This window comes from Desulfovibrio sp. JC010, assembly GCF_010470675.1.
Taxonomy (GTDB): Bacteria; Desulfobacterota; Desulfovibrionia; order Desulfovibrionales; family Desulfovibrionaceae; genus Maridesulfovibrio.
In genome coordinates, this window is record NZ_VOIQ01000004.1 from 1 (window position 1) to 230686 (window position 230686).

A 230686-nucleotide genomic window follows, 5' to 3' on the forward strand; every position below is an offset into this window, starting at 1 on the left:
CGATCCCAAGCAACGGTTCGGGTTAGAAGAACAAAGCATGACGACCCAAGCTCCGGCACGGTCTTAAAAAACCAAGGCAAAATCGGTCTGCCATGCAAAATTACAACTGTTTAATTGGTTAAACAACGTCAATCAAGACGTACTAGGCTTCTTAATTGGAGGCATTATGAGTAACGAACAAGCTTACAAAGAGATTGCACCGAGGCTGGCCGGCCTGCGTGATGCAATGGACATGAGCGTTGAGGAGCTTGCTGAAAAAGTAGGTGTTACCCCTGAACGCGCTGCACAGTATGAATCCGGTACTGTTGAAATCCCGGTCAGTTACCTGATGGATGTGGCCCACCTTTGCGGTGTAAGCCTGACCGTGCTGATTTCCGGCAGCGAGGCCCACCTGACCAACTACGCGCTGGTAAGAAGCGGCAAGGGATTGAACGTGGACCGCCGCAAGGACTACGATTACAAGAACCTCGCATCCACTTTCGTAGGTCGTCGCATGGAACCTTTCATGGTCGAAGTTCCGGCCAAGGAAGAGTCCGACATGAATTTCACCACCCACCGCGGACAGGAATTTATCTTCGTGCTCGAAGGTCGTCTTGAACTCAGACTCGATGATTCCGTACTGGAGCTTGAAGAAGGCGATTCCCTGTACTTTGACTCCAACACTCCCCACGCCCTGCGCGGTCTTGACGGCAAATCCGCACGCATGCTGGATGTAATTCTGTAGCAGGTCGCAAAATGGATGCACGCCTGTGCACCAGCGGCCTGCGGTAAAAAACACGTTTTTTACACAAGGATTTTACATCAAACAACAGCAACGGGATGCAAGACATCCTACCGTGGAGATATAAAAAAATGGAAAAGCAGAAATACGGCTCTTACGAAGAATTCTGTGCCGAATACAAGACCGAGGTCCCTGAAAATTACAACTTTGCTTTTGATTGCGTGGACGTGATCGCCGCTGATGATCCCAACCGTCTGGCAATGATCCACATCGGCCCGGACGGCACCCGCACTGAAAAAGATTTCGACTTTTTTTCCAAAAAGTCCTCCCGTCTTGCCAATGCACTGAGCAAAGCCGGAATCGTCAAAGGCGACCGGGTCATGATCATCCTGTACCGCCGCATTGACTGGTGGGTGGCCATGCTGGCCTGCCACAAAATCGGTGCCGTGCCTGTTCCTTCACCCAACCTGCTCACCGTTAAGGATATTGAGTTCCGCGTAAACTTCGCCAAGATCAAGTCTGTTATCTGCGAAGATTCCATCACTGAACGGGTTGTGGAAGCTGATAAAAATTGCCCCTCCCTTGAGGTGCTCGTTCAGGCCGGAGAAAGCGCGGCCCCTGAAGGCTGGCTCGACCTTGAAACCGCCTGCGCCGAAGCCTCCGATTCTTTCCCCCGCCCGTCAGACTATGCCTGCGGTGACGACTCTTTGCTCATCTTCTTCTCTTCCGGTACCACCGGACCGCCGAAGATGGTTGAGCACACCCACAACTACCCGCTGGGACACTACGTAACCGGGGCTTACTGGCACGACCTTGAGCCGAGTGACGTACACCTGACCCTCGCCGACACAGGTTGGGGCAAGGCTGTCTGGGGTAAATATTACGGCCAGTGGATGGCCGGGGCTGTCGTGTTTGTCTGGGATTTCCGTGGCAAATTCGAGCCCTCTGAACTGCTTAAGGTTCTGGCCGACAACAAGGTCACCACCTTCTGCGCGCCGCCCACGGTCTACCGTTTCATGATCCGCGAAGATCTTTCCAAGTACGACCTTTCCGCGCTCAAGCACTGCACCACCGCAGGAGAACTGCTCAATGCTTCCGTATTCGAAGCATGGAAAGACGCCACCGGGCTGCCCCTCTACGAAGGTTACGGGCAGACCGAATCCGTGCTCCAGATCGCAACCTTCCCCAACATGAAACCCAAACCGGGTTCCATCGGTAAACCCTGTCCGGGCTGGGATGTGACGCTTATCGACACTGAAGGTAATCTCTGCTCCCCCGGTGAAGAAGGCCAGATCTGCGTCAAGCTCGATCCCCGTCCTGTGGGACTTTTCACCGGATATCTCGATGAACCGCAGAAGACAGCAAACGTCATGGTCGACGGCTACTACCAGACCGGTGACAAGGCATGGATGGATGAGGACGGCTACTATTGGTTCCTCGGCCGCACCGATGACCTGATCAAGAGCTCCGGTTACCGCATCGGGCCCTTTGAAGTAGAGTCCGCCCTGATCACCCATGACGCCATTGTGGAAGCCGCCGTAACCGGCGTGCCCTGCGATGTTCGCGGTCAGGCCGTAAAGGCCACAGTCGTCCTCGCTCCCGGATATGAAGGCAGCGATGAACTGACCAAAGACCTGCAGAACCACGTCAAGAAGGTCACCGCGCCTTACAAGTACCCGCGCATCATCGATTACGTAAAAGAATTGCCCAAGACCATCAGCGGCAAGATCAAACGAGCCGAGATTCGTGCTAAGGATGAGGAAGACGCTAAGGCATAAGGAGAATGCCTCCGGCGGCTTAAACCCTTTGAAAAGGGTTTAAGAATCCCAAACTTTTTTAATTGGGCTTCGCCGTGTAGCTTTTAAATCTGTCTAGTTTTAGGACCGCAATATCTTTTGAAGATATTGCGGTCTTTTTGTTTGACCTGTCTATAACTTCATAGTTCATGTTAGGTTCATGACATAGCTATGCACGGAGTTGATTATGGTTAAAACATCATCAGGTATGACCGTGGGACGGTTGGCTAAAAAATACGGCCTCTCGCGCAGTACTTTGCTTTATTATGATTCGATTGGGTTATTGTCCCCGCAAACGCATATGAAGGGTGAGTATCGTTTATATGGTGCGGAAGAGGAAAAACGGCTGGCCCAGATCTGCCATTACCGCAAGGCCGGGATTCCGCTTAAGGAGATCAAGATTATTCTGGATTCTCCGGTTAGCTCCATTAGCGGAGTGTTGGAAGCCCGGCTCAAGGAACTGAATGAGGAAATTGCCTCGCTCCATGAGCAGCGGGAGTTTATTTCCGGGATATTGAAGAGTGGGTCGGCGGTGCCGTCCGCCAAAATGGACAAGGCCGCATGGACCGAGGTGCTACGTTCTTCCGGGTTCAGCGAAGAAGACATGCGCGACTGGCATAAGGCCTTTGAACGCACTCATCCTGAAAGGCACCAGCAGTTTCTGGAATACCTGCAGATACCGGACGATGATATACGGCTGATCCGCAAATGGTCCGCAGGACCGCAACGGATACAGAAAATTAAACAAGCGAGTGAAAGATATATGGAACTTTTTTACGATTTCTTTTCCACCCTGACCAGACTGGGACCGGGCAGCAGCAAAACAACCAAACGGGCACTGGCCTGCGTAAGCGGATTGCCGGAAAATGCGCAGGTGCTGGATGTGGGGTGCGGGACTGGTTTGCAGACAATTGCCCTTGCTGAAGACACTGACTTCCAGATTACAGCTGTGGATAACTGGCAGGTCGCGCTGGATAGAATGACTGTTCTGATTGAGAAAGCAGGCCTTGCCGAGCGCATTACAGTGCAGCAGAGTGATATGAACGAGCTGGGTTTTGCGCCTGAATCATTGGACCTCATCTGGAGTGAGGGCGCAATTTATCTCATGGGCTTTGAGAACGGCGTTTCCAAATGGAAGGAGTTCCTCAAACCCGGCGGCTGGATAGCACTCAGCGAGATGACCTGGACTGCGGACGAACGCCCCGCAGAAGCTGCCGCATTCTGGAATGAAGGTTACCCGGAAATGAAATCCATTACCGAAAATATCGCCACTCTGGAGCGGCAGGGTTTTGAGGTTGTGGATCATTTCATCCTTCCGCAATCGGATTGGTGGGATATGTTTTACAGGGAGATTGAAGACGCAATTCCCGCTTTTGTGGAAAAACACGGCGATTCAGCCGAAGTACGCATGGTTGTGGAAAGCAATGAAAAAGAGATGGAAATTATGCGCAAGTACCATGAGTATCTTGGATATGTTTTTTACATTGCCCGTAAGAAATAGTTAATCAGCAACAATCTGCAGATTCAAATACAGGCGCGCCTGCGCAGGCCACGCAGGTGCACAACAAAAGCAGGAGAGTACAATGGACAAGGAAAAATGGACTGAAATCTTCCGTGAAGCCGGATTCAACAACGTGGACATGCACAACTGGCACAAGGCATTTGAAAAGTTATACCCGGAAAAACATCAGGCCTTTTTGGAGCATATTCAGGTGGGGCCGGAAGAAATCAGAAAGATCAGGGAGTGGTCGAAATAGATTAGACTGTCAACAAGCCCCGGTACACGTGTACCGGGCATTTTCATTCTTGATAAGATCGAGTCAGGAATTCACTTTACGCGCAGATGGGGCTTTATAAGCAGTCTGGCTATTTGACCGCGCAATCAATCCGGCCTATAAAACCCAAGCGAGCAAACATATAGCGGCAGACTTTATCCGGTCCATTCCGAGATAAAGCCTGACCGTGAACCTTTAACGTGCCAGCGAGGGGCCATGAAAGGTAAAAATAAAAAAGACGCAATCCTGTATGCGGCTCAGGAGATTTTCGGGCGTTACGGCTATGCCGGAACCACCGTAAAAATGATCTCCGAACGGGCGGGCGTGGCATTCGGACTTGTCTCCCACTATTTCGGATCAAAAGAGGAACTCTTCATCACTGCCGGGGTAGCTATTGTTGAAGACCTTACTGAATACCTGAGCACGGAAACCCGCAAAGCCAAAAACGGGCTGGAAGGGATTCAGACCTTCATGCGCAGCTATCTGGGATACACCCTGCAGCACCGCAACACCTTTCCGGTTCTGCTGCGCTGCTCACCGTTTTCCGATGTGCAGATAGAACTGGACCGGACCCGCATTGCCGTGAAATTTCAGCAACTTTTGAATGTCATCCGCGAATCCGTGGAACGGGGCATTGAAGACGGCTCCATCCGCGATCTTTCCATTGATGACACCACCACCATTGTTTATTCCAACATCGTAGGTACGGTCAGGACTAGGTTCCTCTCCCCCTACGACCTGCCCAACCTCTACGAGGAAACCACCGACTTCGTGGTCCGCAGCATCCGGGCCCGGGATTAAATTACCCGATTTTTCAAAACAAAAAAGCCGTGCAAGCTATAGCTTGCACGGCTTTTTTGTTCCCAACTTGACAGATTGATATTCATCCTCCATCTTGCCTGCATGCAATATTTTTCCGAAAATAACACCGGGAATCGCAAAACCGTTCTCCCGGTACTCCTGCTCCTTGGAGCAATGCTTTTCTGCCTGCTCGGTCCGGCAAAAGCCTCGGCCCATCCGCATGTTTTTGTGGACTGTTCGCTGACCTTTGAATTCAATGACAACGGCCTTGCCGGGGTACGCCAGAAGTGGTGGTTCGATGAAATGTTCGCGGCCATGATCCTCGGTGATTTCGACAAAAACCACGATAATAAGCTGACCCCGGACGAGGCAAAAGCCCTTGAACAAGGTGCCTTTGTAAACCTGAAGAACTTTAATTACTTTACACGTATCCTTGTGGACGGAAAAGAACACACTCCGATTGAGGCGATCCGGTTCAAACCTTCCATTGAGGACGGGACCCTTGTGTATGAATTTTTCGTACCTCTGCAGATTGCGGACAAGGCCAAACATGTGGTCATGGTCGCTATTTATGATGAAAGCTTTTACACTGCGGTCCAGATGGATCCCCAGAACAAGGTACTGGGAATCAGCGGAAAATATAAAACCAGTCTCGATCTGGAACCGGTTGCGGAAATGGCCTATTTTTATGACCAGATAGTCCCTGAAGCCGCAGTACTGACCCTGCTACCCCAATAGAATAAATATGAAAAATACGAACATCCTCATCATTCTGATATTGACTATTACTTTCGCTTTCTCTGCCGTAACTGCCAAGGCACAACAGAACAACCCTTTTCTGGCCCCTCAAAAACAGGAGACCCAACCGCAGTCCCCTGAACGGCAGGTGCCAAAATCGCCGTTCGGAACAGCTGCTCCGGCCCCGTCTCCGGCAACGCAAACAATCCAGAAAGACTGGACTGGGGGGATCTACAGCAAAGCAATGTTCAAGATCACCCTGCTGCAAAAGGAAATCCGGGCCAAACTGACCGGATTTGCAAGGGAGATCAAAATAAATCCCTACGGTAAGTCGCTATGGATGTTCCTTGGTTTTGCCTTTATTTACGGGATAGTCCATGCTGTGGGTCCGGGACACGGCAAATCCGTGGTCTGCGCCTACTTCATCTCACGGGGCGGGTCCATGTTTGCGGCAAGCTTCATGTCATGGGTCATAACTCTTGTGCATGTGGGGTCGGCAACCATTGCTGTCTGCCTTGCCTATCTGTTCCTGAAAAGCGGCATGTCCGGTTTTGAAATATTCAATCGCCATCTCCAGACCGCAAGTTATGCACTGGTGGCCCTGATCGGCCTCTGGTTGTTGATTGAAGCCCTGCGCTCATTCAACAAGAATGATCGCGCGGAATGCGAAAACAGGGGACGCGGATCGCTGAAAGAAATAGCCACGGTAGCCTTTGTAACCGGAATTGTTCCCTGTCCGGGTGCGGCCATCATTCTGGTCTACACCCTTTCCACAGGCATCCTCCCGGCAGGGCTGGCTGCCATGGTTTTTCTGGCCACCGGTATGGCCGTGACCACCACCTGTTTTGCCCTTGTGGCCGCAAAGGCACGTAACGTCATGGACCGCAGCAGCTTCACCCGCAGTGTGCGCATCGCCTACTCGATCATCTCCCTGATCGGGGCTGCGGTGATTATCTGTTTCGGCCTGCTTATGCTCTCGGCCCACCTTTCGTTGGTTTAACCTAAGCAACCTGCTTATATTTTTTTAATACAACAATGACAGCACCCTTCAACAATGCTATAAGAATATTCAGCCTTTTTTCACCGGGCTGGAAACAGGAGACGACACAGCAATACTGAGCAAAGCAGATACTGCGCCACGGGAGAAGTTGGAACGATGATCAATCTTGCCGGATATGAAAATGTTGCCCCTTTTTATGAAGGGAATGACATGACACTCTGCAGGGCTGTGAGGGGATATGATGATCTTCCGGTCCTTATAAAATATCCCAATGACGAACTGCCGTCCCCCCGGTTGCTGGCAGGCTTGAAAAACGAATACGCCACTGCGCAGGAAATCGGCAATACCGGTATAATACAGGTTGTAACCCTGCATCGCACCGACAACTCACTGGCCCTGATTCTGGAGGATAAGGGATACAACCTGCTCAGTGCCATGATCCCCCGCAACAATACCAACCTGAGCCAGAAGCTCATGATTGCACTGCGGATTGTCAGTTCCATCAACCATGTCCACACCAAAGGCTACCTGCACCGCAACATCCGCCCGGACAGCATTGCCGTTGCCCCTGATTACAAAGAAGCACTGCTGACCAATCTGCAGAACAGTTCCCGGGTCACCGATTCATATACCCGCTCTTCTGCGGAGCTTATTTCCGCTGACAATATCGCCTATATTTCCCCGGAACAAAGCGGCAGGGTCAGTACTGAACTGGACAGACGCTCAGATTTCTATTCACTGGGGGTCACCCTGTTTGAGCTTTTCACCGGCAGCAAGCCCTTCTCCGCACAGGATGACCTTGAGCTGATCCACTGCCATCTGGCCAAGGAACCTCCGGATCCGCAGAGTGTCAATGCGGAAATTCCGCCAGCACTGTCCGCAGTAATAACAAAGTTGCTCTCCAAAAATCCCGGTGACCGCTACCAGTCGGCCCACGGCATCAAACAGGACCTGAAATCATGCCTGCGGATCATCGGCAAAGAAATCTCAATTAAAGACTTCACACCGGGGCATCAGGATATTTCGGAAATTTTCACGCTCTCGCAGAAGCAGTTCGGAAGAAAGGAAAATACGCAGGAACTCAAGGATGCTTTCAGTAAAGTAATGCTGGGCAGCTGCGAAATAGTCTTTATCGGCGGAGAGGCAGGGAGCGGCAAGACCACACTGGTGCAATCCTTCAGCAAACATGTCTACAGGGAAAACGGGGAGTTCATCTCCGGAAAGTTCGATCAGTTCAGGCGCAACCGCCCATACAGTGCTTTGATTCAGGCTTTCAAGGAACTGTTGAAAAAAAGACTTTCCAGCCCGACCCCGGTAATCAATGCCTGGAAAAAACGGATCACCAGCGTGCTGGAACAGAACGCCAGCCTGATAACCGATGTCCTGCCCGAGCTTGAACTTCTTATCGGACAGCAGCAGCCTCCGGCAGAACTTGGTTCAACAGAATCCCGGAACAGGTTTAATCTGGCATTCAAAAATTTCATAAAAGTATTCCCGAGCATAGACAAACCGCTGGTTCTCTTTCTGGATGATCTGCAATGGGCGGACCTCTCAACCCTGCAACTTCTGAAACGGCTGCTTGAAGATCAGGAAACCTCTCACCTGATGCTCATCTGTGCCTACAGAACCAGCCAGCCCATGGAAGAGACCATCCATGAGCGCATCAACGAGGTTGTGGAACTCAGCCCCAAAGTCCGCACTATCAACCTGCAAAGATTAAAGCTGCACCACGTGCACGGCTTTATCTGCAGAACCCTGAGAACAGACCGCAAAAGAACTGAAGAACTCGCCCGCATGGTCTTCAACCGAACCGGCGGCAACCCTCTCTTTGTCCGCGAATACCTGCTCAACATGTACCGGGCGGAACTCATCAGCTTTAACAGCGACAAGACCCGCTGGGAATGGGATCTCAAGGCCATCCGCAATATCTCCATGGACGGCAACCTCGTGGAGCTCATGGCTGAAAAAATCCTGACCCAACCCCGCGAAGGACAGGAAGTCCTTAAAGCCGCTTCAGGGATAGGATGCAAGTTCGACCTGCGCATTCTTATGGAAATAATGGAACTTCCGGAACAGATCATTCTGGACTACCTGAGCCTTGCGCTGCAGGAAGGATTGATCGTTGCCGACGAAGGAGCAGCCTCTTTGAATACTGATTTTGAGCCCCGGACGGGACCTCAATATCTTTCATTCATGCATGACCGGGTACAGCAGGCCGCGTACTCCATGCTGAATGCCGAAGAAAAGACCAACCTTCATATGTCCATAGGCCGGGCCATGCGCAGCATCTGTTCTGAAAAGGAAATCGACGACGCGACCTTTGAAATTGCCTCCCAGTACAACTTGTGTATCAGTGCAATAAATGACCCGCAGGAGAAAAAGGAAATTTCTTCGATTTTCATCAAGGCCGGCCGAAAGGCCAAGAGAAGTTCCGCCTTTGAACTGGCTGCCGGATACCTCTCCACAGCAGCACGTTTGATGGCTGCCAACGGCTGGGAAACAGCCTACAAGAAAAGTTTCAACCTTTATCTTGATTTATACGAATGCGAATTCCTGAACGGCGCACTCAGGCAGGCTGAAAACACCTTCGAAACCATGATTAAAAACGTGCAGGAACGCACAGACGCCACCAATGCCCAGCTGTCCAGAATGCAGCTTTATTCTGACCAGAGCAGGTACCACGAAGCAGTTAAAATCGGATTGGAAACCCTGCAGCAATACAACGTGGCAATCCCCGAACTTCCGGGACAAATTTCCCTAGGGGCAGAACTGCTTAAAACCAGAGCGGCACTGGGAACCAGAAGCGCAACCCAATTATTGAATCTGCCGGAAATGGACTCTGCAGAACATCTGGAAGTCATGAAACTTCTAATGCAGACCATCGGACCGGCATACATGTACAACAAGAAACTCGCCCTGCTCATCGTCCTCAGGATGATCCGCTTTTCAATTAAGCACGGCAACGGGCCGTATTCACCATTCAGTTACATGTTTTATGCCCTGTTTCTGGCTTCCCGGAAATTTGACTTTAAGAAATCAGGGGAATTCACAAAGCTGGCGGTGGATCTGAACAAAAAATTCGGGACTTCGGAACTGGAAGCCAAAATCAACCTGCTTCGCGGGGGGATGCATGACCATTGGCATGTACCGCTGCGGGAAAACATTCGCATTCTGGATAAATCCTTCCACAGCGGACTCATGCATGGAGACAACACCTATGCCCGCTATGCCGGATACATGGCGGTACATATAAAATTCATGCAAGGAGAGCACCTTGCAGATGTATACACTCTTGCAGACCGCTATCTGAATTTCATCCAGAAAAACCAGAACACCCTCAGTTCAGGTGCCATCAACCTGACTCTGCAGATGTGCAAAAGCCTGCAGGGCAAAACATACACCCCCGGCCATCTTGACGATGACAATTTCCGGGAAAGCAACCTCATCAGTGCCGCCAAAAGCAGCGGTTCGGAAGTGCTGATCAACTGGACCGCCCTCTCCAAATTAATCTCACTTTCTATTTTCGGCTCCCACACCAAGGCCATGGAACAGGTTGACCAGCTTTACGACAAAGTGGATGAAGCCCTCTTCGGCATGTATTCGGTTGCAATTTTCCATTTATTCAGCATTGTAAGCATGGCCGCCCTTTACGAAAAGGCTCCCTCTAAAACCCGCAAGCTGTACTTCAAACGCATCAACAACTCTCTTTCCCTGCTGAAAACATGGGAGGCAAGCTGCCCGGAAAACTTCCGCCATCTTTACCTGATCGGAAGAGCCGAATTTGCAAGACTGACCCAAAACAACAGTCGCGCCATAGCTCTCTATGAGCAGGCCATTAAATTCAGTGTCAATGCCGGATATAATAATTTCAGCGGACTGGCCTGTGAGCTTGCAGGTGAATTCCATACCGGAATCGGCGGATCACGTTCGGCAACAGCCCTGTTTTCCGAAGCCTGCCATTATTATCAGGAATGGGGAGCATCCGCCAAAGTACAACGGATGCTCAACAAACATCCGCAATTGCGCTCAGACCCAAACGGCAGCTTCATCCCCGCAGCCTACACAGAGGATAAAAGCAGCAGTTCCCTTGATATTTCCGCAGTGGTCAAGGCATCACAAGCCATTTCCGGGGAGATTGTCCTCAACCGACTGTTGGACAAACTCATGCGCATCGTCATTGAAAACGCCGGGGCGCAAAAAGCCACCCTGCTCCTGAACAACAAGAACAAACTTGAACTCACAGCACATGCCTTTGTTTCCGAACACGGCATAACAACCCAGCCCAACCCGGACCAGACTCAGGAGCTGTACTGCCGCAGCATCGTCAACTACGTGCTCCGCTCCAAAGACAATATCGTCATACGTGATGCCGGAACACAGGGGCCCTTTTCCATCGACAGCTACATCATCAGGACCAAACCTAAATCCATACTGGCCATGCCGGTCATCAACCAACAGCTCATGCGCGGGGTGCTCTATCTTGAGAACAACCTCAGCCCGGGAGTTTTTACCGATGATCGGCTGGAAGTTCTCAACCTGCTCTGCTCACAGGCGGCTATCTCCATCCAGAATGCCCGGCTCTATTCCGACCTGCGCGATTCGGAAACACAGCACCGCACACTGCTTGAAAGTGTCAACGTAGGGGTTTTCAGGGCCGAGGTAGACCCTGACGGACTGTTGCTCAAGGCCAACCGGGCCCTTGCTGAAATGTTCGGCTACCGGGGCTGGAATGAAATAAGGAAAACCCAGATAAGAAGTCTGTACGTAACCCCGGAAACACACCGGGACATCGTCAAAGAACTGGTCGAAGGCGGAATCGTCCGTGACCGGGAAGTGAACATGCGCCGTCAGGACGGCACACCCATCTGGGTGAACATGACTGTTTCCCTTGAAAAAGACGGCAAGAAAAACAACTGTCTTGAAGGGGTGCTCGAAGACATCACCGAAAAGAGAAAGGCTCAGGAATTTGAAAAAGCCAAGGTCGCTGCGGATGCGGCCAACAAGGCCAAAAGTGATTTTCTGGCCAGCATGTCCCATGAAATCAGGACTCCCATGAACGCGATTCTGGGCATGGCCGACCTGCTCTGGGAATCAAGGCTGAGCAAGATACAGCGTAATTACGTTAAAATTTTTAAAAACGCGGGCGAAAACCTGCTCCTGCTCATCAACGACATCCTTGACCTCTCAAAAATTGAGGCCGGACAGATTGATCTTGAAGAAATCGACTTCAACCTTGAAGAATTATTTGAGGAAATAGGTTCAATCTTTGCCCTCAGGGCTCAGATCAAAGCGATTGATTTCTGCTGGTATATCAGTCCGGATGTCCCCCGGCTCGTCACCGGAGACCCGACCAGGCTGCGCCAGATCATCGTCAATCTGGTGGGCAACTCCCTGAAATTCACGGAAAAAGGAACCATTACTTTTGAAGCCGACATCACTGAAGGAGGATATCTGCGTTTCATGGTCAAGGATACCGGCGTAGGCATCCCCGTAAAAAAAATGAACTCGATTTTCGATACCTTCTCACAGGCGGATTCATCCACCACCCGTAATTACGGAGGGACCGGTCTCGGGCTTTCCATCTGCAGCCGCATGGTGGAAAGCATGCATGGCGGTATTTTTGTATCCAGCACCGAAGGTGAAGGCTCTGCGTTCGCTTTTACAATCGCTGCGGAATTTCCCATGCAGCCGGAAATAGCCCCTCCGCTTGAAAACTGCGCCATACTGCTGGTGGATAATGAATGCATATGCCGGGATTATCTCAGCCACAGTCTGATTGACCTCGGCGCGAAAGTTTATACTGCGGACGGGCTCGGCGATTCTTCGGGTTATGCTGCGGAGGTATCACTTTCTTCATACGAGCACTGCATCCTTCTGGTAGGACAGCCGACCGGGAAAGACGACCGTTTCGAAGTCCTGAAAAAGCTGAAGCACGGTCCCTGCCTGAACTGGAAACTGATGATGATAATGGAGGCCAAACCGCAACCCAGAGCCACTGCCCGGGCCAAGCAGCTGGGCGCCTCGTACGTGCACCGCCCTGTTCACCCGCAGGCCATAGTGGAAGACATCCGCTATGCCTACACCTGTGAAGCCGCTCCGGAAGAGTGCGATGAAAACAGCCATGAACTGGATACAGAACAAGTTGAAATGATGGAAGCGACCTGTGAACCGCAGCAGACACCAGCAGAACACAACATCCTGCTGGTGGAAGATTCCGAGGACAACCGCATGGTCATCGATATGTTTCTGAAGGATGCGCCATACAAAATCACCTATGCTGAAAACGGGCAGGAAGGTCTGGAAAAGTACAAAGAAGGGGAATACGGCATTGTACTCATGGACATACAAATGCCGATCATGGACGGATATGAGGCCACAAAAGCCATCAGACTCTATGAAGAGGAACACGACCTGAACCAGACCCCGATCATGGCCCTGACCGCCAATGCTTTTCAGGAAGATGAGCAGAAAGCCCTTGAATGCGGCTGCACAGCCCACATGGCCAAGCCGGTCAAAAAGAAAAAGCTGCTCCGCACCCTTGAAGAATTTCTGGGGTAGGGGGTCAGCCGCGCCCTACCACCTCCGGGTCAGCACCCCCCTCCAACTGGAGGGGATAAATTCTTCATAATCTTTGCCCACATCCGCAAGGACGGTCATCTCACCGGAAAGGCTTATGCCGTAAGGTTTCATAAGTCGCAGGGGATACTCGTCATTTTTAAGCTGGAAGCCTGTGGAGCTGTCCAGCACGGTCAGCATTTCTTCCGGGGAACGGCCAACCAGCACTGATGACGGAAAAAATCCGGCTTCTGCGGTATGTTCCGTCAACCCCTCACAAAGGGTCCTGCTGATGAAAATAAAATCTTCCTTCCACAGACTGCGTCCGGCACTGGGCAGGGTTTCATTGCAGATGTAGTGCAGCTTGCGCCCTTCCAGAAAACCGTAGCTGTCCACCTTTTTGGCATCGGCCACCAGAACATTGCCCAGCCCCATGGTTCCGAGAACCTCATTGGTCCGCTCCGCAACAATCTGGTTTCTTTCGATGCCCACCAACGATGCCCCCGCAAAGCCGTTACGGCGGGCCTGCACATCCATGGCCAGCATCAGGATTCCGGTTCCGGTACCGATGTCCAGCCCGGTGAAATGGTCCCCGCCCAGCTGCGGTCTGGCCTCGGCAATATCTTTGAAAATATGTACGCTTTTGGGCAGGTCGGCCAGCATGCACAGGGCAAACCCGTATGACAAAAGCTGTTTGCGCAGCTCAAGGCAGTTTTCCAGCACATCACTGCCCAGCCTGCGGTGCACGAAACGGTCGAAGAGCAGGGAGACATCTTTTAACTCCAGCACCTTTTCGTGGGAGCCGGGATAAACATAGGCATGAAAAAATTTAACCATGAGATTCATCAGCAATGGTCCATCCAGCTCCACGGCGGGATTTCCGGCTTCGGCAAGGTCCTCGACCAGCGAAGTCCGGCGGTAGATTTTCTCTGCTAAAACGGTTTCTTCCATTGGGGGACGCTGTAATAAACGCAAACTGGCTTTCTTAATCATTATCCGGACCTGCCTTGTTTTCTGCTGCTGATGAGATTCAAATATAACGCTTTTTACAGTCCATTGCCACTCAATACAGGAGACAGGACTGAATGTATTTACTTGACCTTTGCGCTAATCCTGATACGGACAACCCAGCACTTGCGGTGAACACATCTATAACTAATGGCAAAAATGCCCTACCAGAGTTCTCCGCCACGATCAAAAAAGAAATACACAGGAACTACCATGTCCCAGAATATAGACCCAGTTATCAAAAAAGAAGTCGAACGCCGCAGGACCTTCGGCATTATCAGTCACCCGGATGCAGGTAAAACCACACTGACCGAAAAACTGCTCCTCTACGGTGGAGCGATCCAGATGGCCGGAACCGTTAAATCCCGCAAAGCCGCCCGCCACGCCACTTCAGACTGGATGGCCATGGAACAGGAACGCGGAATTTCCGTTACCACCTCGGTCATGAAATTCAACTACCACGACTACGAAGTCAACCTGCTGGATACCCCGGGTCACCAGGATTTTTCCGAGGACACCTACCGCGTGCTCACCGCAGTGGACTCCGCACTCATGGTTATTGACTGTGCCAAGGGTGTTGAGGTCCAGACCAAAAAGCTGATGGAAGTCTGCCGCATGCGCGACACCCCCATCATCACCTTCATCAACAAGATGGACCGCGAAGGGATTGATCCCTTTGATCTGCTGCAGGACATTGAAGAGACCCTGCAGATCGAATGCGCGCCCTTAAGCTGGCCCGTCGGCATGGGTGCCGACTTCAAGGGCACCTACAACATCCACAAAGGCGAACTGCATCTTTTCTCCGCCGTTCACGGCGGCGGCATCCAGAAGGGCGAAGTCATTCAGGATCTTTCCGATCCCCGTCTCGATGAACTGCTCGGTGATCAGGCCGACCAGCTGCGCGAGGAACTGGAACTGCTCGAAGGCGCAGGCTACCCCTTTGACAAGGAACGTTATCTCGCGGGCAAGCAGACCCCGGTTTTTTTTGGCAGCGCAATCAACAACTTCGGTGTTCAGGAAATGCTGGACTCTTTCGTGGAACTGGCTCCGCACCCCAAGCCGCGTGCCACCACCTCCCGCGAAGTGTCCCCCTTTGAACCGGACTTTTCCGCAGTGGCCTTTAAGATTCAGGCCAACATGGACCCGGCGCACCGTGACCGCATCGCTTTCATGCGTATCTGTTCCGGTAAATTCAAGCGCGGTATGAAGGTCCGTCACCACCGCATCGGCAAAGAAGTGCAGATCGCCAACGCCACCATCTTCATGGCGCAGGATAGAACCGGTGTGGAAGAAGCATACCCCGGCGATATCATCGGCGTGCACAACCACGGGACCATCAAGATCGGGGACACCTTCACCGGGACCAAGGAAGAACTCAAGTTCACCGGAATCCCCAACTTCGCGCCCGAACATTTCCGCCGCGTAATCCTCAAGGACCCGCTCAAGAGCAAGCAGCTCGACAAAGGTCTGCACCAGCTGGCCGAAGAAGGTGCGGTGCAGCTCTTCAAGCCGCTGGGCAACAATGACAAGATTCTCGGCGCGGTCGGTCTGCTCCAGTTCGACGTGATCATGTCCCGCCTTAAAGACGAGTACGGTGTGGCCGCGCTCTACGAACCCGTAGAATACCACACCGCCCGCTGGATCGGCAGCGACGAACAGAAGGAAATCGACGGCATCAAAAAACGCTACCCCCGTTTCGTGGCCCTCGACGGTGACGACAACCTGACCTTCCTCGCACCCAGCCAGTGGCGGCTGCAGCAGGCTGAAGAAGAGTGGCCCAAGATTAATTTCAACAAGACCCGCGAGCATCAGTAAGAAAGTATTGATGCGCTGCGCGCTTTTGATAGGTGATTTCGCCTCCGGCGGCCAAAGGGTCCACGACCCTTTGGAATCCCTATCGGGCTTTCGCTCTCTTTTGTGGAAAGCCCTGCTTAACTTAAAAGACCTTGCTTCGATACAATGAATCCGCTGCCTGGGGTTGACGAAGGGCTGTTTGGCTAATATCGAAGGGAGATACTTTTCATCCTGCCCACCCGTGGTTTTTCAGGAATTAACTATCCTGAAGCATCACGGGTCGGTAGGAATTCTTTGTTTCCACATGACGGAAATGTAATTACTACCGGGCTATTTTTATATGCAAGTACCTGAACAATATAAGAAAAAATTCACCAAAGACGAAATAAACGAACTGCCCCTTCGCCAATATGAAGGGCCTATAAAGCTCATTGACCGCGAAGAGGACGTTCCGGCGGCTATTGAAGAACTTTGCCGCTGTGAACTGCTCGGCTTTGATACCGAGACCCGTCCGGTCTTCCGCAAAGGGGTTTCCTACCCCCCTTCCCTGATCCAGCTGGCCACAGAAGACTGCGTATACCTGCTGCATCTCAACCACATTTCCCTTTCCGATCATATTAAGGAAGTTCTTTCTTCTGCCGATATAATCAAAACCGGAGTGGCGGTTATCAATGATGTCAAGGAATTGCGTGACGTGTCCCCCTTTGAAGGCAAAGGGTTTGTAGATCTCGGCGATCTGGCAAGGTCATTGGAAATGCAGACCAACGGACTGCGCAACCTTGCCGCCAACCTGCTCGGATTCCGCATTTCCAAGGGCGTGCAGTGCTCCAACTGGGGCCGCAAGGAACTGACTCCGCAGCAGATCACCTACGCTGCCACTGACGCTTGGGTCAGCCGGGAAATCTACCTGAAATTTCAGGCACTCGGAGTCCTTTAATCGTTTTAAGAATCAGGATCACCATGAAAGCCAGACATACTCTCATCGCACTGTTCATTCTGACAATCTCAGCTCTTCCGGCTTTTGCACAGGAAGACTGCCCTGATGTTTTCAAAGCCGAGCTTGAAAATATTTCCGGCATTGACGCCGTGGTCCAAAACGATGGCGGATTCCTTGCCATCCTCAAAAAAGGAAGCAAAAAACGGGCAGTCAGCATTATTTCGCAGATTAACAAGCTGCGTAAAAACAGTGCCGGGGAATGTGATTTCTCCGGAACTGCCGTGGCAATTATGGACAGCGACCTTGAACAGCTGAAAAGCAAATCTTCAGCATCCATGTCCAAAGGCGACGTGACCAAACTGCTCTACGACCATGTCTACAAACTCAGCCCGGTTCAGGTTGCAGAAAACCTGAGGGGCTACGAAAAACTTTCCGAACTGGCTCCCCATAACAGCTACTACAAAGCCCGCAAAGAGCACTACGCCAAAAGGGCCGAGCTGGTTAAGACAAGGGCAGAGTTCATTGCCCGCTGCATCAAGGCATTTCCCAAAGACCAGAAAATTGTGAACCTGAAGGTCAAAAGGGATTTCTACCTCTTTGTGGTTGCCGGGGATACCCCGCTCAAAACAGCGGAAGCATTCATGGACAGAATCGCGCAGGAAACTCCGAGACCGGAAAAGAAAATGTGCGTCATCGCATATTCTGCCGATCTGGGTAAAAGGAAAACCAGCTGCCCTGTTGAATATCAGGAAATGCTGAACTCCAATGAAGAAGAGCTGCTCATGCGCCATGTGCAGTCCCTGCCCGGCTACAAAGTGCAGCAGAACATCAATGGCTACAAAGCACTGAAAAAGATCAATCCCAACTCCACCCTCTACACCAAAAAGCTGGCCGCATACGAATCCAAACAAGAAGGTTTGCAACGCTTCCTCAACCTAAGGATTGCTTCCGGAGACAAGTTGATCAGCAAGGACAGCAACCGCGGTTCCACCCTCTACGCAACTATCAACAGCAAAGCCCTTGACGGGAAATCAGCTTCCGCAAACAAAAGACTCTACCGTTTGCTCACCGATTATTACGCCGCAAGCGGATACGCCTACAAAAAATGCGTACTTAAAGGTGCTGCAGGCAAAACACTAGGCACCATCTCCTGCGGGAATTCAAGGTGCAGTTTTAAATAATTAATTTCCTGATAGACAAATAGAAATAAAAATGGGTGAATCAGCAAAAACGGATTCACCCATTTTTATTTTGACGATCTTTCATACGAAGCGGCGAAGCCCCGATAAAAAGTTTTTTGGGAGAGTCCAGAGAACCTTTTTTTCCCAAAAAAAGGTTCTTTGGCCGCCGGAGGCATTTCTCCTACATAGTCAAAACAAAATAGACAGAACCGACCAGCACGAGACTGGCGGCGCGCAAGCCCTGGTTGTAGACGATAAGCTTGAGGGCCATTTTGCCGCGAAAGATTCCGGCATAATAGGGCAGCTGATGGCGCAGGGCGCGCACCGGGGTGGAAAGCAGATTACCGATAACCAGTGCCAGCACGATTCCTCGGGGATCAATAGCCCCGGTCCCGAGCAACGAACCCGCGGCAGCAAGCCCGGCGGTGAATTCAGCGGCAAGGCTGAAAGCGATAATCCCGAAAACCTGCGGATCAAGCCACGACAGAAAGCTCAGGTGCTCGCTGAGATAGGTCTCAAAAGAAGCAAATATGCCGTAATGACGGAGAAAGAAGAAGGCCGTGTAAATGGGGATGGTCAGGTAAACGACCTTGGGCAGCCTGCGTTTTAGCCGCTTCACGGCCTTGTCCAGCACTTCGCGGAAGGATTTTGCATCCTGCCCCTTGAGCCGTTCGGAAACATCTCCGCAGCTGCCGTCGGCAGGCAGGGAAAAACGGCCCCAGAGCACAATGGTCCCGGTACGTACAAAAGCCGCAATGAGGGTTAATCCCACGTAAGTAAAGGCCACATTGCCGATAAACGGAGCGGCGATAAAAAAGACCGTGGGCATGTGCAGGAAATAGGTGGGCAGGCTGTTGAAGAGGTTGGAGATAACCAGTTCGCGGTCGCTTAACTCCCCTTTTTCATAAGCCTCGGAAAGCATGGAGTTGGCGGCTACGCCGGAAAAAAAGGCCAGCGCGAAACTGGCCCCGCTTATATCCTTGAGCCGTCCGGCCCGGATAAGGGGATTGGCAAGCCGCCCCATGGCCCGGGTCCAGCGCAGACCTTCTACAATATTACCGACCAGCAATCCAAGACTGATAAAAAGCAGCAAGCGGATCAAGGGCCAGCCCAATCCGTTCCAAAGAATATCTAAAGTCAACAGAACCTACTTTTTCTTCCAATTATCAGCAGCCAGGATTTTGAACACGGAATCGTCTTCAGCAAGGACTCCGGCATCAATAAGTTCCTTCATGGCCACCAGAAAATCATTTTCCTCGCCGCTCCATTTCTCAAGGCAGGCAGCATAGGTGATGTCGGTGGCAGTGGCTTTACAGTTCTTTTCAGGATCAATCTTACTGCCCAGCATACCTTCGATCAGCAGGAAAAGAGAATTCGCTTCCACGGAAAGTCCGAGATCAAAAATAGAAACAGCCATCGCTTCCTCCGTAATTGGTTGGTGATACAATAAAAGTATACTTGAACGGCTCCAAGGGCCAGAGAAAAAACAATTCTGAAGGCTATGCTTTTTCCTGCAGCAATGCTTTGAACTGCTTGAGCTCTTCCTTGTCCATGCGGCTGAAATTCCCTTCCGCAGGAAATGAACCGTCTCCCACTTCCGCAATATAACGTTTTACGGCATCAATGCTTTCCCCGCGCAGCTGGGCGAATTTCTTGACGAACATGGGAACAAAACGGTCAAAGAGGCCGAGGATGTCGTGGTAGACCAGCACCTGCCCGTCCGTATCCGGGCCGGCACCGATGCCGATGGTGGGAATTGATACCCGGCGGGTAATCTCCTGCGCCACTTCATGGGGGACTGCTTCAAGGACAATGGAAAAACACCCGGCAGCCTCAAGGGCCAGTGCTTCATCTACAAGGGCGGCAGCTGAACGCCCGTTCTTGCCCTGCGCCTTGAATCCACCGAAACGGGCTACGTGCTGCGGGGTCAGCCCGATATGGCCCTGCACCGGAACACCGGAATCAACAATGGCCCGCACATGCTCCAGAAAAGGGAAGCCGCCTTCAAGCTTAACTGCCCGCGCCCCGGTACGGCTCAGGAATTTCCCGGCATTTTCCACTGCCAGTGCCACTGATGGCTGATAGGACATAAACGGCAGGTCGCCCACGATGAGTGCCCTCTTGGCTCCGCGCGAAACTGCTGCCGCATGGTGCAGCATATCGTCCATGGTCACGGAAAGGGTGTCTTCGTAGCCGAGCACAACCATGCCCAGAGAATCCCCCACAAGGATCATATCCACTTCTGCTGCGTCCACAATCTGTCCTGAAGGATAATCGTAGGCGGTTACCATGGAAATCTTGCGCTGTCCCTTAAGGGCGGTAATGTCCGGAGCTGTAATTTTCTTCATTTTTTCCTCACAGATTAAATGTCGACTGATTAAGGAAGGATTTTCGGTGCAGCTTCTTGATATGGGCAGTAGAAAAGTAAATCAAGTCTAGTGAAAAATGTCTCATTGTATAAAAAAAGAGGTCCGGCAGATGCCGGACCTCACTAACAATCAAAAATGGGTGGAACTAAAGTTCTTGCATGACCCAGACGACCCGTCCGACCACATGCTTCTCGTGGCTTTCAACCGGGATGTACTGTTCGGGATGCTGGGAATCGTCGGGACGCAGAATGAAGCGGGAATTTTCCGGATCAAAAAAGACCCTGCGGATAACCACGCCCTGATGGGGAACATGGATGGCGTAAATATCACCGGCCATGAGCCTTTTCTGGGAATCATCAATACCGACAAATGCATCACGACGGATAGAGGGTTCCATGGAGGAACCTTCAGCCTTGAGAACCACCAGAGAAGAGCGGTAGAATGTTTCCGGGATGTTCAGTTCTGAAACCTGCTGTGATTTCCAGATTTCCGCTCCGACATCCTCGCCGGCCATGGAGGAAACAGGAACAATCCTGCCCCGGGACTGCACCTGACCGTACTGGGCGGTTGTTTCGCTCAGAATCTGGTCAGCGGCAATCTTACCCTTGCCCGGCTTAAGATAGACAGGTTCAATCCCGTCGGAAAGCCATTCCGGGTTCAGGCCGTGAGTCCTGTACAACTTGATAAACCATTCAGCAGGAATGGAACTTCTTCTCTTTGCATCTGAAATGCTGGACTGGCGAATATTCAGAATTTCGGCAAGCTGAACCTGAGTTCTTGTTCCGGTAGCCTTCTTGATTCTCTCCAAGCTTTCATCAAACCACTTTGACACGCCTACCTCCTGTGAAGACAGAATAAAAACAGCGATTAACTATCTCAAAAATATAATAACCCTATAAAGCAGATCGTTTTTTCTGCATACAATCGATTCTTCTAATACCTATTTAACTGACTGCTATCATGAAATTTATAAACAAGCAAAACATTAAAACAACACACACAGATACAGACTGCGAAGGATGTAAAAACATCAAGATAAATAAATCAACCCTGCATATGGAATAGTACAATTGTACTTTTTGTTTGCCCGCACTGTACAGGCGACAACAAATATAGACAACTATGAAACGTGCCCTCTATTTTATTTCAATGAAAAACTACAAAAAAAGCAACAACCTATTAAGAACAAGCGAAGCGAATGTCAATTTTCTCCCAGAGGAAGGATGAAATAAAAATTATTGCCCCCGTCCTGCGGCTCGTAGCCCACATGCCCGCCATGCAATTCCACTACCTGCCGCACAAAAAACAAACCATGCCCGGAACCATACTCATCACCAACGTTTTCGCTGCGGAAACCGGGCTGGAAGAGCTCTTCCCGGTCTTCTTCCAAAAGATGCGGGCCGGTGGTGAAAACATTCAACTTGAGTCCATTCCAACCGTTCTTGAAATAATCTTCCACCACATCCCAACCGTAAGCAGCAAACTTGTCCCTGCGCCCGTCGCACATAGTCTCTTCGCGGGTATACTTAACAGCATTGGAGAATAGATTGGCATAAACCTGAGAGATAAGCCCCACATCGGCCACAATACGCACCTCGCGGTCAGGCACGCCGCCCATGCTGGTATCCAACCGGATTCCCCGCTCCTCGAACCTTGAACGGTACCGTTCAAGCTGCGGCTCAATAATCTTCTTGAGCAGGTTGCAGGGCCGCTTTTCCACAATATAACGTCCCTCTTCAAAGTGCTGGCGACGCAACAAAGTTTCCAGAAAAAGACTGGTCTGCTCATAATGACTGTGGATTTCATTAAACTGGTGAACCAGACCGTTGTACAGCAGATCCAGATCATGACTGACTTCATCTACTGATTTTCGGTAAACCTCTCCGCGAAGTTTGCGGATATTTTCAATACGGTCACGCAGTCTGTTGTAAAAAAGCTTGAAATACATGTTAGGGACAATGACATTATGCCCCACGTCCTTGACCAGATTGCGTACGAACTCCAGATGTTCCTGCCCTTTGCGGCGCAGGAGCTTGCTGTGCAGCTGAAAACCGACCCGGTTGACGAATTTTTCAAAAAACAATGACTGGTGGTCGGAAAGATTATCCAGCTTATAAAATTCAAAACAGCCGATCACATCCCCTGCCGGCTTGAAGGGCAACTGGTCCACCAGTTCGATATTCCCCCGGATAGGGATAAAAAGGTGGCCGCCGTGAAAAACCTTTTCAAGAGGAATTGAACTGCAGACCGGACCGCGGCTTTCCGTTCTGCCCACGGGAATAAACTCGTCCGGTCCAATGGCAAGATAAAGCCTGCAGTCCAGATCAAAAAGGGATCGCGGGACGGCTGTACAGACGGCAAAAAAATCTTCTAGGGAATCAAACTCCTGAGCAAGATCAAAAAAAATCATCAACGCCCGCTTTTCCGTTGCGGAAAAGCTGTAGTCTTTATAATCATCCATTTTTTCATGGATGCGCCGCTGGATATACAACATTTTGTCCGGGGCCGGGCCAAGGGACAGCTGAAATCCTTCACCCAGCGGACCTTCCGGCTCGTATGAAGAAACATCGGCACTTTTATTTTCGCTGCTCATGATATCTATCCGGGGTTCAATATAGAAAGGGGCTTCTATGCATCATACGGCCCCTGTTAAAAAGGAGCAAGCAGGAAGATAATTTTTTACGACTCCCGCAATATTTACTGTGATTCAATTTTGTGCGACAGTCCGCCATCTAACCTACTTCAGGGAAATTACCATGCCCGAAATAATTCTCATTCAAATATCCGGCGAAGACAAACCTGGCCTGACCTCAGCACTTACAGGGGTTCTGGCGGGCTACGGCATAGACATTCTGGACATCGGCCAATCCGTTATCCACAGCCAGCTTGTGCTGGGGGTGCTGATCAGGATACCCCGCGAGGCGGAATCCGCCCCGGTACTCAAGGACATCATGTTCAAAGGGTACGAACTGGGGGTCAACGTCAAATTCCGGCCCATTGAAGCGGACAAGTACATGGACTGGGTCAATGCCCAGGGTAAGCCGCGACACATTGTCACCCTTGTGGGCGATAAAGTAACCGGAACGCATATTTCACGCATTTCGCAGATCATTGCAGACAACGGCTTGAACATTGACATGATCCACCGCTTGTCAGGCCGCATTCCCATGAACGGGGAACCAGCACCGCGCCATGCCTGCGTGGAATTCTCCATTCGCGGAGTACCCGAAGACCTCGACCGCATGCGTTCAAATTTTCTGGATATGGCTGCGCAGGATCAAGTGGACATCGCCCTGCAGGAAGACAACGTCTTCCGCAGAAACAGAAGGCTGGTGGCCTTTGACATGGACTCCACCCTCATTCAGGCGGAGGTCATCGACGAACTGGCCAAAGCAGCCGGATCAGGCGAAATTGTCAGCCGGATCACCGAATCGGCCATGCGCGGCGAGATAGACTTCAAGGAGAGCCTGCGACAGCGGCTGGCGACCCTGAAAGGATTGGATGAATCCGTGATGGAAGGCATCGCCCACGAACTGCCCATCACCGACGGTGCTGAACGGCTGATCTCCAACCTCAAAAAATTCGGCTACAAAACAGCCATCATTTCCGGTGGATTCACATATTTCGGTGAAAAACTACAGGAAAAGCTGGGTGTGGACTACGTTTATGCCAACCGGCTTGAAATCGAAGACGGCAAGCTCACCGGCGGGGTTATCGGAGACATTGTGGACGGAGCCAAGAAAGCGGAACTGCTGCAGAAGATCGCTGGAAAAGAACAGATCAGTCTGCAACAGTCCATTGCGGTTGGAGACGGAGCCAACGACCTGCCCATGCTCTCCATTGCCGGACTGGGCATTGCCTTTCATGCCAAGCCCAAGGTCAAGCAGGATGCCCGCCAGTCCATATCCCATTTCGGGCTGGATTCTATTTTGTATCTGATCGGACTGCGTGACCGGGATACGGATTAAAACAAATAATAAGGCCCGGAAAGCAACAGCTTTCCGGGCCTTTTCCATACTCAATTCAATAATCCAGACTACATATCTACGGCTTTGATCCAGATTACGGCATCCTGAGAGAGCTCTTTGCCTTTGAACTCTTTGTCAGGACCGGAACCCAGTGCGCAGAATCCCCACCATCCGGCTTTGGGAACGGTGAAAGTTACGTAGCCCTGAGCGTCGGTTTTAACACCCATGGTTACGAAAGCGTCCTGAGGAGCTTCGGACTTTGCTTCTTTTTTGAAAGCATTCTTTTTCATGTCCGGCTCGTGGTTCATGTATTCCACTTCAACGTCAGCATTGGCAACGGGCTTGCCGCCGGAAAGAAGCTGGGCCTTGAAGGTCATACCGGTCCACATTGCATAAGGCTTAACAAGGGGAAGCCATTCAGTCTTCAGACCTGCGGGAGCAGACCAGTTGCCGGGCAGACCGCCAACGTTCATATAAGTCTTGGTGATCTGCTGAATGTAGATGTCTTCTTCACCTTCATAGTAAGGAGCGGGAACCAGTACGAGGGTGTAATCGCCCATGGAACGGCAGATCTTTTTGGGCAGGGTTGCTTCGTAAGCTTCACCCGAGTTGGTCAGGCTGGTCCAGGTGATAGGCTTGAGCAGTTTTTTGAGGTCATACTTTTTGGTTTTACCCTCTTCACCTTTCTGGTGCAGCATGAAGAACTCTTCAGGCATACCCATACCCATGGTGTGACCTGCTTCATAAGGGTGGGTAAAAACGAGTTTTACTTCAGTTTCGCCGCCCTTGTTCTTGGCAATTTCAGGGGTGTAAACCATCTGGAAATGCGCGGAAGCGGGAACAGCCATGGCTACTGCCAGCAACAAATTAAGAAAAACTACCTTCATCTTCATCTTATTCTCCTGATTATGATTTTGATCCTTCTTATCAATTAAAGAGAGGATTTATCAGCTGCAATTAATTGGAAACCAGTGCGGACACTGTTCCGGACTTATTCAACAATATCGGAACCGTCGATTTCAATGGAATGGCCTTCACCGGCATCAAAAGTAACGGTGTAATGACCGGCGGGCTTATTGAATTCGAACTCGCTGTTTTCGTTCATTGCGCCCTTGAGGACTACTGCCCCGGAATCGTCACGCACGTACATTTTTACGCCGGAAGCGGAAGAACCGTCAGAGAATCCGCCTTCGCAGAGTACGGTGCCGTCACCGTTGTCAAAGCAGCTGCACAGAGGGGAATGGGCCAGAGCGGCAGTAGCTGAAAGAGCAATCAGACCACCGGTCACTACGAGTTTTGTGAATATTTTTTTCATATCTGTCTCCTTAGATATTAATTGGTTATTCGGGTTGATATACATACGACGCCGCGACCCTGTCCGAAGAAAATTTATGGACAAGGGCTATGAGCAACGCCACTGCAAAAGCCACAAAGTAAAATCCTTTCATCATGGTTATGCCGCTGGCACCTATGGCATTACCGAGGGTAAAGACAGTGGACGCCACACCGAAGCCCACCGCTGTGGGAAAGACGATGGCAAAAAGCATCCATTTCCATGATCCGGTCTGCACCTTGACCATGATGGTGGCCGCGAGGCAGGGAGGATACAGGGCAAAGAACAGGAGAACCGCAAGGGCATGCAGGGAATTCATACCGTTATGCTCGCTTTCATTATCCATTCTCTGTTCAAGGGTCTGGTTGTCGTCAGCACCCTGCTGATACAGAACACCCATGGTCGCCACGGAAGATTCGCGGGCGGCAAAGGAACTGATCAGGGCGATATTAACTTTCCAGTCAAACCCTGCGTACTGGGTGACAGGCTCAAGGGAGCGACCGATCATGCCGAAAAAGGATGTCTTGATTTTTTCTTCCTTGATCTTGCGGCGCAGGGACTTTCTTTCAGAGGAAAGCTTGCGCAGGGCACGGTTCACAACCTTGGCTTCCTTGTCACCACGGGGCTTAAGCAGCACGAAGAGGTCCGGGTTGGCTTCCTTGAATGAGCTGTCCACCCGTGCGGCCCCTTCCCTTCCGGAAGAATTCATGCGGGCACGCTTGTAGTTGTCATAAAGATTGAGCAGGGGCAGCATTTTATCACCGGTGACAAGCCCGCCGTAAGGGCTGGCAGCAACCTTGGAATCAAAAACCGCAACGGCTTTACTCATCTCACCCTCATAATAATCCATGCGTTCATCGCTAAGTCCGGGGAACTGCAAGAGGGAGAATACGCACAGGGAAACCGCAACAACAATAGAACCGACTTTCTTGATGTATTCCCAGGTTCTTTCAAGGGAACGCTGAGCCACACCGAACATGGTAGGTGCATGGTAGTTGGGCATTTCCATGATGAACGGTGCGGTCTCGCGGCCCTTGAGGACTGTTGAGGTAAGCACTTTGGCGATGATCAGGGCCATTATGATGGTAATGGTCGAGATAAAGAACATGGCCCATGACTTATGCTCCGCAAAATAAATGTTCACCAGCAGAGTGTAGAGGGGAATCTTGGCCAGGCAGTTCATGAACGGCACGGTCAGAATCGTTGCCAGCCTTGATCTTTCGTCCGGGATACCCTTGGTGGACATGATTCCCGGCACAGCGCAGCCCCCGGCAAAAACACCCCCCAGAATAAATGGCAGGGTTGATTGCCCGTGCAACCCGAAACTGTGGAAGATACGGTCCAGAATAAAGGCTATTCGGGCCATGTAGCCGGAGTCTTCGAGAATTGCGATGAGCGCGAAGAGGATGAAAAAGATGGGGACATAGTTCAAAAGAGTGTTGGCACTGTCCACCATCCACAGGGCCATGGAACGTAACAGGGAATCCTCGATCAATCCGGCTGCGGGCAGTATGTTGGCTACAATATCCCTGAACTTTGCAAGGATGGGCCACGTATACTTGGTCAGTTCATAACCCTGAACAATGGAAAGTTCATAGATGATATAAACAGTTGCCAGCAGGAAAAACGGAGCCAGAGCACGGTTCAGAACCCAGCGGTCGATCCTTTCGGATATTGGCTGTTTTGAATCGTCCTCTTTGCTGACGCAGGCGTCCACGATTTCCCCGGCCAGACGGTCACGGCAGGCCACAATGTAATCCCCGGTATCCACGTCGGACTCGTTTTCAAAATCGAGTCTGCGGCTCAGGGCTTCTTCAACGATCATTTTGCCGTCAGCATGCTTGGTTTCAACAATGTGTCTGGCTTCGGTGTCATTCTCAAGCAATTTGATTGCCAGCCAGCGCAGAGGATAAAGGACTCCGAGACTTGCGTCCCCGGCCAGCATATCCTCAAGGGCCTGAATGTGCACTTCGAGATCATTGTAATCAATAGCCACCGGACGGGAATAGGATTCCTGCTGCACGGACTTGCGGATTGCCGCTTTCAGGGCCTGCTTACCTTTGCCCTTCCGTCCAACCGTGGCAACAACATCAACGCCGAGACGGGCGGTCAGCTCTTTCAGGTCAACTGAAATCCCCTGACTCTCCGCCACATCCATCATGTTCAGGGCCACGGTAACCGGAAAGTTCATTTCCAGAACCTGAAAGGTGAAATACAGGCTGCGACGCAGGCAGGTCGCATCCATGACATTGACTACCACATCAGGTTTTTCTTCCAGCAGGAATTCGCGGGAAACCCTTTCTTCCAGCGAAAAAGAAGTCAGGCTGTAAGTCCCGGGCAGGTCGACCACTTCATAGCGGACCTTGCCTTCGCGGTAACTGCCGACTTTCTTGTCAACTGTGACACCGGGATAGTTGGCTACATGCTGATTTGCTCCGGTGAGCATATTGTACGTAGTCGATTTACCGGCATTTTGCTGCCCGGCAAGGGCGATGAGGAAATTATCCTTCATCATGCGTTTACCATCAGCGCTCATCTTCCACCTCAATCTGATAAGCTTCAGTACGGCGCAGGGTCACGCAGTACCCCGCCACCCGCAGCTCAAGAGGGCAGCCCAGTGTGGCGACCCGAACCACTTCAATCTTCCTGCCGGGCACAAAACCCAGGTCGAGCAGTCTCTGCCTGACCGCCCCGCCGGAAAAATGCCTGCGAATCACAGCACTTCCGCCGACGGGAATATCAAGCAGGCTCTTTCCACGCATGGAGCAGGATTTTCCTTGCTTTCTTCCGCCAAAACCGCGCTTTCTTCTCCTTCCGGAAAATACTTCACGATCAAAGAAATCAAATTTGTTAAACATTTTAACTGCCTTTTCTAATTTACGTGATTGTGAAAATGAAATTCGAAATCAATTACTATATAGCCAACTTTTCATTGTCAACCAGAAAAATCGCAGTTCTCGTCAGCAACAATCAAATGTTGTGGGTACTCAAGAACTGCCCAATTATTTTTTCTGATGTAATAATTTAAATTATCCTTCTCAATCACCCCCTTAGCTTAGTTCAAAACAAAGCAAGGATAATTTTCATCCTTTTAAGGTCATCTTTTTGCTTGATATTGAAATTCGTTTTCATTAAGCGAAAAAGAGCTGCAAGGGATACGGAGCACTCTACTCCTCCCCCTACATATATAAAGGCACATTTTTCAATTAAAATATTAGCAATCAATTCATACCGGGGAGGTAAAATTGATTCACCTTTTCACAACAAAACTCAATAAAATGATCGAACCCGTCAAAAAGAGATTTACCCGCAACAGACTAAAAACACGTGCGGTATTCGCAATTGTTATGCTGGTCGTTTTTCCCGCAGGGGGAATGCTGGCTGCCGCGGAATTCACTGATCAATCCGCTCTGGCCATGTTACTCTGCCTTCATTTCAGCCTGTGCATTGCCATGTGCATGCCTCTGGCCGGATGGCTGGAAGAAATCATGGCCAACCGCGAGTTACGCAGGATGAACAGCTTTTGCGTCAAGCTCAAACAAGGCAAGCTGGACCAGCGATTGGAGCTTTATCCCCATAAGATCGGTACCGTGACCGATGAAATCATCCGCCTGCAACACAACCTGAACTGGCTGGCCCACTCCGTTGCCAAGCGGGAACATAAGTTGACCCAGTCTCTGGTCAAAACCCGCCGGGACAAGGAAAGGCTCAACCTGCTTTCCTACACCGACCATCTTACCGGATTATTCAACAAGCGCTTTTTTGAGCTTAAGCTTGTGGAAGCCTGCTCCCGTTGCATTTCCTGCAAGACTCCGCTGCACCTGATGCTCATCGACTGCGACCACTTCAAGGAAGTGAACGACCAGTTCGGACATCAGGAAGGTGACCGTTTACTGGCAAACCTCGGCCAGATTATTGATTCTTCCGTACGCAACGGCACTGACTTTCCTTTCCGTTTCGGGGGCGATGAATTCGGTGCAATCCTTGTCGGCGTGGACTCAACCCGCTGCGAGCAGATTGCAGAGCGAATCCGGACCCGGTTCTCGGACATGAAAGTAGGCAGGGCCAGCCTGAGTATCGGAATTTCCAAGCTCTGCCGCCATGCCGATGATCCTGAGACTGAAGCAGATTCACTCATCGCCACTGCGGACAAAGCTTTGTATTTTGCAAAAAATACCGGGAGGGACAAGGTGATCAGCCCCGCCCGGTTCAGAGAAATTTCCCAGCAGAACTGATTTGTTAACCGGCCATATCCGACTTGGCTTCATCAACAAGACGGCCCACTTCGTCCTTTGCCGAAGTGTACTGTTTTGTTGCCCAATTTCCGGCCTTTACCCCGCCTTTGACCGCTTTGGTCACTGCGGGCTTAACTCCGCCCGCTTTGTAGACAGCGTACACTGCTGCGCCGGCTACTGTTGCGGCAGCAGAAACCAGCAGCAATCTTCCAAGATTAAAACTCATATCCTCATTCTCCTTACTGCCCAAACGGCCAGTCTGTTTAGAAGCGAAAAATACACGTTCTCCAATTCAACACCAAACTCTGATATTGAGAACGACTTGCTAATTCAATCAGCTTTACTGTTTACGGCAATCCGGGCAGATACCGTAAAGCACCATTTTATGCCTGTTGACTGTAAATCCGTGCTTGCGGGCCAGTTTTTCCTGCAGGTCTTCAATACGATCCTCCATAACCTCAATCCTGCGGTTGCAGCGGATGCAGACAAGATGGTCATGGTGATGCCTGTTGTGACGGCACTCAAAGCGGGTCACGCCATCGCCGAAATCAAGGGCTTCAGCAATACCGCTTTCAGCAAGAAGCTTTATGGTCCGGTAGACCGTGGCCGGGCTGATGGAAGGATCACGTTTGCTGACATGAGCGTAAAGCTCTTCGCATGAATGGTGTCCCTCAGTACCGAGGAAAACTTCAAGAACAACACGGCGTTGTTCTGTGGCAGCCATGTTGTTCTTATTCAAATACTCCAGAAATGTGGTTTGTGGACTTGACATCCTTTCCTCCGTTGTGGATTTTGTGAAAATGATTTTGACGACTATTCTCAAGTGATAACGTTTGTCAAGGCATGAGTACTTACTTTTGCAGGGAAAAGTCTGCAATTGAGACTCAATCATCCTGCTTTCTAAAAATACAAAGCAGGGTAATTATCAGCTAGGCACAAAAACCAATGACGGACCTGCCGTCTAAATTCAGGAGGATCATATGACCACAACAACTACAGCCCGCATTCTCCCGGTAGTAACCGCTTCCGCAGCAGCCACCGGAGCTCTGGTGGGCGGAACCGTTGCAGCTGTCCGCTCTACTATCGCCGTTAACGAAGGGCGTATCAGCAGCACCGAAGCTGTAAAAACAGTTGCCAAGGAATCAGCAGGTACAGGACTGGCCACTGCCGCAGGAGTGACAGCCACCGCGGTACTGGGACTGGGCGGACTGACTGGACTGCTCGGCTTTACCGTGGTCGCTACCGGAGCAAAAATGCTCTGGGACAAAGCGGTACCCACTCCCCTTGATGAGACCAAAAACAAAAAACTCACAGAAGTGGCCTCTTAAACCAAACGGAAAATTCAGCCCTGCATCTTAATGTGATGCAGGGCCGCAAAGCCCGTAACAACGGCTGATAAATGCCAACTTTTCGTTGACAAACAGATTGCACATTTGTATTCCCCTCTTCTGTGGCGTTGAAATTCAATTTCAATTTCACCGGATGTCCACTTGATAATCCAGTAACCAGACAGGACTTTCACGTGAAAAAAGAAAAAACATATGCAAGCATCAAGCACTCCATACCGGGCAGAATCCGGTTCAACGTGCCTGACCTGAGAAAAAATAAAATTCTTTGCAGCACTGTTGAGCGGAACCTGCAGAAAATCTCCGGGATAACCAGAACCCGGTCCAACAACAAGTGTGCGACGCTGGTTATTCGCTATAACCAGAAATATATAACTCCTGAGCGGGTATTTGAATCACTCAGGGAGATCGTCGCGGTGCATACCACTGATATCTGCCCTATCAAAGACACAAACGAGTGCGGCTGTCCGCAGGTAAAAACAGCACTGGGCTATTTTTCCTTTGTTTCTGCAGTGGGCGGGGCTGTGCTGGTCAGTGAATCCCTGCTGGGAATCACCGTGGCCCAGACCATGTTCAGCCCCTTGGGTTTTCTCACTGTGCTGGCGGCTGTTCCGCTGGTCAAGGAAGCTGTCAGCAAGCTGCGCGAAAAAAAATTCGGCCTTGAAGGAATTCTGGCCGGAGGCATTGTGGCCGCGGTAATTGCGGGGGAAGCCATGACCGCCTTTGAAATCCTGTGGATCAACGCGGGCGCGGAGCTGCTCACTGCATGGATCACCGAGCGTTCCCGCAGGGCCATCTCCGGCATTCTGGACAACACCACCCACCACACCTTCGTGCTTAAGGACGGAGTTGAAGTTGAGATGGAAATCAACGACCTGCAAAAGGGTGACGTTGTTGTCCTGCATACCGGAGAAAAAATCTGCGTTGACGGCACCATTGTGGACGGTCAGGGACTGATCAACGAAGCCCCCATCACCGGACGGGCCGACTTCATCCACAAGCAGCCGGAGGATCAGGTCTTTGCCGGAACATTCGTTCGCGAGGGCGTCATCTACGTCAAAGCGGAAGAAGTGGGTGATAAAACCTATCTGGCCCGCATCCTCCACAAGGTTGAAGATTCACTTGAAAACAAGACCGACATCGAGACCACTGCGGACAAGCTTTCCGTAAGGCTGGTCAAGATCGGCTTTGCCTGCACCGTGGGAACACTGGTCTTAACCCTTGACCCGTGGCGGGCATTCACCGTGCTGCTGGTCATGGCCTGCCCCTGCGCAACCGTGCTTTCGGCCTCCACCCCCATCAGCGCGGCCATCAGCACCGCAGCCAAGAACAACATCCTCATCAAGGGCGGACGCTACCTTGAAGAAGTTGGCCGTTGCGATGTGGCCTGCTTTGACAAGACCGGAACCCTGACCGGAAGCGAACCGAGTCTCGAACATATCCACGTCACTGAAGGCGTGACTGAGACCGAGCTGCTGACCTATGCCTTTTCCGTGGAAACCCACAACCACCACCCTCTGGCACAGGCCATCAAACATGAAGCTGAACTCAGAACTCTTGCGCCCCTGCCCCACACTGTCTGCGAATATTTCTTAGGCAAAGGTATGCGCGCCGAACTCCCTGAGAATGATAACCATTCCACCGAAATTCTGGTGGGCAACAAGAAACTCACCGAGCAGTTTGATGTGCGCATCGGCAGTGTCAGCAGGCAGGTTTCAAACCTGAAACGCAAAGGGCTGACCGTGCTTTACGTGGTCAAAGACAAAGAGCCCATCGGACTGCTGGCCTTTGCCAACACCATTCGCGAAGAGTCCGCCATAACCCTTTCTTCCCTTGAAGCAGGCGGTGTGGATCGCACCGTCCTCGTCACCGGAGATGAACCGGCAACAGCGGGCACCCTTGCCAAGACCCTGAACATCCCTGAAATCCACGCCTCGGCCATGCCTGAAGAAAAGGCCACCCTTGTGCGCAACCTGCAAAACGAAGGCGGCAAGGTCATGATGGTCGGTGACGGTATCAATGATGCCCTTGCCCTTGCGCAGGCCGATGTGGGCGTGGCCATGGGAACAGGAGGCGCGGAAGTTGCCGTTGAAGCCGCTGACATCGCGCTGGTGGACGACGATCTCAAAGGTCTCATGTACGTTCAGCAGCTCAGTCAGGATACAACCAGAATCGCCTACCAGAACTTCTGGCTGGCCACTGGATCAAATATAGCGGGAGTCATCATGGGCGCGACCGGATATCTCTCCCCGGTAATGGCCGGATTCCTGCACATTCTGCACACCATGGGAGTAATAGCCAACTCTTCGAGATTACTCCTGCATTCCCCTGAATCAATCCAAACAAACCAAGGCAAAATTTATGAACTTCCACAAAATAGTTGAACTGGAAAAGTACCTTGATGTGGCCCACCACATACCGGGCCGGATCAGGGTAAAATTCAGTCCGCTCATTCTCACCCGCCCGGCTGCCCTCGCGGCCATGAAAGAGCATACGGAACTGCCTGAGGCCATAAAAGAAGCCCGGGTCAACATGTCCGCCCGCTCCGTGGTGATTGAGTACGATCCCGAAGAAATAAGTCCCGAATTGATTGAAGAACTCATTCAAGGAAAGGACAAAGAAAATAAAGCACAGATCATCAGCGACCTCTACGGAAAACTGATGAAAAACGCTTCATAAACAACCCCTGAAATTAAATTCACAGGAGCCAGATATGAGCACCGAAACAAGCCAGACCGAAACTGTACAGACTGCACCGCAGCAGCCCAATACATCCCAGCCGGTAATGGGTCCGGATCAGGGACAGCCCCATTTTTCCTACACCACTCCCGGTGACCCTTATCAGGGCGCACCCGTTTCCGGGAATGTTCAGGCGACCGATATGACTGCCCAGCAGCCTATGCAGCAGGTTCCCCAACAGCCTGTATACCAGCAGCCCGTTTATCAGCAACCTGTTCAACAGGTTCCGCAGCAGCCTGTATATGGCCAGCCCGTGTACTATGGACAGCCTGTTTACGGCCAGCCCGTCTACGGACAACAGGTTTACCAGCAGCCCATGCAGCAGCCAGTACAACAACCGCTTCAGCAACCACTGCAACAACCTGTTCAGCAGCCCGTGCAGCAGGCTCCCACCGCCGCGCCCAACACTTCCGAAGAACAGGTCAAACAGTTTGTAGACCTCGTTAAAGACACTGCGGAAGGCAAGGCCGACCCGGCAAGTTTCTTAAGCTTTTTCAATGGAATTGATGACGGTTTCTGGAAAGGTCTGCTTGTGGGCGCAGGTATCACATTTGCCTGCACCAGCAAGACCGTAAGGTCCATCTTCACTTCCGGCGGCAAGGAAGAAATGTCCGCCGAGGAAATAGAAAAAATGGAAGACCTCAAGGCCGAACAGGAATACATGGCCGCACAGGCTGCCAAAGAAGCAGCGGAAAAGGAGTAAACAATGAGTCAGGATTACAACAACGACTACGTGTATAATTATCAGGACCCCCAGCTCACCGATCAGCAGCGCGTCGATACCCTGCAGCAGGTTGAGCCCGTACAGCAGGATACTTCCGTAAAAAGCTGGGTAAATTTCACTGATTCCCGCTACCTGAAAGGCTTCCTCGTAGGTGCGGGCGTCGCCCTTGTGGCCTCCAACCCCAAAGTGCAGAAAGCTGTGGTTTCCGGAGTCGTGAAATCATGGTCCGCTGTTCAGGGCGGCATTGAGGAAGCAAAGGAAAAAATCCACGACATCAAAGCCGAAGCGCAGTCTGAATAGGGTTTGCCTCCGGCGGCTGGGGAAGGGGAACTTTTGGGAAAAGTTCCCCTTCCCCAGACCCCATCCCCTCAAAACTATTTAGTCTGCTTCGCATATAGCGCATTCAATTGCACTTAAGCCCAGAGGTTTCCTGCTATGAACGCTTTACCTGAAATCAAAAGCAAAGAAAAAAAAACTTTTCGCCAATGCAAAGACTGTCCGCTTACGCCCAGTAAGACAAGGACAGCGGCCAAGGTGGGAATGGTTGCCACGCTTGGCGCCTCGGCGGCATCGGGTATGCTCAAGTTCAGGGCGGCCAAGCCGATCCACCTCTGGGCTTCTGTTGCTTTTGTCGGATTTACAGCTTTGCACTGGGCGGTTTCCAGAAGACCGCAGAGGACCACCAGATGATCGGAACTCCCAATAGAAAAAAACGTTTTGAAATAGTCCATGAACTGCCGAAAAGGATCAGGCTTAAATCGCTGATCCTGCTTGCGCCGGATCTGGACCTCAACTATCTGCAAGCCAGTGTGGAATCCCTTCAGGGAGTCAAATCGGTACGCATCAACGGCCCGGCCTTTTCCATTGCCGTGGAATACGACGGCAGCCGTGAAGTGCGCGCATCCATACTGGCAACACTGGACTTCATTCCCAAGGAAGCATTCCTTAAGGGAGCTGAAAGAGAACATGGCGTGGACCTGATTGAAGTAGGCGCAAGAACTGCCGCTGCTGCGGCAACCCCGCTCCTGCCCCTGCCTGTTCAGGCCGCCACCAGCTGGATGCTGGGTATCCCCGGCATTGTGGAAGGACTTGAAACCCTGTTCACCCGCGGTGTTAAAATCGAGGTACTGGACGGTACGGTTAAGGCCCTCTCCCTGCTGCGCGGCGATTACTTCACCTCCAACTCCGTAGGTGCACTGCTCAGTCTCGGCGAATACCTTGAAGACCAGTCCGAACAGAAATCAACCGACCTGCTCAAGACCCTGCTTAAACCGCAGGTTGAAAAAATATGGATCGAAAAAGACGGCCGTGAAATCGAAATAGACTTCAATGATCTGCAAGTAGGCGACATTGTGGTTTGCGGGTCCGGGGAACTCATCCCCATTGAGGGGACGGTTGTGGAAGGCGAAGGTTCCGTGAACCAGAGCTCCATCACCGGGGAATCCGTACCCGTACATTTCCAGCCCGGAGACGCAACACTTTCCGGCGCGGTTGTGGAAGAAGGGACCCTGAAAATCAGGGCGGACAAAGTCGGCTCTGAAACAGGCATGGCCCGTATCAACCGCTATCTTGAAAGCTCCCTGCGTTCGCAGTCCAAAAACCAGATCCAGTCCGCAGAACTTGCCGACAAGCTGGTTCCCCTGACCTTTGGAGCCGGACTGGGCGTTTACGCTCTTACCGGAGACCTTGCCCGTGCGGCATCGGTTCTCACTGTGGACTACTCCTGCGCCATCAAGCTCTCCACCCCGGTTGCCACCCGTACCTCCATGTACACTGCCAGCCAGTCCGGAGTGCTGCTCAAAGGCGGACAGGCCCTCGACAACCTTGCTGCGGTGGACACCATTGTCTTTGACAAAACCGGAACCCTGACCAAAGGGGAGCTCATTGTCACCGACATTGTGCCCATGCCCCTTTATGAAGAGGAAGAACTGCTTTCCATTGCCGCCGGGGCCGAGGAACATTACGGACATCCGGTAGCCAAGGCAGTGGTCAACGAAGCCAGGAACCGCAAAATCGAACTCCCGGAAGTGAGCGGGGTCGATTTTATCGTGGCCCACGGTGTTTCTGCCTATGTTGACGGCAAACGGGTTCTGGTCGGCAGCGAACATTTTGTTGCCGAAGACGAACACGTGGACTGCTCCTACATGGAAAAGAAAGCCCGCCAGCTGCGCAACGCAGGCAAAAACCTGCTTTTCGTGGCCATGGACGGAGAACTCATCGGCGTAATCGCCATGCGCGATGAACTGCGCCCTGAAGCTTTGGAAGCCCTCGAAGCCTTTAAAGCCGCCGGGATCAAGCGCATTGAAATCCTCACCGGGGATCACCGTTCCACAGCACTGGCCCTTGCGGCCCAGCTGCCCCCGGTTGATGCAGTTCACTGGGAACTTAAGCCTGAGGATAAAGCAAACATTGTCAAGGAACTCAAGGACGGCGGGGCCAAAGTTGCTTTTGCCGGAGACGGAGTCAACGACACCCCGGCCCTTGTCTGCGCCGATGTAGGCATCTGCATGCCTTCAGGAGCGGACCTTGCCCGCGAATCAGCGCAGGTGGTCATGCTCAATGAAGATATGCTCACCCTTGTGGAAGCGCACCGCATAGCCCTGACCAACCGCGAGACCCTCAGCAACTGCCTGTGGTCCGCAGTGGTCATCAACTCCGCCACCCTGCTACTGGCCGGGATGGGCAAAATATCCACCCTTGCCGCAGCCATGAGCCACAACCTCAGCACAGTAGGCATACTCGGCTACGCAGCCATGAAAACATCGTCCGCAGGGCAGAAAGCTTCGCAGAGCGCAAAGGAGATAAATTAATGTCCCTGACACTGGATAAAGCACCTGTTGAAAAAAACCTTATGCTCAAAGCAATAGGCAGTGATTCGCTCAAGGCCAGATTTGAACGCATGGGACTCCATATAGGTTCAGAACTTGAAATCATGTCCGAGGATTCGGTCCAGCACCCGGTGCGCGTCAAAGGACCGCAGGGCGAGGTTCTGCTGGCCGCCGGAATGGCCTCCAAAATCATCGTCCACCATGATGACGGTCACAAGACCCCGGTCTTTGAAATGAATCCCGGCGAAAAAGGCCACATCGAAGGACTCACCGCCGGATCGCATCTGGAAAAGAGCCTCAAGATTCTCGGCATCTCCGAGGGAGACAACATTGAGCTGATCCGCTGCCTGCCGCCCATGTCCTACAAGACAGTTGTTGACGGCAAACAGACCAGCCTCACCGAAGGCATGGCCGCCAAAATATGGGGAGAGTGCGATAATGTCCCCTGCCAGCTGGCCACCTGCGGCAGGGGTCGTCCCTTTGAAGTGAAAAATATCCTTGGCGGTCCAAGAGCTGCCAAGTCCATTTCGTCCATCGGCATCAAGCCCGGTGCCACAGTGGTTCTTGAAACCGTAGAACCAGCACGGGCTGTGGGCATGACCCCGGCTGCGCGCATAATCATCATGACCAAAGAAGGCTTGCGGTTGCACCTGCGGCCTGATCAAGCCGAGACTATGCTGGTTAGCGAGATATAATTCCCCAGACCCCATCCCTTTCAAAACCTTTCAGTTTGCTTCGCATATAGCTTATAAAGTCTACCAAAAACAAAGACCGTAATATCTTACAGGATATTACGGTCTTTGTTTTTGGATTAATTTATAAAACTAATTGGCGAAGCCCTAATAAAAGTTTTTGGGATTCTTAAACCCTTTTGCAAAAGGGTTTAAGGCTCCCGGCAGGGCCGCCGGAGGCATCACTTAATCTGATCAGCCTTTAACTGCCCGCAGGCGGCTTTAATGTCCTGCCCCATGGACCTGCGGATAGTTGCGGTTATCTTTTTATCCCAGAGATATTTTTCAAATGCGAGAACCCTGTTTCTTGAGGGAGCCTCGTAAAGCGGATCATCACCGGGATTGTAGGCGATGAGGTTGACCTTGCAGCGGCGGTGGCCGAGCAGCTTGACCAGTTGCTTGGCATGCTCGATGGAATCATTGACCCCGCCGAGAAGGAGATACTCGTAGGTGACCTTCTCACGCGGCTTGAGCGGAAAGCGGTCCATGGCCGCCAGCAGGTCTTCGATGTGGGTTTTGGCGGCCTTGGGCATGATCTTCTCGCGCAATTCCTGAGTGGGGGCATGCAGGGAGATGGCCGGAAGGGTCAGTCCGGTTTTGCCCAGCTCTTCCAGCTGGCTGACGAAACCGACCGAAGAAACAGTTATGCGCCGGGGAACAAATGAAAGTCCGTCGGGGTTGTTGAGGTTACGCAGAGTGCGGATGAGGTTGTCGAGATTGAGCAACGGTTCGCCCATACCCATAAAAACAAGGTTCTTGAGCGGATCAAGGTTGTTCTCACGCAGATATTTACGCCCAGCCAGCACCTGCCCGAGCATCTCGGACATGGACATGTTGCGTTCAAAACCCATCAGCCCGGTATTACAGAAAGTGCAACCCATGGCACAGCCCACCTGAGTGGACAGACACTGGGTGTAACGCCCTTCCATGGGGATGAGCACAGTTTCAACCAGCGCACCGTCATTCAGGCGCAGGAGCAGCTTGATGGTCCCGTCCTTACTGGTCTGGACCACATCCACCTGCGGATGGTTGATGACCGCTTTGGATTTCAGGTCTTCACGCAGATTTTTGGCGAGGTTGGTCATGGAATCGAAATCCGCGACACCCTTCTGCCAGAGCCACTGCCAGATCTGGTCGGTGCGGAAACGGGGAGCTTTCAGTTCCTGAGAGACAAAAGATTCCAGCTCGCTGTATTCCAAATCAAGTATATCTATCATTTCATTTTACCCGGATTAAAACGGACAATATAAATCTTGCCTTCAACCCATTTAATGGTCAGCAAATCCATTTCCTCAACTTCCATTAAATTTCTGCCCATGGGTGGCAGAGAGTCAATAAACGGCTTCAAACTATAGTAGTCAATTGAAGAAAGCAGCAATACAGCATTATTGAATTTCGTATTCTTCAGATACTGATAAAGCGGATACTTTTCCGCGTCCGGATGCTCTTTCTTGAAAATTTCGGCGGCGATATCAGGGGTCGCAAGAGTCTGCAACAAATCGCCGGGACGTGCTTCGGAACCGAGCGAGTACATGCAGTCGCCGTCCTTAGCAAGCTTTTTCAGGTAATAGACCACATCCGGAAAGGTTTTGATAAAAAAAGGACGGTGCAGAACAAGCGTCTTTTCATCTGAGAATTCAGCCAGCTTATCCGTAAGTGCCTGCGCAAGGACAGGCTGGGGCCTGTTTTCGGTCAGGGATGCGTAAGAAGGCAGGGCCTTATAGTAAAAAGGCATGACCGCGGAAATAGCCAGAGAGCCGACCACTATATGCAGGGCCGGACGCTGGGACTGCTTGATACTGATCACCAGAAAGACCAGAAAGAACGCCCCTAGAGCAATGAAGAAAGGAAACATCAATTCCATATACTGGCCTACAGCCACACGGTCGGCGAGGTTTACCGATACACTGCCGGACTTGAAAGAACGGTAGCCGAGCATGGCCGCCATGGATAATATCCAGACAAAACCCATTTCAAAAAGAGTGCGATACATCTTGTCCCGTTTGGCATTGAGCAGCCAGTCGCAGACCAGAACAGCCAGCAGCGGAAGAACCGGAAGCATATAACGGTTGGACTTGAGCTTGAAAAGCAGGGTGAAGACCAGCAGGTAGACCAGAAAAACACAAGCCATGAACACATACTTTTCATTGAACTTTTCCCTGACTGAACGGTAAATGCCGTAAACAGTGCCGAAAACAAACCCTCCCCACGGGAAAAATATGACCGTCAGGGTATCGAAGTAAGGATCAAGGCGGCTAAGCTTATTAGCCACTTTCGAGCTTGTGGAAGCTGTGTTGTGGAAAAACTGGCCCAGCAGCCCCTGCGTGTAATCAAACCCGCTGCTCAGCCACGCAAAATAGAGCCAGAGAAAAAAAGGAACGCATCCGGCAACGAACCAGAGCAGCAGAATGTTGCGGTCATTCCACTTGGCGGCCACAAGTCCTTTGATGTTGAATGCGGATAGAAAAGAAGCGGACTCTCCTGCTTCATGCTTGCGCTGCACATTATAACGGAGCCCGACGGCCAGAGCATAGCCGGCCATGGGCAGGAAAGCGAAAGGCCCTTTGGCCAGCACTCCCAGCGCGGTAAGCACTGCCCCGCCGATGGCCGTACGCGGACCTCTGTCTCCAAGATAACGCAATAGATAAACATATGTAGCCCAGGTCACGCAGCAGGCGAAAACCACATCCACTTTCATCATCACGGCCATGAACTTGAAAAGCACGGAACTCTGAAGAATCATCCCGGCCAGCAACCCGGTAGCCGGACCGAACAGCTTGCGCCCGGTCAAAGCGGTTCCCAGCACCATGAGTACGGAACAGATGATGGTTGGCAGCCGCAACAGGCCAAGGGCGTTACCGCCGAAATCACCCAGCGAAGCCAGCCATGCAAAAGGATACATTACCCAATAGGTCAGGGGCGGCTTTTCCATACGCGGCATACCGTCAAACATGGGTGCAAGCAGGTTGCCGCTGTGTACCATCTCGTAGACCGCGCGGGCATACTTGGGCTCATCAATATCATAAAAATAGTTCAGCCATGTTCCGTAACAGGAAACCACAGCAGAAAAAAGAAGCAGCAGCCCGAGCAGCAGGGGCCAGTTTTTACGGCAGAACTCATTAAGTCCTGATTCGGGTCTAGTATCCATATTTTGATTCCGGTTTATAATCTTATTTATTCAAAAACTCATTTTCACTTTGTGGTGTAGCTGTATCAGAGTTCCCGCTCCAAGTCGAAGCATGCGGGACTGGATTAAATGGCCGCGATAGGTTACTGATTAAGCCATATCCTATCCAATTCAGTAAGAGGCTTAGATGCATTTTTCATTTTCCGTAAGACTTCTTTTTTGCGCGATTATAATTTCACTGCTCCCAGTTGCGGCCAATGCCTCGCCCGCAATGATCTCCATCGGCGATTTTCTCACCCCTTCCGGAATGCCTTCTACGGAATTCAAAAGCTATGTTGAACAAAAAATTGTTGCATCCGGCTTGAGTTACGCCAATTGCACCGAGAGTTCCCTGCAATCCAGATACACCCTTTCCGGGCTGATGGTAAAAGACGATAAAGGGACCTCTTTCTCCGCCCTGCTTACCGATAACTTTCATCTGGAGCCTGATGTTTTCATCAAAGGTAAACAGGTAGGCGGCAGCACTTCCGAGCCTGCGGCATCCAGACTGGCCGATTCCGCAATTAAACTGATTTCAAACCAGTCCGTAGCCTCCATTGAAGTAAACGGAGACTCCCGGCTGACTCCCAACGCGGTAATGGCTCTGGCCCAGATCCTTCCCGGAGAAATAGTTACCCCGCAGAAAATTATCGCCGCCCGGATCATTCTTGAGAACTGCGGACTCTTTGAAAAAGCCCGCATCTATCTGACCCCCGGCCCTGAAGGCCGCAAAGTTAAAATCTCTGTCACTGAACGCGAAGCCATGGTGCCGGGAACCATGCCCGGACCGGGTAAAGAAGTTCTGGACAATATTTTGGGACCTCCTGAGGTTTCCCTGCCCGAGTTTCCTGCCATTTCCGGCACTGAGTATTCCGCTCTCAGCAACAGCACCTGTGCCGGATATCTCGCATACCGGGCTGAAAGCATCCTGACCCGGCTGCGCAGCAGTAAACAGGATTTCGGCATAGATGATGTCGAGGAACTGGTTGCAGTTGCCGCAAAAATCAGAAACAGCGTCTCCTCCTATGACACTTCATGCCGGGACATGTGCATTATCCTGCTGAAAATGTGCTCCATGCTGGATTCAAAAACTATCCGCAGCATCACGGAAGAACTGCAGCAGTCCATGGCCCTCAATGCAACTGATCCGCACACGCTGGAAAAAGACCTGCAACGCATTGAGTTTTTAACTCAGGCCTACAGCACTGCACAGGAAGCACAGCTTGTGCTCTCCTCCAGAATATTTCACGACCGCATTCATTCCCCGGTAGTGCCGTGGATTCTGTTTTCGCTGGGAGAACAAGCCCTTAAAGCCGAGGACATCACCCGGGCCGCGCCGCTGCTGAATGGCGCAATCGCAATTTCATCTCTGCCTGTTTCCCCGGAAATGCTGCTGACCACAGCCAGAGCCCAGTACAGCAACCTTGACCGCGAAGCAGGCGGAGCTGCCACTTCCCAGCTCAAACCGCTGCTGGCCGACTCTGATCTGGATGGAGAGTTGCGCAGCCGGATTCAAGCCCTGCCCCGGCTGGCCGAACTGTGCGAAACAGCCACATCCATTACTGAACAAGACAGCTTTGAACGGCAACTGGAGAAAGGCAACGCCCTCATTCTTCTGGACCGCCCCGATCTGGCCGAACCGCTTTTCCACAAACTGCACGGCATTAAACCCGAAGACGCAAGACCGTTCATCGGCTTCGCACGGCTGGCATTCCAGCGCACTGGCAATCTGCTCTCAGTAAGGCCCTATCTGGAACGGGCCGAACACCTGCGCAATAAAGACCGTTTTTTCTATGAGCTGGCTCTCGCCTATAAACTTGAGCGCATTACTGCGGAGGCCCTGCCGACCATAATCATCGACGGACGCAATTCCGAAGAAGCTTCAGCCACAAGATTCATTTTGCCCAAAGCACTGGAATATGCAGCCGGATATGAAAAATACAATCGGACACAGGCAAAGCTCATCAAGGCAGGAATCGAAGTTCTCGGTGAATGGCTGGCCTACCCTTCCATGACCAGAAAAGAAGCCTTTGACAATATGTTCGGGCGGACGCAAAAGCTGGAAACTGAAATTGGTAAAGATCCGGAAATACTGGCCGCCGAACTATATTTTTCCCGCAATTCCGCCAACAAAGATGAAGCTGAACGGATGATTTCGCGCCCGCTGTCAGTGAAAGCGGGACTCGAGCCGAGATTGCTGCAGCTGAATCTGCTACTCCGCGAAATGGCCCTTAATCCGTCCCCTGAACTGGCAGAAAAACTGGAGCAGGCCGGGAGAGCAAGTTTTTCCGATGCCATAAACAGAGAGAAAGCCGTTATTCTGAAAGCGGATGCTCTTGCTGTAGCGGGGTTATACAGTAACTCCACAGAAACTTTGGAGCGAGCGGAATCCCTGTATTCCCTTGCCATGGATTTGATTGACGGAAACAAAGGCAGACTGCTCAACAACCTCGCCTGCGTACACCTCGCCCTCGGTATGACAGCCGAAGCCGATGACCTTTATGACGAAGCACTGGACAGCTCTCCGGCAATACCGCAGGCAGTTGAACTGGGTAAAGCGATCTCTTCCCTTTCCGGCGAGGAAAGGCTGTCGGCTTTGGGTAAAATTGCGGTAAAAAATAAGCTTTGGGCAGCTGACAACGGCACAGCCGAAGCTGAAGGGGGCAGTCCTGAAAAGATGGAAACGATTTTCCTGAATGAAGAAAAGGGAATTTCAAGCGGCTACAATAACTACAGCGGCTTGTGGATCAGATTTAATTACAGCAGCAACATCTGGCTGTTACCCGCTCTGCCGGGCATGCCCATCCAGACTCCTTAATCAAGGGATTCAAGAGTAAGATCCAGCTCTTCAGCCATGAGCCGCAAAGGCTCAACCCCGCCCGTAATACGCATGATTTCAACAAGAGTTTCCGCGCCGAGCTTGGCTTTCTTATCTTCCGGATCCACTTCACGGGCCAGAGTTTTAGGCGATTTACCCAACTTTTCGGCCAGTTTTTCCAATGAAACCGGACCATTGATGACTAATTCCTGAATCGCTCTTTCTACTTTTTCTGACATTACCACTCTGCCTTATTCATAAACAGTTCGATTTTCCTGTCAGGACTAATAAACTAAAACGAAACACCATTCAATATCCCTAAACGTGGTTTTTTAATTAGTACAATAATTTTCTCCATCATACATCTTCTTTATCAGCAAGCGGCAATTGTCACAGTATCGTAACAATAATATTTCCCGCTCAAAAGCCCCACCTGCGAATACCTCTATTAATTTCAGCCAATTATGCATACAATACACTTTTGTAACAAAACTTGACCTAACCATGCTAACATGCTTGTTACTTCGCTGTGACATTTTGAAAGGTTCTGTTTCCGTTCAGGGTAATCCTCAGGGAGGAATATTTTTGCCAAAAACAACGTTACATATGAAGATTCTGCTCTGGGGCTGGGCTATTCTGCTTTGCACCCTGCTGCTGACCTTCTGGTTTTACTATGGAACGGTGTCGGAAGAATTGACAGCTTCCAGCAGGCAGAACACCTCCCGCCTTTTAAACTATGTGCGTTGGAAGATCAGCCACAGCCCGGTCACACCCGGCTCTGCCGGATTTCAAAAAGAAATCACTGAACTGGGCACCCATCTCGATATCCGCATTACATATATTAAGAACGGCAGGGTTCTCGCTGACTCAGACGTAAAAGCCGAAAGACTTCCGGAACTGGATGACCATTCCAACCGCCCGGAAGTTATCGCCGCCGAAGCAGCCGGAACAGGTAAAAACATCCGCTACAGCAAGACCCTGCAGACCCGTATGCTCTATGTGGCGCAAACCATGGACAAGCATGGGGAATTCCTGCGTCTGGCAATGCCCTACTCGGTAATCGGCGAGAGACTGGACAGGGTCATGCTCCATTTCACCGTGCTGCTGACACTTCTGGCTATCGGCTCTGCTGTAGTTCTGATCTTTGTCGGCAGACGAACAACCTCTGCAGTCAAGGAAGTTTCCGCCACAGCCCAGGCTATAGGTGAAGGGGATTACAGCAAGCGCATCCGGGTTATTCCTGGCGGCGAATATAAAATGATGGCCGAATCCATCAACACCATGGCCAAAAAGATCAAGGGCCATATCCGGATCATCGAAGACCAGCGCAACCAGTTGGACGCCATGTTTGAAAACATGACTGAAGGCATCATGGTTCTCGACCCGCAAGGAAAAATTGAATCCGTCAATAAATCCATGACCGAGCTGGTCCCGGCCACCCATGAATTCATCGGCCGCGCGCCACTTGAAGTCCTGACCAGACATGAAATTCAGGACTCGGTGGATAAAATAATCAGGCAGGACAGCAACAAAGATTCAGATTCACTTATTGTGGATCTTGCGGACGGACGCTCCATGTCCGTGACCATCTGCTCTTACAAGGATTACAAAAACCGCAGCAAGCTGATTCTCGTTTTCCACGACATCAGCGAAATGAGGCGCATGGAAAAAGTGCTGCGCGACTTTGTCTCCAATGCCTCACATCAGCTGCGCACCCCGCTGACCAGTATCAAGGGCTATTCCGAAACACTCATCGACAACCCGCCGCAGGATCAAAAAATCCTGAGCAGCTTCCTCGGGACCATACTTGATAATGCCAACCACATGTCCAAGGTCATCACCAGCATGTTCGCACTGGCCCGCAGTGAATATTCCGGCAAAAAACTGCGTACCAGACCAACCGATCTGCAGAAATGCATCGAACTGAGCATGACTAACCTCAATTCTCCAGCTCATAAGAAAAACATCCGTATCAGCAAAGGCGAAATTCCGCAGGTCAATGTCACCGGAACCAACGAAGGACTGGTTCAGATTTTCGACAACCTCATTGAAAACGCCATCAAATATGCACCGGAAAACACCGGAGTGAATATTCAAGCTGAAGTTGATGCCCAGTTCGCGGTGATCAAGGTTGTAGACGAAGGTCCGGGCATCGCTGCTGCGGACAGGGAACGAATTTTCGAACGATTTTTCAAACTGGATGAGAACGCTGTGGGACACGGCAGTTCCGGACTGGGACTGGCCCTGTGCCGCAGCCTTGCACAAAACTTTAACGGCGACATCTGGGTGGAAAGCCCGGTTGACGCAGCAACAGGTACCGGATCTTCTTTTTGTGTGAAGCTTCCGGTAACAGCTGAACAAGCTTCTGAATCCGCAACGGATTCACAATAAGGGGATTATATCTAATGGATATTTATGATCTGTTTTTCTACATGTCCCTGTTTGCAGGGTTCATGATGGCCTTCAACCTCGGTGCTAATGACGTGGCCAACTCCATGGCCTCGGCTGTGGGTGCTAAAGCCATCACCATCCGGCAGGCAGTATTCATTGCGGGTACACTGAACTTTGCAGGGGCGGTCTTCCTCGGCTCACAGGTAACCGCAACAGTCAGCAAAGGAATCATCAACCCGGCAGCCATCGCCGACCCCAAAATCATCATGGTCGGCATGTTCTCGGCCCTGCTGGCAGCGGGATTATGGGTGCTCATATCAACGTTCACGGCCCTGCCGGTGTCATCAACCCACTCCATTGTCGGTGCCATCCTCGGCTTCGGCCTCGTTGCAGGCGGCCCGGACGTGGTTAACTGGCTGAAAATGGTCGGTATTGTAATGTCGTGGATTATTTCACCCTTCTTTGCCGCAACCATCGCCTTTGCCATTTTTACCCACATCAGGAAAACAATCCTGTTTAAAAAGGATTTTATACATCAGGCCAAAAAATGGGCTCCCATCTGGATGGGCCTCACTGTCCTGCTGATTTCTCTTTCCTTTTTATATAAAACTCCGGTAGGTAAAGGTTTAAAGCTTCCCTTTATGGGGTCACTCGCCCTTGGCTTCGGTATTGCCGCGCTGGTCTGGTTTGCCGGACGCCTTGCAGTAAACAAGCTTGTAGGCGACCCCGAAGAAGGTGCTGAAGCAGTTGAAGCCACTTTCCGCAAACTGCAGGTGGGGACATCCTGTTACGTGGCCCTTTCACAGGGAGCCAACGACGTTGCCAACGCCATCGGCCCGGTAGCAGCCATCTACCTCATCTCCAAGGAACACGTGCTGCTGGCCAAAGCTGATGTACCAATGGGCTTATTGGTCATGGGCGGCCTGGGTATCGCCATCGGTATCTCCCTCATGGGGCACAAGGTAATGGGCACCGTGGGTGAGAAAATCACCGTACTGACCAACACCCGCGGATTTGCTGTTGACTTCGGTGCCGCTTCAACCGTACTCACAGCATCCAACATGGGACTGCCCGTATCATCCACCCACGCCGCAGTAGGCGCGGTTGTCGGTGTAGGTCTCGCAAGGGGCTTCTCAGCGGTCAACTTTAAAATTCTCGGAAGAATCGTGCTATACTGGGTGCTCACTGTACCCATTGCCGCGATCACAAGTATAACAATCTTCAGCCTGCTCAAATGGGCTTTACTCTAGATAAAACAAGGAGAACATTATGCACTTTCGTCTTCCTTTCTTAGGTCTTATAGTCAACAAGAACCCCATGGACGGACTGGTCAAGCACTACGACAAAATCGCCGAGTGCATCCATATCATCAACGATTCCGTTGAATGCTACGTTGCCGGCAATGAAACCTGCCGCGAATTCAGCGAGCTCATCGAACAGATCGATACCGTCGAAGCTCAGGCTGACAAGATCAAACGTTCCATCCGCAACCACCTGCCCCACTCCATGTTCATGTCCGTGGATAAGGTCCTGTTCTTCAACTACACCCGCAGCCAGGACAACATTCTGGACAACGCACAGGAAGCCCTGCACTGGCTGGCCATGCGCAAGGTATCCATCCCTGCCGAGTACCAGAAGGACCTGATCCTGCTGCTCTCCGAGGTAAACGACACCACCACCAGCCTCGGCCCCGCGCTCAAGGCGACTATTGCTCTTAACGAAGGCAAGTCCATTGACCGCGAAGGCACCAAAAACAAGTTCCGCAAAGTCCGCAAGCACTACGCACAGGTTCAAAAACTTCGCAAAGACCTTGCAAGCGATATCTATAATTCCGATATGGATTTCAAAGATATCTACCAGCTCGTGCACTTCGTTGACTGCCTGAGCGAAATGGCGCATCAGGCTGAAACCTGCGCTGATATGCTGCGGGCTATGATTGCGCGCTAGTATTCGATTTATACGATTTTAAAAAGGAGCAGTGAGTATTCGCTGCTCTTTTTTTTATGCATTGCATCGTCCTGACCACATGGGTAATAAATAGGGATGGAGGGTGTTATGAAGTTTGGTTTTTTGTTGAGTAAGAAAGAAGTCTCTTTTGGGTAATTCACGATTCGTCCGCTTGAAAACTATGATGAGACAGTAGAACGGTTTTATAAAACATGCCCTGTAAGTAATGGATGGGTTTATGAAATCCCGGAAGAACTTCCTTTAAACTCGCAGGAGCAGAAATTGTTTTCTTCTCCGAAGAAAGCCATTGATCTTGAGCCTTTTAGACTTCTGTCTACACACTGTATTGAATCAACTAGTTTCGGCACAACTGAAGAACACTTTAAATTCTTAATTCTAGCATATGGTTTTCTGCATGGACTACACCTTCTTCCTGAAGGTCATATGCATCTTTCACGGACACCATATCGCGTAGGAGAACTTACAGGACTCGTACCGCAAGGATCAGACTTGCAACAGGGCATGTCACACTTAAATCACTACTACGAAGCATCAAAACCTGAATGTAAAAAACAAATTTTTGCGACACTACACTGGTTCCTCATGGGACAGTCATACAGAAATGTCTGGGACCAATTCGATGCACAGTATAAAGTTCTTGATAGCATCCATTCGCTAGCCAAAAAGCAAAGAAAAGTCCAAACCCGCCCAAGAATTCCCCATGCCACAGTCCCTCAACGCCTAGCAAAGATTTTTGGTGCCTACACCCCAGAGTGGGCTATAATGAACAAAGCTGAAAACAGTTGTGAGTTAAGCAAAATTAGAAATGATTTCATTCATGATGCAATATATTCAGAGCAAGCCATAGGATATAAACATTCCAAAATCAATTTTGGTATAGAATTCCCTGAGTTCAACCTTAAACTAATATGCGGAATACTTGGCTTAAAAACAGATTTCATTCAACGTAAATTTACGAGGGGCAAGGGAACATGGAATTTTTACATATCATAGAGAAAGATAAGGTGGGACAATGCACTACAAAGGATATTACGCAAAAATAAAACAAGACGTTGAAGACCAAATTTTCATCGGTCATGTCATCGGCATAAAAGATATCGTAGGGTTTCATGGAAAATCTGAATCTGAACTGGAACAAGCGTTCCATGAAGCTGTCGATAACTACTTAGCAGCCTGCGATGAATTAAACCAATCCCCAAAAAAAACTTCTGAAGATAGCTTTTCTCTCAATGCAGCCATGCGTGGAATGGAAGACGAAGTCGAGTCTGAATATACACAAGCAAATCTAAAAGACAATTAATCCTACCCCAACTCAGTCCGCTTAATCTTCCCGCTGGAAGTCTTGGGCAACTCGTCCCGGAATTCGATAGAACGTACAATCACGATGGGACCGAGCTCGCTACGAATGTGTTCCTTCAGTTCCCGGTGCAAATCATCGGACCCGGCAACACCGTGGTTCAAGGTCACATACCCTTTGGCGACCTGCCCCTTGATCTTATCCGCAACCCCGACCACAACCGCTTCCGCAACCTGCGGATGACGGGTCAGTGCGCATTCAACCTCGGCGGTTCCGATGCGGTGGCCTGAAATATTGAGCACATCATCGGCGCGGCCCTGAATCCAGAAATAGCCGTCCTCATCCTTGCGGGCCACATCCCCGCAATAAAACATTCCCGGTATGCGCTTCCAGTAATGGGCCATGACCTCTTCGCGGTCTCCGAGCACATCACTGAACATGGCAGGCCACGGCTTTTTAATAACCAGATAGCCGCCCTTTCCGTCCGGTACGGGATTGCCGTCAGCATCCACGACCTCGGCATCAATACCGGGCAGGGGACGGGTAACAGAACCGGGCTTGAGCACGGACACGGGCATGGGGCTGATCATGATCATTCCGGTCTCGGTCTGCCACCATGTATCAAGCACCGGGCACTGGCCTTTGCCGATATTCTCATACATCCAGAGCCATGCTTCGGGGTTGAAAGGCTCACCCACCGCGCCCAGAATGCGCAGAGAGGAAAGGTCATGCTGTTCCGGATAACGGTGCCCGAAACGCATGAGCGTCCGAATCTGGGTAGGCGAAGTATAAAAAATTGTAACCCCGTACTTGGAAATTATATTCCAGAGACGGTCAGCCTGCGGGTACAGGGAATGCCCCTCGTACATAACTGTAGTGGTCCCGGCCAGCAGCGGGCCGTAGACAAGGTAACTGTGCCCGGTGATCCAGCCCGGATCAGCTGAACACCAGAAAATATCGGTGGGTTTGAGGTCGAATACCCATTTAAAGGTCCGCTGCACCCCGACCATATAGCCGCCGTGGGAATGGACCAGCCCTTTGGGCTTTCCTGTGGTACCGGAGGTATGCAGGATGAACAGGGGATCGTCGGCTTCCATGATCTCGGCAGGCGCATGGGGACGTTCATGGCGGACAAGGTCCTCGTACCAGTAGTCGCGGGCGGAATCCATGCTCACGTCCACATTGGCCCGGTGCACAACCACAACGGACTCTAATGCGTCCGCTGGATCATCCAGCAGCGCACGGTCCACCTCCTCCTTGAGACGGATGACCTGACCGTTGCGGTAAAAACCGTCCACGGTAACCACCGTCCGGGGGTTGACCTCGCGGACCCTCTCGCGCAGCAGACGGGCGGAAAAACCGGAAAAGACCATGGAATGAACCGCCCCGATACGGGCGCAGGCCAACATGGCAATAACAGTCTCAGGCAGCTGGGGCATGTAGAGGACCACCCGGTCACCCTTGCCCACTCCAAGGCCTTTAAGACCATTGGCAAAACGGTTCACGGCCCGGTAAAGCTCGTAGTAAGTGTACTGGCGTGAATCGCCCGGTTCACCTTCCCAGATCAGGGCCAGGCGGTTCTTGTTGACCGTCTCGATGTGGCGGTCAAGGGCATTGTAGGTGATGTTGCAGCGCGCGCCGTTGAACCAGCGATAGTTGGGCGCATCGGAAATATCGCAGACCTGTTCCCATTTCTTAAACCAGTCCAGTTCTTCGGCTGCTTCTTCCCAATAGGAACAAAGATCAACTTCCGCCAGCTCCCGCGCAGCGCGCAGGTCCTGCGGATTGACCCCGGCTTCAATAAGCATCTGAGGCAGCGGGCGGAAGACCCGTTCTTCATGCAACAGGTTGTCTAGTGTGTCTTTTTTATTATCCATAGATGCCTCCGGCGGCCCTGCCGGGGGCCTTAAACCCTTTTTGAAAAAAGGGTTTAAGAATCCCAAAAACTTTTAATAGTTTTAAATAATCCTTTGACCCACTACACAACCTAAACATAATAAATCTAGTATTCATCCCATATTCGGCAAACGGTGCGGGGATATCGGTAAACGGCGCATTCATGATCACATCCCCAGAATCTGCTTGAGTTTGCTGATCCGCCTGCGGCTGATGGGCAGCTCGATCCTTGTTCGCCCTGCAGTACGCAGCATGAAGTTACTGCCCGGCAGGGAAGCAATCTCGGTGACCATTTCCAGATTAACCAGATACTTGCGGTGCACTCGAAAAAAACGGTGCGGGCCGAGGCGTTCTTCAAGATTTTTAAGACGGTGGGAAGTGAGAAATTTCTGATTTGCGGTGTGTACGTAGGAATAATCTTCGTAAGCTTCCACAAAAATAATCTGGGTGTAGGGGATGAGCATCATGCGCCCGTCCTGATTGACCGGAAGTTTTTCAATCTCCGGCTGACGGGTCTGGGAAAAATCCCATGCATTCTTGAGAGCGGAAAGAAATTTATCCTGCTCATCTTCGCCAAGGGAAAGCTGCAGGGTCTCTTCCCCGGTTTCCACCCCGGTTCCGGACTCTTTCCAGTCCGAGGGCTCGGGAACTTCGCGGAAATGGCTCTTGAAGCGGGCGATACGCTCCAAAGTCTTCTGCATACGCTCTTCATCCGGAGGCCAGATCAGGTAATCCACAGCCCCCAGTTCAAAGGCTTCGTAAGCCTTTGTCTCATCTCCGGCAATAAAAATCAGGCCGGGTTTGTGCTTGCTGGCCCCGAGGGCCTGCGCCAGTTCCGCGCCGCTGATGCCCTCTTCAAAATCGAAGCCCAGAAATATAATTCCGTAGCCCACAGCCTTATGCAGCTCCAAAGCTTCGTCCGCGCTGACCGTTTCCCCCAGAACACGCACCAGCTTATCGCCACGCAATGTTTCGCGGATACCGCTGCGGACCTCAGCGTCCGGGTGCAGAATTAAAGTCTTCAGGCTGGGCAAGTGAACTCCGGCAATTACAATTAATCCAATTATTCAAGGGATAGCTTGAATTCAGCCCGACTGCAAGCCTCTATTCTCCATGCCCACCCTCTTTATCATACTCCACAAGTATGATACGGTTTACGCCAACATTAATATTTTTCATTCTCTGCGCTAAAAAAAGTTGACACAAACGAGAACTATTACTACTTTATAGCCAGAGGTGCACATGAAAATAGGACAAAGAAGATCAAAACAGAGGGAACTCATTCTTGAAGAACTAAAAGGGCTGACCTGCCATCCCACAGCGGATGAGCTGTATGAACGGGTGCGCAAAAGACTCCCCAACATCAGCCTTGGCACTGTATACCGCAACCTTGAATTAATGGCGGACCACGGTGTTATCCTTAAGATTGAGACTGGCGGCAAAAACAGATTTGACGGTAACGCAGAACCGCATCCGCACATCAGGTGCTTACAATGCGGCAAAGTGGATGACGTCATGAACGAAGTGACCGCTCCTGAGATCAGCGAAATTGAAGCCCAGGGCTATGATGTAAAAGGATGCTCCATCGAGTATTTTGGCTTATGCCCGGAATGCCGAACAAAAGTACATTAAATATATTTTAAAATAACATCTTCATACAATACCCGTAGTTAAATATGGAGATGTTATTTTTTTACCCAAAAAACCTGACAGCGGCGCTATTAACTGTTAAATATCACTAGTGCCAGTTCCGTTTAAAATCTGCTGTGCAAAGCAGCGTGATAAGGAGATGTTCATGTCCCAACTCAAAGGTTCCAAAACAGAAAAGAATATTCTGACCGCATTCGCAGGTGAGTCCCAGGCCCGTAACCGTTATAACTACTTTGCCTCCAAGGCTAAAAAAGAAGGTTATGTGCAGATTTCAAAAGTCTTCGAAGAAACCGCAAATCAGGAAAAAGAGCATGCCAAAAGACTGTTCAAGCTTCTTGAAGGCGGCGAAGTGGAAGTAACTGCAGCCTTCCCCGCAGGGGTGATCGGTTCCACCATTGAAAACCTTAAAGAGTCTGCCGGCGGTGAAAGACACGAATGGGAAGAAATGTATCCCGAATTCGCCAAGGTTGCTGAAGAAGAAGGCTTCAAAGATATTGCAGCTATTTTCCGCTCAATCGCCGTGGCCGAAGAATTTCACGAAAAAAGATACCTTGCCCTTGCCAAGAACATCGAAGACGACAAGGTATTCAAAAAAGACGCTGTCACTATCTGGCAGTGTCAGAACTGTGGATACACCCATGAAGGCACCGGTGCACCGCACAAGTGTCCCGCATGCGACCATCCGCAGGCACATTTTCAAGTCGTTTGTGAAAACTGGTAGTCCATAACCTTAACCTGGTGGAGATTTAAAATGGCTGAACTGTACGAAGTTTATAAATGTGAAGGTTGCGGTAATATCACTATGGTTCTTCATGCCGGTCCCGGCAACCTTGCCTGTTGCGGATCTGACATGATCCTCATGGCTGAAAACACTGTTGACGCTGCCAAGGAAAAACACGTTCCTGTTATTGAAAAAACTGCTGACGGCTATCTGGTCAAAGTCGGTGATGTTGCCCACCCCATGGAAGAAAAGCACTGGATCGAGTGGATTGAACTTTCCTGCGGTAACGCACGTATGATCAAGCAGCTCAAGCCGGGCGAAGCTCCCGAAGCCAAGTTCTGCTGCTGCAAGGAAAGCACCGAACCTGTTGTTGCCCGCGCATACTGTAACCTGCACGGCCTCTGGAAGGCTTAAAACAAGGCGGCAATATGGCTGAACCAAAAGATATGTACCAATGTCAGGTAAGTAACTGCGGTTACATATACAATCCGGACAAAGGTGACCGCAAGAGCAAAACCCCCAAGGGAACTGCTTTTGCCGACCTGCCCGAAGACTGGAAATGCCCAGTCTGCGGTGCGAGTAAAAAAGCGTTCAAGCCTCTTGGCTAACTGACCTACCACGGAGAATGAAAATGAAATACGTATGTACTATTTGCGGTTGGGTTTACGATCCCGCTGAAGGCGACCCGGACGGCGGCATCGCTCCCGGCACCAAGTTTGAAGATATTCCCGAAGATTGGGAATGCCCGGTCTGCGGTGCAGGCAAGGACGATTTCGAGCCTGAAGATTAAAAGATAACGTCCGGCACTGCCTCCGGATGTGGATAATGTGAAAATGAACACGGAAAGCCGGGCTATGTCCCGGCTTTCTGACCCTGAAAACACAATTCAAAATATATTAGGAAGACTCAAGTGAGACCTGTTGAAATTAAAGAAGGCGTACATTGGATCGGAGTTGTAGACTGGAACTGCCGTAATTTTCACGGCTATGCCCGCTCCGCAAACGGCACCACCTACAATGCTTTTTACATTGAAGATGAAAAAAAAGTACTGGTGGATACTGTTTCCAAAGGCAGCGAGAGTCAGTTCATCTGCTCCCTTTCGCACCTGACCAAACCTGAAGAGATCGATTACATCGTGGTCAACCACCTTGAACCCGACCACGCCGGCTGCCTCGAAAAAATGATCGAGCTCTGCAAGCCTGAAAAAGTATTTGTTTCCGTCATGGGCGGCAAGGCTCTTAAAACCTTCTTTGACTGCGAAGACTGGCCTATCCACGTAGTCAAACCCGGTGAAGAAATTTCCATCGGTAAACGTACCCTGCGATTTTACGAAACCCGCATGCTGCACTGGCCCGACAACATGTTCACCTTTTGTCCCGAAGACAAAATTCTCTTTACCAGTGATGCCTTCGGACAGAACATCGCCGCCAGTGAACGCTGGGTGGATGAAATGAGCAAGGAAATGGTTGCAGATCACATGCAGCAGTACTTTGCAAACATCATCACTCCCTACTCTTCCAAGGTTATCAAGACCCTCGAAACTTTTGCGGGACTGAATCTCGATGTAGACATGATCTGCCCGGACCACGGCCTCATGTTCCGTGGCGATGACTGCGCATTCGCCCTTGAAAAATACATGGAATTCGCCAAGCAGGTTCCCAAGCAGAAAGCGACCCTGTTCTACGATACCATGTGGAGTTCCACCGAACGCATGATCAACGCTGTTGCTTCCGGTCTGGTTTCCGAAGGCATTTCCGTTAAGGTCATGTCCGTTAAGGCCAACCACCACAGTGACATCATGAGCGAAGTTTTCGACTCCGCAGCCATTGTCATCGGTTCCCCGACCCACAATAACGGCATCCTGCCCGGTATGGCTGACGCCCTGACCTACGTTAAGGGTCTGCGTCCGCAGAACAAAATCGGTGCCGCCGTGGGATCCTTCGGCTGGTCCGGTGAGTGCGTTAAAATTCTTAACGAATGGCTTGAAAAGATGAGCTGCGATATCATCGCCCCCCAGATCAAAGCCAAAAACCGCCCCGACCACGACACTCTTAAAGAATGCTTTCAGCTCGGCGTTGCCATTGCTGCTGCAATCAAAGAGAAGACCGGTAAATAATTTATCCGGCCCCGGAGGACTCAGTTTCATCCGGGGCCGAATTTCCAGATACTAATTCACAAAACCTTCTCTTTTATGCTACTAGGGAGTTGAAAAGCTAAAAATAGGACTTATTTACATAGTTATCGATAATAGTTTTTCTTAGCGTCACTATCCAAACGGAGGCTCGCATATGGCACTCGGACGCAAGCTTAAAAAAGAAGTAATGGCCGTACTGGCAGACGAGAACTGGGAAAGCAGGTTTGAAGAACTCATGGATGAGTATTCCATGCAGAACCTTGTAGCCCCGCTTTTCGCATCGCTATGTGCAACAACGGTAATTGTCCGCTGGCATGGTGTCACCTGCTTCGGCAAGGTCATCTCGCGAATGGTTAAAGAAGACGCACCCAAGGCCCGCGTGGTCATGCGCAGAATCATGTGGATGCTCAATGAGGAGTCCGGGGGTTGTGCCTGGGGAGTCCCCGAAGCCATGGGTGAGATTGCCGCTGTGAACGATGCCATGGCTGCCGAATATGGAAAAATACTGCTCAGCTACAGCCATGAGGACGAAGAAGGGCCGGAGAACTACCTTGAATTTCCCACCCTGCTCCGGGGTGCGGTCTGGGGAGTAGCCCGCATGGCCCAGACTCGTCAGGAAATCGCAGCTCAAGCAACGGATGATCTGATCCGCTTTCTTTCCTACCCCGACCCGGTCATTCAAGGCACGGCCTGTTGGGCTCTTGGAGGACTTAAGGCGGCGGGATCCGTTAAAAAGCTTGAAGCTTTGGTGAATAATGATACTGTTATAGATATTTATAAGGACTCTTTATTGCAGTCTGTAGCAGTGGGAAGGCTGGCTCAGGAAGCTCTGGATAGAATTTCAGGGAATTAAATCAACAACTTGAACAAGGAGAGGGATGATGGATGTTCTGATGCTGTCAAGGCTGCAATTTGCCATGGCAACTATGTTCCACTTCATTTTCGTACCGCTCACACTGGGACTTTCCATCATGGTTGCCGTAATGGAAACCATGTACGTGCGCACTAAAAAAGATATTTACCTGCGCATGACCAAATTCTGGGGAAAGCTGTTCGTCATTAACTTTGTTCTCGGAATCGTGACCGGAATCACACTTGAATTCCAGTTCGGTACCAACTGGTCCCGCTATTCCGAATACGTGGGTGATATCTTCGGTTCACTGCTGGCTATTGAAGCCACCGTGGCCTTTTTCATGGAATCAACTTTTCTTGCTGCATGGATTTTCGGCTGGAAAAAACTTTCCCCCAAAATGCACGCTGCCTGTATCTGGATTGTGGCCATCGCTTCCAATATTTCCGCAGTCTGGATCATCCTTGCCAACGGCTGGATGCAGAACCCCGTGGGTTACGTGATCCGCAACGGCCGCGCAGAACTGGACAACTTCTACGAAGTCATCACCAACCCCTTTGCATGGGGCCAGTTCTTCCATAACGGCTTTGCCGCATTTATGGTTGCCAGCTTCTTTGTCATGGGCGTCAGCGCCTACCATCTGCTGCGCAAGAATGAAGTCGAATTCTTCAGCAAGTCTTTCAAGATGGGACTGATCGTAGCCTTCATCTTCTCCATTCTGGTTGCCGCACAAGGCCACCACCATGCCCAGACCGTTGCTAAAATGCAGCCTGAAAAACTGGCCGCCATGGAAGCTCTCTGGGATGACCACCCGGACGGAGCTCCCATGTACCTGCTGGCAATGCCCGATGAAAAGAACGAGAAGAACTCCATTGAGCTCTTCGGACTTCCCGGCGCACTCAGCTTCCTGGCCTTCAACGACTTTGACGCTCCTGTAAAGGGCCTCAAATCATGGCCCAAGGAAGACCGTCCTCCGGTAACCATCACATTCCTTGCTTTCCGCATCATGGTCGGACTGGGAACACTCTTCCCGCTGCTCGCTGTCTGGGGCTGGATGAAGCGCAAAGAGCTTATGGAAAACAAGCTTTACCTGCGCATCATGCTCTTCTCCATTCCGCTGCCCTATATCGCCATCTGGGCCGGTTGGGCTGTTGCTGAAGTAGGACGCCAGCCGTGGATCGTTTACGGCATGATGAAGACCAGCGATGCGGTCTCACCCATTGCCACAAGCCAGGTCGCGTTCTCATTTATCGCCCTGACCACTCTCTACACCCTGCTCGGTGCGTGTGAAATCTACCTTCTGGCAAGATTTGCCCGCAGAGGCCCTGAACCTGAAAAGGCTTAAGAAAGCTGTAAAACAAGGAGATAATTATGTTGGAATCCATATGGTTCTTGTTATGGGGCTTACTCTGGGCCATCTATTTCATGCTCGACGGGTATGATCTGGGTCTGGGGACCATGATGCCCTTTCTGGCCAAGAACGAAAAAGAAAGAAAAGCTATTTATAAATCAATCGGCCCCTTCTGGGACGGCAACGAAGTATGGCTGATCACCGCCGGCGGTGTAACCTTTGCCGCATTTCCCAAGGCGTATGCAGTAATGTTCAGCGGACTTTACACCGCGCTCATGCTGCTGCTCATCGCCCTGATTATCCGCGGCGTGGCCTTTGAATTCCGCGGACTGGTTGAAAGCGAATGGGCCCGCAAACTCTGGGATAAGGCAATGGTAGTCGGCAGCTTCCTGCCCGGACTGCTGCTCGGCGTTGCCTTTGCCAACATCTTCATGGGTATCCCCATTGATGAAAACGGCGTATTTCAGGGCAACCTCTTTACCCTGCTCAACCCCTACGGTCTCGGCGGCGGTATTCTTTTCGTACTGCTCTTCGCCCAGCACGGCTGCCTCTGGTGTGCAGTGCGCACTGACGGTGAACTCAATGAGCGGGCCGGAAATCTGGCTGCGACTCTCTGGCCGGTAGTGGCCGCAGTTTATATTGCCTTTCTGGCCCTTACCGGGGTATACACCAAGCTGCTCAGCAACTACCTGACCTACCCGGCCCTGTTGCTGATCGTTCTGATTCCGGTCTTTGCAATCGTCAAGGTCCGCACCCTTATCGCAGCACGCAAGTGGTGGAAAGCATGGGCTGCTTCCTCAGTGCTTATCGTATCCACCACCATGTTCGGTGTGATCGGACTGTTCCCGGCATTACTGCCTTCCAGCATCAATCCGGCATACTCCATCACCATCCACAATGCTGCTTCAAGCCAGCTGACCCTGAAAATCATGCTGACCGTTGCACTGATCATGGTCCCCATCGTCATCGGTTACCAGTTCTGGATGCATAAAGTATTTGCAACCAAGATCACTGATGAAGATCTGGGCTACTAACAAACTGATTCCAATTACGGAGAACATCAACAATGTCTAACAAGGTTCTTGAAAAAGCTCTGAACGAACAGCTCAACGCTGAAATGTACTCTGCATACCTCTACCTCTCCATGTCCGCATATTTCAGCGACATCGGACTGGACGGCTTTGCCAACTGGATGCGGGTACAGGCCAAGGAAGAGCAGTTCCACGCCATGAAGTTCTACGATTACATCAACGAACGCGGCGGGCGCGTACTCCTCTCCGCCATCGAAGCACCCAAGACCGAGTGGGAATCCCCGCTGGCCTGCATTGAGGCAGTACTTGAGCACGAGAAGCACGTTACTTCCCTGATCAATAACCTCGTGAACCTCGCCATCGATGAAAGAGATCACGCCACCAACATCTTCCTGCAGTGGTTTGTAACCGAGCAGGTTGAAGAAGAAGACAGCGTGAACGCAGTACTGAACAAGCTGCGCCTGCTCAACGGAGAAGGCAACGGCATGTTCATCCTCGACAAGGAACTGTCCGCCCGCGTATTCAACGCACCGGCTGAGTAATCCCTGTTTCTGCACAGAATCCAAACGGCCTTACCCCCGATTCAATTTGAGGGTAAGGCCGTTTTTTTATGCCTTTAATCATTCTCATTTATTTTGTTGGAAAAATCAGCCAATATACACGCGCTTGTAAACACATAATCCATCTTCGTAATGCTACACAATAAAGCCGCATACCTGAAAATCCTGCTCCTCGCCTTATTGCTGGTAATAAGTGCGTGTGTCCCGAGGTCAGACGACACCCGGAACCGGGCGGTGCGCGGTCATCTTAACCTGAGCGGATGGGACTTCAATGAACAGGGTCCGGCCCCGCTTGACGGTGAGTGGGAATTTTATGCGGACACTTCTTATACGGCTGTAACGAAAAACAAGCCTGTGCAAAAAGATTATTTCCCGTTGCCTTCCATCTGGAAAGGGACGACAAGCAAGGGGATTGCCCTGCGCCATCAAGGCCGGGGAGTGTATAGACTGAAAGTAAAGCTCGGCCCGGACAGCCCTGCTGATTCTTTATTTCTTTCCGGAGCTCTTTCAGTGTGCAATGTGCGGGTCAACGGTCAGCTGGTGGGATCAACAGGAAAAGTCGGCTCTGACCAACAATCCGAACAGCCTGTAAAACACCTGATAACCCCGGTCTTCAACTCCAAAGAAGAGTATGCCGATATTGTTATGGAAGTTTCAAACTTCCATAACAAGGAAGGGGGGATCAATTCCAGCATACTCATGGGCAGCCATGACCAGATTGAAAGCCTGATTAATTACCGCCGTATTTCCGGGGCAATTATCGGCGGGGCCTTGCTGATCATGGGCATTTTCCACCTCGTAATCTTCAGCATGCGCCGCGCCAACCGTGAAAACCTTTACTTCGGCGGATTCTGTATTGTCTGGTGTATTGCCACTGTTTTTAATCCGCCCTCAGCCTTTCTGGCCGAAGAGCTTCTATCCATAGACTGGAGCTGGTATATAAAAATCTGTCTGCTGCCCACCGGGCTGGCCATTCCCCTGCTGCTAGTATTCTACAACTCTATTTTCCCCCAGAAGTACGGAAAACAAATCTGCTGGTTGTACTCATCAATCGGCGGAATCTATTGTGTTTATACTCTCATCACCCCGCCGGGGGCATATTCCGCAGCTGCTTTCACCTACTTCCTGATTACCCGGACAGCGTACATTTACCTGATTGCATCTTTCCTGAACGACCTGCGCAAAAAAAAGAAAGGGGCAATCTATCTAGCTCCGGGATATCTGGCTCTTTTTTTAGCAGAATTCGATGAAATCCTCTTTGACCTGAATATTTTCGGATCAGCAGATTTCACCCCTTACGGAACTTTTATCTTCATCCTTTCGTATTCCCTGCTCATGTCGGCGCGCTTTGCCGAAACCCTGTCCAGCTATGAAAAGGTCAGCGAAGAATTGGAGGTTCACAAGAAAAAAGAACAGAATCATAAAATGGTCCGACAGCACCTTTCCAGAAAGCTCGACTCGCTGGAGAAAGAAACCATCGCCGTCAACCGCGAACTGATCCATGTGCTTACCCGAAAAACGGAAGAAAAAAAGCCGGACAAGCGGGAACTGGCTGTCTGGCTGATGAATGAATCCCTTGAATGCTGGGAGAAATGTACAGGCAAAAGCAAAGCCGATCTGGCTTCGGAATCCGGAATCTGGAATATCTACATTGAAAAAGACGGCTATGCCCGCACCCAGACCCTTGACCGCTATATGAGCATAGACACCCTGCCGGAACGACCGCGCTGGAAAAACATATACGCCACTGCGGAATTCGTAATCAGCAACTGTTCCGGCAAAACCGAAGCTTCCGCCAAACTGGAACAAAATCTCAATCAGTTGAAAAAAATGTCGTGACCGAAATAATTTCGATCACGACACCTGCATAGCGATACTGATTCAATCTTAATCAGCGTCTTGCCCTGCGCGCACAAATCCCCAGCAAGCCGACCACAAACAATCCGCAAAGCTCCACAGACATACCCGCCTGCGGATTCAGCACACACCCGGTACCGCCCGATCCACCGGAAGTGCCCGGAACAACAGGGTCGTTAATCACGCCGGGGGTGTCATCCAAATCATAATCACCGTTATCTTTTACAGAGTAGTTGACCGTATAGGTCCGCGCACCTTCAAGAATCATCTTCGGGTCAATATACTGCCCGCTGTTGCCTTCATCGGTAATCCAGAAATAGCCTTCTTCAGAAGGATTTTTACCGGAGCTGTAGGTAAAGCTCTTGGATTCCTTATCCGGGAAGAGCTTGAAAAGGGCCACATCCTCAGCAGCACGTTCACCGAGACTTGAGCTGTTGAAACAGAAATAGGCAACTTTTCCAGCTGTAACCGAGGCGGTAAATTCGTAGACATTTGCACCGAGCATGGAATCCATGCCCGGGCTCTGGTGCTCTTTTTTTACTTCCGCTGTAGTCTTCACCTTCTTGGTGACCGAAGTCACAATCGCGCTGGTGCCTGTGGGCTGTGTTGCTGTAGGACTGACGGTTTTATCAGCGCAACCTTCGGGGCTGACTATGTTGGGGATTTTAAAATAGTATGCGGCACCGGAGTTGGGTAGAGGGGGATTGCCAAAAAAATTATTTTTCTTTTCCTCTCTTTTTGATGAACCGATCAGGCTGTAATCACCACAAATAAAAACACTGCTACCTATCTTGGAGTCTGGCTCTGCTTCAAAATCGCCAATTGTCTTGGCTATACCCCAAGAGCCTATATCAGACTGGCTTTTTGAAAATAGGTAAGCTCCATAATGTGAAGCTATAAGTGCTAAATCACCTGAAATGGAAACATCACATCCAAAATAGGCTAAATCCAAATTACGCGGTGTTCCACTCTCAAGCACGGCAGTTAATTTTTTAACGCCCCCCCACTGATCAGCCCCACCTTTATCCTTAGAATATATGTAAGCAGCTCCGAACCTTTTCTTCCTATTTCTTTCGGGAGCTCCAACAATAAGCAAGTCACCGGAAAGATCTACTGCGGACCCGAACCTCATCTCCAGATCAAGATCAGAAGTTCCATCATCATTTTGAGCACGTACCTTTTTCGTAAACCTCCACTCTCCGGACGAGTCCTTGTCATAAAGATAAACAGCCCCATACGCATTAGCACCTATCTTCTCTCCCCTGGCACCAACAGCAAGAACAGCTTCAGTGAGAGAGACTGAACATCCGAAATGTGTATAGGCGGGGTCTCCTTCATTTTGAGGAAAGAGTTTCTGCACCAGCTTCCATTGACCGGGATTGTCCGGATCAGGATCAAAAACACAAACACTCCCTACTGCATCGTTGAAACCAGCGCTCTGCTCCGATTGACCCACTACAATAGTTCCACCACTTATAGCCACACTCATCCCGAAACGATAAGACGAGGCAAGCGGCTCATCATGAAGAACTTGTATCAGACCCCAGTCGTTTTTTCTGTCAAGGACATATACTGTACCGGCATTGTTCTCTCCCTCATAACGTTCACGAGAATTGGAAATAACCAGATAATCCTCACTAAGGTCAATTACGCTTCCAAAAAATCCATAAGCAATGGCAGCACCGGCACTTAAATCATTCGCAGTTATTCTCTTTACAAGCCCCCAATTGTCAGGCCCACCTTCATCCTTGGAATAAATATATACAGCCCCGGCACTTACAAGCCCGTCGAAAGATTCCCCGTCAGCCCCAATAACTATCGTATCGCCATTAAAAACGACCTCTCCCCCAAATCGAGCTCCTTCCTGAATGCTATCGACAGCGTTTAGTTTTTTAATCAATTCAACAGGGAGAGCAGCAGAACAAACGACAGGGCTTAAAATCACCCCCAAAACAATCAGGGAAAGGATCAGCTTTTTCACAACGGGACTCCTGAAAGAGAAATTTTAACTTTGGTAAACAGACCTGTTCGGAAACAGCCTCCGAGCTTAAAACTACAATTTTACCAATTCCTTCAGGTTTATAATTTGTCAAAGAATTTGCACGTGAATTCCCGTGAAAAACACATAAACGATTTATTTATCAGCACCTTACCTAAAAACGCACAAAGTCCCTGAAGCAGAGCTTCAGGGACTTTGTGAATCAGACCATTAAAAAGTATTAATCAGCTTAATATTGGAATTTCACCGAAGATTGAGAGGCGGCAGCGAAAAATTCAGAAGCCTGATTCTGGTAGGCACGAATTCCCGCCATGTGTCTTGCGGAAGGACCTTGCTGCTGTTCTTTCTGTTCTGATTCATCAGTTTTTTCAGCGTTGATCCCGGCCACCTTTTCGGCCTGCAGTTCTTCTTCCTCAGAAACAACACCGTCTTTATTCAGATCTTTTTCTTCTTCGTCTTCTTCCTTGCGGAAGAAATTCTTTTCAAACTCAGACAAAGCCTCGGAGAATAAACTTCCGTCCCCCTGCTCCTCTGGCTGTTGCTCTTCACCTACTACAGAGTCTATGTCAGCCTGCGAGACTTTCCCGTCCCCGTCTGAATCAAGCATGTTGAATGTATCTTCATCCAGACCGCTATCTTCAAAGCCGACCATCTGCTGCGCGGCAGGATTAGGAGCCTTGGCGGCAACTTCTTCCGCCTGCTGCATCTGGACATCAAGCTTGCCCAGCTCGCCCTTTTCCTTCTGCAGCTTTTCAAGAACGGCCTGCACTTCAGTGGGAGTGACACTGCCATTCCCATCAGTATCGAGCTTGGAGAATTCTTCCTTGCTTAAACCTGACTCATCAAGAGTAAGGATGCCGTTACTATCCTTATCCTTCGATATCATTAATGAATCAAGAAAATCACCCTGCTGCCTTTGCTCTGAAATCCTTGATTCATCGGGAGCATAATTCGCACTCAGCTGCGAATTTTCAGGTCCGTCAATTCCTGAAATACTCATTATAACTACTCCTGATTTATCCCCATTTGACCGGGGGAAATAATTACCTGACAGAAAACATTAAGAAACATAAAACAATTATCATTCCAATACTCAGATGCAGAAACACAAATTAATCCATTGTTTATAGCTGTCTGGCATCTAAAAAAGACACCTCGCTCAATTAGAAATCTGTAGTACTGAGCTGTTACCACTGCCACTCCGTCCTTTGCTAATCTGCTTGGATCAACACAACAAAACAGGAGACAGACAATGGCTAAGAAAATTCTGATGATCGTCGGTGACTTTGTGGAAGATTATGAAGTAATGGTTCCCTTTCAGGCCCTGCAGGCCATGGGCTTTGAAGTGGATGCAATCTGCCCGGACAAAAAAGCCGGGGAACAGGTAGCTACTGCTGTTCATGATTTTGAAAGCCAGCAGACCTATCTTGAACGGCCCGGCCACAATTTCACCCTCAATGCCGACTTTGACAGCGTTAAAACCGGGGATTATGCTGCTTTGGTGGTTCCCGGCGGCAGGGCCCCCGAATACCTGCGCCTGAATGAAAAGGTTCTCGACATGGTCCGTGATTTTTCCGACCGCCCCGTTGCCGCCATCTGCCACGGACCGCAGCTTCTTGCAGCAGCAGGAACACTTGAAGGTAAAAAAGTTTCCGCCTACCCGGCCTGCGCACCTGAAGTTAAACTGGCCGGAGGGGAATATGTTGAAATCGACCTTGATGATGCCGTTTGCGACGGTAATCTCATAACCGCTCCCGCATGGCCCGCCCATCCCAAATGGCTGCGATTGCTGGTGGACCAAATCGGATAACCGGGTTTACCGGATAACCAGACAGGCGGGAGATAAGTTCACGAGGATATCCCAATGTGTGAAATATACGCCTCCACCCCGCCGCCAGAATATGAACAGCTGACCCGCTCCATCAGGATAAACGGAGCTGTAACCAGTATCCGTCTGGAACAACGATTCTGGAAAATTCTTGATGAGCTGGCTGAGGAAGAACAAACCAGCACAGGCAAGTTTATCTCAACCCTGCATAATGAGGCATACAGCCTCAATGGGGAAATCTCGAATTTTGCTTCCCTGCTGCGTGTTGTATGCACCACCTATCTGGTGAATAAGGCCGCCTGAAGCTGCTGTAATTCATAAGACTTAACAAAGCCCGCCATACTGATGGCGGGCTTTTTATTTAATGCTCGTTGACACGATTTTATGATACGTATACATCAAATACATATTGATTTTAAATAACATCCTTACAACCGCTGACCAAATCATATCTGAGGTGCTCATGAATAAATTTTTTACCGCTCTCCTGTCTCTGCTCATTACCCTGTGCATCTCCATTCCGGCCCTTGCCGGTACACGCACCATCACCGATATGGCCGGGCGTACGGTTGGAATTCCGGAAAAAGTGGAGCGGGTCATCTGTTCCGGTCCGGGCTGTTTGCGTTACCTGACTTACATTCAGGGGCAGGATATGATTGTGGGTGTGGATTCCATTGAGCACCGCAAGACCAGATTCGATGCCCGGCCATACGCAATCGCCAATCCGCAATTCAAGAAGATGCCGCTCATCGGTGAATTCCGGGGGCATGACAACCCGGAACTGATCCTCGGCCTTGAACCGCAGCCGCAGGTTATCTTCAAGACATACAAGGACATGGGCTACGACCCGGACGAACTGCAGGCCAAGACCGGAATTCCGGTAATCTGTGTTTCATACGCCAGTCTTGCTGCCAAACGAGACGTTATCTACAAGTCCCTGCAACTCATGGGCGAAGTCATCGGCAAACAGGAACGGGCCAAGGCTGTCTGTGACTTCATGGAAAGTGAAATCAGCGACCTGAAAAAAAGAACCGCAGGCATCCCCAAAGAAAAACGCATTGCCTGTTACGTGGGCGGCATTGCCAAAAAAGGTCCGCACGGATTTCAATCCACTGAACCGGCCTATCCGCCGTTCCGTTTTGTAAATGCCATCAATGTGGCCTGTCCGCCCAAGGGCAAAGGCAAGCCCCTGCAGCATGCCAATGTTTCCAAAGAGCAGATCGTTGCCTGGAACCCGGAAATCCTTTTTGTGGATATTTCCACTTCCCAACTGGGCGAAAACGCCGGGGCCATCCATGAAATCAAGACCGACCCGGCCTACCAGTCCCTTGACGCCGTAGCATCCGGCAAGGTCTACACCGTACTGCCTTACAACTGGTATTCACGTAACTACGGCTCCATCATTGCCGATGCCTATTACGTGGGCAAAGTGCTCTACCCTGAGAAATTCAAGGACATTGATCCTGCCGCCAAAGCTGATTCCATTTATTCATTCATGGTAGGCAGCCCGGTTCTGGATACAATGACAAAAGCCTTCAGCGTAAAAGGCTTTGAAAAGCTGGAGCTGAACTAGATTATGCACTTTGATGACGGACAAATACCTGCAGAGTATTCACATCATATCAGGCAGAAATCTTTATTTATCGCTGTGGGAATACCGCTGGCCGGAATCATGCTGATCACCTCCATCGGCATGGGTCCTGTCTCCATCTCCGGTCTTGAAACCCTGCTGACCCTGCTTGGGGATACGGTCTCCAAAAGATTTGACCTGATCATATGGAACATCAGGCTTCCGCAGGCCCTGACCGCTCTGGCCGCAGGGGCTGGTCTCTCTGTGGCCGGGGCGGTCATGCAGGCCATCCTGCGCAACCCTCTGGGCTCGCCGTTCACTCTGGGAATTTCCCACGCCGCCGCCTTCGGGGCCGCTGTGTCGGTCATGCTGCTGGACCTCGGCACCATGACCAGCTCCAACGTGGGAGCAGTGACCATCAACTCCCCCTACCTGACCACCATGGTCGCTTTCGGGTTCAGTCTAGTCGCCACCTTTGCCATCATCGCCATTTCCCGCACCCGCAGGGCCACACCGGAAGTCATGGTCCTCACCGGAGTGGCCCTTGGCGCACTTTTCACCGCCGGAACCATGTTTCTGCAATATTTCGCCGATGATGTGCAGCTGGCGGCCATGGTCTTCTGGACCTTCGGGGATGTGGCCCGGGCCACATGGACTGAGCTGGGCATAATCAGCGCGGTAACCGTCATCGCCTACATCTGGTTCACGGCCAACCGCTGGAATTTCAATGCCATCGAAGCCGGAGACGAAACAGCCAAAGGGTTGGGCGTAAAAGTGGAACAGGTACGCATGACCGGGATGCTGCTGGCCTCGCTGGTCACTGCGGTCATTGTTTCGTTTCTAGGCATAATCGGATTTGTGGGGCTGGTCTGTCCGCATATGGTCCGGCGGTTGATCGGTGATGACTACCGGTTTCTGCTTCCGGCATCCTGTATTGTGGGAGCGGTATTGCTGCTGGCTGCGGACACTGCGGCCCGGCTCATGCTGGCCCCCAATGTGCTCCCGGTATCGGTACTGACCGCCTTCCTCGGTGCTCCGGTTTTCATCTGGCTGATCATCAGGGGGAGCAAATGAACATCAGGGTAAACGGTATAAATTTCAGCTACAACGGCACCCCGGTACTTGAAGGGGTCGACTTCAAAGTGGACCGCGGCGAGCTGCTGGCCATCCTCGGCCCCAACGGAGCGGGCAAGACAACCCTGCTCAAATGCATGAACGCAATCCACAGGCCGGAAAACGGATCGGTACTGGTCAAGGACAAGGATGTGTTCAAACTTGCTTCCGACGACATTGCCCGTTTGATCGGCTATGTTCCGCAACGGGTGGAGCCAGCCCGCTTAACCGTCTTTGATGCCGTGCTCATGGGCCGCAAGCCGCATATCAAATGGCGGGTCCGCGACCACGATATCTGTATTGTGGATGCAGCCCTGAAGCGACTTTCCCTGAACCATCTTTCCCTGCGCTATATCGACCTGCTCAGCGGCGGGGAGTTGCAGAAAGTCAGCATTGCCCGCGCCCTCGTGCAGGAACCGGAAGTGCTTTTGCTGGACGAACCGACAAGTTCCCTCGACCTTAAGAACCAGCTGGAAATCCTGCGTACGGTGCGCGCTGTAGTCAAAGGGCACAAGGTCTCGGCCATCATGACCATGCATGACCTGAACACAGCCCTGCGCTATGCGGACAAATTCATTTTCCTCAAGGACGGCAAGGTCTGCGGGTGCGGCGGCAAGGATTCAATCTGTCCGGGGATAATAGAAGACGTTTATGGAGTGGAAGTGGAAATCGAAATGCGCAAAGGTTATCCGGTCATCCATCCCGTGGAAGATTTAGAGGCACTGGATTACGAGCACGAATTAGCCCACGGACATATTCATGAGGTAAGACAGTAATTTGCCTCCGGCGGCCCTTCGGGGACCCTGCCGGGGGCCTTAAACCCTTTTGCAAAAGGGTTTAAGAATCCCAAAACCTTTTATTAGTTTTAATTGTAATAATTAAAACGGCGAAGCCCTACTAAAAGTTTAGGAGAGTCCAGAGAACCCTTTCCAAAGGGTTCTTTGGCCCTCGGAGAGCCGCCGGAGGCATTCTTATGACTAGCTATTTTTCTGATGATACAATCAAACGCACCATTGAATTTCACGGACATCAGTGTCCCGGACTTGCTATCGGCATCCGGGCGGCAGAACTTTGCCTGCGTGAACTTGGGCATCATGACGACTCACCCATTGTTGCTATCTGTGAAACCGACATGTGCGGAGTGGACGCAATTCAGTTCCTGACCGGATGTTCCGTGGGCAAGGGAAACCTGATTCTCAAGGACCATGGCAAGATGGCTTTTACTTTTTACCGCCGCAAAGACGGCAAGGGATTCCGGGCCATGCTCAACCCTGATTTCATCGGCGGATTACGCGCGGAAATGGGCCGTCTCATGGGAGTTGTTTTTGAAGGCAACCCGACCCCGGAAGAGGAAGAAAAATGCAAAGAAGTCCGCGCTGAATGCGAAAAAGAGTACTACGCAGCTGACCTTGCGGACATGTTCCTCAAACAGGAACCGCAAATACGCATGCCCCGGCCTGCATCCATCCTGCAATCCCTTGTATGCGAGGATTGCGGGGAAGCGCACATGGAGTCACGTTCCAGAAGATTTGCAGGACAAACCCTGTGTTTGACCTGCTTCGAAAAAGTAGAACAGAAAATTTAAAAAATTTTCCGCAAAATAAAATTAAGCCCGCCTGTTGGAAAAACAGGCGGGCTTTAATTTTATGCAAGTTACTTAAACAAAGCAGCGAAGCTTAATAAAAGGTTTTGGGATTTTTAAACCCTTTTGCAAAAGGGTTTAAAGCCCCCGGCAGGGTCCCCGAAGAGCCGCCGGAGGCATCTCTTTAAACCGGATTCTTCACTTTGTAGAACATGCAGTAGAGTACCGGAACCACAAGCAGGGTAAGCACGGTGGCAAAGGCCAGCCCGGCCATGATGGTTACTGCCATGGCTGAGAAGAAGGCATCGGTAACCAGAGGAAGCATACCGAGAATGGTTGTTCCGGCGGCCATGGCCACCGGGCGGATACGACTAAGGGCCGAATCCACAACCGCGCGGTACGGCTCCTTGCCTTCCGCAAGCTCCAGATTAATCTGATCCAGCAGAACAATGGCATTTTTGATCAGCATACCTGAGAGAGAAAGGAAGCCGAGCAGGGCCATGAATCCGAAAGGTTCCCCGGTTGCCAGCAATCCGCAGGATACCCCGATGATGGACAGGGGCACGGTCAGCCAGATGATAGCCGGGACTCGCAGATTGTTGAAGAGCATTACAGTAGCAATGATCATAATCAGGAACGGACCGCCGAGGCTGGCCGCCAGACTGGTCTGGGCATCCCTTGAATCCTCGAATTCGCCGCCCCATTCCATGGTGTAGCCTGCGGGCAGTTTCATTCCCTCGATCAATGGACGGAGCTCCTTGAAGAGTACGGACGGCAAGCCCACAATGGGCTCACAGGATGTGGTGATGGTCAGCATGCGGTTACGGGTTTGCAGCTTGCCGGGTTCAATGTTGCTTTCAAAGCCTGAAACAACCTCTTCCACCGGAATCATACGGTTTGCTACCGGGCTGAATATCTGCACGTCCCCGATCTGGTTCACGTCCAGACGCTCCCTTGCCGGAGGGCGGGCCACGATGGGCAGAAGTTTATCACCCTCGCGGTAAACACCGATATTGGTTCCGGTAAAGAAAAGATTCATGGCCTTGGCCAGATCGGGACGGGTGATGCCCGCAATTTTAGCCTGCGCTTCCATAATTACCGGACTGAGCACTTTTACATCCTGCCGCCAGTTATCGCGGATGGATTCGGCATGTCCGGTTGCAAGCATTATGTCCTGTGCTTCAAGAGAAAGCTGACGCAGGACTTTTGTATCCGGCCCGCTGAAACGGACTTCAATGGAAGCCGAGCGTCCGGGACCGAGCTTGAATTTTTTAACCTTGGCTTCAGCCTGCGGGTAGTTCTCATTCACATATTTTTTGTAGCGGGCCATGACTTCCCCGGTGGTCTCGTAATCCTTCACTTCCACCAGCAGCAAGCCGTAGGATGAAGCTGTTTTCTCCGGGGAATAGGTCAGAATAAAACGCGGCGCGCCCTGCCCGGTAAAGGTGGAGACATTCTTGACCTGCTCATCTTCGAGGATCACCCCGGCCAGTTCATTTACATCTTCCGCTGTGGCCCGGATATCGGTGCCCTGCGGCAACCAGTAATGGAGATAAAAACGGGGCTGGGTGGAATCCGGGAAAAAGCTCTGCTTGACGAATCCGAATCCGTAAATGGAAGCGGCGAGCATAACCACAAGGGTCGCCATGGTCAGCACCCGGCGGTGCAGGCAGAATTCAAGAATCCCGCGGTAGACGCGGAAAAGGATGCCGCCATAAGGATCTCTATCTTCGCTGACCTTGGGACGCAGAAACATCTCGCAAAGCAGCGGGGTCACGGTCACAGCGGTAATCCAGCTCATCATCAAAGAGATAAAAAGAACAATGAACAGGGAGCGGCAGAATTCACCTACCTTATCCGGGCTGAGGCCGATTCCGGCAAAAGCCATGATGGCGATAATGGTGCCGCCGAGCAGGGGCCACTTGCTCTGTTCCACAACATCCACAGCGGCCTGAATACGGTCCATACCTTTCTGGTAACGGATCAGCACCCCTTCAATGACCACAATGGCATTATCCACCAGCATACCAAGGGCGATAATCAAAGCTCCGAGAGAGATGCGCTCCAAGGCCACTCCGGCCATCTGGATAAATATGAACGATCCGCAGATGGTGATCAGCAGGATTGCCCCGATAAGCAGACCGGACTGCATGCCCATGAAAAGCAGCAGTACGATGATAACGATAGCCACGGCTTCGGCAAGGTTGATGACAAAGGAGTTGACCGCGTTGTCGACACGGCTGGGCTGGAAGTATACTTCTTCCACATTGATGCCCACCGGGGTCTGCCCCTGCAACTGCTGCAATTTGGCATTGATGGCATGGCCCAGTTCAACCACGTTGGCCGCCGGGTTCCCGGCAATGCCGATGCCTACAGCATTATTGCCGTTGAAGGACATTATCTGAGAAGGCGGACTCTGGTAACCTCTGTGGATTTCCGCCACATCGCGCAAAGGAACAAGCCTGCCGGAACCATCACGGATAAACAGGTCCCCAAGATCCTCAACAGATTCCACCCCGCCAGAAGGAGCTATTTCAATATATTCCCGTCCAACCCGGACGTTACCGGATTTGACCACAAGGTTGCGGTTGGAGAGGGTATTGTAGACAGAGTCGAGGGAAACACCCAGCTGTGCCATTCTGGCCCGTGAGATTTCCACGAAGACGGTCTCCTGCTGTTCCCCCCAGACCGTAATCTTGGCAACGTTATCCACCAGCAGCAGCTGTTTGCGCAGGAAGGTCACATAGTCCTGCAAATCCTGCTGGGAATAACCGTCCCCTGTTACCGAAAGCAGGATGCCGTAAACATCACTAAAGTCATCAATAACAAGGGAAGGCCCTGCCCCGGGGGGAAGGGAGGACTGGGCGTCACTTACCTTGCGGCGGAGTTCATCCCAGACCTGGGGCAGGGTTTCCTTATCATATTGGTCCTGCACCTCCACGGTGACAATGGATTGTCCCCGGTTGGATATAGCAGTTACCTTCTTGAGTTGTTTAAGCTGCTGGGCCGCCCCTTCGATTACGTCAGTGACTTCATCCGCCACTTCTGAAGGGGTTGCACCGGGGTAGTTGGTAACCACCAGTGCTTCCTTAATGGTAAACTCAGGGTCCTCAAGGCGGGGCATATCCAGAAAAGCCTTTACCCCGCCGAGGAAAAAAACAATTGTAAGAACCAGTGAAACGGTTTTCTTTTCAATGGTCAGCCGTGCAAGACTCATCCGCGGCCCCCGATTCTACCCTTGAGGATTTTCACTTCCTGCCCGTCACGTAGGTAATGGGCACCGGAGACAACAACCTGTTCACCGGGGTTGATACCCTCATAAACTTCAAAGCTCTTGTTGACGATCCTGCCGACCTTGACGATACGCTTTTTCACCGCGCCATTATCATAAACCCAGACAAATTTATCCTGATCCGGATAGCCCACTACGGCAGAAATAGGCACTGATACGGTCTGAACGCCCTTGATCTCCGGCATACTGGCCACAACCTCAGCGGTCATGCCCGGATGAATGGACAGCCCGTCAGGGTTTTTCATTTTCAGGGTTACCTCATAGGTCTGGGTTTCAGCATTAGCCTTGGTCTGGTATTCTTTGATATCCAACTTGAATTCCCGGCCGGGATAAGTTTCAAATTTCGCACGGGCCTTAAAATCATAGCTGTCTTTCTTAATAATTCCACGGACCCAGATGTTTTCAGGAACATCTACAACAACATCAAGGGAAGAAGTATCCTCAAGCTGGACGATGGACTCCTTGGCCTGCACAAATTCATGGTTATCAACGGATTTTACAGCGATAGTCCCGCTGAAAGGCGCAACAAGGCGGGTGTACTGCAGGTTGAGCTTGGCCCGGCGCAAATCCTGAATAAGTGAATTAACCGTGGCCCGACTGCTTTCAAAGCTGGACTGGGCCGAATCAAAGGCGGACTGGGCCACTGTGTCTGATTCCAGCAGCTTGGCGTTGCGGTCATAGGTGAGTTTTGCTTCCTTCATTACCGATCTGGCTCCGATGAGCTTGGCCTCAAGGTTGGCGATGGCAGCCTGAAAATCACGCTGATCCAGTTCGGCTATAATCTGGCCCTTTTTAACGTAATCCCCTTCCTTGACCACAAAACGTTCAATCTGCCCGGAGACACGGAAGGCCAGTGTTGCTTCGCGTGTAGCCTTGACCTTACCGGGAAATTTACGCAACTCCGGCGCATTGGCGTCAGTTATTTTCAGGACCCTTACCGGACGCACAGGCTGTTCCACATGAACTTCCTCTTTGCATCCCGGCAGAAGCATCATTGCCAATATCAAAAAAATCAGTTTGTTTCGCATGGTTCTCCCCCCACTGCTTTTGTTTAAAAAATATTAATCAATCAGTTGATTAATTGCTGGTTAAAAAAAATTATCCCCAAAGGGCCGGGCTGCCTGACTTCAGCAAAGCAGTTACAATTTCCTTGTAAGCCCCGACTTTGTCATCATCGTCTATGTAATTTCCTCCGCCCAGCAGGTAATCGGAAAAAATAGTCCCGATGACCGCAGTGAATGTAATATCTCTGACATCTTCAGGATGTTTTATGTTGCCGCCGGTACGGGCAAGAAACTCTTCAAAAAGCTCCCAGCCGCTATTATATAAACCATCCCGCAGGTCCTGCAGTTCAGGGCTGTCATGATTAAGTTCCCGCAATCCGATCAGATAGACATCCCGATTCTGGCGGGCATCATCCAAAAACATTGCAACATTCAGTTCCACCAGTTCGTCATGGTCCTTGGCCCCGGTCATGGATTTCCTGATGACCTCGATCATGCGCTCTTTGAATGAAGTAAAAATTTCACGCAACAGCCCGGCCTTACCACCGAAATAGTAAGAGATCATAGCACTGTTCACATCAGCTTCGCGGGCGATATCCCTGATTCCTACTGAGTTGAAAGAGCGTTCGGCAAAGAGCTTGGCCCCGGCATGGAAGATTTTTTCGCGTTTTGTCATAGGGCGTATCTAATCAAGTGATTAACCTTTGTCAATCACTTGATTAATTTTTGCGAAAACAAATTACTACCAGAGATTCTTGGTATCCAATGGCTTGGGTTCAAGATTATTAGGGTCTAACTCCTTAAGAATCTTTGGTGCATCAGCTTTTTTGCTGATATTGACGACTTCCACCCTGCGGTTCCGGGCGCGACCTTTCTTGCTCTCATTGGAAGCGATGGGCTGTTCTTCGCCCATGCCGGCAATCTCAATGCGGTCGGGGTCGATATTGAAATGAACTGCAAGATAATTTTTGACTGCCTCGGCTCGTTTGAGGCTCAATGTTTTGTTATACGCACTGTCCCCGGCGGAGTCCGTATGCCCCACCAAGCGCACCTGCATGGAAGATCCGGGACCGGAAGTAAGTGCATCGCCAAGAGAATTCACCACCGGGTATGTCTTTTTACTGATCTTGGATGAATTGACCTTGAATTCGATCTTTAAAAATGCCCGTCCGCCCGGATCGGTAATCATACGCAGAATATCATCGGAATTGGCGGCAAAGCCGTCCTGCCCGGCATAAGCAAAAGGCACACAGCTAAAAATAAATATGATCAGGAAAACCAGTTTCTTCATGGAGACCTCCGGGCAAAGTATTCAGTAATACCCTTAAAATACCCTGCCTAAGTTCTTTGGGCAAGGCTTTCCAACCAGACAGCAGTACCTTTAATAATCCGGCCTTGAACGGCCTTTTTTAAGATCGGAACGTTTCTTCTTGTTATCCAAACGTTTGCGCTTGGCTGAATAAGGGACTTTGGTTTTGCGCCGCTTACGGACCGGCTTCAGGGCATCGGCCAGCAATCTGGTAAAACGGGTAACGGCTTCCTCTTTATTGCGGAACTGGCTGCGGTGTTCTTCGCAGGATATCTGCAGTTCCCCTTTAGTATTGATTCTTGCGCCCAGCTTACTGATGATCAACAGCTTCTGATGTTCGCTAAGGCTGGAAGATTCCTGCACATTGAAGACAAGGGTAACCTTTGAAGATGTCTTATTAACATGCTGCCCGCCGGGCCCGGAGCTGCGGCTGGTCAGAAAACTAATTTCATTATCGGGTATGGACAATGTTGAAGTGATACTTATCATAGCTATCGGCTGGATATTCTGTCTTTTGTATGCGTATGTGGCGTACGCAGTCTTTAAGTTCGGTGCTTCGGGTCTTGCATCGTTCTTACTTTTTTTCAAGGAGAATTTATTATGAAAATCGCACTTCCCTCCAGAGATGGAATGGTTGACGGTCACTTCGGACATTGTGAAGCTTTCACCATCTACACTCTGGATGAAGCCAAAAATATCATCGAAGAAGAAAAACTCACCCCTCCCCCGGGCTGCGGATGCAAATCCAACATCGTGCCCACCCTCGCTGAAAAAGGTGTAACCGTACTGCTGGCCGGCAACATGGGTCAGGGAGCGGTGAATCTCTTGCAGAACAGCGGCATTCAGGTTATCCGCGGATGTGGTGGCGAACTCAAAGAAGCGGTTGCCCAGTGGGCGGCAGGAAACATCACCGATTCCGCAACCGTCTGCGACGACCACGAATCCTGCGGCAACCACTAGAATCAGATCCAAAGACCGCAAATTAATCACTTGGAGATAGAAACATGAACGAATGTCCCTGCGGTTCCGGCCAGTCTTACGAAGGCTGCTGCGAACCCTACATCACAGGAAAAGAGCCTGCACCCACTGCCGAAGCACTCATGCGTTCCCGCTACAGTGCATTCGCCGTTAAAAATGTAGACTACCTCGGCGACACCCTCGCCCCGGAAAGCAAGCATGACTACGACGAAGCACAGGTAAAAACATGGGCGGAAACATCCACATGGCTCGGCCTTAAAATTGTTTCTACCTCCAAGGGATCTGCAGATGACGAGACCGGAGAGGTTGAATTCATCGCCAAGTTCAGGCAGTCGGGAGCGATCCACACCCATCACGAGGCCAGTCGTTTCGAAAAAAGAGACGGCCACTGGCTCTACCTTGATGGTGACATCGTACCTCCCATGCCGATTAAAAAAGACAAGAAAGTAGGACGCAACGAGCCCTGTCCCTGCGGCAGCGGCAAGAAATACAAGAAGTGCTGCGGTTAAGCGCAAGCTTCTACAAGTCCTGATTGTTGATAAGCAAAACCCCCGCTTCGGTGTGCCGGAGCGGGGGTTTTGTTTTGGATTAGCCCCGGTGAACACACCGGGGCTGCCATATTACTTCAAATCATCCATCAGATCTTCAGGGAACTCGTTGTCTTTGTCTTTTAAGACAGGATGACGGTCATAGAAACCGTCAATGGGCTCAAGCTCAACATTACAATCCGGGCATTTGCCGTTTTCAGGCGTTTTAACACGTTCAACTCCAAATGGAGTCTGGCATTTGGGGCAGATTGTGCCTTCTTCGGGATACTTTTTAGGAAGCTTATATAGTAGCCCTCCTAATATTACACACAGGCCAAAGCCTGCCCCCAACCACCTACCTGACAAACTTACCCGCATTCCCCTCGAATAAACATCTGCATGTGGGTCCCAAGGCCTGTCATAGAGAATCATGCAAAGACCTACCACTAGGAATATCAGCCTCTCCGGCCTAATGTATTTATTGTCAAAAATCACAGACAACACACTATCAACAAAACGATCAAATTTTGTTTTATTTTCTGAAGTGCTCTTTCGTTCCACTCTATATGTCCTTCGCCTAAACTTTACTAAGCACAAAAAACGGCTTCCCACTTAAGTAGGCAGCCCCGGTGAACACACCGGGGCTGCCATATTACTTCAAGTCATCCATCAAATCTTCAGGGAACTCATTGTCTTTGTCTTTTAACTCAGGATGACGATCATAAAAACCCTTGAGAGGCTCTAACAATAATCCACATTTTGCACATGCTTTATTCGCCGGAATACGTACAGCGGTAAATGTTGTCTCACATTTAGGACAAATCATATCAACCGAAGATACCTTTTGATACTTTCTACGAACTGCACAAACGATAAGCACTAGCCCAGCAATGGTCATCAACCATCGTCCCCAAAGACTAACTGGTTGCCCTTCAATACTAGTCGTTGCCGAGTCAAGGAAAGGCATACTCCAACCAATTAGATATAATCCTAAAAAGATGGATATGACTTTGCTGAAAACAAATCTCCACCATTCTGCATCTTTTATTTTATCTTTTAGTTCCATTTGAATTTCCACCAAATCTTGATTTCGCAGCTCCATATAACTTTCCAACGTTACCAACAAAATCCTTTCCTCCAGAAGCAAGTCCCCCTAACTGCCCTCCTATGCTTTGGGCCGGTAATGAAGTTGGATCTTGGGCTGTAGCAAAATCATACCCTTCTTTTAACCCTCTTTCGACTATAGGCATTGTCGAAGCCTTAGCCGCCCCCCGCTGCATCAAAGAGCGGTAAGCGTTCGCCATGGCCGGACCGCCCCCGGCGGCATAAGCCGCAGCAGCCTTCGGAGCCATGCCCGCTGCAATAGCAGTGTTAAAAGCGTTTCGAAAAGCTTCATTATTTTTATACTGATCCACTACTTCCTTGGAAGCCTTGCCTGCTGCTTCCAAACCATCCTTGAAGGCTTTTCCGGCTGCTTCGGAACCTTTTGCTATAGCCTTCTTAGTTCCCTCGGCACTCTTTTTACCGAGTCCGTCCATCCCTTTTGAAATTTTGCCCGCTGAATTTTTCAAACCGTCAGCAATTTTTCCAAAAGTACCTTTATCCTTTTTAGAGCCATCGCTTTTGTCAGGCGCCTGAGGCTGGGCAGACTTGCTTGGAGTGCCGGATTTTGCGGGTTTATCAGGGGTTCCACTATTGGAGTTTTCATGTGGATTGGGACTGGGGGCTTGTCTGTCGTGCCTTTGGGCTAAACTTCCAGTCCCACCCTCAGTCTTTTTGTTCTCAGCGGCATTCCCGCTTGGTTCTTTTGAAGAACCAGAAGCAGCAGGCTCTCTTAATGGACTTTTAGACCCTGAACGTTCACTAGATGCGTCACCGCCAGAGTCTTCCTCTGATTCTTTCCCTTCTGAGCTTCCTGACTCTTCACCCCCCGAATTTTCAGAATCTTCTCCTTCTTCTCCAGAGGACTCTTCACCATCGTCTTCAGAACCACCGGAGCCCTTGCGTCTTCTGAACTCTTCATCAATCTCCTCTTCATCCATAGGCGGCCCCGGCATCAATTGGGGTTTACTACCTCCGTCACGCTCCTCATCGTATTCAAGGGTTCGGTATTCACCCTTGTCCTTCTCGCGGTCGTACCTGAGGGTGTAAGAGTCCTCACTCTCCTTCTTAAGCCCCATCCGATCCAAAAAATTAACAGGATCATCATGGCAATACCCATAAACATCCACATCGCCGCCTTCAAACCCGATGGGATCGGGAGTAATGAAGCGTCCGATGGAAGGGTCATATTCGCGATGGCCGAAGTGGACCAGCCCGGTGTCCTTATCGTGCAGGCCGGATGCGAAGCCGAGCGGCATATTCATGCGCTCATTGGTATCGACAATCATATTTCCGAACGAATCACGGATAATTCGTCTTAGCTCATTTCCGCCATCATCAGCAACCATATAAACAGTGCCGACCTGATCGGAAGCGAGGAAATAGACCGTATCATTAACCCGCATGGCAATGGGACTGCCTGCGTCGTTGTAAGCGAAGTCGGTGCGGTTGCCGAACTCCTCGGTGAGGGCTTTAAGCGTGGTGAAGTCATGCCAGAGGTAAGTTTCCACAACCTTACCGTTGACGGACTTGGAAGTGCGCTTGCCTTCAGGGTCAATGGTGTAGGAAATGCGGCGGCCATCCGGGAGTTTGACCTGCTGCAACTGTCCGGCGTGGTTGTATTCGTAGCTGGTCACAACACAGCCGTCCTGTTTCCTGATCAAGCGGCCTTCAGCATCATAGGAGTATTTTACATTCCCGGCCTTGATCAGCCGCAAGCCGGAACCGTATGTGAAACGGCGTTGCCCGGTCTGGGGAGTGGCCCCGAAATAACGTTCACCGTACTTGCCGTACAGGTATTCCTCGACGAGCTGCTTTCCTTTCCAGACCTTGTGAAGCCTGCCGCCGGCATCATATTCGTAATGAAGGTGATGATTCAGGGGTTCAAGGGTTTGCAGTTTTTCAAAGATGCGCCCGTCCTCGTTCCTTGCGGTTGCCAGTACGGAGAACGGTTCTTCCGTATCGGGGGCTGCAAATGGAATAATGCGCACACCGTCTTCGGGATCGAATTCCACGCCGTCACGCTCGAATTCATCGTGTAAATCTTCGCCTGTGCCTGCTTGCGGTTGTTGCGGTTCAGGTTGTTGTCTGGGTGCAAATTCCTCAATTAACGCTTGACCGTATTCTGTCCGGGCCAGATCCTGCGCCAGCTTCATATCCTGATTCGCGAACATGAACCGGGCATGGGCCGCGCGCTTGATCCAGTTGTAGCGTTCCATGGCCTCTTCCCACTCCCGCTCCATGAGGGACCAGCGGGCCTGCACTTCGGGTTTACGCATGGACGGATACATGATCTCGCCGTCCTCGAAACCGGAAAGATCCCGTTTCGGCTCCACCAGCTTAGCCCCGGTGTAAATGTCTACAACTTCCCACATGTGTTCGAGCTGCATTTCCGGTGCTTCTTTCTCACCGTACAAACAGAGCCCGACGCTCAAGTCTTTGCGGTTTTTTCTCCTCAGTTCAAATTGTCTTGCTGCATGCATAGCAAATATCCTTTGTTTCAGTTTGCGGCAAAAACACATAACAACCTGTTCATTATGATTTTTTCACCCTTAACAGAACAAAGGATAGCGTCAGGGGCGGACCTGAATCAGGTGGTTCAGGTCCGCCCTGAAAAAAACAAAGCCCCCGGCACATACGCACCGGGGGCAGCAAGCAAAACAAATCCTATAATAAATCTATGAAGTAAGCCCGTGAACGGAATCGCGGACCCAGAAAAGCAGATTGAATTTCTCGGTGAGACCTTCCCTGATCTTGTTCAGGGTGGCTTTATCCATGTCGTGGATACGGATGAAAACGTGACGCATATTTTCCTGCTCCGGTTCGTAGGAGGTCAGGATGGACATTACCCGACCGCCGTTGTCCTTGAGGTAGTCAAGTACGCCGTTAAGGGACCCCGGCTCATTGGAAAGGGCCAGACCGACCTGCACGCCGCCGTCCAGCACACCGGTTATGGAGATCAGCACCTTGAAAACATCGGTGTTGGTGATGATGCCTACGGGTTTGTTTTCCGCATCAACAACCGGGATACCGCCGATCTTATTTTCTTCCATGACCACTGCGGCTTTTTCCACGGTATCTTCAACAGAAACGGTGATCACCTTGCGGGACATGATGTCCTTGATCTTGATTTCCGAGAGCAGGTAGTAAAGCTCATGCATATCAAGGGTAGTGGCCTTGGAGGGGGATGCTTCCTTGATGTCGCGGTCTGATACTATGCCCACCAGCACGCCGTCTTCGTCCACAATGGGCAGCCTGCTGATGTCGTTATCCTTGAGCAGCTTGGCGGCTTTCATCATGGAACGGTCGTGGGTGACAGTGATTACGTCCTTGGACATCCAGTTTTTAACCAGCATATGGAACCTCCTTGGGGCCGACGGCCTGTGCTATGTCTATAAGATGCTAAACTTCTCCATTTTCCTACTATATGATTATATAAACAAAGGACTGCGGTCAATCTTCGCTTACTAAAAAAGCAGTGATCCTACATTTTTGCAGCAGAATTTAATTCTTGCACCCTTCCTTGCGCCCTGCCTTACGAAAGAACAGCCCCGGCTTGATGGCCTGATGGTCACAGCGCAGTACCGCCTGCGTGCCGGAATGGATAACATCTTTGGGTTCACCGTTGGTGGCTTCAAAAGAGTAGCTGCCCGCTGTGATGAGCGGCCTTTCCAGACCGGGGACGATCAGCTGCACGTCGCAATCTTCTTCCCAGCGGGCTTTGACTGAAAGGAGCCAGCTGCCGTCTTCGCGCTGTTCCAGAACACGTCCCACCACGGGCTTGCGTTCCTCCTTGCTTGGTGGCTGGGCAATGGTGCTGGGGCCGGATTTCTTGAAGAACGCGGTGGTCAGCGGACGGGTGGCGGCGTTGGTCAATTCATCCATGGCGTTTCCGGGCAGCGGTCCGCCCTCCTTGGCCTTGTCGATGACTGTACGGTACACATCCACCACCTGTGCAAGATAAGAAGAACTCTTGGTTCGGCCCTCGATTTTAAGGGAAGCAATGCCCAGTCTGGCCAGCATGCGCACGTAATGAACCAGGCAAAGATCCTCGGCTGCGAAAAATTCTGTATAACCGTCATGCTCCACCGCTTCCCAGACATCCTGACCGGGCCGGGTCTTTTCTTCCACGCGCAACCCGGTGGCCTTGTATTCAAAACGGCAGGGATGGGTGCAGCGGCCCATGTTTGCGGAACGGTCATTGAGCCATGCACTGAGAAAACACCTTCCGGAAATAGCCATGCACATGGCCCCGTGCACGAACATCTCCAGCTCCATATCCGGGCATTTTCCGGCAATGTCGGTCACGTCGGCTGCGGAGAGTTCACGGGCGAGGTTGACCCTTGCGGCCCCGAATTTCTGCCAGAATTTTGCGGCCTCGCTGTTTCCGGTATTGGCCTGCGTGCTGATATGCACCGGGATATCGGGCAGGATTTCCGAAGCAAGCATGAGCACACCGGGATCGGCAATGATCATCCCGTCCGGCGGGCACTGGGCCAGCTTTTCCAGATCGGCGCGGACCTTGGCGAGATCCTTTTCCTTGGGATAGGCATTGACGCAGAAATAAGCCTGAACATTATTCTTGCGGCAGAGTTCAAAGGCTGCGGGCAGTTCTTCCCATTTGAACCCGGCCCCGGCGGAACGCAGGTTCAAATCCCCTGCTCCGAGATATACGGCATCCGCGCCGTAGGTGACGGCGGTTTCAAGCTTTTCCATGTTCCCGGCCGGGCAGAGCAGTTCCGGCATAGCATCAAGGATCGGGCGGGCAATATCAGGGTTATCGGATTTTTCTTCTGTGTAGGTCATATCGGTTGATTCGAATAATGATTGTTAAATTTTAAGTCCTCTGGACTGCCTGAAGGCTTTAAGTCCGTCAAGCACGCTGTGGTGCACAAACAGGCCCCCGGCCCCCTTGCCGAGCTGGATATCCGGCTTCACATAGCCGTGGAAATCCGAACCGCCGCTGGGCAGCAAATCATATTTGCGGGCCAGACGCTTGACGCGGTCAGTCATATCAATGGTGTGGGAGCTGTAATAGACTTCAATCCCCTGCAAACCCATTTCCTTTAAACGGGCCACTTCCCGGTCCAGCACATCGTCATCGGTGCTCAGCAAGTATGGGTGGGCAAGTATGGGGGTCGCATCGGTTGAGCGCAACAGCTCGAATGCATCCTCGGCCACCAAATTGTCTTTGGGAAAATATGCCTTGCCGTTCTTGCCCAGATAGTCATTGAAAGCCTCATCAAAACTCTTCACATATCCCTTCTGCATCATAATCCGGGCCATATGCGGTCTGCCGATGGTTCCGGCGGCCTGACCCTGCACTTCTTCCATGGTTATGTCAAAGCCGAGTTTCTGCAGGTTGGAGACCACTGTTTCATTACGAATTATGCGTCTGTTGCGCACCTCATCAAATACGCGCTTGAGCCGCTCCGAATAGGGGTCCACCCACAGGCCGACAATATGCAGTACCCCGACCTTGCTTTCCACGCCAAGCTCGCAGCCGGGAACGACTTCAATTCCGGCTTTTACCCCGGTCTCAAGGGCTTCGGGCAGACCTTCCATGGTATCGTGGTCGGTGAGGGCTATGGCGGTAAGTCCGGCCTGTTTTGCAGCGCGGACAAGCTCAGCTGGGGTAAATGTTCCGTCTGAGGCGGTAGAATGGGTATGCAGGTCGATGGCAGACATAAAAATCTCCGATAACAGCTCTTAGAAATGCGGGGTTGAGGAATTTGTTTTCTATAGTTATAGGGTAGTGATCAAACAATGCGCAAGGAGTACCTTCATGACTCTTAATAAAGAATTGATCGATATTCTCGTCTGCCCCAAGTGCAAAGGCGAGCTTGAACTTCTTTCCGGTGAAAAAGGGCTTGGATGCGAAAGCTGCAAAGTCGTCTACCCGGTAAAGGATGAAATCCCGATCATGCTTGTTGACGAAGCCGTTCCCGCTGATAAGTGGGAAAACAAATAATCAAAAATACAAACAGTGCGGAGCCCGGCCTCTTTCGGCTGCCCGCAAACAAAACAGGAGTTTCCATGTCCCAAGCCAAAGACGGCGACAAAATCCGCGTCCACTATGCCGGTTCCCTCGAAGACGGAACCGAATTTGATTCCTCTTACAAAAGAGGCGAGCCTCTTGAGATCGTTCTCGGTCAGGGCATGCTGATCAAGGGTTTTGAAGACGCCGTCAAAGGTCTCTCCGCCGGCGAAAAAGTAAAAGCTACCATCAGCCCCGAAGAAGGCTACGGCCCCTACCACGAAGAGCACACCTTTGAAGTGGACCGCAACCAGATTCCGCCGGAGATCAACCCCGAAGTGGGCATGATGCTTCAGGTCAACACCGATCAGGGTGTTACCAACGTAACCATCAAATCTGTATCCGATGAAAAAGTTGTCCTCGACGGCAACCACCCCCTCGCAGGGCAGACCATGATCTTCGAGATCGAACTGCTTGAAATCCTGTCCTAATTCTCACGGGCCTTGCGCCCTGCTTAGGAAGATCAATCCCCCGCATGATTATTCATGTGGGGGATTTTTATTTATATCAGCATCTTAAGACATTAAATCTAAATTTTTCTGTAAAATTTTATTTTTCCAATGTTGACAACCTAAACTGGATGCATATTTCTACTGCAGACGAATAGAACAGGAGGTTATTTATGGTTATCGACTTTGGTTCATTCTATAACTTTCCGTATGAGTTTGATAAAATATTCAGTGACGTCTTTAATCCTCACCACCACAACAGGAGAAAAGCATCATATCCTCCGCTGAACATCAGCGAAGATGGAAGAAACATATATATTCGTGCGGAAGTTCCGGGAATTTCCATTGAAGACATGGAAATCACCATTACTGCTAAAAATCTTACACTTAAGGGAGAACGCAAACTTCCAGAAGGAAGATATTTCAGACAGGAAAGACCTTCCGGTGCATTTCAAAGAATCATTTCTATCAACACTACTGTTGACGTGGACAATGTCTCTGCTTCAGCAAAAGACGGAATATTAAGTATTGTTCTTCCCAAAACAGAAGCTTCAACACCCAGAAAAGTTGACATTGCTGTAGAATAAAGGAGGTTCAATATGAGTGAAGAAAGAAAGATGGAACAATTCAGCCCCGCAACCGATATCGTTGAAAGTGAACAGGGCTTTTACATGTATGTGGACCTTCCCGGCGTAAGCAAAGAAGAGCTTGGTATCGACCTTGACGAAAACACTCTCATTGTTTCAGGCAAGGCAGCTGCCGCCCTCGGCGAAGGCGAAAAGTTCATCGATCAGGAATTCTGCGAAGGCCAGTACGCCCGCAGATTCACCATTGCCGATATTGTGGACCGGGAAAACATCAAAGCCAATTTGAAAAACGGCGTGCTGGAACTCTTCCTGCCTAAAATGCCGGAAGTCCAGCCCCGAAAAATTAATATTACCAGCGAATAAAATTCCTCACTCCTTCACACCATACACCCCTCACGAGAAAGGCTCCCTTTACCACGGGGAGCCTTTCTCATTCTGTCTATAAAATACCATCTGCGGCGCAAAATGAATTGCTGGGGTGCTGCGAAGCCTACCTGACGCCCTGTTCGTTTAAAAACTTTCCAAAATCCTTATCTGTCTTCAAAATATGATCCCGCAGCCAGTCGGCAAGAAACTTGAAAACCTTGACCGGTTCAATCTCATTTTCCGAACGGACAAAATTATGCAGGGTCTTAGCTTTGATGGCAAACTCGTCATGCATTTTCAAGTGTCCCTCAGAAGCAGGATACCCGTGCTCCTTCATCAGTTTTTCTTCCGTTCCAAAATGGGCCGCTGCGTAGGCATTCATATCCTTCACCAACTCAACAAGAACTTTTTCTTCTTCCATATTCTTTATAGAGTCATAAGCCTTATTGATCATGCCGATAAGCTGCTTGTGCTCGCTGTCAATCAACTCAACTCCGACAGAATAACTGTCATCCCATTCCAGAATAGGCATAACTGCTCCTTTACCTTCAAAATTTGTTTTCGCAACCAGACTTCAAAACAATACTTTCCCATATCACGTTTGGACTAGAAAAACACTATTTCCTGACGACTTTGGTTTGCCCGCAAAGGACGTTTCTGGTAAACCGCAATAAACCCTTCCAAGGAGGAAACAAAACATGAAAATCTTCAAAATATTACTTGCCAGCGCACTTTTATGCGCAACCATTTTTGCCGCAACCGCCAATGCTGCCGGAAACACAGTTTTCGTAAAACTGCAGACCAGCATGGGCAACATCGTACTCGAACTCGATAAGGAAAAAGCTCCCGGCACCGTGGAAAACTTCCTGCGCTATGTGAATGAAGGCCACTACAGCGGAACCATTTTTCACCGCGTCATCGACGGTTTTATGATTCAGGGCGGGAACTTCGATAAAAACATGAAAAAAAAGCCCACCCACGCACCCATCAAAAACGAAGCCCGCAACGGCCTGTATAACGACAAATATACAATTGCCATGGCCCGCACCAATGCTCCCCACTCCGCCACCGACCAGTTCTTCATCAACGTGAAGGACAACGCCTTCCTGAACTTCAAGTCCGAATCCGGTTCCGGATGGGGCTACGCTGTTTTCGGCAAGGTCATCGGCGGTAAGAAAGTGGTAGATAAAATCGCCAAGACCGTGACCTTCCGCAAAGGCCACTTCAATGACGTTCCGGTTAAGCCCATCACCATTATCAAGGCTGAAGTGCTTAAGCAGTAAACGCAACACACCCTGATTTTACAATACCCTGCCGCAATGCGGCGGGGTATTTTAGCATTTAGGAGGTTCATGTGCGAAATTATTCCAACGTGTCCTATTTCACCACAGCTCTCATCCGTAGATTGCTCATAGCCGCGCAAAGCCAATACACTGACAACAGCAGGCTCTTCTATCAGTTCGGCAACGCAGAAGCGCAACTCAAAGATTTAGAGCAGCTCAAGGAAAGACCGGAATTATCCCTTGAACAGGTACTTGAAGACAAGCAGGAACAGTTTGCCCAGGAACTCAATAATAAAACTTTTCTCTACTCCCTACTAAAGGAAAAAGACAAAAAAGACTTACTGCTCGACCTTTCCGCCTACGCCCTTTTAGGCAGGCGGCGCGTCAAACTTCCGTATTACGGTGAAAACAACATCAGGCTACGCAACGATCTTGTAGCCAGGCACGAGCAGGCTGCACTTGCCGATCCGGAATTATTAGAGGCCGTCAGAAAAAAATGGTTTACCGACCTCTTTTCACTCTTCCAATACACACACAACGGCTTCGACTTTAAACTGTACACAATATCTGAAGAATTATTCAGGCACAAACACAATCCATCATACACAGTCACCGGCGAGAGCCTGAATGTCGCTGTAAGCGAAGGTGATATAGTTCTGGACTGCGGTGCAGCCTTTGGAGATGTTTCCCTGCAGTTCGCGGAAAAAATCGGTGAATCCGGCCATGTGTACTGCTATGAACCGTACCATCTGTTTCTCAAAGTGTACGAACAGAACATGCTGATGAATCCGGAACTGGCCGCCAGAACAACCCTCATAGACAAAGGTGTCTGGCATGTTGACGGAGAAACATTATCCTTTACGGAAGAAGCAGGAAATTCCCGCATAGACGAGGGCAGCCATTCATCATTCAAAATAACAACAACCACCATTGATGAAACTGCCTCCAAACTCAACTTATCCCGTGTTGATTTCATAAAAATGGATATCGAAGGTGCCGAACTGAATGCCTTGAGAGGGGCTGTAAACACTCTGAAAGAATTCAGGCCCAAACTTGCCATATCCCTCTACCACAACCCCGAAGACTTTTACACGATTCCATTTTTCCTTAATTCATTATACTTGGGCTATGAATTTTCAATCAATCATCACGACACGAATGAATGGGAAACTGTTCTATACGCTAAAGTTAAAAACTAAACCGGAGGAAATGCCATGCGTCATAAAAATACAATCGTTCTCGCTTTCGTACTCGCCGCAGCTTTTACCATGAGCGGATGCCAGTCCGCATACTACAAGACCATGGAAAGCTTCGGCTACCATAAGCGCGACATCCTCGTTTCCAACGTGGAAAAGGCCCGGGAGTCACAGGAAGAAGCCAGCGAGCAGTTTAAGAGCGCACTGGATAAATTCAGTGCCCTGACAGGATTCCACGGCGGCGACCTTCAGGAGACATACGAACGCCTCAACGATGAATACGAGGCCAGCGAAGCCGCAGCAGCGGATGTGCGTAAAAGAATAGATGCTGTTGAGCAGGTCGGGGAAGACCTTTTCGATGAATGGAATACGGAACTTGACCAGTACACCAGCAGAAAACTGCGTAACGAAAGCCGGGTCAAGCTCTCCAAAACCAAAAGCAAGTTCAAAAGGCTGCTCTCAGCCATGCGCAAGGCAGAAAAGAAAATCGATCCTGTACTCAATGTCTTCCGCGATCAGGTCCTCTACCTGAAACATAACCTCAATGCGCAGGCCATTGCTTCCCTCAAGTCCGAGCTGACCACCCTTGAAGCCGACATCGGACGCCTGATCAAGGAAATGCAGCGTTCCATTGATGAAGCTGACGCTTTTATCAAGGAATTGAAGAAAAATTAAGAATGCCTCCGGCGGCCCTTCGGGGACCAAAGAACCCTTTTGAAAAAGGGTTCTCTGGACTCTCCTAAAACTTTTATTAGGCTTCGCCGCTTTGCTTGGCAGATCATCATTAAACGAAAAAATCCCCGGCACTTAAAGTACCGGGGATTTTTTTCGCGCTTGTTAAGTCTTTTGCAGCGAAAAACGGCTAACCGTTAACCACCTGCAGCTGTTTTTTTACAAATTCCAGTTCGTCTTCAGATTTACTTCCGGCCATTTCAGCCAGTGCCTGAGCACAGAATGTAAGCATTACATCCGTATCCAGCCCCAGAAGGATGGAACCGTTAGATACGATGCAGGTCTCGCCCTGATCTTCCATCAGGTAAGCCCTTCTGTCGCGCTCCTCACCATTTCTGGTTGCAATGGAATAACCTGTGCGCCCCTTCTCGGTACTGTAAATCTTTTCAGATACCAGCTCCCCGCTGTCCTCGTTGTAATTGAGGGATTCACTTTCAAGCTTTCCGATAAAGGAAATCTGGCCGCCGAAATCATTTTCCAGAGTCACCCTTTTCAGGGCAGCTGACTTTTTCATGATCCTTGTCCACCACTTTTTTCAAATGGGCAGTTTCAGTTGCTCAGGACCGTCCTTATCTCCCTTTTCCTTCTTCGGAGCCGTCTGCAGGCCGGATTCAATATATTCCAGCAGGGAACTTTCCGGCACACGCCACTGGCTGCCGACCTTAATTCCTCGAATCTTCCCCTCCTGAACCAGCCTGTAGGCCGTTCTGGGATGGATTCTCAGCGTGTCGGCAATCTCTCGAACCGTGTATAGCGTAGGCGAGGGAGTCAAAGCCTTGTCCTGATTTTTCAAAATTACACTACGATGTAGCCCTTATGACACTATTTGTCAAAAAATGTCAAAGAAATGCATTCATGTCTCTTTATTTCTGCCACAATACTCCAACAAGCATCAAATCAACCGAAATTACAGCAAAAATAACCCCGCCCCCCCTTGCAAATGAAAACCGTCTGCAAAGATTCGTTGAAAATATTTTCCATTTTTTTCTTAAAAGAACGGAAAAAAGCCCCTCCGGAACGTATCCGGAAGGGCTTTTGACAGGTCTCTATACGGCTGCTTCTAGAATCTCAGCCGCTCATCGCGAGGCCAGTAGCCGTTATAATCGTAGCAAAGATACACGGTGAACTTCCGGGCCTTTTTGCCGCGAAAGGTCGTCTGAATATGAATGGGGGAGCTGACCCGTTTGAACATCTTCACCATTTCCGGGTCCGGTTCTTTCTTGAACTTCTTCATCACATAGATGCAGTCCCAGCCGATTTTATCCTCAGGACCGGGCCAGAGGTCATACTGGTTCATGCGCCGGTCGATCCACGCACAATAGGTGCGCGGCTGTCCGGGCACATAAAAAGCCAGAGCGGCGGTCATATCGTACAGCTCACTCATGATGAAGACCTTAGAGGGATCTTTGAACTGGGTCTTTTCCAGCTCCACTACCTGCTGACCGAGATCAGTCCAGCCCTTTAAGCGGTGGGTGGGATTGAGATGGTCCGGCAGGGGAACAAGGTTCTGGAAATGAAGGACCACAAAAATCACAAGGCTCAAGGTAGCCCACAGGGAACGGAAACGTCCTCTGCGCGCCCAGAAGCTCTCAAATGCGAATCCGGCAATCATCACCCCGGCAACGTATGAAATAACCGCCCAGTTGCCGAGAACCTTGGTGTGAAAACTCCACAGGAAAAAGAAAATCCAGACCGGAAGGAAGAACACGGAAAGCAGCGCGCTCTGCCTGTGGTTCAGGTTCATCCGGTTGCGTCCTTTGCCTTTGAGAACAAAGAACAAAGCGGCAAAACCGCCGATAAACATGAAGGCCAGCCACCACGGAGTGGCCATGCCCACCTGCTCCCCGGCAAAGGGCAGGAAACGGTCAAAACGCAAAAACTGCGTAGCCTCTTTACCTGAAGCACCGATCAGATGGAGAACATGTTTGTAGCCCACAAAATCGTTCTGCATGTTCCAGATCAGGGTGGGCAGGAAACCGATAAAAATACCGCCGGACAGAGAAAGGAGCAGCTTGCGCCAGAATCCGCGCGGCAGCCTTTCCCGACGCATGAGCAGCAGACCGTACATGACCGAAAGACCGGCAAAACCGAGCATGGTGTACTTGGCCAGAATGCCCAGTCCGAAAAAGAAAGTCAGGGCCACAAAAGGCTTGGTCCGGGATTCATTGGAATCGCGCTCCAGCCCCGGAGGATGCGGAAGCGATGCCTTGTACAAGGCAAAAAGCGCGCAGCTCCAGCAGAGAATGAAAGGATTGTCCGTGGTCATCAGGATTCCTAGGGCCAGAAAAACCGGCATGGAATTGTAGATGATCAGGGTCCAGACAGCGGCGATGGGCCTCTGCCACATCCTCGCCATACCCCAAAAAAGCACGATCTGGGTCAGAAATGAACCAACCACCGACCCGAAACGGACCCCGAATTCGGTATTGCCGAAAACAGAGGTCCACAGCCCGATAATCCAGGCGATCAGAGGCCCTTTGGAATAATAGGTAAGCTGCATGTGCCGGGTCCAGTCCCAGTACTGGGCCTCGTCCTGCACAAGGTTGAGCTGTCCGGTTCCGAGAAACCAGATCCGGGCAAAGGTGCTCAGTAAAATTATGGCAACAGCCCAGATTACGGGCTTGCTTTTAAACGAATCATTTAACGATGACACTTAATGTGACCTCCTTGCGAGGAAACTCATATCCGAGGCTGCATAAGAAGACAACAGCCCGTTTAACGGCAGATAACGCCAAAACAAAGCCCCCGTAAACAGGGGGCGGAAAATTCAGGAAAATTTGTCTCAGGATTCCGGCCGACACTCATTACAGGCCCAGCTTCTTGATCCTGTCTTCGGGTTTAATGATCTCAGTAACCCTGAAGCCGAAATTTTCATTAATCACAACCAGTTCTCCACGCGCTACCAGCCGCCCTTCCACGTACATGTCCAGCGGTTCCCCGGCCAGCTTGTGCAGCTCGATAACAGTACCCTGACCGAACTGAATAATTTCATTAACCAGAAGCTTGGTCCGGCCCATCTCAACTTTTACTTCAAGAGGAATGTCCAGAATGCGTTTCAAACTTTGCTCAGCCATTTATATAAATCTCCAATGAAAAGATCCCTGCCGGGGGCCTTAAACCCTTTTCCAAAAGGGTTTAAGAATCCCAAAACGTTTTATTAGGCTTCGCCGCTTCGTATAACAAATCGGCATTAAAATCGTCTCAATATTCAAATATCGCTTAACTGGATGCAGGATACAGCAAAAAACTACAAACAACCAGCAAAAGACCTGTCCTTTAATTTCAAGGCCTTACTTGACCTGCTCCACAATTGGTCCGCCATCTTTTTGCGGTTGCAAGGCCTGAATGGCGTCTGCGCTTTCGGAAAACAAATCCAGAGGATGATGACTGATGACCAGCACCTGAAAACCAAGCCGCTCGGCAATGGTCCTGATCAGCTCCATAAATCCGGGAACCAGATCGGGCCGCAGCCAGCAGTCCTGCTCATCCAGCACCAGAAAAGGTCTGTGAGCATCAGGATTAAGCCGCGACAAGGCAATGAGCCGCAGTCCCACAGAAAGAATATTACAGACCGAGCCGCCCTGCCCGACCATGATATCTTCTTCGCCGCCCTGATTCAGGATCTGGAAATCCACCTGCAATTTCTTATCGCGGATGGATGCAACAGCCTTAACTTCGCGATCCTGCCCCAGAATCTCCCGGATGGCATGGGTCAGGTTGGTTTCCAGCTCGCTCAAAAGTTCCCCGAACAAAGCGGTGGAAAGCTCCTCCAGCCGCTCGGCAGCACCCGGAGCTATCTCCAAAAATTCCTCAACTTTGCACCCTTCTTCGCGCAAAGAATCCCAATCGTCCATACGTGACGAAGCCTTCGCACTTAAGCGGTCTGCTCTGCGTTCTAAAGATTCCAGCGATGGAATTATTTCATTCGCACAATCTTCCATAATAAAAACAATCCAAAACTATTAAAAGTTTTTGAAGAGTCCAGAGAAACTTTTTCCAAAAAGTTTCTTTGGCCCCCGGAGAGCCGCCGGAGGCATTCTTACCCCTGCTCCAGATTATCCAGGCCTTCTTTAATTGACATGATGTGCGCGCGGTACTCGGTGACCAGCCGTGCGTTTTCGGCCTTTTTCTCTTCCAGCAGTCTGGCAAGCTCCTGCGGGTCACTGGTTCCGTACTGCGCTTTGGCTTCTTCTTCCAGCGCGGCCAACTGGCTGGTGGTGCTGGCCAACTCCTGCTCGGTGCGGATTTTCTTATCATGCAGCCATTTATGCTGTTCTTTAAGCAGATTAAGTTCCTGCTCAAGGCCGTTTGCGGGCTGACCGCCGTTCTTCATTCCATTACCCATTGCCATCGGTAACCTCCGTATAGAGTTCCCAGATGAGCGTGCTTTCCGGCTCTTCCGGGTCGATATTGTCTGTTAAAAACTGCTTCAGCCCCTCGCCTTCATGGGTCCGTTTCCATGCCAGACGTTCAAGGCCCTGTAAAAATTTTGATTCCGCTGCTGCGGCATCTTCGGCTTCAGGCAAAAATTCCTGATCAGGAAAAACCTCATAAAAATCACGATGCGGGATTTCCCATTTCTCAAGATCCTCGCAATCAGGGGTCCAAATGGAAGCCAGCATCTTGCGCTCAAGGGCGTAACGGGAAAAGGTCAGCCGGGTGATATTTCCGGGATTGGCCCAAGTGGTCATGCCTGCGACGATGGAATCACGCGGGCCGTGAATATGCCCGTTAATAATCCAGTCGATGCCCGGCTTCTCCTTAATGGCATGCTGTTTTTTTTCGCACTCAGGAAAAGAAATATTGTGATGGGTCACCCAGACTACTTTGATATATTTCCCGTCCTCACGATCAAATTCCTTGGGAATCGGCGTTGCGTCCGGCGACGCACCTACCAGCACCAGACCTTGCGGGGTCTCAAGTTCAAAGGCCGGCCCCTGCTCGCTCATGAGCCTTATGGCCCCGGCGGCATCAAGCACGGCCATGGAAACATCGGGGGTGAAACGGGCCTGATATTTATCGTGGTTACCCACCAGCACAAACGGCTTATGCTTCCCGAACAGCCCGATCATATCCACCAGCAGGGAATTGCCGTTATCGCGCGGCCAATGGAAAAGATCACCGAGAATAAGGGGGACCATACCCAACTCTTCCGCCCGCTTGAAACAGGCTTCAAGCTTGGCCAGCACATCCCCGGCAAAGTCTCCCAAACGCTGCCCCGGAGGGGTGGAAGCAATGTGCGGATCACCGATGAGGAACAGCCCTTTGGCTTTGACTCTCTCAAGACTCATGGCTGTCCCCGATCATTTTCTGCGCATCCAGATCACCGCCGCAGAGCGGACAATTGCCGATCTCGGCCAGACGTTTTTCAATACGCTCATTAAGTTCAGCTTCATCCTGTTCCAGCTGAGTCAGATTGGCCCGGGCTTCCGACTCTGTTTTTCGCAACGCGGAAAGATTGTTCATAACCTGCATAAGTAGCGAGAAATCATGAAGTTCCGGAGGCTCGGCCAATGGTCCTAAAATTGCCGCCCGCCGTGAAATACTTCCCTGCAAAACGTAGTTACGCTCCAGATTGCTGATGGTTGCGGAAAGGGCCGCAACATCTTCCAGCTGCGGTGTAGATTCAAGCGATTCCAAGACCTTACAATATGCGGATTGTTTTTTTTCCGCAAAAGAAAGTTGATTATGCCGTGCAAGGTCCGCTTCCATCCGCTGTGTCGGGAAGAGCTCCGGCGGTGTTTGCAGGCCGTTCAGAGATTCAGCTCTTGATTTCAGACTTTCCCCGTGGGCACGTAGATTCTGCATGCCCGTGACAACCCGTTCCAGCGGTGCTGAAGGAAAAAGGTGCGGCACATCCTGCAACCGGGACAATTCCTTTTCCCGCGCTGCGAAATTTGTTTTTAGCTTCTCAAGCTCACCCTTACGCCGCAAAAAGCCTTCAACCGCCGGGATTTCCCTATCCAGCACATCCATGCAGCCTTTCAATTCGCGGGCGGTTTCCAGTTCCAGATTCACATCGGGAAGGTTTTGCAGTTCGTCCAACTCAGCCCGGATTTCATCCATTTTCTGCTGCTGAAATTTCTTTTCCCGCTTGGCCGCCCGGACGCGATTCTTCAATTCCGTCTGCATGGCCAGCAGGTGCGAAGCCTCGGACGAAGACGCAAAAAACTGGGCCGCAACCGACGAAGGCTGGTCGAGCAGAAAAATAGGATTGCGCTGGTTGCCGATATGAACATCCAGCGACTTACCCCCTTCCAGCGGGACCTGATTGAGCCTTAAAATATTCAGAATATCTTCCGGGGTGTTGCGTCCGAACTTGGCATAGACTTCCCATTCCTCATCGCCGGGGCGCAGCACTTCGTACCATGCTGTGGCCTTCTTGCGAATCCACGCAACACGCACACCGTCGTCCATTTCCAGCTCCACACGGGCCTTTTTAGCCCCGTGACGAATGAAATGCTTGGGCAGGGGGTTGGTGGCAATGCAGCGCAAAGCCTCAACAATGGAGGATTTACCGCTATTATTTGGCCCGGTAAGTACGGTCAGACCTGAACCGAGTTCAATCTCGGTTTCTTTGTGGGCTAAAAAATTTTTAAGTAGGATTTTTTTGATCATGAAATTTTATTTTTTAATAAAAGGACAATACTCAACAGCACTGGAAGTGAGCTTAGTACCTTCTTCAAACAAAACCAAGGGTGATTCCAAAATAAGCCCCGGCTTACCCCCCTTCACGGCTTCGATCATCACCACTTTAGACGGTGAATCCACCCGGCCATGAATAAACTTCATGCGCTTGGGTTCCAGCTTGTGGCGGGTAAAAGAATTGACCAGCTCGGTCAGCCGTTCGGCAAGGAAGACAAAGCAGACCCGGCCCCGGTTACGGACCATGCGTGAGGCCGTGGCCGCAAATGCATCAAGATCACAATCAACCTCGAAACGGGCCTTGTTGCGGTCTTCATCCGGGCAGGCCTTCCCCCTCCCCTCGCTACGGTAGGGCGGGTTGGAAACCACCAGATCGTAACTCCCGGCGGGCGCGAAATCCGGAGTACAGACATCGGACTGCGCGATATTTATTTCCTCGGCAAAACCTAACTTCTGCACATTTTCCTGCGCAGCTCCAACCATTTCCGGGTTGATTTCCAGCCCGGTAACGGTCAGCCCCTTATCCGGGTGGTTGAGCATGATGCCCAGCGGAATTACCCCGCTCCCGGTACCGAGATCGAGGATTCTGGCGTTCTTGGACACGGAGACAAAACTGCTGATCAAAAGGGAATCAGTAGAAAATCTAAAGCCGGACTCAGGTTGAACAAGTCCACGGGGAAAATATTTGCGCACATCTTCAAGCATAAGAACAAACCAAAACAACTAAAAGGTTTTGGGATTCTTAAACCCTTTTGCAAAAGGGTTTAAGGCCCCCGGCAGGGCCGTCGGAGACATACTTTCCATCAAAAGCGCGAAGCGCATCAAATCTTTCTTCGCAAAGCACCAACTAGCATACGTGCATCGTCTGACTTCAACAATAAAGACCCGACCCCGTACACCGCCATCCAGACCGGAATAAGTGCGAACCATAAAATATCGTAACGTGCCGAATACCACGCCCCCGCGCCGATTAATGCACTCAATAATACGCTCTTCATCACACTGACAAAAGGCAAAGGAAATAAACCAACTCTGCGGCCCATGATGATTGCCAGCAGCAGGCAATTAAGCATGGACGAAATGGATACCGCCAAGGCCAGACCAACATGGGCAATATGCTGCATAAGCAGATAACCGACACCCACGTTTACGAACAAACAGAGAATGGCAACCTTGACCGGGGTGCGGGTATCCTCCTGCGCGTAGAAGGCGGAAACCAGCGGGCGGGACATGGCAATGAACGGTAAGCCGATGCCGTAAGCCATGAGTGCCTGCGCTGTGGCTGTTACGGCCTGTGAGTCAAAGGCACCGCGCTCGAAAAGCAGGCCGATAAGCGGTTCGGCAAGGGAAACCAGTCCCGCCATTGCAGGCAGAGAGATAAACAGGATCAGCCCCACACTCTGCTTGAGGGTCCGGGCGAAATCATCATGCTGTCCTTCCACGTACAGCTTTGCCAGACTGGGCAGGGCCGCCGTGCCCACGGCTATTCCGAACACGCCCAACGGAAACTGCACCAGACGGTCGGCGTAATAAAGATAGGAAACCGATCCCACGGGCAGGAAGGAAGCCAGCAGCGTACCCAGAACCACATTGATCTGGTAGACCGCCGCGCCCAGCACCGTGGGCAGCATGAGTTTTCCCATGCGCTTTACGCCGGGGTTATCCAGTTCTGCCTTGCCGCGCCAATTAAGCCCCATACGCTTGAGGTAGGGCTGTTGCAGCATCCATTGCAGCAGACCACCGATGAGCACCCCCCAAGCCATGAACAGGGCCACGCTGTTTCCGGTGAAATAACCGATAAGTGCCGATCCGATCAGGGCAACATTGAGCATGCACGGGGCCAGTGCCGGGGCCAGAAAATGGCCCATGCTGTTCAGGATGCCCATGCAGAGCGCAACACCGCAGATAAAAATAACATAAGGGAAACAAACCCTTACCAGATCAACCGTAAGGGACATCAACTCAGGATTGTCGCCGAATCCCGGAGCAATGAGCAGGACAATGTATTTCGCGCCCACAACCGCCAGTACGGTCAGCGCGCCGAGGATAAGCAGCAGCCAGAGCATGGCCGAGCGGGCCATTTCAAAGGCCGCGCCTTCGCCCTGCTCTTTACGCACCCGGCTGAAGACCGGGACAAAGGCCATGGTCAGGGAACCTTCCCCGAACAGCCTGCGCAGCAGGTTCGGAATACGGAAGGCCACAAAGAAGGCATCCGCAGGCAATCCCGCGCCAAGGGCGAACGCAACAATAAGGTCCCTGACAAAGCCAAGGACCCTTGAAAGCAATGTTGCTCCTGCGACAACAGAAGCATTGCGGACAATTTTATTAGATTCGACTGTCATAACCAAACGGCGAAGCCTTAACAAAAGGTTTTGGGATTCTTAAACCCTTTTGCAAAAGGGTTTAAGGCCCCCGGCAGGGTCGCCGAAGGCTTACTAGTCACTCATCTTTTGGCAATCAGAACAAAAAGTGGAACTACGCCCCGCTACTGTCGCACCTTCAAAAACTTTGCCGCAATCGGGGCAGGGTTCGCCTTTCTTGCCGTAAGCTTTGAAACTGTTCTGGAATCCCCCGGCATCTCCTCCTGCATCCACGTAATCGCGGATGGAACTGCCGTTCTCCTGAATGGCCTGCTTGAGCACGGCTTGCAGCTCGCTGAACAGTTTTACCAGAGACTCCTGCGAAAGATCGGAAGCCTTGGCCTTGGGATGAATGCCGGAACGAAACAGGGCTTCATCGGCGTAGATGTTTCCGCACCCGGCTACCACGGACTGGTTGAGCAGCAGCCCTTTGATCTGGGCCTTGCGACCGACAATGCGCTCGGCAAGCTCTTCGGCGGTTACTTCCAGCGGCTCGGGACCAAGAGTCTTGTAAAAATCCCATTCCTGCAACTCATCGTTGTTCAAGGCGCGTACTTCACCGAATTTGCGGGTATCGTGAAATTCGATGGAGCCGCCGTCGGTGAGGCCGAAAACTATGCGGGTGTGCGGCTCAGGGGTGGTCGGTCCTTCGTGGGCCAGAACACGCCCGGTCATCTTGAGATGAAAAGTGACGTGCAGGTCTTCACCGAGATCCATGATCAAAAGCTTGGCCCGGCGATGGATACGGGTGATCTTCTCCCCGGCAACGCGGGAAGAAAAAAGATACCACGGCATCTTCACGGAACTGTGGTTGAGGATTTTTACGGATTCAATTGTCTTGCCCTCAAGGGACTGGGCAAGACCACGGGATATTACTTCTACTTCCGGTAATTCTGGCATTTTATACTTCCTGAAATATCTTTATTTATCTTTTTTCATGCGGGGCAGCCGACCCATATCAAGGTCAAACAGTTTACCTCGGCGATCCATGGTGAATATCAGCGGCTTGTCTTCCTTATGGGCCTTGGACCCGGCCATATGCATGGCTGTGAGGCCGGTTACGGGAATCCCCTGCGCCTTGGCAAGGATATCGCCGGGGCGGATGCCTTTTTTATAGGCTTTGCGGTCCCGCTTCACAGCAGTGATCACCGCGCGGCCCTGACGTATTTCAACGGTCATGCCCATACGGCTTTCATAGGACGGCGGGCAGTAAAAAAATGAATCCGCCGCTGTGGGATAAAATTCATCCCCCCGCCAGGGCATGATGGTCATAATTTTGGCCTGCGGGTCAAGGAGCTTCAGCCTACGGGGAATGCCCCAGCCGTGTTCCACGTGCCCGCCCCCGGCCAGAATGACCACCGGATGGCCGGAGCTTTGGCGCAACTCCACAGCCTTCTCAGCCATGCCCGTATCCCAGAGGGACTGGACCAGAAAAAAACGCTCAATCTGCTTGGAATCGGTGGCATCGCGATCCTGATGCATGGCGAGGACTTCTTTCAACCCCTCCTCCTGCTCCGGCGCGGGAGGAATGACTTCCTGCGGCAGCATGGCCCGGTCTTCGGCGGAAAGTCCATCAAGCCCTTTTTCACGGACTTCCTTGACCAGACGGAAAGGAAAATTCAGCCCGGCCACAGTCAGCCTGCGCTTTTCCGCCAGTTCGAAGATGGGCTTGAACATGCCGAAGTCGTAACGCCAGCCATTTTTCCAATCAAGTTCCCTGGGCAATTCCGAAACAGGAATCTGCCCAAGATTGAAACGGTTGAGAATGTCCTGTTTACCGGCAGTAACCATTTCAAGACCGATGGCAACCCTGCCCTGCCCACGGGTCAACCCTTCTATAATTTCAAACTGGGCTTTGTGGTCACAGATGCTGGTATGCCCTTCCCCCACAAGCACATAATCAGCCTTGGACGCTTCAATCATGAGCTTGTCAAAAGGCAGGGGATCGCCCACCGGGTCGAGATAATCCCCGGCACAGGGCAGGAAGAATACGGCCATTTCGGGTGGTACAGTTTTCTTCACACAACCGCCGAGCATAAAAAAAAGTGCGCAAAGGACCAGAACGGTCCTTGCGCACTTACTAATGGTATTGTGAGTCATACCGGGATTAATCCCAGTTACGCTTATCTTCAATGGGTCTGATCTGCGGGGGCAGTGAGCCGGGAGTCAGAACCTTGAGGATGGGGCGCAGCTTGATCTTCTCGCGGAACATATGCAGCAGTTCTTCTTCGCGCTTGAAGTTGGAGACCTCAATGTTAAGGATCATTTCATCAATGCCGCCGGGGTTGGTAACTTCGATCTGCCAGCGTTTGACTTCTTCGAAGTGGGCCATGACCTGCTCCACCTGATGGGGGTACACGAACATACCCTTGATGCGTGCGGTGGTGTCCACGCGACCTACGATGTTGCCGAGGCGCGGTGTGGAACGTCCGCAGGGACAGGGGGTGCGGTCGATGTAGCTCAGGTCACCGGTGGCGAGCCTGATCAGCGGGTAGGTCTTGTTGAAAGCGGTGATGACGATTTCGCCCACTTCGCCGTCCTTGAGCGGGATACCGGTATCAGGATGGCAGATTTCAACAAAGGCACGGTTGGTGATGTGCAGACCGTTCTTGTGGTAGCATTCGTAACCGATGCACCCGACATCTGCGGTTCCGTAACCCTGACGCATGATCAGGTCGAATTTCTTCTCCAGATCGTTACGCATTTTTTCGGAGAATTTTTCCCCGGTAACAAATGCAACTTCAAGGTAAAGATCCTTGCGCAGGTTCAGGCCGGCTTCTTCCGCCTTCTGGGCAAGGTGCATGAGATAGCTGGGGGTACCGACATAACCGGTAACGCGCAGCTTCTGCATGATTTCCAGCTGACTGTTGGTGGAACCGGGGCCAGCGGGTACAACCGCGCAGTTCAGATTGCGCAGGGGCTCTTCAAACATGAGTCCGGCAGGAGCCAGATGGTAGTTGAAGGTAACCTGTGCAACATCGCCGGAACGGAAACCCGCGGCGTAAAAACCTTCGGTCCATCCCCAGTAGTCATCAGAACGGTCTTCCGGATCGAAGATAGGACCGGGAGACAGAAAGATGCGGCGCAGTTCGCCGAGGTCTTTGGTCAGCAACCCGCCGAGACGGGGTCCCATGGACTGCAGGAAGATCAGTTCTTTCTTCTTTAAAATAGGTATATGTTTAAGATCGGAAAGCTCTTTAAACTTATCGACCTGAAACTGTGCTCTGTCGAAACGTTTTTTTACGTCTTCAGAATAACGGTAGGCATAGGTCAGAAGTTCCTTAAGCTGTAAGGCGCAATATTGACGTCTTTCGCCTTCATCAAGAACTTCACGACGGCTGTAGATGCCTTCGGTACGGTCTTTACGAGTCATTTATAGGATTCCTCCATAATTTATTGCCAAATGGGTGTCGGCACTCCACTTAGCCTAGACAACATATGAAAACAAAACTAATTTGTCAACTTTTTTAAGTTTTGTCACATTATTTCAGATAGATAGCTAAAAACAAACATAAAAGAGACTTGCGCCGAGGTATATTGCGAAGACGTAATTCTAACTCCAAACAAAGAAAAAATAAACTTTTTCATTTTTTTGGTTGACAGGGAAGTGCTGTCTGGATAAAAGCTTCTTCGTTCGCACGGAGAGGGTCGTTAACTCAGTTGGTAGAGTATCTGCCTTTTAAGCAGAGAGTCGCTGGTTCGAGCCCAGCACGACCCACCATCCGAACACTGCGAAAAAATCCCGCAAAATTCAGCGGACGTTCTTTTTCAAAATGGCGGTCTATCCACTCATTACAAACTGCTTGACTTACTTCAGGCAAACAGCTAATCATGGTAGACGCGCTTTAAAATATACGGGTCGTTAACTCAGTTGGTAGAGTATCTGCCTTTTAAGCAGAGAGTCGCTGGTTCGAGCCCAGCACGACCCACCATTTTAAAAGATTAGGGCATTTCATCTCAGGATGAAATGCCCTTTTTCTGTTTATACAATAGCCGCAATAAAAAAGGCGCAACCGAGACTCCGGTTGCGCCTTTCAATTAACTACGTACTTCTATCTAAAACCGATCAAACCCATCATCTTCAGGAGATGAGCTGCCTGCGGGCAACATGGGAGCTGGGCCAGTGCTCAGCTTGAAGAAGGACATGGCCTGCTGCAAAAGCTGCCCCTGACGGGAAAGCTCTTCGGAAGTAGAAGCCATTTCCTCAGAAGCGGAAGCGTTCTGCTGAATAACGGTATCGAGTTGCTGGATAGCCTTGTTGATCTGGCCCACTCCGGTATTCTGCTCGTTACTTGCAGCTGCAATCTCCTGCACCAGCTCGGCAGTCCTGCTGATGCTGGGCACCAATTCCTGAAGCATGTCGCCTGCTTTTTCCGCTACAACAACAGAAGAAGAGGAAAGCTCGCTGATCTCGGCAGCAGCGATTCCACTGCGCTCAGCCAGCTTGCGGACCTCGGCGGCCACAACGGCAAAACCCTTGCCGTGCTCCCCTGCCCTTGCTGCTTCGATTGCGGCATTCAGGGCCAACAGGTTGGTCTGGCGGGCAATCTCTTCGATGATCATGATCTTCTCGGCAATACTCTTCATGGCCTGCACAGCCTCACCGACAGCATCGGCACTCTGGGAAGCCTGAGACTGAGACTTTTCAGCCACACCTTCAGTCTGGACAGCATTTTCAGCATTCTGCTTGATGTTGGCAGCCATCTCTTCCATGGAAGATGAAACCTCTTCAATGGAAGCAGCCTGCTCGGTTGCGCCTTGAGAAAGACTCTCTGCGGATGCGGAAAGCTCCTCACTGCCGCTGGCTACACTGTCGGATGCGTTATTAACATCACCAACAACGTTGCGCAGCCTGTGAACCATGTTGCGCATGCCGTTGGCAAGATGACCAAGCTCATCCTTGCGGTCCAGATCCACATCTGCGGAAAGATCACCTTCGCTGACCTCAGCCACGAAATCCAAACCCTTGTTAAGGGGACCGAGAATTCCTCTGGCGATAATCCATGCCATGAGCAACCCGATAATTACAGCAACGATACTTACAACAATAACGACCTGTCTGGTTGCAGATGCAGCGTCAAGCATCTCCTGATCGGTCATAATGTTGTCGGCTACGGTCTGACGCACTTCAGTCAGGATACCCTGTACAGCTTTTAATGCGGGGACAGTCTGTGTTGCATAAATATTGGTCGCCTCGGCAAGAATCTTCAGTTCGCCTTCATGCCATTCAATCAGGGCGTCAATTCTGGCAAGGGTTTCTTCGGCATACTTTTCTACATTCTTGGTGAAGTATTCCTGCGCACCAACACGGTCTCCACGGGCCAGATATGAGTTAAGCACTTTAACAGTCTCGTGCAACTCGGTGTGAGGTTCATAGACCTTTTCCAGAAGAACCCCGAATTCAGGGTGCTGCTTAGCCAAATCTTTAACTTTTGCTGAATAAAGCCATTTACCCAGTCCGCACTTATGAGGATCAGCCTGCACAGTTATGGATCTGCTCCGGGGATCCATAAGCTGCTTCAACACGGTTACCATCCAATTAAGATGGTCGACTTTCTTTTCTCTTAAAAAGCCACCCATATCGGGATCAACATCTTCATATTTTTCCTCAATCTCAATAGCGGACTTATGAAGCTTATTATGGTGGGATTCTATCTTCGCCAGCAGAGGTTTAATTTCAGGAACCAGACGCTCGGCTTCTTTACGCTCTTCGCTGTAGTACCATTTACCGAATCCACACTTGCGCGGATCTGTCTGTACATCAATTTCATGAACATTTTTATCGGTCAGCAGCCTGTTGACTTCATTTGCCCAGTTGAGATGATCCACGATCTTCTGAACAAAATCACCGCGCAATTTATTACCGGCGATAACTTCTTCAGCATCCTGAACAATTGTCCCGATTCCGGATATGGACCAGCCACCAAGCAGGACCAGCAACAATAATACAGACCCGAAACCTACTGCAAATTTATAGGCCAGTCTCAAATCCTTCCAACTCATAACCAGTCTCCTACTAAATATTTAACGCACCAATCACACCACAAAAGCAATGAAATTTACAATACGATGCTACCAACATAACACATTGAATAGACCAAAGAAACTATTTTAATTTTTATCTTCTATTTCCTCCCAATGAACTCCGACTTTGCTTGACTATTTTCCCTCTCAGTTATACTGGTAGGACCAGTAGACAGTAAGACGTCATACCAGACTTAAAAGGAGTCCCGCCCCTGTAATGCATAAGGGTCCAGAATTATTATATGTGCGCAAAAATGTTTAAACCCATCAAGAAAGTCAGGGTTTCTGAAACAGCTGCCAAACAATTGGAAGAGCTGATCCAGAACAAGACTTTTGTTGAAGGCGAACCGCTTCCTTCCGAACGACAGCTCATGAAGGAATTGCAGGTGGGCCGGGGGTCGATCCGTGAAGCACTGCGTATTCTGGAGATAAAGGGATTCATTGAAACCCAGCCCGGTATCGGTGCTTTTGTAAAAAGCTACGAAGGGGATATTTTCAGCCCCCTCTCCACCTGGCTGACTGACAATTACGAGGCTCTACGACATTTTTTCGAAGTGCGCTCCCTGCTGGAACCCAGCACCGCGCGCATGGCTTCAGAACGGATTTCCGATGCCGACTTTGAGGAACTTTTAAAGACCCACGAAGAGTTCAGGAAAACCGTAGAAGATGGGGACCTGCCCCGGGCTATCATGGTGGATGCCGATTTCCACCGTTTGATCGGCAAGGCAACCGGGAACAAGGTTCTCGCATCCATAATGGATGCGCTGTACAAATCCATGATCGAAGGCTGGAAGGCCCCCCTGAAAATTCCGGGGCAGCCCAGCAAAAGCCTGAAAGAGCACGAAGAAATTCTGGCCGCGATCAAGAACAGAGATGGCGAACTGGCCGCACAGCTGATGACCTCCCATTTGAGTGAGGCCCTGAAAGCTCTGGGCGATGCCGGTTTGAATAAATAGGCAATGCGCGCTTAGCGGGCATTCTCTGCCGGAAGGTGTTGCAACCGTGCATGCGGCAGGGTTGTATAATTGGCGGGGACACGCATTGCCTTTTCGCAAAACGAACCTGAGGATAACATTATGATGACCAACGAACAGGAACATCTCCGGCAGATTTTTGCCGAAGCTCTGGACCGCGTTGATCCATATAAAATCATCACCAACAGGGTCTCCCTTGAGGGCGACACCCTGACCGTTGTCATGGACGAAGGCGATGTGGTGGTTGATCTTCAGGAATTCGAGCGCATCGTGGTTATCGGTGCGGGCAAGGCCACCGCTAAAATGGCTCTGGCCATTGAAGAAATTTTAGACACTCGCATTGAGTCCGGACTGATCTCCGTTAAATATGGGCACACCGAAGAACTCAAGTATATCCGGACCATTGAAGCTGCCCACCCGGTACCGGACGGAAACAGCGAACGTGCTGCCCGTGAAATTGAAGAGCTGGCCTGCTCCACCACCGACAAGACTCTGGTCATCAACCTGATATCCGGTGGCGGTTCCGCCCTGCTCTCCAGTCCCATGCATGCCGAAGTGGACGGGGAAAAAATCGAAGTAACCCTTGAGGACAAGCAGAACACCACCAAGGCCCTGCTGGCCTGCGGTGCAGACATCAGCGAGATCAACTGCATCCGCAAACATCTTTCATCTCTCAAGGGCGGCCGTCTGCTGCGCTGCCTGCGCCCGGCAAGAAGCCTGAACTTCATTCTTTCCGATGTTGTCGGTGACAACCTCGACACCATAGCCTCCGGGCTGACCAGCTACGATCGCAGTACCTATTGTGATGCCATGTCCATCATTGATAATTATGAGCTGCGTGATAAAATCCCGGCCAATGTGATCCGCGCCCTTGAACTGGGCAACACAGGAAAACTTCTGGAAACGCTGAAAAAAGACGAGTTCAGTGAAATACGGGCCGAAAACATTCTCATCGGCACCAACCGCATTGCCCTGCTCGGCGCACGCGACAAAGCCGAGGAGCTGGGGTACAATGTGCGGATGCTGACTTCCCGCTTGCAGGGAGAGGCAGCGGATGCAGCTGACATGCTCTGGGCTGTGGCTCACGATGAGCGCGAATGGGAACTGCTGGAAAAGAAACCGGCCTGCATCATAGTAGGCGGCGAAACAGTGGTAACCCTGAAAGGTAACGGCAAGGGCGGCCGTAATCAGGAAATGGCCCTGCAATTTCTCATGCGGCTGGGACAGGATGAGCGAAACGGCGAATCCATCCACTTCCTTGCTGCATCAACTGACGGCAATGACGGCCCCACTGATGCGGCCGGAGGATTTGCCGACACCGCGGTTCTGGAAAAATCCCGCGAAATGGGTATTTCCATTGCCGAATATTTAAAAAACAACGACTCCTACCACTTCCTTAAAACGGTAGGAGCCTTGTTTAAAACAGGCCCCACCAACACTAACGTCTGCGACGTCCAATTGCTGATCGTTAAGTAGTTGGCGGGATTCCGCTGAAAAAAAGACCGCTTCCATTCTTCCACTTCCCCAGGGAGCGGTCTTTTTTCCAACGCATAGGAGCAAGCACTTCCTTTAGCTTCCATTTAACACGAGTGCAACCTATTCTATTTATTATAATCAGTACTCACTTCGATATTTTAAAATATAAAGAGCACGAAACCAGATGGTTTTGTGCTCTTTATATTTATACAACCAACTTAATTTAAATAACTTAATAAAACTTTTTGGGATTCTTAAACCCTTTTGGAAAAGGGTTTAAGGCCCCCGGCAGGGTCGCCGAAGGCATCTTCTATTGCTGCAAACGCCAGACACCGTCCCCGTCGCGGCAGGCTTTGGCCATGATTTTTTCCCCGCCGTCCTCGGTGATGGTCACATCACGGCAGACCTGCCCCTGATTCACATAAGCCGGGGAAGGTGTTGCGCTGTACGACTTTCCGGTATCGGGGTTGGTCCAGTTGGAAGTCTCACCGGAATGGTTTTTCTCCAATGTCTGTGAAACCTGCTGCTCGTCATGTTTGTCCCATTCATTACCGACCACGTAACCCATGAGCGCACCGATTCCGGCACCGATTGCCGCTCCAGAAGCCTTGTTCTTAAAGGTCAGCGCGCCGATGGTCGCACCGGCCAGAGCACCTATCCCGGCACCGGACTGAGCTTTATTGGCACAACCTGATGCAGCAAAAAGAAAACAAACAATAAGCAGCGGAACCAATCTCTTCATCTTAAAATCTCCTTAAAATTTACTCTGAATCCCGGAAACATTCCGGCTTCAGGGATTTCCTTTTGGTTGATGTAACAGCCGAGGGCATATTCTTCCATGCATGCAGCGGATTCAGGGGCTTGCGGTTGCTGAAATCAATACGGCTTGCGGTAAAAGCCCCGAAATACGGGGGATAAATGATCCCGTTAAGCTGCTTAAGGGGAGTTTTATTCTTCCAGCTCCACATGGGGCCGGGCAACACGGAACGGGTCATGGACGGACCATAGCCGCTGGTTTTCTTTACCACCCTGCGCATTTCCGAAGGAGAAAACCAGTGTGCCTGACGCAGGGTGGACGGAGAAGCCCATGGCCACATCCTGCCATGAGTAAAAAAATAGATTGAATGACGGTTGAGAAAACCGACCAGAATCCCCCCGGCGGAAACCCTTGCGGCCTCGCGCAGCATTTCCTCGGGCTCGGAGCAGAACTCAAGCACGGTCCAGAGTACGGTAAAATCAAATTCATTATCCGTAAAAGGAAGGTGTTCACCATTGCAAAGATAGAGGGAAGCACGGTTGCCCAGCCGCTTATGGGCTGCATCAAGCATGACCGGGGAATGGTCCACCCCGCTGATATCAAACCCGCAACGGTAGAGATGATCGAGGAACAGCCCGGTACCGCAGCCCACTTCCAGCAGCTTCCTTTTACGCCGGGGCCAGCCGGAAATAAGATGGTCCATAAGACCGACTTCCTGCTCAAGGGCAAACTTGCCGGCAGGTGTTTTGAACCATGTCTCAAATTTTTCCGCGTCAAAGCCGTCCCAGATCATACTTACCTCAAATTTAATCGAACAATTCCATTCTGCCTTTCAGGATAAACGGCAAGTGGGGTGCGGTAAAGCAAAAAACAAGCAGCCCAGCCGCAGCAAACTTATCACTATAAGTTTGATAAAAAATTATTCGATCACAAAAACAAGCAGACCCGGATCATGGGGAAATCCGGGTCTGCTGCTTTGGTTTAGAGGAGACGAGGTGTGATTACTAAGCGAGGTTAACCGGTGGTAGACTGTAATTGGCTAACTTTGCTTAACGGAGAACTGAGGGGGAATCTCCGTTTTTTAAAACATATTTTTACGGAGACTATTCTCCATTCAATTCTTCGTAGACCTTGCCAACCAGCTTCTCACTGGGAGTCAGAGTCTTTTCACCGGGTGTCCAGCGTGCGGGGCAGGCTTCTGCCGGATGGTCCTTGAGGTAGACATTGGCTTCGATCTTGCGCAGCAGTTCTTCAGCATTGCGGCCCACGTTGTAAAAGTTGATTTCAGATGAAACCAGCATGCCGTCGGGGTTGATGACGAAAGTTCCGCGCAGGGCCAGACCGGTATTGTGGTCATAGACGCCGAAGAAATCGGATACTTCCCCGGTGGGGTCGGCAGCCATTTTGAACTTTACGTTCTGGAGCATTCTTTCGTCGGTTCTCCATGCCAGATGGGTAAACTTGGTATCAGTGGATACGGAAACCACTTCGCAACCGAGTTTTTCCAGCTCAGCATGTTTTTCGGCGAGGTCGGCAAGCTCTGTAGGGCAGACAAAGGTAAAGTCTGCCGGGTAGAAAAACAGGATCAGCCACTTGCCTGCTTCACGTACTTCTTCAAATTTTACTTCGGTGAATCCGCAATCTTCGGGATCATATGCTTCCATGGTAAAGTCAGGAACGGTTTCCCCGATGGACGCTGTGGAAAGGACTTCTTCGTAAATTTCGGTGCAGCTCATTTTCTATCTCCTGTATGGATTTAAATTCAAAATCAATATTTCAATAACATTTTTTTCCTGTTCGTTGAAAGCAGAGTATGAAAATCTTTTTCAACTGTCAACAATAATCATAATCTTTACTATTTATTTTGTAAGCAGCTGATTTTACGAAGACTAGACTTCCTAAAAATAGTGTTTAGTTCATTGCCAAGGAAAATTATTTTAGGTAATTTCCGGTGATCATCAACCCTATGGAGATATAAATGACCAACTTACATGGCTTCAAAGAAATATCACGCGAATATCTTAGCGAACTTAACGGCGAGGCCGTTATCTACGAACATGAAAAAACCGGCGGACGGGTTCTGTCCGTAATTAATAATGATGAAAACAAAACTTTCGGCATCAGCTTCCGCACTCCCCCGGAAAACAGCACCGGGCTGCCGCACATCCTCGAACATTCCGTGCTTTGCGGATCAAAAAAGTATCCGGTCAAAGAACCTTTTGTAGAGCTGCTCAAATGCTCTTTGCAGACTTTCCTCAATGCCATGACCTACCCGGATAAGACTGTCTACCCGGTAGCCAGCCCCAATGAGCAGGATTTCCGAAATCTCGTCGGCGTATACCTTGATGCGGTTTTCTTCCCCAATCTGACCCCCAACACCCTTATGCAGGAAGGCTGGCATTACGTACCTGAAGAAGACGGCAGTCTGAGCTACAAAGGAGTAGTCTTCAATGAAATGAAGGGAGCATACTCCTCCCCGGACAGCCTGCTTTACGAAGCCACCCAGAATTCACTGTTCCCGGACACCACCTACGGCCTTGATTCCGGCGGTGACCCGGAAATTATTCCGGAACTCACCTTTGACGAATTCATGGATTTTCACGCTAAATACTACCACCCCTCCAATGCATACGCATTTTTTTACGGAGATGATGATCCGCAGCACCGTCTGGCCATGCTCGACGAATATTTTTCCCAGTTTGAAAAGATCGACCCCAAATCCGGGATCGGTGTTCAAGCTCCTTTTGAAAAACCCGTGGCTGTGGAGAAAAAGTACGCCGCTTCCGATGACGGCAACCAGAAGGCCATGTTCACCGTCAACTTCGGCATCAGCCGGGGCCGCGATTCCATGGCCGACCTTGAACTGAGTGTACTGGAGCAGATTCTTATCGGACTGCCCTCCTCCCCCCTGCGCAAGGCCCTCAATGATTCCGGCTTAGGCGAAGACATGGCCGGGGTCGGGCTGGAAAACGAACTGCGCCAGCTCTACTTCTCCACCGGACTCAAAGGCATTAACGCCGAAGACGCGCCCAAAGTGGAAGAACTGGTCTTTTCCACCCTCAAAGAGCTTGCCGCTAAAGGTATTGCCCGTGAAGACATTGATGCGGCCCTGAACACCATTGAATTCCAGCTGCGCGAGAACAACACCGGGGCCTACCCACGCGGACTCTCGGTGATGATTACCGCCATGACCTCATGGCTCTACGATGAACATCCCCTTGAATACGTGCGCTACGAACAGCCGCTGGAAGAACTCAAGGTCCGCATTGAAAAAGGTGAAAAAATTTTCGAGCTGCTCATTGATGAAATTTTCCTGAACAACAACTACCGCTCCACCGTGCTGCTCACTCCCGACAGTAAAGTCGGCCCCCAGCGTGAAGAGCGGGAGAAAGCGAAGCTGGCCGCTGCCCGCGAAGCCATGGATGAGACAGAATACAAGGGAGTGGTTGCCAAAGCAGAAGAGCTTCAGAAAGAACAGGAAGCCCACGACGATCCCGCAGCACTGGCCTCCATCCCCAGACTCAAGGTTTCCGACCTCGACAAGGAAGGCAAGGAAATCGTCTGCAAAGAAAAAGGAGAAATGCTTTTCCACGATCTGGACACCAACGGCATCGTTTATCTCGACCTTGCTTTCGACTTCGCAGGACTTGAGGACCGTTTGCTGCCCTATCTGCCCCTGTTCGGGCGGGCACTGGTTCAGACCGGGACAAAATCCACCGATTTCGTGACCATGACCAGACGCATGGCTGCCAAGACCGGCGGAATCTCCCCCACTTCCATCGTAAACTCCAAGCATGGTGTGGACGAAAGCTACACCCGCTTTGTATTGCGCGGCAAAGCCACTGCCGAACGCAGTTCCGACCTGCTTTCCATCATGGGAGAACTGCTCCGCGAAGCGTCCCTCGACAACAAGGACCGCATCCGCCAGCTGGTTCTGGAATCCAAGGCCCGCAAGGAGCAGGCCCTTGTGCCCTCCGGTCACATCATGGCTGCCACACGCATGAAAGCCCGTTTCAATGAAGCCGGGTACATTAACGAACTCATGAACGGTATTTCCGGCCTTGAATTCCTGCGTGAACTGGCAGACCGTGTAGATAACGATTTTGATTCCGTGGTCGGTGATCTTGAGGAGATCCGCGCAACTATCCTCAATCAGGCCAACCTGCTCACCAACCTGACCTTGAATGGCAAAAGCTTCGGTTCTGTTGAAAACATCATTACTGACATGATCGGCAGCCTGCCTGCCGGAAGCCGATCCGTTGCCACCCGCAAGCGTACTTCATTTTCCAAGGCTGAAGGTCTGTGCATTCCCGCACAGGTCAGCTACGTTGCCAAAGGTGCCAACGTCTACGAACATGGTTATGAGTATTCCGGCGCGGCGCACGTCATCAGCCGCTACCTGCGTACCGGGTATCTCTGGGATAAAGTCCGCGTACAGGGCGGTGCCTACGGTTCCTTCTCCATGTTCGACCGTTCTTCCGGCAGCCTGAGCTTCGTTTCCTACCGCGACCCCAACCTGACCCGCACCCTCGACACCTACGACGGAGTTGCCGATTACCTGAACAATCTCGAAGTAAACACCGATGAGCTGGAAAAGGCTGTTCTCGGCGGAATCGGGGAGATCGACAATTACATGCTGCCTGATGCCAAGGGCTACACCTCCATGGTCCGTCACCTCAGCGGAGAGGACGCAGCTTTCAGGCAGAATATCCGCGAGCAGGTGCTCGGATGCAGCGAGCAGGATTTCCGCAATTTCGCAGCAGCAGCCAAGTCCGTAGCCGAGCACGGTGACATCGTGGTGCTCGGAAGCAAGAAAGCCATGGAAGAATCCGGACTTGATCTGGATCTGGTGGATGTATTGTAAGAGTGATTTGATGCGCTATCGCGCTTTTTGATGAATTGATTTCGCCTCCGGCGGCCAAAGGGGATAATCCCCTTTGGAATCCTTAGTTGTTTAAGGCTCTTACATAATAAAGCAGATCTCCTCTCAAACAAAAACCAAGCGAAACCGTACACTTACGGTTTCGCTTTTTTTCTTTCCATCAGCACTAAATATCCCCGGCAAACGGACGATAGGATTACTAACCACACACAAAACCATAGACAGTAAAGTTGAAAAACCACTCCGGGAGGGGAGATGACTTTCGACAAGACTGATATAGACAGCATCATGCTGTCCTGCACGCTTTCGTCCGATGAGCAGGCGACCTCTTTCAGTGAGGAAGATTCTGCTGAACGGCATGAAAAACTCGCCAAGCTACGCGACCAGATCCGGGCAGGGACCTATCGTCCTGCCATCGGGGAAATCGCCATTAATCTGGTTCGCTCCGAAGCCAAAATCAGCGGTTTTGGTTGATCTCGCGCATTGCCGCACCATTTTACTTTACCTTCACGCCACATGCATTTAAACTGCCGGGTCTGAAACCGGAGGTATGATGCTAGTTGTAATAAATGTGGATGATCTTGGGCTGCATCCGGCTGTGCGCCGGGCTGTGGACCGGCTCGCTGCTGCCGGGGTTGTGACCTCAACCACCGCCCTTGCCAACGGTCCGGATTTATCCGAGTCCGTGCTTCTGCAGGAAAAGCATGCAGGGCTGGGAATTGGCGCTCACCTTAACCTGCTGCGCGGCAAACCCATCTCCAACCCGGACCACATCCCCAGCCTTGTGGATGATGACGGACTGCTTTTCGGCAACTACACATCCCTGCTGCTGCGCTACATGACCGGACGTATCAAGCTTTCCGAAGTGGAAAAAGAATGGTCCGCACAGGTGGAATACCTGCTTGACCACAAGGTCCGCCTGACCCATTTTGACAGCGAAAAGCATATCCACGCCTGGCCGGGGCTCTACAATCTGGCAGGCCGGATTGCCAATAAGTACGGGATTAAATGGATACGCCGTCCATGGGAACATACGCCCATATCCCGCACAGACAAAGGCATGTTGCGTACCCGGTTTTTACAGCTCTGCCTCGGGGCAAGCTTTCCCGGCAAAAAGCCGCACACGGCTGATTGCGTCTGGGGAATCGGCGACCAGAAAGAAAATCTGGAGCCGCATCTTTTTAAGAAATACGTCGAAACCTATCGACCTGAAATAGTTGAAATTGTCTGCCATCCCGGTCTCCCGCAGGCAGGAGACGGCCCGCTGCCGTCCGAATTCGGTCCGATGCGGGTAGAAGCACAGTGGAAAGAAGAATCGCAGTCCCTGCTGCACAAGGAATGGCTGAAAATATTTAAAGATCTGGGGGCCACCCCTGTAAACTACGGGCAGATCGACCCCTGTAGCGGAGAGAAGAAATGATGCCGAAAGCTGAAAAATGTACAAAAGAGATTGAAATCAGCATTGTCACTCCCATGCACAACGAAGAAGGCTGTGTACGTGAATTCCACAAACGGATCAGCGCAGCCCTGCAGGGAATGAATACTACCTACGAAGTCCTGCTGGTCAACGACGGCTCCACCGACAGCACCGAATCCATCATCCGCGAACTTGCCGCAGACGACCCCAACCTCAAGGGAATCATGCTGGCCCGCAACCGTGGACAATGTACCGCAATCTACGCCGGAATCCAGGAAAGTAAAGGATGCTACGTAGTTATCATGGACGGCGACCTGCAGCACAAGCCGGAAGAAGTGCCGTCTCTAATCGAAGAAATCCGCAAGGGCTACGACCTTGTTTCCGGATGCCGCACCAACCGCGGCGAGTCCATGATCAAACGCAAGCTGCCCAGCAAAATCGCCAACTACCTCATGCGCGCTACCAGCGGCTGTCAGGTCCGCGACATGGGCGGACTTTCCGTACTCAAGGGCAAACTGGCCCGCTCCATGACCCTGCGCGAAGGCCAGCACAGGCTCATCCCCGCGCTGGTTTACGGCATGGGCGGCTCCACTTCCGAAGTGCCCATTTCCGCGCCCCCGCGTTTTGCCGGGGAAAGCCATTACGGCCTCTCCCGCTCTATCGACGTCCTTTTCGACATCGTCATGCTCTGGTTCCAGTCTTCATTCAAGCAGCGTCCCATCTATCTTTTCGGACGCATCAGCCTTGTAATGTTCATGCTCGCCTCACTGGTCATGGTCTGGCTGCTCTACGAAAAAGTTTTCTTCGGCGTCCACATGGGAACCCGCCCGCCTTTCATGGGCTGCATCCTGCTCTACCTGAGTTCGCTGGGTTTCATGTCCACCGGACTTATTCTAGAATCGCTGACTAACACCTATGACGCTGTCATGGGCAATAAGCCTTATCAGGTTCGGGAGATTGTGGAGAAGGAATAAGATGCCTCCGGCGGCTTAAACCCTTTTGCAAAAGGGGTTAAGAATCCCAAAACCTTTCAATAATTAAATGCCCAGTTGAATTCTCAACTGGGCATTTAATTTAAAGAAAACAATTTCCCCTTCTCCGTAAGCCGATATCGCTGATTCTTACTCTTGGGCTTGTCAGGGATGGTCATTTCAACAAATCCCGCTTCCAACGCGGGCTTAAGATAGAGCTCTCGAAAGGACTTACGGTCTTTAAGGTTCAAAACAGACAACAATTCATCACGATGCATTTCACCTGAAACCGCTTCAACCAAGGCTTTAACATGGGGGGTGTCATGGGGGGTGTCATGGGGGGTAGCAGACAAAACCGCATCCAGAATCATCCTGAGCATGAACTCTATGAACGGTGCAGAGTCAGCTTTGTTGGTGCTTTCCTGCAAAGCAGCATAGTATTCTTCCTGATGTTCGAAGACCAGACTTTCCACTGGAATATCAGCAAAAATTGGATTCCAGCTCTTAAGAATCAAAGTCTGCCATAAACGGCCCATACGCCCGTTGCCGTCCGCAAATGGGTGTATGAATTCAAATTCGTAATGAAATACCGAACTGGCAATTAAGGGATGGTCATCTGTTGCTGCCAGCCATGCAAATAAATCCTGCATAAGTGCCGGAACCCTATCCGCAGGCGGAGCCATGTGGATCACCCGTTCCCCGGCAATTACCCCCACACCGGAGCGGCGATAAATGCCGAACTCATCAATGAGTCCGGCCATGAGCACACCGTGCGCTTCTTTTAAATCAGCTTCCCTGTCCACCGACCAATCATCAAATCTATCATAGGCCGCAATGGCGTTACGTACCTCCTGAATCTCACGGGGCGGGGCAATTACCCTTTTGCCGTCCAGAATGGCTGTGATCTGTTCTTTGCTCAGATTGTTACCTTCAATAGCAAGCGATCCGTGAATGGTGCGCACCCGATTGATACGTCTCAAACGCAACTCTCTGGAGTCATCTGCAAGGACAGTCAAACGCCCTACTTCCTCGCTGATCCGGGCAATCAGATTTACGATGGCAGGGGTTATTATATGTGGGGGACTGTAGGCAACCATGACCTACTTCTTTTTCTGCGGATAAACCAACAGCACCACGCGGCGGTTGCGCTTCTGATTTGCGGGAATGGCTTTACCGTTCTCATCCACGTTGGGGTATGCGGGTGCGGTATCGGCCATGCCCAGAACTTTGATTCTGGACTTGCTGAACCCGTTATTAAGCAGGTAGCGGGCCACTGCACTGGCGCGGGCGGAAGACAATTCCCAGTTGGAGGGGAACTGTCTTGAACGCATGGGGATATTGTCTGAATGCCCCTCAATCACGACATCGTATGGAGACTTGGCGAGGGTGGGAGCGATCTTGGCCAGCACCCTTCTGGCACCCTTGGTCAGATCCGCCTTACCGCTGGGAAAAAAGAAGCCGCCCTTAAGAATAATAGCCACGGAATCAGGACGCATCTTGATTTTCAGGGCCTTGGATTCACGGCCCACCAGACGGGCCATCTCAAGCTGCATTTCAAAAATATTACGCTGCTTCTCACTGATCACCCTGCGGGCAACGGGTGCGCCTTCGTAAGTATCGTTGGCACCCTTGGGCGGCACATCCACTCCCATGGCCGAAGCAAGGGAATCGGAAACATCCTTGTATTTATTCTGATCAACGTCGGCGATTGCCAGCAAAAGCACAAAGAAACAGAGCAGCAGAGTCATCATATCTGCAAGAGTAAGGGCCCAGCCGCCCTCTTCTCCGCCCTGTGCAGGCTTTTTCAGGCTGAATTCATCCGACATAGTTCAATCCGTCCAGTGTTACATGCATAATCTTTTTTTCTTAAAAATAAATTTGCATTTATTTTTAAGTGCTTCACACTATTTTTTAGCTTTAACGGTAGCCCACTTACGCGGGGGCAGGTAACCCTTCAGCTTGTCCATAACGATGGCCGACGGGGTCTTATCCTTGATGAACAGAATACCGTCGCGGATAACCCGCATGAGCAGGGTAATCTCGTCGATCCGTTTTTCCACTTTAATGGCGATGGGCATGAAAAGCATGTTGGCGAAAAGCGCGCCGTAGAGAGTGGTGGTCAAGGCGGTCGCCATGGCCGGACCGATAGCGGCGATATCCGCCCCCATTCCCTGCATCATGGCGATGAGACCGATCAGGGTCCCGATAATACCGAAAGCAGGAGACAGGGTAGACATGGTCCGGTAAATCCCGGCAGCACTGTATTCCTGCTCATGATACTGCTGGATACGGTTATCAAGAATCTCCTTGATCTCTTCCTTGGAATAACCGTCCACAAGCATCTGCAAACCTTCACGCAAAAATTCGTTTTCAATATTTTTAAGGCTGCCCTCAAGGTGCTCCTCGCCCTTGGAGGCCACATCCTTGGAAAGTCCGACAATTACTTTGATGTAGTTCTCAAGGGGAAGCTCATCCGCACCCATGGCCATCATAAACACACCGAGCACGCGCATTACTTCGCGCAGCGGATAACAAATAAAGGTGGAGGCAATGGTTCCCCCGCCGACGATGGCTATGCCCGGAAGGTTGATGAACACGCCCACTGAATCAGTGGATGTGTAGGTAGCGACCATGAGAATAGCGATACCGCAGAATATACCGATTATGGTGGCTATATTCACTTCTTATCTCCCCCTCCTTTTATATCCCGGACCATTTCGAAAAGCTCGGTGAGCACATCTTCGGCCTCGGTCTCATCCACATTGTCGCGCACTTCGTCCTGCACGATCTTGGCGATCTTCTTGGCAAGGTTGGCCAGAATCTTCTTGCGGGCATCATCTTCCGCAATGGACATCAGCACACCGAGCTTATGGTAACCCAGCTTGGTAAAGACTTCCTTGAGAGTTCCGTTGTCCACGTAGACGATGTCTTCAATATCTTCCAGCTCATCAATGGACTTCTTCTTTTTCTTAACCTTGCTGAAGTAGTCCGACTCTTTTTCAGAAGCCCAGTCACTGACCTTGTTGCGGTCGAACATGAACATGGTTTCCGGAAAATCCTCCTGTGCGATCTTCTTGTAGATGATCTTGGGATCACTCTCCAGCATCTTGGAAATTTCGTAAATATCCACAATCTGCAGTTCAGATGTGGGAGTATAGGCATTCTGCTGCAATTCCCTGAACAGGTTGTTGGCAACCTCAAGAAAATTATCCGGGTCGGAAATCTGAATAAAACGGTCCGGGAAAGCCTTGCCCGTGCGCAGGTCAATGGCATCGATGATCTTCAAGCTCTTGAGCTTGTTGATAACCGCGTCAATATCGCTCTGGGAAATGAGGATAATACTGCGGATAGTCTTGCAGAGTTTGGTGTAATCAAGGCCGAGGTCGTGGTTGCGTTCCTTGCGGGCCTGCTCGCGGTCCATGCTGATGTGGGTGCGGTAGGCCAGATCCAGAATATTGCAGATGCTGATAAAATTGCTGCGGTGTCCCTTGGAGGAAATCATTTCCCCGGTACGGGCCAGCCGTTTGACCAGCAGCCGGGTCATATACTGGATGGTCCGCGGACACTGGTCCAGCAGCTTGAGGATGATCTGGTCGGTGAGGATGACGAGGTCGCAGTATTCCGCTGCTTCGGCATTGGCGGACCGGGAACCTTTGGAAATGATCCCCATTTCGCCGAAAATTTCGCCCTCGCCAAGGCGGGCAAGGATGATCTTTTCATTATTCTGGACTTTGTAGATATTAACCGCACCCTTCTTGATCATATAGGCTACGGAACTCTCCTGTCCTTCCTTGAAAATTTCCTGCCCCTTGTAAAAGGACTTGATGTTAGGACTGCTGGACCCCATTAAAAATCCCCCAATAATAATTTATATCTCTCATTAACATATATCACTTCCCTATAAAGGACAACACACTAATAATTTACGGCAAATTCATCGCGAACAAAGAGCTTACACCGTAGCACAAATACTGCTAAACTCGGCTCAACGCGAAGAACAGCACCCAAAATGATTTAACCGCACCTCAGGAACCAGACATGGAATGGAATCTCTTATTCGGACACCTCGCCATTGTGGGCGGCTTTTTACTGGCCGCAATTCTGGTCATGTCCATCCTGCGCAAACAGCGCACCTCTTCGGCGGCCTTCGCCTGGCTGCTGGCAATTTTCTTTGTCCCTTATATGGGAGTACCTCTCTACCTTATATTCGGGGGCCGCAAACTTAAACGTGACGCGCATACCAAAGCGGACATCCACCTGGAAGTTCAGGAGACAGTGCCCACCGAAGAAGCCGACCCCATAGACACCATGCTCCGTGAGTACGGCATTCCCGGTGCCACATCCGGCAACAAGGTACGGCTCTGCCCCACGGGTATCGATATCTACAATGAACTGGTCAAGCTCATTGAAAACGCCGAACACCAGATCCTGATCACCACCTTCATCCTCTCGCGGGACGATGTGGGCAGGGATATTGTGGAAAGACTGGCCCGCAAGGCTGCTTCCGGGGTGACTGTCCGTCTACTTCTGGACGACATAGGCTCCCTGTTTACCTCCCGGCGGTTTCTTAAAAAACTGCTCGATAACGGCGGCAAGGTGGCCTATTTCATGCCCCTGTTCCGGGCACCTTTCCACGGCAACAGCAACCTGCGCAACCACCGTAAAATAGCCATTGCCGACCAGACCTATGTACTGGCCGGAGGCACCAACATCGCCAATGAATACATCGGCCCCGAGCCGTGCGCGGAACGCTGGACCGACCTTTCCTTTGTGCTGCAGGGACCTGCGGTACGCCACTACATTGAGGTCTTTCAGTCGGACTGGCTTTTTGCCTCCGGGGAAAAAGTCAACATCATCCCGCCCTGCACCAAAGGTTCCGCTGTCAGCGGAGACGGGATCATGCAGGTTGTGCCGTCCGGGCCGGACGTACCCCGCGACCCGGTACATGACGCCCTGCTCACCGCAGCCTTCACCGCTGAGAAACGACTCTGGATCGTGACCCCCTACTACGTGCCGGATGAGGCCCTTGCGCAGGCCCTACGCCTGGCCGCCCTGCGCGGGGTGGACCTGCGGGTGGTGGTCCCGGAAAAATCAAACCACGCACTGGCCGATCTTGCCCGGGGCACGCATCTGCGCGATCTGGAAGAGTGCGGCGGGCGGGTGGTCAAATATCCGCACATGGTCCATGCTAAAGTTATTGTAGTTGACGATCGGCTGGCAGTTGTGGGTTCGGCAAACATGGATATGCGCAGCCTGTTCCTGAACTATGAAATCGTACTCTTCTCCTACTCCGAAGCGGATGTGAAACCGGTTAATGACTGGGTACAAGGGTTGATCGACGAAAGCAGCGAAGGAACAACCCCGGTGGGACTGGTCCGCGACACCGTGGAAGGAGCGGCGCGGCTTGTGGCCCCTCTGCTTTAAGAGAACTCATTGACCTCACCGGAAGCGGGGCTTATTTTATAGATATGGGAAAACTGACTCTGATTTTATTCTTCAGCACGCTGATGGTCCTCGGCTTCAGCGCGACCTGTTTTGCGTGGGGACCGGGAGTACACATGGCCATCGGCAATGCAGTGCTTTCCAACACAATGCTGCTTTCCGATCAGGTGGCTAAACTGCTGCTCTCCAACTCAGCCATTTTTTTATACGGCTGTTTGAGCGCGGACATTTTTATCGGCAAGGGCAGCAAGGCCAAGCGGCTGCACAGCCACAACTGGCAGACCGGATTCAACCTGCTCGAAGATTCCGATGATGAACACCTCAAAGCCTACTCGCTGGGATACATGTCCCATCTGGCGGCGGACATCATCGCCCACAACTATTATGTACCGAACTTAATGAAGCAGGCCCGCTCCGGGGGCAGGCTCAGCCATGTCTATATTGAAATGCTGGCCGATGATCAGGTCAACTGGTCCGCACAGGAAGCGGCCCGGCTTTTTCGCAAGGCCAATCAGGACGCTGATTTCAACCTGCGCAAACATATGGACGCCAAAAAATACAGCTTCCTGTTCAAGAAAAAAGTATTCCACCAGACCATCGGACTGCTGGAATACAAGGCGGTGAGCAAATCACTGAATGTATCCAAGAAAGTGATCCCGGCCTACCACCAGGCCTACCTGCGTTCCATCATCGACTACTCCTACCGGGTGGTGGTGGATATGCTGAATTCCCCGCAGCAGGCCATAGCTCTTAACTTCGACCCCATCGGGGCGGACAACATTGCCTCGGCCAAAAAAGAAAACAACTGGAAAAACGCCCTCAAAAAAAGCTGTCCCTTCTCGCCCCGCTTTGAAATTGATGAACGGATTACCGACCTGCCCAAGCTCGCCGGAGTCGGGGAGATGTTCAAGGGCTAGGCAACTGAAAAACAGATCAGCTTTAACTTTTTTACTTTCAGACAATCCCATTCATCAAAACAGCCTGAATTTTATTCAGCATAAATGAAAAACACACCTCTAAAAATCGGGTTTTTCTTTAAAAACACGAATTCTGTTCGCCTTAATTCCTCTCATATTCTAATCAAAGCAGCATTCATGTATATTTAATGCAACTTTTTTATAATCAATGTTGTACACATCAATACAACACAAATCACACATCAGTACTGCATCAACACCTGCATCTTTACATAAAAACAAACAGAATAGGATAATCGATTTACCCTTTTCCCGGCCATTCGCCAGCGTGTCCGAGTTTTTACAAAATTGATATTTTTTTGCTTATTTTAAAAATTACTTTTTATATTACAACTATATATCGATTCAATTCTTGTTCCAATATTGTAAAAGCGTGCACCCACAGGACATGCTTGGGAAATTTTTCACCAACGCATTGATTTTAAAATCAACGCTGTCTGAATCCCGACACTGACGGGTCATGAGCTTGTTTAGACAAACATAAGACGCTGATTTTATACAGATTCAACAACGAAAACAGCTGTGAATATTATTTGCCATGTATTTTTAACTTTTACATTGCCAGCTGTTGACTTGCATTGGACTCAGGCATAGGTGGAAATTGTGAACAACGCAAATTGAACCAAATTTTTTGGAGGAATATATTATGTACGCAATCGGAACCATCAAGGCTTGGGCAGCTACCCGCGCAGCACGCAACGGCGGCGAAGTAAACCACAGCATGCACGCCGTGCTGACCATCGCATCCCTCGGTCTCTGGCTTCCCGTCTGGACCGTGGCTGCAATCCGCGAGACCAACAGTGCAAAAATGAGAAGCTCCCTCGTGGACCTGCGCCACATCGAGCGTCTTGAAATCTCCCCCGAGTACCGCAGACAGCTTGCACGCATGTCCCGCTAGGACTGCACGCACCAGATTCATAAAATGAATCCGGGTTGCAAAATATTTTTGCAACGCTGACTTTCGGGTAATACATCTTTTGCAGCTCCATTTATTTGAAGCTGCAGCATATTCAAGCCCGGTCCCCTTGCGAGCAATTGCGAGTGGGCCGGGCTTTTCACTTAATTGAAAATCACTTTCAACTTCCTTGCCTTTTGCAAACGGTTGAGATAATCTCAGTCCATCTTGCCGCTGTTTCACCCGAAACAGCCTCTCTGTTTCCCGCGCCAAAAACAGAACCTTGATTATTGCTGCACGTCACATCCTGTGCCGTGCTTTCATGCATTTTCAACTTAACGAGGTTCAATCATGTTTGAATACGATCTTGCCCACTGGTCAACATTCTTTTTAGCCGCCCTGCTGCTCAACATTTCACCGGGTCCGGACATGGCCTACATACTCAGCCATACCGTCACCGGAGGCAAAAAAGCCGGATTTTCCGCCATGTTCGGAATCTGGTCCGGGGCTTTTCTCTATGTAATCCTGACCGCTCTCGGTCTTGCCGCCGTTGTGGCAGCATCGGCAACCGCTTTCGCCATCGTAAAATGGGCCGGGGTGGGCTATCTTTTCTGGCTGGCCATCGATGCTTTTCGTTCCAAGGGAAGCGTTCTGGATATCAACAAAAGATCCAATCAACTGGATTCAGCCGCCATCTTCAAGCAGGGTATGTTCATCCACCTACTCAATCCCAAGGTGGCGACATTCTTCATAGCCTTCCTGCCGCAATTCGTAGTGGAAGGAGCCGGCCCGGTCTGGGCCCAGCTCATGCTGCACGGCACGCTCATCATCGTCACCGCCGCCTTTGTGGAACCGCCGCTGATCTATGCCGGAGACCGCATCACCGGAAAACTTCGCGAAAGCCAGAGGCTGCAAAGATGGCTGGACCGCGCTCTGGGATCACTATTTGTGGCGTTTGGGGTTAAGCTGGCTATGTATGAGCGGTAATTATTCATTCGAAAAATCAACTAGTCTTCCGGCGGTTCAAACCGTCGGAGTGCTTCTTCGAAATCCTCAATTGCTGGGGGATCGCCGTCAATATCAATACCAAACTCTTCTTTGAGCTTACGGCCCAATTCCTCATGAGAAATTACCCGTCCAGCTTCTACGTCATCTATGCCTTTCTGAATTTCAGCAGAATACCAGCGCAAATATTCTTCTTTGGTTTTGAACTCCATATTTCCTCCGGGGCCAGTTTACTTAATAAATATTAAGAATGCCAGTTGTACGGCCTTGCCTTTGCCATCCCCACCCCCATCTGCTACTTACCGGGTAACCAAAGGAGCTTACCCCATGAAAAAAATATTACTGACCATATTTATCCTCACCACAATCGGACTTTGCGGCTGCCAGCCACGGGTTAATCTCTTCCCGGACGGCACTGATCCCCTGCTTGAAAAAGTGCAGCAGGGTGAAGGCGAACACAAGGTGCTGCTTGTTTCCATTGACGGAACCATTTCCGCTGAAGGCAAACGCGGACTGCTGGGCAATTCCCCAAGTCTGGTGCAGGAGGTTTCCTCGCGCCTGAAAAAAGCTGCGGACGATGAAGATATCAAAGCACTGGTGCTCAAGGTCAACTCTCCCGGCGGCGGAGTAACTGCCAGCGATATCCTCTACAATGAGATACTGCGCTTCAAGGAAAAGACCGGAGCAAAAGTTGTTGTAAACATGATGGATGTGGCTGCTTCCGGCGGTTATTACGTCAGCCTTCCTGCGGACCGCATCATGGCCCACCCCACCACTCTGACCGGGTCTATAGGGGTAATTTTCATCCGCCCCAAGGTGGACGGACTCATGGATAAAATCGGCGTATCCGTTGAGGTCTCCAAATCGGGACGTAACAAGGACATGGGCTTTCCCTTCAAGCCGGACACCCCGGAACAGAAGAAAATCATCGATGACATCATCAAAGATTACGCGGACCGCTTTCAGGGACTGGTCAAAAAACACCGTTCCATCTCGGATGAAAATTTGAAAACCATCTTCAGCGCACAGGTATTCAGTGCACAGGGCGCAAAACAGGCCGGACTGGTGGACAGCCTCGGCTACCTGCCCGATGCGATAAAAGAAGCCTGCAAGCTGGCCGGAATTGATGAAAACTCACGGGTGATCACCTACAAGCGCAAGAGCTATCCCAACGACACTCTCTACAACTCCGCATCATCGCAGGCTTTATCCCCGGCACTGATCAATATCGATGCCGGGAACCTTATGCCGCCCAAGGCCGGATTCCATTATCTCTGGCTGCCGGCTGCAAAATGATTATAGCTTCACTGCTTTGCTTTCCATGAAAAAAGATGTATGAACTGCCCGTTTGACCTGATGACAGCAACCTCTTATACGGAGAACCAAATGAAAAAGAACAGCCTGATCCTTACACTCATCCTGCTTTTTTCTCTCGCTGTTTTCAGCGCATGCACACAGGAAACCCAGAACCGCATCGGCCGTTCTCTCCAGAACTGGACCGGGGTGGACGGGGTTCTTGAAATATATTCCGGCGGCAAGCTGATTAAACGATTCATTAAAATCGACAAGCTTTCCACTGCATCCGGCACCAAGGAACGCGTACAGCGTCCCTACCGATTCGGTTACGGCATCCTTGATGCCAACCTGAACGGCAAAGCAGACCCCGGTGAAAAGAAGGTCTACTTTGAATTCAGCGACTACTCTACCAATTACGTCTTCTTTGAAGACCCTAAAGCTAAAAAATAACTATTCCTGCCGGGCCTTGATGGTCCGGCATTTTTTTGATCATGAGAAAATGCATAAGAGCGGCGAGAGCCGTAACAATGGTCCATGGGAAAAATTCACGCTGTGAGGATTTTGCCCTTATTCACGACGGGGACCGTATCCTTGAAACCGGAACGTGGTCCGAACTGAAGGACGGCTTCTCCGGCGAAGTGGAAGACCTCGGCAATGTGACCATGGTCCCCGGGCTGATCAACGCGCATGTCCACCTTGAACTCTCGCACCTGAAAGGCAAGACCGTGCAGGAACAGGGGTTCATAAACTGGGTCAAATCCCTGCTTGCCAACCCCCTTTACGATCTCGACACTGAAGCGGTCCGCAAGGCGGTTAAGGAAATGCGCGGCAGCGGCACAGCCTTCTGCGTTGACATCTCCACCCGCAACTGTGCACAGGTTGCCGGGATCATGGATGAGCTTGGCATGGGCTTTTACGGTTGCTGCGAAGCCATCGGGGTGCAGGTCCCCAAGGAAGGGGCAAAATTCTTTCCACAAAAGGAATTCAAGCACGGACGCGCAGCCGGGTCCGGGCATTCCCTCTATTCCACCGGGGCCGAGCTTTTGCAGGCTGTAAAGAAAGCCAACAATGAAGCGGGACTGCCCTACCCCATCCACATGGCCGAGAACACGGAAGAGGATGAAATTGTGGCCCACGGCACAGGTGAATTCGCCGGGATGCTCAAAGGAGCCGGACTGCTGGCTGATTGCGGCAGCAAGGGACTGCGCCCTGTTGAATACGCGGATTCACTTGGACTGCTTGATGAATCCACCCTTGCGGTCCATTGTGTTCGGGTTGCGGATGAGGACATCAAGACCCTTGCCGAGCGTAAGGTGAATGTCTGCCTCTGCCCCCGCTCCAATACATACATCGGCGAAGGTCGCGCACCATGGGAAAAGATTCTGAAATCTGGTATAAACACTTGCCTTGGTACGGACAGCATCGCTTCCAACTATGATTTATCCATGTGGAACGAGCTGGAATACCTGCTTAGAAACCTAGAAATTTCCTTGTCCACGGCTGAAGCGCTTGCACTTGTGACCATCAACAGCGCAAAAGCCTTGAAAATAGACGACTCATACGGATCTCTGGAAAAGGGTAAACGGGCTGTTTTCGCAACTATTCCCGCCCATCTTGAAGATCTTTTGTTTTAATACTTTTTCGCACCGCAACTTAAGAGGTACTCTTATGGAATGGCGACATAAGGATCTGCTGGACGTCAGCCAGCTCAGCAAAGAAGAAGTGCAGCATGTTTTTGAAACTGCCACTTACTTTCAGGAAATCAACTCCCGTCCGGTAAAAAAGGTACCGACATTAAAAGGCCATAGTGTGGTCCTTTTTTTTGCCGAAGCCAGTACCCGGACCAAGACCTCCTTTGACATGGCCGGAAAGCGGCTTTCCTGTGACACCTTCTCCCTTGCCAAAAGCTCCAGCAGCCTGACCAAGGGCGAAACCCTCAAGGACACAGCCCTGACCCTGGAAGCCATGAACCCGGACGGCATTGTCATCCGCCACTGGGCCAGCGGCGCAGCGCAATTTCTGGCCGAGCGGCTCGATTGCAGCATCATCAATGCCGGTGACGGACGCCACGCCCACCCCACGCAGGCCCTTCTGGACGGATTCACCCTCTATCAGGAATGGGGTTCCCTTGCAGGCAAGACCATCCTCATTCTCGGCGACATCGCCCACAGCCGGGTGGCCCGCTCCAACCTGATCCTGCTCAACAAAATGGGTGCCAAGGTCCGTTTCTGCGGTCCACGCACCCTGCTCCCCCCGCAGATCAAAAAATGGGATGCCGAAGTCTACACCGACTTAAGCGAAGCCTGCAAAGGCGTGGATGCCATCATGTGTCTGCGACTGCAGCTGGAACGCCAGCAGGACGGACTTCTGCCCGATCTGCGCGAATACTCCAACTACTTCGGTCTCGGGCACAAGCAGATCGAGCTGGCCAAACCGGACGTAAAGATAATGCATCCCGGTCCCATGAACCGGGGGGTAGAGATCAACTCCGAGCTTGCAGACTGCGAAGCCAGCCTCGTACTCGATCAGGTTGCCTCCGGCGTCGCTACACGCATGGCCTTACTCTACCTGTATCTTACACGAAAAAAATAAGGAGAACAAAACATGACTCATCCTGAACTTGTTATCCGCAAGGCAGTCTGGAAGGGCGAAGAAGTCGATCTCCTAGTTGCTGAAGGTAAAATTTTGGAAGTTAAGCCTTCATCAGATACTATGTATGAAGGTGCGGAAATCGTAGCCGCAAAAGGGTTGATGCTCATGCCTTCCCTGACTGATGTCCATGTACACCTGCGGGAACCCGGCTTTGAATACAAGGAAGATATCGCGTCCGGCCTGAAAGCTGCGGTACATGGCGGTTTCTCCAACATCATGTGCATGGCCAATACTGATCCGGTCAATGACAATGCGGTTGTTACCGATGAAATGCTGCGCAAGGCCAGGGCGGCTTTTCCAGAAGGCGGACCGAGGCTCTTTCCCATCGGTGCGCTGACAAAGGGCCTTAAAGGCGAAGAACTGGCTCCCATGCATGAAATGGCTGAAGCCGGATGTGCTGCTTTTTCCAATGACGGCCTTCCGGTAAAGAACAGCGAGCTTTTCCGCCGGGCCATGGAATACGGTTCCGATACAGGAAAGCCCGTCATCGACCATTGCGAAGATCCCTATCTCGCCCCTGCTGCCGGAGTGAACGAAGGAGAAGTATCTTCCGTACTTGGACTGGCTGCACAGCCGGATGTGGCTGAAGCAACCCAGGTGGCCCGCGACCTGCTCATGGCCGAATATCTGGACATGCACATCCATCTGGCCCACATCTCCTGCCGTAAATCTGTGGATTTGATTGCTTGGGCCAAGAAGCGCGGTGTAAAGGTCACAGCTGAAACCTGCCCGCACTACCTGCTGCTCACCGAAGAAGCCCTGCACGGCTACCATTCGGACACCAAGGTCAACCCGCCCCTGCGCACTGCCGATGACGTGGAAGCATTGCTGGCAGCCATCAAAGACGGCACCATCGACATGTTCGCCACCGACCACGCGCCCCACGCGGCCCATGAAAAGGAAGTGGAATTCATGCAGGCACCCTGCGGCATTTCCGGTCTGGATTCAGCCCTCTCACTGACATGGTCGCTGGTTGCCGATGGCAAGATCAGCTTTGATGACTTTATCCGCATGTGGACCACCGCTCCCTGCGAGACTTTCGACCTGCCCCTGAACAGTTTCAAGAAGGGAGATCCGGCGGACTTCTTCCTCTTTGACCCTGCGCAGGAATGGGTACTTGATTCCGCGAGCATGCATTCAAAAGGAAAAAACACTCCTTTCCGGGGCCAAACCTTGAAAGGACGGGTTATAAGCCATTTCCTTAGCGGCAAAAAAATAGTATGACCTCTTTTAACAGGTTGTGAACAAACCTGTTAAGTAAGGCTAAAAGCTAACAAATTTATATAGTTGATTCACATCTGCCTCTAATTTAGCAGGCTGTTTATTTATGATAAGGAGATTTTAATGAGCGAACCTTTCAAGGACGCGGTGGGCATTTGTAAAACCATCATGCGTAATGGCTATGATGCTTACATTATTAACGAAAGGCTTCAGAAGCTGACCATCGAAGATAAAGGTGAGGAAATAGAACTGGATATTTCCACCGATCTTGATTTTAAAAAACTGGCCAAGATGTTCCCTAACATCCAACCCACAGAGCAGCCGGATGTTGCCGCTATTCTGAAAGAGGGCGGAAACACCTTTTATTTCTACACATCTGAAACCAGCAATTCTTCCCATCCTGAAGAGTGTGTTTCACGCATGACTCCGAGACTGCTCAAGGCTCTGGAAAAACAACATCAGATCCCCATGTCCGCTGCCTGTCCTTATATCCCGAAGGCTGCTGACCCCTATGAAGGATTTGCCGAACTGAGCAGCGGAGAAGTCCGCCTGCTGGGTATCCCGGATCAGACTCTTAAAAAAGATTACCTCATGGGCATCAGGGCATTGCGCTTTGCAGCCAACTACAACCTGCCCATTGAGACCAATACCAAAATCGCGATTATCCGCTCCTGCAAGCGTATTCTCGATTACGTACCCGTGCCTGAAATTATGGATGAATGGCGTAAGGTTGAATCCGAAAACATGTACGTTTTCGTTTCCCTGCTCTTCGAAACCATGCTCCTGCACGGCCTGATTCCCGAACTTGCCGCCCTCTCACGCCTGACTCAGGTAAAGAACAGCAAGACCGGGGAAACTGAAGATGTTTTCACCCACACACTCGATGTCATGCGCCTCTACCCCGAAGAACTGCCTTATGACTGGTTCGGAGTGGTAGCCTGCATGTTCCACGATGTAGGTAAACTCTACACAGCAGAAGAAGTGGACGGACACTGGCAGTTCCTGCAGCACCACCGTGTGGGCGCAAAAGTGACCAGAAAGATCCTGACCCGTCTCAACTTCCCGCAGGAAGATGTGGACCTGATCTGCGATCTGGTGCGCAACCACATGCGCTTCCACTTCATGCTCACCGACAAGGGTATCCGTAAATTCAAGGCACTGGATGAATATCCCCGCCTCATCGAGATGGTCCGTGCCGATATCAAAGCACGCGACACCACCTACAAGGAATTCAACCATAACCTCAAGATGCTTGAGCGTGCCGATATTCCCGAAGAAGCTCTTGATCCTTTCCTCAATGGTAACGAGATCATGCAGCACACCGGCCTCAAGCCCGGTCCCGGCGTAGGCATCATCCGTGAATCCCTGCTTAAAGCACAGATTTCCGGTGATGTAAGCAACATGGACGAAGCCATTGAGTATGTAAAAGAACAGGCTAAGAACGCGTAAGCCGTTCCCCATTACAGCACTTAAAAATCCCCGGCTCAGAACTCTCTGAACCGGGGATTTTCATTGCCTCAGCCCCTATGGCTTAAGGCCCCCGTCCAGCAACACACGGGAAATATCAAATGACTCAGCTGTCCAGCGCAATCCTGACCCCAAGACCGAGCATACACACACCGACCCCCTTCTCGATCCACTGCTTGCAGCGATTGAAAAACTTCAACGCACCGGGTGCGGTGAGCACAAAGACCACAAATGAGAACCACAACAGATGGGTCAGGGCGATAAAAATACCGATACCAATCTGCATGGACATGGGTGTCTCCGGCCTGATGACCTGCGTGAACAGGGCCATGAAAAAACAGACGGTTTTGGGATTTAAAACGTTACACATGAAACCGTTCCTGAACGCTTCGCTCACAGAACTGCTCAATCCCCCTTCGCCGCCGCAATCCTCCGCAGCCGCTCCCCCGGAAGCCATAAGTGAAGATATCCCCAGCCAGATCAGATAGGCTGCCCCGGCATATCTGACAGCCTCCAGAACCCAGGAGAAAGTATTAACCACATACCCCAGCCCCAGCAGGATATATGTGGTATGGACCATGACCCCGCAGCCGATTCCGGCCGCTGTTGCCAGCCCCAGTTTCCGGCCGTAACGCAGACCGTTGCGCACTATAATCGCAAAATCAGGCCCGGGACTAACCACAGCCAGAACGGTCACCATCCCGACTAACAATAAATTTGAATCGATAAAATTATTCATATAATTTTCTCTCCTGAATCAATTTATATATTGTAGTAGAACTATTTCCGTGAAATAAAAAACGAATAGTTTTCCACTCAATTGTGAATTAAATTCACAGGAATCAATATGAAACCACTCCCACCCCTAAGTCCGCTGGTCAGTTTCCGGGCGGCAGCAGCCAACTTGAGCTTCACCAAAGCAGCCGCAGAACTACACCTGACCCATGGCGCAGTCAGCAAGGCCGTGAAACAACTGGAAGAATATTACGGCCTGAAACTCTTCCACAGGCGAAACCGGGCAATATCCCTGACTTCAAAGGGACGCTTCCTTTTTCAGCACGTAGATAGAATGCTGAATGAGCTTGAAGAAGTGAGCGAGCAGATGCGCATAGCCGAGAACGGACAGAGAATCTCAGTTTCCTGCGAACCATCCCTGAGCATGCGCTGGCTCATGCCCCATCTGGAACATTTCCATAAGAAATTTCCCGGCACTGAAATTCATATTTCCACAGCCGGAGGCCCCATTGATTTATCCTCAGAAGGGGTGCATCTAGCCATACGCCGTTCGGATTTTTCATGGCCCGCAGGCTACCATGCCCTGCCGCTGGGCAGGGAACGCATAGGACCTGTGTGCAGCCCGTCATATTGGCAAAAGAATAAACACCAAGCCCTGAAAATCCTGCATACCCGCACCCGTAAAGAAGCATGGTCGGATTGGGAACAATATTCCGGCAAAATTCTTGATGCAGAATCAGAACAATTTTACGACCACTTTTATTTCAGCCTGCAGGCGGCAGTAGCCGGACTGGGCATGGGCATGGGACCGGAGCCGCTTGTGGCAGATGACCTTGAAAGCGGACTGCTTGTGGCTCCATACGGGTTCGTGGAAACTCCCATTTCATACGTGGTGTTATCATTGAATAAAATTGATGAAGATAAGCAGCTGAATGATTTTGTTAGTTGGGTGCGGGAACATATTCCTTTGGAGAAGGCGGGGGTGGGGTAGTATAATACATTGCTGTCAGTCATCTGTTGGAGGCTTTTATAACTCAACATGAATCAATTCTCTTACTAAAATAGTCTTCATCGGAATATCCATCAATCCAAGACCAAGCTGCAAAAATCTGCCATAAAATTCCAAAAAACATCTTAAAATCGTCTTCTTGTGCGTCACGATATTTAAAAAGTAATCGGTAAACATTTTTAAAAAATCGAAACTCTTCATCAGCATCAAAATCGAACTTAACTAACAAAAATTCTATTTCTTTTAAAAATATTACTATTTCTTCATCTAATGCTTTGCGGTAATAAGGGTCATAATCAAAATTATTTGATATTAAAATCCACCTATCGCTAAGGCCATCATCTTTAATTGAAAAATATTTCTTAAAATTCTCTGGAGAAACTAAACTTTCAACTAATTCGCAATCAATATTTGCATCGAAATAATCTTTGCCTGCACTCAAAAACAATGAAATACATTCACACTTAAAATCTTTATACACATTCTTAAGATTATTTAATATAATAAGTTGACGCCTTCTCTCTGGGATATATACGATAAACACAAAAAATATTGCAGATGACAAAATTGCTATAGCAAGATTAAACAAAATCAATTCTAACTTTAAATACGTTGATGCTAATTTTAAATTTAAAAAGGCATCTAAAACAAGATAGAAAACTGCAATTGAAACTAAAACAATTAAAGCCACATTTCTTTTCGCAAACAACTCAAGTTCTTTATTTGTGTCCATATCTAACTCAACTATGCATTTATAAAAAAATCCGGCCTGAACTTTTCAGGCCGGATTTGAAACGAACAAAGAAACAACGAACCTAAAAATCGCAAATATCCTTCTCCATGTCATTGCGCAGATGGCCCTGACCGGTGGATTCGAGAACTGCGCGCCAGTAGTCGGACTTGATGTTCAGCTTCTTGCGCTTGATGGTTACCACATCCAGCGGCAGGTGCACGTAGCGGGCCTGCAAGCGGCTGACAACCATTCCGGTCTTTCCGGCCATGGCCGCGTGAACAGCATGCTGGCCGAGGAAACCGCAGTAAACGCAGTCGTTGGCATTGGCCGGGACTGAGCGGATGATATAACTGGGGTCAATGAATTTCAGGGTGATGTCCTTACCCACATCCTTGAAGTAGTCCTTGATGCGGCGGATGATCAGGGTGCAGACATCGCAAAGCACCGGGTTGCCGGAGGCGTCCTTCTCCCCGGTATATTCGCACTGTTCCTGCCCGGCACCTTCGGCGCAGACAATTACCGCATGCTGACGCTCGTCCAGACGTTTTTCAAGGGAACGCAGCAGACCGTACTCCCCGTCAAATTCAAAGGGATGCTCAGGCACGAGCACGAAGTTTACATCCTTGAGGGCCAGTGTGGCCTGTGCGGCAATGAAACCGGACTCACGGCCCATGAGCTTGACCAGCCCGATGCCGTTGACGACGCCCACGGATTCAACATGTGCTGACTGGATAGCCTCGGTGGCCTTATCTACTGCGGTATCAAAACCGAAAGATTTGGTGACGAAGCTGATATCGTTATCAATGGTCTTGGGGACCCCGATGATGGAAATCCTGATCTGGCGCTTTTCAATCTCTTCCACGATCTTCTGGGCCGCGCGCATGGTGCCGTCCCCGCCGATCATGAAGAGCACGGAAATATTCATACGTTCAAGGGCATCCACCACCTCTTCCGGGTCCTGAGGGCCGCGGGAGGAACCGAGGATGGTACCGCCGAACTGGTGGATATTGGCAACCTTGTCGGCGGTAAGCTCCACAACATCATGTCCGTACTTGGGGATGAAGCCCTGCAAGCCGAACTTGATACCCAGCACCGCAGGCACCTTGTACAGGTAATGCGCCTCCAGCACGATAGAACGGATAACATCGTTCAGACCGGGGCAGAGGCCGCCGCAGGTTACAACTGCGCACTTGGTTTTGGAGGGGTCAAAATATGTGAAAGCTCTTGGCCCGGCTTTCTCAAATTCCTGATAAACATCATTGCCGGAGGATGAATCCATTTCCTCTTCAGCAAGGTTGACCAGAGTCCGTTCCTTATCCTCAATAAACACACAACGCTTAAGCGGGGAAGGAATCTTGGCCTTGCCCAGCACCGGTATTTCAGTATTGATCTGCTCTGCTTTGGTAGCTTTTTTAACCATTTCGAACCTCCTGCGGAATCCAGTGTTTCCGCCAGTCGTGAATAGCAGTTATCTTACTTCGCCCTCTATAAGCGGCACCCAGAGGGCCGGACTCTCTGCCAGAACGGATTGGCGTACGGGCAACTCCAAGGGATGGGGATTCCTGTTGGCGTTGCTGCCGGCATCCTCCCACCAAAGGTAAAAACCTTTATTTTCAATATGCCTGCCGTAAAGCAGCATTGTCCCGCGCTGGCAGACAAGGTCATAGAGGCGAAACATTTTCTTACCTGCCTTGTATACACCTTTACGGGGTGAAATCAATTTCCAGTCATCTGCTTCCGATCCGCTGATCTCTTTACCGTCCAGCGCACTATAGTAACGGGTTTTGCGGTCAAGATCACGAACTCTGAGTAACTTTTCTGCGGCGGAATAGGAAACAATAAACATAGGCCTGCCCAGATGCTCGGTAATTTTCCAGCGATCCACCCCGGTGGAATAGACCAGACCACCGTTACGTTTGTATATCCAGGCCGGTTCCTGTACCAATGCATCGAACTTCTTGACGGTCGCTCTTTTACGCAGATCCCAATAGACTTCGCTGCCGTTATCGCGGGTCAGGCAAACCACATATCCGGACATTCTGGCTTCCACAAAAGGCCCACCGGGAACCTCGTCCGAATCCATGCGGGCCTGTTTCTTGGTGCCGTGCTTGATAATCCTGCCTGAAGCCTCCACAGCCAGAAGCACGCCCTGTCCCGGAGTATAACCGATAAAGAGCGGTGTGCCTTCAAGAATGGATATTTCCTGCAACGGACCGGAGACCGGGCCGCTGAGCAGGGAATTGAAGCTGTCGATGACCCCCAGCCACTCCCCGGTGTTTGAGAGGGCCATCATTTTGACCGGGCCGTGCTCCACCGGAAGCTCTCCCGGAACCCTTGAGCACTGCTCAAGGTCGAAGACATAAATTTCATTACCATCCCGGCCCGTAGCCGCAAGAGTCGGGCTTCCGGGACCGTATCCGGTCTGCAAAGCTCCGCCGCCTCCGGGCAAACGCACCTTGCGGCATTTGTATTTACTCCAGACCCGGACAGTGCCGTCGTAAAGGGCAGCGGCAAGTCCCTCCTCATTCCCGGCATAAGAGGCGACCCCTCCGGCAATAATCGGCAGGGCCTTTTCCCTTTTCACTGAAATATAGAGCTTGTCTTCAAGACCCATGAAAGGTGGTTCGTACAGCTTTTTAGCACTGACATATTTCTTGCTCAGCAAAAGTGAAACATAACTTTTCAGAGATTTTGTAGTACCCTTCCGCAACTGGGAAGGCACATCAATATAAGCCTGCCCCACTCTTTCTTTTGATGCGGCATTTCCCTGAACGGGCATCCCGACTGCAACAACCGCCAGAAGCAGTGCTGTAAACACGGCTTTGAAATTTTTAGAAATCATCCCTCGTTTTCCTTGATTTTCCTGCTCTGCAAGGTGATGCGCTCGACTATGGTTTTGTAATATTCATCTTCCTCGCCGATGGCTATTTCCTTTCCGCGCATATTTTTGATGCGTTCAAAAAGCAGATTCACTTTCTGCATCTGCGTATAGCGTTCCTTTTCATCTTCCATATATTCAAGCAAATCAAGGGCAGAATGAATATCTTTTCTGAGTTGCACTTCTGGAGGAAGGTAACCGCCGTTTTTAAGAGCCTTGTAGGCCATGCGCAATTCCGCAGGGATCATGGAATCATCTTCCAGCTCCAGAGGCTTTCCACGGCCCGGAAGATCCTCGAATTCACCCTTGCGCTCAGCTTCTTTGATCCGTGATTCGGCTATGGCTGCAATAATATACATCAGCGTCCTGTATTGCGGGAGAGCATTTCCCCTCCCAGACCGTCTATCCATAAAACTGTTTTTTTCATCACTCCGTCCACGGCCTGCTGGGCTGCATCGGCTACTGACTGCCCGCGCAGGGATTTTACCGGAGCCTCAGCTTCAATCAGCTTGCGTCCCAGCAGTTCCTTGCCGCTGCTGTCCCAGAGGGAATAACGCACCGCGACCTTAAAAGCATCCCCGCCATTACGCTGGAGCTCAAAGGAAGTGATGACCCCGGAAAGGACCAGCTCTCTTTCGATTCCCGGACGGTACGGGCTGACCACCTCGTAGCTGTTCATGCAGTTCAAGGCAGGCCCGGCAATGAGGTCCAGAATTTCCGCCGGGGTGCCTTCCCAGCTCCAGCGGTAGTCGGGCTTCATGACCTGCCCTTTGGCAATGACCACAGTTTCGCGGTCAAGGGCGGGCAGGCTGGTGAAACGTTTCAGGGCCAGCCGGGGCATATCCGGATTCACCTCTTCACATCCGCTGGTATAGCCGTTGTCCCCCACCCGCAGGTAGGAAGACTCCACTGATTTGCCGCCGATGCATCCGGTGGAAGACAATGCAAGAACCAGAATTATGAGGAATGAAATTTTCTTAGTCATGTTCAGCTCCCTGCGGGGGATTTAAGACCTGCCACGGACGTTCACGCAGCGACCGGGCCAGACGATTCATTTCACGGGAAAGACGATTGATGTTTACCAGAATGATTTCCAGCTCTTCCTGATCATATTCCACATTGCGGCGCAGATCTGCGGTCAACCCTTCGATTCCGTCCACAGCCCGTGAGACATCCCCGCCCACATCACTCAGGGTGCTGCTCATGTCACCCTGCAAAGTCGCGATGGCTGTTTCCACCTTCTGCAAAGTATCGGTCAGTTCCGCAGTCAGGACGGTTATATTTTTTGATCCCGCGTTCATGGCCCCGGCTCCGGAGCGGGCCAGCTTTGTCCACTCTTCCCGGAAAGTGACCAGGGTGGCATTGGTTTCAGCAAGCACCTCAGGAGCCATTTTCAGGCTTTTTCCGATGTTGGACATATTCTCAGGGGAAAAAAGCATCTCAAAGGCATTTACGGCCCTTTCAAGCTGAGGGGTCAATGCGGCCACTGATTTGCCCATTTCTGCGGCCACTTCGTTCATACTCATCTTTACTGCCGAAGGAATTGAATCACCTTCGGAAAGTTTCGGACCGGCATCGCCGCGCAGCTCCAGAAGAATGTAGTTATCACCCACCAACCCCTTCTGGGTGACCATAGCCGTTGTGCCGCGGTAGAGGGGAAAATCACGATCCACGTTGATGACCACGGAAATGCGTCCGGGATTGTCAGCATCTACAGTGATGGAATCCACCTTGCCCACACTTAAGCCTGCATATTTCACCGGACGGCCGGGGGTCAGGTCCTTCACGTTGCGGAAAAGGATTTTGTATTGTGAGTAGTCGGAAAAGAAATCATGGCCGCCCAGAAAAACAATAAACAGGCCGAGCACGGTCAGCCCTGCAAGAGCGGCCAATGCGGCCTTGATCATATCGGCAGCCGAGCTGCGCGGATTGAGTACCATCACATATCTCCCGTAATCAGACCCGGCTCCGGAACTTCACGGCCCGTTCCATGCTTGGATCAATCTCCGTAGGCCTGCGTTCCAGAAAGTCGATTATATATTCATCATCGGACTGCTGCAGTCCTTCTACATCTCCCTGATAAAGACAACGCCCCTTGTGCAGGACCACCACGTGATCGGCAATATTGAACAAGCTGTCCAGATCATGGGTGACCACCACGGTGGTGACGTGAAAAGTTTCCTTGAGCTTGAGGATGAGCTGGTCAAGATCTGCGGCGGTGATGGGATCCAGCCCGGAGGAAGGCTCATCGCAAAGCAGGGTTGTCGGGTCCATGACCATGGCCCGGGCCAGCCCTGCCCTTTTACGCATGCCACCTGAAAGCTGGTTGGGAAAATAATGCATGAAATCCCCCAGCCCGACCATACGCAGCTTCATCAGCACAACTTCCTCGATGATTGAATCAGGCAGGTCAGTATGTTCCTGCATGGGCAGAGCCACATTTTCACCGAGGGTCAATGAGCCGAGCATGGCCCCGTCCTGAAAGAGGACCCCCATGCGGGTCCTGATCTGCTTGTACTCCTCACCGCTGTCCAGAGAGGTCAGATTGGTATCGCCCAGAAAGATCTCACCCGACACAGGAGTGTTCAGGCCGAGGATATGACGCAGCAGGGTTGATTTGCCGCACCCTGAACCGCCGAGGATCACACTGATCTTCCCGGCAGGCAGCACGGCATTGAGGTCGCGCATGAGCACATGGCCCGGATAACCGAGGCTGAGCTTCCTTAGCGTTATGTCCTGTGCAAACCTTGATAACTTCATGATCTTCTACCGGAAAAGAAAGTTAAGTGCCGTAAAAAACAGGTCCAGCAATATTATCATGAATATGGAGATAACAACAGAATTGGTTGTCTTGCGCCCGACATCGGCAGCACCCTCACGGGCCAAAAAACCCTGCCAGCAGCCGATAATGGTGATGGCCACGGCAAAGCCCCCGGCCTTGACCAGTCCGGCCAGCACGTCATGCAGCTTGAGAAATTCCACGGAGTTATTGAAGTAGGTGACTTTGTTGATCCCGAGGGCAATGGCGGAAAAGGCCCCGCCGGAAAAGATACCCACAAAATCGGCCCAGACAGTCAGGCAGGGAACCATGATCAGCATGGCGATCAATTTGGGAACAACAAGGAAACGGACCGGCTCGATGCCCATAACCTCAAGGGCGTCGATCTCTTCGGAAATCTGCATGGTTGCGATTTCCGCTGTAAAGGCGGCACCGGAACGTCCGGTAACGATGATGGCGGTGAGCAGTGGACCCAGCTCACGAATGATGGTCACGCCCACGAGATTGGCCACATAGCTGATGGCCCCGACCTTCTCCAGCTGCTGGGCTGATTGCAGGGCGAGAATGATGCCCGTACAGGCTGAAATAACGCTGACTATGGGAATGGAATCAGCACCTACAGAAGCGAGATCACGCAGGAGCCTTTTACGGTAAAAGGACTTTTTCTTTCCGGACTTGAAACGCAGGCAGCCGAGGAGTCTGGAAACCATCCATGCGAGCACTTGCAATCCATTCATCCCAGATAACTCCCTTTACCGCCCGGACGGATTGATCACAGCCCAAACAAAGATTTGACCTGCGTAAGATTCAAAAGCCTGTCCACCTGATCGGTAACCGCGATGATCTTCACCGTGCGGCTGTCCTTGACCAGAATTCTGCGCAACTCGATCAGCGAGGCCAGACCGGAACTGTCCAGATACTCAAGCTCGGAAAGATCCACCCGGACTTCACCGGAGGTCTTCTTCACAAAATGATGCATTTCATCCCTAAGCTCAGGGGTCCCGGTGAAGTCCACTTCACCGCTGATCTTGATCAGGACCTCCTCCAGCGAGGATTCCATTTTCCAGCCTGTACCCATAAAATATCTCCTTAAGCCCTGTATATCTCGACTACGGTTGTATCGTCGTTGGGAGGGGTCTCCCCTCTCCAGTCAGCAACGGCTTTGAGCAGCTTTTCCCCGGCCTGCGGAACACCTTCCTGCCTGAGCGTTTCTTCCATACGCTCTTCACCGAAGAACTCTCCCTGCGCATCTCTTGCTTCATCCACTCCGTCACTGACAATAACTAAGGACTGCCCCTTTTCAAGACAGAACTCCCCGGTCTCAAAATCACCGTCCTCAAGAATTCCTACGGGCAGACCGAAAGTTTTTTCAATAGGATCAGCCGTCCCTTCATCTACCAGAAACGGCGGCGGGTGGCCGGCCATACTGTATTCACATTTTCCGCTTTCCGGGAAGTAACGCAGCAAAGCCATGGTGGCGAAGACCTCTCCGTTCATAAAATCAAATGCGCCGCTATTGACCGCCTTGAGCATTTCGCCCGGAGCTTTTTCATTCAAAGCCTCAGCCCTGATTCTGGTCCACAGGGCAGACATGATCAAAGCCGCAGGCAGCCCCTTACCGGAAACGTCAGCCACATAAATATACCAGCTTCCGTCGGAATTGGGTATAAAATCGTACAAATCTCCGCCCACAAACTGAGCCGGGAGAGAACTGCCCCAGATTATATTGCCACCTTCCAGTTTCGGCTGACGGGGATTGAACTGTTTCTGGATACGGGCGGCAGCTTCCAGCTGGGTCTCAAATTTCTGCTGATTCAGACGCTGCAGCATAAGCTCGGAGCGGACCAGAGCCACCCCTGCCAGATGGCCGAAGCTTTCAAGCAGTTCTTCATCCTCTTTGCCGAAGCATTCCTTGTCCACAGAATTAAGGACCTGTACAACGCCCAGCAATTCATCATTATGAATGATCGGGGTGCAGAGGATGCATTTGGTTGTAAACCCGGTCTTCCTGTCCGCCTCTTTGGAGAAACGGTCATCACTCTGGGCATCGACCACATTCAGCGGTTGCTGATGCTCGGCCACCCAGCCGGCAATTCCCTGCCCCATGGGCAGTTCAAAGCCGGTCTTCAAATTTTTCATGGCCTTATCACCGAGCACATCATTCATGGCCCATGCAAAATTAAGGACATTTTTTTCTTTATTATAAAGCATGATCGAGGAAGCCTCGGCACCGGTCACATCCTGCGCCAGCCTTAGCAGCTGCGGCAGCAGATCAACCAGAGACTCAATACTGGCCAAAACCTGATTGGCCTGAATCAACTTCTTTAACCTGTTCGCCTGCGTCTTCAAAACTCCCCCCGAGTCAAATGCTAAATAATTTTTATGACGACAAATCAATATACACAATTTTGCCGTTTTTTTAAATTATACTAAATTAATCGTTCCAGACATTCACTTCCGGCTTGGGCCAGTTGCGCACGGCCTCGGCAAGCTCATCAACTGTAGCTGTTGCCGCCCCGACCTGACTGACAACAATCCCGGCGGCGTAGTTCGCCAGCACTGCCGAGGTAAGCGGATCAAGTCCGGCCGCAAGGCCAAGCCCGAGAGTTGCGATAACTGTATCACCGGCACCGGTCACATCAAAAACCTTACGCGCGAAAGTCGGCACATGCTTGACCACATCACGTGATTCAAACAAGGCCATGCCGTCTCCGCCAAGAGTGATCAGCAGGTGGGTTGGATCGATGCGGTCAAAGAGTCTGCGTCCTGCTTCGAGCACATCTTCACGGGTTTTAACCTGCATATTGGCTCCCTCCCCTGCTTCCTTGGAGTTGGGAGTGAGCATGGAGACGGACTGGTAACGGTCATAGTTCACAGTTTTGGGATCAACCAGAATATGCGGCTTATGATTCTTTTCTTCCAGCAGCTTCCAGAACCGCTCAAAAAAAGATTGCGACAGAAGCCCCTTTCCATAGTCGGAAAGGATGACCACCTTATAATCACAAATCTCGCTCTCCAGAAATTCGAATAGTTGATCCATGAGCGACTTTGCAAAATCCACGGTCTTTTCGCGGTCTACCCGGACCATCTGCTGGTTGTGGGCCATGACCCGTGTTTTTTTTGTGGTGGGCCGATCCTCAGCCTCATACAGGGAATAGGGGATATCCGATTCATAGCAGAGCTTTTCGAAAACCCGCCCTTCTCCATCATTGCCCACGAACCCGGTCAGATGAGGTTCGCCTCCGAGGGCAGAAATATTGCGGGCAACGTTCCCGGCCCCGCCGAGAAGGTATTTTTCTTCGGTAACCTGCACCACAGGCACCGGAGCTTCCGGTGAAATGCGTTCAACAGACCCAATCACATAATGATCAAGCATCACATCCCCGATGATCAGCACCTTGCGGTCTTTTAATTTGGGGAGAACGCTTAAAATCTTATTATCCATTACATTTATTCCTTATAATGCGATATTTATCAGTGAGCGATTATGCTCATAAACATTCAAACCTGATGATCTGCAAATAATTATGAACGAAGTTCAAGGATCGCCACCAGACGCTCAAGCTCCTGCTCATCCGCATAGCTGATGGTCAGCTTGCCTTTCTTCTGAGAACCGCTGAAAGAGACCTTGGTTTCAAGAGCTTCCTCAAGGCGGCTTTTGAGAATCTCAAGGTCTTCGTCAATCTCTTTGGGTTCCTTTTTCTTGCTTTTGCCGGGCTTCGGCTTGGCAACAACCTCACCTTCGGGAAGCTCGCCATGTTCTTTAAAATATGTTGCCGCGCCTTCACACTGGCGCACAGACAAGCCGCTGCTCATAAGACGATCAAATAGTTCATCACGTGCAGCATCATCTGCAACCGCCATAAGCGCACGCCCATGGCCTGCGGAGATTTTACCGTTACCGATGGCGTCCTGCACAGGTTCGGAAAGAGTCAGCAGACGCATGGAGTTGGAAAGGGCTGAGCGGCTTTTACCCACCTGCCCGGCCAGCTGTTCCTGACTGAGTCCGAACTTGGTGATCAGTTCCTGATAGCCCTTCGCTTCTTCAATGGGGTTCAGGTCTTCTCGCTGCAGGTTCTCGATCAAGGCGATGGCCATACTTTCAAGGTCGGTCATCTCCTTGACCAGTGCGGGGATTTCTCCCAGCCCGGCAAGCTTGGATGCCCGCAGGCGACGTTCCCCGGCCACCAGTTCAAAGCGGTCTTTTCGTCCGAGAACAGGACGCACCAGCACGGGCTGAAGCACACCCTTGGCCCGGATAGACTCGGAAAGATCTTTCAATGCTTCAGGAGAAAATTCCTTGCGCGGCTGGTTCGGGTTGGCAACAATCATATCAATATCAATCTGCCGGGCATCAATTGATGCCTCAGAAGCTGAATTTTCATCTACGCCTTTGCCGCCTCCCAGAAGAGCATCAAGTCCCCTTCCTAAACCGCCAGTGACACCTGCCATGGACTTTCTCCTTATGTTTTCGGAAGCCGCAGAAGCGGTCCCTGATAATATTTCCTTTGACTTGCTTGAAACCGTGATTATTGTATCCCGAACTCATCAATATAAATGGTCGGAGGATACATGTCTAAACACGATGATAATCTTACTGAACTTTTCGATAAAAACGGCAACCTGATCGGTGCCCTGCTCACAGCTGATCTTTGGGCAAAAGTAAAACCCATGATCAAGGATCTGCTCCCCAAAGAAGCCCCCAAAGAACGTCCGGAACCCATCGGCGAATGGGAGACCCTTAAAGAATACTGGGACTTTCCCTATCCTGTTGATACCGATGTTCACTGCGAACTCTGCGGCAACAAAACCGAAGACTGGGAAAATGATGATCCCCGCAAGTTCAGACTCATGTCCTGCAACCTCGGAGGCCTGGTCTCATTCAAATGTGCCGACTGTAATGCCCGCATTGTCAAAAAGCATTTCAAGGATGAAATTACTGTTGAGTGTACGCCTTTCGTAGAGGAAAAAGACACAAACTTTGAAGCTCGCTACTAATTTCTCCACCTGAATCAGAACACCCAAGGCCGACTCCATGTCGGCCTCTTTTATTTCCGCCCTACTCTTCTTCGTGCCGCTTAACCACTTCCTGCGCCAGGCTTAAATAAGCCATGGCTCCATTTGATTTGGCATCATAAGAAATGGCCGGTTTACCGAAACTGGGAGCTTCGGACAGGCGCACATTTCGCGGCACGATTGTCTCAAACAAACTGTCCGGAAAAGCCTTGCGAACTTCGTTTTTCACCTGACGGGCAAGTCTGTTGCGCTTATCATACATGGTCAGAACCACACCCAGAACGGCGAGTTCCGGATTAAGTCTCTTCTTGACCAGCTCGAAAGTCATCAACAACTGAGCCACACCTTCAAGTGCGTAATATTCAGTCTGGAGCGGAACCAGCAATTCTTTTGCCGCGCAAAGAGCGTTTACGGTCAAAAGACCGAGAGATGGAGGGCAGTCGAAAATGATATAATCATATTCTTCGTCCACGGTCTCCACGAGATCTTTCAGATAATATTCGCGCCCCATCTTATCAATGAGTTCGATTTCTGCTCCCACCAGATCCTGACTGGCAGGCATGAGTGAAAGATAGGGAATGTCAGTTTGATATATTGCTTCCTTCACGCGCTCCGGATTAAACAATACTGAGTATACATTTTCTCTGGAATCTCCGGGATAAAAACCAAGCCCGCTTGAACCGTTCCCCTGCGGGTCGCAGTCTACAAGCAGTACTTTTTTTTCCATCACAGCGAGAGAAGCTGAAAGGTTGATAGAGGTAGTGGTTTTACCTACCCCGCCTTTCTGGTTGGCTACTACAATTCTTTTTGCCACTTGAAACCACCCTGTTCATGAGATTTCAATTTTCATGTTTCACGTGAAACATCTCGACCAAGTTGAAAACAACAGAGCCAAAACTAGTCTGAAAAAAAGTTTAAATCAAGAAAAGTGAGCAACAAAATGAGTGGTTAAATCTGGAATATCATCAGTTAATTACTAATAAAAAGTGAATTCGCAAAACATTTCAAGGCACTAAAAAAAATTGCGTTTGATTGATCATCACAAAAAAAGGGCCGCTCGAAAGCGGCCCCTTGAACAAACTATGTTTAATAAAAATTATACGCTGTAGTAGCCGCGGTACCACTCAACAAACTTGGCAATACCTTCTTCGACTGAAGTTTCAGGCTTAAAACCAACGTCGCGAACAAGATTATCCACATTTGCATAAGTGGAAGGAACGTCGCCTGCCTGCAGAGGCATCATGTTCTTTTCGGCTTTCTTACCGATACACTCTTCAAGAACTTCGATGTAGCGCATCAATTCGGTAGGCTCATTGTTACCGATATTGTAGATACGGAAAGGAGCAGGACTGGTACCCGGATCAGGAGCATCTCCGTTCCAATCAGGATTGGGAGTAGCGGTATTTTTCATGACCCTGAAAACACCTTCAACGATGTCATCAATATAGGTAAAATCACGAAGCATCTTGCCGTGGTTAAAAACATTAATGGGCTTATCTTCAAAAATAGCCTTAGTAAAAAGAAAAAGAGCCATATCGGGTCTGCCCCACGGCCCGTATACTGTGAAGAAACGAAGTCCGGTAGTGGGGATATTGTAAAGATGGCTGTAGGAATGAGCCATCAATTCGTTAGACTTCTTAGTAGCCGCATACATGCTGATGGGGTGGTCAACGTTGTCATGAACACTAAAAGGCATACTGGTATTCAATCCGTAGACAGAGCTTGAGGATGCGTAAACAAGATGCTCAACGCCATTGTGGCGGCAGCCTTCAAGGATGTTCATGTAGCCGACTACGTTGGAATCGATGTAAGCCTGCGGATTGATCAGGGAGTAACGAACACCTGCCTGAGCAGCGAGGTTGACCACGTGTGTGAACTTCTCTTCTGCAAAAAGTTTTTCCATGGCCGCACGGTCAGCCATATCCATGTAGGCAAAGGTGAATTTGTCGTGATCTTCTATCTGCTTAAGGCGGTTCTTCTTAACATTTACATCGTAGTAATCATTAAGAATATCCAGACCTACCACTTCGTGGCCTTCAGCAAGAAGACGTTTGGAAAGATGAAAGCCGATAAACCCGGCTGCTCCTGTAACAAGGACTTTCATTATGATTTGCTCTCTTGGTCTTTTTTATCCATTGCCTCTCCCCTGCCGGTTAACGGCGCCAACATCTTTAGTAAATCAAGAGGAAGAGGAATTATGGTGGAAGATTTTCCTTCAGCAGACATTTCTCGCAAGGTCTGCAAATATCTAAGCTGCAATGCTTCCGGGTGGGCGGAAATGATCTCCGCGGCCTCAGACAGCTTATCAGCGGCCTGAAATTCACCCTGCGCATTAATGACCTTGGCTCTGCGTTCACGTTCAGCCTCGGCCTGTTTGGCCATGGCCCGCTGCATCTCCTGAGGAAGGTCAATGTATTTAAGCTCGACAGTACTTACTTTTATGCCCCAGGGATCAGTGTGCGTATCAAGAATTTCCTGAATCTCGCTGTTCACTTTTTCACGCTGGGAAAGTATCTCGTCAAGTTCAACGCCTCCACATACGCTACGCAAGGTGGTTTGTGCAAGCTGAGAAGTGGCAAACATAAAATCCTCCACTTCCAAAATTGCCTTGATCGGATCAGTTACCCGGAAATACACCACCGCATTAACCTTGATACTTACGTTATCACGGGTGATAACATCCTGATTTGGTACATCAAGAGTCATAATCCGTAGTGAAACCCTCGTCATGCGATCTACTATGGGAATCAGGATTATCAGTCCGGGACCCTTAGCATTTATCACCCTCCCAAGCCTGAAAATCACTCCGCGCTCATACTCGTTCAGGACTTTCAGTGCTGTGATCAAAAAAAACACGACCAACAAAACAACGGGAATAAAAAAAGTCATTGCAACCTCCCTAAAAATTTAACTGATCAACTCTTTTTTACGACTATCAGGGTCAGACCACGAGCCTGAACGACCTTAATCGCAGTTCCGGGCTGAAAATATGTTTTGTCCTCAGTCTCGGCATTCCAGATTTCACCCCGCACGCGGACCTTCATGCGCTCTCCCTTAAGCTCAAGGACCTCGCCAGCAAGTCCGACCATGCTCTCCATACCTACACCGGACCGGGAAAACTGGGCCTTGGTGACCAGATATATAACCACACCTACAAATGCCGAAAAAGTAAGCACAGTCCCTAGAATTGTGGCCATGGGAATCCCCGGTGCACCCTCCCGGAAAAGGACCAATGATCCGATGAACAAACTGATCACCGCAGCAAGGCTGAGCAAACCATAGCTGACGATAAAAATTTCAAGGACAAAAAGAACCGCTCCCAGAAGCAGAAGAAGTAAACCGGCTGCGTTTGTAGGCAGGATGGACATGGCGTACAGTCCGGTCACAAGACAAAAAGCACCTATCACACCGGGAAGAATTGTCCCGGGATGGGAAAGTTCAAAAAACAAACCCAGCATCCCTCCCAATAAGAGGAAATAAGCTACCTGCGGATCAAGCAACCATGAGAGAACAGCGTACCTGAAGCCGGGTTCGAACTTGCTGACCGTCACTTCCTTTTGCGAAAATTTAACCTTTTTACCATCAATCAGGATACCGCGGGCACCCAGTTGCTCCAGAAAATCATCCGCAGACAAGGCCATAAAATCAACAACGTTCAGGGTTACTGCATCCTGTGCATCCACACTGACTCCATCAAGAACAGACCTGGCATACCATTCAATATTGCGCCCCCGCTTGCGGGCAATGCCTTTGATCAGACTGACCATATCCCCGGTCACCTTTTTACTCATGGTTTCGGGAATATCTTCGCCGGAAGGAGAAACCGGACTGGCCGCACCGATGGATGTTCCGGGAGCCATAGCTGCCACCTGCGCCGCTGCAGTGATAAAAGTTCCGGCCGATGCCGCATGCGCTCCTTCCGGCCCAACCCAGACGCAAACCGGAATATTGCTGTTCATGATAATCTTGACCATATCACGCATGGCAGAGACAGAACCGCCCGGAGTATCAAGCCTCAAGAGCACAAGATCATGATCGTCATCACCGGCTTGCTCAAGACCGTCCTCCAGCAAATGGACCTGCGCGGGACTTATCCCGCCCTGCAAATCAAGGGACAAAACACGAATATCCGCTGCTGAAGCAACTACAGGCAACAGCCATGAGACCAAGACGGCAATGATGATCAAATAATAAATGAGCAATGGACAGTTTTTTAAAGCACGCATGACGACCTCCGCGAAAAGGCTTTTATAATTCATAATGCCAAATAGCGGGAGATAAATAAACTACGGAAAAAGAAAACCCCGCCACATTTACGAGACGGGGTCATAAAAAACATTTTAACCGGAACTAAAACAACGGCAGACGCAACAGCGATATGCAAAGCAACTGCTGCTCATCAGAAGGCAGGTTCTTGAGAAAGTCCGGGTCCTGAAGCATGAGCATCTGTACGCCGTTAATATGAACAGAGGCGGAAGAAGAAGGTGCTTCGGGTGCGATGATAGAACGGGTCTGATCCCCGAAGGAAGCAATGAACTTCACTCCGTAAGCTTCTACTCCCTTCCAAAAGATATCGGGCTTGTTCTCAAACTCGCTTCCGTTCCACGATGTACAGGGCCAGAATGAAATGGCTCCCTTGGGCAATCCCATGTAACCGATCAAAGACTGAAAAAGCTTGCGTCTTTCAGCGTCGGCCTGACCGGACATATCCTGCCCCATCTGGGCATAGGTCCAGAAAATCTGCACCCGTGGACTGATCCGTCCGGCAAGAGTGGACCATGGAGCGGGCCATGACTCAGGATCAGGAAAATTCACCTGAGGCTGAGCCGGGGCTTTACGCTGCTGAGGTATGCGTGACGGCTTGGCCGGAGGTGTGCGGTCAAAAGAAGGACGCTGCTGTTGCTGAGCGGGCTGCTGAGGAGAAACCTTCTGTGCGGAATCTTGCTGCGGAGCCTGATTCTGCTGTGCTGCGAATTGTTGCGGTCTTTGCTGCGGGCGTGCCTGCGCCTGCTGACGGGGCTGGGCAGGCGCACCAGGACGCTGCTGCCTTTTCGGATTTTCGAGTTCCTCGATGCCGGGCAGTGAATCCTTGAAAACATATTGCAGGCCGTTCTGATACCACGGCCTGACACTTTCAAGCACATTTAATTCTGCAGAAGGAGATCCCATATACGCCACGCTACTTCGGTTTTGGGGAGATCGGGCCATTCTTCGGACCGCCCTGCCCTGTCCAGAACATAGACCGAATTGGTGGAAGACTCAAATCCGGCTCCGGGCTTGTTGATGGGATTGGCAACAATCAGATCCAGATTCTTGCGCTCCAGCTTACCCTTGGCTGCTTCCTGAATATTGGAAGTCTCGGCCGCAAAACCGATCAACTGCTGGTCATCACGTTTCCGGCTGCCAATGGTCTTGAGAATATCCGGGTTGGTATCAAAATCAACACGCAATGCATCATTGCCGGCTTTCTTAAATTTACCCTCCCCGTGAGGGATGGGTTTGAAATCGGCAACAGCGGCGGTAAAACACCCGGTGGTGCAGCTGGGCCAAACTTCGGTAGCGGCATCAAACATCTGCTGTGCGGAATCAACCTTGATCACGTTGATATCTTCAGGGAACCACCATTTCACCGGACCGGAAACAACGGTAACTTTTGCACCACGAAGCCAGGCAGCCATGGCGATACAAGCCCCCATGAGACCGGAGGATGGATTGGACCAGAAGCGGACCGCGTCCCATTTCTCGCGGGTGGGTCCTAAGGTGATCAGAACATGCTTACCGCTCATATCGTTGGGAGCAACAGCGCGTAAACCGTGGGCATAAATGGATTCCAGCGGAGCAAGACGACCGCGCCCATGATCACCGCAAGCCACGTCCCCGCAATCAGGGCCGATGAATTCAACACCACGCTCTGCCAGCACCCGGCAGTTATCCTGGGTGGCAGGAGCATCCCACATAGCCGGGTTCATGGCCGGAGCCACCAGCTTGGGACCGCTGAATGCCAACGCCTGACAGGAAAGCATGTCATCAGCAAGGCCGTGGGTCATGCGGGCAAGCACCGAAGCTGTTGCCGGAGCGATGAGCATGGCATCAGCAGCCTGTCCGGGCTCAAGATGACCGAAGGTGTCATCCATGGTCGGGTACATCTTTTCCCAGACCTTGAAAGCACCAAGGGCCTCATAACTGAGGCCCTTGATAAATTCCTGCGCACCTGAAGTGAGCGTAACACTGACTTCGATCCCGGCCTTGCGAAACATGCGCAATAAGTCCAAAGACTTATATGCTGCGATAGAGCCGCTTACACCGAGATGGATGCGTTTTCCTAAAAAGCAGTCAAAATTAAGATGTTCATTCATTATTGTATGTTCTGTTCCTGCATCCCACCGGAAAGCGGTGCGGCGTCGGATTTCATTTCAACGGCGTAGATCTCGACCTCAGTGTTGTAAGTTCCGTCAAAAATTCTCACTGTGCAGCTCTTGTAAGGCTTGGTGAAAGAAAGAGTGGAGACAGTGGAGGTGATGGATCTTTCTTTGGTCCAGTTGTCTTTTGCCATCTGGTTTACGAAGAAATCAATAAGGGACTGGTTTTCAACACGGCCCTTAAGAACGATTTTTCCATACTTAAAAGACTGGTCTTCTGCAACATAGGACTGATCGGGAACCCTGCTCAGCTCGTTGGGAACTGCGATGTCGTCAAATTCAGTGTAAGGTACGAATTCTTCATAGCTTTCGGTTGCACCGGAAGTAGCAACCACGGGTTCATCAGAACTTTTATTGGTTCCAGCCAGACAGCCGGTCAGACCTAAAAAGATCATGGAAACGAGAAGCATTTTAATGTAAGTACGCATAGTTAATCCTCCGATTTTAATATCAACGCATATTGAAATTCAGGCCAGCAATGCTGGACATAATTTGTCACACTCAAATAATACGGCTAAAATCAAAAATTACCGCCGCATCTTCTAGACTTTTTCTACAGCCATGAGAGCAAAAAATCAATTCCGCAAGCAGGAAAATCAACCGTTCATGCGTTTTATCTTATCCATAAAATAATTTTCCATTTCCCGGCGGTCTTTGCGCAAACGAATAAGCTCTGCCTCCATAACTTCAAGCTTATGCTTTAAGCTAGTGTTTTCCTGAGCTAATTCGGAAGTAGCCTCTTCAAGCTCCACATCCTTCTGCTCAAGAGCATTGGTCCGCTCGTCATATTCCTCAGTAAGGGATTTTATATCGAGCTGCGGCAAAGCCTTGATTTTTTTCTGGCTGCGGGCAAGAAGAACAAAAGCTTTTTTGAGCTTGTAAATATCTTCACGCTGCTCTTCAATGATTGACTTCTGATCGGCAATCACTTCAAGTGACTTGCTCATCTTGTCCATCATCTCGGCAAATGCGCCGCTCAGCTCTGCCTGAATATTCATGGCCGGCTGGGCGGGTACGCCACGCTCGGAAGGGCTGATCTCAATTGTGCGGGGAAACTCGGAACGGAGCTGCTGCTCAATTTCCGTAGTGACCATCCCTTCATTATATAGTGTGACGATGCGCTTGAAGATTTCAACAGCGGATTCCGGGTATTTGGTTACCCGGCCCATTTTTTTACTGGAAAGAAAATCCTTGAACAGCGAAGCGTAACGCCTGGCTGTAGGAGCAGGGATCATCGTAATCTTGGATATTTCAGCTACTGATAACCATTTCATAATCTAATCCGGATTTGGTGATCAACGTGACAATCAAACAGAGTTGTTTGACCGGACAATCAAAGAACAAACACAGCATTCATAGACATTGAAGGTGTCTGTTGTAAAGATTCTTACCAGATTATCATCAAGAATGAAAACCGAAAATATGAACATAAACACAGAAGACTTTTTCCTTAAAAACTACGACTTTGAACTACCTGAGGAGCAGATCGCACAATGCCCCGCTGTCATGCGCCACGGCTCCAAGCTTATGGTGCTCGATCAAAAAACAGGTGAAACCGAAATCAAAAACTTCACCGACATTGTGGACCTTATACCTGAGGGTGCTCTGCTGGTGGCCAACAACTCCAAAGTGGTCCCGGCCCGCATTTTCGGACAAAAGCCTACCGGGGGCAAAGTTGAATTTTTACTGCTGACTCCCCTGCCGCTCATCGAGGCTGAAGAAGTTCCCGGCGGATTAAAGGCACAGGCCCGCGGACTGCTCCGGGCATCCAAAGGTCCCAAGCCCGGTAATGAAATATTTTTTGAAGGCGGCCTGAAGCTTACCGTACTGGGCAAAGGCAAATTCGGTCTTTCCGAAGTCGAGCTTGAATGGAGCGGCAACCTGACCAGAATTTTCGAAGAATGCGGCAAGATCCCCCTGCCCCCGTACATCCGCCGTGCTGCTGACGAAACAGACAATGAACGTTACCAGACCCTCTACGCCTGTGACGAAAAAGCAGGTTCCGTGGCCGCGCCCACAGCCGGACTCCATTTCTCCGAAGAGATCAACGAAAAGCTCAAGGCCAAAAATATCCAGCGGGTCGAAGTAACCCTATATGTAGGTTACGGAACCTTCAGCCCGGTACGCGCCGAAGATATCCGTGATCATGAAATGCACAGTGAATACATCGAGATACCGGAAGAAACCGCTGCCGCAGTGATCAAAGCCAAGCAGGAAGGACGTCCGGTTATCGCCGTGGGGACCACCTCCGCCCGGACTCTTGAAGGAGCTTTTCAACAGGCCGGAAAAGTAAGTGAATTCAAGGGAGAGACCAATATTTTCATCTACCCCGGCTTTGAATTCAAGGTGGTCGACCGCATGGTCACCAATTTTCATTTGCCGGAATCATCATTAGTCATTATGATTTCCGCTCTCGCCGGTAGGAAAAACGTTTTAAAAGCGTATGCAGAAGCTGTTGAGAATAAATTCAGGTTCTTCTCTTATGGCGACTCGATGTATATAAAATAAGGTATGAATACAGTTTTAACGTAGTTTTGACGGAAAAATTTGCACAGCAGCGCAAATAATTATACCTTGTTTCCCAACAGTCACATTTCTATAATGTGCTGCCCACAAGTAAATAAGACTCTAATGGTCCCAGCCCGTTGATATAACGGGCTTTTCTGTCACAGTAACAGGAGAATAGGATGTCACGAGTAGCATTTTTGGACGAAAGGTGTAAGGGCTGTCTGCTCTGTACCACCGTCTGTCCAAAGGAAATCATAAGGCAATCCGACCGATTCAACCAGCACGGTTACAAAGTTGCTGAAGTCGCGGCTGAGGATATGGAAAAGTGTACCGGATGTACTTCCTGTGCGCTGATCTGTCCGGATATCGCTATCCGGGTCTACAGAACCAAAAAGGCCAAAGGAGAATAGTATGGCTAAGAACGGCGAAAAGCTTTTCATCAAAGGCAATGAGGCTATCTCCCGCGGCGCAATCGCAGCCGGACTGAAATGTTATTTCGGTTACCCCATCACCCCCCAGAACGATATCCCGGAATACATGTCCGCAGAACTGCCCAAAGTCGGCGGTGAATTCGTTCAGGCTGAAAGTGAAGTCGCAGCAGCAAACATGCTCATCGGCGCAGCAGCCGCAGGCTCCCGCTGCATGACCTCTTCCTCCAGCCCCGGTGTATCCCTCAAGCAGGAAGCTATCTCCTACCTTGCAGGCAGCCAGCTTCCGGCAGTTATCGTCAACATGAACCGCGGCGGACCGGGTCTCGGCGACATCGGCCCCAGTCAGGGCGACTATTTTCAGGCCACCAAAGGCGGCGGACACGGTGACTACCGCACCCTCGTTCTCGCTCCCGGCACCTGTCAGGAATGCTACGACCTCGTCATCGAAGCTTTTGACCTCGCTTTCAAATACCGCAACCCGGTCATGATCCTCGGTGATGCCATCGTCGGTCAGATGAAAGAGCCCGTCATCACACGGGAAGTCAAAGACCACGATGCAGCGGAAGGAAAAGAATGGCGCATTGAAGGTGCCAAGGACCGTGATCACCGCATCATCAAGTCCCTGTTCCTTACCGAAGGTTCCCTTGCAGGACACAACCAGGCTCTGCAGGCCAAGTATGACGAAATGGCCAAAAACACCAAGCAGGAACTTTTCGAAACCGAAGATGCCGAACTCATCGTAGTTGCCTACGGTTCCATCGGACGTATCGTAAAAAGCACCGTGCGCAAGCTGCGTGCACAGGGTCACAAGGTCGGCCTGTTCCGTCCCATCACCCTCTACCCCTTCCCCTCCGAAGAGCTTAACAAGCTCGCCAAGCAGGGTAAGAAGTTCCTGACTATTGAGCATAACCTCGGTCAGATGGTTGAAGACGTACGTCTTTCCATCCGCACCATTACCGACAGTGATTTCTTCGGCTTCATGCCCGGAAACCTGCCTACCCCCGACGATTTCGAGGAGCCCATCCTCAAAAGCCTTGGAGGGAAATAGATATGAGCGAACAAGAAATTCTCGCCTTTGACAGGGCTGACGCTATTGTAGACGTTCCCACCCACTACTGTCCCGGCTGCCAGCACGGTGTGGCCCACAGGCTCGCGGGTGAACTGCTCAGCGAAATGGGTCTGACCGAAGACACCCTTCTGGTCACCTCCATCGGCTGTTCCGTATTCCTCTACAACTACCTTAACGTGGACAGCGTGGAAGCACCGCACGGCCGCGCCCCGGCAGTTGCCACCGGCGTGAAACGCGCACGCACTGACAAGTTTGTCCTCTCCTATCAGGGTGACGGCGACCTCGCTTCCATCGGTATGGCCGAGATCATGCACATCGCCAACCGCGGCGAAAAAGTATCCATCATCTTTGTAAACAACACTGTTTACGGCATGACCGGCGGACAGATGGCCCCCACCACCATGGAAGGCCAGAAGACCACAACTTCCCCCAATGGACGTGATCCCATGAAGGAAGGGCAGGCTATCAGGATGGCTGAAATCATCGCCTCCCTCGGTGGTACTGCATACTCCGCACGTGTGGCCCTGAACAATGTAAAGAACATCCGCAAGGCCAAAAAAGCCATGAAAAAGGCTTTTGAAGTGCAGCAGAAAGGACTCGGTTTCGGTTTTATCGAACTGCTGGCCACCTGCCCCACCAACTGGAGAATGACTCCCATTCAGGCGAACGAAAGGGTTGAATCTGAAATGATTCCCTACTTCCCGCTGGGTGTATATAAAGACGTAACCGCGGAGGACTAAGATGAGCAAATACCTCGACAGCATCATTGCCGGATTCGGCGGACAGGGCGTTATGCTCATCGGTAACCTGCTGGCCTATTCAGGAATGAATGCCGGACTGAACGTTACCTACATCCCGGTATACGGACCTGAAATGCGCGGCGGTACCGCGAACTGCACAGTCGTGCTTTCCGACGACGAGATCGGTTCACCCATCATCCGCAGCCCGCACAGCCTGATCATCATGAACCGTCCTTCACTGGATAAGTTCCAGCCCATGCTCATGGATGACGGTATCCAGATCGTCAACTCTTCTCTCGTTGACGCAGAGCTGGTGGATACCAAGCGCATCAATTCCTACATGGTGCCCTGCAACGATATCGCCGACAAACTCGGCAATACCCGCATGGCAAACATGGTAGCGCTCGGTGCCTTCATCAAGGCGACCGGAATCATGGATATGCAGGCAGTCATCGACTCCCTCGAAAACGTGATCTCCGCCCACTACCACCACCTCATCCCCAAAAACGCAGAAGCCCTCAAAGAAGGCGCAGCTGCTATTTAGTACGCACAATTTAAATTCCCCCTGCGAATTTTCGCAGGGGGAATTTATTTTTTGATGCCTCCCCTTCCCCAGACCCCATCCCCTCTTCCCAAAAGACGTTTTAGTTAAGCTTCGCTGGGTAACACATTAAATTTTGCTTCATTTGCAAAATTATCCGGATTCGGTCAGACTAGTTTAACAGCAACTACTCGCCTTTAAATATTTCTTCACAATTTATCATTAATTTTAAGCGTTTTAATTCAAAAAAACGATCAGAACTCTACAAAAGACCACAAAGGTCTTCAGGAGCTAAATATGGACATATTCAAGCCTGAAAAGCTTTATGGAATAATCGGACATCCTCTCGGGCATACCATGAGTCCCCTGCTGCATAATTGGGGCTTTGCGCAGCACAAAATCCCGGCAGTTTACATGGCCTTCCCCACTGAGCCGGAAAAAGTGGAAAGTTTCATGCAGACTTTCAGAAACCTGCCTGTTTCCGGGTCCAGCGTGACCATTCCGCACAAGCTTTCTGTAATGGACTACATTGATCAACTGACTGAGCGGGCAAAGTCCGTGGGAGCGGTAAATACCCTCTATTGGGAAGGTGATAAAATCGTGGGCGACAACACTGATGCCGCCGGAGTCTCCGAACCGCTGCGTCCCTATTCTGATCAGGTCAAGAAAGCTCTCCTGATCGGGGCCGGCGGTGCGGCTCGCGCAGCGATTACGGGTTTAAAATCATTGGGCATCAACGAAATATTCATTACCAACCGCACCAAGGCCAAAGCAGATGATCTCGCTGCGGAATTTAAAATATCATCCATAGATTGGGATACTCGCGGCGATCAACACTTCGATCTTATCGTGAATTCCACCTCGCTGGGCATGTCCGGAAAATTTGAAGAGATCAACCCCATGATCATGGACAATCAGGACACGAACACCATCGTCTTCGACCTTGTCTACAATCCCATGGAGACTGTTTTCATCAAGGAAGCAAAGGCCAAAGACTGCACTGTAATCCACGGAATCGAGATGTTTGTCCATCAGGGGATGGAGCAGTTCCGTTTATGGACGGGAATTAAGCTGGACGAAAAGAAAGCGCGGGAATTATTGCTGGAGAATTTGTAACAAGTTCCCCCGCAACAAAGCTATTGCGGGGATAAATTTTAAATTCTTTGTATCAAGCTACATGCGAAGCTTATTTAAAAAGTTTGGGGGCCTTAAACCCTTTTCAAAGGGTTTAAGGCCCCCGGCAGGGTCGCCGAAGGCATACCTTTAAATCTTAATTACTTATCAAACGAATACTGCCTAAGATATTTGATCACATGTTTGCTGATAAACACTGGCTGTTCAGCCAGCATGGCATGCCCGGCATCAGGAACTTCAAACAAAGTAACTCTGTCCGGGTAGGTTTTCTTCATATACTGCGCATTTGCCATGGGCGCAGCCACATCATACTGACCGTTTAGAATCAACATTGGCGCGCTTCCACCGCTGACCCAATCCGCTGAGGTTTTAGAGTGATCCCGGTCCAACCCCTGCTGCATCCAGCCCGTATCGCGATACCAACCCGTAATCCAATCTGAAGGAACTTTGGACATGGGAGCGAAGAAAGCGCGTTTGACGAATTGCTCTCTTTCGGACGGGGGAAGCCAAAAAGCAAAGGCCGCAGTCATACCGGACAGAGTAACATCCTGCGGATCGTTTAAATTGGAGTTTACTGCAAGCCCTCTGAAATAATTATCAATTTGATTAGTAATCAGTGAAGGATCAACAGCTATATTTTTATTGCTCAGCACCTGTTGCGCTGGACTGGTTCTGGTCGTTGGAGATGGTGAATCAACAGCCTGCCCAGCCCCTCCTACCTGCTGCCCGCCGCAGGCCAGAAGAACCAGTGCTCCAACCCGTTCCGGGTACTTAACAGCGAACATCCGGACGACCCTATTCCCGAATTCATACCCAAGCAGGTGTACCCTGCCTCCCGCAACTCCGCCGGGAACATCGTTCAAAACCAACTCAATATCTGCTGCAAATTGATCATAGCTGGGTTTGGTCAGGAGCGGCCCGCTTCTGCCTATTCCGCGCGGCTGTATGGCTACCGTACGGTATCCGGCTTTATTCAACTCAGCTACAAGTTCACGGAATTCACAGGCCCCACGCCCCATTCCGGGAAGCAACACCACAACTTCCCCGTCAGCAGGTCCCTGTAAAAAATAAACAATATTTTCAGCCGGCCCTCTGGTTTCACCAATATATGTCAGCTGCAAATCATCCATATTAGTGCGGGGAGCACAGGCTGAAACAGCAAAAATAACCGTAATTGCCAAGATTAAGCCGAAAACACCGACCATTCTTGCAAAAATATTACCCATGTCGCCCTCCATCAAAGAATATTTGGCAACAGGATAACACACGGTTCGCAATATTGCTCCAACAAACAAAACCCGCAATATCAACCAAGATATGCGGGCTTAATTTTGAAATTCGCCTTAAAATGCTACATGCGAAGCTTATTAAAAATTATCCTATACAAACAGACTTAACGTTCACAAATTCGCGGATTCCGTAAGTAGAAAGCTCACGTCCGTAGCCGGAATTCTTAACCCCGCCAAAAGGAAGCGGCGGACGGCTGCTGACCCGTCCGTTGACGTAGACCAAACCGGCTTCTATCTGCCGTGCCAAGCGCAAACCTTTCTCTTCATCACGGGTCCATACAGAACCGCCGAGGCCGAACGAACTGTCATTGGCCATTTCCATGGCCTGCTCTTCACTCTCAGCCCTGAAAACAAGGGCCACGGGTCCGAAAATTTCGTCACGCCCGGCTTCGCTTTTGAAAGGAACGTCAGTGATGATGGTCGGGGGATAAAATGCACCCTCACCTGCGGGAATTGAACCGCCAAGTGAGATCTTTCCGCCCGCCTCGAGACAGGCTTCGACCTGTGTTTGCAGATCATTGCGGAACTGGTGAGAAGCCATGGGGCCCATGAGCGTATTTTCATCCATAGGATCGCCCATGATCATTGATTCCATGCGCTCCTTAAGCTTACCGAGAAATTCATCATAAACATCGCTGTGAACAATGAACCGCTTAGCGGCAATGCAGGCCTGTCCGGCATTGGAACAGCGGGATTCGGCACCGATGGCAGCAGCCTTTTCCAGATCGGCATCGGCGAGAACCACGAAAGCATCGCTTCCGCCCAGTTCCATGACTGATTTCTTAAGCCTTGCCCCGGCTGCTGCGGCAACTTTGCGTCCGGCAGCTTCACTCCCGGTCAGGCAGACCCCGATCACTGCGTCATGATCGAGAACATTCTCCACCTGTGCGGCTCCGATGAGCAGGGTGCGGAAGACATTGTCAGGAAAAATTGAATCACAGAAGACCTGCTCAATAGCCAGAGCGCACTGAGGCACGTTTGAAGCGTGTTTTAAGAGCATTGTGTTCCCGGCCATAAGCGTGGGTACCGCAATGCGCAAAACCTGCCATACGGGGTAATTCCACGGCATTACGGCCAGAACGGTTCCCATGGGGGCGTAGTCCACATAGCACTGCATGGAGTCAACGGTTTTGGGTTCGCTGGCCAGCATGGCTGCACCGTTATCAGCGTAATAATCACAAACAGTTGCGGACTTGAGAACTTCCGCCCTGCCGGATTTGAGGGGCTTGCCCATTTCAGCGGCCATGAGTCCGGCAAAATGGCCTGCCCGCTCACGCAGAAGCGCGGCCAGATTCCGCAGGCAATCTGCACGAAGATCCATGGAGCTGTGTTTCCATGAAGAAAATGCCTTGTCTACTGCGGATATGGCAGAAAAAGTCTGCACGGAAATGAACTCATCAAATTTTTTTTCAACCCGCCCGGTCATGGGGTTGGTACTCTGAATAGCCATCTGGGCAATACCTTGTTTTTACTGAATTAGGATAGAGTGAACCATGAAAAGGATCACTGCGTGGAAAGGCTACTTACCAAGAATATCCCTAAATAAAAAGGCGGCTGCCCTTGGACAACCGCCTTTATTTTATTTTTAATCCCGTCAAATCTACTGAACGTAAACCTTGATCCGGTCACCCGGACGAAGGATAGACTTTGAATTCAAGCTGTTCCACTTCATGAGTGATGAAACTTTAACACCGAAACGGCGGGCGATCTTCCAGAGATTGTCACCGCGGCGCACCCGGTATTTGACCAGCTGCTGCTTGACGTTCTGGGCCTTGGCAACGGAACGCGCGGAACTGCGGGCGTTGTTATCGGGAATGTACAGTTTCTGGCCGATCTTCAGCTTGGAAGAATAAAGTCCGTTGGAACGCTTCAGGGTCCTCACACTGACTTTGTAGCGGCTGGCAATGGACCAGAGGGTGTCACCCTTGCGGACCCGGTAATTGGCACGGCTCTGGGCGTTGCGACGGGTCTTGCTGGTCTTGGAAGCATACATAGCTTTGGAAGAACCTTTACCCGGAATCATGATATATTTACCGATTCGGAGCAGGTTGGACCTCTGGTTGTTGACCGACTTGAGCACTGCCACGGGCACGCCGTAGCGGCGGGCAATGCGGTACCAGGAATCACCCTTGCGGATTTTGTAACGCTTGTACCCGGCAAAAGGACGGGAATTGGGGGATTCAAGGTAATCGGCAGCATCGGCCATAACCCGCTCGGGCAGGTAGGCATTGATAACCGCGTTGGGCGGGCTGACCTGTCTGCGGAAATGGGGGTTCAGCTTGTGGAATTCACTCCATTTCATGCCGCAGGCTTTGGCAAGGGCCAGCAGATCGGTTCCGCCGGGAACCTTGACGGTTTCAACCTGAATACCGTTGTTCCAGTCAATATTGGTAAAACCGAGTTCATCAAGGTTCTTGAAAATCTTGGAGATGGCGATGAATTTGGGAACGTAGTTCTTGGTTTCAGCGCGCAGTCTGGCTCTTCTGCTGAGCTTATGATTGTTCTTGGTCAGGTCGAAGAAATCTTTGGATCCGGTCCTTTTCAAAGCCCGGCCGATTTTTCCTTCACCGGCATTGTAGGCAGCAAGAGCCAGATACCAGTCACCGAACATTTCATGCAGCACGGTCAGATATTTTACCGCAGCTTTGGTGGATTTATAGGGGTCGCGGCGTTCATCAACCCACCAGTCCACGCGCAGACCGAATTTGCGGCCGGTAAAAGGCATGAACTGCCACATTCCGGCAGCACCGGCGCGGGAATATGCCCAGGCATTATATCCGCTTTCGGCAAAAGGCAGCATGGCCAGATCCTGCGGCATATTGTTCTCGGAAAGCACCTGCCGCACATAAGGCAGGAAGGGCTCGGAGCGTTTCAACCAGCGATCAAATGTCTTGCGCGCTTTATGGGTGAAGAAACCGAAGTACTGCTGAACTTCCTTGGTATCATGTTCATTAAGGTCAAAAAGAATACCGTTGCTGGAGCGGAGGACCTTTTCTTCTTCAGGGGTCAGTACCTCAGTTTCCTGAGGTGCTTCCTCAAGTTCAGGATCGAGGGGTTCAACCCCGGAATCAGCGACCTCGTTATCAACCCCGACTTCTTTTTCAAGCTCGGCCTGAACCTGTGTATCAAGTGCAGTTTCATCGACGGGAGCGTTCTTGGCAGAACACCCGGCAAAAAATGCAAATAAAGCCAGCAGAGCGATTAACTGAAGAGATTTCAGCATCTTCGACCCCTTGTCACTGTGGACGTAAGATTTTGTGATTTTATCCATATTTTATCTAGAAAAACTATAAATATTGCTTGGTTAGACACTGAAAAGCATACTCAAGAGTTTAAAAAAAAAGACTTTTTCAGTGCAAAATATTGAGTTGTTTAAACATATGTAGAGCTATACTAAACTGCGAGGGTTTGCAATAGTAAAACGAAAGGTATAGGTTGCCGGGACCGTTCAGGCACAAGGGTTTTTAGCCTAGATGAACCGTTTAAAGAGACTGTTCAAAACGGGGCAATGAGAACCGATTTCATCATAACAAACCATTTTAATTAACCAATTAGAAAGCCGAAAGCGGCACAATCTTACCCGTCCGGCTTATAAATCAAATACATATGGAAAAATTCTGCATAAGCTAAATTTTTCCTGTTTTAATAAAAAAGGTAGATTTCCAATGAAAAAGAACAGCGGAGACAACGACAAGACCATCATAGCGGGGCGCAAACCGGTTCAGGAGCTGCTTTTAGACTCTCCGGAAAGGATTGACCTGCTTTACCTGCAAAAAGGGCGTCAGGACAAAAATTTCGAACGCACCATCCAACGTTGTAAAAAACACGGCATCAAATACAAAATCGCCGACAAGGCCGAACTGGGCCGGGTATTTTCCGGCAACCATCAGGGAGTCATCGCCCGGGTGGCCGGCCTTTCCTTTGCCGATTACGACGAAATGCTGGAAAATCTTGCAGATTCTCCCCTGCCGCTGCTGGTGGTTCTTGATCAGGTGCAGGACCCCGGCAACGTGGGTGTTCTGGCCCGATCTCTGTACGCGCTGGGCGGGGCCGGAATCGTCACCGCCAAGCACGGCGGGGCTTTCCTCGGTCCTGCGGCAGTGAAAGCAAGTGCTGGAGCACTGAACAAGCTGCCTGTAGCAAGGGTCAACAATATTTCCCAAACTCTTGATAAAGCCCTCGACATGGGCATCAATGTTTACGGAGCCGGATTGGATGTGGATTCTTCCTCTGCTTACAGTGCAGACATCGAGACTCCGGCAATCCTTGTGCTCGGCAACGAGGAAAAAGGTATCCGCTTCAATGTGGAAAAACGTTGCCAGAAACTGATTCACATTCCCTTCCGCCGCGAGTTTGATTCACTGAATGTCGCGCAGGCCGGGGCTATGCTGATAAGCGAATTTGCACGGCGACTGGGCTGACAGGCCACTTAAATATCTGCCGAAACAGGCATAAAGTAAGTCCCCTGAAGATTTAACTATCTTCAGGGGACTTACTTTATAGAAAAAGTCTATATATTTTCTACTTAATATAATTAGGTAAATTCATAAAAATATTACGAGTAAAATCAATCATTTTGTCCATAATCCACGGAAAAGCAAAAAGCAGGGCAATAAACATGGAAACAATCTTGGGCACAAAGGTCAGGGTCATCTCCTGAATCTGGGTTGCGGCCTGAAGAATGGACACGAAAATACCCACCACCAGCCCCACTGCCAGCATGGGCAGGGCCAGAGTCAAAGCCAGCTCAATGGACTGCTTCGCAAATCCGATTACAAATTCCGGGGTCATTTTTTGCCTCCGTAAATTAAACGCACTACTGCCCGGGTCACAAGAACGTGTTGACTATGGAGCCCGTCAGGAGCGACCACCCGTCAACCATGATAAACAGTAAAATTTTAAACGGCAACGAAACCATTGCCGGGGGCAACATCATCATACCCATAGCCAGCAGAATACTGGCGATAACCATGTCGAGAATCAAAAACGGAACATAGATCAGAAACCCGATGGTGAATCCGGTCTTCAGCTCACTGATGGTGTAGGCCGCAATGAGGAGCATGGTATTGACATCCTCTTTGGTTTCCGGCCTCTTCTCCCCGGTAATGGAATAAAATATGGAAAGGTCTTTCTCACGGGTATGTTTGAATAAAAAGGTCCTGATGGGAACCTGCGCCTTGTCAATTGCCTCGCTGAAACCGATTTCCTCGTTCAGATAAGGCTGCAGGGCCGTATCATTAATGGCTTTTCCGGTAGGCATCATGATGACCACAGTCATAAAAATGGCCAGTGAGGCCAGAATCTGGTTGGGCGGCATCTGCTGCGTACCCATGGCCTGACGCAAAAAGTGGAAGACAATGATGATCCTGGTAAAGGACGTCATAGTCAGCATGATGGACGGTGCCATGCCGAGAATAGTCAGCAGGAAAAGTATTTCCAGCAGCTTGGCAACCTGCTCCGGCTCTTCCTGCCCGGCGGCAAGGTTGAGTGTCAGGGTGGGTACGGTCTCCTGTGCAAAGGCAGCTGCCGGAATGACCAGCAGAAGGATTGCGCTAAGAGTCAGAAGTGCCGGAATGTTCTTTTTCAAGATACCCGGCAAAGTCGGAATCAGTCTTTGCATTTCCTTCATCCCCTGCATGGAGCATTGTTATTTTATCGTGGGTAACGCCGACCACCAATTCTTTGTCGCGGTAGCGGATTACTGTAATATTCTGGCGCGGACCCAGCGCAAGCCGATCCACAATTTCCAGTGTACCTTTTCGTGCTCCGGGAAAGGCACCGCCGATATTGAGACGGCGCATGAAATAATAGGCCAGCAGCAGCATAGCCAGAATAAAAAAAAGTGCTCCCGACATTTTGAGCACAGACCCCAGCCCCGTTTCCGGAACCATAAGCGCAGTGGCAGTTGCGTTAGGCAAGATGCTTCACCCGCTCGATGGGGCTGATGATATCAGTCAGCCTGATACCGAATTTTTCGTTAATTACAACAGCTTCGCCACGGGCGACCAGTTTGCCGTTAACATAAATTTCAAGAGGTTCCCCGGCCAGCTTGGTCAACTCGACCACTGATCCGGTTCCCAGTTGCAGGAGCTCGTTGATGAGCATCCTTGCCCGGCCCAGTTCAGCGGAAACATCCAGCGGAATATCAAGGATAAAGTCAAGATCGCGTCTTGAACCGTCATGGCGCGGGTTCTTGGCTTCATTGGTCATATCCTTGAAGTCGGCATCGCGGGTCTGGGTACGCAGGAATTCCTGTTCCTTTTCCTTGCGGATATCATCCCCGGTATCCTCGGCCAGTGCGGCGGCCCATTCGTCGGCCAAAGCAGCATCTCCGCCGCCTCCACCGCCATCGAGGTCCATATCTCCGCCGCCTTCGTCGCCCTGTTCACCAAGGGCGGCAGCCCATTCATTGGCAAGGGCGTCTTCGTCAGCAGGGGCATCGTCATCCTGCTCAGCCAGTGCGGCGGCCCATTCATCGGCCAAAGCTTCATCATTGCCGTCACCGGGATCAGCCCCCAGAGGATCAGCACCGTCGGAATCGTCAGTAAGGGCGTCCGCCCATTCCTGCGCGAGTTTATCCTGATCAAGATCATCTGACATCATTACAGCCTACCTCCGGATTAATATTGGTCATCCTTAAACAGTTTCGGTGACATAAATTCGACACACCATCATGTGGTTAAGCAAAAACCGTGCTACTGGATAACCATATCCGTAAAATATACTTGTAAAACTTTTGATCCGCCCAGAATCTGGTTCAAGCGATCAACAATTTCCTTTTTCAGGAGAATCTTGCTCTCCATGGTGGAAAGCTCCTGATATGTCTTGCTCGAAAGCAGCAGGATAAGTGTATCCTTGACCATGGGCTCCTTCTTGGAGAGTTCGGCCACGGCCTCTTCACTGACAACTTCCACGTCAATACCGAGCTTAAGATATCTGCGGCCCAGCGGATCAGCAAGGTTGACTACAAAAGTAGGCAGGGTAACGGTAAAACCGTCACCGGGCAGTGTTCCGGGGTCTTCCCCTTCGGCTGCCTGCTCTTGCTGAGGTTCTTCAACAGCATCCTCAGGCTGGGCGGCGAAAAATTTCTGGTATGCGAAAAATCCGCCACCGCCAAGTGCAGCCAGCAGCACGAGAAGGATAATCCACTTCAGCATTCCGCCTTTCTTTTTCGGTTCTCCACTTTCGTCAGCCATGATGCATCCTTTTAAGCTTTATATTTCGGACTGGCAGCAGCCCTGAACTAATACCCACCCATTGGTGGAGTCGTCTTGATCAAAATTTCAACCCGTCTGTTCTGGGCCCGCCCTTCCGGTGTTGTATTGCTGTACATGGGAAAGGTGGGACCGCAGGCGGAAACCGTCAACCGATCATTCATTATGCCCTGCTCCACAAAATATGTCAGCACGGACATGGCCCGCTCCCCGGATAACTGAAAATTGGACTGGCTCATGCCGCCCACATCATCCGTATACCCGGCAATATTCACATCGGCGGAACCAAGGTAATCAAGTACCGGAACAAATTGGTAAAGCAGGATTTTCGCCCTTTCGTCAAGTTCCGACTTGCCCAAAGGGAACAATAGCTTGTCCGTAAGCACAAGGGCAACCCCCTCGGGCTTGGCCAGAACTTTCAGGTTTTCATCCAGCGTGGCCCGGTCCATATCCGGGGGCAGAACATCGTCCGGGAAAAGCAGATCCTTGATGCGGTCCTGTTTTTCCAGCACTTCCCAAGGGCGTTCAAGGAACTCACTGACCAGTTTGACCTTGGCTGTGACCCGGCCGGAACCGCGCTTATCAAGAAATCCCAATTCAGCCGGCATGATGGTTACCCGGGTGATAAAACTCTGGTCCATCGATGCCATACTTAGCAAGAGCACGAAAAAAGTCAAAAGCAGGGTCACCAGATCAGAGAATGTGACCAGCCAGCCCCCGCCCGGATCCGGCGGCTTTTTTACTTTATCGCGCCCCATGGATCACCCTTACTGCCTTTTAACGGGTTTCTCGGCATCACCGATGGGAAAGACAAAATCATCAAATTTGAATTTATCATCTTCCTTGCGCGGAGGCTGGTATTCCTTGATTTCCTTGGAAACAGCAGCACTGCGGGTATCAAGCACAAGATCCACCCTGCGGTTCATCTTACGTCCCTCAGGAGTGGAGTTGGGATGCCGGGGCCGAAATTTTCCAAAAGCCTCCATCTTGAGCATATCCGGATTCATGCCGTTTCGGATCAGGTAATTATAAACAGCAAGAGACCTGTTTAAAGAAAGCTTCCATGAAATATCAGGGGTCAGTTCGCGGTCTTCCACCCGGTAATCTTCACCAAGTTCATCACGCAGGATGGAAGTATGCCCGGCTACCAGAACCGGATGCTGTACCCGTTTGAGCACAGGAAGAACGGTATCGAGAATGCGCGCGCCTTCAATGGAAACACTGGTGCTGTCAGGAGTGAAAAGGACATCGGCACCAATGGAAAGAATCTGCACGAACCTGTTGGATTCAAAACGCAAATCCTCTTCAGCAAATTCCCAGAGCAACGGTTTGATGGGTTCAAGCCCTTCCTGAAGCTCCATGGGACCGACCTGAACAGTCTTACGGGAAGAAGTATCGGAAAGCACGTCATAACCCTTGGATCCGAACCCGAAAGTACCGATGATGGAACCGAGCACAACCAGCTTACGGCGTTCGTCAACAACCGACATACTCACCAGCAGCACAAAAAAGGTGAGCATCAGGGTCATCAGGTCACTGAAAGTAATCAGCCATAAGGGCTGTCCTTCCGGCTCTGGCGGCTTCTTCTTTCTACCCATCTGTACCCCAAAGAAAATTTTGTTGCGCTTCGCGCTTTTTTTAAGAATGGTCGGATTTTGCCTCCGGCGGCCCTGCCGGGGGCCTTAAACCCTTTTTGTAAAAAGGGTTTAAGAATCCCAAAAACTTTTATTTAGCTTCGCTGCTTTTTTTATAACTCGTTCCGAATATGCGAACTAATCAGAAATCTTACGCATTTTCGGAGGCAGGAAGCTGTTCAGCTTCTCCTCGATAATCTTGGGGTTCTCACCTTTGGAGATGGAAATGATGCCTTCCATGACCATTTCCCGGAGCAGGATTTCCTCCTTGCTGCGGGTTTTGAGCTTACCGGACATGGGCGTGAAAACAAGGTTCGCAAAAATCGCGCCGTACAGGGTGGTCAGCAGCGCAACCGCCATTGCCGGGCCGATTGTACTGGGGTCACTCATGGTCTGCAGCATCTGCACCAGCCCGATAACCGTACCGATCATGCCCATAGCGGGAGCGAAGTCAGCGAAAATTTTCAGGATTTCAGCCCCGGTTTCATGCCTGTTCTCAAGGTACTGAATCTCGGTTTCCAGAATCTCCTGAATAACCTGCGGCTCAAGTCCGTCAACTGTCAGCTGCAACCCTTTGCGCAGGAAGTCGTCTTCAATGGATTTCAGGGCAGGCTCAAGGGAGAGGATACCTTCGCGGCGGGCACGGTTGGCGAAATCCATGAATTTGTCGATGATATCGGAGGGGGATTCAAGGCTGGAAAAAAAGGTCTTCTTAATAACCCCGACAACCCCCAGCACGTGGCCCATGGGATAGTTAACCAGCGAAGCTCCGATGGTTCCGCCGATAACAATGAGTACGGACGGAACAGAAATGAAAATACCCAGCGGACTTCCGACCAGAATAGCCGCAAGAACAAGCCCGAATGAAAGCACTATCCCAATAACTGTACCCAGATCCATAAAAATCCGCCTGTGGGTTGTTTAAGTTCTAATACCCCGGTCTGGTCCCGAAAATTCTGGTCCCGACCCTGATCATGGTCGATCCTTCCTCAATGGCCACCCGGAAATCCCCGGTCATGCCCATGGAAAGTTCCGGCAGCTTGATTCCGAAGAGCTTTTCCATACCTTCGGAAAGCATACGCAGCCTGGCGAAATAAGGCCTTGCCCCTTCAGGATCACCGAAAAAGGGCGGTAAACACATCAGTCCGGTCAACTTAAGGTTGCCGTACCCCAGAACCTCTTCAACCAAGGCCGGGAGTGTTTCTTCAGTAACCCCGCACTTCTGTTCCTCACAAGCGGTATTCACCTGAATGAGGATATTCTGGGTCACATTCAGGCTTTCCGCCTTTTTATTCAGCAGCCCGGCCAGCTTGGAAGAATCCACACTGTGCACGGCACTAAATTTTCCGGCAACCTGCTTGGCCTTTTTCGACTGCAGCCCGCCGATAAAATGCCACTCTATATCCAGCCCGGACAGCTCTTCCTGCTTGGTAAGGGCCTCCTGCACATAGGATTCCCCGAAGCAGCGGTGTCCCGCCTTGTACAAAATCTCGATATCAGAAGCTGCGTGAAGTTTGGAGACCGCCATAACAGTCACTTCTTCGGGTTTGCGACCGGCCCGCAGGCAGGCTGCTGCTACATCTTCCTTAACCTCTGAGATATTTTCAATAAGTTCTTTTTCCCTGTTACTCATCTTCAAACTGCCGTTTCATGCAGCGGCATACAGTAAAATTCGGTTGATTATATAAATTTCTTTAATAAAAAGAAAACAAAAGGACAAGATTTCACTAAATCGACTACTCGCCGAGTCCCAGTGAACGCAAAAAGCCCACATCCTCGGTCCAGCCCTCACGGACTTTCACCCAGAGCTCGAGCATAACTTTCATCTCCAGCATATCTTCCAGTTCACGCCGGGCCTGAGATCCGATTTTCTTCAAATTCTGCCCGCCCTTACCGATGATCATACCTTTGTGGTTCTTCTTGGTGGTGTAGATTATGGCCCCGATGTTGACCAGATTACGTTCCGGTTCTTCGGTCCAGAATTCAATCTCCACCGCTGTGGAATAAGGAAGCTCCTGCTGCAGGCTCATAAAAAGCTTCTCACGCACGGTTTCCGCAGCCATAAAACGCATGGGCACGGTGGAAACCTGATCTTCCGGGAACATAGGCGGCCCTTCAGGCAGGGTTTCCACAACCTTTTCCAGCAGCACATCCGCTCCTTCGCCTTTCAGCGCAGAGACAGGAATGAACTCAGCTTCGGGCCAGAGTTCCTGTGCTTTTTCCATAACCGGAAGCAGCTTGGCCTTGTCCTTAACCTTATCGACCTTGTTCACGGCCACGAAAAGCTTTTTGCGGGACTGGTTCACAGGTTTCACAACCGGGGCCAGTTCCTTTTCCATCAGATGAGGCTTGGCGGCGTAAAGGGCGGCGTCAAAAAGCACCACAATGGCATCGGCATTGCCCAGAGCTTCCCATGCAGAATCGAGCAGGAAGCGGTTCATCTTGCCGCGCATGCGGTGGATACCGGGAGTATCCAGAAAAACAACCTGTGAATTCTCATCGCTCAGGATACCGCTGATGCGGTTACGGGTGGTCTGGGGTTTGGGTGAAACAATGGCCACCTTCTGACCCAGATAATGGTTCATGAGAGTGGATTTACCTGCGTTGGGCGGGCCGATCAGAGCGACCCAGCCGAATTTATATTCTTCTGACATCTTATTTCCTTATTATGATGCGCTCTCGCGCTTTTATTTTGAAGATGCCTCCGGCGGCTCTCCGAGGGCTTAAACCCTTTTTGAAAAAAGGGTTTAAGAATCCCAAAAACTTTTAACAAGCTTTTGCTACCAGCTTTTTGGATTCATCCGCTGAACGCCAAAGGCAAAATACACGAAAAACCTTCACTAGGCCAATTTCAAAAATCGTCGTCCTTGAAACGTCCTGATTAGACGCTAAAAACCCTCCCCAATACGAATCGGGAAGGGTTTAATTGATCTAGTATTTATCAATAAATTTTCTAGAAAAACTCTAGTTTCACGTGAAACCAAATACTTACCATAGACTCAGCTCCGGAGAAGCCGAAATAAAAGTTTTTGGGGTTCTTAGCCCTTTTTTCAAAAAGGGCTAAGCCGCCGGAGGCGAAATCTTTTCATCAAAAAGCGCGAAAGCGCATCAAATTATTCTTCGCCTTCACCCTGAACATAACCGCACCCTTTTTCCGGGCAGGCGATGTGCTCGCCCTTGGCGCGGGTGGTCTTTTTGACCAGCACGGGATGTCCACATTTGGGGCAGGGGCCGTCAATGGGCGGATACCAGACCGCATAATCGCAATCCGGGTACTGGTCGCAGGAATAAAAAAGCTTACCGCGACGGGAGCTTTTTTCCACCAGCTCGCCCTTGCAGTCTTCGCGGGGACATTTGACCCCGGTGGAGAAAGGTTTGGCATGCTTGCAGTCCGGGTAGTTGGAGCAGGCAATGAAACGGCTCCCGGTACGGGCATGTTTGATGACCAGATCACCGTCCTTACAGTCGGGACACTTACCCACAATCTGGGCACTGGGTGTTTCCACGACCTTGACCTTGCCGTCATCATCGCGCTCGAAATTCTTGATGTTGCGGCAATCGGGGTATCCGGTGCAACCGAGGAATTCTCCGCGGCTGGAACGCTTGATAGCCATGGCACTGCCACATTTCTCACAAGTAACTCCGGTGTCTTCCGGCGGTTCTTCTTCGAGAACTACGATCTTACCTTTGTCGTCACGGGTGAAGTTAACGATACTTTTGCACTCGGGATAATTGGAGCAGCCGAGGAACTCCCCGGTACGCCCGAACTTGATAACCATGGGCGAACCGCATTTTTCGCAGGTTATCCCGGTATCCTCACCGCCGCGCTTCATTTCCTTGGACGCTGTTTCAAGGGTGGGATAAAATCCGTCCGCGAAATTTTTCATGAGCTTGGTCCACTCGATCTTGCCGTCGGCAACATCATCAAGCTGCTTTTCCATGGCAGCGGTGAACCCTACGTCCATAAGTTCCTTGAAGTGCTCGGAAAGCTGGTCACTGACCACAAAACCGAGCTCTGTGGGGATAAATTTCTTTTCCTCCAGATTCACGTAACCGCGATCCTGAATAGTGGAAATAATGGATGCGTAAGTGGACGGCCGGCCGATGCCCTTTTCTTCCAACTCGCGCACAAGGGAAGCTTCGGAGTAACGGGCCGGGGGCTGGGTAAACTTCTGTTCGCTGTCGATCTTGCCGACCTTGAGCACTTCGCTCTTATCAAGCTTGGGCAGCTCAATGAGCTTTTCATCACCGGTCTTTCCGGTAACGCGCATGAAACCGGGGAAAAGCAGTCTTTCACCTTTGGACCGCCAGATGGTGTTCTTGGCCTGAATGGTGACCACGGTATCCCAGAAACGGGCCGGAGCCATCTGGGAAGCGATGAAACGGTTCCAGATCAGCTTGTAGACCTTGAACTGGTCCGCAGGCAGGAACGGCTTCACGTCTTCAGGCATGATTGAAGCGTCAACCGGGCGGATCGCTTCGTGAGCATCCTGTGCCCCGCCTTTGGATTTGTAGACCCGTGGCTTGGCCGGATAAAAATCTTTGCCGTATTTGTCCAGAATGACCTTTTTGGCGGTATCGCGCGCTTCGTTGGCAATACGCACGGAGTCGGTACGCATATAGGTAATGAGCGCGGTGGTACCCTTGTCGCCAAGCTCAACACCTTCGTACAGACGCTGGGCAAGGGTCATGGTCCTCTTTGCAGAGTAGCCGAGCCTGCGGTTGGCATCCTGCTGCAGGGTGGAAGTAATGTAAGGCGGCAGCGGATTACGCTTGCGTTCCTTCTCTGTGAGATCAGTGATCTCAAAAGGCACACCCTTTACATTATTCTGCAGGGCTTCAGCTTCTTCAGCGGAACCGATCTCGGCCTTTTTGCCGTCCACTTTCCAGAGGTCGGCCACAAAAGGCGGCGGATTCTTGCCTTCCACATGGGCTTTGAACAGCCAGTATTCTTCCGGGATAAATGCCCGGCGTGCTTTTTCACGCTCCACTACGAGCTTGAGAGCAACAGATTGTACACGCCCTGCGGAAATGCCCCTTTTCACCTTTTTCCAAAGGATGGGAGAAATTTTGTAACCCACCAGACGGTCCAGAATACGGCGGGCCTGCTGGGAGTCGAAAAGCTGTTCATTGAGCGGCTTGGGGTGTTCGAGGGCTTCTTTAACGGCCCGGGCGGTAATTTCGTTGAACTGGATACGGCTGACGTTCTCGTTCACTTCCTTGATAATGGCCGCCACGTGCCAGCCGATAGCCTCCCCTTCGCGGTCGGGGTCAGGTGCGAGGAAGACATGGTCGGCTTTAGCCGCTGCCTTCTTCAGCTTGTTGACCACATCCTCTTTACCGGGAATGATCTGGTACTGGGGAGTGAAATCACCATCTTCTTCGACTCCGAGCTTGTTCTTGGGCAGGTCGCGTACGTGACCTACGGACGCAGCAACCTGATAGTTCCTGCCAAGAAACTTACTGATAGTCTTCACCTTTGCCGGGGACTCAACAACAATCAAATCTTTGCTCATAGTTTGCAGCCTATAACCATCTAGTTGACACTATGCAACTATAAAAAACGACCATCCGGGGCAATTCTTCCTCTCCGAACGGTAAATCCATTTCCTTAAAATTATTTTTAACCAACCAGAAAATCAGGAAGAAATACAAAGTTTCAACGCTGATAATTTTTTCTGTAAAATTTTTGTGTCAGCACCGTCTCGGGCGGCCAATTCAAGTTCCTTGGCCCGGTCGGTAACTTCCGGCAGCCCGAAAGTGCGCGCCGATCCGGCCACGGCATGGGCATTTTTATAAAGCTTTTCGAGACTGGAATCAGAACCTGTACTTTCATATTCAGAAAGAAATCCTTCCAGCTCCTCAACTCGACCACCCAATGCGTCAGCATATCTTTTATTAAGCTCTGCCAGTTTTTCGTCAAGTGTTGCCATTGTCACCTCCACCGCACAATTATACATAAACCGGGGCGAAGCCCTATTAAAAAAGTTTGGGATTCTTAAACCCTTTTCAAAGGGTTTAATGCCCCCGGCAGGGTCGCCGAAGGCATTAAAAAAGCCCGCGTGAAGCGGGCTTTTGTTCTTTTATTTTTTAGAGCTGTTCATCAGCATCATCCCTGCTCCCTGTATAATCAGGAAGATAATCAGAAAGTGGATGAACATATCTTTCTGGATCGCGCCCCAGATGATGTACACAGATCCGCAACCTGCCAGCAGCGGGCAGAGAATACGGCTCAAAGGTCCGAGGTCGGTGAAAGTCTTCATCACCCAGATGTAGATGGAGATGTAGATCACGTACAGGAACGCGATGGGCAGTTCGGAAACATCCATGAACTGGCCCCACCAGCCGTGGAAGTTGCCGTACCAGACAACCAGCCAGAAGCAGGACAGGAAATATCCGATAATTGCGGACCAGCTGGTGCTGTTGGTAACCGGGTTAACCTGCTTGAAAAGGTCGGCACGGGGACCGAGGTTACGGGAGGCAATGGAGAACATGCCGCGCGCAGAACCCATGATCAGGCCGTTCAGGGTACCGAGGCAGGAAATGATAACAAACACGGTCAGCAGGGTGCCGCCCACGTTGCCGAAGATCATCTCGATGACGCGAACAGGTGCGGCGTCGCCTTCAGCCAGAACCTGATCGTTGGTCAGTACGCCGGAAATACCCAGATAGTAGAGCATGTAGATGGTCATAACCGCGATGGTACCGACAACCAGTGCGCGGGGCAGAGTCTTTTTGGCGTCTTTCAGCTCGGCGTTGATGACGGTGGCGATGATCCAGCCTTCGTAAGCAAAGGCGGTGGAAAGGGTTGCCACGGCCAGTCCGCCGCCGGATCCGGCAATTTCCTGAGCGACCTGAGTGAAATTCTGCATGGTCTGACCGCTGGTCAAACCTGCAATACCGCCGACAATGGCAACGAGACCAAGCGGAATAAGCTTGATCACAGTGGAGGAAACCTGCCACTTACCGGCCAGAACCGGAGAATAATAGTTGAGCAGGAAAAATCCGGTCAGATATACGAAAGACAGAGGCCAGAGTATATCCTTCGCTCCCAGAAGCCCGACGGAGTAGTTGGCGGAAACCCAGGCCAGAACAGCAACCAGAGTCGGGTAGTAAATAAAGGTCATGAACCAGCCGACCATGTACCCGGCCTTTTCGCCGTAAGCTTCTTCGAAATAGTCTACCAGACCGTTGACCTTCTCGATGCGGGTCGCGATCTTGGAAAAAACATATGCGGTAACAACCATAATGGAGCCACCGATCAGCCATGCGAGCAACGCAGTAGGCAGGTCACCGCCCGCAGCCTTGAGCACGTCATCGGCCTTAAAGAACACCCCGGAACCGATTACAATACCCACAACCATGGCGGTCGCAGTCCAGAAACCGTATTTCTTTTGTAAATTATCCATAATAAACAATCACCCCTTTTACACAATCATCCTTCCAACCTTCCCTCTGCCCAGCATCTGAAAAATAAAGCATGGGAAGCAAACCATCCGCAAACAACAATGACCATGAAATAAAAACTGCGCTATCCCTGCTGGAGATGTATTAAAACACAGGCAGACAATAATCACGATCAGGCACAAACAGAGTTACTTGCGCGGATAACAGGGTTCTGTCCAGAATTTTTTTCACGTTTTTGCAAAAAAATAGACATAAAATTACGAAAACCAAAAAGCATTTGTGTGAATATACAAAAATTTCCCACTGATGCAGTACATTACCCAAACTGATAAAATCGGCATTGACAAATAATTCGGAAAGTGCAAATTGGACCGAGTTATTAACTTTTAAAGGAGATTTTATGTTTACCAATGTGAGAAGGGTGTTCCTGTTCTAGGAGTGCACTTTAAGGACATTAAAAATTTAGAAATAGTTTCTATTCTAAGCTTAAATTCTAAGCCTCAGGCTTAATTCTACACGTCTTTTCTGTCATTCCACTCCCGCAGGACAGGTGCGCCCAGTGCCTGAATTGTTATTACCCTGATTATTAATTTGCAGCTGCTTTAGCTGGATATCTGGTTTGTGTTTGTTCACAGCAAGGGAAGCCCATTACCTTGTGTTCAGACTAAAAATCAGAATAATCCCTTAAAATACAGCTCATTATACAGGTAAATGCATTTATGCATTTGCAGGAGTAGAGTCATGTCCAGACAACAAAAAACCGTCCACATGGATACCAGACCGTTCATTTGCGAACATTGCGGCCTTACAGTGCCGTCTCCGCTCAGCGGAACCCAGAACCGAAACCATTGTAGCCATTGTTTGCACAGCAAGCATATGGACATGAAAATCGGAGACCGGAGATCCGGCTGCCGGGGCATTATGGAACCCATCGGGTTGTGGATTAAAGAAAACAGGGAGTGTGCAGTTATTCATCGCTGCCGCAAATGCGGCTTCATCCGCACCAACCGCATTGCAGGCGACGACAATGAGGTAGTGCTCTTTACATTGGCGGCACGCCTCATCACTCAATTACCCTTCCCGGCGAATATCGCTCTGGAAAGAATTGAACGTCAGCAGATGGGCGGTGAAATATAATGGATATCAATAAATTAGGCTGGAGTACCTTTTTTGAAGACCAGTTTCAGCCCTATAAAGAACAGGGTCTGAGTGCCGGGCGTGTTTTAAAAGAACTGCGCGGCCAATACACTTTATACAGCGCAGAAGGCAGCATAACTGGCGATGTCTCCGGACATTTCCATTTTACAGCCATGGACCGTTCGGACTACCCCACCGTGGGTGACTGGGTGGCTTTCCGGCAATGCGCTGATTATGCCCAGATTGAACACGTACTGGAACGTTCAAGCGCATTCTCGCGCAACAGTTCCGGGAACGAAGACAGTCAGCAGGTGGTAGCCGCCAATATAGACTACCTGTGCATAGTCTGCGGACTGGACGGAGGCCGGAATTTCAACCTCCGCTCCATTGAACGCTACATCGCCATGGCTGTTGAGGGCGGTGCCCGTCCGGTCATCGTGCTGAATAAGGCAGACCTCTGTGATGACCGCGAAATCGCCATGCTGCAGGCCCAAAGTGTAGCAGGCAACATTCCCGTTCACATGGTCAGTGCTGTAACCGAAGAAGGGGTGGAAGAGTTTTCAATGAGCTTTGAAAAAGGTTCCACCGTTGCTTTTTGCGGCCAGTCCGGTGTGGGGAAATCATCGCTGATCAACTCCCTGCTGGGCATGGACACCCTGAGAACAGCAGGGTTGCGCGAAAGCGACCTGCGCGGCAGGCACACCACCACGCATAAGGAATTGTTCTTCCTAAAAAGTGGTGCCATGGTTATCGACACCCCCGGCATGCGCGAACTCCAGCTCTGGGGCAGCCGCAAAAGTCTGGATGATACCTATGGTGAAATCCGCGAAGCAGCCAAACACTGCCGTTTTCGGGATTGCACCCATCAGAATGAACCCGGATGCGCCGTGCGAGAACTGCTTATTGACGGTTCATTGGAAACAGAACGGTATGAGAACTATTCTGATATGCGCGCCGAGCTTTCCTTCATTGAAAGCAAGGTAGACGATAAAAAACGTCAGGCCAGAAAAGCAAAAGATAAGCAGCTATCCAAGTTGATCCGCAGGACTGTTAAAAACAAAAGAAAATAAACCAACTTAAACTAATAGGGATTCCAAAGGGGCTTAGCTCCTTTGGTCCCGCTGAAGGTGCCCGCCGGGAGGCTCCCCGAAGGGCTGCCGGAGGCAAATATCAAAATCAGCCCCGCAGGGCTTTTCTCTTTTCCCGCCACTCCATAAATCCCATGAACAAATCCCATTCTACCGGGATAATGAACAAAGTCAGAAAAGTAGCGGTACAAAGCCCGGTCACAAATGTAGAAGCCATGGCTCCCCAGACCAGAGAGTAGGAAGGAAACCCTACAGCCATGGGCAAGAGTCCCAGCGTAGTGGTCAGGGTGGTTAAGAGGATGGGACGCAGACGGATGCGGACCCCCTCACGCATGGCGGTTTTGCGGTCCATGCCTGATTTATAAAGTTTGTTCATAAAATCCAGCAACACAAGGGAATCATTGACCACAACCCCGGTGACACCCACAGTGGCGATAAAGCTGTTTACCGTGAAGATGGTCTGAGAAAAAAAGGTCCCCAGAATTACCCCGGTTATGGAAAAAACCACAGCCGAGAGAATAATCACCGGCTGCCCATAGGACTGAAACTGAGTGGCCAGAATCAGGTAAATAATCAGGATGGCGGTCATGAAGGCATAGACCAGCGAGGTATACGACTTGCGGGTGGATTCATATTCCCCGGAAAAGTTCACCGTAGCACCGGGATATTCATTACGCACAGACTCATAAAACTCACTGACCATACTCACTGCCGCAGGTGATGAAAGCCTTGAACCGGGCTTGATATTGGCGGTGATGGTCACCGCCCGCTGGCTCATGAAACGGTTGAACTGACCCGGTTCCATATAGATGGAGACATCGCAGATATCTCCGATACGCACCGGGCTTTGATTATGCTCCAACACGGGTACGGAAAGAGCGTCCTCCGGATTATTAAGGTATTGCGGGTCGATCTTCAGACGCAAATCCACATCCTCGTCGGAGAGCCTGAATTCACCCACAAAGCGACCATCCAGAACCGAACCTGACAAATTCGCAACCTGTTTCGGGGTCAATCCGTATTCCGCGACCCGTTCATTAATGGGGTTGAACCTGAAAATGCGGTTAGGCGTACCGTCATCTGTAGCAAGGTTGATCAGATGAGGGCCGAGTTCATCATTATTCTTGATGAATTTCATGATCGCCGCAGTAAGTCCCTTAACAGAACCGTGATCGGCACCCAGTACCCTGATATTTATATCTTTACCTGCGGGAGGCCCGTCTTTTTCCGGCCGGATCCGGAAAGTCCAGCCCGGTTCTGCGTATTTTTCCAGCTCCTTACGCATGAACTCAAGATGCGCACCCGGATCATTTTCCGGGGCATCTGCAAAGACCTGCTTATCCTTGGCCGGAAGCTCCACCACAATATTACCGAGGTTGGAGCCATGGACCATCTCGTAATCCTCATTCTGGTAAAATCCGGCAAAAGCGGTGGCGGACTTGGCCATGCCCGGTCCCATCTTTTCCACAAAAACAGAGATACGTTTCAATTTGTCTGAAGTAAGCTCAATGGGCGTAGCCACCGGGCCTTCTAATTCTATGTAATATAGGGAATAGTCATCCGGGAAAAATTTAATTTTGATCAGCGGCAGCTTCCCGGAAATGGACACCCCAAGGATAAACAAAGCCGAAATAAAAGCCCCGAACACAACTGCCAGTGAAATAACCCTGAACCGGGTTACTACGGAAAGCAACTTATCGGTCCAACGGCGCAAAGGACGCATGAAAGCGGGTTCGCGGGTATACTTTTCCCGGTTCTTCATCAGCCCTTTGGCTCCGGGCCAATCCAGAAAATGCGAAGGCAGGATAATAAGACACTCAATCAGCGAGGCAATAAGCGCAAAGGTTACCGCCTTGGGCACCTGCGCGAAAAATTCTCCGGTGGACCCGGTCATGATCAGCATGGGCAAAAATGCAGCCACAGTGGTCGCTGTGGCCGAAACTACGGGCAGAAAAACCTCGGAAGCACCGTCTATCACTGCTTCCTTCAGTTCTTTACCTTCCTGTACATGGCGGAAAATATTTTCCACCACCACAATGGCGTCATCCACGATGATCCCGCTGACCAGCACAAAAGAAAAAAGTGTGATCTGGTTCAATGAATTCCCGGTCAGCTTCATGATGACCATGGTCACCAGAAAAGCAAAAGGCACCCCGATGGTGGTCAGCATGGCGTTCCTGAAACCCATGACCAGATAGATAACCACAAAGACAAGCACAATCCCCACCAACAGGTTCATGCCCAGTGTATTAATGGCATCCTCGATGTGCAGCCGCTGGTCGTTGGTCAGGACCAGTTCAACACCTTCCTTTTCCAGTGCGGACCTGAAATTATCAGCTATTTTCTCCACATCCTCGGCAATGGTCACCGCATTACCATCCAATGATTTCACAACCTTGAGGGTAACAGCATTACGGCCGTTAATGGAAGTGATCACCTGCGGATCACGGTAGGAAACCCGTGCGTCGCTGAGTACATCGCCCACGGTAACGAAGGACCCGTCGCCATCCATGCGCACGATGGTTTCCGCGATTTCCTCCCGGGTGCGGAACCTTTCATCCACAACGATCACATACTCGCCGCCCGCAGCTGAAAAATCCCCCGCAGGGATGGAAATATTAGCATCTGCCAGGGCACGGGCCACATCATCAAAAGTCAGTTTGAAACGCACGAGCTTGTGCGGATCAAGATTTACATGGAATTCACGGGTATACTCCCCCTCAACCTCCACTTCATTCACACCCGGAACATTACGCAGCTGCACTTTCATCTCATCAGCCATCATGGACAGAGCCCGGTTGGCGCGGTCGCCCACGAGGCAGACCCTGATTACCGGGAGCCATTCACTGACATTGATTTCCATGAAGGTGGGCGGGTCCATTTCCCGCGGCAGGTCATTCTGAATGGACAGGACCCGAAAGCGCAGTTCGTCATACCCGTGGGCATAATCGGTATCATCGAGGAATTTAACCATGATGCTGGACCGTTCCCGAAAGGACCTTGAACGGATATATTCTACGTTTTCAAGGTCATCCAGCGCGTCCTCAATTTTCTTGGTCACCAGTGCTTCCACGTCGGCAGGCGATGCGCCGGGCAAAAAGCCGGAGATAACAACCTTGCCCATGTGAACGTTGGGATAACGCTCAACAGGAAGATCAGCCATGCTGAAGACTCCAACAATCATCAACAAGATGAAAATAATGTTGATGAAAACCGTCTGCTTAAGAGTAAAACGCATTAAATTTTTCATATTGGTGATGCCTCCGGCGGCTGGGGAAGGGGAGAGAAAACTTTGCTAACGCCCAAAGCTTTTCTCTCCCCTTCCCCAGACCCCATCCCCTCTCTTTCAAAGAAGTTTTTGTTAAGCTTCGCTTGTAGCGAGCTAAATAAGTTCTTCGAATAAAGAAATGGCGAAGCCTTAATAAAAGTTTTTGGGATTCTTAAACCCTTTTTGCAAAAAGGGTTTAAGGCCCCCGGCAGGGCCGCCGGAGGCTATGGTTTAATCAAAAATTCTTCGCCTGCTTTGACTGCCCGTGATGAAACGCGAACTCGTCCATCATCTGTATCACCCAAAACTAAAACCTTTACCCTCACGCCATCGGGGCGGACGATGAAAGTATCATCATAGGCTTTGAGCAGTGCTGATTTGGGGACCACAACCGCTCCGCCGGGATCAGGCATTTTAATATCCAATTCGGTTCGCAAGCCGCCCCGAAATTCAAATTTGCCCTTGCTGATCTCAAAATCCACTGCAACCTTGCGCGTCTCGGGATCAAAGTCAGGGGAAATACGCTCAAGACCGGCAGGAACTTCAATGTTCAGGTCAGGAAGTTTTAGAGTGATGCTGCCATTTGCTTTGCGGACTTTTTTGAGTTCTGGAATGGTTAATGCGTAAGGGACCAGCAGGGTTTTGAAATTGCCCAGTTCAGCTACTTTTTCGCCCTTGTTAACCCATTCTCCCGGTTCTATATAACGCTTGATTACCCGCCAGCCTTCCGGTCCGCGCAGGGTGTATCGACGCAGATGTTCGCGGTCCACGTTTAGCTTGAGCTGGGTGGAACGCAAGGATGCTTCAGCGGATTCAAAATTTCGGATATGCAGGTCCAACTCGGACTGAGCTGCGGTGTTCTTCTTGACCAGCTTTATATAACGCTTGGCTTCCTTGTCATAGTAGGTAAGGTCTGAGCGCAGCCGCTTGAGATCCGCCTGCAACTGGGCGATTTCGAGCTTGATGAAGGTAGGATCAAGCTCGGCAAACTTCCCGCTGCTGCCGATAGTATCCCCCACATCGGAATAAACCCTGGTGCATACTGCGGATTCTTCACTGACCAGAGTCATGGCCACCCGCGGCCGGGTGAACCCGGTCAAAGAAATTACCCTTGAAGCCTGCTCAGCTTTAAAGGTCTTGCCACTTGCAGCAATTCCATCCGGAAGCAGCTGACACATCAAAACGGCTTGGATTAAAAGCAGAAATACAACTGCCCTGCCGATCAGCATTGTTTTAGCTTTCATCATCCTTCCCCTGTCTGACCCGCTCTTTCTGCGGAATAGTGATAAAATCAAGAACCTGATCAAATACGGTATCCATATCAATTTCCGGCAAGCTGTTCTGCAATTTTCCAGTGGAAACAAGGCAGGCCAAACCATGTACGGAAGACCACAGTGAAGCCACGGCAATATCCACCTGAACATCGCCCAGCACACCGGTCTCAATGCACTGGCGCACCGTCTCCTTGAAATTCATAAAATTACGGTGCGGTTTTCCGATCCACTTTTCAGGATCACAAAAAGAAGGAGCCCTTCTATTAAAAAGCAGCTCATAATATTCCGGTTCAGCGCAGGCAAAATCCAGATAAATTCTCCCCCCCTCACGCAACCGGAGAAAAGGATCTTCAATATCCGTAAGATGTGATTGCATGCCCCCAAATTTCTCCATGCCCTCCTGCTTAAGGGTGAGCAGGAGCTCTTCCTTGTTCTTGAAATACCTGTACAACGCAGCCGGGCTGTAATTGATTTTGGCTGCGATTTTGCGCATGGAGACATTATCAAAACCATCCTTGACGAACAGCTCTCTGGCCGCGTCAAGAATCCTTGTCTTCATCCGTTTATGTTCTTCTTCTCTTCTGTTTATAACTGACATAAACCGGATCTAGCAAACACCGTTTACTTTGTAAACAGTGTTCACAAAAAGTTCACAATCCAAATTATCCACTTCTACTATATACAAAATAAAAGGTCGGCCATGCATTTTTTAGCAAATGCAAATGACCGACCTCTTTCCCAAAAACCTAAAATATATTCTTTTTGAAAACTAATCGCTGCGCTTATTCTTTATCTCAAGTATATCATCAAGGTTATCAAAAAATATATCAATAAGTTGTGGGTCAAAATGAGCCCCCCGGCCTTCTTTCATGATTTCCAGTGACTTCTCTATGCTGAACGGTTCCTTATAAGGACGTTTGCTGGTCAGGGCATCAAAAACATCGGCAACCGCACAGATTCTTCCGGGCAGAGGAATATCTTCGCCAGCTAATCCGCTGGGATAACCTGAACCGTCCCATTTTTCGTGATGACTGAGAGCGATTACCGCCCCCATATTGATATAATCAGAGCTGCCCATGGACAGAATACTCCCGCCAATTTCGGCATGCCTCTGCATGGCTTTCCATTCTTCATCATCCAGCTTGCCGGGCTTGAGCAGAATGCTGTCAGGAATACCGATCTTGCCGATATCATGCATGGGGGCACTGGTATGGATCAATTGGACTGACTTTCTGTCCAGATAAATATTCTCGGCAAGAATTCTGCTGTACTCCGCCATCCTGACCAGATGGCATGCTGTTTCCTCATCCTTATATTCAGCAGCCGCGCAAAGATGATGAATGGTCTCCACATGGGCATCATCAAGCCGGGCCAGAGCTTCCCGAAGTTCCATGGTCCTGCTTTCAACCATTTCATGAAGGTCGAACTGAAAAGAATTTATTTCATCCTGCTGTCCCTTCTGGCGCAGCATGGACTCAGTGCGGATTTTAAGCTCCACAATATCAATGGGCTTGGTAATAAAATCATTGGCCCCGACTTCAACAGCTTTGAGCCGGTCATCCTTCTGGGAAAGGGTTGTGACCATGATCACCGGAATATCCTGAGTTTCCACGTTTTCCCGAATTCGGCTTACAAACTCAAAACCGTTCATCACCGGCATTTTCACATCGCTTAAGACCAGATCAAAGGTTCGATCCAGCTTTTCAAGGGCAACCACCGCATTTTCAGCACCGACAACATCATGCCCCAACTTGGTCAAAATACCTTCCAGCAGAACAATGTTGTGCGGCTCGTCATCAACAACCAGTATTTTTCTTTTACATTCCATTAGAACCACCCCGGCTCTCAGGCCGCTCACGGGGAATCGTAACTATAATTTTTGTTTCGTTCAGCTCATCAAAAGTCTGCATTTCAATTCCGTAACGCATGGCATCGGACATCAGTTTTGCCGAGTATGTCCCCAGTCCGGTTCCGTCTTCTTTGCCATAAGTGACATACTTCTGAAAAAACCTTTCCCGGACCTGCAGAGGAACAACGCCCTTATTGCTTACAGAAATTATGGTATTTTCATTCTGCAAAAATTCAATAATTATATCTTCACCGGCAGGGGATGCCTCGATTGCATTGGTCAGTAACCCTGACAACAGGGAATAGATCAGTCTTTCCTCACCCCACACCAGTAATTTTTCCATAAAATCAGGGGTGCCATCAACCAAAACTTCAACCCCCACTCTACTGGCACTGATTATTGACCTGCTGTTATCAACAACCTGCCGTGCAACACCCAAGGCATCAACCTCCAAGGGGTAGTATTCATATTTCCCGGTCTCCATTTTAAACATATCCAATGACATATCGATCATATGGAGCATATTCGTACCGGAATTTTCAATTGTTTTCAGTAACTCATGCTGCTGCTTGGTAAGATTGTCATCCATGCGCAACAAACCCGGAAGGCCGATGATTCCGTTCAAGGGTGTTTTGAGATCGTGACGCATGATCAGGTCCACATCAGACTTGAGTCTTTCAAGCTCTTTCTGGTCACTGATATCTTCTTTTACAGCAACATAGCTGACCAGTTCACCTTTAGGATTGTAAACAGGTGATATGGATGCATATTCCCAATAAAAGGATCCGTCTTTCTTTTTATTAATAATATCCCCGCGCCATGTTCTGCCGCTGCTGATAGTATCCCACATATCCTTGTAAAACAGATCGTCATGTTCACCGGACTTGAGAACCCTTGGATTCTGGCCGATGGCTTCTTCATACGAATATCCGGTTTCCTTGGAAAAATACGGATTCACATAGGTGATGTCGCCTTCAGTATCGGTAATAACAACAGATACAGGGGCATTCTCAATGGCCTGAGTCAGAATCTTAAGTCTTTCCTCACGGGCCTTCCTTTCGGTAATATCAAGAACCACACCCTCAAAAACATTTTCTTCAAGTTCAAAGTCATAAGCCAGATAGGCATAAACGGACATACAGCGTTCCTGACCGTCCGGTGTGGTAAATTCCATTTCAAATTCAGAAGATTCAATCTCCCCTGAAAGGAGTCGGGCATTGGTTTCATTAGCTTTGATTACGGACTCCGGAGAAAAATCAAACAGCTCAGTCCATCTTCGCCCCAACCCTATTTCCGGTGATCCATAGCCGAGATGGGTAATCCCCTCACTAAGCCGGACGAACTCACCATCGATAGTATGTGAGAAAAATACAAACTGACGGCTCAGCTTATTGGTCACATGGTCAAAACGGATTTTACTTTCCCTGAGTTTTTTCTCCATCAATTTCCGGTCAGTAATATCATGGATTGTTCCATAGACCCGGACAGGATTACCATCATCGTCATAGCTGAACTTCCCGCGCTCTGAAACATACCTTACTTCACCATCGGGCCTCACTATCCTGTGATCCAATGAATAATCTTCGCCGCTTTTCATGGATTGAATATAAGTATCGCTGACTACCCTACGATCATCACGGTGAACCAGAACGCTGAAAAAACCTCTTTTTGAAGGAGTGTACTCTCCCTTGACCAACCCGAAAATATTATAGGTCTCATCCGACCACCATATTTTTCCATTCACAAGATCCATGGACCAATTTCCGAGACGGGCGATAGACTGGGCTTCACTGAGGTTGGTTCTGACCATTTCCACCTCAGCATTCTTGGTAACTATTTTGTAGATGGAAAAACAAATACTCAGCACCAGCAAAATCATAATGCCATGCAGCATAAACGAATCAGGAGGAATAACTCCCCAGCCTTTTGCCGGTAGGGCTGCAATCTGCCACGAACCGGAAGAAAGGGTCACCTGCATGGTCACGGCACTACTATCGGGATCAAAAATATCCGGGTCTCCGTAAAAAACAGCCCCTTCAGCCCCTTTACCGTCAACACCCCTGACAGCAATTTTCAAATCGGCAACTTTGTTCAACCCGGCCTTCACAAACAACTGGTCAACATCAATAACAGCTGAAACAATTCCCCAGAAATATTCATTGGAGCGCACAAAAACCGGAGCACGCCCTATCAACCCTTGTCCGCCCTGCACCAGAGCAAGCGGTCCGGCAACAACCATTTTTCCGGTTTCATAAACCTCTTTTACCTGCTCCCACTGGGTTGGGGATAGTCTGTAATCAAGGCCCAGTACCGCTTCATTTCCTTTTATCGGATAAACAAATTTTACTACGTAATCAGGAGCGACACCGATATTTTTAATCAATTTGGATCTGAAAAGCATCCCCTGGCAATAACTTTCCAGCTCACTTCTACTTAATTCCGGATGGTATGAAACATAGTCAGCCAACCCATTAATCAACAAAAGGCTACTGTTTACCTCTTTCTCAATCCGGGCGCGCAAGGCCGATGTCTGGTGGTAAACACTCAAAAGCTGGTCATTCCTGTAACGCTGATAAAGCTGATACTGGATAAAAACATCCAGAATCAGAAATAAAAATACAGTGAATGATATATATTTAAAAATTGCTTTTTTTGTTTTTTGCATAATTCCACATCAAGAAGCGGGCTATTTCTCGCATTTACCGGGAAGAGAACAGCTTCTAAGTACAATGAACCCTAAAATACCGGCCACAACAGACGCAGCCAGAATACTGAACTTGGCCTCAACCACAAATGGAGAAGTTGCATCCCAGGCCAAAGTGGTAATAAAAATTGACATGGTAAACCCAATACCAGCCAGCAGTGCCGCCCCCAGAAAATGACCGGGAACCATGGTACGAGGCATTTCAGCAATGCCGCTCTTCACCGCAATCCAGCTGGCCAGACAGATTCCCACAACCTTACCCACAATCAGACCGAAAAAAATACCGAGACTCACCGGGTGGAAAACATCCAGACCGCCGCCCTCTCCGGTGAAATCAATGCCCGCATTAGCAAGGGCGAATATGGGCATAATCCCGAAGGCCACCCAATAATGAAGATTATGCTCAATACGCTTCAGCGGAGGACTGGCCATGAGTACATCCCTGTTCATGTTGCCGAGAGCGGAAAGCATCTGTTTATTTGAAAGTGTAACCCTGTTCTTATCTCCGCCCATTTCATAATCCATGAGATGGTTGCGCATGGGTCCCAGAAAATCAGTACAGCAAAGTCTTGTTGAAGCAGGAATGGTCATGGCCGCCAGAACACCTGCCACAGTGGCATGCACTCCACTTTTCAGGAATGCCAGCCACATCAGGCAGCCGAAAAATAGATACGGCAACGGATGACGCACCCCCAGCCTGTTCAATACGATCATGCACACGAAAAAAAGCATGCCCAGGCCGATTATCCAAAGCGATATGCCTGAAGAATAAAAGATCGCGATAACAAGTATGGCACCGATATCATCAACAATGGCTACTGCAGTGAGAAAAATTTTAAGGCTCAACGGAACCCGGTCCCCGAGCATGGAGAGTACGCCCAGAGAAAAGGCAATGTCCGTAGCCATGGGAATACCCCAGCCATCCACTGAAGAGGTTCCGGCATTGAAAAAAGCATACACCAGAGCCGGTACAACCATCCCGCCCACAGCCGCAAAAATCGGCAAAGACGCCTGCCTGAATGAGTTTAATTCACCTACTAGAATTTCGCGTTTGATTTCAAGGCCGACCAGAAAAAAGAAAACAGCCATCAACCCGTCATTGATCCAGAGAATGGCCGGTTTGGAAAGGATAAAATCCCCGGCACCCACGGTTAAGGGCATGCTTTTAAAAGCTTCGTAAAGATGTCCCCACGGAGAATTAGCCCAGATCAGAGCAAGAATTGTCGCGATAATCAAAACCAGACCGCCGGAAGACTCAACCCTGACAAATTCATAAAAGGGCTGGAGCATCTTATCTATTCTGGGCTGATCATCTTTAGTTACAACTTGTGCCTTACTCATGGGTACTCCAATATATTCAATTTGCTAAACACATCCGTTTTTTACAGAATATATAAAATACAAACGACATCCATATAATAAGCAACATCATAACAGGAATATATAAGGATGAAAAACCTTAACCATAAATTATAAAACGGGCCCGCCGTCCTATTATAAAAAGAAGGGCCTCAGATAATAATCTGAGGCCCTTGAAAAAACATTTTACTCAATGTTTACTGATTAGAGTGTGCTTCTTTAATTCTGGCGGCAATATACTCCTTGGATTCGGCATCATCAGCGTCAAAGCAATGGCCGTCCTGTCCGAGGAGTCCACCCGGAACAAAATCACCAAGCTCATCCGGATCATTAATAAGATCGCCGAAAAAGCAGACCGAAAGCCAACGGTTGGAAGGATCATCGTCAATTACATCAACCATGACAAAAAGCGGCCATTTATCCTGCCCCTTTTTCACTCCGCGCATGGAATAGGTAACACCGGGACGGGCATGAAACTCAATCTCAGTATTATCAAGTGATTCCAGAAGATTTTTGAATTCAACGAAAACTTCTTTCACTCCGGCAGGGTCCTCAGTCCAATCAGAAATAAACTTATCCAGCTCCATCTTATAAAACTCCTTGTTTGAGTATTATTGATTCCCGGTGAGGGAGTGCAAAACAGTTACTTAAAAAAGTGCTAAAATTATTAGCAAGACATAATTTTGTCACTTTTTTGCGATATTCATACTCCTATGCACAAATATGGGCAATGACCAATTGACATCGGTCTTCAAATCAATGTAAGTGAACTGTATTCCTCAAGGTAATCATAAATTTCTGGATACAGTTTAATGAAATCAGCACAAGATATATTTACTGAATATCTGACTCGTCAGAGACTCAAAATGACCCCCCAGCGCAGAACAATTCTGGAAGTGTTCCTTGCTGAGGAAGGCCACATCTCTTCAGAAGAACTGTACAATCTTGTCCGCGACGAAGACTCTTCTATCGGACAGGCAACTGTATACCGTACCCTTAAACTTCTTGCTGATTCCGGCATTGCCAAATCCGTCGATTTCAACGACGGCGTTATCCGCTATGAGCATAAGTACGGCCATGAGCATCATGACCATCTTGTGTGCGAGCGTTGCGGCAAGACCATTGAAGCCGTGGATAACGAAATTGAGCATCTACAGGAAGAACTGGCCAAAAAATACGGCTTTGAGCTTACCCATCATGAGATGTATCTTTTCGGCGTCTGCAAGGAGTGCCAGGGAAAAAGCGAAAAATAACGCAAAATTTCCTTACACACACTTAAAAACGCCGCCTGAGACCAGTCGGCGTTTTTTTTTTGACGGGATACTTTATCCCCTTTTCAATAAACCAAACAAGGCTGCAAAGCCCCGCTAAACAGAGGATTGTATGATCAAGCCTGATTTTAACAAGATGGGTGGCATGATACCCGCCATCGCACAGGATGCCGAAACAGGAGAAGTCCTGATGATGGCCTACATGAATGAAGAAGCATGGAACAAAACGCTTGAAACCGGCGATGCCCATTACTGGAGCAGAAGCCGCAACACCCTCTGGCATAAAGGCGGAACTTCTGGTCATGTACAGAAAATCAAGTCCATCAAAATCGATTGCGATGATGATACCCTTGTTCTGCTCATCGACCAGATCGGCGGGGCTGCCTGCCACAAAGGATATAGAAGCTGTTTTTACCGTGAACTTAAGGATGGCGAAGTAATTGAATGTTCGCCCATGGTTTTTGACCCCAAGGAGGTATACAAATAATGTCCAAGCAACTGAAAATCGGTCTGCCCAAAGGTTCCCTGCAGGATGCTACAATTAAACTCTTCGCCAAGTCCGGCTGGAAAATCAACCTGCACCACAGAAACTACTTTCCCGATGTAAACGATGATGAGCTGAATATCTCCATGTGCCGCGTGCAGGAAATCTCCCGCTACATCGAAGACGGAATCCTTGACTGCGGCCTTGCCGGACGCGACTGGGTTCTTGAAAACAAATCCGATGTTATTGAAATTTCCAGCCTTGTTTACTCAAAGGTCAGCAACCGCCCCGCACGCTGGATTCTCGCCGTTGCCGGGGATTCCCCCTACTACAAGCCCGAAGATCTGGCCGGCAAGAAAATCGCCACAGAACTTCTCGGTGCCACCAAAGAATACTTTGAATCCAAAAACATTCCCGTAGATGTTTTCTACTCCTGGGGTGCCACCGAAGCAAAGGTTGTTGAAGGTCTTTGTGACGCCATCGTCGAAGTTACTGAAACCGGGACCACCATCAAGGCCCACGGGTTGCGCGTAATCGATGAAGTCATGTCCACCAACACCGTCTTCATCGTCAACAAGGACGCATGGAACGATCCGTGGAAGCGCAAAAAAATCGAAAACATCAACCTGCTGCTTCAGGGTGCACTGCGCGCTGAAAAAATGGTCGGGTTGAAAATGAACATGCCCAAGGCTTCCCTTGAAAAAGCCATGGACGTAATGCCCAGCCTTAACTCTCCCACCGTATCCGCCCTCTCCGACGATAAATGGGTTTCCGTGGAAATCATGGTCGAGGAAGTGGTCGTGCGCGAACTCATCCCCGAACTCATCGACATGGGCGCGGAAGGAATTATCGAGTACCCGCTTAATAAAGTAATTTAATGCCTTCGGCGACCAGAGGGGGAACCCTTTTTGTAAAAAGGGTTCCCCCTCTGGACTCCCCCTCCCCAAAACTTTTAGTATGCTTCGCAAGTAGCTTGTTAAGACTACTTTCAAAACGAATCCCGCAATACCTCGTATGATATTGCGGGATTCGTTTTTTATTACTTACTAAATCGCTAAGCGGCGAAGCCCTAATAAAAAGTTTTGGGATTCTCAAACCCTTTTTCTAAAAGGGTTTGAGGCCCCCGGCAAGGCCGCCGAAGGCTTATTTAAATATAGATTTAAAATCCAGAGTCTTAAAATATTCAATTGTGCTGACCAGTCCTTTCTCCAATTGGATGCTCGGTTCCCAGCCCAGTTCTTTGGCGCGGGTGATGTCCGGCTTGCGCTGCTTGGGATCATCTCCGGGCAGGGGCTTGAAGATAAGTTCAGATTTTGATCCGGTCATTTCAATTACTTTTTCTGCCAGCTCGCGGATGGTAAACTCATTGGGATTACCGAGGTTTACCGGACCGGTAACTTCATCCGGGGTAGCCATGAGGGTCAGAAAACCATCAATCATGTCATCCACATAACAGAATGAACGGCTTTGGGAGCCGTCTCCATAGATGGTGATCGGTACCCCCTGCAGGGCCTGTATAATGAAATTTGAAACCACACGGCCATCATTGGGGTGCATCTTGGAACCATAGGTGTTGAAGATACGGGCCACTTTGATTTTCACTTTGTGCTGGCGGTAATAGTCGAAAAAAAGTGTTTCCGCACAACGTTTACCCTCATCATAACAGGAACGGGGACCGATGGGATTTACGTTGCCCACATAACTTTCCGGCTGGGGATGCACTTCTGGATCGCCGTAAACTTCCGATGTGGAAGCCTGAAAAATTTTCGCCCCGGTACGCTTGGCAAGGCCGAGCATATTGATGGCCCCGTGCACGGAAGTCTTGGTGGTCTGCACAGGGTCGTGCTGATAATGGATCGGAGAAGCCGGGCAGGCCAGATTGTAGATTTCATCAATTTCCAGATAAAGCGGAAAAGTTACATCGTGCCTGATTATCTCAAAATTAGGATTACTCAACAGATGGGTGACATTGGATTTGGTCCCGGTAAAAAAATTATCCACGCAGATAACATCACACCCCTCAGCAAGCAGCCGTTCACAAAGGTGCGCCCCCAGAAAACCTGCCCCGCCAGTAACCAGAACCCTTTTCAGTAAATGCATTTTCAAGCTCCTGAATATTCAATTTTCCCGAATTCCCTATCTTTTTCTCTTCGCTATATAAATCAACTGGGTGCTGAAAGCCAGCCGTCTGTTTAAGCATAATTATCAACTGCCGGACGTTTTTTTAAAATAGACAATCTTCAAAGCAGGTTATACCTTAAGCCCGCAAAAGCCTGTCAGGGAAGTGCTTTTCAGATCTGTTTGAATAAAAAGGGGAAGTGACATGTCCAAAGTATATTTCTGGAATTTGCGCACCACACGCAAATCTCCACATGCCTTGAAAATGAAAAAACTGCTCAAGCAGTCCGGCCTCAACGCTATTATTGACCCCGGTAACCTTGTAGCCTTGAAAGTTCATTTCGGTGAGAGCGGAAACACCGGATATCTGAACGCCCTCAACCTGCGTCCTATCGTTGATTTCCTGAAAAAAGCAGGTGCCAAACCGTTCTTCACTGACACCAGCACCCTTTATGTGGGTGATCGCGGTGAATCTGTTTCCCACGGATTACTGGCTGCCCGGCATGGTTACGATCCCAACATAGTCGGTGCTCCGGTCATGTTTGCGGACGGTTTACGCGGCGAATATGAAACAACCGTCCCTTACGATGGGGAATATATTTCTGAAGCATACGTGGGCGGCATGTTTATGGAAACAGATATGATGGTCACCCTCAACCACGTTAAAGGTCACGGACTGGCCGGATATGGCGGGGCCATCAAAAATATAGGTATGGGCTGCGCTTCCAAGAAAGGAAAAATGCATATCCACATGTCCACCGGGCCGCATCTGCATCCGGAAAAATGTACCGGATGCGGGGTCTGTATCACCGAATGTGCTGCCAAAGCACTGGATCTCGACGATGACGGTAAAATCATCATGGGCGGCAAATGCACCGGATGCGGACGCTGTTTCCTGTCCTGTCGTTACAGTGCTATTTCCATTGACTGGAAAACTGATGTGGATGTTTTCACCAAGCGGCTCATGGAATACAACAAGGCCATTCTCGATCAGCTAAAACGCCCGGCCATGCATATCAATTTCCTGATGAACATCACCCCGGATTGCGATTGCCACGGCTACAGCGATGCGCCTGTCTGTCCCGATCTGGGAATCATGATTTCATCCGACCCGGTCGCAATTGATCAGGCTTCGCTTGATATGATCAACTCTGCGCCGCCCCTCTACCCCAGCCGTCTGCCCGACGGTCTCAGTCAGGGTGATGATAAGTTCAAATCCCTCACGCCCGATACGCCGGACTGTTTCGGACTCAAATATGCTGAAGAAATCGGACTGGGTTCACGCAATTACAAGCTGGTGACTATTTAAATTATGAATACCAAAAGTTTTAAAGCCGATATTTTACTGCTCATTACCGCCATTATCTGGGGTGCTGCATTTGTGGCCCAGCGGGTGGGTATGGATTACATGGGACCGCTTACTTTCAATGCGGTCCGCTTTGCGCTGGGTGCAGCCGCGCTGCTGCCGCTCATTCAACGTATTGACCGCGAAAAAAAGAAAGACGGTACTTATCAGGAAGTTGACAGAAACAGCTTTATCAAAGGCAGCCTCATTGCCGGTGGTGCGCTTTTTATGGGTGCAACTTTCCAGCAATGGGGGCTTGTTTACACCACTGCCGGAAATGCAGGTTTTATCACCGGATTATATGTGGTCTTTGTTCCTATTATGGGGCTGTTTTTCAAACAGAAAACCGGACTGCCCACCTGGATTGGAGCAATGCTGGCTGTCATCGGTATGTATCTGCTTTCAGTTAACGAAAGCTTTCATATTGAGATGGGTGACCTGCTGGTGCTGATTTGCGCGGTTTTCTTTGCCGGGCATGTTGTGGTTATTTCCCTGCTGGCCAGCAAGGTTGATCCGGTTAAATTTGCCGCCGGGCAGTTTGTGGCCTGTTCCGTATTCAGCTTTATCGGTGCATTCGCTTTGGAGAGCGTAACTTTTGCCGGAATCTGGGCCGGAATTGTACCCATCCTTTACGGCGGGCTTATGTCTGTGGGGGTTGCCTATACTTTACAGGTGGTGGCTCAGCAGGAAGCCAAACCCGCACACGCGGCAATCATCCTCAGTCTGGAATCAGTATTTGCCGCACTTGCCGGATGGCTGCTGCTCGGAGAGCTACTGACCACGCAAGGATTAATCGGTTGCGGACTGATGCTCTGCGGTATGCTGCTGTCGCAGATTAAGTCTTAATCCCTCCGGGGGCCCTTCGGGGAGCCTCCCGGCGGGCTAAAACCCTTTGAAAAGGGTTTTAGAATCCCAAACTTTTTTAGTAAGCTTCGCATATAGCTTTTCAAAACTGTTTTCAAAATTAAAAGCGCACTATCTTCCGAGATAGTGCGCTTTTAATTTAATCCCATTCTTTCTTCAGTAAAAACTTATACGACCTGATCCCGTGAACCATGTCGGCCAAGATTCTGGGCATGGATGTGAACATCATTTTGAATGACATATGTTTCAGCAGCGGCTGGGAATAGAACAAGGTCCAGCGCAAACGGTTGGAATAGCGAAATTCCGGGAAAACATATTTTTCCAGCCGTTCAAGATAGAGCTTTTCAGGATTTTTATTTTCGGTGATTCCCTGTGCGATGGATTCGGCGGCGTAGCGTCCGGTCTGCAGGGCGTAGAAAATTCCTTCACCGAAGAGTGGTTCCACCAGCCCTGCTGCGTCCCCGGCCAGCAGGGTGCGTCCGAAGCAGGGATTTTCCATAAAATTTCCGTATGGCAGGGGATAGCCCTGCATGTGCAGAGACTCGGGATCGGAAATACCCTGATTGCGCAGAAAATCCATGTATGTCTTTTTGAAATCAGTTGTGCACCGTTTGAGTGCGCCGATTCCGGTGACAACTTTTCCTTTGGCCGGAAAAACCCAGATATACCCGGCCCGCAAATGACCGATGTAGAGTTCAGGTTTGGTTACCTTGCGCGGGTAATCCTTTTCATCAAAAATTATTTCAATGGTCGCGGCCATATCGTCGCGCCATTTTTTCTTATCATAGGGCAGGGAGCGGCGGATGGTCGAATGTACCCCGTCCGCGCCGATCAGATATTTTCCTTTGAAAATCAGATTTGATGCTGTTTTTACTTCTGCATCCTGATAATTGCATTCTTTGATTTCTTCACCGGTAAAAATTTGGGCCCCGGCATTTGCGGCTTTTTGCAGAAGGAAGTAATCAAAATCCACCCGGTCCACAAAACGGAAAGGGATGGATGATTCTGCGTCCCGGATATTATGGTTCCGGTAGTTGATGGAATATTCCGGTGATTCAAAGTTGATAATCCCTTTTTCTTTAAGGCAATCAACATCGCAGCCGAATATTTTATCAATTACTTCAGTAGCTTTGTAGGTTAATAAACCTCCGCAAAGCTTCTTTCTGGGGAACTCTGCCTTGTCGATCAGGGCTACTTTAAAGCCTTTATTAGCTAGAATGCAGGCGGCTGTTGAACCGGTAGGCCCTCCACCTGCGATAATTACATCATATTTACCGGACACGTTGACTCCTGAAAAACTGTTCACAACCGGAATATCTGCTTGATTAAGTTATGATTTAATACCGCCTAGCGGTCACTTGGGCAAGCAAGACCGTACAAAATTTAACGGAATATGAAAAAAATAGAAGCAATAGTATTTGATTTTGATGGCACTCTGGCTGAATTGACCATTGATTTTGATGAGATGAAAAAAAGATTGAAGGCCCTTGGCAGTGCTTTTCTTGATCCCCTGCCTGAAAAGGACGATATCCCGGCCCTTGAGTGGGTGGATTTCATTGCCGACTGTCTTGCGGAAGATGATCCTGATCTCGGCAAGGAATTTCATACCCGCTGCCGTTTCCTGATCATCACCATGGAAGTGGAAGCCGCCCGCAACGGCAAACTCTTTCCATTCACCTGCGATATCCTGAACGGTTTGCGAAATTCCGGTATCAAAACCGGAATCATCACCCGCAATACAGCATCAGCCGTGCGCGAGCTGGTCCCGGAAATCAACAACCTTTCCGGCTGCTTCCTTTCCCGCGAAGATGTTAAAAACGTAAAACCGCACCCGGAACACCTCTTTATGGCTCTGGAAGTCATCGGCGTAGCCCCGGAGCACACCCTCATGGTCGGTGACCATCCCATGGACATCGAAACCGGGAAAAGAGCCGGGGCCATGACCGCAGGAGTAGCAACAGGGCGCATGTCAGTTGAAGAACTCCGCAAAGCCGACCCCGATTTCGTAGCTACAGATTGTGCACAACTAATTCAACTACTCGAAAAACAAGGATTAGTTATGAACAATTAAGCCTCCGGCGGCCCTTCGAGGAGTCTACCGACGGTCCCTGCCGGGGGCCTTAAACCCTTTTGCAAAAGGGTTTAAGAATCCCAAAACCATTTAATAAGCTTCGCATATAGCTATCAAAAATCGTTTTCAATAATTAAAGCGCACTATCTAGAAAGATGGTGCGCTTTAATTATTGAAAATCGTATTAAAAATTTATTCGCGAAGCATACTGAAAAGTTTTGAGGGGATGGGGTCTGGGGAAGGGGAACTTTTCCCAAAAGTTCCCCTTCCCCAGCCGCCGGAGGCATCAAAAATTATTCAGACTCAATCTCTTCAACAGGCTCGGTGAGCAGGAACTCGCCCTTCTGGATCCAGTCTTTGAGCTTGTCAGCAATTTCCAGAGATATGGAGTGACTGGTCAGCGGAACGGTGGGGATATCCTTGCCGTTCAGGTTAATGGAACCGGACTTGAGCTCTTCAAGAGTCACATGGGCGAGGATGTTACCTACGCCGTTGGGATAGTCGTAACCGTAGTCTTTGACCGGCATCTGGATATCTGCATCGGAAACCCCGGTAAAGAAGGCCATTTCCTCGTTAAGGATGGGAATGGGAATACCTACGCCCACAGATGCGGTACAGCCGTAACCGGGGAAGCTCAGGCCGCGAAAATAGCGGGAATCCATCTCGGTGACGTTGCCGGACTTGAGCATGAGTGTGCCGGACGGTGTGAGCGGAATACCGCGCTCGTTACGCTGGGGATTCTTCACATGCTGGGTTCCGGCCCCGATGACGTAACCTTTGGCCCCGGCAAGGAAGATGCGTGTACCCATGCCGATGGTCCTCAGGTAGGGGTCGTTAAAAAGCGGGGAGAGCTGCCCGGCAGTGGCAAAATTTACATTGCGCTGGTTGGGCTTGAGCGGTCCCATGTAGGTGTAGACGGTCCTGCTGGTCATGTTCACCGCGGCATTGTAGTTCTGGTAACAGTTGCGCGGGTTGAGGATGGTCACATCCTTGAGATCCTTGAGGGAAACATCTTTTTCGATTTCACGGCGCGGATAACAGTCGGTACCGTAGGCCTTGGCCTTGAGACGTACTGTTTTTCCGGCAATAAGGTCTTCGATTACGTGTCCGCCACCGTAAGTAAAACGTCCGGGATGAACCTTGTTCAGAGGATCGTCCGCAGAAGGCTCGGTAACACCGATAAAAGAGTCTACAGCAGCAACTCCGGCGTAAGCGGGAACATTGTTCAGCCAGACCTGCGAAGTCTTCATCAACGGCGGAACCTGCCCGATATTGAAGAACATGCCGGAAGAGCACATGGGGGAAAAAGTCCCGGTGGTGACAACATCTATCTCTTTGGCTGCTTCAACCTTGCCTTTTGAACGGACGATTTCGACCATTTCTTCAGCGTTGACGACTACAGCCTTACCTTTCTTGATTCGTTCGTTGATTTCACTGATTGTCTTGTTGACTTCAAAGGTAGTAGCCATGGGAAAGACTCCGTTTGGAATTTGGTTAGATGCCTGACTTAAGTTATCCGCAATAAGTTCAAAAGTGATTATCCGAGCAGAAATGCCCTGTGCTAAAGTCAGGTGAGCAAAGATTGTGGCTTAAATAGCCCCTGATTGCAATTTTATTTTTTTGAAGGGGTCTATATTATTTCGCAGGATAAAAACGTTTTAGGGGCGAATATGGGTTGGCTTAAGCTATATAATAATGTATAAGAACCTGTGGTCGCGGGGGTTAAGGATATTCCGTTTTTTTGCTATTTTTTTTATTTTTATTTCAATAACTTAGAACACCCCTAAAAAATACATTATTCACGTGAAAGAAGCACTGAGAAATCATCTTTTAAATTCATGCTCCGATTCCGAGCTGACCCGCTGGTTCGACCCCATAAATATCGACATTTCCGACGAGACCGGGGAAGTGGTTGTCACTTTTCCGCACGCTTTTTTCGGGCAGTGGTTCAGATCAAGCATACAGGACCGTTTTGAAGAACAGCTGGGCCAGTTTCTGGGCAGCGGTTTTTCCGTATCCTATTCCAATAACGGCTCCAGTCACTCAGCTGCTCCGGAACAACCGGTCAGCGTCAAGAAAATTGACTTTCCGTTCGGACACAACTTCACCTTTGAAAATTTTCTGATCAGCAAAAAGAACTACTTCCCCCTTGCATCAGCCAAGGAAGTAGCCCGTGTCGATAACGTATCGTTCAACCCCTTTGTGATCTGCGGTAAAAGCGGGTCCGGCAAATCACATCTCCTGAAAGCCATTGCCAACGAAGTCTGCAAAAAGGTGGACCGCGAAAAAGTATTCCTCGGCAACGTTGATGACGTTCAGAATATCTACTCTGTCCGTTTCGGTGGAGACGTCATGCGCGCGCGTAACTACTTCTTTGATTTCGAATACTTTTTCCTCGACGACCTCAAACAGCTTAAAAAATACGAACATCTGCAGCAGGAACTCATCTCCATATTCAACAACTTTTATGAACATGGAAAACAGATGGTCTTCAGCTGTACCGATAAACTGGCTTCCTACGACTTTTTGAACAAGAACCTGAAATCAAGACTGGAATGGGGACTGATCGTCACCCTGAAAAGGCCGGACCTTGAAATCAGGGCCAAGTATGTCCAGAAGCAGTGCAAACTCAAAAAGCTGCCGCTGAGCAAAGACCAGATCCTGACCCTCTCCCAGAGATTTCAGGACTTCAGGTATTTGCAGGGCATTATCATCAAACTTTCTGCATTCCGTGAACTTGTGCGCAAGAACATGGATGACCGGGATTTTGAACACATCCTCAGTAACACGGAAGAAAAGGCCGACGAGACCCTGACCCCGGAATACGTGATCGAGTCCGTGGCCTCCCATTTCAACCTCAAACCTTCCGACCTTACCGGGAGCAAAAGGCACAAGATGACCGCCCACGCAAGACAGGTGGCCATGTACCTTTGCCGGGAACTTTTAGGTATTTCCTATCCCGCCCTCGGCCGGACATTTGGAGGAAAAGACCACTCAACTGTTCTTTATTCTGTAAAAAAAATACAAGAATTACAAAGAGATGATAAGGTTTTGAAAAGACTGTTGATAGACTTGAAGAATAAGTGTCTTTTGCGTGTCTCAAACTAGGTAAGTTCAGAAACGGTGTAGGTTTGTTACTTAAATACGACATTGAATGTCGGAAAATATTTCATTAATTTTAAACACTTAACTCAGAAAGAAACATAAGAACCGACCTTATTAAAAAAACAAGGAGAATATATATGTATTTAAAGGTGAATAGGGATGAAGTGATCGAAGGATTGCAGAAGTCTGCCAGCATCATTCCCGCCAAGACAGGTGCTGCCTACCTACGCACCATCTGGCTGAAAAGTGATGGTGGTAACCTGCGCATCATGTCCACTGATTCCAATCTTGAATTCTGCGGTACATATCCTGCCGAGATTGTGGAAGAGGGACTTGCCGGAGTACAGGGCCGTGCTTTTTATGATCTGGTCCGCAAACTTCCTTCCGGTGAACTGACCATCAAGAATGATGCTGACGGTTCATCCATTCTGGTGGAGCAGGGTTCCAGAAAATACAAACTCCCGGTGAATGATCCCACCTGGTTTCAGAAATTCTCCGATTTCCCTGCTGAAGGAGCAGTGTTCTGGTCCGGTGATTTCCTGCTGGAGATGATTGAAAGGATCGCCTTCTGCATCAGTGATGAGGACAGCATGGAAGCCATTGCCTGTATGAACATCATTCCCGCTGCTGATGAGAGCGGTAAGTTTGTGGAAGTCTGCGGCCTGAACGGACACCAGTTCGCGCGCATGAAATTCATCAATGATGACATCCATTCCATTCTTCCTGAAGAGGGTATTCTCATTCAGAAGAAGTATCTGGCTGAACTGAAAAAATGGCTTACTGAAGATGAAATTGAACTGAGCCTCAGCGAGAAGCGTCTTTTCTTCAAGACCGCAGACGGCAAGGAAACCTTCAGTCTGCCGCTGAGCTACTACCAGTATCCCAACTACAAGAACTTTCTGGCCAAACTGGGTGATGACGATGTTTCGCGCATGAAAGTGGAAAAATCCGAGCTTTCCATGGCTCTGGACCGTATCTCCATTTTTAATACCGATTCCAACCGCTGCGCATCCTTCCTGTTCAACCCCGGTGAGCTGGTGCTCTTCTCTCAGGGGCAGGAAGTGGGTACAGCAACCGAATCCATGGAAATCGAATTTGCCGGTGAAATGGAACGCATTGCTTTCCCCACCAAAAATCTCATTGAGATCCTCGGGCATTTCCAGTCCGGTAAAATCAACTTCACCCTGACCGGAGCCGAAGCACCCTGCGGCGTAACCGGTGATGATGACAACGAATATCTCGTTATCGTCATGCCCATGAAGGTTCAGGAAGAGACTTACTACAGCGAGGAAGACGTTTAATGGCTCCCAATCAAGATTACAGCGCGGAATCGATTACGGTCCTTGAGGGCCTCGCCGCGGTTAGAAAAAGACCCGCCATGTATATCGGTTCCACCGATATCAGGGGGTTGCATCACCTTGTTTACGAGGTGGTCGATAACTCCATTGATGAAGCCATGGGCGGGTTCTGCTCCAAATTCAAAGTAACCCTGCACATGGATAACAGCGTAACCGTATCCGATAACGGCCGCGGTATCCCTGTTGATATCCATCCCAAAAAGAAAAAACCGGCTCTTGAGATCGTTATGACCGTGCTCCACGCGGGCGGTAAATTCGATAACGATGCTTATAAAGTTTCCGGCGGGCTGCACGGTGTTGGTGTTTCCTGCGTAAACGCCCTCTCTGAGCATCTTGAGGCCACAGTTCGACGCGGGGGTAAGATTTACCGTCAAAGTTACGAGAGAGGGGTTCCTACGGGTCCTCTGGAGTGCATTGGTGATGCGGTTACCACCGGTACCACCATCCGCTTCCGTCCTGATGAGGAAATTTTTGAAACCAACCAGTTTGATTTCAACGTCCTCAAAAAGCGTTTCCGCGAACTGGCCTACCTGAACAAAGGACTTGAAATCGAGTTCGTTGATGAGCGTTCAAATGAAAGTGCCAGCTTCAAGGCTGACGGCGGTATTGTTTCTTTTGTCGAAGACCTGAATAAGGGTCAGACCACAGTAAGTGAGATCATTTATGCCGAGTCCGAGACCGACAACGTGATCACTGAACTGGCCGTGCAGTATAACACTGCCTTCAAGGAAAACACCCATACCTTTGCCAACAACATCCGCACTGTTGAGGGCGGAACACATCTGGCAGGTTTCAAGGGTGCCCTGACCCGTGCCATCAATACCTACATCCAGAACTCCGACCTGCCCAAAAAGCTTAAGATCAAGCTTTCCGGTGACGATGTCCGTGAAGGTCTGACCGCAGTCATCAGCGTTAAGCTTCCTGATCCGCAGTTCGAAGGCCAGACCAAGACCAAGCTGGGTAACTCCGAGATGGTCGGTATTGTTTCCGGTATGGTATACGACAAGCTTTCTTCCTATTTTCAGGAGAACCCCAAAGACGCCAAATCCATTGTTGAAAAAGTGGTTGATGCGGCCCGCGCTAGGGACGCAGCTCGTAAGGCTCGTGATCTCGTCCGCCGCAAGGGTGCTCTTTCCGACCATTCCCTGCCCGGTAAGCTGGCTGACTGCCAGTCCAAGGATCCCAGCGAAAGTGAACTGTTTATCGTTGAGGGTGACTCCGCGGGCGGTTCTGCCAAACAGGGCCGTAACCCCAAGCATCAGGCTATCCTGCCCCTGCGCGGTAAGATCCTGAACGTTGAGAAGACCCGGTTTGACAAGATGCTCGGCAACAAGGAAATCCGGGCATTGATCACAGCCATGGGTATCGGTATCGGTCAGGAAGAGGGCGAAAAGGATTTCGACAAGCTGCGTTACCACAAGGTCGTTATCATGACTGACGCGGATGTTGACGGCTCCCATATTCGTACCCTGCTGCTGACCTTTTTCTTCCGTCAGTATGAAGAACTGATCCAGCGCGGACACCTCTACATTGCCCAGCCGCCGCTCTACCGCATTGCCAAGGGTAAATACGAAAAATTCATCAAGGATGATTCCGAACTCTACTCCCTGCTTATCCAGCGGGTTGCCAAAGATATTACCATCAAGACCGAATGCGGTCAGGATTACCATCAGGAATCCCTCATCGAGCTGCTTGATGACATCCGTTTCATCAAGGACAAGATCAGCGAAGCTGCCAACATGGGTATTTCCGATTCCCTGTTTGCCAATTTGGTCAGCCTTGATGAAAAGATGACTCCGGAACTGTTCAAGGACAGCGATCCCCAGAATTTCATCTTCAAGATGGAAGAATCCGGATACAAGGTCATCATCGAGCGTGAAGAGACCGAGACCGAAGGCGAAGACCGCGTTTACGTTGTCTTTGAAAACGAGAACGGCCACCGTTCCAGACTGGCCGTTGAATTCTTCAACTCCAAGCTGTTCAGAAATACCTATGACCGTAACCGCAAGATCGTTGATGAGTGTGACGGAATTGATTTCAAGATCACCCGTGGCGAAAATGAAACCGAAGTCAGAGGTATTTTCAAACTGCTCGATGGCGTAATGGAAGAGGCCTACAAAGGCATCAACCTCCAGCGCTATAAAGGTCTGGGTGAAATGAACCCCGAACAGCTTTGGGAAACCACCATGGATCCTGAAAAGAGAACCATGCTGCAGGTAACTATCGAAGATGCCTCTGCTGCCAATGAGATTTTCGAAGATCTCATGGGTGACAACGTTGAGCCGCGCCGCGAATTTATTGAAAAGAACGCTCTCGCAGTTCAAGAGTTGGATATCTAGAATCTGATGCGCTTTGCGCTTTTGATAGGTGATTTCGCCTCCGGCGGCCAAAGGAGCTAAGCCCCTTTGGAAACCCTAATAAAAGGTTTTGGGATTTTTAAACCCTTTTGCAAAAGGGTTTAAAACCCCCGGTAGGGTCGCCGAAGGCATATAAAATGGAGAAACAATGTCTCAAATCACGATTGAAGAAGAGCTTAAGAAATCGTACTTAGAGTACTCCTTGAGCGTAATTATCGGCCGAGCGATCCCTGATGTAAGGGACGGGCTGAAGCCTGTACACAGGCGTATTCTTTACGCCATGCACGAGCTTGGTAACAGCTACAACAGGGCCTATAAGAAATCCGCCCGTGTTGTCGGTGACGTAATCGGTAAATACCACCCGCACGGTGACTCTGCTGTTTACGATGCCCTGGTACGTATGGCGCAGGAATTTTCCATGCGCGATCCGCTTGTTGACGGTCAGGGTAACTTCGGTTCCATTGACGGCGACGCCGCAGCGGCCATGCGTTACACCGAAGCAAGGATGTCCAAACTCAGTTCCGAGTTTTTGGCCGACCTTGAGAAAAAGACTGTCGATTTCCGCGACAACTACGATAACTCTTTGCAGGAACCTTCTGTTCTGCCCACCAAGGTGCCCAACCTGCTGCTGAACGGTACTTCCGGTATCGCGGTCGGTATGGCCACCAATATTCCGCCCCACAACCTCGGCGAGCTGATCAACGGTACCGTGCATCTGCTCGATAACCCTGAGTGTGAGATCGAAGACCTCATGGGCCACATCAAAGGACCTGACTTTCCCACCGGGGCACTCTGCTTCGGCGGAAAAGGTCTGCGTGAGGCTTACCTGACCGGACGCGGCTCCATCAAGATTCGCGGTGTTGTGAACATCGAGGAGAAAAAGAACGGTCGCCAGTCCATCGTCATCAGCGAAATTCCTTATGCCCTGAACAAATCCAGCATGGTTGAAAAAATCGCCCAGCTGGTTGGTGAAGGTAAAATTGAAGGTGTTTCCGATTTGCGCGATGAATCCGACCGTAAGGGTATCCGCGTTGTTGTCGACCTGAAAAAAGGCGCAATCGCGGATATTATCATCAACTCCCTGTACAAGTTCACCCAGTTGGAGCAGAGCTTCGGCATCAACATGATGGCTGTTAACGCCAACCGTCCGCAGCTGATGAACCTGAAGCAGATTCTGGCTGCCTTCCTTGAACACCGCCGCGAAGTCATCATCCGCCGGACCCGTTTTGACCTCGACAAGTGCGAGAAACGCGCCCACATTCTCGAAGGTCTGCGTATTGCGCTGGATAACATCGATGAAGTGGTCAAGATCATCCGCGGTTCCAAGAACGGTGATGAAGCACGCATCGGTTTGATGGAACGTTTTGAACTCTCCAAGGTACAGGCTCAGGCAATTCTCGATATGAGACTGCAGAGACTTACCAACCTTGAACACGAAAAACTGCTTGAAGAATACGCTGAAATTCTCAAGAAGATTGAATACTTCAAGTCCATTCTTGAGAATGAGGAAATTCTCAAAGGCGTTATCCGCGACGAGCTGGTTGAGATCAAAGAAGGTTACGCCACCGAGCGTAAAACCGTACTCATGGATCACAACCCCGATGATATCGACATCGAAGACCTTATCCCTGATGATGATGCGGTCATCACTCTTTCCAGACGCGGTTACATCAAGCGTACCCCGCTTTCCAATTACCAGAAGCAGAAGCGCGGCGGTAAAGGTATTGCCGGTGTTCAGACCAAGGACGGTGATTTTATCCACACCTTCCTGACCACCTCCAACCACCAGTTCCTGCTGCTGTTCACTTCCAAGGGCAAGATGTTCAAAATCAAGGTTCATCAGGTTCCCGAAGCAAGCCGCATTGCCCGTGGCGCGCATATCGCCAACCTGCTGCCCCTTGAGAAGGACGAAACCATTGCTACTGCCATGACTATGCGCGAATTCGAAGAAGAATGCTTCTTCCTGTTCGTGACCAAGAACGGCATGGTTAAACGTTCTTCCATCGCCCTGTACCGCAACTGCCGCCAGTCCGGTATCCGTGCGGTTGCCCTGAAGGACAATGATGAGTTGATCACAGTCAAGGAAGTAAGTGCTGATTCTGAAGCCGTGCTGGTGACCAGAAACGGTACTTCCATCCGCTTCAGCTGTCAGGATGCAAGAGCCATGGGCCGTGTGGCCAGCGGTGTTAAGGGGATTGCCCTTAGACCGGGCGACGAGGTTGTTTCCGGTGTTGTGACCGGAGTTGACGAGCGCGTCCAGCTGCTGACCATCTCCGAAGGCGGTTACGGTAAACGTACCGACATTGAACAGCACCGCTTACAGACCCGTGGCGGTAAAGGCATCATCAGCATGAGAGTTACCACCAAGACCGGCAAGGTGCTTGGTTCAATCATGGTTGCAGCTGACGATGAAGTAGTACTGCTCACCTCCGGTAACAAGATCATCCGCATGGGCGTGAAAGATGTTTCCCTCGTCGGCCGCGCCACGCAGGGTGTACGTCTTGTACGCATGGATGACGGCGACCACGTTGTGGGTTTTGACCTTGTTCAGGAAGCCAATGAAGAACCAACTTCCGAATCTGAAGGCGACGAATCTGCATAATGAAAAGATTCATGATCATAATTATCGCATCCCTGCTGCTAATGCTGCAGGGATGCGATAAACCTGCTGATAATACATCGGAGGTTATCGATAAGGCTCGTGCTAATTTTATCAGCGGGTTCTATGTTGATTCCGAAAAAGGGTTCGAAAGATACCTGCAGGATAACCCTCAGGGCGAGCACCGTCTTGAAGCATGGGATTATCTGGTCAGAATTGCCGCTGAAGTTCGGCATGACAGTGACCGGGGGGCGGCGATCCTCGAAGCCATGTATCTTGAGTTCGGGCATAAGGCGGAGCAGGCGGCCAAGCTTAAGCTTCGACTGGCTGAAATGTATATCCGCACCGGTCAGTATAAAACTGCTGTGGAAGCCCTTGAGAAAAGCCTTGAATTTTCCAACCAGCCACAGGTGCAGCTTGACTCCACAAGGACCATGCTGGCCGAGACTTTTCGTAAACTCAGAAATTACGACCTCGCCATTTACACCTACAATGATATAGCCAAGACCACTGAAAATCCGACCACAAAAGCCCGGGCACTGTTTGAAATGGCTCATACCCTGACCCTGATTCAGGCTTGGGAGCGGGCGGAATCAGAGCTTGAAAAACTGATCAGAATGGATGGTGTTCCCGAAGAGATTCACGCAGAAGCAACCTTCATGCTCGCTGATATTTACGAGCACCGCCACGAATACAAACGCGCTGCCCAGCTGCTTGAAAAGATAGTGGATACTTATCCTAACCCGTATGCTGTTCGGTATAAGCTGGATTATTTGAAGAAACGGTTTTAGGTGGTATTTTTGAACTTGTAAGTAATCTTTACAAGTTCAAAAATATGAAAATCAATCAAATAACAATCCCCAATCCCCGCGCAATAAACCCTCCAAACACCGAAACAACCTCTGACCGCAGTCCCGGCTGGAATCTGAGATCAATATAAACATGTTCTATGGCCGGCAGGTTGTCGGAAGGGCGGGCGTGACGGCATCCCTTAGCCGTGGTTTCTTTGGTCACAACAGCTATTGCCAAACCTCCCTGAACTGCTGCCAGAAGTCCTGCAAGGCTTGGACTGCCGTAGGCAATGCGGTATTTACGTCCGGCCTTATCAAGAGCTTTAAGCGCGTTTTCCCGGTAACAGCAGAACGGGTGAAAGAGGGCCAGCGGCAGGACATCCAATTCGGCTGGTTCCATTCTTTCCGGCAGAATCCAACTCAGCTCCAAAGGTGCTGAAAATTCGGTTTTTGCATTATCCGTGGCAATAACCAGATCAAGCTGCCCTTTATCAAGCATAGCGGCCAGAGTTCGCGTGTCATCACAGAAGACATCTATCTGAACCTGAGGATGGTTCACGGCAAATTCTTTCAGGATACCGGGGAGATGTTTCATGGCGTAATCATCCGGTGCCCCCAGTCGTACAATGCCGTTCAGCTTCGGTCCTGATACTGCCGAGAGGGCTTCATCATGTAATTCAAGTATTTTGGATGAATAGCGGTAAAGTATTTCGCCTTCGGCTGTCAGGCTGACTCCTCTGCCTTCCCGTTGAAAAAGAACACATTTCAATTCATCCTCAAGCTTTTTCATCTGCATGCTTACAGCTGCCTGTGTGCGGTGTACAAGGTTGGCAGTGCGCGTAAAACTTTTGGTATCCGCAGCAATGATGAATGAACGGAGCAGGTCCGGTGTGAGTTGGGCTGAATGTAAGGTATCAAGCATTTTTATATAATAGATAAATAGTATTAGTTTGTCTAATGTTTAAGACTCAGTCATTCTTATTTCAAATAAGGAGTACTAAATGATTGAAAGCCAAACTGAAAAAAAGAAGTCAATCGGCGCAAACTGGGAAAAATACACTAAGCTCATGCCTGAAATCGCTGAGCCGTATTATGAGTTGCATGGTGAGGTATACAAAGACGGATATGTAAAAGCCAAGCATAAACGTTTGATGGCACTGGTTGCCGCTCTTACCGGCGGCTGTAAGGCTTGTATTCTGTATCAGACTGTTGAAGCATTGAATGCAGGCTCTAGTGTGGATGAAATCCTTGAAAGCTGCGCTGTGGCAATTTCATTGGGGGGCACAATGGCAGCTGGAGAAACTGCCGATGTGATGGGGTTGCTCAAAGAAATGGGTAAGATTGATTAGTTTGAATAAGTCGGTTCCATGCGGAGCCGACTTTTTTATTCCTCGAAATCATAAACAGTATATGAACTCATTAACTCCAGCATGATATAAATGCTGCTGTTTTCCCTGATGCAGGTAACGGCATCAATGATCATTTTGAGCTTGATTTTGAATTCATTGAGGGCTGATTTTTTGCGTTCTTTAATTATACGTTGGGCATATTCGGAATTCATGTTTGAGAAACTTATCGATAATCCTTTTTTAAAAAAGTAATTATTTGATGAGCGGATAAGCTTTTCGATGCCTTTGAAACCTAAGTCGTCATGAATGAGTTTGAGCTTAAAAAGAGACATGGCAATGTCTTCAGCCGGAAGTTCATCCTTCACCGCAGGAATAAGCAGCAGAGGGCTGTTTTGAAGCAATTTGTCCTGCATTGACTCATCATCAGGAAAATTGTCTGCAAGCCTGGCGGCAAAATCGCGGTTGCTTAGCTTGTTAATTAATTGCAGGAGAAATTCTTCAATGAGATTCAGACGCTGTTCGTGTTCCCTGAAAGCAGCGACGCGGAATTCTTCTGCCTTGTCAGCAAATTCATTCTTTTTGAGATCGTCAATGGAATGGGCGAAAATTCTGGCACTGAATTCATCATCCAGTCTTTCAAGGACAATATTCTCAGCTTGAGATCTTTTACCGAAAAGGGATTTGATATTTTTGGCGGCCAGATTCCACCATGAGATAAGGTCGTGCAGATCGTTTTGATAAAAATTAAAGCGAGGCAGGTTGTCTGAAAAGTCGGTCAGTTCACGGGAACTGCTTAAAAATGATTCATCTAGGCTTACTTCAGGTACTTGAATTTTACCCTCTTCCTTTAATTCCTGAACCCGGTCCATCAAATCTTCACAGGTTTTTTCAAATCGGGAAAAGGGTATTTCCAATTCACCTGATTCAAACTTATCGATAATCTTATTGATTCTTACTGCCCGAATCATATTAAGATTTTCTATCACTTTTTGTTTTGTACCTTCAGAAAGAAGTATGAAAATCTTTGCCGTGGCAGCATTATTGAATTCACGGCTGAAGATTTCCTGAAGGCAGAAATCAGGCAGTAACCCGAGTGAATCAAGCTTATACTGTGAATTGAGAGAATCGATTTCAGACATAGCACACCTGTACGGACAACGCCGCGAAGCGAACTAAAAGTTTTGGGGAGGGGGAGTCCAGAGGGGGAACCCTTTTTACAAAAAGGGTTCCCCCTCTGGTCGCCGAAGGCTTCTTATAAAACAGGCAGGTAGTTTGCTATTTCGTACTCGGTTACCTGAGTACGGTACCTGTCCCATTCCTTGATTTTGTTTCTGTAAAGATTGGCGTGAATATGTTCGCCGAGGCATTCCTTGACCACTTCGCTGTTCTTCATGGCCACTGCTGCTTCGTAAAGGTTGCCGGGCAGGGCAGTGATGCCGTGTTCAGCAAGGGTCGGACCGTCCATGGCGAAGATATTTTCTTCGATGGGTGCGGGCAGTTCGTAGGTCTCGTCAATTCCTTTAAGCCCGGCCTGCAGCATTACCGCAAAGCAGAGATAGGGGTTGGCAGCCGGGTCGGGGCAACGCAGTTCCATTCTGGTGGCATTTTCTTTGCCGGGCTTATACATGGGCACCCGCACCAGTGTGGAACGGTTCTTACGGGCCCATGAGACATATACAGGGGCCTCATAGCCGGGAACCAGACGTTTGTATGAGTTGACCCACTGGTTGGTGACACAGGTCATTTCCGGGGCATGCTTGAGGATACCGGCAATATAGCTCTTGCCTTCCGGGCTGAGATGATACTCATCGTTGGCATCGAAAAAGACGTTACGGCCGTTTTTGAACAGGGACTGGTGTACGTGCATGCCGGAGCCGTTTTCGCCGAAAATGGGCTTGGGCATGAAGGTGGCGTAGATGCCGTGTTTGCGGGCCACTTCCTTAACGATAACCCGGTAAGTCATGGCTGTGTCGGCCATGCGCATGCCTTCAGCGTAGCGCAGGTCGATTTCATGCTGGCTGGGTGCTACTTCGTGGTGGCTGTATTCTACATCATAACCCATCTGTTCAAGGGAAAAAATGATGTCGCGGCGCACATCGTTACCGAGATCCAGCGGCGGGGCGTCAAAGTAACCGCCGCGGTCGATAATCTTGGTGCCTTTTTCGTCCTGAAAAAGGAAAAATTCAAGTTCGGGACCCACGTAGTAGGTGTAGCCGCGCTCGGCAGCCTTATCGAGGGTTTTTTTGAGCACCCAGCGGCTGTCGCCTTCATACGGGGTGCCGTCCGGGTTCTGAATATCACAGAACATACGGGCTACCGGGCGTTCTGTTGGACGCCAGGAGCAAAGCTGAAAAGTGGTGGGATCGGGGATGGCGATCATGTCTGATTCTTCGATACGGGTAAACCCGAGAATAGAAGAACCATCAAAACCCATACCTTCTTCGAAAGATGCTTCAAGTTCCTTGGGGGTAATCTGGAAGCTTTTCAGGGTTCCGAGAATATCTACAAACCAGAACTGTACGAAACTGATGTTGTAATCACGTACAGCCTTCAGGACATCGTCAGCGTTTTTGCAGTTGAAAATTGGCGCAGCCACTATTGTTTCCTCCTTGAAATAAGAAGTTATTCCCAGCCCTCGCAGAACTATTTCCGCAGCAGGGCAAGCATGTGTATTCTAAAATCAAACAGTTGATATAATTAGTTTATGCTGTGGTGAATTATTGAAAATCAAACCGATAATACCTGAATATGGATTCTTTATGCAAACGGTATCCGTAAAATTTTTCAGGCAGGCTAAATGGAATCAATCAAGTCCCGCACTTCCTTGAAAAAGGAGAGGATGTCAACATGTGACTGGGATTCGGAATTGATATCCAAACGTTTGAAAAAAGATACAATATTTCCCTTAGGAGTATGGGTTCTGCTGAAGTAGAGTTCGTAAAGCGGACCTTCGGGAGATTTTACGGCCAGAACCCATTCCCGTCCCTGTTTATGCCAGATTTTGGATGCATTATCTTCCTTGCGGCTGCTGACCAGATGAACCAGTTCCTGCAGCGTAAAAGGCTGTCCGGGTCTGCCGGGCATGCCGAGGAATTCCCCGGTATCGGAATGGATAACCACCGGGAGTTCCATGAAGTCAGATTCCGGCTCAATGGCTGAGCTGTCGGCATCAAGGGAGTAGGAATCAGATTCTCCATCGTCCTTTTTGATAGTGACCACTTTTTTGGCAGTGATCCTTTCCGGCTGCTGCAATCCTCCTGAGCTGGCCAGAATATCCTTGATTTCCTGCAACAGTTCAGTTGTTCCGGACGGTGCTTCAGACTGGGACTGTAGCAGTTCCTTCAGTGATTTTTCCATGCGTGCCAGCCGCTGTTCGGACTTGGCCTGTGCAGTAACCAGTGCGGCAAGGCCATTCATCATCTGGGTGGTAGTTTTGGCCAGTTTTGCAAATTCTTCGCCGTTGACTTGCGAATCCTGTTTCTTTTCCGATAACTGACGATTTTCTTTAACTGACTCAAATTCTGTAAAAAGTTTATCGCGTATTTGCCTTACCGATAGATTTTTATTGAAAAGATCGCGAATACGTAAACTGAGTTTATCAGCACCTTTGCGAAAGCGCAGGGGTTTGCCGTGCCCGACAATGAAAAAGAATTCAGGGAATTTTTTGCGGTAACTCTTGATGGTGGTCACCGATACCCCGGTGATGTTGGAAAGGTCCCGATGGGTGAAAGTTTCAGCTGTCATGTCTGGAAATCCTGTATAGTTATTTTCTGTAAGCCCAGTTGGCAAACAGATGTGTATTTGTTGAATCGTCAGAAAATAATTTCAATATATTTAATGAATAACAAATAAATCTAGTTATCGATAACTATAATCGTCAGCGAGGTCAATATGTGTATACAGGAATATCGGAAGGTCAGCTGTGCAGCCGGGATCAGTTCTGAAATCTGGTCAGCAATGAAAGGATAAAAAGAACCAGAAGCGCGGCCATGAGGATGGTATTGATATTAATGCCGCCTTTGACTTTCTGGCGTTTGCGGTACCCGAATATCAGGATCAGGATTGCTATGAAGAGAAGAAGTTTGAACATGGAAAAAGTATTTAAATCGTCTTCACGAAAAAAGCAAAGAAATGACGGGCGGTTTCCCACAAAGGCAGGGCTGAAAAATTTTGAGTGGATTTAGGAAATACAGAGCGAAGCTTGGTGAAAGGTTTTGAAAAGGGGAGTCCAGAGGGGAAAAACTTTTGMAAAAGTTTTYCCCCTCTGGTCGCCGAAGGCAAATTACTTTTTATAAACAGCACCGGTTGATGCTGAAGTTACGTTCTGGCTGTAGCGTTTGAGGAATGCGGAGGGCATTTCTTTTTCAATGGGCTTGAATGCAGCGCGACGTTTTTCAAGTTCAGCTTCATCGAGCTTCACGTTGATGGAACGTCCGGGGATGTCGATTTCAATTACATCTCCGGTCCGGACCAGCCCGATAGCACCGCCGGAAGCAGCTTCCGGGGAAACGTGGCCGATGGCCGCGCCGCGGGTACCGCCGGAAAAACGTCCGTCAGTGATCAGGGCCACATCTGCGCCAAGACCCATACCTGCGATAGCGGAGGTGGGGGTCAGCATTTCACGCATACCGGGGCCGCCTTTGGGGCCTTCATAAAGGATAACCACGGCATCGCCCTTGACGATCTGATTGCCGAGGATCGCTTCTACTGCTTCTTCCTCGGAATTGTAGACCTTTGCGTTGCAGGTGCGTTTCATCATTTCAGGAGCCACTGCGGACTGCTTAACAACGCAGCCGTCTTCGGCAATGTTACCGAATAGAACCGCGATACCGCCTTCTTTTGAGTAGGGATCGTCAACCGGACGTACTATTTTATGGTCGGTGATTCCGGCGTTTAATTCCTTGAGGTTGTCACCTACAGACTTACCGGTAACTGTCAGCGGGTCAAGTTCGATACGGCCGGATTTGGAAAGTTCGGCCATAACGCCCTGAATGCCGCCTGCTGTGTTCAGGTCTTCAATGTGGTCGGGACCTGCCGGGGAAAGCTTGCACAGATTGGGTGTGTTGCGGCTGATTTCGTCAAATACGGTCAGGTCTAGCTTGAGACCTGCTTCGTTGAAAATGGCGGGCAGGTGCAGCACGGTGTTGGTGGAGCAGCCCAGAGCCATGTCCATGGTTACCGCGTTCTTGAGACTTTTCTCAGTGACGATGTCGCGCGGTTTGATGTCCTTTTCGAGCAGAGTCATGATCTGGGAACCCGCAGCCTTGGCAAGGCGGGTGCGCTCAGCCATGACAGCGGGAATGGTACCGTTGCCGGGCAGGGCCAGACCGATGGTCTCGGAAAGGCAGTTCATGGAGTTGGCGGTGAACATGCCGGAACAGGAACCGCAAGTGGGGCAGGCACTCTGCTCAAGTACGGTAAGTTCGTCTTCAGTCATGTTTCCGGTCTTAACCTGACCAACACCTTCAAATACGGTGATCAGGTCGACTTTTTTGCCGTCTTTGCGGCCTGCGAGCATGGGACCGCCGCTGATAACGATGGTCGGGATGTTCAACCGCAGGGCGGCCATGAGCATACCGGGTACGATCTTGTCACAGTTGGGGATGAGCACCAGCGCGTCAAAGGGATGCGCGGTGGCCATGATCTCGATGGAGTCGGCAATGATCTCACGGCTGGGCAGGGAGTAACGCATGCCCGCGTGGTTCATGGCCAGACCATCACAGACGCCGATGGCCGGGAATTCCATGGGCACACCGCCAGCCAGACGAACGCCGTCTTTTACCGCACGGGTGATGTTGTGCAGGTGCACGTGGCCGGGAATAATTTCATTGGATGCGTTACATACGCCGATCAGCGGACGGTTGACCTCATCCTTGGACATGCCCAGTGCGTAAAGTAGGGAACGGTGCGGGGCCTTCTCCAGCCCTCCAGTCATTTTTTTACTTCTCATAGATGATTACTCTCCTGATTGGTATGCCTCCGGCGGGTCTCCGACGGCCCTGCCGGGGGCCTCTCCGAGGGCTTAAACCCTTTGAAAAGGGTTTAAGAATCCCAAACTTTTTTAATAAGCTATCGCTCTGTGTTGCAGTAGATAGCAGGTTAATATGAAAAATTTCCTTTTATGAGGAATGGCCTTTGGATATTGAAAATGCTCATTTGAGCTAGGAAACGGCGAAGCCCTGATAAAAAGTTTTAGGAGAGTCCAGAGAACCCTTTTCCAAAAGGGTTCTTTGGTCCCCGAAGGGCCGCCGGAGGCAATAAAACTTAATTCTTAACAGCCACAAAGCTGCTCAGCATTCCGATCAGGGTGACGGTTCCTGCCAGTATAAGGCATTGTTCCGGGGGCAGGAAGGTCAGTTTCATGAATAGGGGCGGAAAATTCAGGATATCTGCGAAAAATTGCTGGGCAGCGTATAGGATACCTAGGGCTGTAGAACTTCCGACAAGTCCGAGCAGTGCCCCTCCGGTGAGGAGCGGAAGGCGGATAAACCATTGTCTGGCGCCAACGAGATAGAGGATTTCTATTTCGTCTTTGCGGGTCATTAGCGAAAGGCGCATGGTGTTGCCGACAACGAGTGCGACAATGAGTCCGAGGAAGCCGATGATAGGCCAGACTATGGATTGGGTCAGGCTGATCCAGCCCCTTGCAAGGTCAATCTGCAGGGGATTGTAATGCACCTTGTCCACAAAGGGAAGTGCTTTAAGGTCGTGTAATAAATCAGCGGCCCAGCGTTCATTTTCCACTCCCGGTTCCACTGAAAAAGAGAGCAATGCGGTGGGAGGCAGGGGATTGCGCGATTCGCCGAGCCATGAAAAATCGTCACTGTCGCTGAGTGCTTCGGAAAGCTGCTTGAGGGCGTTTTCCGGGGTGAAGGTACGGATATCTTTGAGCCCTTCGATGTTTTTTAGGTCGGCCCATTGTTTTTCATAATCTTCAGCCGGGGTGTTGGCGACCCAGAAAATCTGGATTTCCACCTGTCCTTTACTTTTGAGCAGTTCCTGATTGACGTTGTGCAGGGTGAGCATGAACAGCCCGGCAAGGATTGAAACCATGGTCACGGCCACAAGGGTGAAGATGTTGGCCCACGGGTGCAGCCCCATATCGCGGATACCCCGGCCGATGAGCCTGAAAAAGAGACCTAACATTTGCACAGCTCCGAGGTCAGGAATTCGGGCGGTTCGCTGAGCTGGCCGTCTTCAAGGTGGATGATCCGTGCATCAGGTACGCAGCGCAGGATTTCCCGGCTGTGTGTGGCCATGACAACGGTGGTGCCATGGGTATGAAATTGCTTGAATACGTCCATCAAATGCAGGGAAAGTTCAAAGTCGAGGTTTCCGGTGGGTTCGTCGGCAATGATCAGTTTGGGATTGACCACCATGGCCCGGGCGATTGCCACCCGCTGCTGTTCGCCGCCGGAAAGGGAGCCGCATTTGGAATAGCTTTTCTTTTCAAGACCGAGAGCGCGGATGATGGCCCGGACCCTTTTATCAACCACAGATTTCGGCATGCTGCGCACGGTCAGGGCGAGAGATACGTTTTCGTATACCGATCTTTCAGGCAGAATTTTAAAATCCTGAAAGACCACACCCAGCTTGCGGCGCAACATGGGAATCTGGTTGCGTTTGATATTATGCAGGTCGTACCCGGCAACGGATGCCTGACCGCGGGTGAGCGGCAGGGCACCGTAAAGAAGTCGCATGAGCGTAGTCTTGCCTGCTCCGGAATGCCCGGTCAGAAAGATGAATTCCCCTTTTTCTATATGCAGGGAAATATCTTTTAAAGCCCAGTTGGAGCCGAAGTTGTATGAAAGACGGTTCAGCCGGATCATTTAATATACCGTGAAAAGGGCTAGAATTTAACTTTCATCTTCTGGCCGTCGGAAGTACTGCAACTGCCTGTTCCGCCGCCTTCGAATTCCTCAGCCTGTTTTTTCATTGCGAACTCGCAATTCATGCTGACCCCGTCATGGCTGTACAGGGTGACGGTTTTTTCTCCGAAATGCATCTCACCGTTGAAAACGGTTTCATCAGGAAGCTGGGCCTTGACGGAATATGTTTTCAGCCCGCGCTGCTTGAATGCGGACATTTCCACCGGGCCGAGGGCTTCGCCTTTATCAGATGTAACTTCACCGTTCATCATTACAGGGGCGCAGGCCGCAAGGCTCAGCAGCAGGATGGTCAAAGCAAAAAATCTGTAGATCATATTATTTAACTCCTCGATTGGGGTTGTAGCAGGGGTGGGACGGTTTTGCAAAAAACATTATCTAAAGCCGCCTTTTGGGGTTGATTTCGGTAAACGGTTAAAAAACAGAGTTGTAAAGTGGGATATCTTCCACAGAGAGATTTACGTTTTTGCTGTTTTCCATTAAGTTCGCCAGTAGAGCATGGACCTTAGTAACAATCCTGACAACTCTGCGCCCTTTTGGCGCATCTTCAGATTAAGTTTCGTAACTGGTTGAATTTCTTGGTTACGGTACATGCTTAAGCATCGTCAATGGCCGTGGATAAACATATAACTCAAGCAGCAGGAAAGGGATATGAAAATTTCTGAAAGACTTATGAGGGCAAAGCCGTCGGCAACTCTGGCTGTTAACGCCAAGGCACAGGAACTGCGTGCACAGGGTAAGGAAATCGTAAGCCTCGCGGTTGGCGAACCTGACTCCCCCACACCGGAACATGTCTGCGAAGCCATGAAAAAAGCTGTTGATGACGGTTTTCATCGCTACACCGCTGTTCCGGGGCTCCCCGAACTGCGTACAGCTGTAGCCAACTATTACGGTAAATTTTACGGCGCAAAAGCCGTGGCAGATAATACCATTGTCAGCAACGGCGGTAAGCATTCCCTCTATAACCTGTTCATGGCCCTCATTGATCCGGGCGATGAGGTGCTCATTCCTGCTCCTTACTGGGTCAGCTATCCGGCCATGGTTGAGCTGGCCGAAGGTAAGCCGGTGATCGTACCCACAACCGCTGAATCCGGTTTTCTGGCCGAGATTAAAGACCTCGAAGCAGCATGCACTCCTAAAACCAAGCTGCTGATCCTGAACACCCCCTCCAACCCCACCGGTGGGCACTACCCGCAGGCACAGCTGGATGAAATCGCCAACTGGGCCAAGTCCAAGGGTATTTTCATTGTTTCCGATGAAGTTTATGACCGTCTGGTTTACAAGCCTGCGGACTATTCCACCCTTGCCAATTTCTGGGAAAAGAACCCTGAAGATGTAGCCATCGTGGGCGCGCTTTCCAAGAGCTTCGCCATGACCGGCTGGCGTGTTGGTACCACTCTGGCCCATGCCGATTTGGTTAAGGCTATGTCTAAAATTCAGGGCCAGTCTACTTCAAACGTGAACACCATGGCCCAGAAGGCCGCACTGGCAGCTTTTGAAGGTCCGTGGGATCTCATTGATGACATGTGCGTAAAGTTTCAGCGCCGTCGTGACCTTGCTTACGATATTATCACCTCATGGCCCGGTGTTATCTGCCCCAAACCGGACGGAGCCTTCTATCTCTTCCCGGTTCTGGACGGTTTTTACACTGAAGAAACCCCGGATTCCGCTTCCATGTGCACCAAGATTCTGGAAGAAGCCGGAGTGGCTCTGGTGCCCGGTTCCGCTTTCGGTGATGACCGCTGTATCCGTTTTTCCTACGCCGTTGACGACGAAGTTCTCAAAAATTCACTGGAAAAAATCGGCAAAGTGTTGATGGGAAAATAAAAATTACGTAAAGATAGTCATATTTGATTGATTAAAAAATCATCCTCTCCCGGTAATCATTGCCGGGAGAGGATGCAACCCATACCAGGAGATCGAATATGGCTGCCAACATTCTTGATTGGACCGACAGCTGGTACGAAAGACTTGATTCCGAATCCCATTGCGACAGTGCAGCGGGTATTGCCGCAAGATTCAGCGGAGAAGTTGCCGAAGGTAAACTGCCCTTCTGCTCCATGCCTTTTATGGCTTCCCTGCTTCACGATCTGGACGGCCTTGAAGATTATGTAAAAAGTTTCGACCACATGCTTCTGCTGGGCATCGGCGGTTCCGCCCTCGGCGCAAGAGCCCTGCAGAAAGCTTTCTTCCCGCAGCAGGACCAGCCCGGACATGAAGGTCCGTGGCTCTGGATTGCGGACAACGTCTGCGCCAAGACCCTTGACGCCTATCTCGAAAAACTTCCCCTTGAAAAAACTCTGGTGGCGGTTGTCTCCAAATCCGGCGGCACAATCGAAACCATCAGCCAGTATTTCCTCGTCCGTGATAAACTTAAGCAGGATCTCGGTGACAAATGGAACCGCAATCTCCTTTTCGTAACCGATAAGGAAAAAGGATTTTTGCGCGAGCAGGCCGATGAATTTTCCGTGCGCACCCTAGAAGTACCGGATTTTCTCGGCGGACGTTATTCCGTGCTGTCCGCCGTAGGGCTGCTTCCGGCCATGTTCATGGGCATTGATTATCGTTCCATGGTGGAAGGTGCTTCGGCTGTGCTCTCGCCGCTGGCCTCACCCGACCTCAACGGCGACACCCTGAATAACCACCCCGCATTCAAGCTGGCCTGCTGGGCTTCCGGTCTGATGACTGAAGGTTACAACGAACTTATTTTCTTTTCTTACATCCCGCAATGGGCCTGCTTCGGACAGTGGTTCGCTCAGCTCTGGGCCGAAAGTCTGGGTAAGGACGGCAAGGGCAGCCAGCCTCTTCCGGCTATCGGGGCCACGGACCAGCATTCCGTAAACCAGATGTTTCTGGACGGCCCGCGCAACAAAGGCTGCCTGTTTTTGACCTGCCCGTCACTTCCAGATGGTGCTGCTTTCCCGGACGATATCCCGGACAACTTCGCCTATCTTAAAGGTAAAACATTCGGTGAACTGATCCATGCCGAAGGGCTGGGCACCAAGATGGCACTTTCCGCCAACAAGGTTCCGCTGATTGAAATGCAGATGGGCGATGATTCCGAAGAAGCTGCCGGACGTTTGATGGGACTCCTCATGGCTGCAACCATCTTCACCGGCTGGCTGATCGAGATTAATCCCATTGACCAGCCTGCTGTTGAGATGGGTAAGCTTTTAGCAAAAGCCCGCCTCGGTGCAGACGGATTGCAAAAAGAAAAAGACAGTTTGAATTCTTTCCTGAATACTAAGAGAGAAGAGCAGGAATTTTGATTCGTTGCGTTCTTGACGAATTATCAGTTAAACAAAAAAATCCGCTCTATCGATTGATAGGGCGGATTTTTTTCTGTGCACTTCTAATCTAAAAAAAGACTTCGCGACTTAATAAATTGCACAAAAGAATGAAATAGGAGCCGAATTAGTTCAGCTCCCTAGTTTCATTGCAAAATATCAAACCGGGAAAAACAAGACCGCTAAATACGGCCCCGGACTTATCCGTTCAGTTCAGCTCTGAACTTACGAGACAGTCTGAAAACAACGACCTTGCGCGCGGGCAGGGTGATCGCTTCGTTGGTCTGGGGATTGCGGCCCTTACGAGCATTTTTGTCGTAAGCTTCAAATTTACCGAAACCACTGATCAGCATGGCGTGATCTCTTTTCACGGCCTGCTTCATGATGTCGAGGATGGATTCAACCAGTTCCTTGATCTCAGCTCTGTTCCGGTCAGTCTTTTCGTAGATGTAGTCAACAACGCTGGCTTTAGTAAGGGTGTTTCCGGTAGCCATTCCTTTCCTCCGTTGTCCCCGGCCCTGCGGTCAGGGGCGGCGGTTTAAAGTTATCCGTGAGCAGAGTCCACCTTGCGCACGGCGATTAAGGTAAAAGGCGTTATCGTTCGAGAATAAATTGCTGTAATTTATCCTGTTATCATCTTTTCTATCTTTTGGGCAAGGGCGGATGCTTCATCCATACTTTCATATTCGCTCTGACCCCAATGGGCAAAGCCGTCATCCTTAAATCTGGGGATGAGATGAAAGTGGGCATGGAACACAAGCTGCCCTGCCGCTTCATTATTATTCATAATCAGGTTCAACCCGTCAGCCCCGGTGGACTTTACAATGGCGTCCCCGGCCAGCTGGGCGGCGGTGATGATCTCCTGCCCGAGTTCAGCTGGCAGATCCCAGATGTTCTCACAGTGCTGCTTGGGGATAACCAGAGCATGTCCTTTATTGACCGGCCCGATATCCAGAAAACTGAGCACCTTATCTGTTTCATAAATTTTGAAGCAGGGGATCTCCCCGGCCACAATCTTACAAAAAATACAATCCTGATTGCTCATAATAATGCTTCTACTTAAGTTGCATGTTGCGCTAAATAATCTTAAACCGATCCTGAAAGCTTCAAGAGACAGTTATATTTAGATAAATAACCGACCATTTTTTTTTAATCAAGCTAATTTATTAAACAAAGGCATGATTTGTCTTATTTTTTCAGCTGAGCAGCCCTGAAATATGCGCACCACTATTTTCAAACACCCGGAACCGGCACATCCCAAGACACGTATATGGCCGGTTTTTATGCCTTTTATGGGCTGCCCATCCAAATGCATCTACTGCTCGCAGGATCGGCAGACTGGAGCTGGAACCAAAACATTAAACGAAATATATCAGGATATTGCACAAGAAATTCCAGAGTTTTTCTTGAAAAAGGACCGCCCCCCCCTTGAACTTGCCTTTTTCGGCGGCACTTTTACTGCTCTGCCTTTTGAATGGCAGCAACGTTTTATCAAGCTGGCTGCGGAATTTAAAAAACAGGGTTTTCTGACCAAAGTTCGCTGCTCAACCCGTCCGGACTGCATTGATGCCGATCAGCTTAAAGAATTGCGCTCATCAGGGCTCGATATGATCGAACTGGGTATCCAGAGTTTTTCAGCAGAAGTCCTGCGCCGTTCGGCCCGGAATTATTCTCCGCAAACCGCCGCCAAAGCCTGCGGTACAGTGCGCGACTGCGGCCTTTCGCTGGGAATTCAGCTGCTGCCCGGTTTGCCGGGAACAAAGCGCGGAGATTTTCAGCACGACATCAGCCGGACCATCGAACTCTCACCCGACGCCGTACGCATCTATCCCTGCCTGACCGTAAAAGGAACCGGACTGGAAAAACTTTACCGGGCCGGAAAATACACTCCGTGGTCGCTAAGTCGCACTGAAGAGGAGCTGTCCCCGGCCCTGCTCCGTCTATGGATGCACAAAATCCACGTCATCCGCATAGGTGTGGCCCATGAGGATGGATTCGAAGAAAGTATTGTTGCCGGGCCGCTTCATCCTGCACTGGGCCAGATAATCCGTTCCAAAGCACTCTATTTATATCTGCGCTCCCGCATTGCCATGCACGGCTCAACTCCCGAACATTTAGTTGTCCCGCAAAAATATTCCGGCGAACTTTGGGGCCACAAAGCCAGTCTGAAACCGCTTTACGCCAAGCTCAACATTTCTCCTGCCAAAATCATTTTTGCAGCGGTCGATATTTTCAAGTTTATCTATAAATAATTGCTGCTATTATTGCTCTTAGGAATAATTACTGATAATATGAGCAATGAGTTTCGGTAAAACTTCTTTTCCGAAGCCGCAAAATAAGTCATATTGATAAAAGTATTAATATAGCTGCTAATAAGGAGATACACTATGAGCACTCTGAGTGCTGAAGAAAAATACCGCAATTTCATTCCTGAAGAGAGCCGCGAATATCTTGAAAAGCTTTTTGCCGATTTTAAACGGCCCGTTACCATTGAGGTCTACACTGCAGACGGCGAACATCGTGAATACAACGAATTCACCCTGAATATCTGCCGGGCCTTCAATGTGCTCAGCGACAAAGTTGAACTGCGTGAATATGCCATGGACAGCGAAATGGCTAAAAACCGCAATATCATCGCCACCCCCACAGTGCTTATTTCCCCGGATGAATACGATATCCGTTTTCTCGGTGCTCCCGCAGGGGAGGAAGGCCGCGCTTTGGTTGAAGCAATCAATCTCGCCTCCAAAGGAGTGGATGGGATTTCCGATCACACACAGGAAATACTTGATCCCCTTGAAGAAGACAGGCTGATCAAAATCTTTGCCAGCCCCACCTGCCCTTACTGCCCCGGACAGGCCATCAATGCCTTTAAGGCCGCCGTCGCAAGGCCGGACAAAATTTCAGCATGGAATGTCTCCACCCTTGATAATGAAAACATGGCCCGCGAATATAATGTCGGTTCTGTCCCGCATACCAACATAAATGATCAGGTTGATTTCATGGGACTGGAGCCGGAAGATAAATTCATGCTTCAGCTGCTCTTCCTCAAACCTCTCGAAGAAGTCATTGAAGAGCAGAAGGCCATGAAAACGTCTAAACCCGACGACACTGTCTACGAAGACATTGATCTGGTCATTATCGGCGGCGGGCCTGCCGGGATGAGTGCCGGAATCTACGCCAAACGCAGCGGCATGAGCTGCATCATCCTTGAGAAACAAGGTGTGGGCGGACAGGTGGCTCTTACTCCCAAAGTGGAAAATTATCCCGGATTCACCCAGATCCAAGGCTTTGAGCTGGTTGATATTCTCGGTGCCCATGCCCGCGAGTACACGGAGATAGAACAATTCGCAGAGGTCAAGGAAGTTAAGCACGGACCGCGCATCGAGATCACTACTGAAGACAAAACCTACCGGGCCAAAGGCGTCATGCTTGCCACCGGGGTCAACGTGCGCATGCTAGGCGTTCCGGGCGAAGATAAACATTACGGTCATGGGGTCAGCTATTGCGCTACCTGCGACGGCAACTTTTATAAGGGCGGCAAGGCTCTCATTGTCGGCGGCGGCAACACCGCGCTTACCGATGCCCTGCACCTCAAGCATCTGGGTATTGAAACCACCATCGTACATCGTCGCGACAAATTCCGGGCCGAGAAAGTTCTGCAGGATTCCGTTGAACGCGAAGGAATTGAAATCATCTGGGATGCTCAGGTAACCGAGATTATCGGCGAAGATCAGGTGGAATCAGCCCGTATCGTCAAGAAGGACGGCACTGAGATCATTCACGACACCGATGTGGTCTTCGTTGCCATCGGCCATACCGCCAACACCGAGCTGGCCGAAAAACTGGGTTGCGAACTGCGTGACGACGGATTCATCAAGGTCGATCCCACCCAGCGCACCAGCGTTGAACGGGTTTACGCAGCAGGTGACGTAACCGGAGGCGTGCGCCAGATCATCACCGCCACCGGGCAGGGAGCTGCCGCTGCACTGACCGCGTTTGATGATTTCACCAGGCTCTTTGATGATACCCAGGAAGTAACTAAGAATATTTGGTAATTTGATGCCTCCGGCGGCCCTGCCGGGGGCCTTAAACCCTTTTGGAAAAAGGGTTTAAGAATCCCAAAACTTTTTGATAAGCTTCGCATATAGCTTGTTAAAATGTCATTGAATATAAAACTCCCGGAATATTTAAAAATAATCCGGGAGTTTTATTTTAATTTGAGAACAAATCCTGTTCTACAGCTAGAAAATTATTCACTGTTTTTCCCAATCCTATTGGGTCCTGATACATGAGCCAGTGGGTAGCGTTGTTGTAACGCACCAGCCAGCTTCCCTGCACCAACTCCGTAATCTCAATACTAAGCGGTTCCGGCAGGATTTCATCATCCTCTCCGGTAATTACCAGCGTTGATTTATCCAGACCGCTAAGGCGCGAACAGCTACCGGGCCAGACAATCATGGCATCGGCCTGCGCCTGCACAATTGCGGGGTCAGGAACTCTTGCCGGGCGAGGAAGCTTTTCCAGAGCATCGGGATATTTTTCAAGCCAGCCCGGCGGGAATATCATGGCCGCAATTTCCTTCATATCCATCTTGAGCAGCTTGCGGGTGATATACTCTACGGGCTGGGCAGCACAGGATGTACCCATGAGCACCAGCTTGTTGACCTTTTCCGGGTAATGCAGGGCCATTTCCTGCGCGATAAGTCCGCCCATGGACCAGCCGAAGACGTCCGCATGCGGATAGCCCAGTTCGCGCAGCAATCCCGCGCTGTCATCTGCCATGCGTTTGATGGATATTTTTTCGGTACCGTTGCTGGAGCCGCCCATGGACCGGTTATCAAAAATGATCACTGTATGCTCTTTGCCCAGTTCGCGAATCAGCTGCGCATCCCAGATATCCATGGTCCCGGCGTAGCCCATAATCATGAGCAGCGGCGGACCTTCCCCGAAAGTGCGGTAAGCAAGCTGCACATCATCCACCTGCACCTGTGATTTGGGCAGGGGAGTCAGGTAATGTGCCGAATCGGGAAGATTTTTCTGAACACATCCGCTCAGCAAAGCAAAAAGTGCAAAGATTAATAATATACGGCGCATGGCGGCTCCATTTTTATTTTTTATGATTCCGGATCAGGATACTCTTCATCTTCTTTTTTGGAAAGCCGGGCCTTTTCAACATCTTTTACCAGCTTCCCGTTCTTAAAATGATCCGCTATCACTTCATTGCGCACCTTGGTTACACTGAAGGTTTCGCCTTTGCTGAGCATTACGGCTACCCGCTGAAGAAAATCACGGATCGCCGCAGCATGATCACGCCGGTCATCTGATGCTGTAGTGCTGCGTTCGCCGATTTCCCGCAAGCCGTTGACCATCAGCCGGGCTTCAGGATTATCCTTAAACGTGAACAGGGCCGCCAGCAACGATGCATCAGCTTCAGCGAGTCCCTGCACAATGGCTGCATAAATCTGGTATTCCTCACTGATTTCATCGTTGATCACAGCTTCAACAACCTTGATCAATACATCCTCGCTGCCTTTCTCACCCTTGCAGCTGAAAATATGCATCCACAGAGAACGCATCTCAGCGTCAAGGCCGGAATCAAGGATATCCTCGGAGCTGAGAACTCCATCCACAAATCTCTTGAACAATACCCGGCAGGCCATGTTGATGCGTTCTTCTGCTGCATTTCGTTCCGCTCTTTCACGCAACTGGCGGTCAGCGATCAGCATTTCCGCAAGTTCGCGGCGCATGTCATCATCTTTCAAATCATGCAGCTCCGCCTCAATCTGCTCGTCATCCATATTGCGCAGGAAATAGAATTCCTGCTTCATGGACTGGTTCCGGGCCAGCGGTTCAAAGAGTCCGCGCAGCCGTTCATAATTTGCTTCCCCAAGCTGTTCTTTCCAGCTGTCGGTCATGATCAGCGCACTGACCGGATCTTTGCCCCCTATTGTTTCCAGTGCTCCTGCGTACATAGCCTGCTTGGCGGTGATTAATCTCAGCTGTAAGAGTTCAGGATTACTTCCCCGGTAAAGCCGCATGATTGCCCCCTCAAGCAAGGCTTCACCATGCATGAGTGAAGCAGCATCCGGGCTGAGATTTACCGCTTTGAGCACGGAATCTATGGTCGCGGCGGCAGTACTCTCCTTCCAGTTCTGGTATTCCTGACTCTGGTGCCGGGCAACTGTATCAATTGCTGTCCTGCGCCTTGATTCAAGAATATCCATGAACCGGGTCCGGCATTCGTCATCCGGCAATTCATCGCGCAGGCTGCCGCCTTCTTCGGTAAAATAATCATTCACCTCAAACACCGCCGACTGCGCATCCCCGGCCCGCAACTGCATGACCCCGTATTCAGGGTTGGCAAGAATTTCCTGCAACCCGGCCTCAAAACTATTGTAGGCATCCAGCACCCGCAGATCGCGCTCTTCCTCTTCCCGGTCCCGGGCACGCTGGAGCAGTTCCGGCTCAACCTTTTCCAGTGAACGCAAGCTCTCCATTTGCGGACTCATGGACGGTTCTCTTTCAGATCCGAACAGCCCGTCTTCATCCAAACCTTTCAAAAAATTACCACCTTTAGAATTCACGACCTTCATTGTTAATTTCTCCTGTTAGATATTGATTTAATGTACAAACCTCCAAACACAGGAACCAAAACTAACAACGAAGGCGGACCTGAATCAGGTGATTCAGGTCCGCCCTAAAACAAACAGGTTTGAAAATGCAAAACGGGCGGCCTGTTTGTGGTTTAACAGGTCGCCCGTTTTGGCAATCTTAAGAATCTCACTATTCAATCCGGGTCCATCCACTACCCGGACGAATGTCGGGAGGTTTTAACCCTTTCAGGAAAAGGGTTTAAAACCGGCAACGGAAACATCCCGAACCGCTGCCGATCTATTATACTTGATCAGGGATTACAGGCCGCACTTAGCCATGTAATCGATGAGGTCTGCCAAACGGCAGGAGTAACCCCACTCGTTGTCGTACCATGCGTAAACCTTTGCGAGGTTGCCGCCCTGTACAACAGTGAAGTCCGCTTCGACGATACCGGAATGGGGATCGGCGAGGAAGTCGGAGGAAACAAGGGGAGCTTCGGAGTAGCCCATGATACCCTTGAGTTCGCCTTCGGCTGCGGATTTCAGGGTAGCCTTGAGTTCTTCGGTGGTAGTGTCGTTTTTGAGCACTGCAACGAAGTCAACAAGGGATACGGTGGGTGTGGGAACACGCACGGAGTAACCTTCGAAACGGCCTGCCATTTCGGGGATTACCAGAGCAACAGCTTTAGCCGCACCGGTGGAGGTGGGGATCATGTTGCATGCAGCAGCGCGGGCGCGACGCAGGTCCTTGTGAGGCTGGTCGAGGATACGCTGGTCGTTGGTGTATGCGTGAACAGTGGTCATCACACCTTTCTCGATACCGAACTTCTCGTGCATGGTCTTAACGATGGGCGCGAGGCAGTTGGTGGTACAAGAAGCGTTGGAAATGATGGTGTGTTTTGCAGGATCGTAATCCTTGTGGTTTACACCCATTACAACGGTGATGTCCTCATCCTTTGCAGGAGCGGAAATAACAACTTTCTTTGCGCCGCCTTCGAGGTGCTGGGCAGCGGTGGGGCCGGTTCTGAAAATACCGGTGCATTCGATAACAATATCTACACCGCACTCACCCCAGGGAATCTGGCGGGGATCACGCTCTGCGAAGTTTTTGATAACATAGTCGGAACCAACGTACATGGTGGTGCCTTCCACTTTTACTTCAGCGGGGAATTTACCGTAGTTGGTGTCACGTGCGAAAAGTGCAGCGTTAGTGTTGATGTCGAAGAGGTCGTTGACTGCAACAACTTCAACAGTGTCACGATGTCTTTCCCAGATGGTTTTCAGAACTTGACGGCCGATACGGCCGAAACCGTTAATACCTACTTTTACTTTGCTCATTTTAAATTCCTTATATTCACGCGGCCTACAGATCGTCGACGCGGTAGATGTAATCGTTTGCCAGTTCGCTTGCACGCTTCAGAGCACTGTACATGCGGGCGTTTTCAAGAGCGAGACCGGAAAGGTCGGCAACGCATTTGAGGAAGTCCAGTTCTTCTTCGGAGAACTCACGGAGTTCAGCGGAGTAAACACGCAGAACGCCGATAACTTTTTCACCGCGTGCGGTGAGGGGAAGAACTACGAGGGAGCAGAGACCTTCTTTAGCTGCTTCTTCAGGGTACTGGAAGCGGTCATCTTTTCTTACGTCGGCGATGGATACGATCTTGCCTTCAAGAACTTCCTGATCCAGACGGCTCTTGGAAACCTCAACAGGACCTTTCTGTTCGTAACGTTCACTCAGACCGTAAGATGCGTCTGCTTTGAGCACTTCACCTTTGCGATCAAGAAGTCTGATAAAACAACCTTTCAGTTCCATTTCAGTTGCCACTTTCTCGGCAATGTTGTGCAGAACTTTTTCAGGTTCCAGGCTGGAGTTTACAGCTCTGGTGATTTCGAAAATTGCTTTGTAGAGTCTGGTTACACCCATTTCTCATACCTGCCTTGTTTATGTTTAACCGAAAGGGCCGCTTGAAGGGCGGACCTGCGTATCAAGTTCTTGGTTAAATGCTTTCTAACAGATTTGAAAACATATTGCATGTAAAAAATGACCACTTTCTTACATTTTTATGTTTTTTGTTGCTAAATGTTTTTCGTTTATGAAAATTTTGTTCGCTTTTGTTACGAATAAGTACCTAATAATTATTCATAATTTAAACCCCTTGAAAGTCCCCGTAAGCATTGCAGATTAGCAATCCGGCTTCAAGAAATCAGATAAAATTTATTCAATAAAAAAACTGGTCCGGGGTAGCGGGAAAACAGGAATAAGAAAGGTTCGGTTGTGAAATACGAACATGCCCCGGCCCCCTAAGATATAAAAAGAGGCAGGTTCAATAATAACAGAATCCCCCCTGACAGCAACCCATAAAGTTACGAACAGGGCACAGAAAAAAGAAAAGCCGGAAAATCCGTACGGATCAGGAAGTTGCTTTGCGCAGTGTGCTCAGAAAACGGGAGCGTAAAGTATCGCCCATCAAACCTTTTTTCACAGGAGAGAGCTTTAGAAAGCCGCCCAGCAGGGAACGCATGAAATCTTCACTGCGGCTGTTGGGATTGTCGAAGATGAGATTTTGCAGGGTGCCGCGTTCAAGGGATTGCAGGATAACGCGCTCAAAACTGTCTTCAGGATGGATGACCCGCTGCTTGCGTTTATCCATCTGCAAGGCCCCGGTGGGACACTTCAAGGCGCATACTCCGCAGCCGAGACAGATATCCTTGTTGATTTCTGCAAAGCGACGCGGTTTATCCGCACCGGGAATTTCTTCTTTATGGATAGTGATGGCATCAATGGGACAGGCCCGTGCGCATTTGGAGCAACCGTTGCAATCCGCAAGCTCAACTTCAGCGATAAAGGTGGAGGAAACCACAATACCCGGATACCCGGAATATTTGATCCCGTTCATCAGGTTGCAGCAGCAGCCGCAGCAGTGGCAGAAGAATCCGGCATAATCGCGGACATTATCTGTGGTAAGGGTAAAGCCCAGCTCCCGTGAACGGGCCATAATGTCGTCCATTTCCGAACGGGAAATCTCACGCGCAAAATTATTGCGGATCAGGAAATCCGCAGCTTCACCCATGGAGGTGCAGGTTTCAAGGTCGATGCCGCACTTCTGCTCACCGAGATGCATTTTTTCATGGCGGCAGGAACAGAGGCTGACCGCAAAACGGTCCTGCTGCTCCACCAGCGCGGATGCTTTTTCATAATCGAGCACTTCCACATGATCCGCATTACGGATGGTCCCTTCATGGGGCAGGGTACGCATGATGGAAACCTGTTCATCGCTGCCGAAGTTGGCCTTAAAAAAGGACTTGTCGCCGAACATGTAGGCGTTGAACAGCTCGGCCCATTTCTTTGAATCCAGCTCGCCCTTGGTACGCATCATGGTAAATTCGAAAAAACCGATTACGAAGGGGCTTATCATATAAAGAAAGCGGTCCTTCTCCCAGAGGTCGCAGACCAGCCCTTTATGGCACATGGATTCAAGCATGGGACGTAAGCTGCGTTCATCCATCCCGGTCAGTTTGGAGATTCGCTCCAGAGAAGACGGGCGATATGGCATGCGCACAATAAGCTCCGCCTCCGCAGGTGAATAAAGAGCTTTAAGCATTTCACACATGGAATCGGACCACGGCATACGCACGGTGGTTCCGTCCACTTTGTCACCCAGTTGGCGGTAGATATCTTTTGCTATGATGTGTCCCATGAAGAGGAAGGCTACATTCACTGATCAGTATTAGCAATTAGTTTGAGACGATTCATCAATCTCATAACCAAGTTCTTTAATTGATCTAATCACTTCTTCATGAGGAATCACTTCCCCTCTATTTAACTCATCCAATCCTTTTTGCACCTCAGACCTAAACCAAGCATCATAATCAGACCCTTCAATTGAATTTTCGTCAAAATCGGTGTTTACGATTTTCTGCATACATTCCTCCATGATGCACTGATACACATAAAGATAACATATAAGAATACTACTTGAACAATATTTCCCGCAAAATCCCAAGTCCCTTGCGCAACTCCTCAATATCCTTGGGCCCGCTTAGGGAAAGCCGGATCTTGGCCGGAACCGGGCCGCCGCCCACGGCGAATTTTTCGGCTCCGAAGATATTCAGTCCGGCCTCGCGGGCGCGTTGTTCAACCATGTATCCTTTCCAAGGTTCGGGCAGGTCCAGCCAAAGAAAAAATCCGGACGGGTTAGCACCAAGCCCCATGCCATCCAGCAAATCCCTGACCGCATCAAAACGCTGCCGGGCAGCCTGACGTTTGAGCTTGACCGTAATATCAGCCGTACCGTCCTGTATCCATTGCGCGATCAATTCAGCATTGAGCGGTGGGGTCATCCACACAGAATTCAAAATGGCATGAGCCAGTGCCGTGAACCGCTCACCCTCAGCAACCATGAAAGCCACCCGCAGCCCCACGGCAATTGACTTGGAAACCCCGGCGATGAACACACTCCGTTCCGGGGCAAAGGATGTGACCGGAGGCAGGCTGCTTTCCACGGTCAGAGCATAGGCATCATCTTCAATGATGGTCAGGTCGTGATTGCAGGCAATCATGGCAATCTGCTCCCGCCGTTCATAAGACATGCAGGCCGAGGTGGGGTTCTGTACACCGGGCATGAGCGAAACTCCGTTGATCTTTTCCCTGCGGCAGATTGTATCCAGCTGTTCGGGAATCATACCCTGCTCATCCATGGGAACCGGAACAAGCCGGATACCGAGCATATTGGCCAAAGTCTTCATGCCCGGATAGATCAAGGCATCCGTGGCAATACGGTCCCCGGCCCGGAACAGGCTGCTCAGGCAACAGGTCAAAGCATGCTGCGCCCCGGAACAGACCAGCACATTCCCGGCAGTTGTCTCCAGCCGATACCTCTTCGCCCACTCAGCCCCAACCTCACGGTGCTCCGGCAAGCCCTGCGGGTCGGTATAGCGGAGAAATGCATTCAGATTACGGCGGCGGGTCAGCCGCTTCATGCCTTCCTGAATATCCGGGTCCAGATCATAGAAGGTATTGACCATACCCAGCTCAATCATGCCCGGCGCATGCGGTTCAAAAGTGACCATTGATGACGACGTGATCGCATCGGAAGCAATGAACGTCCCCCGGCCCACGGTGCCGCTGATAAGCCCCCGTTTTTCAGCCTCGGCGTAACCGCGGGTGATTGTGCTCACGTTCATCTTCAGCTCATCAGCAAGATCACGGTGGGTAGGCAGCTTGTCTCCAGGACTGAGCTTCCCGGCGTAAACATCACGCTCGATGGCATCGGCCAGTTGCTTGAACTTGGGGCGCGTACTTTCTTCCAATTCAGGTATCCATTTTGTCATGCAGACAATAATCCATTTGACTGCATACAATGTCAAGAGCTATGAATACAATGAAGCAATCAAAAGCACACAATTATCCCTAACAAAGAACACAAAGCGGCGAAGCCTAATAAAAGGTTTTGGGATTCTTAAACCCTTTTGCAAAAGGGTTTAAGGCCCCCGGCAGGGCCGCCGGAGGCAACCAAAATGCAAGAAAATTTCTGGGCTTTCCTTATATTTGTCATTGTCATGACCGGAACTCCCGGTCCGGGCAACATAGCATCCATGGCCCTTGGGCAGGCTGTGGGGTTCAAACGTTCCATCCCCTTTCTTTCCGGTGTGGTTATCGGCGGCATGACCATGGATTTCCTGACCGCCATGGGTCTGGCTCAGCTGTTCATGGCCTACCCGCAGGTCTCGGCGGTGCTGAAAATCGGCGGCATGATTTACATACTCTACCTTGCGTGGAAGGTGCTGAACATGCAGGCTGATTCTTCCGGTAAACCAAAAGCTTTCAAGTTTGTGGAAGGTCTGGCCCTGCACCCGCTGAACCCGAAACATTACGCCATGACCGTTTCGGCCTTCGCTCAATTTGTCGATCCCAGCGCAAACCAGACAACGGAAATCCTGATCTTTGTGGCCACCTTCACCTGCGGGGCGGCCTTCTTTCATTCCCTGTGGTGCTTTGCAGGGGAATCGTTTATGAAAATGTTGCGCTCGCCCATGGTTCGCCACAGTGTGAATATCTCCATGGTGGTGCTCATGGTCGGAGCCACGGCTTACGCATTATATAAATAGTTGATGCGCTATCGCGCTTTTTAATAAAAAAATTTCGCCTCCGGCGGCTTAAACCCTTTTTGAAAAAAGGGTTTAAGAATCCCAAAAACTTTTATTTGAGCTTCGCTGCGTATAATTTCAAAATGAGGATTTAATATTATGAGCAAGAAAATCGGATGGATCGGAACTGGAGTTATGGGTGCTTCCATGTGCATGCACCTTATCAAAGCTGGCAATGAAGCATACGTGTACAACCGCACCAAATCCAAAGCTGATGCGCTGGTGGCCGAAGGCGCAACATGGTGCGAATCCCCGGCGGAAGTCGCCAAGAATGCGGACATAATATTCACAATTGTGGGCTATCCCGTGGATGTGGAACAGACCATACTCGGTGAAAACGGCGTGTTGGCAAATGCTGATTCCGGCAAAATTATCGTTGATATGACCACTTCCGAACCGGCATTGGCCCAACGCATTGCCGAAGAAGCTGCTGCTAAAGGCGTGGGCGCACTTGATGCCCCGGTATCCGGCGGCGACCTCGGCGCACGCAATGCCACGCTGGCAATCATGGTCGGCGGGGAACAGAAAACTTTTGATGAAGTGAATCCGCTTTTTGAAGTGATGGGCAGCAATATCAGGCTTATGGGCAAACCGGGCGCAGGTCAGCACACTAAAATGTGCAACCAGATTCTCATCGCCGGAACCATGATCGGAGTGGTGGAATCCCTGCTTTACTCCCACAAAGCGGGCATGGACCTTAATGAAGTGATCGATGTGATCGGCTCCGGCGCGGCCGGATCATGGTCCATAAACAATCTCGGTCGCCGCATTGCCGATGACGATTTCAACCCCGGCTTTTTCATCAAACACTTTGTTAAAGATATGGGCATCGCCCTTGATGAGGCCAAACGCATGAACCTGTCCCTGCCCGGCCTGGCACTGGTCAACCAGTTCTACATCTCAGCCATGGCACTTGGCTATGAGGAGCTTGGCACTCAGGCTTTGTATAAGGTATTGGAAAAGATGAACGGGTAAGGAAGAATATAGTTAGGGCTAATTAAAATAATCAATTTTAATTTTAGCTCACAAATAATTATTGACTTCGTTTTGCGTTCTGCGTAGAAACATTTCTTCCGGCGCCGAGGTAGCTCAGTCGGTAGAGCAGGGGACTGAAAATCCCCGTGTCGGCAGTTCAATTCTGTCCCTCGGCACCACCTGCCTAG

The 230686-nt window shown here is 50.3% G+C and carries 215 protein-coding genes, 3 tRNA genes and 1 pseudogene; 101 read left to right on the plus strand and 118 right to left on the minus strand.

The annotated features are described in order from the left end of the window. The first annotated feature begins 166 nt into the window (after window positions 1-166). The 8 genes from FMR86_RS05345 (at window position 167) to FMR86_RS05380 (ending at window position 13389) form a co-directional block, all read left to right on the plus strand. Window positions 167-724 (plus strand): helix-turn-helix domain-containing protein, encoded by a 558-nt coding sequence (locus tag FMR86_RS05345; protein ID WP_163350061.1) that lies wholly within the window; start codon window positions 167-169, stop codon window positions 722-724. 128 nt (window positions 725-852) lie between these two features. Continuing rightward, window positions 853-2499, plus strand: a complete 1647-nt coding sequence (locus FMR86_RS05350; protein WP_163350062.1) for an AMP-binding protein — start codon at window positions 853-855, stop codon at window positions 2497-2499. 205 nt (window positions 2500-2704) lie between these two features. Beyond that, window positions 2705-4018: a MerR family transcriptional regulator gene (locus FMR86_RS05355; protein ID WP_163350063.1), complete on the plus strand. Its 1314-nt coding sequence runs from the start codon at window positions 2705-2707 to the stop codon at window positions 4016-4018. Between the two features lie 82 nt (window positions 4019-4100). Further along, on the plus strand, window positions 4101-4274 hold the full coding sequence (locus FMR86_RS05360; protein ID WP_163350064.1) for a hypothetical protein: 174 nt from the start codon (window positions 4101-4103) through the stop codon (window positions 4272-4274). Window positions 4275-4508: 234 nt separating this feature from the next. Continuing rightward, window positions 4509-5093, plus strand: coding sequence for a TetR/AcrR family transcriptional regulator (locus tag FMR86_RS05365; protein WP_163350065.1), 585 nt, complete (start codon window positions 4509-4511; stop codon window positions 5091-5093). Window positions 5094-5195: 102 nt separating this feature from the next. Further along, complete coding sequence (locus FMR86_RS05370; protein ID WP_163350066.1) at window positions 5196-5831, plus strand: DUF1007 family protein; 636 nt, start codon at window positions 5196-5198, stop codon at window positions 5829-5831. A 7-nt stretch (window positions 5832-5838) separates the two neighbouring features. Further along, window positions 5839-6831, plus strand: a complete 993-nt coding sequence (locus FMR86_RS05375) for a nickel/cobalt transporter (protein WP_163350067.1) — start codon at window positions 5839-5841, stop codon at window positions 6829-6831. A gap of 156 nt (window positions 6832-6987) precedes the next feature. Continuing rightward, window positions 6988-13389 carry an AAA family ATPase gene (locus FMR86_RS05380; protein WP_163350068.1) on the plus strand — a complete coding sequence of 2134 codons (6402 nt, stop codon included), beginning with the start codon at window positions 6988-6990 and terminating at the stop codon, window positions 13387-13389. 15 nt (window positions 13390-13404) lie between these two features. Here FMR86_RS05380 and FMR86_RS05385 read toward each other — a convergent pair whose 3' ends face one another. Beyond that, window positions 13405-14337 carry a hypothetical protein gene (locus tag FMR86_RS05385; protein WP_239057152.1) on the minus strand — a complete coding sequence of 311 codons (933 nt, stop codon included), beginning with the start codon at window positions 14335-14337 and terminating at the stop codon, window positions 13405-13407. A 270-nt stretch (window positions 14338-14607) separates the two neighbouring features. Between FMR86_RS05385 and FMR86_RS05390 the strand changes: the two genes are divergently transcribed. The 3 genes from FMR86_RS05390 to FMR86_RS05400 all read left to right on the plus strand — a co-directional run bounded on the left by FMR86_RS05390 (window position 14608) and on the right by FMR86_RS05400 (window position 18306). Then, window positions 14608-16209, plus strand: a complete 1602-nt coding sequence (locus tag FMR86_RS05390; protein ID WP_163350070.1) for a peptide chain release factor 3 — start codon at window positions 14608-14610, stop codon at window positions 16207-16209. Between the two features lie 319 nt (window positions 16210-16528). Then, complete coding sequence (locus tag FMR86_RS05395) at window positions 16529-17125, plus strand: 3'-5' exonuclease (RefSeq protein ID WP_163350071.1); 597 nt, start codon at window positions 16529-16531, stop codon at window positions 17123-17125. 23 nt (window positions 17126-17148) lie between these two features. After that, window positions 17149-18306: a hypothetical protein gene (locus FMR86_RS05400; RefSeq protein ID WP_163350072.1), complete on the plus strand. Its 1158-nt coding sequence runs from the start codon at window positions 17149-17151 to the stop codon at window positions 18304-18306. Window positions 18307-18487: 181 nt separating this feature from the next. Here the strand turns inward: FMR86_RS05400 and FMR86_RS05405 are convergent, their stop codons facing one another. The 5 genes from FMR86_RS05405 to FMR86_RS05425 form a co-directional block, all read right to left on the minus strand. Then, window positions 18488-19447, minus strand: a complete 960-nt coding sequence (locus tag FMR86_RS05405; protein WP_163350073.1) for a hypothetical protein — start codon at window positions 19445-19447, stop codon at window positions 18488-18490. Window positions 19448-19453: 6 nt separating this feature from the next. After that, window positions 19454-19723: a hypothetical protein gene (locus FMR86_RS05410; RefSeq protein ID WP_163350074.1), complete on the minus strand. Its 270-nt coding sequence runs from the start codon at window positions 19721-19723 to the stop codon at window positions 19454-19456. A gap of 82 nt (window positions 19724-19805) precedes the next feature. After that, window positions 19806-20654 (minus strand): 3-methyl-2-oxobutanoate hydroxymethyltransferase, encoded by an 849-nt coding sequence (gene panB, locus FMR86_RS05415; RefSeq protein ID WP_163350075.1) that lies wholly within the window; start codon window positions 20652-20654, stop codon window positions 19806-19808. A gap of 166 nt (window positions 20655-20820) precedes the next feature. Next, on the minus strand, window positions 20821-21507 hold the full coding sequence (locus tag FMR86_RS05420; RefSeq protein ID WP_163350076.1) for a S24 family peptidase: 687 nt from the start codon (window positions 21505-21507) through the stop codon (window positions 20821-20823). 369 nt (window positions 21508-21876) lie between these two features. Beyond that, on the minus strand, window positions 21877-23268 hold the full coding sequence (locus FMR86_RS05425; protein ID WP_163350077.1) for a sensor histidine kinase KdpD: 1392 nt from the start codon (window positions 23266-23268) through the stop codon (window positions 21877-21879). 163 nt (window positions 23269-23431) lie between these two features. Between FMR86_RS05425 and serB the strand changes: the two genes are divergently transcribed. Continuing rightward, window positions 23432-24643 carry a phosphoserine phosphatase SerB gene (serB, locus tag FMR86_RS05430; RefSeq protein WP_163350078.1) on the plus strand — a complete coding sequence of 404 codons (1212 nt, stop codon included), beginning with the start codon at window positions 23432-23434 and terminating at the stop codon, window positions 24641-24643. A gap of 68 nt (window positions 24644-24711) precedes the next feature. On the opposite strand, the gene FMR86_RS05435 is transcribed toward serB, so the two are convergent. The 4 genes from FMR86_RS05435 to FMR86_RS05450 form a co-directional block, all read right to left on the minus strand. Next, window positions 24712-25536 (minus strand): DUF4198 domain-containing protein, encoded by an 825-nt coding sequence (locus FMR86_RS05435; protein WP_163350079.1) that lies wholly within the window; start codon window positions 25534-25536, stop codon window positions 24712-24714. Between the two features lie 98 nt (window positions 25537-25634). Continuing rightward, window positions 25635-25958, minus strand: a complete 324-nt coding sequence (locus FMR86_RS05440; RefSeq protein ID WP_163350080.1) for a hypothetical protein — start codon at window positions 25956-25958, stop codon at window positions 25635-25637. Window positions 25959-25983: 25 nt separating this feature from the next. Beyond that, a complete protein-coding gene (feoB, locus tag FMR86_RS05445; protein WP_163350081.1) occupies window positions 25984-28512 on the minus strand; it encodes a ferrous iron transport protein B in 2529 nt (842 codons plus the stop codon). Next, window positions 28502-28834: a FeoA family protein gene (locus FMR86_RS05450; protein ID WP_163350082.1), complete on the minus strand. Its 333-nt coding sequence runs from the start codon at window positions 28832-28834 to the stop codon at window positions 28502-28504. The genes feoB and FMR86_RS05450 overlap by 11 nt, the downstream gene beginning before the upstream one ends. A 387-nt stretch (window positions 28835-29221) precedes the next feature. On the opposite strand from FMR86_RS05450, the gene FMR86_RS05455 reads away from it, so the two are divergent. Beyond that, window positions 29222-30211: a GGDEF domain-containing protein gene (locus tag FMR86_RS05455; RefSeq protein ID WP_239057153.1), complete on the plus strand. Its 990-nt coding sequence runs from the start codon at window positions 29222-29224 to the stop codon at window positions 30209-30211. A gap of 4 nt (window positions 30212-30215) precedes the next feature. Here the strand turns inward: FMR86_RS05455 and FMR86_RS05460 are convergent, their stop codons facing one another. Both FMR86_RS05460 and FMR86_RS05465 read right to left on the minus strand, forming a co-directional pair. Further along, window positions 30216-30437 carry a hypothetical protein gene (locus FMR86_RS05460; protein ID WP_163350083.1) on the minus strand — a complete coding sequence of 74 codons (222 nt, stop codon included), beginning with the start codon at window positions 30435-30437 and terminating at the stop codon, window positions 30216-30218. 114 nt (window positions 30438-30551) lie between these two features. Then, window positions 30552-30983, minus strand: coding sequence for a Fur family transcriptional regulator (locus FMR86_RS05465; RefSeq protein ID WP_163350084.1), 432 nt, complete (start codon window positions 30981-30983; stop codon window positions 30552-30554). 208 nt (window positions 30984-31191) lie between these two features. Between FMR86_RS05465 and FMR86_RS05470 the strand changes: the two genes are divergently transcribed. The 8 genes from FMR86_RS05470 (at window position 31192) to FMR86_RS05505 (ending at window position 38543) form a co-directional block, all read left to right on the plus strand. Further along, a complete protein-coding gene (locus tag FMR86_RS05470) occupies window positions 31192-31539 on the plus strand; it encodes a magnetosome protein MamC (protein ID WP_163350085.1) in 348 nt (115 codons plus the stop codon). Between the two features lie 194 nt (window positions 31540-31733). Then, window positions 31734-33941 carry a cation-translocating P-type ATPase gene (locus tag FMR86_RS05475; RefSeq protein WP_163350086.1) on the plus strand — a complete coding sequence of 736 codons (2208 nt, stop codon included), beginning with the start codon at window positions 31734-31736 and terminating at the stop codon, window positions 33939-33941. Continuing rightward, a complete protein-coding gene (locus tag FMR86_RS05480) occupies window positions 33919-34236 on the plus strand; it encodes an HMA2 domain-containing protein (RefSeq protein WP_163350087.1) in 318 nt (105 codons plus the stop codon). Before FMR86_RS05475 ends, FMR86_RS05480 begins: the two co-directional genes overlap by 23 nt. Before the next feature lie 34 nt (window positions 34237-34270). Then, the gene (locus FMR86_RS05485; RefSeq protein ID WP_163350088.1) at window positions 34271-34999 is read left to right on the plus strand and encodes a hypothetical protein; all 729 of its coding nucleotides are present in this window, start codon (window positions 34271-34273) and stop codon (window positions 34997-34999) included. A gap of 3 nt (window positions 35000-35002) precedes the next feature. Then, window positions 35003-35320 (plus strand): YtxH domain-containing protein, encoded by a 318-nt coding sequence (locus FMR86_RS05490; RefSeq protein WP_163350089.1) that lies wholly within the window; start codon window positions 35003-35005, stop codon window positions 35318-35320. A 135-nt stretch (window positions 35321-35455) separates the two neighbouring features. Continuing rightward, entirely contained in the window at window positions 35456-35710 is a 255-nt protein-coding gene (locus FMR86_RS05495; RefSeq protein ID WP_163350090.1) for a hypothetical protein, read from the plus strand. Continuing rightward, entirely contained in the window at window positions 35707-37830 is a 2124-nt protein-coding gene (locus FMR86_RS05500) for a heavy metal translocating P-type ATPase (RefSeq protein WP_163350091.1), read from the plus strand. The genes FMR86_RS05495 and FMR86_RS05500 overlap by 4 nt, the downstream gene beginning before the upstream one ends. Then, window positions 37830-38543, plus strand: coding sequence for a FeoA family protein (locus FMR86_RS05505; RefSeq protein ID WP_163350092.1), 714 nt, complete (start codon window positions 37830-37832; stop codon window positions 38541-38543). Before FMR86_RS05500 ends, FMR86_RS05505 begins: the two co-directional genes overlap by 1 nt. A 218-nt stretch (window positions 38544-38761) precedes the next feature. Here FMR86_RS05505 and rlmN read toward each other — a convergent pair whose 3' ends face one another. Together rlmN and FMR86_RS05515 are read right to left on the minus strand one after the other, a co-directional pair. Beyond that, a complete protein-coding gene (gene rlmN / locus FMR86_RS05510; RefSeq protein ID WP_163350093.1) occupies window positions 38762-39796 on the minus strand; it encodes a 23S rRNA (adenine(2503)-C(2))-methyltransferase RlmN in 1035 nt (344 codons plus the stop codon). After that, entirely contained in the window at window positions 39793-41727 is a 1935-nt protein-coding gene (locus tag FMR86_RS05515) for a glycosyltransferase family 39 protein (RefSeq protein WP_163350094.1), read from the minus strand. Before FMR86_RS05515 ends, rlmN begins: the two co-directional genes overlap by 4 nt. Before the next feature lie 166 nt (window positions 41728-41893). Here FMR86_RS05515 and FMR86_RS05520 point away from each other — a divergent pair, with 166 nt between their 5' ends. Next, window positions 41894-44563: a lipopolysaccharide assembly protein LapB gene (locus FMR86_RS05520; RefSeq protein WP_163350095.1), complete on the plus strand. Its 2670-nt coding sequence runs from the start codon at window positions 41894-41896 to the stop codon at window positions 44561-44563. Here the strand turns inward: FMR86_RS05520 and FMR86_RS05525 are convergent. After that, window positions 44560-44802, minus strand: a complete 243-nt coding sequence (locus FMR86_RS05525) for a phage regulatory CII family protein (RefSeq protein ID WP_163350096.1) — start codon at window positions 44800-44802, stop codon at window positions 44560-44562. The genes FMR86_RS05520 and FMR86_RS05525 overlap by 4 nt on opposite strands. Before the next feature lie 346 nt (window positions 44803-45148). Between FMR86_RS05525 and FMR86_RS05530 the strand changes: the two genes are divergently transcribed. The 5 genes from FMR86_RS05530 (at window position 45149) to FMR86_RS05550 (ending at window position 50222) form a co-directional block, all read left to right on the plus strand. Continuing rightward, the gene (locus FMR86_RS05530) at window positions 45149-46954 is read left to right on the plus strand and encodes an ATP-binding protein (protein ID WP_163350097.1); all 1806 of its coding nucleotides are present in this window, start codon (window positions 45149-45151) and stop codon (window positions 46952-46954) included. A 14-nt stretch (window positions 46955-46968) separates the two neighbouring features. Continuing rightward, the gene (locus FMR86_RS05535; protein WP_163350098.1) at window positions 46969-48204 is read left to right on the plus strand and encodes an inorganic phosphate transporter; all 1236 of its coding nucleotides are present in this window, start codon (window positions 46969-46971) and stop codon (window positions 48202-48204) included. 19 nt (window positions 48205-48223) lie between these two features. After that, window positions 48224-48901, plus strand: a complete 678-nt coding sequence (locus FMR86_RS05540; protein ID WP_163350099.1) for a DUF47 domain-containing protein — start codon at window positions 48224-48226, stop codon at window positions 48899-48901. A gap of 282 nt (window positions 48902-49183) precedes the next feature. Beyond that, the gene (locus FMR86_RS05545; protein ID WP_163350100.1) at window positions 49184-49915 is read left to right on the plus strand and encodes a hypothetical protein; all 732 of its coding nucleotides are present in this window, start codon (window positions 49184-49186) and stop codon (window positions 49913-49915) included. A 19-nt stretch (window positions 49916-49934) separates the two neighbouring features. After that, window positions 49935-50222, plus strand: coding sequence for a type II toxin-antitoxin system HicB family antitoxin (locus FMR86_RS05550; protein ID WP_163350101.1), 288 nt, complete (start codon window positions 49935-49937; stop codon window positions 50220-50222). A 2-nt stretch (window positions 50223-50224) separates the two neighbouring features. Here FMR86_RS05550 and acs read toward each other — a convergent pair whose 3' ends face one another. Continuing rightward, window positions 50225-52096, minus strand: coding sequence for an acetate--CoA ligase (gene acs / locus FMR86_RS05555; protein WP_163350102.1), 1872 nt, complete (start codon window positions 52094-52096; stop codon window positions 50225-50227). A gap of 186 nt (window positions 52097-52282) precedes the next feature. Then, the gene (locus FMR86_RS05560) at window positions 52283-53149 is read right to left on the minus strand and encodes a LytTR family DNA-binding domain-containing protein (protein ID WP_163350103.1); all 867 of its coding nucleotides are present in this window, start codon (window positions 53147-53149) and stop codon (window positions 52283-52285) included. Between the two features lie 208 nt (window positions 53150-53357). On the opposite strand from FMR86_RS05560, the gene FMR86_RS05565 reads away from it, so the two are divergent. The 11 genes from FMR86_RS05565 (at window position 53358) to FMR86_RS05615 (ending at window position 62251) form a co-directional block, all read left to right on the plus strand. Next, window positions 53358-53747: a Fur family transcriptional regulator gene (locus tag FMR86_RS05565; protein WP_163350104.1), complete on the plus strand. Its 390-nt coding sequence runs from the start codon at window positions 53358-53360 to the stop codon at window positions 53745-53747. 163 nt (window positions 53748-53910) lie between these two features. After that, window positions 53911-54486 carry a rubrerythrin gene (gene rbr / locus FMR86_RS05570; protein ID WP_163350105.1) on the plus strand — a complete coding sequence of 192 codons (576 nt, stop codon included), beginning with the start codon at window positions 53911-53913 and terminating at the stop codon, window positions 54484-54486. A gap of 30 nt (window positions 54487-54516) precedes the next feature. Further along, a complete protein-coding gene (locus FMR86_RS05575) occupies window positions 54517-54900 on the plus strand; it encodes a desulfoferrodoxin (protein ID WP_163350106.1) in 384 nt (127 codons plus the stop codon). Between the two features lie 14 nt (window positions 54901-54914). Beyond that, window positions 54915-55094 (plus strand): rubredoxin, encoded by a 180-nt coding sequence (locus FMR86_RS05580; protein WP_163295484.1) that lies wholly within the window; start codon window positions 54915-54917, stop codon window positions 55092-55094. Between the two features lie 23 nt (window positions 55095-55117). Next, entirely contained in the window at window positions 55118-55276 is a 159-nt protein-coding gene (gene rd, locus FMR86_RS05585) for a rubredoxin (RefSeq protein WP_012765683.1), read from the plus strand. Window positions 55277-55396: 120 nt separating this feature from the next. Next, window positions 55397-56602 (plus strand): FprA family A-type flavoprotein, encoded by a 1206-nt coding sequence (locus FMR86_RS05590; RefSeq protein WP_163350108.1) that lies wholly within the window; start codon window positions 55397-55399, stop codon window positions 56600-56602. Between the two features lie 172 nt (window positions 56603-56774). Beyond that, the gene (locus tag FMR86_RS05595) at window positions 56775-57473 is read left to right on the plus strand and encodes a DVU0298 family protein (protein WP_163350109.1); all 699 of its coding nucleotides are present in this window, start codon (window positions 56775-56777) and stop codon (window positions 57471-57473) included. Window positions 57474-57501: 28 nt separating this feature from the next. After that, window positions 57502-58815: a cytochrome ubiquinol oxidase subunit I gene (locus FMR86_RS05600; protein ID WP_163350327.1), complete on the plus strand. Its 1314-nt coding sequence runs from the start codon at window positions 57502-57504 to the stop codon at window positions 58813-58815. A 26-nt stretch (window positions 58816-58841) separates the two neighbouring features. Beyond that, window positions 58842-59855, plus strand: coding sequence for a cytochrome d ubiquinol oxidase subunit II (gene cydB / locus FMR86_RS05605; protein ID WP_163350110.1), 1014 nt, complete (start codon window positions 58842-58844; stop codon window positions 59853-59855). Between the two features lie 32 nt (window positions 59856-59887). Further along, entirely contained in the window at window positions 59888-60394 is a 507-nt protein-coding gene (locus tag FMR86_RS05610) for a ferritin (RefSeq protein WP_163350111.1), read from the plus strand. Window positions 60395-60646: 252 nt separating this feature from the next. Beyond that, window positions 60647-62251 carry a 7TM diverse intracellular signaling domain-containing protein gene (locus tag FMR86_RS05615; protein ID WP_373682448.1) on the plus strand — a complete coding sequence of 535 codons (1605 nt, stop codon included), beginning with the start codon at window positions 60647-60649 and terminating at the stop codon, window positions 62249-62251. Window positions 62252-62303: 52 nt separating this feature from the next. Here FMR86_RS05615 and FMR86_RS05620 read toward each other — a convergent pair whose 3' ends face one another. Together FMR86_RS05620 and FMR86_RS05625 are read right to left on the minus strand one after the other, a co-directional pair. Continuing rightward, complete coding sequence (locus FMR86_RS05620; RefSeq protein WP_163350113.1) at window positions 62304-64250, minus strand: FG-GAP repeat protein; 1947 nt, start codon at window positions 64248-64250, stop codon at window positions 62304-62306. Window positions 64251-64497: 247 nt separating this feature from the next. Further along, a complete protein-coding gene (locus FMR86_RS05625; protein ID WP_163350114.1) occupies window positions 64498-65268 on the minus strand; it encodes an EF-hand domain-containing protein in 771 nt (256 codons plus the stop codon). A 252-nt stretch (window positions 65269-65520) separates the two neighbouring features. On the opposite strand from FMR86_RS05625, the gene FMR86_RS05630 reads away from it, so the two are divergent. The 6 genes from FMR86_RS05630 (at window position 65521) to FMR86_RS05655 (ending at window position 70364) form a co-directional block, all read left to right on the plus strand. After that, the gene (locus FMR86_RS05630; protein ID WP_163350115.1) at window positions 65521-66078 is read left to right on the plus strand and encodes a DJ-1/PfpI family protein; all 558 of its coding nucleotides are present in this window, start codon (window positions 65521-65523) and stop codon (window positions 66076-66078) included. A 54-nt stretch (window positions 66079-66132) separates the two neighbouring features. Continuing rightward, entirely contained in the window at window positions 66133-66399 is a 267-nt protein-coding gene (locus FMR86_RS05635; protein ID WP_163350116.1) for a ribbon-helix-helix domain-containing protein, read from the plus strand. A gap of 160 nt (window positions 66400-66559) precedes the next feature. After that, entirely contained in the window at window positions 66560-67669 is a 1110-nt protein-coding gene (locus FMR86_RS05640; protein ID WP_163350117.1) for an iron ABC transporter substrate-binding protein, read from the plus strand. A gap of 3 nt (window positions 67670-67672) precedes the next feature. Then, window positions 67673-68740, plus strand: coding sequence for an iron ABC transporter permease (locus FMR86_RS05645; RefSeq protein ID WP_163350118.1), 1068 nt, complete (start codon window positions 67673-67675; stop codon window positions 68738-68740). Continuing rightward, window positions 68737-69555, plus strand: coding sequence for an ABC transporter ATP-binding protein (locus tag FMR86_RS05650; RefSeq protein WP_163350119.1), 819 nt, complete (start codon window positions 68737-68739; stop codon window positions 69553-69555). Before FMR86_RS05645 ends, FMR86_RS05650 begins: the two co-directional genes overlap by 4 nt. Window positions 69556-69752: 197 nt before the next feature. Then, the gene (locus FMR86_RS05655) at window positions 69753-70364 is read left to right on the plus strand and encodes an FmdE family protein (protein WP_163350120.1); all 612 of its coding nucleotides are present in this window, start codon (window positions 69753-69755) and stop codon (window positions 70362-70364) included. A gap of 181 nt (window positions 70365-70545) precedes the next feature. Here the strand turns inward: FMR86_RS05655 and FMR86_RS05660 are convergent, their stop codons facing one another. The 5 genes from FMR86_RS05660 to arfB all read right to left on the minus strand — a co-directional run bounded on the left by FMR86_RS05660 (window position 70546) and on the right by arfB (window position 76455). Beyond that, window positions 70546-73578: an efflux RND transporter permease subunit gene (locus FMR86_RS05660; RefSeq protein WP_163350121.1), complete on the minus strand. Its 3033-nt coding sequence runs from the start codon at window positions 73576-73578 to the stop codon at window positions 70546-70548. Then, window positions 73575-74681 (minus strand): efflux RND transporter periplasmic adaptor subunit, encoded by a 1107-nt coding sequence (locus FMR86_RS05665; RefSeq protein WP_163350122.1) that lies wholly within the window; start codon window positions 74679-74681, stop codon window positions 73575-73577. The genes FMR86_RS05660 and FMR86_RS05665 overlap by 4 nt, the downstream gene beginning before the upstream one ends. A gap of 70 nt (window positions 74682-74751) precedes the next feature. Then, window positions 74752-75333 carry a TetR/AcrR family transcriptional regulator gene (locus FMR86_RS05670; RefSeq protein ID WP_163350123.1) on the minus strand — a complete coding sequence of 194 codons (582 nt, stop codon included), beginning with the start codon at window positions 75331-75333 and terminating at the stop codon, window positions 74752-74754. A gap of 66 nt (window positions 75334-75399) precedes the next feature. Continuing rightward, a complete protein-coding gene (locus FMR86_RS05675) occupies window positions 75400-75948 on the minus strand; it encodes an OmpA family protein (RefSeq protein ID WP_163350124.1) in 549 nt (182 codons plus the stop codon). Window positions 75949-76038: 90 nt separating this feature from the next. After that, a complete protein-coding gene (gene arfB, locus FMR86_RS05680) occupies window positions 76039-76455 on the minus strand; it encodes an alternative ribosome rescue aminoacyl-tRNA hydrolase ArfB (protein WP_163350125.1) in 417 nt (138 codons plus the stop codon). Between the two features lie 111 nt (window positions 76456-76566). Between arfB and FMR86_RS05685 the strand changes: the two genes are divergently transcribed. Together FMR86_RS05685 and FMR86_RS05690 are read left to right on the plus strand one after the other, a co-directional pair. Continuing rightward, window positions 76567-76926, plus strand: coding sequence for a NifB/NifX family molybdenum-iron cluster-binding protein (locus FMR86_RS05685; RefSeq protein ID WP_163350126.1), 360 nt, complete (start codon window positions 76567-76569; stop codon window positions 76924-76926). A gap of 44 nt (window positions 76927-76970) precedes the next feature. Next, window positions 76971-77453: a YchJ family protein gene (locus tag FMR86_RS05690; RefSeq protein WP_163350127.1), complete on the plus strand. Its 483-nt coding sequence runs from the start codon at window positions 76971-76973 to the stop codon at window positions 77451-77453. Window positions 77454-77564: 111 nt separating this feature from the next. On the opposite strand, the gene FMR86_RS05695 is transcribed toward FMR86_RS05690, so the two are convergent. The 6 genes from FMR86_RS05695 to FMR86_RS05720 all read right to left on the minus strand — a co-directional run bounded on the left by FMR86_RS05695 (window position 77565) and on the right by FMR86_RS05720 (window position 84260). Continuing rightward, the gene (locus FMR86_RS05695) at window positions 77565-78032 is read right to left on the minus strand and encodes a hypothetical protein (protein ID WP_163350128.1); all 468 of its coding nucleotides are present in this window, start codon (window positions 78030-78032) and stop codon (window positions 77565-77567) included. A gap of 91 nt (window positions 78033-78123) precedes the next feature. Next, window positions 78124-78537: a hypothetical protein gene (locus tag FMR86_RS05700; RefSeq protein ID WP_163350129.1), complete on the minus strand. Its 414-nt coding sequence runs from the start codon at window positions 78535-78537 to the stop codon at window positions 78124-78126. Next, on the minus strand, window positions 78521-81055 hold the full coding sequence (locus tag FMR86_RS05705) for an RHS repeat-associated core domain-containing protein (protein WP_163350130.1): 2535 nt from the start codon (window positions 81053-81055) through the stop codon (window positions 78521-78523). The genes FMR86_RS05700 and FMR86_RS05705 overlap by 17 nt, the downstream gene beginning before the upstream one ends. Before the next feature lie 195 nt (window positions 81056-81250). After that, the gene (locus FMR86_RS05710) at window positions 81251-81928 is read right to left on the minus strand and encodes a CBS and ACT domain-containing protein (protein WP_163350131.1); all 678 of its coding nucleotides are present in this window, start codon (window positions 81926-81928) and stop codon (window positions 81251-81253) included. A 148-nt stretch (window positions 81929-82076) separates the two neighbouring features. Beyond that, entirely contained in the window at window positions 82077-83378 is a 1302-nt protein-coding gene (locus FMR86_RS05715) for a peptidase U32 family protein (RefSeq protein WP_163350132.1), read from the minus strand. A 24-nt stretch (window positions 83379-83402) separates the two neighbouring features. Further along, window positions 83403-84260 carry a PHP domain-containing protein gene (locus tag FMR86_RS05720; RefSeq protein WP_163350133.1) on the minus strand — a complete coding sequence of 286 codons (858 nt, stop codon included), beginning with the start codon at window positions 84258-84260 and terminating at the stop codon, window positions 83403-83405. A gap of 97 nt (window positions 84261-84357) precedes the next feature. Between FMR86_RS05720 and FMR86_RS05725 the strand changes: the two genes are divergently transcribed. From FMR86_RS05725 to FMR86_RS05740, 4 genes are all read left to right on the plus strand, one after another. Then, window positions 84358-84543: a Trm112 family protein gene (locus tag FMR86_RS05725; RefSeq protein ID WP_163350134.1), complete on the plus strand. Its 186-nt coding sequence runs from the start codon at window positions 84358-84360 to the stop codon at window positions 84541-84543. A gap of 65 nt (window positions 84544-84608) precedes the next feature. Next, window positions 84609-85040, plus strand: a complete 432-nt coding sequence (locus FMR86_RS05730; protein ID WP_163350135.1) for a peptidylprolyl isomerase — start codon at window positions 84609-84611, stop codon at window positions 85038-85040. A gap of 191 nt (window positions 85041-85231) precedes the next feature. After that, complete coding sequence (locus tag FMR86_RS05735) at window positions 85232-85645, plus strand: Hsp20/alpha crystallin family protein (protein WP_163350136.1); 414 nt, start codon at window positions 85232-85234, stop codon at window positions 85643-85645. Between the two features lie 12 nt (window positions 85646-85657). Continuing rightward, a complete protein-coding gene (locus tag FMR86_RS05740) occupies window positions 85658-86008 on the plus strand; it encodes an Hsp20/alpha crystallin family protein (RefSeq protein ID WP_163350137.1) in 351 nt (116 codons plus the stop codon). 127 nt (window positions 86009-86135) lie between these two features. Here FMR86_RS05740 and FMR86_RS05745 read toward each other — a convergent pair whose 3' ends face one another. Continuing rightward, window positions 86136-86543: a bacteriohemerythrin gene (locus FMR86_RS05745; protein WP_163350138.1), complete on the minus strand. Its 408-nt coding sequence runs from the start codon at window positions 86541-86543 to the stop codon at window positions 86136-86138. 166 nt (window positions 86544-86709) lie between these two features. Here FMR86_RS05745 and FMR86_RS05750 point away from each other — a divergent pair, with 166 nt between their 5' ends. The 3 genes from FMR86_RS05750 to FMR86_RS05760 all read left to right on the plus strand — a co-directional run bounded on the left by FMR86_RS05750 (window position 86710) and on the right by FMR86_RS05760 (window position 89165). Beyond that, window positions 86710-87294 (plus strand): peptidylprolyl isomerase, encoded by a 585-nt coding sequence (locus tag FMR86_RS05750; protein WP_163350139.1) that lies wholly within the window; start codon window positions 86710-86712, stop codon window positions 87292-87294. A gap of 71 nt (window positions 87295-87365) precedes the next feature. Next, window positions 87366-88493, plus strand: a complete 1128-nt coding sequence (locus FMR86_RS05755; protein WP_163350140.1) for an FkbM family methyltransferase — start codon at window positions 87366-87368, stop codon at window positions 88491-88493. A 15-nt stretch (window positions 88494-88508) separates the two neighbouring features. Beyond that, the gene (locus tag FMR86_RS05760; protein WP_163350141.1) at window positions 88509-89165 is read left to right on the plus strand and encodes a DUF2959 domain-containing protein; all 657 of its coding nucleotides are present in this window, start codon (window positions 88509-88511) and stop codon (window positions 89163-89165) included. A 187-nt stretch (window positions 89166-89352) separates the two neighbouring features. Here the strand turns inward: FMR86_RS05760 and FMR86_RS05765 are convergent, their stop codons facing one another. The 13 genes and pseudogenes from FMR86_RS05765 to FMR86_RS05825 form a co-directional block, all read right to left on the minus strand. Next, window positions 89353-89736: a hypothetical protein gene (locus tag FMR86_RS05765; RefSeq protein WP_163350142.1), complete on the minus strand. Its 384-nt coding sequence runs from the start codon at window positions 89734-89736 to the stop codon at window positions 89353-89355. Window positions 89737-89757: 21 nt separating this feature from the next. Continuing rightward, entirely contained in the window at window positions 89758-90015 is a 258-nt protein-coding gene (locus FMR86_RS05770) for a helix-turn-helix domain-containing protein (protein ID WP_239057155.1), read from the minus strand. A 267-nt stretch (window positions 90016-90282) separates the two neighbouring features. Further along, the gene (locus tag FMR86_RS05775; RefSeq protein WP_163350143.1) at window positions 90283-91875 is read right to left on the minus strand and encodes a glycosyltransferase family 39 protein; all 1593 of its coding nucleotides are present in this window, start codon (window positions 91873-91875) and stop codon (window positions 90283-90285) included. 151 nt (window positions 91876-92026) lie between these two features. Further along, window positions 92027-92281: pseudogene (gene fliN, locus FMR86_RS05780) on the minus strand (flagellar motor switch protein FliN); the annotation flags it as partial. A gap of 231 nt (window positions 92282-92512) precedes the next feature. Then, window positions 92513-93163, minus strand: coding sequence for a hypothetical protein (locus FMR86_RS05785; RefSeq protein WP_163350144.1), 651 nt, complete (start codon window positions 93161-93163; stop codon window positions 92513-92515). Between the two features lie 98 nt (window positions 93164-93261). Beyond that, entirely contained in the window at window positions 93262-93573 is a 312-nt protein-coding gene (locus FMR86_RS05790) for a hypothetical protein (protein ID WP_163350145.1), read from the minus strand. Further along, the gene (locus tag FMR86_RS05795; RefSeq protein ID WP_163350146.1) at window positions 93560-94513 is read right to left on the minus strand and encodes a metallophosphoesterase; all 954 of its coding nucleotides are present in this window, start codon (window positions 94511-94513) and stop codon (window positions 93560-93562) included. Before FMR86_RS05795 ends, FMR86_RS05790 begins: the two co-directional genes overlap by 14 nt. Beyond that, complete coding sequence (locus tag FMR86_RS05800; RefSeq protein WP_163350147.1) at window positions 94503-95840, minus strand: AAA family ATPase; 1338 nt, start codon at window positions 95838-95840, stop codon at window positions 94503-94505. Before FMR86_RS05800 ends, FMR86_RS05795 begins: the two co-directional genes overlap by 11 nt. Window positions 95841-95846: 6 nt before the next feature. Then, the gene (locus FMR86_RS05805) at window positions 95847-96572 is read right to left on the minus strand and encodes a tRNA1(Val) (adenine(37)-N6)-methyltransferase (RefSeq protein WP_163350148.1); all 726 of its coding nucleotides are present in this window, start codon (window positions 96570-96572) and stop codon (window positions 95847-95849) included. A gap of 116 nt (window positions 96573-96688) precedes the next feature. Then, window positions 96689-98209, minus strand: coding sequence for a murein biosynthesis integral membrane protein MurJ (murJ, locus tag FMR86_RS05810; RefSeq protein ID WP_163350149.1), 1521 nt, complete (start codon window positions 98207-98209; stop codon window positions 96689-96691). 93 nt (window positions 98210-98302) lie between these two features. After that, window positions 98303-99127: a bifunctional DNA-formamidopyrimidine glycosylase/DNA-(apurinic or apyrimidinic site) lyase gene (gene mutM, locus FMR86_RS05815; protein ID WP_163350150.1), complete on the minus strand. Its 825-nt coding sequence runs from the start codon at window positions 99125-99127 to the stop codon at window positions 98303-98305. A gap of 21 nt (window positions 99128-99148) precedes the next feature. Beyond that, complete coding sequence (locus FMR86_RS05820) at window positions 99149-100249, minus strand: ChaN family lipoprotein (protein ID WP_373682449.1); 1101 nt, start codon at window positions 100247-100249, stop codon at window positions 99149-99151. A gap of 85 nt (window positions 100250-100334) precedes the next feature. Further along, window positions 100335-101600, minus strand: a complete 1266-nt coding sequence (locus FMR86_RS05825) for a phenylacetate--CoA ligase family protein (RefSeq protein WP_163350152.1) — start codon at window positions 101598-101600, stop codon at window positions 100335-100337. Window positions 101601-101872: 272 nt separating this feature from the next. Between FMR86_RS05825 and FMR86_RS05830 the strand changes: the two genes are divergently transcribed. Next, window positions 101873-101948, plus strand: a tRNA-Lys gene (locus FMR86_RS05830). Window positions 101949-102083: 135 nt separating this feature from the next. After that, a tRNA-Lys gene (locus tag FMR86_RS05835) sits at window positions 102084-102159 on the plus strand. 124 nt (window positions 102160-102283) lie between these two features. On the opposite strand, the gene FMR86_RS05840 is transcribed toward FMR86_RS05835, so the two are convergent. Next, window positions 102284-104230 (minus strand): methyl-accepting chemotaxis protein, encoded by a 1947-nt coding sequence (locus tag FMR86_RS05840; protein WP_163350153.1) that lies wholly within the window; start codon window positions 104228-104230, stop codon window positions 102284-102286. Between the two features lie 275 nt (window positions 104231-104505). On the opposite strand from FMR86_RS05840, the gene FMR86_RS05845 reads away from it, so the two are divergent. Continuing rightward, window positions 104506-105207: a FadR/GntR family transcriptional regulator gene (locus tag FMR86_RS05845; RefSeq protein ID WP_239057156.1), complete on the plus strand. Its 702-nt coding sequence runs from the start codon at window positions 104506-104508 to the stop codon at window positions 105205-105207. 120 nt (window positions 105208-105327) lie between these two features. Beyond that, the gene (locus FMR86_RS05850) at window positions 105328-106701 is read left to right on the plus strand and encodes a glycerate kinase (protein WP_163350155.1); all 1374 of its coding nucleotides are present in this window, start codon (window positions 105328-105330) and stop codon (window positions 106699-106701) included. Window positions 106702-107011: 310 nt separating this feature from the next. Here FMR86_RS05850 and FMR86_RS05855 read toward each other — a convergent pair whose 3' ends face one another. From FMR86_RS05855 to FMR86_RS05865, 3 genes are all read right to left on the minus strand, one after another. Beyond that, window positions 107012-107443, minus strand: coding sequence for an RT0821/Lpp0805 family surface protein (locus FMR86_RS05855; protein ID WP_163350156.1), 432 nt, complete (start codon window positions 107441-107443; stop codon window positions 107012-107014). A 19-nt stretch (window positions 107444-107462) separates the two neighbouring features. Further along, the gene (locus FMR86_RS05860; protein ID WP_163350157.1) at window positions 107463-108251 is read right to left on the minus strand and encodes a class I SAM-dependent methyltransferase; all 789 of its coding nucleotides are present in this window, start codon (window positions 108249-108251) and stop codon (window positions 107463-107465) included. Between the two features lie 310 nt (window positions 108252-108561). Further along, window positions 108562-109194, minus strand: coding sequence for a peroxiredoxin (locus FMR86_RS05865; protein WP_163350158.1), 633 nt, complete (start codon window positions 109192-109194; stop codon window positions 108562-108564). A 242-nt stretch (window positions 109195-109436) separates the two neighbouring features. On the opposite strand from FMR86_RS05865, the gene FMR86_RS05870 reads away from it, so the two are divergent. From FMR86_RS05870 to FMR86_RS05885, 4 genes are all read left to right on the plus strand, one after another. Next, entirely contained in the window at window positions 109437-112322 is a 2886-nt protein-coding gene (locus FMR86_RS05870) for an insulinase family protein (protein ID WP_163350159.1), read from the plus strand. A gap of 273 nt (window positions 112323-112595) precedes the next feature. Continuing rightward, entirely contained in the window at window positions 112596-112814 is a 219-nt protein-coding gene (locus FMR86_RS05875) for a flagellar biosynthesis anti-sigma factor FlgM (RefSeq protein WP_163350160.1), read from the plus strand. Between the two features lie 79 nt (window positions 112815-112893). Further along, a complete protein-coding gene (locus FMR86_RS05880; RefSeq protein ID WP_163350161.1) occupies window positions 112894-113760 on the plus strand; it encodes a ChbG/HpnK family deacetylase in 867 nt (288 codons plus the stop codon). After that, window positions 113757-114731, plus strand: coding sequence for a glycosyltransferase family 2 protein (locus tag FMR86_RS05885; protein ID WP_239057157.1), 975 nt, complete (start codon window positions 113757-113759; stop codon window positions 114729-114731). The genes FMR86_RS05880 and FMR86_RS05885 overlap by 4 nt, the downstream gene beginning before the upstream one ends. Before the next feature lie 95 nt (window positions 114732-114826). On the opposite strand, the gene FMR86_RS05890 is transcribed toward FMR86_RS05885, so the two are convergent. The 4 genes from FMR86_RS05890 to FMR86_RS05905 form a co-directional block, all read right to left on the minus strand. Beyond that, complete coding sequence (locus FMR86_RS05890) at window positions 114827-115825, minus strand: Fic family protein (RefSeq protein ID WP_163350162.1); 999 nt, start codon at window positions 115823-115825, stop codon at window positions 114827-114829. Window positions 115826-115828: 3 nt separating this feature from the next. Next, complete coding sequence (locus tag FMR86_RS05895; protein WP_163350163.1) at window positions 115829-116554, minus strand: OmpA family protein; 726 nt, start codon at window positions 116552-116554, stop codon at window positions 115829-115831. Between the two features lie 78 nt (window positions 116555-116632). Beyond that, complete coding sequence (locus FMR86_RS05900) at window positions 116633-117409, minus strand: MotA/TolQ/ExbB proton channel family protein (RefSeq protein WP_163350164.1); 777 nt, start codon at window positions 117407-117409, stop codon at window positions 116633-116635. Further along, a complete protein-coding gene (locus FMR86_RS05905; RefSeq protein WP_163350165.1) occupies window positions 117406-118575 on the minus strand; it encodes a cyclic nucleotide-binding domain-containing protein in 1170 nt (389 codons plus the stop codon). Before FMR86_RS05905 ends, FMR86_RS05900 begins: the two co-directional genes overlap by 4 nt. A 191-nt stretch (window positions 118576-118766) precedes the next feature. Here FMR86_RS05905 and FMR86_RS05910 point away from each other — a divergent pair, with 191 nt between their 5' ends. The 4 genes from FMR86_RS05910 to FMR86_RS05925 all read left to right on the plus strand — a co-directional run bounded on the left by FMR86_RS05910 (window position 118767) and on the right by FMR86_RS05925 (window position 123029). Then, a complete protein-coding gene (locus FMR86_RS05910) occupies window positions 118767-120152 on the plus strand; it encodes a phospholipase D-like domain-containing protein (protein ID WP_163350166.1) in 1386 nt (461 codons plus the stop codon). Between the two features lie 44 nt (window positions 120153-120196). After that, window positions 120197-121087, plus strand: a complete 891-nt coding sequence (locus tag FMR86_RS05915) for a zinc dependent phospholipase C family protein (protein WP_163350167.1) — start codon at window positions 120197-120199, stop codon at window positions 121085-121087. A gap of 706 nt (window positions 121088-121793) precedes the next feature. After that, a complete protein-coding gene (locus FMR86_RS05920) occupies window positions 121794-122045 on the plus strand; it encodes a hypothetical protein (RefSeq protein WP_163350168.1) in 252 nt (83 codons plus the stop codon). A gap of 348 nt (window positions 122046-122393) precedes the next feature. Next, window positions 122394-123029, plus strand: a complete 636-nt coding sequence (locus FMR86_RS05925; RefSeq protein WP_163350169.1) for a LysE family translocator — start codon at window positions 122394-122396, stop codon at window positions 123027-123029. Window positions 123030-123049: 20 nt separating this feature from the next. Here FMR86_RS05925 and FMR86_RS20375 read toward each other — a convergent pair whose 3' ends face one another. After that, window positions 123050-123259 carry a hypothetical protein gene (locus FMR86_RS20375; RefSeq protein ID WP_203544789.1) on the minus strand — a complete coding sequence of 70 codons (210 nt, stop codon included), beginning with the start codon at window positions 123257-123259 and terminating at the stop codon, window positions 123050-123052. 115 nt (window positions 123260-123374) lie between these two features. Between FMR86_RS20375 and sppA the strand changes: the two genes are divergently transcribed. From sppA to FMR86_RS05960, 6 genes are all read left to right on the plus strand, one after another. Beyond that, window positions 123375-124343: a signal peptide peptidase SppA gene (gene sppA, locus FMR86_RS05935; RefSeq protein ID WP_163350170.1), complete on the plus strand. Its 969-nt coding sequence runs from the start codon at window positions 123375-123377 to the stop codon at window positions 124341-124343. 90 nt (window positions 124344-124433) lie between these two features. Then, window positions 124434-124793 (plus strand): hypothetical protein, encoded by a 360-nt coding sequence (locus FMR86_RS05940; RefSeq protein ID WP_163350171.1) that lies wholly within the window; start codon window positions 124434-124436, stop codon window positions 124791-124793. A 77-nt stretch (window positions 124794-124870) separates the two neighbouring features. Beyond that, complete coding sequence (locus FMR86_RS05945) at window positions 124871-125977, plus strand: amidohydrolase family protein (RefSeq protein ID WP_239057158.1); 1107 nt, start codon at window positions 124871-124873, stop codon at window positions 125975-125977. A 34-nt stretch (window positions 125978-126011) separates the two neighbouring features. Beyond that, the gene (locus FMR86_RS05950) at window positions 126012-126935 is read left to right on the plus strand and encodes an aspartate carbamoyltransferase catalytic subunit (protein WP_163350173.1); all 924 of its coding nucleotides are present in this window, start codon (window positions 126012-126014) and stop codon (window positions 126933-126935) included. A 12-nt stretch (window positions 126936-126947) separates the two neighbouring features. Next, window positions 126948-128219 (plus strand): dihydroorotase, encoded by a 1272-nt coding sequence (locus tag FMR86_RS05955; protein WP_163350174.1) that lies wholly within the window; start codon window positions 126948-126950, stop codon window positions 128217-128219. A gap of 120 nt (window positions 128220-128339) precedes the next feature. Further along, window positions 128340-129665 (plus strand): HD domain-containing protein, encoded by a 1326-nt coding sequence (locus FMR86_RS05960; RefSeq protein ID WP_163350175.1) that lies wholly within the window; start codon window positions 128340-128342, stop codon window positions 129663-129665. 124 nt (window positions 129666-129789) lie between these two features. On the opposite strand, the gene FMR86_RS05965 is transcribed toward FMR86_RS05960, so the two are convergent. Continuing rightward, entirely contained in the window at window positions 129790-130422 is a 633-nt protein-coding gene (locus FMR86_RS05965; RefSeq protein ID WP_163350176.1) for a LysE family translocator, read from the minus strand. A gap of 108 nt (window positions 130423-130530) precedes the next feature. Here FMR86_RS05965 and FMR86_RS05970 point away from each other — a divergent pair, with 108 nt between their 5' ends. Next, window positions 130531-131409: a LysR substrate-binding domain-containing protein gene (locus FMR86_RS05970; RefSeq protein WP_163350177.1), complete on the plus strand. Its 879-nt coding sequence runs from the start codon at window positions 130531-130533 to the stop codon at window positions 131407-131409. 43 nt (window positions 131410-131452) lie between these two features. Here the strand turns inward: FMR86_RS05970 and FMR86_RS05975 are convergent, their stop codons facing one another. From FMR86_RS05975 to FMR86_RS06030, 12 genes are all read right to left on the minus strand, one after another. Next, on the minus strand, window positions 131453-132160 hold the full coding sequence (locus FMR86_RS05975; protein WP_163350178.1) for a hypothetical protein: 708 nt from the start codon (window positions 132158-132160) through the stop codon (window positions 131453-131455). An 82-nt stretch (window positions 132161-132242) separates the two neighbouring features. Next, window positions 132243-133580: an ATP-dependent 6-phosphofructokinase gene (locus FMR86_RS05980; protein WP_163350179.1), complete on the minus strand. Its 1338-nt coding sequence runs from the start codon at window positions 133578-133580 to the stop codon at window positions 132243-132245. A 48-nt stretch (window positions 133581-133628) separates the two neighbouring features. Beyond that, entirely contained in the window at window positions 133629-135002 is a 1374-nt protein-coding gene (locus tag FMR86_RS05985) for a WD40 repeat domain-containing protein (protein ID WP_163350180.1), read from the minus strand. Beyond that, complete coding sequence (locus tag FMR86_RS05990) at window positions 134999-135397, minus strand: DnaJ family domain-containing protein (protein WP_163350181.1); 399 nt, start codon at window positions 135395-135397, stop codon at window positions 134999-135001. Before FMR86_RS05990 ends, FMR86_RS05985 begins: the two co-directional genes overlap by 4 nt. After that, window positions 135397-136023, minus strand: a complete 627-nt coding sequence (locus FMR86_RS05995) for an ABC-type transport auxiliary lipoprotein family protein (RefSeq protein ID WP_163350182.1) — start codon at window positions 136021-136023, stop codon at window positions 135397-135399. The genes FMR86_RS05990 and FMR86_RS05995 overlap by 1 nt, the downstream gene beginning before the upstream one ends. Continuing rightward, complete coding sequence (locus FMR86_RS06000) at window positions 136016-136978, minus strand: MlaD family protein (protein ID WP_163350183.1); 963 nt, start codon at window positions 136976-136978, stop codon at window positions 136016-136018. The genes FMR86_RS05995 and FMR86_RS06000 overlap by 8 nt, the downstream gene beginning before the upstream one ends. Window positions 136979-136994: 16 nt before the next feature. Continuing rightward, window positions 136995-137798 (minus strand): ABC transporter ATP-binding protein, encoded by an 804-nt coding sequence (locus tag FMR86_RS06005; RefSeq protein WP_163350184.1) that lies wholly within the window; start codon window positions 137796-137798, stop codon window positions 136995-136997. Window positions 137799-137804: 6 nt separating this feature from the next. After that, on the minus strand, window positions 137805-138554 hold the full coding sequence (locus FMR86_RS06010) for an ABC transporter permease (RefSeq protein ID WP_163350185.1): 750 nt from the start codon (window positions 138552-138554) through the stop codon (window positions 137805-137807). A gap of 35 nt (window positions 138555-138589) precedes the next feature. Further along, the gene (locus FMR86_RS06015; RefSeq protein ID WP_163350186.1) at window positions 138590-138895 is read right to left on the minus strand and encodes an STAS domain-containing protein; all 306 of its coding nucleotides are present in this window, start codon (window positions 138893-138895) and stop codon (window positions 138590-138592) included. Between the two features lie 11 nt (window positions 138896-138906). Next, window positions 138907-140166 (minus strand): GAF domain-containing SpoIIE family protein phosphatase, encoded by a 1260-nt coding sequence (locus tag FMR86_RS06020; protein ID WP_163350187.1) that lies wholly within the window; start codon window positions 140164-140166, stop codon window positions 138907-138909. An 85-nt stretch (window positions 140167-140251) separates the two neighbouring features. Further along, window positions 140252-141262 carry a D-glycero-beta-D-manno-heptose-7-phosphate kinase gene (gene rfaE1, locus FMR86_RS06025; protein WP_163350188.1) on the minus strand — a complete coding sequence of 337 codons (1011 nt, stop codon included), beginning with the start codon at window positions 141260-141262 and terminating at the stop codon, window positions 140252-140254. An 80-nt stretch (window positions 141263-141342) separates the two neighbouring features. Further along, window positions 141343-142269 carry a ParB/RepB/Spo0J family partition protein gene (locus tag FMR86_RS06030; protein ID WP_163350189.1) on the minus strand — a complete coding sequence of 309 codons (927 nt, stop codon included), beginning with the start codon at window positions 142267-142269 and terminating at the stop codon, window positions 141343-141345. Between the two features lie 120 nt (window positions 142270-142389). Here FMR86_RS06030 and FMR86_RS06035 point away from each other — a divergent pair, with 120 nt between their 5' ends. Then, window positions 142390-142815 carry a hypothetical protein gene (locus FMR86_RS06035; RefSeq protein ID WP_163350190.1) on the plus strand — a complete coding sequence of 142 codons (426 nt, stop codon included), beginning with the start codon at window positions 142390-142392 and terminating at the stop codon, window positions 142813-142815. Window positions 142816-142876: 61 nt separating this feature from the next. Here the strand turns inward: FMR86_RS06035 and FMR86_RS06040 are convergent, their stop codons facing one another. The 8 genes from FMR86_RS06040 to FMR86_RS06075 all read right to left on the minus strand — a co-directional run bounded on the left by FMR86_RS06040 (window position 142877) and on the right by FMR86_RS06075 (window position 150526). Further along, window positions 142877-143647 carry an AAA family ATPase gene (locus FMR86_RS06040; RefSeq protein WP_163350191.1) on the minus strand — a complete coding sequence of 257 codons (771 nt, stop codon included), beginning with the start codon at window positions 143645-143647 and terminating at the stop codon, window positions 142877-142879. Between the two features lie 282 nt (window positions 143648-143929). Then, window positions 143930-144937, minus strand: coding sequence for an NAD-dependent epimerase (locus FMR86_RS06045; protein ID WP_163350192.1), 1008 nt, complete (start codon window positions 144935-144937; stop codon window positions 143930-143932). Further along, window positions 144937-145722: a slipin family protein gene (locus FMR86_RS06050; protein WP_163350193.1), complete on the minus strand. Its 786-nt coding sequence runs from the start codon at window positions 145720-145722 to the stop codon at window positions 144937-144939. The genes FMR86_RS06045 and FMR86_RS06050 overlap by 1 nt, the downstream gene beginning before the upstream one ends. A 26-nt stretch (window positions 145723-145748) precedes the next feature. Next, complete coding sequence (locus FMR86_RS06055) at window positions 145749-147059, minus strand: nodulation protein NfeD (protein ID WP_163350194.1); 1311 nt, start codon at window positions 147057-147059, stop codon at window positions 145749-145751. 124 nt (window positions 147060-147183) lie between these two features. Further along, entirely contained in the window at window positions 147184-147975 is a 792-nt protein-coding gene (locus tag FMR86_RS06060) for a hypothetical protein (RefSeq protein WP_373682454.1), read from the minus strand. A 2-nt stretch (window positions 147976-147977) separates the two neighbouring features. Further along, the gene (gene coaBC, locus FMR86_RS06065) at window positions 147978-149189 is read right to left on the minus strand and encodes a bifunctional phosphopantothenoylcysteine decarboxylase/phosphopantothenate--cysteine ligase CoaBC (RefSeq protein ID WP_163350196.1); all 1212 of its coding nucleotides are present in this window, start codon (window positions 149187-149189) and stop codon (window positions 147978-147980) included. Beyond that, window positions 149189-149680 (minus strand): hypothetical protein, encoded by a 492-nt coding sequence (locus FMR86_RS06070; RefSeq protein ID WP_163350197.1) that lies wholly within the window; start codon window positions 149678-149680, stop codon window positions 149189-149191. The genes coaBC and FMR86_RS06070 overlap by 1 nt, the downstream gene beginning before the upstream one ends. A 168-nt stretch (window positions 149681-149848) precedes the next feature. After that, window positions 149849-150526, minus strand: a complete 678-nt coding sequence (locus FMR86_RS06075) for a hypothetical protein (RefSeq protein WP_163350198.1) — start codon at window positions 150524-150526, stop codon at window positions 149849-149851. A gap of 148 nt (window positions 150527-150674) precedes the next feature. On the opposite strand from FMR86_RS06075, the gene queA reads away from it, so the two are divergent. The 6 genes from queA (at window position 150675) to aroE (ending at window position 155657) form a co-directional block, all read left to right on the plus strand. Beyond that, entirely contained in the window at window positions 150675-151760 is a 1086-nt protein-coding gene (gene queA, locus FMR86_RS06080) for a tRNA preQ1(34) S-adenosylmethionine ribosyltransferase-isomerase QueA (RefSeq protein ID WP_203544790.1), read from the plus strand. 179 nt (window positions 151761-151939) lie between these two features. Next, window positions 151940-152170 (plus strand): 4Fe-4S binding protein, encoded by a 231-nt coding sequence (locus tag FMR86_RS06085; RefSeq protein WP_163350200.1) that lies wholly within the window; start codon window positions 151940-151942, stop codon window positions 152168-152170. Window position 152171: 1 nt separating this feature from the next. Further along, window positions 152172-153239 (plus strand): 3-methyl-2-oxobutanoate dehydrogenase subunit VorB, encoded by a 1068-nt coding sequence (locus FMR86_RS06090; protein WP_163350201.1) that lies wholly within the window; start codon window positions 152172-152174, stop codon window positions 153237-153239. Between the two features lie 2 nt (window positions 153240-153241). Continuing rightward, window positions 153242-154000 (plus strand): thiamine pyrophosphate-dependent enzyme, encoded by a 759-nt coding sequence (locus tag FMR86_RS06095; RefSeq protein WP_163350202.1) that lies wholly within the window; start codon window positions 153242-153244, stop codon window positions 153998-154000. Between the two features lies 1 nt (window position 154001). Continuing rightward, the gene (locus FMR86_RS06100) at window positions 154002-154544 is read left to right on the plus strand and encodes a 2-oxoacid:acceptor oxidoreductase family protein (protein WP_163350203.1); all 543 of its coding nucleotides are present in this window, start codon (window positions 154002-154004) and stop codon (window positions 154542-154544) included. Window positions 154545-154838: 294 nt separating this feature from the next. Further along, window positions 154839-155657, plus strand: a complete 819-nt coding sequence (gene aroE / locus FMR86_RS06105) for a shikimate dehydrogenase (RefSeq protein ID WP_163350204.1) — start codon at window positions 154839-154841, stop codon at window positions 155655-155657. A 158-nt stretch (window positions 155658-155815) separates the two neighbouring features. Here aroE and FMR86_RS06110 read toward each other — a convergent pair whose 3' ends face one another. From FMR86_RS06110 to FMR86_RS06120, 3 genes are all read right to left on the minus strand, one after another. Further along, entirely contained in the window at window positions 155816-156901 is a 1086-nt protein-coding gene (locus FMR86_RS06110) for an alpha/beta fold hydrolase (RefSeq protein WP_163350205.1), read from the minus strand. 148 nt (window positions 156902-157049) lie between these two features. After that, window positions 157050-158414, minus strand: coding sequence for an NAD-dependent succinate-semialdehyde dehydrogenase (locus FMR86_RS06115; RefSeq protein ID WP_163350206.1), 1365 nt, complete (start codon window positions 158412-158414; stop codon window positions 157050-157052). Window positions 158415-158564: 150 nt separating this feature from the next. Further along, a complete protein-coding gene (locus tag FMR86_RS06120; protein WP_163350207.1) occupies window positions 158565-160187 on the minus strand; it encodes a LysM peptidoglycan-binding domain-containing protein in 1623 nt (540 codons plus the stop codon). 442 nt (window positions 160188-160629) lie between these two features. Here FMR86_RS06120 and rlmB point away from each other — a divergent pair, with 442 nt between their 5' ends. Beyond that, window positions 160630-161385 (plus strand): 23S rRNA (guanosine(2251)-2'-O)-methyltransferase RlmB, encoded by a 756-nt coding sequence (rlmB, locus tag FMR86_RS06125; RefSeq protein ID WP_163350208.1) that lies wholly within the window; start codon window positions 160630-160632, stop codon window positions 161383-161385. 100 nt (window positions 161386-161485) lie between these two features. On the opposite strand, the gene fliQ is transcribed toward rlmB, so the two are convergent. The 13 genes from fliQ to FMR86_RS06190 all read right to left on the minus strand — a co-directional run bounded on the left by fliQ (window position 161486) and on the right by FMR86_RS06190 (window position 173221). Beyond that, window positions 161486-161755: a flagellar biosynthesis protein FliQ gene (gene fliQ, locus FMR86_RS06130; protein ID WP_163350209.1), complete on the minus strand. Its 270-nt coding sequence runs from the start codon at window positions 161753-161755 to the stop codon at window positions 161486-161488. Between the two features lie 37 nt (window positions 161756-161792). Then, the gene (fliP, locus tag FMR86_RS06135) at window positions 161793-162584 is read right to left on the minus strand and encodes a flagellar type III secretion system pore protein FliP (RefSeq protein ID WP_163350210.1); all 792 of its coding nucleotides are present in this window, start codon (window positions 162582-162584) and stop codon (window positions 161793-161795) included. Next, window positions 162517-162882: a flagellar biosynthetic protein FliO gene (fliO, locus tag FMR86_RS06140; RefSeq protein ID WP_163350211.1), complete on the minus strand. Its 366-nt coding sequence runs from the start codon at window positions 162880-162882 to the stop codon at window positions 162517-162519. The genes fliP and fliO overlap by 68 nt, the downstream gene beginning before the upstream one ends. Continuing rightward, the gene (gene fliN / locus FMR86_RS06145; protein WP_163350212.1) at window positions 162875-163567 is read right to left on the minus strand and encodes a flagellar motor switch protein FliN; all 693 of its coding nucleotides are present in this window, start codon (window positions 163565-163567) and stop codon (window positions 162875-162877) included. The genes fliO and fliN (FMR86_RS06145) overlap by 8 nt, the downstream gene beginning before the upstream one ends. 92 nt (window positions 163568-163659) lie before the next feature. Beyond that, entirely contained in the window at window positions 163660-164160 is a 501-nt protein-coding gene (gene fliL, locus FMR86_RS06150) for a flagellar basal body-associated protein FliL (RefSeq protein ID WP_163350213.1), read from the minus strand. A 47-nt stretch (window positions 164161-164207) separates the two neighbouring features. Continuing rightward, a complete protein-coding gene (locus FMR86_RS06155) occupies window positions 164208-164936 on the minus strand; it encodes an OmpA family protein (protein ID WP_163350214.1) in 729 nt (242 codons plus the stop codon). 9 nt (window positions 164937-164945) lie between these two features. Further along, window positions 164946-165776, minus strand: coding sequence for a flagellar motor protein MotB (locus FMR86_RS06160; protein WP_163350215.1), 831 nt, complete (start codon window positions 165774-165776; stop codon window positions 164946-164948). Window positions 165777-165950: 174 nt separating this feature from the next. After that, window positions 165951-166712, minus strand: a complete 762-nt coding sequence (locus tag FMR86_RS06165) for a motility protein A (RefSeq protein WP_163350216.1) — start codon at window positions 166710-166712, stop codon at window positions 165951-165953. A gap of 28 nt (window positions 166713-166740) precedes the next feature. Next, window positions 166741-167445: a YggS family pyridoxal phosphate-dependent enzyme gene (locus tag FMR86_RS06170; protein WP_163350217.1), complete on the minus strand. Its 705-nt coding sequence runs from the start codon at window positions 167443-167445 to the stop codon at window positions 166741-166743. Between the two features lie 103 nt (window positions 167446-167548). Beyond that, complete coding sequence (era, locus tag FMR86_RS06175; protein ID WP_163350218.1) at window positions 167549-168466, minus strand: GTPase Era; 918 nt, start codon at window positions 168464-168466, stop codon at window positions 167549-167551. A gap of 459 nt (window positions 168467-168925) precedes the next feature. Further along, window positions 168926-171328: a type I DNA topoisomerase gene (gene topA, locus FMR86_RS06180; protein ID WP_163350219.1), complete on the minus strand. Its 2403-nt coding sequence runs from the start codon at window positions 171326-171328 to the stop codon at window positions 168926-168928. 123 nt (window positions 171329-171451) lie between these two features. Continuing rightward, on the minus strand, window positions 171452-171745 hold the full coding sequence (locus FMR86_RS06185) for an Hpt domain-containing protein (protein ID WP_163350220.1): 294 nt from the start codon (window positions 171743-171745) through the stop codon (window positions 171452-171454). Window positions 171746-171895: 150 nt separating this feature from the next. Continuing rightward, a complete protein-coding gene (locus tag FMR86_RS06190) occupies window positions 171896-173221 on the minus strand; it encodes an APC family permease (RefSeq protein WP_163350221.1) in 1326 nt (441 codons plus the stop codon). Between the two features lie 739 nt (window positions 173222-173960). Here FMR86_RS06190 and FMR86_RS06195 point away from each other — a divergent pair. Continuing rightward, on the plus strand, window positions 173961-174356 hold the full coding sequence (locus tag FMR86_RS06195; protein ID WP_163350222.1) for an RNHCP domain-containing protein: 396 nt from the start codon (window positions 173961-173963) through the stop codon (window positions 174354-174356). Beyond that, on the plus strand, window positions 174356-175426 hold the full coding sequence (rsgA, locus tag FMR86_RS06200) for a ribosome small subunit-dependent GTPase A (protein WP_163350223.1): 1071 nt from the start codon (window positions 174356-174358) through the stop codon (window positions 175424-175426). The genes FMR86_RS06195 and rsgA overlap by 1 nt, the downstream gene beginning before the upstream one ends. Window positions 175427-175532: 106 nt before the next feature. Here rsgA and FMR86_RS06205 read toward each other — a convergent pair whose 3' ends face one another. From FMR86_RS06205 to FMR86_RS06235, 7 genes are all read right to left on the minus strand, one after another. Beyond that, a complete protein-coding gene (locus FMR86_RS06205; RefSeq protein WP_163350224.1) occupies window positions 175533-178694 on the minus strand; it encodes an efflux RND transporter permease subunit in 3162 nt (1053 codons plus the stop codon). 242 nt (window positions 178695-178936) lie between these two features. Beyond that, window positions 178937-179956, minus strand: coding sequence for an efflux RND transporter periplasmic adaptor subunit (locus tag FMR86_RS06210; RefSeq protein ID WP_163350225.1), 1020 nt, complete (start codon window positions 179954-179956; stop codon window positions 178937-178939). After that, window positions 179946-180545, minus strand: coding sequence for a TetR/AcrR family transcriptional regulator (locus FMR86_RS06215; RefSeq protein WP_239057160.1), 600 nt, complete (start codon window positions 180543-180545; stop codon window positions 179946-179948). The genes FMR86_RS06210 and FMR86_RS06215 overlap by 11 nt, the downstream gene beginning before the upstream one ends. Window positions 180546-180755: 210 nt before the next feature. Further along, a complete protein-coding gene (locus FMR86_RS06220; RefSeq protein WP_163350227.1) occupies window positions 180756-181814 on the minus strand; it encodes an HD-GYP domain-containing protein in 1059 nt (352 codons plus the stop codon). Further along, window positions 181804-184500: a PAS domain S-box protein gene (locus FMR86_RS06225; RefSeq protein WP_163350228.1), complete on the minus strand. Its 2697-nt coding sequence runs from the start codon at window positions 184498-184500 to the stop codon at window positions 181804-181806. The genes FMR86_RS06220 and FMR86_RS06225 overlap by 11 nt, the downstream gene beginning before the upstream one ends. Window positions 184501-184521: 21 nt before the next feature. Then, window positions 184522-185880: a Na+/H+ antiporter NhaA gene (gene nhaA / locus FMR86_RS06230; RefSeq protein WP_163350229.1), complete on the minus strand. Its 1359-nt coding sequence runs from the start codon at window positions 185878-185880 to the stop codon at window positions 184522-184524. 215 nt (window positions 185881-186095) lie between these two features. Then, window positions 186096-186485 carry a hypothetical protein gene (locus FMR86_RS06235; protein ID WP_163350230.1) on the minus strand — a complete coding sequence of 130 codons (390 nt, stop codon included), beginning with the start codon at window positions 186483-186485 and terminating at the stop codon, window positions 186096-186098. Window positions 186486-186710: 225 nt separating this feature from the next. On the opposite strand from FMR86_RS06235, the gene FMR86_RS06240 reads away from it, so the two are divergent. From FMR86_RS06240 to hisG, 3 genes are all read left to right on the plus strand, one after another. Then, window positions 186711-187151, plus strand: coding sequence for a Fur family transcriptional regulator (locus tag FMR86_RS06240; protein ID WP_163350231.1), 441 nt, complete (start codon window positions 186711-186713; stop codon window positions 187149-187151). A 130-nt stretch (window positions 187152-187281) separates the two neighbouring features. Continuing rightward, a complete protein-coding gene (hisI, locus tag FMR86_RS06245; RefSeq protein WP_163350232.1) occupies window positions 187282-187656 on the plus strand; it encodes a phosphoribosyl-AMP cyclohydrolase in 375 nt (124 codons plus the stop codon). Further along, window positions 187656-188531 (plus strand): ATP phosphoribosyltransferase, encoded by an 876-nt coding sequence (hisG, locus tag FMR86_RS06250; protein WP_163350233.1) that lies wholly within the window; start codon window positions 187656-187658, stop codon window positions 188529-188531. The genes hisI and hisG overlap by 1 nt, the downstream gene beginning before the upstream one ends. A gap of 265 nt (window positions 188532-188796) precedes the next feature. Here the strand turns inward: hisG and FMR86_RS06255 are convergent, their stop codons facing one another. Further along, window positions 188797-189753, minus strand: coding sequence for a UDP-glucuronic acid decarboxylase family protein (locus FMR86_RS06255; protein ID WP_163350234.1), 957 nt, complete (start codon window positions 189751-189753; stop codon window positions 188797-188799). Window positions 189754-189976: 223 nt separating this feature from the next. Between FMR86_RS06255 and FMR86_RS06260 the strand changes: the two genes are divergently transcribed. Together FMR86_RS06260 and FMR86_RS06265 are read left to right on the plus strand one after the other, a co-directional pair. Beyond that, window positions 189977-191080 carry a DUF362 domain-containing protein gene (locus FMR86_RS06260; protein WP_163350235.1) on the plus strand — a complete coding sequence of 368 codons (1104 nt, stop codon included), beginning with the start codon at window positions 189977-189979 and terminating at the stop codon, window positions 191078-191080. A gap of 3 nt (window positions 191081-191083) precedes the next feature. Then, window positions 191084-191962 (plus strand): DMT family transporter, encoded by an 879-nt coding sequence (locus FMR86_RS06265; protein ID WP_163350236.1) that lies wholly within the window; start codon window positions 191084-191086, stop codon window positions 191960-191962. Between the two features lie 157 nt (window positions 191963-192119). Here FMR86_RS06265 and FMR86_RS06270 read toward each other — a convergent pair whose 3' ends face one another. Continuing rightward, window positions 192120-193262 (minus strand): NAD(P)/FAD-dependent oxidoreductase, encoded by a 1143-nt coding sequence (locus FMR86_RS06270; protein WP_163350237.1) that lies wholly within the window; start codon window positions 193260-193262, stop codon window positions 192120-192122. 111 nt (window positions 193263-193373) lie between these two features. Between FMR86_RS06270 and FMR86_RS06275 the strand changes: the two genes are divergently transcribed. After that, entirely contained in the window at window positions 193374-194051 is a 678-nt protein-coding gene (locus FMR86_RS06275; protein ID WP_163350238.1) for an HAD family hydrolase, read from the plus strand. Between the two features lie 293 nt (window positions 194052-194344). On the opposite strand, the gene FMR86_RS06280 is transcribed toward FMR86_RS06275, so the two are convergent. Next, window positions 194345-195520 carry a homocysteine biosynthesis protein gene (locus FMR86_RS06280; protein ID WP_163350239.1) on the minus strand — a complete coding sequence of 392 codons (1176 nt, stop codon included), beginning with the start codon at window positions 195518-195520 and terminating at the stop codon, window positions 194345-194347. Between the two features lie 334 nt (window positions 195521-195854). On the opposite strand from FMR86_RS06280, the gene FMR86_RS06285 reads away from it, so the two are divergent. From FMR86_RS06285 to FMR86_RS06305, 5 genes are all read left to right on the plus strand, one after another. Beyond that, a complete protein-coding gene (locus FMR86_RS06285) occupies window positions 195855-197159 on the plus strand; it encodes a DnaA ATPase domain-containing protein (RefSeq protein ID WP_163350240.1) in 1305 nt (434 codons plus the stop codon). 134 nt (window positions 197160-197293) lie between these two features. Continuing rightward, window positions 197294-198457 (plus strand): DNA polymerase III subunit beta, encoded by a 1164-nt coding sequence (dnaN, locus tag FMR86_RS06290; RefSeq protein WP_163350241.1) that lies wholly within the window; start codon window positions 197294-197296, stop codon window positions 198455-198457. Continuing rightward, complete coding sequence (gene gyrB, locus FMR86_RS06295; RefSeq protein WP_163350242.1) at window positions 198457-200853, plus strand: DNA topoisomerase (ATP-hydrolyzing) subunit B; 2397 nt, start codon at window positions 198457-198459, stop codon at window positions 200851-200853. The genes dnaN and gyrB overlap by 1 nt, the downstream gene beginning before the upstream one ends. A gap of 166 nt (window positions 200854-201019) precedes the next feature. Further along, a complete protein-coding gene (gyrA, locus tag FMR86_RS06300; protein ID WP_163350243.1) occupies window positions 201020-203473 on the plus strand; it encodes a DNA gyrase subunit A in 2454 nt (817 codons plus the stop codon). Further along, on the plus strand, window positions 203473-204261 hold the full coding sequence (locus FMR86_RS06305; RefSeq protein ID WP_163350244.1) for a lipopolysaccharide assembly protein LapB: 789 nt from the start codon (window positions 203473-203475) through the stop codon (window positions 204259-204261). Before gyrA ends, FMR86_RS06305 begins: the two co-directional genes overlap by 1 nt. Window positions 204262-204316: 55 nt before the next feature. Here FMR86_RS06305 and FMR86_RS06310 read toward each other — a convergent pair whose 3' ends face one another. After that, window positions 204317-205183 (minus strand): LysR family transcriptional regulator, encoded by an 867-nt coding sequence (locus FMR86_RS06310; RefSeq protein WP_203544791.1) that lies wholly within the window; start codon window positions 205181-205183, stop codon window positions 204317-204319. Between the two features lie 79 nt (window positions 205184-205262). Here FMR86_RS06310 and FMR86_RS06315 point away from each other — a divergent pair, with 79 nt between their 5' ends. Then, window positions 205263-205610 (plus strand): carboxymuconolactone decarboxylase family protein, encoded by a 348-nt coding sequence (locus tag FMR86_RS06315; RefSeq protein WP_163350245.1) that lies wholly within the window; start codon window positions 205263-205265, stop codon window positions 205608-205610. A gap of 35 nt (window positions 205611-205645) precedes the next feature. Here the strand turns inward: FMR86_RS06315 and FMR86_RS06320 are convergent, their stop codons facing one another. From FMR86_RS06320 to FMR86_RS06350, 8 genes are all read right to left on the minus strand, one after another. After that, window positions 205646-206749: a hypothetical protein gene (locus tag FMR86_RS06320; protein ID WP_163350246.1), complete on the minus strand. Its 1104-nt coding sequence runs from the start codon at window positions 206747-206749 to the stop codon at window positions 205646-205648. Window positions 206750-206862: 113 nt separating this feature from the next. After that, window positions 206863-208206 (minus strand): glutamine synthetase family protein, encoded by a 1344-nt coding sequence (locus FMR86_RS06325; RefSeq protein ID WP_163350247.1) that lies wholly within the window; start codon window positions 208204-208206, stop codon window positions 206863-206865. Window positions 208207-208403: 197 nt separating this feature from the next. After that, a complete protein-coding gene (locus FMR86_RS06330; RefSeq protein WP_163350248.1) occupies window positions 208404-209354 on the minus strand; it encodes a hypothetical protein in 951 nt (316 codons plus the stop codon). A gap of 190 nt (window positions 209355-209544) precedes the next feature. Continuing rightward, window positions 209545-209700, minus strand: coding sequence for a hypothetical protein (locus FMR86_RS20380; protein ID WP_203544792.1), 156 nt, complete (start codon window positions 209698-209700; stop codon window positions 209545-209547). A gap of 192 nt (window positions 209701-209892) precedes the next feature. After that, entirely contained in the window at window positions 209893-211560 is a 1668-nt protein-coding gene (ilvD, locus tag FMR86_RS06335) for a dihydroxy-acid dehydratase (RefSeq protein WP_163350249.1), read from the minus strand. A 314-nt stretch (window positions 211561-211874) separates the two neighbouring features. After that, complete coding sequence (locus tag FMR86_RS06340) at window positions 211875-212756, minus strand: ABC transporter permease (RefSeq protein ID WP_163350250.1); 882 nt, start codon at window positions 212754-212756, stop codon at window positions 211875-211877. Then, window positions 212750-213439 carry a cell division ATP-binding protein FtsE gene (gene ftsE, locus FMR86_RS06345; RefSeq protein ID WP_163350251.1) on the minus strand — a complete coding sequence of 230 codons (690 nt, stop codon included), beginning with the start codon at window positions 213437-213439 and terminating at the stop codon, window positions 212750-212752. Before ftsE ends, FMR86_RS06340 begins: the two co-directional genes overlap by 7 nt. A gap of 20 nt (window positions 213440-213459) precedes the next feature. After that, a complete protein-coding gene (locus FMR86_RS06350) occupies window positions 213460-213813 on the minus strand; it encodes a hypothetical protein (protein ID WP_163350252.1) in 354 nt (117 codons plus the stop codon). Window positions 213814-214147: 334 nt separating this feature from the next. Here FMR86_RS06350 and FMR86_RS06355 point away from each other — a divergent pair, with 334 nt between their 5' ends. After that, entirely contained in the window at window positions 214148-215323 is a 1176-nt protein-coding gene (locus FMR86_RS06355; RefSeq protein WP_163350253.1) for a pyridoxal phosphate-dependent aminotransferase, read from the plus strand. 98 nt (window positions 215324-215421) lie between these two features. Then, window positions 215422-216765: a glucose-6-phosphate isomerase gene (locus tag FMR86_RS06360; RefSeq protein WP_163350254.1), complete on the plus strand. Its 1344-nt coding sequence runs from the start codon at window positions 215422-215424 to the stop codon at window positions 216763-216765. A 218-nt stretch (window positions 216766-216983) separates the two neighbouring features. On the opposite strand, the gene FMR86_RS06365 is transcribed toward FMR86_RS06360, so the two are convergent. After that, window positions 216984-217277: an integration host factor subunit alpha gene (locus tag FMR86_RS06365; RefSeq protein WP_163350255.1), complete on the minus strand. Its 294-nt coding sequence runs from the start codon at window positions 217275-217277 to the stop codon at window positions 216984-216986. 128 nt (window positions 217278-217405) lie between these two features. Further along, complete coding sequence (locus FMR86_RS06370) at window positions 217406-217828, minus strand: HIT family protein (protein ID WP_163350256.1); 423 nt, start codon at window positions 217826-217828, stop codon at window positions 217406-217408. A 172-nt stretch (window positions 217829-218000) separates the two neighbouring features. Between FMR86_RS06370 and FMR86_RS06375 the strand changes: the two genes are divergently transcribed. Both FMR86_RS06375 and FMR86_RS06380 read left to right on the plus strand, forming a co-directional pair. Next, complete coding sequence (locus FMR86_RS06375; protein ID WP_163350257.1) at window positions 218001-219035, plus strand: elongator complex protein 3; 1035 nt, start codon at window positions 218001-218003, stop codon at window positions 219033-219035. 135 nt (window positions 219036-219170) lie between these two features. Further along, entirely contained in the window at window positions 219171-220838 is a 1668-nt protein-coding gene (locus FMR86_RS06380) for an FAD-dependent oxidoreductase (protein WP_163350258.1), read from the plus strand. 157 nt (window positions 220839-220995) lie between these two features. Here FMR86_RS06380 and FMR86_RS06385 read toward each other — a convergent pair whose 3' ends face one another. The 7 genes from FMR86_RS06385 to FMR86_RS06415 all read right to left on the minus strand — a co-directional run bounded on the left by FMR86_RS06385 (window position 220996) and on the right by FMR86_RS06415 (window position 228707). After that, entirely contained in the window at window positions 220996-221877 is an 882-nt protein-coding gene (locus tag FMR86_RS06385) for an alpha/beta fold hydrolase (RefSeq protein WP_163350259.1), read from the minus strand. 20 nt (window positions 221878-221897) lie between these two features. Then, entirely contained in the window at window positions 221898-223376 is a 1479-nt protein-coding gene (locus tag FMR86_RS06390; RefSeq protein WP_203544793.1) for a hypothetical protein, read from the minus strand. A gap of 318 nt (window positions 223377-223694) precedes the next feature. Further along, complete coding sequence (gene gap / locus FMR86_RS06395) at window positions 223695-224714, minus strand: type I glyceraldehyde-3-phosphate dehydrogenase (RefSeq protein WP_163350260.1); 1020 nt, start codon at window positions 224712-224714, stop codon at window positions 223695-223697. A gap of 25 nt (window positions 224715-224739) precedes the next feature. After that, window positions 224740-225300: a GAF domain-containing protein gene (locus FMR86_RS06400; RefSeq protein ID WP_163350261.1), complete on the minus strand. Its 561-nt coding sequence runs from the start codon at window positions 225298-225300 to the stop codon at window positions 224740-224742. Between the two features lie 487 nt (window positions 225301-225787). After that, a complete protein-coding gene (locus FMR86_RS06405) occupies window positions 225788-227074 on the minus strand; it encodes an ATP-binding protein (RefSeq protein ID WP_163350262.1) in 1287 nt (428 codons plus the stop codon). A gap of 30 nt (window positions 227075-227104) precedes the next feature. Further along, complete coding sequence (locus tag FMR86_RS06410) at window positions 227105-227299, minus strand: hypothetical protein (RefSeq protein ID WP_163350263.1); 195 nt, start codon at window positions 227297-227299, stop codon at window positions 227105-227107. Between the two features lie 49 nt (window positions 227300-227348). Next, window positions 227349-228707, minus strand: a complete 1359-nt coding sequence (locus FMR86_RS06415) for a PLP-dependent aminotransferase family protein (protein ID WP_163350264.1) — start codon at window positions 228705-228707, stop codon at window positions 227349-227351. A gap of 186 nt (window positions 228708-228893) precedes the next feature. Here FMR86_RS06415 and FMR86_RS06420 point away from each other — a divergent pair, with 186 nt between their 5' ends. From FMR86_RS06420 to FMR86_RS06430, 3 genes are all read left to right on the plus strand, one after another. After that, window positions 228894-229484: a LysE family translocator gene (locus FMR86_RS06420; protein ID WP_163350265.1), complete on the plus strand. Its 591-nt coding sequence runs from the start codon at window positions 228894-228896 to the stop codon at window positions 229482-229484. A gap of 138 nt (window positions 229485-229622) precedes the next feature. Beyond that, window positions 229623-230498 (plus strand): NAD(P)-dependent oxidoreductase, encoded by an 876-nt coding sequence (locus tag FMR86_RS06425; protein ID WP_163350266.1) that lies wholly within the window; start codon window positions 229623-229625, stop codon window positions 230496-230498. A gap of 103 nt (window positions 230499-230601) precedes the next feature. Next, window positions 230602-230677 (plus strand) — tRNA-Phe (locus FMR86_RS06430). Window positions 230678-230686 lie beyond the last annotated feature (9 nt).

Bases quoted from the DNA above. Each gene is read 5' to 3' on its own strand.
- FMR86_RS05345 (WP_163350061.1), top strand. From the start codon at position 167: ATGAGTAACGAACAAGCTTACAAAGAGATTGCACCGAGGCTGGCCGGC.
- FMR86_RS05350 (WP_163350062.1), top strand. From the start codon at position 853: ATGGAAAAGCAGAAATACGGCTCTTACGAAGAATTCTGTGCCGAATAC.
- FMR86_RS05355 (WP_163350063.1), top strand. From the start codon at position 2,705: ATGGTTAAAACATCATCAGGTATGACCGTGGGACGGTTGGCTAAAAAA.
- FMR86_RS05360 (WP_163350064.1), top strand. From the start codon at position 4,101: ATGGACAAGGAAAAATGGACTGAAATCTTCCGTGAAGCCGGATTCAAC.
- FMR86_RS05365 (WP_163350065.1), top strand. From the start codon at position 4,509: ATGAAAGGTAAAAATAAAAAAGACGCAATCCTGTATGCGGCTCAGGAG.
- FMR86_RS05370 (WP_163350066.1), top strand. From the start codon at position 5,196: ATGCAATATTTTTCCGAAAATAACACCGGGAATCGCAAAACCGTTCTC.
- FMR86_RS05375 (WP_163350067.1), top strand. From the start codon at position 5,839: ATGAAAAATACGAACATCCTCATCATTCTGATATTGACTATTACTTTC.
- FMR86_RS05380 (WP_163350068.1), top strand. From the start codon at position 6,988: ATGATCAATCTTGCCGGATATGAAAATGTTGCCCCTTTTTATGAAGGG.
- FMR86_RS05385 (WP_239057152.1), bottom strand. From the start codon at position 14,337: ATGGAAGAAACCGTTTTAGCAGAGAAAATCTACCGCCGGACTTCGCTG.
- FMR86_RS05390 (WP_163350070.1), top strand. From the start codon at position 14,608: ATGTCCCAGAATATAGACCCAGTTATCAAAAAAGAAGTCGAACGCCGC.
- FMR86_RS05395 (WP_163350071.1), top strand. From the start codon at position 16,529: ATGCAAGTACCTGAACAATATAAGAAAAAATTCACCAAAGACGAAATA.
- FMR86_RS05400 (WP_163350072.1), top strand. From the start codon at position 17,149: ATGAAAGCCAGACATACTCTCATCGCACTGTTCATTCTGACAATCTCA.
- FMR86_RS05410 (WP_163350074.1), bottom strand. From the start codon at position 19,723: ATGGCTGTTTCTATTTTTGATCTCGGACTTTCCGTGGAAGCGAATTCT.
- panB (WP_163350075.1), bottom strand. From the start codon at position 20,654: ATGAAGAAAATTACAGCTCCGGACATTACCGCCCTTAAGGGACAGCGC.
- FMR86_RS05425 (WP_163350077.1), bottom strand. From the start codon at position 23,268: ATGAGCAGCGAAAATAAAAGTGCCGATGTTTCTTCATACGAGCCGGAA.
- serB (WP_163350078.1), top strand. From the start codon at position 23,432: ATGCCCGAAATAATTCTCATTCAAATATCCGGCGAAGACAAACCTGGC.
- FMR86_RS05435 (WP_163350079.1), bottom strand. From the start codon at position 25,536: ATGAAGATGAAGGTAGTTTTTCTTAATTTGTTGCTGGCAGTAGCCATG.
- FMR86_RS05440 (WP_163350080.1), bottom strand. From the start codon at position 25,958: ATGAAAAAAATATTCACAAAACTCGTAGTGACCGGTGGTCTGATTGCT.
- feoB (WP_163350081.1), bottom strand. From the start codon at position 28,512: ATGAGCGCTGATGGTAAACGCATGATGAAGGATAATTTCCTCATCGCC.
- FMR86_RS05450 (WP_163350082.1), bottom strand. From the start codon at position 28,834: ATGTTTAACAAATTTGATTTCTTTGATCGTGAAGTATTTTCCGGAAGG.
- FMR86_RS05460 (WP_163350083.1), bottom strand. From the start codon at position 30,437: ATGAGTTTTAATCTTGGAAGATTGCTGCTGGTTTCTGCTGCCGCAACA.
- FMR86_RS05465 (WP_163350084.1), bottom strand. From the start codon at position 30,983: ATGTCAAGTCCACAAACCACATTTCTGGAGTATTTGAATAAGAACAAC.
- FMR86_RS05470 (WP_163350085.1), top strand. From the start codon at position 31,192: ATGACCACAACAACTACAGCCCGCATTCTCCCGGTAGTAACCGCTTCC.
- FMR86_RS05480 (WP_163350087.1), top strand. From the start codon at position 33,919: ATGAACTTCCACAAAATAGTTGAACTGGAAAAGTACCTTGATGTGGCC.
- FMR86_RS05485 (WP_163350088.1), top strand. From the start codon at position 34,271: ATGAGCACCGAAACAAGCCAGACCGAAACTGTACAGACTGCACCGCAG.
- FMR86_RS05490 (WP_163350089.1), top strand. From the start codon at position 35,003: ATGAGTCAGGATTACAACAACGACTACGTGTATAATTATCAGGACCCC.
- FMR86_RS05495 (WP_163350090.1), top strand. From the start codon at position 35,456: ATGAACGCTTTACCTGAAATCAAAAGCAAAGAAAAAAAAACTTTTCGC.
- FMR86_RS05500 (WP_163350091.1), top strand. From the start codon at position 35,707: ATGATCGGAACTCCCAATAGAAAAAAACGTTTTGAAATAGTCCATGAA.
- FMR86_RS05505 (WP_163350092.1), top strand. From the start codon at position 37,830: ATGTCCCTGACACTGGATAAAGCACCTGTTGAAAAAAACCTTATGCTC.
- rlmN (WP_163350093.1), bottom strand. From the start codon at position 39,796: ATGATAGATATACTTGATTTGGAATACAGCGAGCTGGAATCTTTTGTC.
- FMR86_RS05515 (WP_163350094.1), bottom strand. From the start codon at position 41,727: ATGGATACTAGACCCGAATCAGGACTTAATGAGTTCTGCCGTAAAAAC.
- FMR86_RS05520 (WP_163350095.1), top strand. From the start codon at position 41,894: ATGCATTTTTCATTTTCCGTAAGACTTCTTTTTTGCGCGATTATAATT.
- FMR86_RS05525 (WP_163350096.1), bottom strand. From the start codon at position 44,802: ATGTCAGAAAAAGTAGAAAGAGCGATTCAGGAATTAGTCATCAATGGT.
- FMR86_RS05535 (WP_163350098.1), top strand. From the start codon at position 46,969: ATGGATATTTATGATCTGTTTTTCTACATGTCCCTGTTTGCAGGGTTC.
- FMR86_RS05540 (WP_163350099.1), top strand. From the start codon at position 48,224: ATGCACTTTCGTCTTCCTTTCTTAGGTCTTATAGTCAACAAGAACCCC.
- FMR86_RS05550 (WP_163350101.1), top strand. From the start codon at position 49,935: ATGCACTACAAAGGATATTACGCAAAAATAAAACAAGACGTTGAAGAC.
- acs (WP_163350102.1), bottom strand. From the start codon at position 52,096: ATGGATAATAAAAAAGACACACTAGACAACCTGTTGCATGAAGAACGG.
- FMR86_RS05565 (WP_163350104.1), top strand. From the start codon at position 53,358: ATGAAAATAGGACAAAGAAGATCAAAACAGAGGGAACTCATTCTTGAA.
- rbr (WP_163350105.1), top strand. From the start codon at position 53,911: ATGTCCCAACTCAAAGGTTCCAAAACAGAAAAGAATATTCTGACCGCA.
- FMR86_RS05575 (WP_163350106.1), top strand. From the start codon at position 54,517: ATGGCTGAACTGTACGAAGTTTATAAATGTGAAGGTTGCGGTAATATC.
- FMR86_RS05580 (WP_163295484.1), top strand. From the start codon at position 54,915: ATGGCTGAACCAAAAGATATGTACCAATGTCAGGTAAGTAACTGCGGT.
- rd (WP_012765683.1), top strand. From the start codon at position 55,118: ATGAAATACGTATGTACTATTTGCGGTTGGGTTTACGATCCCGCTGAA.
- FMR86_RS05595 (WP_163350109.1), top strand. From the start codon at position 56,775: ATGGCACTCGGACGCAAGCTTAAAAAAGAAGTAATGGCCGTACTGGCA.
- FMR86_RS05600 (WP_163350327.1), top strand. From the start codon at position 57,502: ATGGATGTTCTGATGCTGTCAAGGCTGCAATTTGCCATGGCAACTATG.
- cydB (WP_163350110.1), top strand. From the start codon at position 58,842: ATGTTGGAATCCATATGGTTCTTGTTATGGGGCTTACTCTGGGCCATC.
- FMR86_RS05610 (WP_163350111.1), top strand. From the start codon at position 59,888: ATGTCTAACAAGGTTCTTGAAAAAGCTCTGAACGAACAGCTCAACGCT.
- FMR86_RS05625 (WP_163350114.1), bottom strand. From the start codon at position 65,268: ATGAGTATTTCAGGAATTGACGGACCTGAAAATTCGCAGCTGAGTGCG.
- FMR86_RS05630 (WP_163350115.1), top strand. From the start codon at position 65,521: ATGGCTAAGAAAATTCTGATGATCGTCGGTGACTTTGTGGAAGATTAT.
- FMR86_RS05635 (WP_163350116.1), top strand. From the start codon at position 66,133: ATGTGTGAAATATACGCCTCCACCCCGCCGCCAGAATATGAACAGCTG.
- FMR86_RS05640 (WP_163350117.1), top strand. From the start codon at position 66,560: ATGAATAAATTTTTTACCGCTCTCCTGTCTCTGCTCATTACCCTGTGC.
- FMR86_RS05645 (WP_163350118.1), top strand. From the start codon at position 67,673: ATGCACTTTGATGACGGACAAATACCTGCAGAGTATTCACATCATATC.
- FMR86_RS05650 (WP_163350119.1), top strand. From the start codon at position 68,737: ATGAACATCAGGGTAAACGGTATAAATTTCAGCTACAACGGCACCCCG.
- FMR86_RS05655 (WP_163350120.1), top strand. From the start codon at position 69,753: ATGACTAGCTATTTTTCTGATGATACAATCAAACGCACCATTGAATTT.
- FMR86_RS05660 (WP_163350121.1), bottom strand. From the start codon at position 73,578: ATGAGTCTTGCACGGCTGACCATTGAAAAGAAAACCGTTTCACTGGTT.
- FMR86_RS05665 (WP_163350122.1), bottom strand. From the start codon at position 74,681: ATGCGAAACAAACTGATTTTTTTGATATTGGCAATGATGCTTCTGCCG.
- FMR86_RS05670 (WP_163350123.1), bottom strand. From the start codon at position 75,333: ATGACAAAACGCGAAAAAATCTTCCATGCCGGGGCCAAGCTCTTTGCC.
- FMR86_RS05675 (WP_163350124.1), bottom strand. From the start codon at position 75,948: ATGAAGAAACTGGTTTTCCTGATCATATTTATTTTTAGCTGTGTGCCT.
- arfB (WP_163350125.1), bottom strand. From the start codon at position 76,455: ATGATAAGTATCACTTCAACATTGTCCATACCCGATAATGAAATTAGT.
- FMR86_RS05685 (WP_163350126.1), top strand. From the start codon at position 76,567: ATGAAAATCGCACTTCCCTCCAGAGATGGAATGGTTGACGGTCACTTC.
- FMR86_RS05690 (WP_163350127.1), top strand. From the start codon at position 76,971: ATGAACGAATGTCCCTGCGGTTCCGGCCAGTCTTACGAAGGCTGCTGC.
- FMR86_RS05700 (WP_163350129.1), bottom strand. From the start codon at position 78,537: ATGGAACTAAAAGATAAAATAAAAGATGCAGAATGGTGGAGATTTGTT.
- FMR86_RS05705 (WP_163350130.1), bottom strand. From the start codon at position 81,055: ATGCATGCAGCAAGACAATTTGAACTGAGGAGAAAAAACCGCAAAGAC.
- FMR86_RS05710 (WP_163350131.1), bottom strand. From the start codon at position 81,928: ATGCTGGTTAAAAACTGGATGTCCAAGGACGTAATCACTGTCACCCAC.
- FMR86_RS05715 (WP_163350132.1), bottom strand. From the start codon at position 83,378: ATGACCTACACAGAAGAAAAATCCGATAACCCTGATATTGCCCGCCCG.
- FMR86_RS05720 (WP_163350133.1), bottom strand. From the start codon at position 84,260: ATGTCTGCCATCGACCTGCATACCCATTCTACCGCCTCAGACGGAACA.
- FMR86_RS05725 (WP_163350134.1), top strand. From the start codon at position 84,358: ATGACTCTTAATAAAGAATTGATCGATATTCTCGTCTGCCCCAAGTGC.
- FMR86_RS05730 (WP_163350135.1), top strand. From the start codon at position 84,609: ATGTCCCAAGCCAAAGACGGCGACAAAATCCGCGTCCACTATGCCGGT.
- FMR86_RS05735 (WP_163350136.1), top strand. From the start codon at position 85,232: ATGGTTATCGACTTTGGTTCATTCTATAACTTTCCGTATGAGTTTGAT.
- FMR86_RS05740 (WP_163350137.1), top strand. From the start codon at position 85,658: ATGAGTGAAGAAAGAAAGATGGAACAATTCAGCCCCGCAACCGATATC.
- FMR86_RS05745 (WP_163350138.1), bottom strand. From the start codon at position 86,543: ATGCCTATTCTGGAATGGGATGACAGTTATTCTGTCGGAGTTGAGTTG.
- FMR86_RS05750 (WP_163350139.1), top strand. From the start codon at position 86,710: ATGAAAATCTTCAAAATATTACTTGCCAGCGCACTTTTATGCGCAACC.
- FMR86_RS05760 (WP_163350141.1), top strand. From the start codon at position 88,509: ATGCGTCATAAAAATACAATCGTTCTCGCTTTCGTACTCGCCGCAGCT.
- FMR86_RS05765 (WP_163350142.1), bottom strand. From the start codon at position 89,736: ATGAAAAAGTCAGCTGCCCTGAAAAGGGTGACTCTGGAAAATGATTTC.
- FMR86_RS05785 (WP_163350144.1), bottom strand. From the start codon at position 93,163: ATGGAAGATTGTGCGAATGAAATAATTCCATCGCTGGAATCTTTAGAA.
- FMR86_RS05790 (WP_163350145.1), bottom strand. From the start codon at position 93,573: ATGGCAATGGGTAATGGAATGAAGAACGGCGGTCAGCCCGCAAACGGC.
- FMR86_RS05795 (WP_163350146.1), bottom strand. From the start codon at position 94,513: ATGAGTCTTGAGAGAGTCAAAGCCAAAGGGCTGTTCCTCATCGGTGAT.
- FMR86_RS05800 (WP_163350147.1), bottom strand. From the start codon at position 95,840: ATGATCAAAAAAATCCTACTTAAAAATTTTTTAGCCCACAAAGAAACC.
- FMR86_RS05805 (WP_163350148.1), bottom strand. From the start codon at position 96,572: ATGCTTGAAGATGTGCGCAAATATTTTCCCCGTGGACTTGTTCAACCT.
- murJ (WP_163350149.1), bottom strand. From the start codon at position 98,209: ATGACAGTCGAATCTAATAAAATTGTCCGCAATGCTTCTGTTGTCGCA.
- mutM (WP_163350150.1), bottom strand. From the start codon at position 99,127: ATGCCAGAATTACCGGAAGTAGAAGTAATATCCCGTGGTCTTGCCCAG.
- FMR86_RS05825 (WP_163350152.1), bottom strand. From the start codon at position 101,600: ATGACTCGTAAAGACCGTACCGAAGGCATCTACAGCCGTCGTGAAGTT.
- FMR86_RS05840 (WP_163350153.1), bottom strand. From the start codon at position 104,230: ATGAGTTGGAAGGATTTGAGACTGGCCTATAAATTTGCAGTAGGTTTC.
- FMR86_RS05845 (WP_239057156.1), top strand. From the start codon at position 104,506: ATGTTTAAACCCATCAAGAAAGTCAGGGTTTCTGAAACAGCTGCCAAA.
- FMR86_RS05850 (WP_163350155.1), top strand. From the start codon at position 105,328: ATGATGACCAACGAACAGGAACATCTCCGGCAGATTTTTGCCGAAGCT.
- FMR86_RS05855 (WP_163350156.1), bottom strand. From the start codon at position 107,443: ATGAAGAGATTGGTTCCGCTGCTTATTGTTTGTTTTCTTTTTGCTGCA.
- FMR86_RS05860 (WP_163350157.1), bottom strand. From the start codon at position 108,251: ATGATCTGGGACGGCTTTGACGCGGAAAAATTTGAGACATGGTTCAAA.
- FMR86_RS05865 (WP_163350158.1), bottom strand. From the start codon at position 109,194: ATGAGCTGCACCGAAATTTACGAAGAAGTCCTTTCCACAGCGTCCATC.
- FMR86_RS05870 (WP_163350159.1), top strand. From the start codon at position 109,437: ATGACCAACTTACATGGCTTCAAAGAAATATCACGCGAATATCTTAGC.
- FMR86_RS05875 (WP_163350160.1), top strand. From the start codon at position 112,596: ATGACTTTCGACAAGACTGATATAGACAGCATCATGCTGTCCTGCACG.
- FMR86_RS05880 (WP_163350161.1), top strand. From the start codon at position 112,894: ATGCTAGTTGTAATAAATGTGGATGATCTTGGGCTGCATCCGGCTGTG.
- FMR86_RS05885 (WP_239057157.1), top strand. From the start codon at position 113,757: ATGATGCCGAAAGCTGAAAAATGTACAAAAGAGATTGAAATCAGCATT.
- FMR86_RS05890 (WP_163350162.1), bottom strand. From the start codon at position 115,825: ATGGTTGCCTACAGTCCCCCACATATAATAACCCCTGCCATCGTAAAT.
- FMR86_RS05895 (WP_163350163.1), bottom strand. From the start codon at position 116,554: ATGTCGGATGAATTCAGCCTGAAAAAGCCTGCACAGGGCGGAGAAGAG.
- FMR86_RS05905 (WP_163350165.1), bottom strand. From the start codon at position 118,575: ATGGGGTCCAGCAGTCCTAACATCAAGTCCTTTTACAAGGGGCAGGAA.
- FMR86_RS05910 (WP_163350166.1), top strand. From the start codon at position 118,767: ATGGAATGGAATCTCTTATTCGGACACCTCGCCATTGTGGGCGGCTTT.
- FMR86_RS05915 (WP_163350167.1), top strand. From the start codon at position 120,197: ATGGGAAAACTGACTCTGATTTTATTCTTCAGCACGCTGATGGTCCTC.
- FMR86_RS05920 (WP_163350168.1), top strand. From the start codon at position 121,794: ATGTACGCAATCGGAACCATCAAGGCTTGGGCAGCTACCCGCGCAGCA.
- FMR86_RS05925 (WP_163350169.1), top strand. From the start codon at position 122,394: ATGTTTGAATACGATCTTGCCCACTGGTCAACATTCTTTTTAGCCGCC.
- FMR86_RS20375 (WP_203544789.1), bottom strand. From the start codon at position 123,259: ATGGAGTTCAAAACCAAAGAAGAATATTTGCGCTGGTATTCTGCTGAA.
- sppA (WP_163350170.1), top strand. From the start codon at position 123,375: ATGAAAAAAATATTACTGACCATATTTATCCTCACCACAATCGGACTT.
- FMR86_RS05940 (WP_163350171.1), top strand. From the start codon at position 124,434: ATGAAAAAGAACAGCCTGATCCTTACACTCATCCTGCTTTTTTCTCTC.
- FMR86_RS05945 (WP_239057158.1), top strand. From the start codon at position 124,871: ATGGTCCATGGGAAAAATTCACGCTGTGAGGATTTTGCCCTTATTCAC.
- FMR86_RS05950 (WP_163350173.1), top strand. From the start codon at position 126,012: ATGGAATGGCGACATAAGGATCTGCTGGACGTCAGCCAGCTCAGCAAA.
- FMR86_RS05955 (WP_163350174.1), top strand. From the start codon at position 126,948: ATGACTCATCCTGAACTTGTTATCCGCAAGGCAGTCTGGAAGGGCGAA.
- FMR86_RS05960 (WP_163350175.1), top strand. From the start codon at position 128,340: ATGAGCGAACCTTTCAAGGACGCGGTGGGCATTTGTAAAACCATCATG.
- FMR86_RS05965 (WP_163350176.1), bottom strand. From the start codon at position 130,422: ATGAATAATTTTATCGATTCAAATTTATTGTTAGTCGGGATGGTGACC.
- FMR86_RS05970 (WP_163350177.1), top strand. From the start codon at position 130,531: ATGAAACCACTCCCACCCCTAAGTCCGCTGGTCAGTTTCCGGGCGGCA.
- FMR86_RS05975 (WP_163350178.1), bottom strand. From the start codon at position 132,160: ATGGACACAAATAAAGAACTTGAGTTGTTTGCGAAAAGAAATGTGGCT.
- FMR86_RS05980 (WP_163350179.1), bottom strand. From the start codon at position 133,580: ATGGTTAAAAAAGCTACCAAAGCAGAGCAGATCAATACTGAAATACCG.
- FMR86_RS05985 (WP_163350180.1), bottom strand. From the start codon at position 135,002: ATGATTTCTAAAAATTTCAAAGCCGTGTTTACAGCACTGCTTCTGGCG.
- FMR86_RS05990 (WP_163350181.1), bottom strand. From the start codon at position 135,397: ATGTATATTATTGCAGCCATAGCCGAATCACGGATCAAAGAAGCTGAG.
- FMR86_RS05995 (WP_163350182.1), bottom strand. From the start codon at position 136,023: ATGACTAAGAAAATTTCATTCCTCATAATTCTGGTTCTTGCATTGTCT.
- FMR86_RS06000 (WP_163350183.1), bottom strand. From the start codon at position 136,978: ATGGTACTCAATCCGCGCAGCTCGGCTGCCGATATGATCAAGGCCGCA.
- FMR86_RS06005 (WP_163350184.1), bottom strand. From the start codon at position 137,798: ATGAAGTTATCAAGGTTTGCACAGGACATAACGCTAAGGAAGCTCAGC.
- FMR86_RS06010 (WP_163350185.1), bottom strand. From the start codon at position 138,554: ATGAATGGATTGCAAGTGCTCGCATGGATGGTTTCCAGACTCCTCGGC.
- FMR86_RS06015 (WP_163350186.1), bottom strand. From the start codon at position 138,895: ATGGGTACAGGCTGGAAAATGGAATCCTCGCTGGAGGAGGTCCTGATC.
- rfaE1 (WP_163350188.1), bottom strand. From the start codon at position 141,262: ATGGATAATAAGATTTTAAGCGTTCTCCCCAAATTAAAAGACCGCAAG.
- FMR86_RS06030 (WP_163350189.1), bottom strand. From the start codon at position 142,269: ATGGCAGGTGTCACTGGCGGTTTAGGAAGGGGACTTGATGCTCTTCTG.
- FMR86_RS06035 (WP_163350190.1), top strand. From the start codon at position 142,390: ATGTCTAAACACGATGATAATCTTACTGAACTTTTCGATAAAAACGGC.
- FMR86_RS06045 (WP_163350192.1), bottom strand. From the start codon at position 144,937: ATGAAAGTCCTTGTTACAGGAGCAGCCGGGTTTATCGGCTTTCATCTT.
- FMR86_RS06050 (WP_163350193.1), bottom strand. From the start codon at position 145,722: ATGACTTTTTTTATTCCCGTTGTTTTGTTGGTCGTGTTTTTTTTGATC.
- FMR86_RS06055 (WP_163350194.1), bottom strand. From the start codon at position 147,059: ATGCGTGCTTTAAAAAACTGTCCATTGCTCATTTATTATTTGATCATC.
- coaBC (WP_163350196.1), bottom strand. From the start codon at position 149,189: ATGAATGAACATCTTAATTTTGACTGCTTTTTAGGAAAACGCATCCAT.
- FMR86_RS06070 (WP_163350197.1), bottom strand. From the start codon at position 149,680: ATGCGTACTTACATTAAAATGCTTCTCGTTTCCATGATCTTTTTAGGT.
- FMR86_RS06075 (WP_163350198.1), bottom strand. From the start codon at position 150,526: ATGAAATGGTTATCAGTAGCTGAAATATCCAAGATTACGATGATCCCT.
- queA (WP_203544790.1), top strand. From the start codon at position 150,675: ATGAACATAAACACAGAAGACTTTTTCCTTAAAAACTACGACTTTGAA.
- FMR86_RS06085 (WP_163350200.1), top strand. From the start codon at position 151,940: ATGTCACGAGTAGCATTTTTGGACGAAAGGTGTAAGGGCTGTCTGCTC.
- FMR86_RS06090 (WP_163350201.1), top strand. From the start codon at position 152,172: ATGGCTAAGAACGGCGAAAAGCTTTTCATCAAAGGCAATGAGGCTATC.
- FMR86_RS06095 (WP_163350202.1), top strand. From the start codon at position 153,242: ATGAGCGAACAAGAAATTCTCGCCTTTGACAGGGCTGACGCTATTGTA.
- FMR86_RS06100 (WP_163350203.1), top strand. From the start codon at position 154,002: ATGAGCAAATACCTCGACAGCATCATTGCCGGATTCGGCGGACAGGGC.
- aroE (WP_163350204.1), top strand. From the start codon at position 154,839: ATGGACATATTCAAGCCTGAAAAGCTTTATGGAATAATCGGACATCCT.
- FMR86_RS06110 (WP_163350205.1), bottom strand. From the start codon at position 156,901: ATGGGTAATATTTTTGCAAGAATGGTCGGTGTTTTCGGCTTAATCTTG.
- FMR86_RS06115 (WP_163350206.1), bottom strand. From the start codon at position 158,414: ATGGCTATTCAGAGTACCAACCCCATGACCGGGCGGGTTGAAAAAAAA.
- FMR86_RS06120 (WP_163350207.1), bottom strand. From the start codon at position 160,187: ATGCTGAAATCTCTTCAGTTAATCGCTCTGCTGGCTTTATTTGCATTT.
- rlmB (WP_163350208.1), top strand. From the start codon at position 160,630: ATGAAAAAGAACAGCGGAGACAACGACAAGACCATCATAGCGGGGCGC.
- fliQ (WP_163350209.1), bottom strand. From the start codon at position 161,755: ATGACCCCGGAATTTGTAATCGGATTTGCGAAGCAGTCCATTGAGCTG.
- fliP (WP_163350210.1), bottom strand. From the start codon at position 162,584: ATGCAAAGACTGATTCCGACTTTGCCGGGTATCTTGAAAAAGAACATT.
- fliN (WP_163350212.1), bottom strand. From the start codon at position 163,567: ATGATGTCAGATGATCTTGATCAGGATAAACTCGCGCAGGAATGGGCG.
- fliL (WP_163350213.1), bottom strand. From the start codon at position 164,160: ATGGCTGACGAAAGTGGAGAACCGAAAAAGAAAGGCGGAATGCTGAAG.
- FMR86_RS06155 (WP_163350214.1), bottom strand. From the start codon at position 164,936: ATGGGGCGCGATAAAGTAAAAAAGCCGCCGGATCCGGGCGGGGGCTGG.
- FMR86_RS06160 (WP_163350215.1), bottom strand. From the start codon at position 165,776: ATGGGTAGAAAGAAGAAGCCGCCAGAGCCGGAAGGACAGCCCTTATGG.
- FMR86_RS06165 (WP_163350216.1), bottom strand. From the start codon at position 166,712: ATGGATCTGGGTACAGTTATTGGGATAGTGCTTTCATTCGGGCTTGTT.
- FMR86_RS06170 (WP_163350217.1), bottom strand. From the start codon at position 167,445: ATGAGTAACAGGGAAAAAGAACTTATTGAAAATATCTCAGAGGTTAAG.
- era (WP_163350218.1), bottom strand. From the start codon at position 168,466: ATGTCAGAAGAATATAAATTCGGCTGGGTCGCTCTGATCGGCCCGCCC.
- topA (WP_163350219.1), bottom strand. From the start codon at position 171,328: ATGAGCAAAGATTTGATTGTTGTTGAGTCCCCGGCAAAGGTGAAGACT.
- FMR86_RS06185 (WP_163350220.1), bottom strand. From the start codon at position 171,745: ATGGCAACACTTGACGAAAAACTGGCAGAGCTTAATAAAAGATATGCT.
- FMR86_RS06190 (WP_163350221.1), bottom strand. From the start codon at position 173,221: ATGGATAATTTACAAAAGAAATACGGTTTCTGGACTGCGACCGCCATG.
- FMR86_RS06195 (WP_163350222.1), top strand. From the start codon at position 173,961: ATGTCCAGACAACAAAAAACCGTCCACATGGATACCAGACCGTTCATT.
- rsgA (WP_163350223.1), top strand. From the start codon at position 174,356: ATGGATATCAATAAATTAGGCTGGAGTACCTTTTTTGAAGACCAGTTT.
- FMR86_RS06205 (WP_163350224.1), bottom strand. From the start codon at position 178,694: ATGAAAAATTTAATGCGTTTTACTCTTAAGCAGACGGTTTTCATCAAC.
- FMR86_RS06210 (WP_163350225.1), bottom strand. From the start codon at position 179,956: ATGAAAGCTAAAACAATGCTGATCGGCAGGGCAGTTGTATTTCTGCTT.
- FMR86_RS06215 (WP_239057160.1), bottom strand. From the start codon at position 180,545: ATGAAGACAAGGATTCTTGACGCGGCCAGAGAGCTGTTCGTCAAGGAT.
- FMR86_RS06220 (WP_163350227.1), bottom strand. From the start codon at position 181,814: ATGGAATGTAAAAGAAAAATACTGGTTGTTGATGACGAGCCGCACAAC.
- FMR86_RS06225 (WP_163350228.1), bottom strand. From the start codon at position 184,500: ATGCAAAAAACAAAAAAAGCAATTTTTAAATATATATCATTCACTGTA.
- nhaA (WP_163350229.1), bottom strand. From the start codon at position 185,880: ATGAGTAAGGCACAAGTTGTAACTAAAGATGATCAGCCCAGAATAGAT.
- FMR86_RS06235 (WP_163350230.1), bottom strand. From the start codon at position 186,485: ATGGAGCTGGATAAGTTTATTTCTGATTGGACTGAGGACCCTGCCGGA.
- FMR86_RS06240 (WP_163350231.1), top strand. From the start codon at position 186,711: ATGAAATCAGCACAAGATATATTTACTGAATATCTGACTCGTCAGAGA.
- hisI (WP_163350232.1), top strand. From the start codon at position 187,282: ATGATCAAGCCTGATTTTAACAAGATGGGTGGCATGATACCCGCCATC.
- hisG (WP_163350233.1), top strand. From the start codon at position 187,656: ATGTCCAAGCAACTGAAAATCGGTCTGCCCAAAGGTTCCCTGCAGGAT.
- FMR86_RS06255 (WP_163350234.1), bottom strand. From the start codon at position 189,753: ATGCATTTACTGAAAAGGGTTCTGGTTACTGGCGGGGCAGGTTTTCTG.
- FMR86_RS06260 (WP_163350235.1), top strand. From the start codon at position 189,977: ATGTCCAAAGTATATTTCTGGAATTTGCGCACCACACGCAAATCTCCA.
- FMR86_RS06265 (WP_163350236.1), top strand. From the start codon at position 191,084: ATGAATACCAAAAGTTTTAAAGCCGATATTTTACTGCTCATTACCGCC.
- FMR86_RS06275 (WP_163350238.1), top strand. From the start codon at position 193,374: ATGAAAAAAATAGAAGCAATAGTATTTGATTTTGATGGCACTCTGGCT.
- FMR86_RS06280 (WP_163350239.1), bottom strand. From the start codon at position 195,520: ATGGCTACTACCTTTGAAGTCAACAAGACAATCAGTGAAATCAACGAA.
- dnaN (WP_163350241.1), top strand. From the start codon at position 197,294: ATGTATTTAAAGGTGAATAGGGATGAAGTGATCGAAGGATTGCAGAAG.
- gyrB (WP_163350242.1), top strand. From the start codon at position 198,457: ATGGCTCCCAATCAAGATTACAGCGCGGAATCGATTACGGTCCTTGAG.
- gyrA (WP_163350243.1), top strand. From the start codon at position 201,020: ATGTCTCAAATCACGATTGAAGAAGAGCTTAAGAAATCGTACTTAGAG.
- FMR86_RS06305 (WP_163350244.1), top strand. From the start codon at position 203,473: ATGAAAAGATTCATGATCATAATTATCGCATCCCTGCTGCTAATGCTG.
- FMR86_RS06310 (WP_203544791.1), bottom strand. From the start codon at position 205,183: ATGCTTGATACCTTACATTCAGCCCAACTCACACCGGACCTGCTCCGT.
- FMR86_RS06315 (WP_163350245.1), top strand. From the start codon at position 205,263: ATGATTGAAAGCCAAACTGAAAAAAAGAAGTCAATCGGCGCAAACTGG.
- FMR86_RS06320 (WP_163350246.1), bottom strand. From the start codon at position 206,749: ATGTCTGAAATCGATTCTCTCAATTCACAGTATAAGCTTGATTCACTC.
- FMR86_RS06330 (WP_163350248.1), bottom strand. From the start codon at position 209,354: ATGACAGCTGAAACTTTCACCCATCGGGACCTTTCCAACATCACCGGG.
- FMR86_RS20380 (WP_203544792.1), bottom strand. From the start codon at position 209,700: ATGTTCAAACTTCTTCTCTTCATAGCAATCCTGATCCTGATATTCGGG.
- ilvD (WP_163350249.1), bottom strand. From the start codon at position 211,560: ATGAGAAGTAAAAAAATGACTGGAGGGCTGGAGAAGGCCCCGCACCGT.
- FMR86_RS06340 (WP_163350250.1), bottom strand. From the start codon at position 212,756: ATGTTAGGTCTCTTTTTCAGGCTCATCGGCCGGGGTATCCGCGATATG.
- ftsE (WP_163350251.1), bottom strand. From the start codon at position 213,439: ATGATCCGGCTGAACCGTCTTTCATACAACTTCGGCTCCAACTGGGCT.
- FMR86_RS06350 (WP_163350252.1), bottom strand. From the start codon at position 213,813: ATGATCTACAGATTTTTTGCTTTGACCATCCTGCTGCTGAGCCTTGCG.
- FMR86_RS06355 (WP_163350253.1), top strand. From the start codon at position 214,148: ATGAAAATTTCTGAAAGACTTATGAGGGCAAAGCCGTCGGCAACTCTG.
- FMR86_RS06360 (WP_163350254.1), top strand. From the start codon at position 215,422: ATGGCTGCCAACATTCTTGATTGGACCGACAGCTGGTACGAAAGACTT.
- FMR86_RS06365 (WP_163350255.1), bottom strand. From the start codon at position 217,277: ATGGCTACCGGAAACACCCTTACTAAAGCCAGCGTTGTTGACTACATC.
- FMR86_RS06370 (WP_163350256.1), bottom strand. From the start codon at position 217,828: ATGAGCAATCAGGATTGTATTTTTTGTAAGATTGTGGCCGGGGAGATC.
- FMR86_RS06375 (WP_163350257.1), top strand. From the start codon at position 218,001: ATGCGCACCACTATTTTCAAACACCCGGAACCGGCACATCCCAAGACA.
- FMR86_RS06380 (WP_163350258.1), top strand. From the start codon at position 219,171: ATGAGCACTCTGAGTGCTGAAGAAAAATACCGCAATTTCATTCCTGAA.
- FMR86_RS06385 (WP_163350259.1), bottom strand. From the start codon at position 221,877: ATGCGCCGTATATTATTAATCTTTGCACTTTTTGCTTTGCTGAGCGGA.
- FMR86_RS06390 (WP_203544793.1), bottom strand. From the start codon at position 223,376: ATGAAGGTCGTGAATTCTAAAGGTGGTAATTTTTTGAAAGGTTTGGAT.
- gap (WP_163350260.1), bottom strand. From the start codon at position 224,714: ATGAGCAAAGTAAAAGTAGGTATTAACGGTTTCGGCCGTATCGGCCGT.
- FMR86_RS06400 (WP_163350261.1), bottom strand. From the start codon at position 225,300: ATGGGTGTAACCAGACTCTACAAAGCAATTTTCGAAATCACCAGAGCT.
- FMR86_RS06405 (WP_163350262.1), bottom strand. From the start codon at position 227,074: ATGGGACACATCATAGCAAAAGATATCTACCGCCAACTGGGTGACAAA.
- FMR86_RS06410 (WP_163350263.1), bottom strand. From the start codon at position 227,299: ATGCAGAAAATCGTAAACACCGATTTTGACGAAAATTCAATTGAAGGG.
- FMR86_RS06415 (WP_163350264.1), bottom strand. From the start codon at position 228,707: ATGACAAAATGGATACCTGAATTGGAAGAAAGTACGCGCCCCAAGTTC.
- FMR86_RS06420 (WP_163350265.1), top strand. From the start codon at position 228,894: ATGCAAGAAAATTTCTGGGCTTTCCTTATATTTGTCATTGTCATGACC.
- FMR86_RS06425 (WP_163350266.1), top strand. From the start codon at position 229,623: ATGAGCAAGAAAATCGGATGGATCGGAACTGGAGTTATGGGTGCTTCC.